Genomic DNA, 230,686 nt, shown 5'->3' with positions numbered 1-230,686 from the left:
GCCCCCGGCAAGGGCCGGCCGAATGGCCGCAACCCACGTGTGTGGGCTTCCGGCATCCGCGGAACTCATCGCCCGGCCCGTGGTGCCGCACGGTCAGGTCGGGCTCCACCATCGTCATCACGGCACGCAACCTAGGCAGCGCGGCAGCAAAGCGGCGGGGGAGAGGTGACCGGCGGTTACCCGGGCTCGGGCGACGCGGCCTCGATGACCACTGGACTCCCCGCGGGCTTCCGCGCTTTCCAACCGACCCCACGGTACGACGTCCGCCCGCCGCGGTGCCCGAACAGGGGGATGCCTCAGCCGCGTATGGTCACGCCGTGGCGCGTGCGCAGTCGGTGCAGCTCCCACAGGGAGAGCGCGGTCACCGATAGCGGGCCGCCGAACAGGGAGCAGAACTGGGCCCACAGCGGCCCGTTGGGCATGCCACTCCCGGTCAGGTTGAAGACGGCGATGATCCAGACCATCACCACAGTCAGCACGGCCGGCAACGCGGCGTGCACATAGGCGGTGTTGAAGGCGGAGCGGGCGACGTAGGCCGAGGCCAGGAAGAAGAACGGCAGCCCCCACAGCACGAACGCGAGCGCGGGGACGGCGGCCACGAACAGCCACACCCCGTGCAGCCCGTGCAGCAGCGTGGTGCCCGAGATCAGGTACACCGAGGCGCCGAGGACGGCCACGACCAGGATGTACCAGCCGACGGTCTTGGCCGGGACGCGGAGCCGGGAGCGCAGCAACCGTCGCCGCTCCGCGGGGGCGTAGCGGATGAAGGCGGTGATCACCACCGGTCCGGCGATGATGAGCAGGACCGGCGTCACGATGAGTTGGGCGAGGCTCTCGCTCGCCTGGCCCTCCAAGTCGTCGTCCGACCCGTACGTGTAGTAGAGCGCGAGCGTCGCGAGGACGCCGAGTACCGTGCGGGTGATCTGGACACGGTCGACCACGGGATCGTGGACACGCCCGCCACCGTCCTGGTCGAACAGTCTCCGCGCGGCCCGGTGCACCGAGCGGAGCAGGGGGACCATCCAGACGAGGAAAGGCACCCGCCGGTACCAGCGACGGCCCCTGGGCGCCGGCCGGTACGGCCCGGGCGGCGGGGGAGGGGGCGGGGGCCCGTACGGATCCGGTGTCGGCGGGGGCCCGTACGGGCCGGGTGCCGGCGGCGGCCCCCAACGATTGCCTCCCTGCCCGGGGCCGTTCGGCAGACCCCATCCCCCCGTTGCCATCGAGGCTCCTCCTCGCCCATCCGTGTCAATCACACGTTTTCGCCAGTGGCCGGAAATTGTAGGGTACGCAGTTCGATGACCTGCCGGGTCGCGCGATCGGCCGGGTCGGCGTCGTTGCCTACGTCGGCGGAGCGGTGCTGCGGACCACCATCTCGAGAGGTGCCCGGGCCCGCGCCGGCACCTCCCGGGCTCCGGCGTTCCCCCGGTGCAGCAGGGGGACATCACCAGTGAAGAGCCGGGGGACAGTCGGAGCGCGGTACATCGGAGACACCTCTAGCGTGCCGACCTATGAGTACGCCGAACCGAATGGACCGGATCAACGCCACGCGCCGGAGCATGCTCGCGCTCGGCACCGCCGCGGCAGCCACGCCCTGGTTTGGTGCGGCCCCCGCCCAAGCCCGCCCTGCCACCGGAAGCCTGGACGAACTGGGCATGACCGAGCTTCGCGGGCGGATGGACGAAGGGCGGCTCGACGCCGAACGGCTGACCCGCTATTACCTGGACCGGATCGACCGTATCGATCCGCTCCTGCACGCGGTGATCGAGGTCAATCCCGACGCGCTGCGAGAGGCCCGGCGTCTGGATGCCGGGCAACATCCCCGTGGGCCCCTCCACGGCATGCCCGTTCTGCTCAAGGACATGGTGGAAACCGCGGACCGCATGCACACAACCGCCGGATCACTCGCCCTGGAGGGCCTCCGGCCGGCAAGGGACGCCACGGTCGCGGCCAGGTTGCGCGCGGCCGGTGCCGTCATCCTCGGCAAGACCAACCTGAGCGAGTGGGCCGGCGGGATGTCGCTCACCCACCACGCCGGCTGGAGCGCCCGCGGTGGGCAGACCCGGAACCCCTACAAGCTGGATCGGTCGCCGAACGAGTCCAGCTCCGGTACGGCAGTCGCCGTCGCGGCCAACCTGTGTGTCGCCGGGATCGGTACCGAGACCAACGGTTCGATCATCGACCCCGCCTCGGCGAACTGCGTCGTCGGAGTGAAGCCGACCGTTGGACTGGTCGGGCGCGGCGGAGTGATCCCCGGCGTGCCCAGCCAGGACAGTGTCGGCCCGATCGCGCGCACGGTCCGCGACGCCGCGATCCTGCTCGGCGTCCTCGTCGGCATCGACGACCGTGATCCGGCGACCGAGGCGAGCCGTGGTCACTTCCATCGTGACTACACCCGTTTCCTGGATGCCGACGGACTGCGTGGTGCGCGGATCGGCATACCGCGAACCGTGTACTTCGGTTACAGCGACCACGCCGACGAGATCGCGGAGCGGGCGATCGCCACGCTGCGCGCCGCCGGCGCGACCGTGGTCGACCCGGCCGACATCCCGACGGCCGCGCGGCTCGAGGACCTCCCCAGCTCGAAGATCGTGCAGGTGTACGAGATCAAGCGGGCGCTGAACGCCTATCTGGCCGGCGCCCCCGGCGACCACCCGCGCGGCCTGGCGGAGCTGATCGCGTTCAACCGCGCACACGCCGACCGCGAGCTCCGCTATGTGCGGCAGGACGGTCTGGAGGCGGTGCACCGGCTGGACTTCATCGAGAGCGAGTACCGCGAGGCGCTGGCCACCAACCACCGGCTGTCACGTGCCGAAGGCATCGACGCGGTGCTACGGCGCTTCCGCCTCGATGCGTTGGTGATGCCGACCACCGGACCGCCGGCCAAGATCGACTTGGTCCGCGGGGACAGCTACGGCGGCGGCGCGTCCACGCCCGCCGCACTCGCCGGGTACCCCGCGATCAGCGTCCCGGCAGGCTTCGCCTTCGGCTTGCCGGTCGGCCTGACGTTCATGGGCACGGCATGGAGCGAGCCGACCCTGCTCCGCCTGGCCTACGCCTACGAGCAGGCCGGCCGGGTCCGCAGAGCGCCGACATACCGCCCCGCGGACGTGGGCTTCTGACCCTGTACGCGATGTGCGGCATCTGGCCGGGCCAGGCCGACCTCGATGCCCTCGTCGCCGGTGTCTCACAGCCCTGGGACTCCGGAGTCATCGAGGGCCACGTGCCGGAGCAGCTCTCGTAGGTCGCGCGCATGGGCCCAGACGTCGACCTCGTCGCCGAGGAACACGACGGGAAGGTCCGCGAGGCCCACGGGACGCCACCTGCCGGAGATCACCCCTCGCTGTCCGTCCTCCTGCCCGGCGACCCCGCTCAGCGGGCCGTTCTCGCCTCCGTCGAGGTCTCCTTCTCAACGCTCTCCGTCTCTCGCACCTTCTCCACGACGGTGTCCTCCGGCTCTACCAGCCGTCCGTCCGCCGCCTGGATCCGCAAGCGGCGCAACGGGCGGCTGGTCCGGCGGTCCAGCAGGCGGGAGTGGTCCTCGCCCGGGGTGAAGCACTGCTCCTCGCCCCACTGGCGCAGAGCGACGATCACCGGGAACAAGGCGCGGCCCTTGTCCGTGAGGAGGTACTCGCGGTGGGACCCGCCGTCCGGCGCGGGCTCGCCGCGCAGCACCCCGGCCTTCTCCAGTGCGCGCAGCCGCGCCGCCAGGATGTTCTTGGCGATGCCGAGGCTGCGATGGAATTCGCCGAAGCGGCGGCTGCCGTCGAAGGCGTCCCGCACGATCAGCAGCGACCACCAGTCGCCGATGGCGTTCACCGTCCGCGCGACGGGGCAGGGGTCGGCGTCGAAACGGGTGCGGGCGACCATCCGCGGCTCCTCTCCTCCAGCTCACCAGCCCCCCTCCAGGGTTGGTTGCAACATGCTACCTCGCACGGTTACTGTCACGCCGGTAGCAAGATGCAACCGAATGGAAGGTGTGTCGGTATGGCGATCGAGTGCTCCGATGCGGTCGGCGGGTGCGGGGGGTGCGGCGGGACCGGCGGGCACGAGGCGCATACCGCGGCGTCGGCGTCGCCATCGGACGCGTCGCCGCCCGCCCAGCTCGTGCCTCTGCTCGCCCTCGCCTGCGGCAGCTCCGTCGCCACCGTCTACTTCGCCCAGCCCCTGCTGGTGACCCTCGGTGAGCGGTTCGCGCTCGGCTCAGGGCTGCTCGGTGTAATCGTCACCGTGACGCAACTCGGTTATGCCGTGGGCCTGTTGACGCTGGTGCCGCTCGGCGACCTGCTCGACCGTCGGCGGCTGGTCACCGGTCAGCTCGGGCTGCTGGCGCTGGCACTGCTGGTCGCCGGGCTGGCGCCGGGCGTGGCGGCGCTGCTCGGCGCGCTCGCCGTGGTCGGGCTGCTCGCCGTCGTCGCCCAGACGATGGTCGCGGCGGCTGCCGCTCTGACCCCGCCCGCCCGGCGCGGCCGTGCCGTCGGGACGGTCACCGGCGGTATCGTCACCGGAATTCTGCTGGCCCGCGCCGCCGCCGGCGTCCTCGCCGACCTCGCCGGCTGGCGGGCGGTCTACCTGGCGTCCGCGGGCGTCACCGCCGTCCTCGCCTTGCTGCTGCGTCGTGTTCTGCCCCCGGGCGCGCCGTCTACCGGGGTGCGCGAGGTGTCGTACGGACGACTGGTCGCCTCGACAGTCACCCTGTTCGTCCGTCATCCGCTGCTGCGGATCCGGGGCGCGCTCGCCCTGCTGGTGTTCGCGGCCTTCAGCACGCTGTGGAGCGGCGTGGCGCAGCCCCTGAGCGGCCCGCCGTGGTCGCTGTCGCACACCGCGATCGGGGCGTTCGGGCTCGCCGGGGCGGCCGGGGCCATCGCCGCCGGAGTGGCCGGGCGCTGGAACGACCGGGGGCTCGCCCAGCGCACGACCGGTGTCGGCCTCGCGCTGCTGGCGCTTTCCTGGCTCCCGATCGCCCTGACCCGGCAATCGCTGTGGGCGCTGGCGATCGGCGCCGTCCTGCTGGACTTCGCCGTGCAGGCCGTCCACGTCACCAACCAGACCCTGATCCACGCCGTCCGGCCCGACGCGGGCAGCAGGATCATCGGCGGCTACATGGTCTTCTACTCGGCGGGCAGCAGCCTCGGCGCCCTCGGCTCCTCCCTCGCCTACGCGACGGCGGGCTGGCCGGCCGTGACAGCCCTCGGCGCGTCATTCAGCCTCGCCGCCCTGCTCCTGTGGGCGACAACCCGCCGTATGACACCGAAGCACCCCGATGAGAGGAGTGCGGGTGTCGACTGACCGGCAGGCTATGGGCCTTGGGGCATACACGGCTCGCACGCGGAGCGGACCGTGCTTCGTCCCCGGATCGGTGGCCCACCGTGCGGGGGATGGTGCTCGTCGCACCGAAGGCGCGTACAGCCTCGTGGTTCGTGCTTCGGCCGGTGCTTCAAAGCTCGACGGGGCTGCCGCCGGCGGGCACGTTCCGTCCGCGGGAGCGGCCGCCCCGCACGAGCACCTCGACGCGGACGGGTCCGTCGGCGTTGACGTCGAAGGAGGCGCCGGAGGCGCGGAGCACGAAGTCGCGGACCGCGACGCGGGCACCGGTCGCTCGGAACACGGTCCGGCCGTCCCGGACGAGCGCGGTCCTGTCCGGTCCGGCGGTGACGGTGTAGGTGTGTCCCCGTGTCCCCGCAGTTTGTACGTTGGCGACCGTATGGGTGCCGGGCAGTCCGAGGCTGCCGAACATGAGGGCCGAGGGGTCGCCGTCCCAGGGGTTGTCGGAGATGAGGTCGTGCGGGCCCTGTACCGCCATCGCGTTGGACCAGGAGTAGGTGCGCCAGGCGGTGTCCACGGCGGAGCCCATGACGGACGGGCCGGGGATGGGGTCGAAGGACTCGGGGAACCAGTTCTCCTTGTCCCAGACGTCGAGGTGCATCGCGGTGGCGACGCTCGGAATGACGTACGGGCCCCAGAACTCCTCGGGGTCGAGCAGGTGTTCCTCCACCAGGGTCCGGGCCCGGTCCGGTGTGGCGAGATCGGCGAACAATGGGTAGAAGACGGTCGGCGTGACGACCTCGTTCCAGGTTCCGTCGAGGTAGCGGCTCAGGTACAGGCCCTTGCCGGGGTGCCACAGCCGGTCGTTGAGCAGCCGCCGGCTCGTCTCGTGCCGCGCGGCGAAGCGGGTGGCGTCCTGCTCCAGCACCGAGCGGTCGCCGAACGTGGTGTACAGCCGCCAGATGGCGTAAGCATGCATGGGACCGGAGTTCTGCTGGTCGTAGCGCGGCCCCCGGAGCGGGACTTGGTTGGGCGGTGCCGGCGCGTCGAAGACGTCCGTCTCGTGCTGGATGGCGAGCGGGCGGCTGACGAGAGCGGCGTCGATGGCGTCGAAGGCCGAATCCCACCCGGTGAACAGTCCGCCTCCCCCGCCCCATCCCCACATGACGAAGTTACTTGCCGGTCCCGTCTTGACCTCCCCCGAGGGCGCGGTTTAGCGTCCCGGCGTCGAGGGTCATTGAAACGATCCAATACCGTTGGGACGGTGCTTATGCGTCATCTCGTCTCGCAGCGTGGCGGGATGTCCCGACGTACCGCCCTGGCCACAGGACTGGCCGTGGCATCCGCGGCGGCCTTCGGCGCCGTGTCGCCGGGCGCGGCCGCCGCGCCCATGGCCGACGGCGGCGGGACCACCGGGAACTGGTTCGCCGACGCGCCGCCGTCCGCGCGCCCCAAGTTCCGCTGGTGGTGGCCGGATGGCCTGGTGGACCCGGACGAAATCGCGCGCGAGGTCGACGAGATGGCCGACGCGGGCTTCGGCGGGGCCGAGATCGCCGCGGTGCACCACAGCGTCCAGGACAAGTCGCTCCTGGACACCGCGCACCACGGCTGGGGCAGTGGACCCTGGCGCGATGGCGTCGAGGCGGCCCTGCGCCGAGCGGCCGGACGCGGCCTCACCATCGACATCACGCTCGGCCCCAGTTGGCCCCTCGCGGTGCCCGGCGTCACCCCCGACGAACCGGCGGCCGCCAAGGAACTGGCATACGGCCGTGTCTCATTGGCCCAGGGAGCCGCGTACCGGGGCCCGGTCCCGCCACCTGTGCACGAGGCGGCCCCCGGCGTCACCGGCCAAGAGCTCCTCGCCGTGCAGGCGGTCCGGCTGGACCCCGCGAACTCCACGGGCAAGGAGACCGGGTTGGACCTCTCCAGCGTTCGCGACCTCACCACCGGCGTCACGGACGGCATGGTGACGTGGACGGCTCCCGACGGCGGAGACTGGGTCCTGCTCTCCTACTGGCAGCGCGGCTCGGGACAGCGGCCCGAGTCCGGCCCCCATTCCTCACCCACCGCTCACGTCGTCGACCACTTCGGCTCCGCCGGCACCGCTGCCGTCACCGGCTACTGGGAAAGACAGATCCTCACCCACTCCATGCGCCGCCTGCTGAAGGCCGCGGGCGGAGCGTTCTTCGAGGACTCCATCGAGTTGGAGACCGATGGACTGATCTGGACCCGGCATCTGCCCGACGCCTTCGAGGAACGCACCGGCCGGCCCCTGCTGCCCTTCCTGCCCGCCTTGGTCCTGGACCGCGGCCATCAGGTCTTCGCCTTCGAGGCCCAGATGACCCGGCAGATCAGACACGACTTCCGGCAGACCCTGTCCGAGCTGTTCAACCGCCACCACCTGGGCGCCCTGCGTGACTGGGCGCACTCGCTGGGGATGGCCCTGCGGTCGCAGCCGTACGGCCCGCAGACGGACGCCATCGCCTCCGCGGCGATTCTCGACATCCCGGAGGGCGAATCCCTCGGCTTCAAGAACCTGGACGACTTCCGCTGCCTGGCCGGCGGCCGGGACATGGCCGGGCGCACGCTGCTGTCCTGCGAGGCGGGCGCCTACAACGGGTCCGCGTACAGCACGACGTGGGACCGCTTCCTGCGCACCATGGGCGGCGCCTACGCGGCCGGCGTCAACCAGACGGTCGTGCACGGCTTCTCCTACGCCTCCGCACCGCGGGTGAGCTGGCCGGGCTTCGCCGCCTTCAGCCCCTACGACGGCGGACCCGGCTACGGCGAGTCGTGGGGACCGCGACAGCCCACCTGGCGCCACATGGAGGACATCTCCGGTTACCTCGGCCGCGTACGCCACGTGCTGCAGACCGGCACCGCCCGGGCGGACGTCGCGGTCTTCCGGCAGACCGGCTACACCGCCACCGGCATCGGCGCCTCCTGGCTCACCGCCACCGGCGTCCCGCTCGGCTGGACCCACCAGTTCATCAGCGGCCCACTGCTCGACCTGCCGGGCGCCACCGTGTCGGGCGGCCGCCTCGCTCCCCGGGGACCGGCCTACAAGGCGTTGTTCGTCGAGGGCGACTTCTTCTACGGCTCCACCCCGACCCTCGCCCTGCCCGACGCCCGCAAGCTGCTCGAGTTCGCCGAGAAGGGACTGCCCGTGGTCCTGCTCGGCGCCTTCGACCGGGCGCTGACCCCGGGAGTGCCCGCGCAGGACGAGACGCGACGGCTGCGCCGGATCGTCGCCCGTCTGCTCGCCCTGCCCAACGTGGCCCAGGTCGCCGACAAGGCTCAGGTGGGCGACGCCCTCACCGGGCTCGGCGTCACCCCGGACGTGCGCCATGCCATCCCGTCCACCCTCCTCAACGCGCATCGGGTCACCGCGCAGGCGGACTTCTACTACCTGTGCGACGGCAAGCACTCCGAGACCGTCAAGCCCCCCGTGGCGGCGATCGACCACGACGTCACGCTGCGTCGCACCGGGGAGGGGGAGACGGTGCCGTACGCGCTCGATCCCTGGACGGGCGAGGCCGTACGGCTCGCCCGGTACACCGCGGAGGGAAACGATGTCACGTTGCGCGTCACGCTCCAGCCCGGCCAGGCGATGATCGTCGCGCTCGGACGGCCCGGGCTGTTCGGGGACCGCTACGGCAGCCGCCCGCACGCCCTCGCGACAGACGCCGACGAGGCGGTGTTCACCGCGCGTGGCCTGGCCGTCCGCGCCGGCGCGGCGGGCACGTACACGACGCGGCTGTCCCAGGGACGCACGGTGATCACCACCATCGCGTCCGTGCCCGAAACGATCACGCCCGGTGCGTGGCAGGTCGAGGTCGAGGACTGGTACCCCGGATCCAGCCCGACACGGACCGAGATCGTGCGACGCACGCTGACGCTCGACGCCCTGCTGCCCTGGTCGCGGATACCCGAACTGGCGTACAGCGCGGGGGTGGCCCGCTACCGCACCGCGGTCACCCTCCCGGCCGACTGGACCCCGGCCCACGGCGCGTACCTGGAACTGGGGCAGGTGAGCGACACGTCCCGGGTGTCCGTCAACGGCACGCGCCCGGTCCCCGTCGACCGGCTCAACCCCGTCGTCGACGTCGGACCCTGGCTCCGGCGGGGTGAGAACGTCATCGAGATCGAGGTGGCGACCCCGCTCATCAACCGTCTCAGGGTGGCCCAGCCCGCGGTCTTCGGCGCTGTCGCCCGGCAGCCCTGCGGGCTCATCGGCCCCGTCCGGCTGGTGCCGTACGCGCAGGCCGCCGTGGACTGATCCGCGCGGGGCGCACCGCCCGGCCCGCCCCCGGTGCGCCCGTTGACTTCCCTGTGCCCCCTGGCATGTGGCGTCCTCGCCGCCCCGCCAGCGCTCCACCGGACCCGCGTGAGCCGTGCGCGAGGTCCGGAGCCACTGCCGCCGGTCCGAAGGGAGCTGCGCACGTTGTCCGCACCGCATGACATCCCCGCCCCGTCCCGCAGACAGATCCTGTTCACCGCGTCCGCCGCCGCGGCCGCGACCACGGCGCCGGTACGACTCGGCGCCACGGCCGCCGCGGCCGCGGACCGGCCGCCGGGCCCGCCCGGCCCAGTAGGCCCCCTGGCCGCCTTCGCGCTGTCCGAGGTCCGGCTGCTCGACAGCCCGTTCCTGGCCAACATGCGCCGCACCTGCGCCTACCTGATGTTCGTGGACATCGACCGGTTGCTGCACACCTTCCGGCTGACCGTGGGACTGCCGTCCTCGGCGGAGCCGTGCGGCGGCTGGGAGGCCCCCGGCGTGCAACTCCGCGGCCACACCACCGGACACCTGCTCAGCGCCCTGGCACAGGCGCACGCCAACACCGGAGACGACGTTTACGCGGACAAGGCGCGCCTGCTGGTGTCGGCGCTGGCCGAGTGCCAGCAGGCCGCGCCGGCGGCCGGTTTCCACCGCGGGTACCTCTCCGCGTTCCCCGAGTCGGTCTTCGACCAGTTGGAGGCGGGCGGCAAGCCCTGGGCCCCGTACTACACCCTGCACAAGATCATGGCCGGACTGCTGGACCAGTACCGGCTCAGCGGCAACCGGCAGGCACTGGATGTCCTGCTGGAGATGGCGTCCTGGGCGGACGCGCGCACCGCGCCGCTGTCGTACGAGCGGATGCAGACGGTGCTCGGAGTCGAGTTCGGCGGCATGAACGACGTGCTGACCCGGCTGTACCTGACGACCGGGGACCCGGCGCACCTGCGCACCGCACGGCGTTTCGACCACGACGAGCTGTACGCACCGCTGGCCGCGGGGCGCGACGAACTCGCCGGACGCCACGCCAACACCGAGATCGCCAAGGTGGTCGGCGCCGTGCCCGGTTACGAGGCCACCGGCGACCGACGGTACCTGGACATCGCCGACACCTTCTGGACGACCGTCGTGCGGCACCATTCGTACGCCATCGGCGGCAACTCCGACCAGGAACTCTTCGGCCCGCCGAACGAGATCGTCAGCAGGCTCTCGGACGTCACCTGCGAGAACTGCAACAGCTACAACATGCTCAAACTCGGCAGGGACCTGTTTCTCCACCAGCCGTCGCGCGCGGAGTACATGGACCACTACGAATGGACCCTGTACAACCAGATGCTCGGCGAGCAGGACCCCGACTCCCGGCACGGGTTCGTCACCTATTACACGGGACTGTGGGCCGGTTCGCAGCGGCAGCCCAAGGGCGGACTCGGTGCCGCTCCGGGCAGCTACAGCAGCGATTACGACAACTTCTCCTGCGACCACGGAACGGGCCTCGAGACGCACACCAAGTTCGCCGACACCATCTACTTCCACGGCGCCGCCACCGGCCGGCCCACGCTCTACGTCAACCTGTTCATTTCCTCCGAACTGCGCTGGGCCCAGACAGGTGTGACCCTGCGCCAGGAGACCGGCCACCCCCTGGACGACCGCACCCGTCTCACCGTCACCCACGGCCGGGCGCGCTTCCGCTTGAGGATCCGGATCCCCGGCTGGCTGTCCAAGACCGGCCGGACGGCCATGCTGAAGGTCAACGGCCGTCCTGCCACGACCCCCGTCGAGCCGGGCACGTACGCCACCCTGGAGCGGTACTGGAGGCCCGGGGACAGCGTCGAGCTCATCATGCCCCGCGAGCCCGTCTGGAGTCCGGCGCCCGACAACCCGCAGGTGAGGTCGCTGTCGTACGGGCCGCTCGTCCTGGCGGGCGAGTACGGCGGCACCGCGCCGGACATCCTGCCGACGATCCGGCCCGGCACCCTTCGCCCCGAGTCCGGCGGCCCGACGGCGTTCAGCGCGCTCGTCGGTCACCGGCGGGTGTCCCTGCGACCCTTCCACGAGATCCAGCACCAGCACTACAACGTCTACTGGGCGGTGAGCCCGCGACGCGGGAGAGAACGGGACCTCGCCCGCTACCCGTTCGACGAGGGCAGCGGAACGTCGGCCGCGGACCGCACCGGGACCTCTCCCGACGCCTCGCTCGTGGGCGGCGCCGCGTGGAGCGCTCAGGACGGCGTGACGTCCGTGACGCTCGACGGACACGACGGCCATGTGGCGCTCCCGGCGGGCCTGCCGAGCGGACTGGAGGAGCTGACCGTCTCCGTGCGCGTCCGCGTGGACACCCTCGCTCCTTCCGCGCGTGTCTTCGACCTCGGGTACCACAAGGGCACCTACCTCTTCCTCGCGGCCACCACGGGCGCCGGACACGCCCGTGCCGCCCTGAAAATCGCCGGCATGGCGGCGGAGGACGTCATCGACGCCACCGGTCCCCTCCCGGCGGGCCGGTGGACGCATGTGGCACTCACCCTCGCGCACGGCACCGGGGTGCTCTATGTCGACGGGAGGGAAACCGGGCGGAACACGGCCATGGTGGCCGGCCCGCTCCTGCTCGGCCGGACCAGCCGTAACTACCTGGGCCGCTCGCAGAACAGCACCCACCTCCGCCTGCACGGCGCCGTCCGCGACTTCCGGCTCCGCAACCGGGCCCTGACCGCCGTCGAGGTGGTGCGCCTCGCCGAAAGCTGAACCACCCGCGGACGACCGCCGAACCGCCCGCGGACCACGCCCGTCGCCGCGCTTCCGCGCTCTCCCCAGGAGTCCAGCCATGCCCGACAACAGCCTGTCCAGACGCCGGTTCGTGGCCGCGGCCGGTGCCACCGGCACCCTGCTGGGGCCGCCGGCATCCGCACACGCCGCGGGCCCGGACCTCGCACCCGATGGAACCGCCTGGCGGGCGCGGGACTTCCGAGATCCCGCGCGAGACAGCCGTCCCACCGTCTACTGGTACTGGAACGGCCCCGTCACCCCCGACCTGGTGGACCGCCAGCTCGCGGACCTACGGTCCAAGGGCATGTACGAGGTCGTCCTCTTCCCGTTCGACAACGCCGAGATGCGACCGGTGTTCTTCACCGAGGAGTGGTTCGCCATCGTCGGCCACGTCCTGGGCATCGCGGAGCGCACCGGCATGCGGGTGTGGCTCTTCAACGACGATCACTTTCCCAGCGGCCGGGCCGGCGAGTTCATCGTCAAGGGCGGACGGATCGGCACCCGTACCTACCAGCCGCGGCCCGACCTGCGCCTCAAAGCGCTGTGGCGGTCGACCACCGTGGTGCGCGGAGCGTCCACCGTGGACGTGCTGCGCAGCACCGGGGTGGGTGTGGAGGCGGGGCGACTGGTCGCCGACGCCGCCGTACTCGCCGGGGCCGCCGTCCTGCGCGACAGCGAGGGCTGGAGCGACTACACCGTCACCGGCAGCGCCAAGGCCGAACACACCGCGGCCGGGCTCGTCGTGCGGGCCTCGGCCGACGGCCTGGCCGGATACGGCGTCGCCTTCGACCAGACCGGCGTCGTCACCGTCCACCGCCTGACCGCCGGCGCCGAACCGGCGGAACTGCTGCGCAGCGCACGCACCAACGGCTTCAACAAGACCACATTCCACACGGTCCGCGTCACCGTCCGCGGTACCTCCCTCTCCATCACGCTCGACGGCATCGACAAAGGCAGCGTCGCCGACAGCGCCCGCGCCTCGGGCGGGGTCGGCGTACGGGCCGTCGGGGACCAGCGAGCCCTGTGGGACGCGCTCACCGTCGAGGCGGCCGACGGCAGCGCCCTGTACGACGCCACGTTCGACGCACCCGCCGCCGCGGGCGACTTCCCGGACCGCGCGATCCCCGACGACGGCATCACCGTCGCCGCCGCGGCGGCACGGCCCGTCGGTTCCACCGACGCGGCCGACGCCGTCGACCTGACCGACCGGCTGACCGCCGGCCACACCTGGCAGGCGCCTGCGGGGGAGTGGCAGATCGATCTCTTCGGCGGCGTCGCACTCGTCGACGACTCGCAAGGCTACGCCCGCAGCTACGTCGATCTGCTCGACGACGAACCGGTGGAGCTGTTCCTCGACATCGTCCCGGGGGAGTGCCACCGGCGCTTCGCCCGCTACTTCCGCACCGTCGTCCCCGGGTTCTGGGACGACGAGCCCTTCTTCGCCTCCGCCGAGGCCCACTTCACACGCCTGCCGTGGTCGCCCGCCCTCGACACGGCCCTGCGGGCCGTCGGCGTCACTCCCGGACTGGCCTACGCCGCCGCCTTCGACGACCTCGGCCGCGCGGGACGAACGGCCCGGGGACGCTACTGGCAGGCCGTCTCCAACCGCTTCGCCGCCTACATCCGGAAACAGGCCCGCTGGTGCGAGCGGCGCGGCGTCGCCCTGATCACCAACCCGCTCTACGACGAAACGGCCCCGGCCAAACGCATCCCCTCCACGGGCGACCTGCACAAGGTCAACCAGTGGGCCCAGGTGCCCGGCGGCGACATCATCACGGCCGAGTACGCGGCCGGCGGGTCCACCCTGATTCCCCGCAATCCGGCCTCCGCCGCCCACCAGCAGGGCCGCGAGCGGGTCCTGCTGGAGATGTTCGGGAACATGGGCTGGCAGGTCACCCCCGCCTTCGTGCACGCGACGGTGGGAGCGCAAGCCGCCCGCGGCATCAACCTGACGGTGCTGCACGCACTGTGGACCGATGAGACGCGGGTGTACTTCCCGCCACCGTTCGGGCCGCGCGCCCCCTGGTGGTGGGGGATGCGGCCGCTCGCCGAGTGGATCGGCCGGGTCATGGAGGCCGCCCGCGGCACCTCCGCCGCGCGCACCGCCTTGCTGCAACCTCAGCGCGCCGCCGAACAATGGGCCGGCACCGCCCGGTACCGGGACGTCGACCGGCCGTTCACGGAGGCGGCCCACGCACTCGAGCGAGCCCAGGTCGACTTCGACCTCCTGCACGAGGGAGCCCTCACCGGCGACCCCGCCCTGCGCGCCCACGCCGACGTCCGTGGCGGCCGGCTCGTCGTCGGCGATGCCGCGTACGACCTGGTCGTGGTGGCGCACACGCCCACGCTGGAGGTGTCCGGGGTGCGGGTGCTGCGGGAGTTCGTGCGCGCGGGCGGCACCGTGATCGCGGTGGGCGCCCTCGACGGCGACGAGGCCGACGGCCAGGACCGTTCCCTCGCCCATGACCTCGCCGGCCTCTTCGGCGACCGGGTGCCGGGCACCCGTGCCCTGGGGCGTGGACAGGCCGTACGCGTGGCCGGAACCACCGGTCTGTCCGCCGCCACGCACGCGGCCGGCGTGGCCGCCGCCGTCCTCGACCCCGCCCAGGACGCCGTCCGGGTGCTGCGCGTCCGGCGCGGCCCGGACACCGTCTGGCTGTTCAACAACGAAAGCGGCCGGCCGGTGCGGACCGTTGCGGCCCTTCCCGTCGTCGGCGCGGCCGAAGTGTGGGACCCGGCGACCGGCACCGGTGGTCCGGCCGCGCTGCACCAGAGCACCAAGAAGGGCGTACGGCTGCCGCTGCGGCTGGAGCCCTACCAGAGCCTCGTCGTCGTGGTGCGCCCGGGCGTCCCGCCGACACCGCATCTGACCGACTCGCCGCTGCCCGTCCTCGACGTCGAACGGCACGGCATCGCCCTGCGGGCGACCGTCGAGGCGTCCGCCCCCGGGACCCACACCCTCACCGGCACCGACGCGGGACACCGCTACCGCGGCACCGTCACGATCGGCGACCCGCTCGAACCGGTCCCGGTGACCGGCGACTGGACGTTCACCTTCGAACGCGACGGCGCCACCCCCGTCACCGGACCGCTCGGCAGTTGGACCAACCACGACCCGCTGTTCTCCGGCAGCGGCACCTATGCCATCGGCCTCGACATGGAGCCCGCCCACCTCGACGGGCGCCGGGTCCTGCTCGACCTCGGGGAGGTGCGCGACATCGCCGAGGTCACCGTCAACGGCGGCGCGCTGCCTCCCGTGCTGTGGGCGCCGTTCTCCGCCGATGTCACGGACCTGCTCCGCCCGGGGCACAACGCGGTCCGGGTCCGTGTCGCCAACACCCTGTCCAACGAGCGCGACAAACCGCTTCCCTCCGGGCTGCTCGGCCCGGTCACCCTCCGGTTCCGGCGCCGCGTCACCGCCGAACTCCACCGCGTCTGACCATCTCGCCCACGCGATCCCGCACACCCGACCCGCACCGGCAGGGAGCCACCATGCGCAGACCGCGCCACCGTGGCGGACAGCGACTGTCCGCCGTCCTGGCCGCCGCCACCGCCTTCGTGACCGTGCTCGCCGGCGCCGTCACCGCCGACGCCGTGGCCACGGGCACCATCACCGCGACCCGTCTGCGGACCGAGCACGTGACGCGGGCCCTGGGCATTGACGACACGACCCCCGCACTGAGCTGGCAGCTCAGGGCCGACACCCCCCATTCCCTCCAGTCCGCCTACCGCGTACAGGCCGCCAGCTCCCTTCAGCGGCTGCGCGCGTCCCGCCCCGACCTGTGGGACTGCGGCAAAGTCGACTCGGCCACGCCCGAAACCAGGTACGCGGGCAGACGGCTCGGTTCCCGCGCCCGGGTCCACTGGCGCGTCATGCTCTGGTCCGCGCGCGGGCATCGGCCCTCCGGGTGGAGCGAGGCGGCCGTGTTCGAGACCGGTCTGACCAGACGGTCGGACTGGGGCGCGGACTGGATCACCCATCCCGCCTGGCGGTTGAGCAGGCGATCGGTGGCCCCGGCCGTCGTCAAGCTGCCCCGGACCACTGCCCGTTACGTACGGCTGGACGTCACCCGGCTCGGCCTGCCCCTGGCCGAGGACTTCCCCCGCCGCACCTGGCGGCTCCAGCTCGGCGAGATCGACGTGCGCGACTCCGCCACCTCCACCACCGGCCTCGCCCGCGGCGCCACGGTCACCGCCTCCGAGAGCAACACGGTCCGCAAGACCTGGGAACCCGCCCTGGCCGTGGACGGCCTGACCAACAGCGCCCTGCAGACCGCCGCCGGTTACTCCAGCGGGGCGCACCCCGGCGCCGACGTCTCCGGCAGGCCCATCACCCTCACCCTCGACCTGAAGACGGCGAAGACCTTCGACGAACTGGCGCTCTACCCGCGCGCCGACGTCCTCACCGACGACGGACGCGTGCCCGGCTTTCCCGTCGACCACGCCGTCTCCAGCGCCGACAGCCCGGGCGGACCGTTCACCACACTGACCCGGGTGACCGGGCAACGGCCGCCCACCCCCTACCTTCCGGACGGACTACCCCTGCTGGCCGATGACTTCACCCTCGCGCGGCCGGTGCGTCGGGCCCGCCTCTACATCGCCGGACTGGGCATCTACGACGCCACCGTCAACGGCGAACCCGTGGGCGACGCGGTCCTGGAACCGGCCAACACCGACTACGGCGAACGTGTCCAGTACGCCATCCCGCCGGTGCGTTCACGGTGATCTCGGGCCGTCCGGCGATGTTGCGTCCGAGGTCGAAGACGCGGCTGCTTTCGGCCCCCTGGATCTCCTTGCCCGTAAGGGTCTCCACGACCCGGATGGGTTCGGTCTCCCGGGCGCTGAGCGCGGCCGGGTGCCCGGCGGTCCCGGGGGCTTCCACCGTGACCGCGTGCCGCCAGTCGCGGCGGTCACCGCCGGGTTCGTTCCAGTGGGCGATTTCCCGGCGTGCGTCGTAGTCCTCGCCGCCGTACCAGTTCGACGAGGTGGTGGGGCCCAGGACGGTGCGCCAGTCGTCGCCGCTGGTGATGGTGCGCACCCGGCCGTCGGCCAGTGTGACCTCCAGTCGGGCGATCAGCTTGGGGTCGCTCCGATTGCCGTAGAGCTTGCGGTAGCGGTCGACGGTGCTGATGGGACAGCTACACCTCCCGCGGCGGCGGCAGCGAGACCTGGCGCCCGCGCTTCGGCTACCACGGCTTCCGCTACCTCGAACTCAAGGGTGTGCCCGACGGGGCCACCGTCACCGTCCGTGGCGAAGTCCTGCGCACCGACAACACCTCGGCCGGCGACTTCACCACCAGTTGGTGTTCCCCGCCCTGGCCGGCAACTACGACATGCAGGCCCAGCTCCGCAAGATCGTCCGCGACATGGCCGACGCACAGACCACGGACGGGCTGATCCCCAGCACCGTCCCGGAGTACACCAGCCTTCCGGGCGCCTACCGCAACGACGCCAATTTGGGGCGGCGCCTTCGTCCTCGTCCCCTGGCAGCTCTACCGCACCTACGGCGACAAGGACATCCTCACGACGTACTACCCGCGCATGCGGCGGTACGCCGCCTTCCTGCGGACGCAGGTCACCGGCGGCATCCTCGACTACGGCCTGGGCGACTGGTTCACCCCCGACCGGACCTTCCCGCGCGCCGTCGCCGGCACCTATGGCTACTGGCGGGTCGTGGACACCCTGGGCCGCATCGCAGCCGTACTGGGCGACGACCAGGCCGCCGGCGCCTACCGGGCCGAGGCCGACGCGAGCGCCCGGGCACTGGCCGCGACGTACTACGACACCGCCACGGGAACCTTCGGCGGCGGCGGTCAGGGCGCCGAGGCGCTCGCCCTCGACATGGGTGCCTACCCGGCCGGTGAGCGGGACCGCCTGCTCGCCCACTTCGTCACCTCGGTCCAGGCCGCCGGCCACCACCTGCTGCTGGGAGAGATCTCCCTGCCCGCGGCCTTCCGGGTCCTGAGCGCCGCGGACCGCGACGACGTCATCCACGCGATCGCCACACAGACGACCAGCCCCAGCTACGGCTACCAAGTGCGCGCCGGCAACACCACCCTCGGCGAGTCCTGGGACGGCGGCCCCGGCCAGTCGCAGAACCACTTCATGCTCGGCGCCATCGACTCCTGGTTCACCAGCCGCGTCGCGGGCATCGCCCAGACCCCCGGCTCCGTCGGCTACGCCGAGCTGCTCATCGATCCGGCCGTCGAGGGGGACATGACCTCGGCGTCCGCCTCCTACCGGACGCCGTACGGCGTCGCGCGCACCGCCTGGCAGAGGGATGCCGACCGCTTCCGGCTGAGGGTGGACGTCCCCGTCGGCAGCACGGCAGAAGTCCACGTCCCCACCTCCGGCGGCCCCACCGAGGCCCCATCGGGAGCGGCCCCTGCGCACACCACCGGCACCGAGGCGGTCTACCACGTCGGGTCGGGCCGCTGGACCTTCCGCTCGACCCTCTCGCACGGCTGACACCGACATCTCCCACAACACCGGGCCGGGCAGTCGGAAGCGAAGGTTTCCGTGGTCAATTGGGTGGCGCGTTCACATTGCGCCATGTCTCGCACCTCGCTTTCCGGCCAGCTCATTGGTTCAGGTCCTGTCGAGTCCGGACCAGCACGGCCACGCCGATGGGGGTGCCTTTACCGCGATGGGGATCCCTTTACCGCTCATGGGGAACTAATGCGGGCGGCCGGATCGAAATCGGCCGCTACCTCCACCATAAATTAAAACGCAGATAAACGCTTGGTGAATGTTGATTAAAAGAGCCGCCGGGAAGGCGGGGGAGTCCACGGGAAAAGTGCTGTCCAAAACCTCGCGGATGTGGCGCCAAGTGAATCCACTTTGTCCCAATTCGCACATCAATGTATGACTCAACGTTTTATTGCTCGAGCCTTGACCTGCATCGACCGCGCCTCCTACGTTTTTGCCGCCGGATTCGGGCGTTCCGCCTGATGCGGGGAGGGGAAAACGTCTGCTGAAAAATCAACAGGTTGACACGATGGAGAAAGTTGTCAGGCCATCGGCGGCCTCACTTTTGCCAACCAGGCAAAGGCGGGGCATGGCAACCGTCGAGCCGCCGGGCGCAAGGGGCCGGATGGCCCGTGAAAACGCGACATCCGGCCCAACTGATGTGAGACGCATTTTGGATAAGGGGATTCCGTGATGGCTCACCACGACCTGGTCGGTGCGGCGAGAGCGTCAGCAAGTAGTCATTGTTCTTGGAAATGATCCGGATCGGCATCGCAATGGCGTTCATTTGGGCTCGTCAGCGGGCCTTGATCATGGCAGGGCGGGAATGTCGGACAGGGACGGAGGCGGCGCGCGTGGCCGTACCGCAGGGACGCAGAAGCAGCAATGTCACCCGGCTGTTGCGGTGTGGTTTCTCTGACGTCTCGGTCGCGCGGCGGTTGCTGGACGCGCCTGAGCTGGCCGGGGTGAGCAGCGGTTCGCTGTTGCTGGAGGGGCTTGGGGCGACCGCCGATCCTGATCTGGCGTTGCGTGGACTGGTGCGGCTGGTGGAGGCGCTTCCGGAGGTCCCGGAGGTTTCGGGGGACGGGGACGACAAGGAGTTCGTTTGCTCGCGGCAGGCGTTGCTGGACGCGCTGGTCACCGTCAAGTCGCTGCGTGACGGACTGCTGGGGGTGCTGGGGGCGTCCGAGGCGCTGGCTGATCATCTGGCCCGGCATCCGCGGCACTGGCAGGCGCTGCTGACCTACAACGCGGCGGGCCCACCCCCGACCACCCGCGACTTCGAGCGGGCGCTGGCCGAGGGCGTCTGGGGCGCGCCGGGGGCGGGGCTGCCGCGGCCGGACGCGCTGCGGGTGGCGTACCGTCATGCGCTGCTGGCCATCGCCGCGCGCGACGTGTGCGGCACCATCGACGTCACCCAGGCCGCCGCCGAGCTGGCGGACTTGGCGACGGCGACGCTGCGCGCCGCGCTGGAGATCGCGGCGGAGGAGCGGCCCGAGGACGCCGCGGCCTGTCGGCTGGCGGTGATCGGTACGGGCGAGTGCGGCGGGCGCGAACTGAACTACGCCTCGGACGTGAACGTCATCTTCGTCGCCGAGGCCGTGGACGGGACGGAGGAGGCCAAGGCGGTGCGGGCGGCCACCCGGCTGGCCTCCCGGCTGATGCGGATCTGCTCGGACGTCACGGTCGAGGGCACCATCTGGCCGGTCCACGCCGACCTCCGGCCGGAGGGGCGCGACGGCCCGCTGGTGCGGACGCTCTCCAGCCATCTGGCGTACTACCAGCGGCGGGCCGGGATCGGGGAGTTCCAGGCGCTGCTGAAGGCCCGGCCGGTGGCGGGGGACAGCGCGCTCGGGAGGGCGTATATGGACGCGGTGGCGCCGTTGGTGTGGCAGGCGGTGGGGCGCGGGGACTTGGTGTCGTATGTGCGGCAGGTGTGCCGCCGCGTGGTGGGGGACATCCCCGCCACCGGGCTGGATCGCGAGCTGATGCCGGGCACCGGGGGCCTGCGGGACGTCGAGTTCACCGTGCGGCTGCTGCAGTTGGTGCACGGCCGGTCGGATGAGTCGCTGCGCGGGGGTACCACGCTGGAGGTGCTCGCGGCGCTGGCGGCGGGTGGCTACGTGGGCCGTTCGGACGCGGCCGCGCTGGGCGAAGCCTGTCGCTTCCTGCGTTCGGTGGAACACCGTACCGAGCTGTACCTGCTGCGCCGTAGCCATCTTTTACCGGAGAACGAGGCGGGTCTGCGGCGGCTGGCGCGGTCGCTCGGCGCCGTCTACGGCTGGGATCGTCATGCCGATCCGGTGAGCGAGCTGGATGTGGCGTGCCGACGATACGCGCGTGAGGTGCGGCGGCCGCATGTGAAGCTGTTCCTTCGGCCGGTGTTGGACGCGGTGGCGCGACGGGAGTCCGGTCGGGCCCGGTTGAGCCGGCAGGCGGCGGGGCAGCGGCTGGAGGCGCTGGGGTACGCGGACCCGGCCGCCGCTCTGCGCCATGTGGAGGCGTTGGTGTCCGGGGTGACCCGTAAGGCGGCGATCCAGCGGACGTTGCTGCCCGTGCTGCTGGGCTGGTTCGCCGACTCCGCGGACCCGGACGCCGGGCTGCTGGGCTTGCGGAAGGTGTCGGACGCGCTGGGCAAGACGCCCTGGTATCTGCGGCTGCTGCGCGACGAGGGCGCCGCCGCGGAGAATCTGGCGCGGGTGCTGTCGGCCGGGCGGCTCGCCCCGGATCTGCTGCTGCGTGTTCCCGAGGCGGTGGCCGTGCTGGGTGACCCGGAGGGGCTGAGGCCGCGCGGCCGCGCCCATCTGGAGCAGGAGGTGCTGGCCGCGGTCGGCCGCGCCGACGGCGCCGAGCAGGCGGTCGCGGCGGCGCGCGGGGTGCGGCGGCGCGAGATGTTCCGTACGGCGGCGGCGGATGTGATCGTGGGCGCGCGGCTGGTGAACGAGGTGGCCCAGCCGACCGTGAGCTGGCCGCCGCCGGGCGGTGACGGCGCCTTGGCCACCTTGCCGACGGCGCGTGTTCCGCGTGGCGCGCGGCGCACGGCCGAGGTGCCCAGCGCGCTGCGCGACTGCGAGCCCCACGTCCCGGCCCGCCCCTCGGACCGTACGGCGCAGCCCGAGGAGCCCGCGAGCCCGGGGGCGCTGATCGACATGGTCGGCGACGCGCTCTCCGATCTGAACGCCGCGACCCTCGCGGGCGCGCTGCGCGCCGCCGTCCGCGACACCTGGGGCGATGAGCTGCCCACCCGTTTCGCCGTCATCGGTCTCGGCCGCTTCGGCGGCCATGAGCTCAGCTACGGCTCGGACGCCGATGTGCTCTTCGTCCACGAGCCGCGCGAGGGGGCCGACGACCAGGAGGCATCCCGCGCCGCCTTCGCCGTGGCCAACGAGATGCGGCGGCTGCTCCAGCTCCCCACCGTCGACCCGCCCCTGCTCATCGACGCCGACCTGCGCCCCGAGGGCAAGTCCGGACCGCTGGTGCGCTCCCTCGCCTCGTACGCCGCCTACTACCGCCGCTGGTCGCTGGTCTGGGAGAGCCAGGCGCTGCTGCGCGCCGAACCGGTGGCAGGCGACCCCGGGTTGGGCGAGCGGTTCATCGAACTGATCGATCCGCTGCGGTATCCGGCCGAGGGGCTGGGCGAGGACGCGATCCGCGAGATCCGGCGGCTGAAGGCCCGGATGGAGTCCGAGCGGCTGCCGCGCGGCGCCGACCCCACCACCCACGCCAAGCTGGGCCGCGGCGGTCTCAGCGATGTGGAGTGGACCGTCCAGCTGCTCCAGATGCGCCACGGCTGGGCCGAACCCGGACTGCGCACCACCCGCACCCGCGAGGCCCTGGCCGCCGCCCACGCCGCCGGGCTGATCTCCACCGAGGACGCCCAGACCCTCGACGAGGCGTGGATCCTCGCCAGCCGCGTCCGCAACGCCGTGATGCTCGTCCGCGGCCGCCCCGGCGACACCTTTCCCACCGACGTCCGCGAACTGGCCGCCGTGGCCCGCTACCTGGGCTACGGCCCCGGCCACGTCGGCGAGATGCTGGAGGACTACCGCCGCACCACCCGCCGGGCACGGGCGGTGGTGGAGCGGCTCTTCTACGGTTACGAGAGCTGACCGCCTCGCCGGGCTGGTCAGTTCCGGAGCGCACCGGCCCGGCCGAGGCCGGGCCCGCCAGGGCCGGGAGACGGGCCACATCCCGGTCAGTGCACATGGCCACCTCCATTCCCGCCCCGCACCACACGTCCGTCGGCTGAACACTCCTCTTCCGGGCCGTGCGGATCCGGCTTTGAACCTTGCGGCACACAAAACGGGCCGGCCCACCGTCGAGGTGTGCCGGCCCGCTCGGCTCGCCGGTGCCGGTCAGGCAGGCCAGCCCCATTGCTTCACTCGCTTGTATCCGCCACCGGGGCAGTACATGCTGATGCCTCGCCGGTCACCCAGCCAGGGTCCCGGGCCGTAGTTGAGCTGACGGACGGCGGAGCCCTTCTTGCACTGGATGCTCGTCCCGTACCGGGCCGGGCCGTGACCGTCGCACCATACGTTGGCGGAGGTGCTGTTCTTCCAGTTGGTGTGGCATGTGATCTGCAGTTTCGGCTGGTCCGGAGCCATTTCCCCGGCTGCTGCCGGCAGGGCCGGGACGGCGACGGCCGCCGCCGTCACCGCGGTCAGCACTGCGCTTCGTAGACGCACTGTTCATTCCCCCTGGTGTGGTTTTTTACGGACGATCGTGGTGAGGACGGCGCGGGGTGGACCGCGCCGTCCGGTTTGCACTACAGAGATTGCTGGCCCATCCGGCTGAGGGCCAGCGAAATCGGCTCCGTTGGGACGTCGTGGGACGCCTCACGCACTGACCTGCTGGGACGTCCGGCGGGACGCGGTATTGCTAGGACGCCCGCTTCCGCGGGGGCGTGGTCGAAAGGAAGGGCGTCCCGCTGACGCCGGGGCGGGGAGGTCGCGATGTCCGGGAGAGGAACCATCAGGAGTGGAAGCACTGCCGGGACGTGCTGCCCGCAGGTATGAAACATAGCTGTAGACCGGTCCGGGCCGGGCCGCCGACCATCGGTGTGAAGCGGTAGACGCCCGTATCGGCCGTGTTCCTGACGGTGGCTCGACGTGGCGGGGTGCCGGGAGCTGAGATCTCGATCGCGTCCCCGACCTTCGCATGCCAGATTCGGCCCCATGCGGCGGAGCACACCTTGCTGTACCGGATTTCCACTCCCGCCCCGGTCCTGGTGCGCTGCGGCGGCCCGAGTGAGTCCACCCGGCCGGGCAGGCCGCAGGACATGTGGTCGGGATCCTTCCCGTCACACGATTTCCCCTGGCATCCGGGGACGGGATCCAGCACGGGAGATGCCGGGTTCGTCGGCTGTCGAGAGCTGGGGCCGACTATGGACAGCAGTGTTATCACCGTGGTGATGGCCACCGCCGCGGCGGTGGCCATCACGGGCGCACCCGCACCGATGGTGAACAGATGCCAACGCCGGGCCCGCCCGTGGACCTCCGGGTTGTCCACTGCACCAGCCGGAGCCGGAGCCGGAGCGGGTGGGGGCGGGTGGGGGAGGGTGTGCCGGGCACGTCCGCTCCACTCGGCGTCCGCCAGTTCCCATAACGCCAGTAGCCGCCCGGCGGGTTCGCCCGCTATCGCGCACAGTGCCTCGACGGCCTGCCGGGGCGCCGGCTTCTTCCCGTTGACATAGCGCTCCCATGACGACTTGCTGTACGCGGTGCGCTCGGCCAGTGCCGCCAGGCTCAGGCCGGTGCGGGCCCTCATCTCGCGGAGCCCCTCGGCCAGCGCCACGCACTCCGGTGCGGGGCCGGTCATCCGCGCAGCACCCGCCAGGTGTGCGGGCCCACGATGCCGTCCGCCGGCAGCCCGGCCTTCTTCTGCAGGCGCGCCACGGCCGCGATCGTCTGCTGTCCGTAGACCCCGTCCACGATGCCCGGATCCATCTGGTGATGGCGCAGCAGGCACTGGGCCTCCACCACGTCCCAGCCGGGCCCGGCCAGGACCGCGGTGCGTGTCGTGCTGTATCCCGCCCCCAGTCCTCCGCCCTCCACACCGGTTCTGCGGACTTTGCAGGGGTAGGACTTGCCCAGCTTGAAGACGTACCGGCCCGGCCCCTCGGTGGCGGTGGTGACGCTGCCGCTCGGCTGTGGACTGGGCGTCCCTGTTGCCGTCTTCGTCCTGTCACCTCCCCCATCGTCATCGCCCCAGGGCGCCGCGATCAGCATTCCGGCGCCCACCCCCACGAGCGCGGCGGCCACGACGGCGGCGAGGACGACGGGCCTGCGTACCCCCGGCGGCCGCGTGCCCCCCGCCGCGGCAGGCGGCTCCCCTGCGGCCGAAGGCTCCTCGGTCGTTGTTCCGTGCGGTGCTCCCCGCCCGCGGCCGTTTCGGGTACCGGTCGTTGAGGACGGCGCGACTCGCTGCTGCCAGGCTTCCTCGGCCACCTCGTGCAGCGCCAGCAGCCGGGTTGGCTCCGCCCCGGCAGCCCGTGCCAACTCCGCCACCGCCTGCCGCGGCGGCAGCGCCTTCCCATTGAGGTACCGCTCCCACGATCCGCGGCTGTATCCCGTCTTGGCCTCAAGTGAGGCGAGGCTCAGCCCGCTGTAATCCTTCAACCTCCGTAAGTGCACGATGAGTTGCCGAACCCTCTGGTCCAGGCCACTCGGCAGTTCCTTCCAACGCGACATACTCCACCCCATTCGCGTCAGGGATCCCCCGAGGCTTTCGCCCCCTTGTCGCCTTGTTGACCGTCTCGCGCGGGCTCCGGTTCCGGCCGAGATGCCACGCCCGCGTCTTTCGGCCACACCCGACGGGATGGCCTCCCGGCGATACGGCGCCCCATCGGACATGCCAGCAGATTACTCTGATCTCTACGCTCTATGGAGCTATATCGGCATACCGGGCTTTCCTGTCAGGCATACCTACATGGTTCCTTCCTGCCGCTGTCACGCCGGAGCCCGAGGTGCCGGGCTCGCGCTCGCCTCCGTAGGACCGGCGCCGAACACGAGACTCATCGCTTATTCGGGTAGTCGGCGGGCGCTTGGTGCGTCAGGGGCGCAAATCGGTCTTCGCCCCGCCGGTTTCCGGGTCGTAGGGGTAGGAGACGTGCTGGTGGATCATCTGCCACTCGCCGCCGCGCCGCTGGAATACCCGGGTGCCCCGGGACCAAGGCGGTTGTCCCCTCGCCCATCTCGCCGTTGCTCGGCCCGCGCTTGGCCGTCCGGCCCGTGGAGGTCGGGGAAGGAGTGGTGCTCGTGCGCCACCACCCAGCGTCCCTCCTCCTTGCGCAGACCCAGTGTGAGCCGCATCCGGACCTCGGGCCGCTCGGCGCGTTCCTCCTCGGTGCCGCAGCGCAGCAGCGCGAAGGCGAACGCGACGTCCTCGCCCGACGTGATCTCGAGCTCCTCGATCTCGAAGCAGGCGCCCTGTGCCTGCCAGGCGAAGAACGGCGGCCAGACCTCCTGATACGCGGCGAGGCCCCGCACGCCCTTGTACGGCGGTGGCACGTCGAACATCACGATGTCGTCGGCGTGGTCGGCCGTGACCTCGCTCAGGGCGCCTCGGTGCACCGCTGCCGCCCATCCCTCGATCAGGGCACGGATCTGCTCAGAGTCGTCGGACATACCGATCCCGGTTCCTTTCACCGCCGCTGTTCCCGCTGAAAGCGCGAAGGGCCGAGCCCGCGCTCGCCGCCGTACCTGTAGACCGGCGCCGGACAGGAAACTCATCGCGCGCACCCCGTCTCAGGAGGCGACGAGACCGGCGACGGATGCTCGACCCGACCGAAGTTGTGCGGCTACCTCTCCATCTCCGCGCGGCGACCATCTTCATCCGTCGTCCGGTCGTAGGTGGAGCAGGAGGAGGGCGATGTCATCGCTGCGGGGATCGGTGTGCGGGTCGTGGCGGATGAGAGTGTCGGCGAGGGTGGTCATGGGCTGGTCCGGTGCTTGTGCGAGCTGGTCGGCGAGGTTGGTGGTCGCGTCGTCGAGGTCGATGTCGGGGCTTTCGACGAGGCCGTCTGTGTAGAGGGCCAGCACGGCGCCGGGCGGCAGGGGGATCTCGGTGGCCGGGTAGTCGGTGTCGGGGTCGATGCCCAGCAGGAGGCCGGGTGGCAGGTGGAGGACCTCGGTGTGGCCGTCGGGGTGGCGCAGGAGTGGGGGCGGGTGGCCGGCGGTGGCCAGCTGGGCACGGTGGTGTGCCAGGTCGATGTGGGCGTAGAGGCAGCTGGTGAACAGGCCGGGGTCGAGGTCGGTGAGGAGGCGGTTGGTGCGGGCCAGGACTTCGCCGGGAGGTGCGCCCGCGGTGGCGTGGACGGCGGTGCGGACCTGTCCCATGAGGACGGCGGCGTTCACGTTGTGGCCTTGGACGTCGCCGATGGCTGCGGCGACGGTGGTGGCGCCGCAGCGGATGAGGTCGTAGAAGTCGCCGCCGATGTCCATGCCGCGAGCGGTGGGCAGATAGCGGGCTGCTGCCTCCAGTCCGGGCACGGTGGGGAGGGCGGCGGGGAGCAGGCCGCTCTGCAGACTGTGGGCGAGCTGGTGGTCGGCGTCGTAGAGGCGGGCGCGATCGAGAGCCTGGGCGATCAGTCCGGCGAGTGAGGTCAGGACGGCGCGTTCCTCGGGGGTGAAGTCGTGGGGCTGGTCGTAGGAGACCACGCAGCAGCCGACCGGGCGGCTCGAGGCCAGCAGCGGCAGGAAGGCCCAGGCTGCCCTCTCGGTCAGCCGTGGGATGTCGGGGGAGAGCTGTGCCATTTCGCGGGGGGAGGCGAAGAAGAGGGGTACTCCCGTGGTCACAGCGCGCACGGTAGGGGCTGACTCGTCCCGGAAGGGAGGGATGTCCAGGCGGCTGATGACCTGGGGCGGGTAGCCGCGGTGGCCGACGACACGCAGCCGGTCGCCCTCGGCGACGGACAGGACGAAGCCCTGGGCGCCGAAGGCCGGCAGGACCAGGTCGGCGGTCAGCTCGACTACGTCCCGCACGCTGACGGCCTTGGTGAGCGCGCCGGCCAGGTGCATCAGGTCGTACAGCGTGCCGGCCCGTGTCGGTGTGGCGATGTTCGCTCCGCGCCCCGGCTCGGGGTGGTCCATGGGGGCGGTGTGGTCGGTGGGGGAGATGCGCACGCTGACGCCGAAGGCGTCTGGACAGAACTGGAAGGACAGCCACCGGTCCGGCGGGCGCAGGGAGGTGAAGGACGTGGGCCGGCGGCCGAGGACCGCAGCCCGGTAGCGGTCTTCGAAGACCGGGTCGTCCAGCCATGGCAGTGCCTCCCACAGCGGTGCGCCCAGCAGATCCGGGACGTTGCCACCGACCAGGTCGGCGGCGGTGGTGCAGATGAAGGTGATCCGGCCTTGCGCATCCAGTACGCAACAGCCCTCCGTAGGGCGGTCACAGCCCTCCGTGAGACGGTCGGCGAAGTCCGCCGCGGCCCGCGTGGCGGTCCGGGCTCGCGGTGGGGCCGCCACGTGCGGCTCTCGGGGTGATATCAGGTGCCCGTCCGCGGCGGCGTGCTGCAGGAGCGCGCCCGCACGGTCGCAGGTGGAGCGGATCACGGCGCGCTCATGCGCGCTCAGGTGCGATGGGCGCGGTCCGGGCCACAGCAGCACCAGTGCGCCCCGAGCAGTGGGACCGGAGGTGAGCGGTGCGGCGGCCAGTGCTACGGGGTAGGGCCATACCAGCGCTGCCCTCGGGTAGCGGCGCGCCAGTTCTGCCTGGCTGGCGAGCCACACCAGGCGCCGCTCACGGACCGCGTCCGCCACGGGGCCCGGGGCCGGAAGCAGCAACCGTTCCCAGAGCGCGGTGATCTTTGGCGGCACCCCGGTCGTCATGGCCAGCCGCAGTACCTGCCCGCCCGGCGGCAGCAGGTACACCAGTCCCGCGGACGCGCCTGTTTCCCGCACCGCCTCGCACAGGAGCGCGTCCAGCAGTTCCATACCGGAGCCGACAGCGGGCGTGGTGTCGTCCCGCGGCCCCTGCCCCTCCGCCGGGAGGTCGTGCACGCGCGGGAGGTCGTGCGCACGCCCGAAGCGGCGCCTGGCCGCCTCGCCGCTGGTCCCCAAGGCGGCGCCGATCCGCGCCCAGCTGGCTCCAGCCTGCCGATCGGCAAGCACCGCATACCGCACCAACCGCTCGGCCAGCCCGGGAACCTCGGCCACCGCGGCACAGTGACAGCCCACCGCGGCCTCCCGCCCCGGGGACAGATCACCCGTCTGCCGCACTACCGCCTGAACTCGGGCCAGCAGGTCCGCGCCCGCGAGCACCATCGTCTGCCGCGTCCGGGCCGCCGCCGGCCATCGATGCCGCGCCCGCCAGGCCGCCTGTCGGTGAGCTGGGCTGCAATACCGCCGATTGTGGCCGGCCTGATCCGGTAGCAACGCATCGCACCATTGGCACCGAACATCACCCATATGCACACATTACGCCCGTATGGGGTGACGGCGGCAGGGCCCTGGCGCCCTGCCAGGTAGGTGAGGGCTGTGCGCAAGCGCGGCCGGCCCTTGCGCGCACTGGTGCTGCCGGTCCATGACATCGCATGGCGAAGCGGGCCGGGATCGCTGGGCGCGCCGAGCTGATCAGCGGAGAGGCCCGCGTCCTCGCGGCGTGATCGACTTCCTCGCCCGACCGGGGCGGTTGGCGTCCTGTGCTCCTCTTCACACTCTCCTCGCCTCCAGTAATTTAATAGGACGTCCTACTATCTCTTCAGTCGGCGCCTCTGACCTGTCTGGAAGGCCCTCATGAGCGATCTGCACCGTCCCGTACACCCCGTCCGCCTGGTTACCGCTTCGGCGCTGTTCGACGGGCACGACGCGTCGATCAACATCATGCGACGGATCTTCCAGTCCCAAGGGGCGGAGGTGATCCACCTCGGTCACAACCGGTCGGTGCGGGAGGTCGTGGACGCGGCGCTGGAGGAGGACGCGCACGGTGTCGCGGTCTCGTCCTACCAGGGCGGCCATGTCGAGTACTTCGAGTACCTCGTGGAGTCGCTGCGCGCGCAGGGCGCGGAACACGTCCGTGTCGTGGGCGGTGGGGGCGGTGTGATCGTGCCCGAGGAGATCGACCGGCTGCGCGACAGCGGAGTGACCATCTTCTCTCCCGAGGACGGGCAGCGGATGGGCCTGGCGGGCATGGTCAACTCGGTGGTGCAGGACTGCGACTTCGACCTCTGGGATGGTCGACCGGCCGATGCCGCCGCCGTGCTGGCGGGCGACCGGTTCGCGATCGCCCGCGCCATCACCGGCGCCGAACTCGGCAAGCTGCCACCGGACTTCCTGGAGCAGTTGCGCGGTGTGGCCGGGGCGCGGGTCACCCCGGTGCTCGGCATCACCGGCACCGGCGGTTCGGGCAAGTCGTCGCTCACCGACGAGCTGGTGCGCCGCTTCCGCGTAGATCAGCAGGACAAACTGCGGATCGCGGTGATCGCCGTCGACCCGACCCGCCGCCGCGGGGGAGGGGCGCTGCTCGGCGACCGCATCCGCATGAACTCCCTCGACGGCAACCGGGTGTTCTTCCGGAGCCTGGCCACCCGCGGCGGCCGTGAGCTGCCCGAGCACCTGTCCGACGTGATCGATGTGGTGAAGGCGGCCGGATTCGACCTGGTGGTCGTGGAGACGCCGGGCATCGGCCAGGGCGACGCGGCGATCGTGCCGTTCGTCGACACCTCGATGTACGTGATGACTCCCGAGTTCGGCGCCGCCTCGCAGCTGGAGAAGATCGACATGCTCGACTTCGCCGACGTCGTGGCGATCAACAAGTTCGAGCGCCGCGGCGCCAAGGACGCCCTCCGCGACGTGGCCCGTCAACTGATCCGCAACCGAGAGGCGTTCGGCATGCGGCCCGAGGACATGCCGGTGTACGGCTCCTCGGCGGCCACGTTCAACGACGACGGCGTCACCGCGCTCTACCAGCACCTGAAGACGGTCCTGGCCGAGAAGGGTCTGCCGCTGTCCGAGGGCAGCCTGGCGCCGGTCGACGTGCGTCACTCCTCCGGCATCCGGCAGGTGGTTCCCGCGGAGAGGGTGCGCTACCTCGCCGAGATCAGCGAGACGGTCCGTGGGTACCACGCCGAAACCGGTCAACTGGCCGAAGCGGCACGGCGCGTGCAGCGTCTGGAGGCGGTCACGGCCGAGCTCGTGGCGGCGGGCTCCGACGCCGGGAACGTGCGGTCGCTGCTCGAGGACGCCCGCAGGCAGCTCCCGTACGACATCACCGAGCAGATCGAGAACTGGCCCGCCGTCATCGCCTCCTACTCCGGCGATGAGCAGGTCGTGACGATCCGGGACAAGGAGATCCGTACCAAGCTGACCCGCGAGTCCCTGTCGGGCAACAAGATCCCCCGGGTCGCCCTGCCCCGCTTCACCGACCACGGGGAACTGGTGCGGTTCTGGCGCGGAGAGAACCTGCCCGGCCACTTCCCCTTCACCGCCGGGGTGTTCCCCTTCAAGCGCGACAGCGAGGACCCGGCGCGGATGTTCGCCGGCGAGGGCGACCCGTTCCGCACCAACCGGCGCTTCAAGCTGCTCTCCGAGGGCCAGCCGGCCACCCGCCTGTCCACCGCCTTCGACTCCGTCACCCTCTACGGCCGCGACCCCGACGAACGCCCCGACAACTACGGCAAGGTCGGCACATCCGGCGTCTCGGTGGCCACGCTGGAGGACATGAAGGCGCTCTACGACGGCTTTGACCTCGTCGCGCCCACCACCTCGGTCTCCATGACGATCAACGGACCGGCGCCGACCATCCTGGCCTTCTTCCTCAACACCGCCGTCGACCAGCAGATCGACCGGTTCCGGGAGACCGAGGGCCGCGAACCGTCGCCTGAGGAGACGGCCGAACTCCGTGCGCACGCCCTGGGACACGTGCGCGGCACGGTGCAGGCCGACATCCTCAAGGAGGACCAGGGGCAGAACACCTGCCTGTTCTCCACCGAGTTCAGCCTGCGGATGATGGCCGACATCCAGGAGTGGTTCATCGCGAACAAGGTCCGCAATTTCTACTCGGTGTCCATCTCCGGCTATCACATCGCCGAGGCCGGCGCGAACCCCATCAGCCAGCTGGCCTTCACCCTGGCCAATGGCTTCACCTACGTCGAGGCGTACCTCGCGCGGGGCATGCACATCGACGACTTCTCCCCGAACCTGTCGTTCTTCTTCTCCAATGGCATGGACCCCGAGTACTCCGTCCTCGGCCGGGTCGCCCGCCGCATCTGGGCCGTGGCGATGAAGGAGAAGTACGGCGCGAACGAGCGCAGTCAGAAGCTGAAGTACCACGTCCAGACCTCCGGCCGCTCGCTGCACGCCCAGGAGATGGACTTCAACGACATCCGCACCACCCTGCAGGCGCTCATCGCGATCTACGACAACTGCAACAGCCTGCACACCAACGCCTACGACGAGGCGGTCACCACTCCCACCGAGGATTCGGTCCGCCGGGCCCTGGCCATCCAGCTGATCATCAACCGGGAGTGGGGCCTGGCGATGAACGAGAACCCCCTGCAGGGGTCGTTCATCATCGATGAGCTCACCGACCTGGTGGAGGAGGCCGTACTCGCGGAGTTCGAGCGGATCAGCGAGCGCGGCGGTGTGCTCGGCGCCATGGAGACCGGCTACCAGCGCGGCCGTATCCAGGACGAGTCGATGCTGTACGAGCAGCGCAAGCACGACGGCACCCTGCCGATCATCGGCGTCAACACCTTCCGTGACCCGCATGCGGACACAGCCGAGCCCGATGCCATCGAACTGGCGCGCGCCACCGAGGAGGAGAAGGAGTCCCAACTCGCGCGCGTACGGGATTTCCAGGCCCGCCACCACGAGACGGCCCACGCCGCACTGGCCGCACTCAAGGACGCGGCGGTGAGTGACCGCAATGTCTTCGCCGTCCTCATGGACGCCGCCCGGGTCTGCTCGCTGCAGCAGATCACCGACGCCTTCTTCGAGGTCGGTGGCCAGTACCGCCGCAACGTCTGACGGGCCGCCGTCGGCTGACCGCATCCCTCGACGGGGGCGTACGGCCTGAGACAAGGCACGTCAGCCACCGGCCGTTTTGGAACCAACCCCGGCTGCTTCCGGACGCCACCACCGACGTGGTCTAGCACTCCTGCGCGCGCCAGGTGGCAAGGACGGCGTCCGCCGCGGCGTGCAGGTCCCGGGCGGGCGTGCCGTCGCACACCTGTGTGGAGATGCCGAGCAGGAAGCCGTGGATCAGGGACGTGACGCCGTCCACGTCGGTTTCCTGGGCGAGCTCGCCGGTGGCGACGCCGCGGAGGACGCACTCCCTGATGCGCGCCCGGTCTGCCGCACGTCGTGCCGCCACCGTCCGGCGCACGGTGGCGTCCTCGTCCCCGGGTGCCCGGACGGTACCCGACAGGGCGACGAGGCAGCCGCGCGGGTGGGAGGCGTCGGTCTGCATGTCGATGGATCCGTGCAGCATCCGGGCGACGGCTTCCCGCGGGCTCAGGGTCTCATCGCCGATGACGTCGGTGACGCGGCCCGGCCCGGCGACGTAGTGCTCCACCGCCCGTTCGAACAAACCCTGCTTCGAGTCGAACGCGCCGTAGAGGCTTGCCGAGGACAGACCGGTGGCCTCCCGGAGCTGGGCCATCGATGTCGCTTCGTAGCCCTGTGCCCAGAACAACCGCATCGCGGCTTCCAGGACCCTCTCCATGTCGAAGGCGCGGGGACGGCCGGCGGGGGACACGGGACACCTCCTGAAAATCGGAATGATCGGTCTAGTTTAGTGGGCATGACCACCGCGCCGCATACCGGGTGCTCACCGGTCTGCCGCGGAGCGCGGCGGCGGCCCCGCGGCCGGGAGCGCCGCGGCGACGTGCCCCGGTCCCGCCCGTGGGTGCGCCGTCCGCCTGTACCGTGCGCTGGACGGCCGGGGACAGGGCGTCGAACTCGGCATCGGACAGCGCGGTCCCGACGGTTCGCGCGTTCAGCCGGCGGTCTCGTCGTTCCAGGGGCGCCAGCGGCCGGAGCCGTCGACGGTTCCCAACTGCTGGTCGGCGAAGTGGACACCGAAGCCGTAGACCCCGTCCCGGGCCAGGTAGTCCACGAGCCGGCGCCGTGACCGTTCGGCCTCTTCCCGGTCGGTGTCGAGGACCACTTCCCAGTCCGGGTGCTGGACCTGGACCGGTGAGTGCATGGCGTCGCCGAAGGCCACGACCTCCCGGCCGTCGCCGGTGTCGAGGATCCAGGCGGTGTGCCCGGGGGTGTGCCCGGGAAGGGACCACGCGCGGACGCCGCCCGCGATCTCGGTCCCGTCGGTCACGACCACGGTGCGTTCGTCCTGGCCGGCCAGGACCGGGCCGGTCCCGGGCGGGACGCTCTCCAGCTCGCCCTTCCCGACCACCCATCGCGCTTTCGTGAACAGGCTCCGCGGATCCTCGACCGCGTCGGGCCGGGCCCACCCGGTGTGGTCGCCGTGGAAGTGGGTGAACGCCACCGTCTCCAGCTCGGCCGGGTCCACGCCGAGGGCCGCCAGCGACTCGGGCAGGTCCCGCACATGGCCGAAGGCGTGCTGGAAGTGCTCCACGTCCTCGCCGGATATGCGGCCATGGCCGGCGTCGATGAGCAGGCGGGTGCCGCCCCGCTCGACGAGCAGCGCTCCGCATCCCATGGGCAGATGGCCCGCCTCGGTCATGTGCGTGCGGTGCGCGTGCCAGTCCTCCCCGACGGAGGCCGGGTAGACCCGGGTCGGGATCATGTCGACGCCCGCGTCGGGTACGTAGCTCAAGGTGAGTTCGCCCAGGGTGCGTGTCCAGATCACAGGGAGCCGGATTCCCGAGCCGTTGCCGTCCTCGACGTTTTTCGTCGTGGTGTACTGCTCATGCGTTGCCACGGGGTCGTGCCTTTCGTGTCCGTGTGTGCCGTACGTGGTGGTGGGTGGTCTGCTCACGGGGCGACCACGCGGATCGGGTGACCCGCGGCGTACGCGAGGATGTCCTCGAGCGCGTCGGAGTAGAAGACGTCGTAGGTGCCCGCGGTGACGTAGCCGAGATGCGGGGTGAGCACCGTGCGCGGGGCCGTGCGCCACGGCGAGTCGGCCGGGAGGGGCTCGGTGGAGTGGACATCCAGGCCGGCCCCGCCGATGGTTCCGGCGTACAGGGCAGCGAGCAGCGCCTCCTCGTCCACGACGGGCGCGCGCGAGGTGTTGATCAGCAGCGCGTCCGGTCGCATGAGCGCGAGGTCGTCGCGGCCCAGAAGTCCGGTGGTGCGGGCGGAGAGCTTGAGGTGGATCGTCACCACGTCGGACGTGGCCAGCAGCTCCCGCTTGTCGACCGGAGTGACCCCGACGGCGCGGGCGCGCTCGGCGTCGAGGTGGGAGCTCCAGGCGACGACGTCCATGCCGAAGGCGAGCCCCACGCGGGCGACGCGGGTGCCCACGCCACCGAGCCCGATGACGCCGAGGCGGGCGCCGTGCAGATCACGCCCGACGGTCCGCTGCCAGGCGCCCTCGCGTACGCCGCGGTCCTCGGCGGGGACGGAGCGGGCCAGGGCGTGGATCAGGCTCCAGGTGAGTTCGGCCGTCGATGTCAGCCCCGCCCCTCGCGTGCCGGACACCACGATCGCGCGCTGCCGGGCCGCGGCCACGTCGATGGCCGCGTTGGCCGGGCCCGTCGTCACCAGTAGGCGCAGGTTCGGCAGCCTGTCGATGACCGCGGCCGGGAACGCGGTGCGCTCGCGCATGGCCACGACGACGTCGAACGGCTCCAGCGCGGCGATCACGTTCTCGGGACCACCCAGGGGCTCGGTGAAGACCGTGAGGTGCGCGCCGTCCGGCAGGGCGCTCCAATCGGCGTATTGGTTCGCGACTCCCTGGTAGTCGTCGAGGACCGCCACTCGGTGAATCTCAGGCACAGCCGACCTCCTCACGGCACGAGTTCACACGGCCCGCGCCTACCGGGTGCCTCACGGGCTCCGACGGGGCGGCAAGCGGTTCGGCGGGGCTGGGGTGGACCAGCTCCAGAATCCAGATCCCGGCCCCGGCCAGCGCGATGACAAGGCCGAGCCCGCACACGCCCGGCCACCCCGCGAGCGGGTACAGCGCCGCGGTCAGCGCCGAGGCGACGGTGGCCCCGGCGAACGCGGACACCATGAGGGCCGTCGTCACCCGGCTCCGGGCGTGCGGGACCCGGCGGTAGATCGCACTCTGGTGGCTGATCAACAGGGACTGCTGGGCGAGGTTGAGCGCGATGATGCCGACGGTCAGCGCGATCAGGCCGCTCGGCCCGCCCACGCCGGCGACGGCGAGCACGGGCCAGCTGACCGCCAGCAGGACCAGTCCGCCCGTGGTCACCCGACGGCCGTGTCCGCGGTCGGCGAGCCGCCCGGCCTTCGCCGCCGCGGCGGCTCCGACGACCCCGGCCAGGCCGAACAGGCCGATGACGGCGGGGCCGAACCCGTACGGCGGGCCCGCCAGCAGGAACGACGACGCGGTCCACAGGACGGTGAAGCAGCCCATGCCGACCGCCGCCAGGGCCATGCGCCTGCGCAGCAGCGATTCGCCGCGTACCAGCGCCGGCACCGAGCGCAGCAGCTGGGGATAGGTGCTGCTCTCCGACCGCGGGACGGGGCGCAGGACCAGGCGCAGGGTGACCGCCAGGGCCGCCATCAGGACCGCGGCGAAGAGGAACACCAGCTGCCAGTCACCGATCTGGGCGAGCACTCCGGCGACGGTACGCGCGATCATGATCCCGATCAGCAGCCCGCTCATCACCGTGCCCACCGCCGACCCGCGCTGGTGGTCCGGCGCCAGCGACGCGGCCATGGGCACCACGATCTGCGCCACCGCGGAGGTCGCTCCGACCACCCCGATCGCGGCGAGCAGCAGCCCCAGCGACGGCGACGCCGCCGCACCGAGGAGCGCGAGGGCGCTCAGGCCCAGCAGCACGGTCACCAGGCGGCGCCGTTCCAGTACGTCCCCCAGGGGCACCAGCAGCGCCAGCGACAGCGCATAGCCGACCTGCGAGACGGTGATCACCAGGCCACCGGCTCCCTGGGACACCCTGAGCGCCTGCGATATCACGGGCAGCAACGGCTGGGCGTAGTAGATGTTCGCCACCGCCGCGCCACACACCACGGCCAGCAGCAGCACCGTTGCCCGGCTCAGGGTCGGAGGGCCGGTACCGGGCCCGTCGGCGGGCGCTGTGCGAGGGCGAGCCGCACCACTCGCGACGAATTGTGGATCGTTCATGCCGTAATCCTGTTCCGGTGATGCGTGAACGTCAAATTATGGATCGAGCGATCCAGGTGCCCCGGCCCAGGGCTGCCTCCCCTTCATCGACGGTGCGGGCCAGGAGCCAGACCCGCCGTTGGCTATCCACAGCTGGGTCAGGCTAGGTGTCGCGAGGCCGTCCATACTCGAAGCCATGGATGGAAAAACGCAGCTCGGGAGCTTTCTGCGGGTGCGGCGCTCCCAGCTGCGCCCGGAGGATGTCGGGGTACCCACCTACGGGGAGCGCCGGCGTGTGCCGGGGCTTCGGCGCGAGGAGCTGGCGATGCTGGCGGGTGTGAGCACCTCTTACTACACCCGGCTCGAGCAGGGGCAGTCACTGAGCGCGTCACCTGAGGTTCTGGACGCGATCGCCGGGGCTCTGCGGCTGGACGAGTCCGGGCGGCGATACCTGCACGACCTGGGCCGGGTGGACAGGCAGCGCACCCGGAGCCGGCGGCCGGCGCCGGAACGGGTGACGGAGGCGATGCGCCAGTTGCTGGACGCACTGGGCGACGTTCCCGCGATCGTGCTCGGCCGGCGCAGCGACGCACTGGCGTGGAACCACCTGGGCCATGCGCTGTTCGCCGGGCATCTGGACCCCGGCGCCCCTGACCTGCCGGCGCGGCGTCCCAACATGGCCAGGCTGCTGTTCCTCGACTCCCATGTCCGTGATCTGTACGCGGACTGGCCGAGCAGGGCCAGGGCGGTGGTCGCGAATCTGCGCCTGGTGGCGGCCCAGCATCCGGAGGACGTGGCGCTGCACGCGCTCCTGGGCGAACTGTCCGCGAAGAGTGCCGAGTTCGCCTCGATGTGGGCCGAACACCGTGTCAAACCCTGCACCGTCGCCGCCTATGAGATGCGCCATCCGCTGGTGGGATCCCTGACCGTCATCCTGCAGACCTTGAGCAGCGGGCCGGGGCCCAACGTGGTGGTCGCCACCACAGAAGCGGGCTCGCCCTCGCGGGCCGCGCTTGCTCTGCTCGCCCAGGCCACCAGCGAGGCCACCACGCGACCTGGCCTCTCCTCCGGCGCGGCACACAAGCGGCCCCGTGCCGACAAGGGCTGACCCCCACAACGCACCGGGCACTGCCGCCGCACCAAGGCAGTCCAGGAAAACAGCGGGCGAGTTGCCCCTCCCGCGGGGCGATGTCCCGCGGGAAGACCCCACGCGTCCCACGACATGCATCGGCATGTTCTGCCGCATGCCCGAAAACAGACAGGAGAGAACATGGCCACCTACGTACTGATCCACGGTGCTGGACATGGCGGCTGGTGCTATCGGAAGGTCGCTCGTCTACTGGAGGCCGAGGGCCACACCGTGTATTCCCCGACCCTGACGGGGTTGGGCGATCGGTCACACCTGGTGAGCCCGGATGTCGATCTGAACATGCACATCACCGAAGTGGCCAACCTCCTTTTCTACGAGGACCTGAGAGACGTGGTGCTCGTTGGCCACAGCTACGGCGGCACAGTGATGAAGGGAGCCGCTGATCGCGTCAGCGACCGGGTCGGGAAGCTCGTGTTTCTCGATGCCCCCGATGGCCGGTCGCAGATCGAGGCATTCCCGGCCCTCCTCAAGGAGAGGGAAAATGGCCAGGTCATCGACGGTGTCGAGCTGGTACTCCTTCCCAGCGAGGACCTGGTGAGGTTTTTTGGGATTACGGACCCCAAGGACATCGAGTGGACGCTGCCACGCCTCACCCCTCACCCATGGAAAACTCTGGAGCAGCCGCTCGTCCTGAACAACGAGCCAACACTGGAGGCGATACCGCAGTACCGGATTGTCTCCACCACAAGTCTGGGTCTTGGTATCCATAACCAGGATCTGATAGCCAAGGCGCGCGCTGAAGGCCGATTCTGGGAGATTGACAGTGGACACGATCTCATGATCAGCGATCCTGAGGCTGTCGCCGGTCTGCTGACGGAGATTGCGTCCGCGGCGGTCCGGACCACAGGCGAAGTGTAGGCGTCGGCCTGCATCGATACATCTCCCCAGGTCTGAAGCGCTGGGAACACGCCGATCCGCGGACGCACGACGCGACTGCGCACACATCCTCGACGTGGCCGAAAGGGAGGTCGCCGAGCAGGGGGCCGATGCTTCCCTGGAGCGGATCGCCCGGCTGGCCGTCCGAACCGCTGGTCCGCCGGGCCGTGCGGGTCGACGCGGTGGCATCCGTTCCGCATGCCGCTTCACGATCTCTTGTCACTCTAACCTGACAGCCATAAGGTGATGCGTGTCAGGTCATGCGGGTTGGGGGGCGGATGGGCCTGAACTGTGCTCACGGGAAAGGCAGTTGGGTGAAGATCACGGTCGATGAAGAGAAGTGCTGCGCTGCCGGGCAGTGCGTGCTTGTGGCCCCGGAGGTGTTCGATCAGCGGGACGAGGACGGCATCGTGGTGCTGCTCGACCCGGAGCCCGGGACGGCGCAGGAAGCCGCCGCGCGAGAGGCCGCGCAGGTGTGTCCGGCTGCCGCGATCCTGATCGAGAGGGGCTGACGTGACGGCCGCCCCGGAACCGCGGCGGCTCGTCGTGGTCGGCGTGCTCGGCAACGGCATGGCCCGCTCCCTACGCACCTGGCGGCAGGCTGTCCTCGACCGGGCCGCATGGCCCGCGGTTGCTCCGTCCGCCGCATAGGCGCCGACGGGCCACGTATGCGCAACTCACCCGGAGAACAGAGACGTCGGAAAGAAGGCAAGGCGACATGACCTCCTCCGCACCCCCCACCCCGGCACCCGACAGCGAGGCGCCCTTCTTCCCGACCCCGCGCACCTGTCCCTTCAGCGCGCCGCCGCAGCACGCCGAGTTCCGTGAGGCCGGCGGCCTGCACAAGGTCACCATCTGGGACGGCTCGCGGCACTGGCTCGCCACCCGGCACGAGGACATCCGCGCCGTCCTGGGCAGCCGGTGCTTCAGCGCCGACGTGCGCCACCCCGAGTACCCGCTCGACTGGTCCACTCAGCGCGAGGAGCAGGGCGGCCTCTTCCTGCGCCTCGACGACCCCGAGCACGCCCGGCTGCGGCAGATGCTCACCCGGGAGTTCAGCGTCAAGCGCACCCGGGCCATGCGCGACGAGCTCCTGCGGATCACGGACGAGCTGATCGACGCCATGCTCGCCAAGGGCGGTCCCGTCGACTTCGTCCAGGAGTTCGCGCTCGCCCTGCCGTCCCGGGCCATCTGCCTCGTCCTGGGCGTCCCCTACGAGGACCGGGACGTCTTCCAGATCCACGCGGACCTCGGCGCCGACCTGACCGCCACGCACGAGGAGCGCGTCCAGGGACAGCTGGAGGCGATCGCGTACTACACGGATCTCATCGAGCGCAAGCGCCGCGAGCCCGGCGACGACATGATCAGCCGTCTCCTCGCGGACCACTCCGGCCCGGACGGATTCCCGCCCGAGACCATGCCCGGTCTGGTCGCGCTCCTGACCGGAGCAGGGCACGAGACCACCGCGAACATGCTGGGTCTGGGCTTGACCGCACTTCTCGTCAACCCCGACCAGCGTGAACGGCTGATCGCTCACCCCGAGTTGGCGGCCAGCACCGTGGAGGAGATGCTGCGCTACTGGAGCATCGTCGCCGTCAACCCGCGCCGGGTCGCCCTCGAAGACGTGGAGATCGGCGGACAGCTGGTCCGCGAGGGTGAGGGCGTCATCGTCTCGCTGGTCGCCGGCAACCATGACCCGCGCGTCTTCGACACGGACGAGTGCCCCGCCGACCGGCTCGACATCGGCCGCAATCCCCGCAACCACGTCGCCTTCGGCTTCGGCACCCACCAGTGCCTGGGCCAGAACCTTGCCCGCGTCGAAATGGAGGTGGCCTGGCCCCGCCTCTTCGAACGGATCCCCGGGCTGCGGCTGGCCGTCACCGAGGACGAGCTGGACTTCAAGAGCGAGACCGCCGTGTACGGCCTGAAGTCCCTGCCCGTGACCTGGTGAGCGCCGGCGCGTTCACCGTCGGAGGCTACCTCGACGGCCGCGGCAGTCGTATGGAGGGAACGGCGGCGCTGATCACCGGTGCCGGCAGCAGCGGAGAATTCCTCGGCACGGGAGCCGCGACCGCACTACTGCTCGCCGCACAGGGCGCCACAGTCGGGATTCTCGACGTCGGTGAGGAGCGCGCCACGCACACCCGCACGCGTATCGATGCCCGGAGTCACGCTGGATCACCGGCACGGTGCTCCCCGTGGACGCAGGGACCACACCGCGACCGGCCTGGGCATGTTGTCCCGCCTGACCGCACCCCAAAACGGAGAACAGCCATGAGTAGGGGCCGAAGACGTCGAGGCCGCCGACGCACAGCGCACGGCGAGTGCGCGCCGGGCGGCGGGGGAGCAGGTCGTGGAGGAGATGCTGGGCGCGGCCTTCCCGACCACGAACATCAAGGCCGTGCCAACGGACTCAGCGCGGAGGAGATCCTGGAAGCCGTGCTCCACACCGTCCCGTACATTGGATACCCAGCAGCCGGCCAGGCGATGGCCACGGCCACGCGTGCCCTCGGGCAGGCGTAGCCGCTTCGGGGAGGCCGGCCCGGCCGGGCCGGCCTCCCCGAAGCGGCTGATGGACCACAATGAGAAAGGTGAACGACCAGCCATCCACCACCGTACGCAGGCGCAACGCCCGAGGCCAGGGCGAGCGGCTGCGCCAGGACATCCTCGCGGCCGTCGGCCGCCTGCTCGACGAGAAGGTGGCGAACGACGCCCTTCCCGTCTCCCTCCGCGAGGTCGCGCGCGAAGTCGGCATCGCCGCCCAGAGCATGTATCTGCACTTCGCCGACAAGGACGAGCTGGCCCGTGCGGTCACCGAGGACGGCTACGAGCGTCTCGTCGCTGCCATGCGCGACGCCGACGCCGAAGCGGTCGACTGCGGGGCCGATGCCCGCGAGCGGCTGTGCGCTCAAGCCGACGCCTACTACACCTTCGCCCGCACCCAACGTGGCGTTTACCGCCTCATGTTCGGCTACGACGCCACCGCCTTCGGGATACCGCGCGATGCCCATCCCGCTCGCGCTCTGTGGCAGCAGTGGCTCGACGCCCTCCATGCCTGCGAGAACGAAGGCCGGCGCTGGCCCGATGGCGTCGAACACGCAGCCACCACCCTCTGGTCGGCCCTCTTCGGCCGCTTCGCTCTTTGGGCCTCCACTTTCGGACAGCAGGACCCGGAAGAACTGACGGCCTTCGCCCACCGCACCGTCGACACCGTCCTCCGCGGTGCGAGTGGGTGAGACCCGGCATTGGATGCCGACCCGGGTTATCGCGTTCCTTCCGCTGAAGCGCCTTGCCGGTAACCCCGGGCTATCCGCAACACGCAGGGACGATGGGGTCGGCGTGGCAGGCGTTCCGGGATGAGCCGGACACGGACAGCCTCGTGGAACGTCTGTCCGATGCCTGGTGATGGGACTTCGATGATCCGGTCGAGGCGGCCGAGATCATCCAGTTCGCGGACCTGCTGCTGCGGCGGGCCGAACGCGCTGAGCGCCGTCAGGCGGCAGCGGTGGTATAGGCCGCTCTCATCGCCCGGCCTCACGCCGGGCGAGCTCCTTGAGTTCCATGCGCGCGGCGGGTGTGCCCGACGGTCCACACCAGTAGGGGTGCCCGGCGATCTGTTTCGACAGCTGCTGCAGGCGTCGACGGTCCGTGGTGGTACTGGCCGTCGGGCCGGATTCGGCGAGCTGCCAGTACGTGCGGTACCAGGCGGTCTGCGCCTCCACGAGGTCGAGGGGGAAGTCGTGCTGGTTCATGCCTCGCATGAGATCACTTGTTCGAATTCAGGGGCAATCAGACACCCGAGGGTGTGGCACCCGGATGACCCGAGCGAGGCCAAGAATCAGGCTCCGGCGATGGTCCGGCCCGGCATCGGCTCCGCGAGCGCGGCCCGCCAGGCCGGCGCGCCGAAGGGGGCGGCGAAGTACTGCGTCTCGTGCGCCACGTGCTGGTCGGCGAATTCCATGATGCTCACCGAGTACGAAGGCACACCGTCGTAGGTGATGAGGCATTCGCTCACCCACAGATTCGCATGGCCGGTGATCCGCCGGACGGTGAAGTGTCGGTCGGCCGGGTGCCCGCCGCGTTGCGCCGAGATCATCGCTCGGCCCCGGAACCGCTCACCTGACTGCGGGTAGTCCAGGATCGCGTCCGTGGCGTAGATGGCGTGCTCGGCTTCGGTGTTCCCGCGTTCCGAGGCCCGCCAATGCTCCTCGATCGCGGCCCTGGTCCGGGAGTCAGCGTCCATGGCGCCACCCTTCCGTAGCGGTGACAGCCTAGGCACTCCGGGCCACAGCCGCCCCGAGGCCGGGCGGGCCTGGGTGCAACGCCCTCATTGACAATCGGAACGCCGTTCCGTATAAGTGAAGCGGAGGAAGTCTCCGATTGGTTTTCAAGGAGTTGAACCATTGAGTGACACCCCGCGCGCGGTGTTCGAGAAGCTGCTGGCCGGCATGGTCGACCGCGACTTCGACAATCTCTGGCAGCTCTACGCGCCGGACATCGTGTTGGAACACCCGTTCGCGGTGCCGGAGCCGACTGTGACCCGCGGTCAGGAGGGCCTGCGGCGGCTGCTGGACGGACTGCGGGAGTGGTTCGAGATGACCGCGAAGAACGTGGTCATCCACGAGACGGCCGACCCCGAGGTCATCGTGGCCGAATGGGACTACGAGATGCGCGTGCCCGGCACCGACAAGCAGCTCACCACGGCCAACGTGATCGTGATGCGCGTTCGCGACGGCAAGATCGTCGAGTCCCGCGATTACCACAACCACGCGGCCCTCACCCAGATCATCACCGGCTGAGCGCCCCACGCCTGACCACGGGCCGGGAAACGCCTACTGGCCATACTCGCCATCGCCACCCGGGTCGGCCTCGCCTCGGCGGGCGCAGACTCCCGGCCAGGGGTCCCGGCCGCTCCTCGTCGAGGGCACTGCGACAACCTGGTCACCCTGGAGGGTCTCGAACGCCAGGACCAGTTGGACGACCTGTGGGTCTCCCACTGCCGCAGCCTGCGCGCCCCGGCCGCCTCGGTGAGCTGCCCGCCCTGCGTGAACTCAGCGTCGAGGACTGCGCGGTGCTCGTGGACCCCGGTGGCCTGGCCGGTGCCCCGGTGGACGACGTGACCTTCTCCCAGGTGCCGAACCTGGGCTCGCTGCCTGCCCTGGAGGACTGCCCCGACCTGCGGAAACGGACGCTCATCGATTGCCCGCGCGTGGCGACGTGGGAGGCGTACGACGGGCGGCCCGGTCCCATGCACACCGCACTCACGGTGCGGGGAGTGGACATAGCCCGCTACTGACCGCCCGCAGCGCCCTCAGTCGCAGGTTTCTCTCGACTGCTCGGTGACCAGGGCCACCTCTGCGGCAGGGCGCCGCGCCCACCGCCCGGGGACGGTCTGTATCGCCTCCGCCCGCCACCGATCGGGGGTGATGCGGCGTGGGCCCGCGCACTCCGTCCGTGCCCTCGGGTATGGCGGTAGGGGCGGGAGAACACTCTCTCACCGCCGTAGGCCGGACACGGAGTGGGAGAGCGCGGATGGCGGACGAGGTGAGGGCCGGTGGCCGAGGAGCCGGTGCGCGCCGGGGCGTGGTGGGCGGGGCGGGGGAGGGGGCGCGCGGTGGCTGGGCGGGGCTGCTCGGCACGGTCCCGGTGCTGCTGCTGATCGGCGGTGTGGTGTTGGACGTCTTCGGGCCGGTGCCGTACGCCGGGTTGCCCCTGCTGTCCGCCGGCCCGCTCGCGGCCTGCATGGTGCTGACGTTCCGGGGCGCGGCGATCACCGCGGCCGCTGCGTGTGTGCTGGCGGTGTGTGTGGATGTGCTGGTGAACCGCCCGCTGACGGCGCTCGTGGTGAACCTGCTGGACGTGGCGGTGATCAGCGCGATCGCGCTGTGGCTGAAGTGGGTGGTCCAGCGTCAGGGGCAGCGCTTCGCGGCGGTGCGCGCCGTGGCCGAGGTGGCGCAGCGGGCGGTCCTGCCACTGCCACCCGCGCGGGTGGGGGCGGTGTCGGTGGCCACCCGCTACGAGTGCGCGCACGCGGAAGCGCTGATCGGCGGGGACTTCTATGCGGTGCGCAATTCGCCGTTCGGGGTGCGGGCGCTGATCGGGGACGTACGGGGCAAGGGGCTGCCTGCCGTGTCCACCATGGCCGTGGCGACCAGCGCCTTCCGTGAGGCGGCGGAGCAGGCGGCGACGTTGCGGGAGCTCGCCGAGTACATGGAGCGGGCCCTGACCCGGTTCGCGGCGGACGTCGGTGACCAGCCGGACGCACTGGAGCGGTTCGCCACCGCCGTACTGGTCGAGGTCAGCGAAGAGGAGGGGCGGGTGCGGTTGCACCACCGCGGTCATCCGCCGCCGTATCTGATCCGCGGGGGCCGGGTGACGTCGCTGGAGCCATCGGTTCCGGGGCTTCCCCTGGGGCTGGGGATGCCGGAGGGCGTCGGCGTATCCGGCAGTGACACCTTCCCCTTCCACCAGGGGGATTACCTGTTGCTGGTGACCGATGGTGTCACCGAGGCGCGCGACCGGCACGGGGCCTACTACGAACCCCGTACGAGGCTGGCCCACCGAGATTTCCGCACGGCGTCGGAGGTGGTGGACGCGCTCGTGGCGGACGTCACCGATTGGACCGGTGGCCGACGGCATGACGACATGGCGATTCTGGCCCTCACACCGCTTTTCACCCGGTCGGTGGACTGAGACTGCGGCCCGGTAGGCCGCCGTTTCCCCGATCCGAGTGGGGGAAATGAGTTCGGGGAGTGGCGCCCGCGGGACGCTCGCGTTGCCTTTGGGCTCTGCTTCGCCGGGTGGCGTCTGGAGATCGGCCGCTGCCCACCGCGCGAATTCTTGGTGTCTGGTCGGGGTCAGGCTCTGGGGCGGGTGATCAGCCGGCCGCGGACCGTGCCGTGGCGTAGTCGGTCCAGGCCCTCGTTGAGGCCGAGGCCGCCCAGGCTGATGAGGGCGATGACATCACCCGGTTCGGCCTGGGCCTCGACGTCCACCACGACCCAGCCCGGGTCCGCTACGGGGTCCGGCGGTTCGGCACTCTGCAGCGGGACGCCCTTGCCAGTGCCGGAATGCCTTCATCGTTTACTCCAGGGCTGGGCTCGTCGACTGAGGCGAACCGCCGCAGCCTGCCGCCACGCCAGTTCCCGCTGGCGAGCGGGCGGTTGTTGCCTGTGGTCCCATCAAACCCCAGACGCGTGCTCCTCCGACCCCGATTCACACCCGACGGCAGCGCCACTGGGCGAGTACCCGCAGGCGCTCCAGCGGTGCGCCGACGGCTGGGCTCAGCCCTGGTGGTGGCGGGCGTGGTGGCGCTGGGCCTTGGCCCGGTTGCCGCAGCCACTCATCGAGCACCAGCGTCGGGTGCCGTATGGCGCGCCCTCGGTCAGCTCCAGATCATGCAGATCCGGCGTGCGAAGTTGACGTATCCGATGCGTTGGAAAGCGTTCGCCATGGGGGTGTTGCCGAGATCCGTGGCTGCCCGGATGCGGGGGACATCCTGCGCGCTGAGGATCCGGGTGCCTTCGGCAAGGATCTCGTCGATGTAGCCGTTGCCCCGGTGTTCGGGGAGTACGGCGAGGTAGCCGATGACGGGGTTGTAGTCGTTGCGCGCCGGGGTGACGAACCCCACCGGCTCGCCGTCCGGCAGTGTCGCGATCCGCCACCAGTCCCGCGGGCTCCGGTAGTGCGCGAGCTCCTCCTCATAGTGTCTGGCCGCCGCTTCGCGGGGGGACATCCGGGTCAGGTCGTCCCTGCTGTGCGCGTCCAGCGTTCCGTCCAGGACCCGAGTCATCAGGGCGAGGATTTCCTCGGTGTCGCCGACCGGCCGGAACGCCAGGCGCCCTCCCGGTTCGGGGAGTGGTGTCCCGGGACGTCACTCCAGAAGCAGCCGTTCGACGAACTGGCGGGCGCCGGTCCGTGTCAGGAGGCGTGCTCGGCCCAGACGGGCCGGTGGCTGGGACTCGGGAGAGCCGGCCACTGCCGACCTCGCCGGACACGTTCGTGTTTGCAGCAGCGAGAGCAGCACGAGCAGCCGGGAGGAAGGTCTATCCATGACACCTGCCTCCCCGCAGTAAAGGTCACAACCTGTCCTATACCTTCGCCACAGTGGCATACGAGCCGTTCGGGAGGCATAGCCCCCGGTCACGGCAGCCGTTCGTCACATCGAAGCGAGGAGCAGGTCATGTCCGTCACGACCACCACTCACCTGAATTTCCGGGGCACTGCACGTGAGGCACTGGACTTTTACCGGTCCGTCTTCGGTGGACGTACTGTCGCGGTCACCTACAAGGATGCGGGCGCCGTGCAGAACGAGAGCGAGGCGGACTGGGTGATGTGGGGCGAGGTGGTCGGCGACAACGGCTTCCACGTCATGGCCTACGACGTGCCCTCGCAACTGCCCTGGAACCAGGGCGAGAACCCGTTCTTCGTCTCCGTGCGCGGTGACGATGCCGAGGAGATCAGCGCCTTGTGGGGCAAGCTCGTCGAGGGCTCGGCCATCGTGCGTCCGCTGGAGCCTGCGCAGTGGGCGCCGCTGTACGGCATGCTCACCGACCGGTTCGGCGTCACCTGGGTCCTGGACGTCGCTGCCCAGTACAACGGCTGATCCAGCCGACCTGGCATGCCTGCGCCGTCCGGGCCGCCGCAGCCACCCTGGCGGTCTGGACGGCGCAGGCACCGAGCACGTAGAAGAGCGGAAGGAAGCGGGTCACCGTGCGGATGCGGAAGCTGGGACAGACCGGCATCGAAGTCAGCGCCTACTGCCTGGGCACCATGGTGTTCGGCAAGATGGGCAACCCGGATCACGACGACTGCGTGCGCATGATCCACCGAGCGCTCGGGGCGGGCGTCAATTTCGTCGACACCGCTGACGTCTACGGCTACAGCGAGACCGAGGAGATCGTCGGCAAGGCCCTCAAAGGACGCCGTGACGAGGTCGTGCTGGCGACCAAGTTCAACGGCCCGATGGGCGAAGGCCCCAACCGCAGCGGCAGCTCCCGGCGCTGGATCATCCAGGCGGTCGAGGGCTCGCTGAAGCGGCTGCAGACGGAGTACATCGACCTTTACCAGATCCACCACCCCGACCCGCACACGGACATCGAGGAGACCCTCTCCGCTCTCACCGACCTCGTGCGTGCCGGGAAGGTCCGAGCGATCGGCTCCTCCAACCTGCCGGCCTCGGAAATCGTCGAAGCCCAGTGGGTGTCGCAACAGCGTGGACTGCACCGCTTGCGTACCGAGCAGCCCACCTACTCCATCCTCAACCGGGGCATCGAGCGTGAGGTCCTGCCCGCCTGCCGCCGCTACGGCCTGGGCGTCCTGGTGTGGAGCCCGCTGGCCATGGGCCTGCTCACCGGTCGCTACCGCAAGAATGCCCAGCGGCCCGACAACGCCCGCATGCAATGGGTCCCCGAGCACCTCACCGACGAACGCAAGCTCGATGCGGTCGAGCAGTTGCTCACTCTCGCCGAAGAAGCCGGCCACTCCCTCACGCACCTGGCCATGGCCTTCGCCACCAGCCACCCCAATGTCACCTCCGCCATCATCGGCCCGCGCACCATGGACCACCTCGACGACCTGCTGGCCGGCGCCACCCTCACCCTCGGCGACGACCTCCTCGACAAGATCGATGCAATCGTCCCGCCCGGCACCGACATCAGCCCTCTGGACGTCTCCTACACACCCCCCTCGCTCAACCGCACGGACCTGCGCCGACGCCCACCCCACGAGCGAGCCGCAGCCTGAGAACGCCATGACCGTCCTCGACAGCCGCGCCCTCAACCACGCCACCCTCGCCCGTCGGCACCTGCTGACGCGCAGCAACACATCCGTGCCCGAGGCGGTGGCCCACCTGTCCGGAAGCGCTCATCCCCATGGCTCAGCTCCCACCCCGAGGTCTGTGGCACCGGACTGACGGTGCCAGCCGGGCAGGAGCCGACGGCTACGGGTCCGACCTGGCCTCACCGTTCCGTACACTCACGGGATGAACAACTACACGTGCACCCACTGCGGCACCGTCGGTCTGGCGGAAGGTTTCATCGAGGACGCCGGCGAGCACTCGCGCGGGTACGCGCGCTGGATCGAGGGCGCGATGGAGCGGGGATTTTTCGGGGGTGCCAAGCGGACGGGTCGTCCCCGGCGGCAGATAGTGGCATTCCGCTGCCCCGAGTGCGGGCACCTCGATCTGTTCGCCACCGGCGAGGTGTAGGCATCCGACTTCGGGACTCCCGAGCAACTATCAAGAGCCTCCGCAGGATCCCTCATCGCCTGACCCTCTCGGCGGCCAGGGGCGGGCCTGACGCATCGGGCCGTGACATGGGATGTGTTCATTCGGGCGCAGTCGGATCACCAGCTATGGATCGGGCGGGGGAACGCACTTCCGCAGGTGACGGCCGAAGAGTGTGGCCATCGGCGAGCCTGGTGCCCATGAAGAACTTCGCGTCCCTTTTCGGAACATGGGAGGTCCTGTTAGCGTGACGTGCGCGAGCAGGGAGTGTGGAGTCCGCCTATGTCATTGACCGACAAGGCAATCGCCCGCATCAGGGAGCTGATCCAGTCCGGCGAACTGCCGCCGGGCGCCAAGCTGCCGCCCGAGCAGCAGCTGGCCACGGAGCTCGGTCTGTCCAGGAACCTGATGCGTGAGGCGGTCAGAGCGCTTGTTGTCGCGCGGGTCCTGGATGTCAGGCGGGGCGACGGGACCTATGTGACGAGTCTGGAGCCCGCGCTGCTGCTCGAGGGGCTGGGCGCGGCGGTGGAGTTGCTCCACGGGGACACCCTCCTGGAACTGACCGAAGTGCGCAGGCTCTTCGAGCCCATTGCCACGAGCCTTGCCGCCACCCGGATCTCCGACGACGACCTCGTCGTGGTCAGGCACCACCTTGACGCGATGAAGGCCGCCCGCGACGATGTCGAGCTGCTCAACGAGCACGACGCCGCCTTCCACGGGGCGGTGATCGCAGCCGCCGGGAACAGCACGCTGGCTACGCTGCTGGAGGGGATCTCCAGCCGCACTGTGCGCGGCCGGGTCTGGCGCGGCATGGTCGACGACCACGCCGGCGACCGGACCATCGCCGAGCACGAGGCGATCTACGCCGCACTGCTGCGCAGGGACTCCGCACTGGCCGAGGCCGCGGCGCTGATGCATGTGAGCACGACGGAGCAGTGGCTGCGTCAGCACCTGGACCACTGACGAGACCGCAGGCCGACCGGGACCGGACTGTCACGATCCGGGGCGCCAACCGGGCCGGTTCGGGGGCGGGTCCGCCGGCCGGCTGTTCAAAGATGCGCAGCACCTGGCTCGTCGATGGCGCTGCGCATCCAGCCGTACGGGATTCAGGAGGTCCGGTGCTTCTTGGCGGCGCCGTTCGGCGCCGATGTGGAATGCCCGGCGTCGGCGCGCAGTCCGGGTTCGATGCCGGCCTGTTCCATGACCTGGCGTGCTGCCGCCGGCCAGTTTCCGTCGCTCACCTTGACGTTACCGCTCAGGATGTTGTTGTGCGGTGCCCCGGTCGCCACCTGGGTGGCACCCGTGTTGTACCAGTTCTCCGAGAACGTGCTGTCATTGGTGTTGTTGGTTCCGCTGGCGTTGGTGAAGGCCCACACGCCGGCGTCCCGGATCACGTTGTGCCGGAGTGTGACGTGGCGGGAGCCCTCGTCCAGGTAGAGGCCGACGGTGTTGCGGTTGTCGTAGATGTAGTTGCCCTCCATGACGGTCCCGGGGCTCGCCGACAGGTTGTACAGGCTGCCGCCGTCGTGGAAGACCTTTTTGGTGCCGTGGATGAGGTTGTGGCGGACGACGTTGTCCGACAGCGTCGTCGGCGTGGTGTAGACCGGTTGGTAGTTGTACAGGCCGCGGTTCTTGTAGTCCGTGCTGCCGCCGGGGTCGTTGGCACCCCAGCCCCAGCCGACGTCGATGCCGTCGTAGGCGAGGTCGGAGACCTCGTTGTGCTCGATCACCGCGTGGGTGACGTAGGTGGACAGGATGCCGGACATGTCCTTGTAGTCCTGGGCGACCTGTGTCACCAGGTTGTCCGTGATGGTGATGTCCTTGTTGGCCATCGCGGGGTTCGAGGGGTGGTGGGCGTCGGGCTGCACACCGCCGGCCACGATGCCCGCGCCGGAGTCTTCGGTGAAGGTGTTGCCGTGGACGGTGATGCCGGATGTGCCGAGGCCGACACCGGAGGCGTGGGCGTTCGCGTCGTTGCCGATGCCGAGGGCCACCTGGCCCAGGTGGGTGAAGGTGTTCCCGGTGAAGGTGATGTCGCTTGCCGCCGAGACCTGCACGGCCGCCGGTATCTGGTGCCAGCCGTTGCGGGCCCCCTCGAACAGCGGGCAGCCGGACTGGCAGGAGGTGAGGAAGTCGGCGGGCTGGGGGTACGCGGACGGGATGAAGGTGCCGTTCTGCTGGTTGGCGTAGCCGGTCGAGGTGCCCGGCTGGAGCCACGTGGAGTACTCGAAGCGGACACCCTGGATGGTGATGTCCCGGGCCGGGTTGTCGTAGGTGCCGCCGATCTGCAGCAGCGAGGTGAGCTGCGGCAGTTCGATGTCGCTGTCGCCCGGATCCTGACCGGCGGGTGCCTTGTAGTAGAGGAGGCCCGCCTCCGGGTCGAGGTACCACTGACCCGCGGTCTTGAGGAAGGAGTAGGAGTTCTCCAGCAGGAGGGTGCCACCGGCGAAGGGTTTGGCGATGGTGTCGTAGCCCCAGTTGCTGTTGTTCCAGGCCGGCTGCTGCATGGTGATGGTCGTGCCGCTGATGCTCCGCACGGGCGCGTACCGGTCGGTGAAGGAGTTCTGGCTCTCCACCTCGATGCGGTTCTGCCGGGGCAGCGAGGCGAGGTAGCTCAGGGCGGGGTTGACGATGGTCAGCCCGGTCTGCGTCACCTTGACGTCGTTGCGCGAAATGGTGATCGAGGCACGGGGTGCGAGGGCGCCGTCCACATAGAGCTGCCGTGCGTCCTGGCCCTTCGGCACCTGTGCGACATAGACGTTCGACGCCGCGTTCTCGAGTCGCCAGCCGGTCACCCGCCGGCCGCCGGACACGACGGGTGTCTCGCCGGGCCGCGCCCGCCAGGTGACGGTGTGGCCGTTGCGGCCCGAGTCGGCGCCGCTGAGCTTCCAGGGTTTTGTCAGGTGGTAGGTGCCGCCGGACAGCTCCACGACCACGTCGGACGCGTCCGACAGGTCACGCGCGAGGCGCTGGGCCCGGTCGAGGGTGGCCACGGGGTGGTCTGCCGTGCCCTGGTCGCGGTCGCTGCCCCCGGGGGCGACGACGATCGTGGCGACGCGGGCGGCCGAGGCGTTCGCGGGAGCCGCTGCGAGGCCGGTGAGGGCGGTGGCGGCCGCGGCGAGGGCCGCGAGGGCGATTCTGGGATATCGGTGCATGGCTGGTCCCGGGGTCGAAGGGGTGGAGTCGGTCAGCGACAGCCGGTCCGTACCGTGTGCCGGGGCGAGTGGATCAGGCGCTTTCATGACGTCGCCCCGGGGTCGTGTCCGCCGAACGGCGTCCGGTAGGACGGCGGCCGGGTGCGCAGGTCGAGCTGGAGTGTCAGGCGGATCCGGGTGGAACGGGGCAGGTCCACCTGTAGCCAGGGGGCGTCGGCCTGGGTGGTGGCGGACGTGACGGCGGGCCGGCCGTGGCCGTAGTCGTACAGGTCGCCGACCCAGGCGGGGTCCTCGCAGATGGTGTGCTGGACAGCTCGGATGGTGTGTTCGGCGAAGGCTCCGGCCTGCACGATCACCGATCGTGAGGCGTGGGGATCGAGGTTCACCAGGTCGACGACGGTGGCCTCCGGGTCGATGCGCGAGACCAGGGCCGCCACCGACGGGGGCAGGCCCGGGCGTGCGGCGGTGGCGTCGTAGTACCGCACTCGTGCCTGCTGCAGGCCGCCGTTGTAGACGACTTGTGGCGCGCCCCAGGTCAGCTGTACCAGGGCCTCGGTGACGACCGGGTTCGACTGCTGCCACAGGTGGATGTCGGCTTCGGCCACGTCGGTGCCGCGGAAGCGCTCCATGCGGGTCAGCCGGTGGCGGACCTGGGCCTGCGCGGCGGCCAGGATCCGCTCCGGGTAGGAGGGGTCGTCGCCGCTGAGGAAGGCGAACCAGGGCTCCTCGTGCCCGGCCTCCTCCTTGCTGCGGAAGGGGCGCACCGTGCGCCAGTCGTAGCCACTGGCGGAACGGAGCCGTTCGAGGCGTTCCCTGTCCGCTGCCGAGGCGGAGTGGTGCCACAGAGCCATCGGGACAGCCATCAGCATCGGGTTGTAGTCGAACCAGCCCCGGTCCGCGTGCCGGAACGGCACATGCAGCGTGGGTGTGACCACGTCCTCGCCCAGTTGGACGACCCATTTGGACCGTAGGCTCGAGTCCGAGTCCGTGAAGGCCATGACCTTGCCCTGGGCGATGATCTCGTCCAGGGCGGGACGCACGAGGTCCAGGCAGGAGTCGTCGCCCGTGGCTGCTGCCCCGGCCAGGGCGGCGGTGATCGCGGCATGCCCGACGCTGTACCACCCGTGTGGCCAGGACCAGCCGTAGTGACCGCCGTACCAGCGGCCCTCCAGCAGCCCGCCCACCGTGCCGTCCGGGGCGACGTTGTCCGGCAGGACGCCGCCACGGGCAGCCGCACGCTCCCGCCAGGCGCCCACGTACTCGGCGATCCAGTCGCGGTAGCGGTCCTCCCCGGTGAGAATCAGGGCGTTGAGGACCAGTCCGGTTACGGCCAGGTTGACCGCGGTGTCTCCCTCGCCCATCCTGCGGCGCATCTCCTCGCCCAGCCGCGGGTCACGGGCCGGCGGCGGTGTGTCGGACGCCGCCCCCAGCGTCCACTCCAGGGGGAAGCCGTATGTCCGGGCTTCCTGGGGAAGCCAGGGATACGCGTCGCCGTCGAACAGCCCCTCGCGCCGCGGGTCGCTGCCGTTGTGCGGTCGGCTGATGATGCGGTGGGCGGGGTCGTAGTTGCCGTACTTCGGGTCCACGTACAGCTCCGCGAAGCGGCGCGCCCGCCCGGAGAAGCGTTCGGGAGCGGCCATGCACAGGAAGTAGAACAGCAGCATGCTCTCGCCCTGGTGGAACCAGTCGTAGCCCCGTTCGAACTCGTCCCTCAGCATGCCCAGCTCGGTCAGCTGCCGGGTGACTCCTTCCCAGTGCCGTTCGGACGCCGCGAGCAGATCGCTGTGCCCGCCGAGCAGGTAGAGCTGCGGCCAGTTGAAGAAGACCTCGTAGAAGTCGTCCGCGCCGTCGCGGGAACTCAGCCGGCCGCGGTACTTCAGCCGCCCGTCGTCTTCCGTGAAGTCCGTTGCGAACCGGCGCCAGGCATCGTCGAGCAGGTCGAAGAGCGCCCGCTGTGCGGTGGCCCAGCCCGGTGGCTCCAGCAACGGCACCGAGGCTGTGATGACGGGGCGCATCGGATCTCCATTCGGGCCAGGCGGCACCCGGACGCGGCGTGCGCCGGGGGGGGCTCAGTTCTTCGTGGCGCCGGCGAGCATGCCGGCCACCAGGAAGCGTTGGGAGAAGAGGAAGACGACCAGTACGGGAGTGATGGCCAGCAGTGTGGCCAATGCCAGTTCGGGACGCTGGACGGCGAGTGAGCCGGCCGTGGGGTTGAACTGGGGGACGTCGTTCAGCAGAGTCCCCAGTCCCACCTGCACCGGGAACTGGCGACTGTCGGGCAGCATGACGTAGGGGAGGAAGTAGTTCGTCCAGTTCGCCACGAAGCTGAAGAAGCCGACGAGGGCGACGACCGGAGCGGCCAGGGGGAGGGCGACGCGGCGGAACACACCGACCTCGGTGCAGCCGTCGAGCCTCGCGGCGTCCAGCAGCTCCCGCGGCAGTGCTGTACTGAAGTAGATGTAGGCCAGGTACACGCCGAAGGGATAGAAGGCGTACGGCAGGATGATCGACCACATCGAGCCGATCAAATGCACCGCGTTGACTTCCAGGAACAGCGGAACCACCAGCGTGGCGTTCGGCATGAGCATCACCACGAGGGTCGCGATCAACAGCGTGCGCCGCCCCCGGAACTCGGTCATCGCCAGTCCGTAGCCCGCGGGGATCGCCACGCACAGGGTGATGACCAGGGCGAGGAACGCGTACAGCGCCGAGTTGCGCAGCCACAGGAAGACGGCGTTGCCCTGGTAGTCCGTCAGCGCGTGCCAATTCGCCCGCAGCGCGTGCCAGGATCCGAAGGACAGCGGGTTGCTGTGCACGAGCTGGCTGTCGGTCTTGGTGGCGGCCAGCACCAGCCACAGCGCGGGGAGCACGAAGAAGACCAGGAACAGCGCGAGCACCAGAGCGGGCAGCGGCTGGACGCCAAGGCGGCGGGTAGCGCGGCGCGGCTTCTTCCGGGGCCGCGGTGCCGCTGCGGGAGGCGGCAGCGGGGGAGCGGTGGTCCGGGTGTCAGTCCGCATCGAAGAACCCCGATCGGGCGACGAAGACTCCGGCGACGACGAGGGAGACCACCAGCAGCTCCACCGAGACGGCCGCCGCGGTGTTCACGTCGTTGTTCTGGAAGGCGAAGTCGTACGACAGCTGATTGAGCGAGTAGTCGCGTCCGGCGACGCCGACGCTGGCCTGCGACAGGAGCTGGGGCTCGACGAAGAGCTGGGTGCCGCCCGCGAAGGCGAGGATCACCATGTAGACGATCCACTTGCGCAGCAGCGGGATCTGGATCCGCCATGCGGTCTGCCAGGGCCCCGCGCCATCGATCCGCGCCGCTTCCATGACGTCCGGCGAGATGTTGTTCAGCGCCCCGTACATCACGATGATCCAGCCACCGGCGCCGGTCCAGAAGGCGATCAGGGTGAACAGGACGGGCAACTGCGACGGGGCGATGACCTGGGCGAAGGTGGGGAAGCCGAGCCCGCGCAGCAGGAAGCCGACCGGGCTGACCGCCGGGTCGAGCACGAACAGCCAGACCATCACGCTCGCCGCGCCTGCCAGTGCGCCGGGGAGGTAGTAGAGGAAGCGCAGCAGCTTGCTCATGCCCTGTGCGGCCAGTCGGTGCAGCAGCAGGGCCAGACCGACGGAGAAGACCACCAGGCTGGCGAGCCAGCACACCAGGTAGAGCCCCACGTGCTCGACGGCGGCGACGAACCGGAAGTCCCGGGCGGCCGTGGCGAAGTTCGACAGGCCCACGAAGGTGCCATCCGCGTCGGTGAAGGCGAAGCAGACCGCATAGACGGTCGGGACCACGCCGAACGCGGCCAGGAGCACCACGTACGCCGCGACGAACCCGTGGCCGGAACGGACCGGCGACCTGCCGTGGCGGGCGATCGGCCGGCGAGCCCGGCCGGCTTCCGCGGACGGCGCGCTCACCGGCTCACCTCGTACCCGTCGCTGCGCGCGTAGTTCACGATCGCTCGCTCCCAGGCCGGCAGGGTCGAGACGAGGCTCTTCCCCGCGGTCAGCTCCGGCGTGACGGTCGCGGCCCAGATGGCCTCCTGGCTGAACTGGCCGTACCCCCAGCCGGGCCACACCTGGTCGGCCGCGGTCCGCAGAGGACGGGTGATGTCGTTCGCGTAGTACCCGGAGGACGCCTGCTGGGCCAGCCAGGTGCCGGCCGCGGGCGCGTACGCGGGATAGCCGGGGGCCTTCTTGCCCTGATAGTCGTCCGAAGTGGTCACCCAGGTGAGGAAGGCGGTCGCCGCCTTGAGGTGCGCACTGTGCGCGGACAGCAGCCAGGTGCCACCCCCGACGTTGCCGACGGACGGACGGGACTCCCCGGACCACTGAGGCATCGGTGCGACCGCGATCCGATGGGCCGGAGTTTTGAACGATCCCTGGAACAGCGAGCCGCCGTACCACGACGGGCCTGGCATCATGAGGAGTTTGTCAGCGGCGTTCTTGTCGAAGTCCGAACTGAACACGCTGCTCGAGGAGAGCGTCTTGTTCTTGATCAAAGTGTCCAGGAGGCCGGCCATGCGCCTGCAGTTCGCGCCGCCGGTATCGACCGTTACCGCCTTCGGCCCGGTGATGTGGTTGGCTCCGCACTTGCCCGCCCACAGGTAGATCTCGGGCGTGAACGCGTCACCCGCCGAGCCGATCAGGTAGCCGGGATGCTCGGCGGCGACCTTCTCGCCCAGGGCCTGGTACTCCTCCCAGGTGCTGGGGACCTGGTATCCCCACTTCGTCATGAGGTCGGCGTTGTACCAGAGAACGGTCTGCGCCAGGTCGTTGCGCAGGCAGTAGAGAGTTCCGTCGACGGTGCACGGGTCGTTCGCCCCCTTGGCCCAGCCCGCAAGTGTGGACTTGGGGATCAGCCCCTTGTCCAGAGGGGCGGTGAAGCCTGCCTCCACGGCCCAGGACGTCTCGTTGTTCTGGGAGCTGAAGACCACGTCCGGCCAGCCGTGGCGGGTGCGGTTGAACAGGCTCACCTTGGTGCGCAGGTAGTTGGAGCCATTGGCATCCCCGTCGTACGTGACGATGTGCATCTTCACCGAGGGATGCCGGGCCTTGTACAGCTTGGCAGCCGCCAGGCGCGAGGAGTCGACCCACACCGTCAACGTGCCGTCCGTCTGCTTCACCGGATGGAAGCCGTCCCGCGGGCCGGCGGGTCCGCTGCCGCAGGCGGCAACGGCCATCAGGGCGAGCACGCCGCCTGCGGCCATGCCCCCGAGCCGTCCGCGTCGCTTTCCCGATCTCTTCGCGCCGACCGCGCGGACCTTCACTGCCATGAACGACTCCGCTCATCGTGGCTGGCCTTGGTCACACATAAGAGCCGGTCGACGGAGGTGAGTCAACGGGATAGGCATGCTTATTTACAAGATCTATTGCCCTGAGTGCCGTACGAGCGACGCATTTTGCTGGTTTATGTTCCAGATTGGGTAACTCTTTATCGCGAATGAGTATGACTCATTATCTGGGAGAAGAGTGCAGGTGTACGCTCCCTGCACCAGGGGACCAGCCACGGACGGAGTGATGTGCCCCCGTGTCGAGGTAGGAGGCAAGCCGTTGGACGAGAAGCCTGTAGCGGCGGCAGACGGCAAGCCGCCCCAGGAGCGGCACGACGCCGGGCCGACGGGTCCCTACCGTCCCGGATATGAGCTGGTTGCCGAGCAGATCCTGGAGCTCATCGCCGAGTTGCGCCTGGAGCCGGGCGAGCGGATGCCGACCGAGCAGGACTTGGCGTCGCGCCTGGGCACCAGTCGCACCGTGGTGCGGGAGGCCGTGAAGATCCTGTCAGCCATCGGCCGGGTGCGCGCGCAGAAGGGGCGCGGGCTCTATGTGACGGACGACGAGGGCTTGCTGGGGCCCTCACGCTGGGCAGGCTTCTTCCTGCCGACCGACCTGGAGCACGTCTACCAGCTCTTCGAGTTCCGGCGGGTACAGGAGGCCGCGGCGAGCCGGCTGGCCGCCACCCGGGCGACTCCGGCCGAGCTGCGCGCCATCGAGGCCGCCGCCGAGACGTGCCGCGAGGGCCACCTGACAGGTCGGCGCGAGCTGTTCGACCGCGGCGACGAGGACTTCCACATCAGCATCGCCACCGCCGCGCACAACCCGTTCCTCGTCGCGGCGGTGCGTGAGGCACGCCGGCTGCAGCGCCAGTCCAGCACCATCGGACTGCACGGCACAGTCGGCGGTCACGCGGCGGAAGCGGTGGAGGAGCACGCCGCCATGTACCGGGCCATCCGGGAAGGCGACCCGGAGGCGGCGGCCGAGGCCGCCATGGTCCACCTGGACAACACGCTCGATGACTACCGCCGCGAGATCCAGCGCAGAGTTTTCGGCTGATCCGCGGAACCGGTGCCGCCCCCCGGCGGCACGCGGCCAGGCGGGGCGGGGCCCGCACGCTCACCGCCACCACGACGGGGCAGTCGCGCGGCGGGCCCCACCAGCCCGTCGGCCATCACCCGCCTGGCTGCCCCGGCATGGCAGCGGTGGCGCCGGCGGTGAACCGCCACCAGTCCGCGTTGACCAGGTAGCCGCTGCCGCCCGCGAACCGCAGATACAGGTCCTGCGTGCCCGTGGCGCCGCTGACCGGGCAGGACACCGTCGTCCAGGTCTGCCAGCCGCCGGTGTTCGGCACGCCGCACCGGCCCACGACCGTTCCGTTGGGGCCGCCCAGACGCAGTTCGATGGCGCTGCCGCCGGTCGCCGAGGCCACGCGTGCGGTGAAGGAGGACGGACCCGCGCCGAAAGCGACACCCTTGACCTTGATGTAGTCGCCGTTCTCGGTGTATCCGACGTTCATGCCTCCCTCACTGGACGGCTCGGTCTCGATCCCGGATTCCCAGGCGATCGTTTCGGCCTCCTGACGGATGTACGGATCGAGTGTGCCGACCTGGGGTGCCCCCGTACTGGTCATGTTGATCGTCGGGATGGTGCCGTCGGGCTGGTAGGAGAACTTCTCCACGCCGACCGAGCGGGTGTAGCCGCTCCCGCCCGGAAGCGCGCCGTTGTGGTAGAAGAAATATGAATTGCCTTTGAAGTCGACGATGCCCGGGTGGTTGGTGAAGCTGGCGCCCTGTGTGGGCATGATCGTTCCGCGGTAGGTCCACGGTCCGGTCGGGCCGGGGGCGGTGGAGTAGGCGATGAACTCCGAGCAGCACTTGGCGGCGTACACGATGTAGTACAGACCGCCTCGCTTGTAGACCCAGGGCCCTTCCTCGAACAGCGTGGGCCGGTTGGGATCACCGGTGCGAGTGCCGAAGCCCGCCGTGGTGAGCGGGATCTTGGCCGGGCTGCCGGAGTAGGAAATCATGTCGGCGTTCAGTTTGACGTACCAGAGGTTCGGGTTGCCCCAGTACAGATACGCCTGTCCGTCGTCGTCGATGAAGACGGTCGGGTCGATCTCGCCGTTTCCCACCAGCGGGTGGCCGAGGGCGTCGCGGAACGGTCCGGTCGGGCTGTCCGACACCGCCACGCCGATGGCCATGCGGCCGGTCGCGCGCTCCGTTGTCGGCACGTACCAGTAGAACTTTCCGTTGCGATTGACCACTTGGCCCGCCCAGGCGTTGGCGGACGCCCAGCTGAAGGAGGCCACACTGAGCGGGGAGCCGTGGTCGGTCCAGTTGACCATGTCGGCGGAGGACCACACCCGCCACTCTTTCATGGTGTAGTTGGTCGAGTTGTCCTCGTCGTGCCCGGTGTAGAGGTAGACACGGCCGTCATGGACCAAGGGCGCGGGGTCGGCGGTGTAGATGTGCTGCACGATCGGGTTGTCCGCCCTGGCCTCCGTGGGATGCACCGCGGCGGGCACGAGGACGAAGGCCAGCAGGAGACTCGCCGCCCAGGCGACCGCTCGCGTGAGTCTCGTACGAGTGGGTCGTGGTCGCCTCCTCATGCGCGGGTCCACCTCTGGTTGCCCTGACCGTTGCAGGTCCACAGGATCAGCGGGGTTCCGTTGGCGGTCCCGGCTTGGTCCACGTCCAGGCACAGGCCGGCGTGGACGTTGCGGATCGAACCGTTCGCGTCGAGTGTCCATTTCTGGTTGTCCTGTCCGTTGCAGGGCCAGGTGATGATGCGTGTGCCGTTGGCGGTGCCCTGGTCGTAAGCGTCCAGGCACTTGTCGCCGAAGACGCGTATCTCGCCGCCGGCCCAGGTGGTCCACAGCTGGCCGGCGGCCGTGTGGCAGTCCCGGATCAGCACCCTCGCCCCGGCCGCGGTCGAGGCGTTCTCCACGTCCAGACAACGGCCGGAACCGTCACCGCGCAGCCGGGACGTGGTGGCGGCCAGCGGAGTGCCGCCGGTCACCCGGAACGCGGCGACGCCGTGTGCGGGCACACTCGCCGAGACCTGCCCGGAAGTGCTCGATGTGCCGCCGGTCCACAGGTCGGTGAGGGTGAACGACCCGCCGGACCGACCGATCTGGGCCGCCGTGGCGGTGACGGTCGCCGTGCTGTTCCCCCGGTTGAACAGGCCCACGGCGACCGAGCCGTCGGACAGGGGCTTGGCGAACACCTCGGTGTCGCCGTCGTCGCGCACCCTGCGCCCGCCCGCGCCCAGCGGGTCCTGGTTCACCGCCAGCAGGCGCGGGTTGCGCAGGACCGCGCTCACATCGGCTGACATGGTGCGGATGTCGTTGCCCGCCATGAGCGGCGCGGCCATCAGCGCCCACAGGGCGAAGTGGGAGCGGGACTCGGTCAGCGACAGCCCGGGGCGGCCGACGACGAGCATGTCGGGGTCGTTCCAGTGGCCCGGACCCGACTGCGCGGCCAGCGGCGCGGTGACGTCCACGACGTTGCCCACGCCCATCGGATAGCTGTTGGTGTTGCCGTTCTGCCAGATGTCGAGCAGGTCCTCGGTCGTCCGCCACAGGTCGGCGACCTCGCCCCAGTTGTATGTGTCGCCGGTGATGGCGTGGTAGCTGTTCGGGTTGATGCTGTAGACGATCGGGCGCCCGGTCGCGCGCAGTGCGTCGCGCATGAGCGTGAACCGCGCGACCTGCTCGTCCCGGGTGCCGGCGGAGGAGCACCAGTCGTACTTGAGGTAGTCCACACCCCACGAGGCGAACGTGCGAGCGTCCTGGGTCTCATGACCCTTGCTGCCGGTGGACCCCGGGTAACTGCCCCCGCCCTGCGCGCACGTGCGCTCGTTGGGCACCTGGTAGATGCCGAACTTCAGGCCCTTCCCGTGGATGTAGTCCCCGAGCGCCTTCATCCCGCTCGGGAATTTTGTCGGGTTGGCCCGCAAGTTGCCCGCGGTGTCGCGTTGCGGGTCGAACCAGCAGTCGTCGACCACCACGTATCGGTAACCGGCGTCCCGCATGCCCGAGGAGACCATCGCGTCGGCCGCCTGACGGACCTGTGCCTCGGTGACCCCGCACCCGAAGCTGTTCCAGCTGTTCCAGCCCAGCGGCGGGGTGAGCGCCGGACTGCCCGGGGCCGCCTGGGCACTCGAGTGGACCGAGGCCGTGGTGAAGACGGTGCCGATCAGCGCGGCGGCCGTGAGGAAGCGGAGTAGTCGTCCGCATGGTTTCCACACGAGATGACTCCTTCTCGGATGGGGGGCAGCGGTCATCGGGAACGGGAAGCGCCCCGTTCAGCGGTAGCCGGCCGCGGTGATATTGGCCTGCACGGCGTTCTCCGTCTGGTCGGAGGGGTAGCCGGAGACCATGGCTCCCTCGTAGAACGTTCCGGCGCTGAGGTTGGTGTTGCCGTTGCAGCAGTCACCGCCGCTGCCCAGAATGATGGCCCCCTGCTTCTTCATGGGGTTGTAGCCACTGGGGAGGGAGCCGGCGTACAGCGTGGTCAGGCTCCCGGACTGCGCGTTGCTGCCCTTGATCGCGAACCGGCTCGTCCCGTTGTTCTTCAGTGTCGCGGTGACGAACTTGCTGGTGAAGGCCCTCTGGTTCGGGTTCCAGGACTGGCTGCCCCCGGAGTACAGACCCCATTCGAGGTCTGCCTGGACCCATGGGCCGTTCCCGGAGCATCCGCCGAACCAGCACTGCGTGCTGAAGTTGATCGCGTCCATGGCCCCGGGGCCGTCGGCCTTGCGGGTGGTCTCGCTGTTGCCGTAGTCGAAGCAGCAGCCGCCGTTGACGTGCGTGCCACTCGTCACCATGTACATGCCCTCAGGCGCGCTGCCGGTGGGGACGCCCGTCGTGTGGCCGTCACGCCAGTAGCTGTTCCTGGGATTGATGTACAGCGAGTAGGCCCTGTTGCCCCCGACCGTCAGCGATTCACTCGTCGCGTTCGCGGCGGTGTCGGAGCCACCGACTCCGCCCGGCCCCTGGTAGCCCAGGTTGTTGCCGTGCCTGGACTGGTCGTAGACCCAGGTGATGACGCATGAGGTACCCGCGCAGAACGAGTCCTGGGCGGCGGAGTTGGCGACGCCGCCTGCCGTCAGGGCGCCGATGTCCCGGGTCGCGTTGTCGGACGAGCGCCTGACCTGGTACAGCTTGCCGGCGTACGAGCCGTAGAGCGCCCGCACCGTGCTGTGCGCGGCCACACAAGGCGTGCCGCCCGACGCGTAGATGTCACAGGGGCCGGTGCCGGCGGCGGACGCCGGTCCCGGTCGGCCGAACACCGCCACCAGTACCGCAATCAACATCAGCGCCGAGCCCGTGGCCAAGGCGGTGGGTGAACGGCGTCCGCGGGACGCCCCGCCCGGCACGGAAACCAACGAAGACTGCACCGGCTCCTCCTGGTGATGATCATGAACATGACATACCGCGCGGCGCGACCCGCCCGCTGGATGGCGTGGGGTGCGGGAATCGGTGGTTCGATATCTCGGACTGCTGTCGAAGCATCGGACAGGGATGGATGATAGGGGAGCCCTGGAGGCTGTCAATACCGCACACCGGACCGGCGTGGAGACCGCGATGAAAACCGCAGTCCGGAGGTGTTCCTGCGGGAGGAATCGTCGGCGACATGTGATGTTTGGCCTCCCCTGCCATCCATGCCGCAGGACTGCCGTCCCGAGTTCGGCAGCAGCCCCTCGCGTCGTTCGACGTCAAGCCTCTTGACAGCCCCCAAGATCCCATGGGACCCCTAGAGAGACATGGGATGTATCGGCGCGCCCTGCTGCCCGTCCCGCGCCCGCGCTCCCCGCCTCCGCACATGCCGCCGGAAGGTCATGTCATGACGATCAACAGGCGCGTCTTCCATACCGTCTCGGGCGCGACCATGCCGGGCCGGCCGCACCGCGACCATCACCACCCTGGACGGCGACCGCTTCGTCCTGTCGCTGGGGTCGCGCCTCCGACGGTGGCGGCCGTTCCACCGCCGGACTGACGCCCGTTGGGGGCATTTGCCGTTGCTTCCTGTTCGGCTTGTCGATCGTTGCTCGATATTTCGAACCCCTGGTGAACTGGACCCGCTCACGATGCCGTTCCTCCAGATCGCCCACGACAGTACTCGCACCATCCGTACCGGTAAGGCCCCATGCGTTGCCGCCGTGCTGGTTACCGAGGACACAGGCGACATTCGGTGGCGGACCTCCGGCCGGCCCCGCAGCGCCCACCGCCGCAGTCGGCCCGCAGTTCCTCTACCAGGGCAGGGACCCCAAGTCCGGCGGCGACTGCTCCCAGCTCCCCTGCCGCCTCGGCCTGCTCGCCCAGACCAACAACAGCTGCTGAGCGCCCCGGCCCCGGCCCCGGCCCCGGCCTCATGGGGTCAGGGACGGAACAGAGCGCCCGGCCCCCTGAGCAACCTCCGCGGGATTCCCTCACGCTGGTGCACCGCGCCTGTGTGGCCCGCTCACCCCTACAACAACAAGGAGTCATCGATGTCGATGCGACGGCGTACCTTACTGGGCCTCGGCGTGGCCGCGGCCACGGGCGTGGGCACGTCCCTGCTCGGCGGCAGCGCGGCCGCCGGCACCCTGTCACCCCGGATGGCCTCACCGCGGCAGGCCCCCACCGCGCAGTTCGCCATCGGCGTGCGCCAGTTCAACTGGTCGCGCGGCAACCGCCAACTGACCACGAAGATCTTCTATCCGGCCGCCGGCAACGCCGGCGGCAACCCCATCCCGAACGCGCCCATCGCCAACGGCACCTTCCCCATCGCCGAATGGAGCCACGGCATGGGGTGCAACTCCGACTGCTACTCCTCCCAGACCCACGATCTGGCTTCCGCGGGCTTCATCTGCCCCGCCCCCTCGTTCTCCGACAACACCAACATCGGCAGCGTCTACAACGGCAACTGGTCGAAGGACGTCTCCGAGGTCCTCACCCGGACCCTGGCGCTCAACAACACCGCGGGCGACCCGTTCGCCGGACACATCGACACCCGCGCCGGTGTCGGTGTGTCCGGTCACTCGATGGGCGGGATGACCACCCACGGCCTGCTCACCGCCTGGCCGGACAACCGCATCGTCGCCGCCGTCCCGGTCGCCTGCGTGGACATGGGCAACCCCGCCGGCCTCCACGCCAAGGTGCTGTTCATCCACGGTGACCACGACCCGACCTGCGACTACAACTCGGCGCGCGCCGCATACGCGGAGCTCCCCTCGCCCAAGGCGTTCCTCACTCACGTCGGGGCGGACCACGGCCAGTACCTGACCCCGGACTACCGGTATTACGCCCAGACCAAGAACACCTTCCTGGACTGGTTCCGCTGGAGCCTGTACGGCGACACCGCCGCCCGCGACCGCCTGCAAGGCGACGCCACCAGCAACGGCACCTCCTGGCAAGCGGCCCTCACCTAGTGTCCTGCGCCGGAGATTCCCCAGATCCAGGGCGGGCGCGGGAGTTGAGCTGGCCGGTCGTCCAGTGCCTGGATCTGGGACTTCTCGTCCACCGAGAGGACCATCGTGCCCTCCGGAAAGCCGCAGGCGATGCGGCGGTGGAGTCAGTCGAAGACCGACCAGCAGATGTCGTTGCGCAACCTCTGGTCATCAAGTACGAGCTCGCGGATTGCCTCCGGGAGCTGATCACGCTGCCCCTGGCACTCGAGCCGCCCTGCGGCCTCGCTGCGACCTTCCGGCGCCGCTGCACGTGCAGCCTTGATCGCGTAGGCGGCCGCGCCGAGCTCGTGCGCGGCAACGCGGGCGACCGCCCCGGCTTGGCCGGCGGCGTACGCGGCGTGCCGTGCTGCCCCACGCAAGTCTCTGGCTGCCCCCGTCGCACGGCCACCGCCCTCGGACAACTCCGCGGGGCCGGCAGCCTCAGAGCGCTTGCCAGGACACGGGAAGAGTGGCGGCGCGACCTCAGGGCGCGTCGCCCCCGGCGCCCTCCGCGGTCTCCAGGGCGGTGACCAGCCGGTCCAGGGCGGGCAGTGCCTTATCCAGCGCCACCCGGTCGGCCTCGGACAACTCCTCGACCACACGGGTAAGGGCCGCGGTGCTGGCCCGGTCGTAGCGCTCCAGCAGGTTCAGGGCTTCCCCCGACGCGGTGAGCACCACCGTCCGCTGGTCGTGCTCGGGTCGGACCCGTTCCACCAGCCGTGCGGCGGACATCGTCCGGACCAGGTTGCTCACGGTGGACGACGCCACCCTCACTCGCGTGGCCGCCGCGCCGGGGCTGAGGCCCTCGGACGACGAGGACAGCGCCCTCAGCAGCTCGATCTGCGCCTCCGGCAGGTCAGGCAGACCTTCGGCGTTGCGGGTGGCACGCAGTACGGCGCGACGCAGCGGCCCCAGCAGCCCGCTCAGTCCGGCAGCGACCCGGGCTGCTTCCGGCGTTTCGGGCGGACCGCAGTCACCCTTTCCGTCCACCGCTTTGTCTGTTTTGTGCGCTCCACCCGCGTTACCCATGCCCCCATTATGGAGTCCCGCTGCTGAATTTTGTTCCAAATCAATTTTGTGACAAAATGGTTTTCAAGGCAGCGGAACCGGACCGGCCTGAACCGCACGTCGGGGGGCCGCTGCTCGAAGCACAGCAAGGAGCAACGCCATGACCACTGGGTACGACACCCCGACCACCGTCGAGAATCCGGTTCCGCCGCAGGACCTGTCAGGGATCACCGGGCACCGGTTCATCTACACCTACGCCAACGGCTGGCAGTACGAGATGTACGTGAAGAACGCCACGACCATCGACTACCGCATCCACTCGGGCATGGTCGGCGGACGCTGGGTGAAGGACCAGGAGGTCGACTTGGTGCGACTCGCCGACGAGGTCTACAAGATCTCCTGGAACGAGCCGACCGGCACCTCGGTCGTCGTCAACGTGCTGCCCGGCCGGCGCGTCCTGCACGGCACCATCTTCTTCCCGCAGTGGATCGAGCGGGACGGTTCCAGGACGGTGCTCTTCCAGAACGAGCACCTGGACGAGATGCGCGCCTACCGGGACGCCGGCCCCACCTACCCGATCTACGTCGTGCCGGAGTTCGCCCGCATCACCCTGTTCGAGCACGTTGGCGAGAACGACGAGAGCGTCATCGCGGTCGGCCCCGAGGACCTGCCCGAGGGCTTCGCCGACCGCGTCAACTGAAACGGCGGCGACGGCACGACGCCCATGATCCCCGCGCCGCCGCCCCCCCCATCGAGCGTCGTTCTCACCGGCTGGACGGCGTCGGGCTCCTCCGAACTGGCCAACCGGCCGCGTCCGCGATGCGGGTGCGCATGAGGTTGTCGCGGTGGATGACGATCAGCTCCGTCGTGGCGATGCGGTCGGGTGCCGTCGCTCCGCTGGTGCGGAGGTTGATGGCCGGGGAGGCCGGGCTGGTCGAGGTCGGCCCGCGGGGCGGGCTCTCGTGAGCAGGCCAGGCGGTGGACGTACTCGCTGAGCTCGCCCGGGAAGGCCGTGCTGTCCCGCGAGGTGTCGCGGATGCGGTGGACCGGACCCGTCGTGTGGCGCAAAATCGCCCGGGCAGCGCAACCGCCTGTACTGGAACGCATCGGTGTCCCCGCAGTGATGACCTCGCCTTACTGCTCCTCCGCGTTGGCTCGGCGCGCTGTGCTGAAGCGGCGCTGATAGGCGCCGGGGCTGATCGACAATTTCGTCACGAAAACTCTCCGCATGCTCTCGTAATTCGGGAATCCGGCAAGGGATGCCGTCTGCGTTGCGGTATGCCCCTGGTCGAGTAGAGCTTTTGCCATGTCGAACCGGATCATCTCCACGTACCGGGCCGGCGTGGTGGACAGCTCGTCGTGAAAGAGTCGGGTGAGATGCCGAGGGCTCACGTTGAGATGCTTGGCGAGTTCGCCGAGTGAATGGTTTCCCCCGGGATTCGCCGTGATCAAGTCGGTGATTCTGCGGAGCGCCGGAGACCGAGGCGGCGGTCCTTGCAGTGGGGCGGAGAACTGTGACTGGCCGCCCGAACGCTGCAAATAGACCACTAGGGCGCGGGCGACGTCGCGGGTTAGATCGGGGTCGTGATCCTCCTCGACGAGTGCCAGTGCCAGGTCGATGCCGGCGGTTACGCCCGCCGAGGTGTAGGTGGTGCCGTCACGGACGTAGATCGCGTCGGGTTCGACGCGGCTGGCCGGGCAGCGGGCGGCGAGCTCGTGGGCGACCTTCCAGTGCGTTGTCGCACGCTTGCCGTCCAGGAGTCCGGCGGCGCCGAGGATGAATGCTCCGGTGCAGATGGACGCGACCCGGTCGGCCCGGATCGCCAGCGTGCGCGCGGCCTCGATCAGATCACGGGGGACAGGGGTGCGCGGGTAGAGGTCCGCGCCGGCCACCAGGAACGTGTCGGGAGCGGGCTCCGTGGTGGCGGCGGCGTCGACCGCGATCCGGATCCCGATGGACGAGGTGACATCGGCACCGGTCGGTGACACCAGCACGATCTTGTAGTCGGTGCCGAGCCGGTTCGCTTCGGCAAATACCTCTGCGGGGCCCGCGACGTCCAGGAGTTTGACCCCGTCATAGACGAGGACCGCGACCCGGTGCACGGCGGAGCCCACACCCCCGCTGCCCGCCTGTCCGGATTCGGGTGACTCATGGCCGGACCGAGGGGGCGCCGGACGCCGGGTGGTTGGCAGTGTGGAAGACGGACGCACCGTCCATTCGTAGCACACTGATATCGGAAGGCGCAGAGGTCATGAGCGAGATCATCGCGGGGGTAGAGATTCCTGAAACGGCGGCGGTCGCCGAAGCCACCCGTCTCATGCAGATGATGACCAGCCCCCTCATCTACCATCACTCCCGGCGCGTTTTCGTCTTCGGTGTCATTCATGCTCGCAGGATCGGTTTGGAGCCCGACCCGGAGCTTCTCTACCTGTCCGCCATGTTTCATGACACCGGCCTCTTGACGCCGTTTTCCGACGCAGAGCAGCGCTTCGAGGTCGATGGAGCCGACCACGCACGTAAGTTCATGCTCGACCGCGGTTTCCCGGCCACGGCCGCCGACGTGGTGTGGACGGCGATCGCGCTGCACACGACCCCGGGAATTCCCGGACGGATGGGCCCGGAGATCGCCATCACGAATTTCGGGGTTCTGACCGACGTGCTCGGCTTGGGTCTGGACGAGCTGGATCGCGGCCAGGTGGACGAGATCATCGCCGTCCATCCGCGGGGCGACTTCAAGAACGAGTTTTTGCGGGCCTATGTCGACGGACTGAAGTACCGCCCGGAGACCACGAACGGAACTGTGAATGCGGATGTGCTGGAGCACTTCGTTCCCGGCTTCCGCCGCACCACCACGGTCGAGCGCATCATCGGCGCTCCCTGGCCGAGCTGATCAGGACGCCATACAGGACAGGTCTGCGCCAAAGTGGTGATGATGGCCGCTGCAAGCCCACCGTCACCGATCTACCCGCTGTACCGGGAGCGTTGGGCCCTGTCGGTCATGATGCTGACGGTGATCTTCGCGGTGTATGTCGTGGGTCTGCTCGGCGCCTTGCCGTCGGTCGGATCGCTGAGCGACCACCTGGGTCGCCGCCCGGTGGTCGCCCCTTCCTGATCCATGGTGCCGCGGGCGGCGTCCCTGGTCCGGGCCGGTGGCACGTTGGTCACCATCGTCATGCCGCCCAAGGTCCAGCCCAAGGACGGGCGGGCCATCTTCTTCGTCGTCGAACCCGACCGCGCCCGGCTCACCGACCTCGCCACGCGAGTGAGGGACGGCCGGCTCAAGCCCGTCGGCGCCGTACGGCCACTCACCGAAGCACCCGCCGCGTTCGCCCCCGCCACCCGCACCCCGGGCAAGACGATCATCCGCGTCGCGGAAGACTGAACAGGAGACCCATCGTGACCGGAACGCGGATCGCCGCTGGCCTGCTGGCCCTCGCCACGCTGACCGCGGCCACGGCCTGCACCGCCTCGGACCAGCCCGCCCACGCCAAGACGCCCACCGCGGCCGTGACATCGAAGCACCCCACCGAAACCCTCAAGCCCCTGCTCCAGCAGGCCCTCCCGAATGTGAAGGGCAAGACGTTCACCTCGATGGTCGTCGACTTCCCGCCCAACGCACGCGCGCTGCCGCACCGGCACGGCCAGGCGTTCGTCTACGCCTACGTCCTCGAAGGCACCGTGCGCAGCAAGCTCGACGACAAGCCCGCGACCACCTACCACCAGGGCGAGAACTGGGTCGAGCGGCCGGGCACCCACCACGTCCTCACCGAGAACACCAACCGGACCAAGCCGGCCAAGCTCCTGGTCGTCTTCGTCTCCACCACCGGAGCCAAGCTCAAGGTCGACGACCCGAAGTCATAGCCCGGAGCACGCAGCGGGCGGCAACACTCTGCACGAACTCTGTCCCTTCCAAAACACACACCACCCGCCACCAAGACGCGCCCGAAGGGCGCGGCGCAGACCACACGAACGGATCAAAGGAACCATGACCGACCCCCAGCGCGTCAACATCGGCAAGCAGCACCCGGCCGCCTACAAGGCCCTCATCGCCCTGTCGTCGGAGGTGGAAGAGGCCGCCGCCGCAGCGGGCCTCGACCCGCTCCTGGTCGAGCTGTTGAGAATCCGCACCTCCCAGATCAACGGCTGCGCGTTTTGCCTGCGCATGCACACCCGCGACGCCCTCAAGAAGGGCGAAAACCCCGACCGGATCGCCGTGCTGCCCGGATGGGAGGAGACCGGCTACTTCTCCGAGACCGACCGCGCCGCCCTCCGCCTGACCGAGGCGATCACACACGTGCCGGACGGACACGTCAGCGACGAGGACTTCAACGCCGCCGCGGCCGTGCTCACCGCAGACCAGGTCTCGGCAATCGCCTGGCTGGCAACCGTGATGAACGCCTTCAACCGCGTCGCGATCACCAGCCGGTACCCCGTCGGCGGCTGACCTCGAGGGTGACACGCGCGGTGATACGGGCTGCCGAAGCCTCCACCGTCGTGAAGGTGATGGTGGAATCAGCCGGGCAGCTTGTACGAGCTGCCCGGCCCGCACAAGCGCGGAGGCGTCCGACGGCGTACGCGCAGGGCGACGGCCAGGGGAGCCACGGTGTGTGGGGCGGTCGCTGGTGCGTGGGCTTCCACCCCGAAGCCGTACGAGGAGTCCCAGGGGCGGACTGCGCAGCGCGGGGCCTAGTTCCACACGGGGCCAGAAGGGCTGTACGCGGGCTTCGGCTTCGTCCGCCGGCGCAAGATTCGCCAAACGGTGATGGGTCATGCGGCTCACCGTCCCCACCGGTCATCGCGACCGGTGACAGGCCGCTCATGGTCGCGGCTGTGTCCTGGCCGCCTCGGCCGCACTCCCAGCCCGGCCCTCACGTGGAGGAGGGGCCGCGGCCCTGCTCGCTTTCCTCCTCGCGCCGTCCGTAGTCGTTGAGCAGCAGGTCCGTGGTGATGTTGATGTGCTGGCTGAGCGCCTCGACGACGCCCGGTACGTCTCGTTCGATGGCGCGATCGCAGATGGTCTTGTGCTCTGCCGCGATATCGCGGTTGCTGTGCTCGGTCGGTGTGCGGGCCCAGCAGCGGTAGACCTCCGCTGCCTCGCGCAGCTGTGTGGCGATGTCCCGCAGTTGCCGGTTGGAGCATCCCTCGAGCAGGACGCGGTGGAAGCGGGCGTGGGCGTTCAGCCAGCCTTCGTTGATTTCGCCGGCGTCGTCGAAGAAGGGCACGCGGGCGAGATGGTGGTGTGCGGCGAGCAGATCGGACTCCCACTCGATGGTGCCGGCGGTGACGGACTCCCGGACAAGGTGGGTCTCGATGAACACACGGGCCTCGGTCAGCTCCTCCAGGCGCTCGGGTGAGACGGTGACGACCCGGAACCCCTGCTGCGGCGCGAAGGTCGCCAGACCTTGACCGACCAGCCGGGGCAGTGCCTCCCGCAGCACCCCACTGCTGGCGCCGTACTTCTCCTTCAGCGCCTCCACGCGCAGACGCGAACCGGGTTCGTGTCGTCCGTTGAGGATGTCCGCGCGCAGCCGCTGGTAGATCTCCTCGGCACGAGTCATGGAGCTGGTGGTCGCCATGTCGCAGATTCTAGCGCACCTAGATATTTCAAAAAAATCTCGAGATTTTATTGACGTCTCGACAGGGAAGGGCGTTGACTCCAGTCATCCAGAAGCAGGACGACCGGAGGCAGTGCGCTATGCGGACGACGACCAGAGCAGGACGGATGTGCCTGGTGACCGGAGAGGCGGTGATCGATGTCGAGCAGGCCAGTGCGGGCCGGTTCCCGGCTGATCCGCTGGCAGTGTTCGAGGAGTGGGACGCGTTCCGGTCCTGGGCCGCCGAGCTGGAGGCGGTGGGTGTCCAGGCGCCGGCGGGGCCGGACGGTGGCGTCTCGCCGACGCCGCGGCAGGTGTTCGCGATCGGGCTGAACTACCGCGACCACGCCGAGGAGGCCGGCCTGGTGGCGCCTGAGTCCCCGTCGGTCTTCACCAAGTTCGCCACGTCCCTGACCGGCCCCGACACGCGGCTGCGGCTTCCCAGCGGCCGCGTTGACTGGGAGGCCGAGCTGGTGGTGGTGATGGGGCGCCGGGCGGAGCGCGTTGCCGCCGGGGACGCCTGGTCCTACGTGGCCGGGCTGACCGTGGGGCAGGACTACTCCGAGCGCGGTGTGCAGTCCGTGGGCCCCGTGCCACAGTTTTCCCTCGGCAAGTCCTTCCCCGGATTCGCGCCGACCGGCCCGGTGCTGGTCACGGCCGACGAGTTCGCCGATCCGGACGACCTGGCGATCGAGTGCCTCGTCAACGGGGAGAGCGTCCAGAAGTCACGGACCTCTTCGATGATCTTCCCGGTCCCGGAACTGATCGCACGGCTGTCCGCGGTGTGCCCGCTGCTGCCGGGCGACCTGATCTTCACCGGCACCCCCTCAGGAGTGGGACACGCCCGCACCCCCCAGCGCTACCTGCGGCCGGGAGACGAGGTCGTCACCCGTATCGAGGGCATCGGACAGCTCCGGCAGACCTGCGTCGCCGCCTGAGAGAAGGACACCCCATGGCTTTGCACAGGCTTCAGTCGCTCACCGTCGGAGTGCCGGATGTGGCCGAGGCGGCCGACTACTACGTCGACTTCGGACTCGAGCAGGTGGCACCCGGACGGTTCGCCACCGTCGAGGGCGGTGAGCAGTTCTTCCTCGAGTACTCTCCCGTCCGGCGGCTGCTGGGGATGGCGGTCGCCGCCGACGACGGCGACGACCTGGACCGGATCGCCGCGAACCTGGACCGGCTCCAGCTGCCGTGCGAACGCGACACCGGCTCCCTGCGCACCAGGGAACCCATCGCCGGTATCTCGGTCGAGGTCCGTGTCGCACCCCGGCTGACCCGGGTCACCGTTCCGGCTACCCCGTACAACGGCCCCGGACGCCTGGACCGCGCCGGCACCCGGGCGCCCGTGCTCTCCCGCACCGACCCGGTCCGGCCCCTGGCCCTGGGCCACGTCGTCATCGGTTCGGTGGAGCAGGAGTCGACCCAGCGGTTCTTCACCGAAGGGCTCGGTTTCAAGGTCAGCGATGTCGTCCCCGGCACGGCCGCGTTCATGCGCTGCTCCACCGACCACCACAACGTCCTGGTGCAGCAGGCGCCACTGAACTTCCTGCACCACACCTCGTGGCAGGTGACGGATGTCGACGAGGTGGGCCGGGGCGCCACGCGCATGCTCACCGAGCACCCGGAACGCCATGTGTGGGGGCTCGGCCGCCACCACATCGGGTCGAACTTCTTCTGGTACCTCAAGGACCCGGCCGGCAACTTCAGCGAGTACTACGCCGACATGGATTGCATCGTCGACGACCAACTGTGGACGCCACGCTCCTTCGAGGGCATGCAGGCGCTCTACGCCTGGGGACCTCCGCCTCCGCCGTCGTTCCTCGCCCCCGAGGACCTGGCCGCGCTGATGACCGGCGCCCACACGGCCAACGGCTGAGCGTCCCCCACGCCGTGAAGCGCGGCGAGGCACGCGGCCCCGCCGCACGCCCTGCCCGCTTCACACGGATGAGCCCCGAACCGCCCCTCCCTCAGCCGACCCGCCGTCGGCGCACCGCACAGAAGTACCTCCGCCCTTTCCCGCAGCGCCGCGGTCAGTGGTCGCCATGGGTGAGAGCGCCGAGATCGGAGTCGGAACATTGAGCACACCAGCGTTCGCCCGTCGGGGCGGCCGATCGTCCCCGGGGCCTTCATCGCCGGCGGGCACCGCACTCGCCGTCGGCCTGGCGGTGATGACACTGGAGGGTTTCGACCTTGTCGCCTTCGGCGCGACGACACCGCTGCTTCTGGACTACCGCCCCTGGCACCTCTCCGTTGCCTTCGTCGGCCTGCTCGGCAGCCTCACCCCCATCGGCATGCTCGTCGGCTCCCTGCTGGTCGGCCAGTTCACCGATCGGTTCGGCCGGCGCCGCACGACGCTGATCAGTATCGGGATCGTCAGCGCCGGGATGTTCGCCTGCGCCGTGGCCCCCGTTCCGTCGCTGTTCGGCGCGGGCCGATTGGTCGTCGGGCTCGGTGTCGGTGCGATTTATCCGGCGATGGGCCCACTGATCTTCGAACTCGCCCCGGCCAGACGGAAGAACCTGTTCTCAGGGATCGTGCAGTGCGGGACCGCCGTCGGCGGTTCCTTCGCGGCCCTTGTCGCCAACACCCTGCTGACTGGGCACAGCTTTCATCTGGAGTACCTGGTCGGCGGCATCGCCGGTCTGCTTCTGCTGCCCGTGGCCTTCGCCTGGCTGCCCGAGTCCACGGAGTATCGCCGGGCGGTCAGCGCGTCGGCCCCGGTCCCTGACAGCCACGGTGTGGGGCTCGTGCTCAAGCCGCCCTACCTCGGCACCACAGTGATGTTCTGCGCCATGGCGGCCCTGTCGTTCCTGCTCATCTTCGGCGTGAACACCTGGTTGCCGCGGCTGATGCAGACGGCGGACTATCCGTTGCAGGACTCACAGACCTTCCTCATACTGCTGAACCTCGGCGCCACCGTTGGCGGGCTCACGATGGCGCTCCTGGCCGACCGCGCCGGATCACGGGGGCCGATCACGGCCTGTTTCGTCCTCGGAGCCGCGGCGATCGTCGCCATGAGCACCCAGCTTCCGCTGCCGGTGCTCTACGCCATCGTGATCGTCGGCGGCTGCGGCGCGGTCGGGGTCCAGGGGCTGATCAACGTGTACATCTCGCGTTCCTACCCGGTGACCGCGAGGGCCAGCGCGGTGGGCGTCGCGCTCGGAGTGGGCCGCATCGGCGCCATCGCCGGCCCCGCGCTCGGCGGCTGGCTTCTCGCGGCCGACCTTCAACCCCGGTGGAACTTCATCCTCTTCGCCGTCCCCGCCGTCCTCGGTGCAGCCCTCACCCTGGCTGCCGGCGGACGAGCACCGCAGAATCAGGGCCGTCCCGCTCCCTCGCCGCGCGCCAAGGAGCCGACGGCCGGACAAACGCAATGAGAGAGCACATCATGGACACCTACGACGTCGCCGTCGTCGGCTGCGGCCCGGTGGGGCTGACCCTCGCACGGCTGCTGGCGATGAAGGGACTGCGGGTCGCCGCCATCGACCCCAACCGGCTCGTCTGCCATCATCCGCGCGCCACCCATCTCGACGACGAGACCATGCGCCTTCTGCAGACCCTCGGCGCGCAGGACATGGAACACCGGTTCCTGCGCCAGACCGCCTGGACACTGCACCGGGAGGACGGGCAGGCATTCCTTCAACAGAAGCTGCCCGAGGTGGAGTCGGACCAGGGCTGGCGCACCGACTACCAGTTCCACCAGCCCGACTTCGAGTCGCGGCTGCGGGGATTGCTCGCGGCCGACACGAGCGTGGACCTCTGGTTCGGCTGGACGGTCAGCGCGATCGAGCAGGACGACGAAGCGGTGCGGCTGACGCTGCTCGACCGGTCGACCGGAGCCGAAACCACGCTCACGGCCGGCTACGCCGTCGGCTCGGACGGCGCCAACTCCTTCGTCCGGCAGGCGATGAACGCCGAGGTCGAGGACCTCCACGGCACTCAGCGCTCCCTCATCATCGACATCCACCCTTTCGAACACCCCGCACAGCTCCCAGCGGACAGCGGATTCATCCTGTGCCAGGGGAAGCGGCCCGTGACCTACCTGCCGATCTTCCCGCCGATGCTCCGCTTCGAGTTCATGCTGCTCGACGAGGACGACGCCGCGGAGCTCGAACGGCCGCAGTCGGTGTACGACCTGCTGAGCCGCTGGCTGGAACCGGGCAGCTACCGGATCATGCGCACCGACACCTACGAGTGGCACGCCCGGCTCGTGCGCGGCTGGCGTTCCAACCGCCTGCTGCTCGCCGGCGACGCCGCACACCAGATGCCTCCCATGCTCGGCCAGGGCATGTGCTCCGGGCTGCGCGATGCCGCGAACCTGGCATGGAAGCTGGCCGCCGTCGTGAAGGGCGAGAGCCCCTCAGCGCTGCTCGATACCTACGAAAGTGAGCGCGCCCCGCACGTGCGCCCCTACATCGAGGAATCCGCCCGGCAGTCCAACCTGATCGAAGCGCTCGGTACGGGCGCGGTTCCCGAGCCGAACGGAACGCAGACGATCGAGAGGTTCCGGCCGCTGCTGGGACCGGGCCTGGTCACCCGGCCCGGCGGCGCCATCGGGCAGCTGAGCCCGCAGCCGCGCGGCGCGAGGGGGGAGAAGCTGGACGATGCGAGCGGATACGGCTTCACCGTTGTCGGGAGCCCGGGGGTGACCTCCGCCGTGTCCGCGGACGTGCGGCAGATGTGGCGCCGGTTGGACGCCGTGGTCGTCCCGGAGACCGGGCCGGCCGTCGACCGCTGGCTGGCCGCCCACTCGGCGGCTGCGGCGATCATCCGTCCGGACCGCTACACCTTCGCGCTGGCCACCGACACGGCGGAACTGGAGCAGGCCACCCGCGACCTGGCGCGGACGGCATCGATACAGGAGGCGTGGGCGTGAAGAAGTACGCGGCCGGGATGAGGTGGGGGGAGGGCCCCCGCTGGCAGCGCGGTGCGCTGTGGCTGTCCGACACACAGGGCGGGAAGCTGTGGACCGACCACGACGGTCCCTGGCGGGGCATCCCGCTGGACGCGGTACCCAACGGCCTGTGGTTCCTGCCGGACGGGCGGCTGGCCGGCGCCATGATGCATGAGCGGCGCATCGGAGTGTGGACCGGTGAGCGGTTCGCCACCTACGCGGACCTGAGCGCGGTGGCCACCGGTCCGCTCGGCGACATGGTCGGTGACCCGCACGGCAACCTCTATGTGGACGATGTCGGCTTCGCCGCGCACGCCGGTGAGCCGCCACGGCCGGGCCGGCTGGTGCGCGTCGCCGCGGAGGGGTCGGTACGCGTGGCCACCGAAGACGTCGAGTTCCCCAACGGCCTGGCCTTCGTCGACGAAGGTCGCACCCTGCTCGTCGCCGAGACCACCCGGCAACGGCTGACCGCCTTCACCGTCGCGGACGACGGGGCGCTCACGGACCGGCGCACCTACGCCGACCTCGCCCATCTGGTCGGCCCCCACGCCCGGCCGGACGGTATCTGGTCGACACAGGACGGCGTCTGGGTGGCCACCACGACCGGACACACCGTCGCCCTGGTCCGGGAGAACGAGCTGGTCACCTCAGTGGACACCGGGACGCTGCTGCCGATCGCGTGCTGCGGCGACGGCGGGAGCCGGCTTTTCGTCACCCTCGCCGACACCCAGGGCCTCCCGCTGGGCGAGGCCATGGCCGCGAAGGCGGTGCACACGACGGTCGCACTGCTCGAGACCACGAAGGCGGGGGACGCCGGATGAGCACGAGGCAACCGGACTGGGCCCCGACGCCACAGGCCGTCGAACACGCCCGGATCACCGACTTCGCGCGGTTCGCCGCGCGGCGCGCCGGCCGTGACCTGAGCGGTGACTACCACGCGCTGTGGGCGTGGTCGGTCGACGACGTGAACGGCTTCTGGGCCGCGGTGTGGGACTACTTCCGTCTGCCCGAGCGCCCGGCGGGACCCGCGCTGGCGACCGAGGCGCTGCCGGGAGGCGTGTGGTTTCCCGGCAGCACGCTGAACTACACGGCCGAAGTCTTCCGCGACCGGATCGGCACCGACACCGCCGTCATCACGGTGACCGAGGACACCGGCCCCGTGGCCATCACCTGGCACGAACTGCGCCGTCAGGTCGCCTCACTCGCGCAGGCGCTCACCGAACTCGGCGTGCGCATGGGTGACCGGGTGGTGGGGTACCTCCCCAACGGCGTGCAGGCCATCGTGGCCTTCCTCGCCACCGCCGGCCTGGGCGCGACCTGGGCGGTGTGCGGCCAGGACTACACCGCCGCCGCGGCCGAAGCGCGGTTCGCGCAGCTTCGGCCGACCGTGCTGATCGCCGCGCCCGGCTGTCTCCACGGCGGAAAGCACATCGACCGCCGCGCCGATGTACAAGCCCTGCGCGACGCGCTGCCGACCCTCACGGCGACCATCGCCGTGGGGGACGCGACAGGGGCGGTGCCAGGTGCCCTCCGGTGGTCCGCGCTCACCGCGCGCGACGCCGAACTGGCCCCCGTACCAGTCCCGTTCGACCACCCGCTGTGGGTCGTGTTCTCCTCGGGCACGACGGGACGGCCGAAGGGCATCGTGCACGGGCACGGCGGGGTCGTGCTCGAGCAGCTCAAGAACCTGGGCCTGCACCTGGGCCTGCGCTCCGGGGACCGTTTGCTCTGGCACACCACACCGAGCTGGATGATGTGGAACGTCCTGGTGGCCGGCCTGCTCCTGGGTGCCACAGCCATCTGTTACGACGGCAGCCCGACGTATCCCGGCACCGATGCGCTCTGGCAGCTCGTGGCCCGACTGGAGGTGAACGTCCTGGGCACCAGCCCCGGCTACCTGGCGGCGTGCCGTAAGGCCGGTGTGCGGCTCGCCGACCACCATCCGGCCTCGCTCGAGCGCCTGGGGGTCACCGGCTCGGCGTTCCCCGCCGACCTGCAGCACTGGGTCGCCGGCGAGCTCGGGCCCCGGACGCAGGTGGTGTGCACCAGCGGCGGCACCGACGTGGTCACCGCGTTCCTCGGCGCCGCACCCACCACGCCGGTCTGGGCCGGTGAGCTGTCCGCCCCCTGCCTGGGCGTGGCCGTGGAAGCCTTCGGCCCGGACGGCGAGCCGGTGCGGGGCGAGGTGGGGGAGCTGGTGGTGCTCCGGCCGATGCCGTCGATGCCGCTGTACTTCTGGGACGACCCGGACGGCTCGCGCTACCGCGGCGCCTACTTCGACGTCTACCCGGGGGTATGGCGGCACGGCGACTGGATCACCATCACCGACCACGGCTCGGTGATCATGCACGGCCGGTCCGACGCGACGCTGAACCGCCACGGCATACGCATGGGAAGCAGCGACATCTACGGCCCGGTGGAGCAGCTCGAGGAGATCGCGGAAGCCCTCGTCGTCGGGGTCGAGCAGGACGGTGGCGGCTACTGGATGCCGCTGTTCGTCACCACCACTGACGGCGCCGCCGTCGATGACGTGCTGCGCGAGAAGATCCGCGACGCCATACGCCACGGCGCCTCCCCCCGCCACGTCCCCGACGAGATCATCCAGGCCCCCGGCATACCGCACACCCGCACCGGCAAGAAACTCGAAGTCCCCGTGAAACGTCTGTTGCGCGGAGACGCCCAGCGCACCGTGGCCGACCCCGGCAGCATCGACAGACCCGAACTCATCGACTGGTACGCCCACATCGGCGCCGCTCACCGCACGCGCAACGGCACCGCTGCCGGCTCCGTCGCGTCCCGGCCACCGAACGGCTGACCGCGCGGCGTCGACCGCCGCCCCGGCAGCAGGGCCGGGGGTGCGGAATCTGCCGGGCGGGCGGACACGTCTCGCCCCCGCCCGGCAGGCAGCCGGTCTTCGCGATCTTTCCGCCGCCCGCCACCGGCACATCACCACAAGGACACGTGACGAAGGAGTCCCGCCATGACCTATATCGCGCTGGAAGAAGCCTTCATCATCCCGGAGCTGTTCGCGCGCCAGCCCTCGACGCCCCAGAAGATCCAGGTCAGCGACCAGTACGCCAAGGACTGCCGACGCCGCCTGGCCGACTTCGAGGAGCACCGTCTTCCCGAGATGGACGCGCACGGCATCGACATCCAGGTCCTGTCGCTGAGCGTCCCCGGCATCCAGGCCGACACCGACGCCGGCGCCGCCGTCGACAACGCCCGGTTCGCCAACGATCATCTGGCCCGGACCATCGCCCGCCACCCGACCCGCTTCAAGGGGTTCGCCGCCCTGCCCCTGCAGGACCCTGCCGCCGCCGTGATCGAACTCGAACGCTGCGTCGAGCAGCTCGGCTTCAGGGGAGCGCTGGTCAACGACCACACGCAGGGCCGGTACCTGGACCATCCCGCGTACGGGGAACTGTGGAGCGCACTGGAGGAACTCCGTGTGCCGCTGTACCTCCACCCCGGCTCACTGCCCCGCGACGACTGGCACGTGATGCGCGGACGGCCGGAGATGTACGGGGCCAGCTGGAGTTGGCAGGCCGAAACCGGCGGCCACGCCATGCGGCTGATCTATGCCGGAGTGTTCGACCGGCACCCCGATGCGACCCTGATCCTCGGGCACCTCGGCGAGTTCCTGCCGTTCCAGCGCTCCCGCTTCGACTCGCGCTACCGCTCGCTCCAGGTCGACGCACCGCTTGAGCGGATGCCGTCGCAGTACTTCGGGAGCAACATCCTGATCACCACGAGCGGGGTACTGGCCCCGGAGGCCGTGCAGGCCGCCGTGCTGAGCATCGGGGCCGAAGCGGTCATGTTCGCGATCGACTACCCGTACGAGTCCACCGCCGAAGCGGTGGCCGCGATCGAGAAGTGCGACCTTTCGCCCGAGACGAAGGAGAAGATCGCCCATCTGAACGCCCGGCGCGTGCTGGGCATCTGACCAGCACGAAACCGTGCAGTGCTCGAGGCAACCAGCACGGGCAACCGCGTCGCCGACGTCGACGCGCGGCGCCATGTCCGTTCTCAAGAGGCAGAAGCAGGTCGCGCACGCCGATGCCGCGGCCCTTACGCGCCTCGGGGACCGGCAGGCCCGGATGACCCCTCGACCTGGGGCAGGAGGGTCTCGATCTCGGCCGCCGGCCGGCCGGTGTGCAAGCTGATCAGGTCGGTGATCAGACCGTCCAAGGGCGGCCAGGGGATGGCGCCGTGGTCGTTGTAGAGGCTGACCAGACCGTGCAGGGCGGTCCAGAGCATGAGTCCGGCCTGCCACTGCTGATCCGCCGCGGACCGCTTCCGTTCCCCGGTGGCCGCGGCCGCCAGGGAGGCGACGACGGCGCCGAGCAGCTCGGCCCCGGCACCGTGGGCCGTCCCAGGGACGAGGTCGGCAGGCATCCGGCCGCCGAAGAGGGTGCGGTAGTGGCCGGGCTGGTCGACTCCCCAGTGGACATAGGCCGCGCACCGGGCGACGAGGTCGGCCAGCGGGCTCGCGGCGGGCTGCGCGGCCTCGTCCATCAGCCGGGCCAGTTCCTCATAGCGCAGCCGCAGCACGTGCTGGATCAGTGCGCTCAGGTCGGGGAAGTGGCTATAGATGCTGGCCGGCGCCACCCCGACCTCACGCGCGACCTGCCGGAGCGTCAGCGTCTCCGGTTGATCGAGGGTGGCCAGCAGCTTGGCCGCGGCGTCCACGAGCTGGGCTTTGAGCACCTGTCCCTGCCCGCGCGGATTGCGGCGACGGGGAGCGGAGCGCTCCTGAGACGACACCTTCGCCCCTTCCGGCCAGTGTGCATGGTTCAGCGACAGATGTTCACCTTACCGGTCGTCCTCACTTTGACACCGGTAACCAACAGCTGTTTACTTAAGTCACCAACGGTTGTTCAGTTAAGGAGTGGGTGATCATGCGCATCGCAGTACTCGGAGCCTCGGGCCGGACCGGCGGCACGCTCGTCGACCAGGCGCTGGAGCGCGGACACGAGGTCGTGGCCCTGGTCCGCGCGCCGGCCAAGGTCACCGTGCCCGCACCGCGGCAGGTCGAGATCCGGCAGGCCGACGTCACCGCCCCGCAGAACTTTCCCGACCTGACCGACGTCGACGTGGCCGTCTCGGCCATCGGCATCGGCAAGGGCGACGGCCCGGGAGCGCTGGTCGCCGGGGCCAGGAGGCTCGCCGCGGCGAACGTCCGCACGGTATGGCTCGGAGCGCTGGGCTCGGGCGTGTCGAGCCGGTCCGGCGGGCTGATCTACGCGGGGGTGATGCGGATGTTCGTCGGCTCGGAACTGGCCGAGAAGGCCGAGTCCGACGAGATCGCCCTGAATGCCGGCGCCACGGTGTTCCACGCCCCGGACGTCACGGACGGCCCCCTCAGCCCCACCCGCCGCATCGTGCCGCTGGCGGAGCTGCGGCGCCCGCTGCTGCCGCCCAGGATCTCCCGCACCACGCTGGCCGCGCTGCTGCTGGACGAGGCGGAGACGGGCCAGCACGGCAACGGCATCGTCGTGCCCCTCGGCTGACCGTCGGCCGACGCGACAACCCCGGTGTCCACGGGGCGCGAGCAGATTCCCGCCGACGACCGTGACCGCGGTCGCGCAGACGGCCGCGGCCGGAACCGACGCACGGCGAAGGAATCCACCGCGCCCGGCATGCACGAGGCCATCGATCACCGGCCGTCGCGATACCCGTACAAGGCCGCCTGGGCGAATCAGGAATCGCCTGGCGTGAGTAACTCCATCGGAAGGTCACCGTGAACAACTTCTCTGGAAAGATCGGACTCGTGACGGGCGCCGGCAGCGGAATCGGCCGCGCGACGGCGATCGAGCTGGCCCGGCAGGGCGCCACCGTCACCGTCACCGACATCGACGAGGCCACAGCAGTCGAGACCACCGAAATGATCAGGAAGGACGGCGGGGAGGCACTGGCGGTCCGCGTCGACATCGCCGACGAGGACGCGGTCCGGACCGCCGTCCAGCGCACGGTCGAGACGTACGGCGGCCTCGACTTCGCCGTGAACAACGCCGGCCTGGCCTCGCATCACCGGCAGCTCGACCAGATGACGCTGGAGGAGTTCGAGCGGGTGACCCACGTCAACCTGGGCGGGACCTTCCTGTGCATGAAGCACGAAATACCCGCACTGCAGGCCCGCGGCGGCGGCGCGATCGTCAACGTCGCCTCCAACGGCGGCCTGTACGCGATCCCGGGTGCCCCCGCCTACGTCGCCGCCAAGCACGGCGTCGTCGGGCTCACCAAGGTCGCCGCCGTGGACTACGCGCCGCGCGGCATCCGTGTCAACGCCGTCTGCCCCGGCCCGACCCGCACACCCGGGTTCGAGCGGGTGGCGGCCGGCACCGACATGATCGCGATGCAAGAGTCGATCACCCCGCTCGGCCGGATGGCCACACCGGAGGAGGCCGCGGCGGCCGCGGTCTGGCTCTGCTCGGACGCCGCGGCTTACGTCACCGGGATCGCGATGTCGGTGGACGGCGGGCGGCGGGCGTGAGGATCGTCGCGGTCGAGGAGCACCCGGCCACCAAGAAGTTCCCGCACACTGCGCACCGCACGGCCTGGACGTCGTGCCGGGCGGCGAGGTCGAGATGTGGCGGCTGTGAACCGCGTTACGGATGGTGGAGTGGATCAGTGTGGGATGGGGCCCTCGCTGAGCGCACTGCCGGGGGGGGGGAGTAGACGGGGAGCGCGGCGGGGGAGCAGACGGGGAGCGCGTCAGCCCCCCCAGCTCCTCAACCGGACGTCGTCCAAGCCGACCCCGTGCTGCTGCTGACCGGCTCGCGCGCCAGTGCGCTGAACACTGCCCAGGACAAGACCACATCCCCGGCGCACTCCAACGGGCCGAGGCCGTACAACCGTTCGAAGACCGCCGAGTTGAACCTGGCGGCACCCCGGAAGGTCGCCGACTGGAACCGCGTGCGGGACGTCAATGGGACCGGACGGTGAACACCCAGGTCCCGGAGCCGACTCGGTACGAGACCGCCTGGTCGGTGACCTGTGTCTTCCTCGCTTCGGTGGGGGCTTGGACGCGGTGGTCCTCGTCGGTCAGAGGCACCCGTACCACCGCGCGGCTGTTGGCCGGGATGGTGACGGTCAGCCGCAAGGTGCCCCGTGTCTTCTTCCAACTGCTGGCGACGCGGCCACGCACCGTCTCCTGCGAGGCGGACACCTGGTCGAGGGAGCCGGGGATCCGCGGCTCGACCGCGATGTCGCGGTAGCCGGGCTCAGTGGGCCTGATCCCCGCGAGAACGGTGTAGAACGAGGTGTTGATGCCGGCGAACATCGCGTGGTCGTGGGTTTCCATCGAGGAGCGGTAGAGCCACTGCTCCCAGGTGGTAGTGGCCCCGTTGGCGAGCTGGAAGCCGAAGCCGGGATACGTGCGTTGGTGGAGCATGGTCATCGCCAAGTCGATCCTCCCGGTGCGGGCCAGCGCGTCGACCAGGTAGCGGGTGCCGAAGATGCCGGTGTCCAGGTGGCCGCCGTCGTGCTCGACGACGGTCCGGGCGAGTTGGTCGCCGACGTCGTCGGCCTTGCCGGCGGGCACCAGCCCGAACGCCAGCGGGAGGATGCTGGTCACCTGGCGTCCGCTGCCGTACGTATCACCGGCTTCGTTGAGGAAGTGCGCGTTGAACGCGTCTTTGATGCGGCCTGCCAGGGACTCGAAGTGGCGCGCGTCCTGCCGGTGCCCGAGGACTCCCGCGGCCTTCGCCGTGGCCCGGGCCTGCTGGTAGGAGAGGGCGGTGTTGACCAGGGAGACCTCGCTGAAGCAGTCCCCGGCGGTGGGGCTGCCCATGCCGTCGTTGGCCTGTGGCCCATGATCGGGCGGGCACCAGTCGCCGAAACCCTTGTCCGCGGGCCAGATGAGCCCTGGTACCTCGGCGGCGTTGCGGTCCACGAACCGCTTCATGTCCGGGTAGGCCGTCTCCAGTGCGTTCCGATCGCGGTACTGCTCGTACAGAGTCCAGACCAAGGTGACCTGACCGCCGGCCATGTCGGGGTACTGTGCCTTGACGTCGTCGGAGGGCAGCGCCGTGCCCGGCGGCAGGTCCCGCAGATACTTCGCGTAGAAGCTCCCCATACCGAATTCGCGCGTCGCGGCGTCCCGGTATGCCTGGACGTCCATGGCCGGAGGGGTGCGCTCGTCGCGCACCGGGGTATCGGTGGGCGTGCTCATGGAGTTGTTGAGGACGCTCCAGCGGTTGTTGTGCCAGATGTCGTTGAGAACCTCGCTGGAGGAGCTGAAGGTGCCGGTCGACGGCACATCCGCGTGGACGACGCGTGCGCGCACGTCCCCGAGGTCTGCCGTCCCGGGGAAGCCGGTGACCTCCAGGTAGCGGAAGCCGTGGTAGGTGAAGCGCGGTTCATAGCTCTCGCGACGGCCCGTCCCCGCCAGGGTGAAGGTGTCGGTCGCCGAGGCATCCCGATTGGTGGCGGCGTCCAGCGTGCCGTCGGCATTGAGCTCCTCGGCCGTACGCAGGGTGATGCGCGTGCCGGCCTCACCCTTGGCACTCAAGCGCGCCCAGCCGGCGATGTTCTGGCCGAAGTCGTAGACGTAGGTGCCCGGTCGGAGTTCGGTCACCTTCCTCGGCCTCAGGGTGTCCGTCACCCGGATCGGCGGCATGGTGTTGGACCGCAGAGCGCCCTGCGGCGCGTCGACCATCGACACGCTTTCCCAGGAACGGTCGTCGAAGCCGGGCTCGTCCCAGCCGTCCTGTTCCCTCCGGGCGTCGTAGGACTCACCGTCGTACAGATCGTCCGCGGTGATCGGCCCGATGGACCACTTCCAGGACGGGTCGGTGGTGAGGCGACGCCGGGTACCGTCGGTGTAGGTGACGTCCAGCAGCGCGATCGCCTGCCGCCGGCCATTCCAACGGAAGCCGTACCGGCTGAAGTTCTCCCCGTAGCCATGGCCCAGCCACAGTCCCACGGCGTTGCCACCCTTGCGTAGCGCCTTCGTCACGTCGTACGTGTCGTACAGCACCCGCCGGTCGTAGGGCGTGTTCGCGGGTGCCAGGACGCGGTCGCCGACCTTCGCGCCGTTGAGGCGCAGCTCGTGGAAGCCGAGACCGGCCACATACGCCCGCGCGCCGGCCACCTCCTTGTCCAGGGTGAACTCCTTGCGCAGCAGGGGAGCCCCGGCCTGTGGATCTGATGGGCCGATCCACCGCGCACCTTCCCAGTCCTCGGGCGCGCGCAGTGCCGTCTCCCAGGAGGAGGGGGCGCTCCACGCCGACGCTCTGCCGTGCTCGTCCCAGACGCGAACCTTCCAGTGGTAGCGCGTGCGTGGGCTGAGCCGCTGACCGCCGTAGGGCACCCCCACGGACTCGTCGGAGCGTTGTTTACCGCTGTTCCAGACGGTGCCCTGGTTGTGCGCCAACCGCTCGGCGGAGGTGGAGACCAGGATCTGGTAGGCCGACTGCATGGCGTTGCGCGACTCGGTGTTCAGCTTCCACCCCAGCAGAGGGCGAGCGGGGTCGACTCCGAGCGGATCGGCCCGACCATCGACGGTGGCGCCACTGACGTGGAGTCCGCTGTCCGCAGCGGCAGCCGGGGTACCGGTGACCAGCGCCGTGGCCAGGAGCGCAGCGGCACCAAGGGACGCCAGCACACCTCGGTCAGCTGCGAGTCCGCTGCGTCCGCACACGTCGAAGACCTTTCGCAAGGGGTATCGCCCAAGTGCCACCGGCAGGAGGATAAAACGATTCAAGACGCGTGTGTTCGTTATAGCAGCGCGAGCCGGAGGCGGCTAGTACTCCCGTTACGGCTCGCCATCGCCACTGGTCAGGGGTGTGACGCCAGCGGAACAACGCCGTTGGACCACGCGTGGCGCGCGGCGCCTGGTGGTGCTTTCCGGTTCAGCCGCTGTCATATGACTGCGCATCATCCCCTTATGCGGAGCACGTGCTCCGCTCCGTGTTACCTTGTGGAGCAAGCGCTCCGCATAGCGAAGGGGATGCCATGTCCGACCCGTCCACAACCACCGCAGACGAGGCCGAGGCCCCTGCCATCAACAGATGGAACGACCAGATCATCGCCGAGGTCCGAGCGAACGGCGGGTACGCGTCCTGGAGCAGCGAAGAGGAATTCGCCGCGGGGCGCCCCATCCCGCCCCGGTTTCCCGGCTTCGACGAGCGAGGCATGCCGCTCGTCTTGGTGCACAACATCGGGGCCAAGACCGGGCGCGAGCGGATCAACCCGTTGTTCTACCAGCCGGTCGGCGATGGCTGGGCCGTCTTTGGAACCCACGGCGGCAGTCCGCATCATCCGGTCTGGTACCACAATCTCATGGCGAATCCGCGGGTCACGGTCGAGGTGGGCACGGAAAAAGTGCCAGTCGTAGCCCGGCTCGCGGAGGGCGCGGAGCGCGAGCGGATCTGGGCGAAAGAGATAGCGCTCGTCCCGAAGTTCGCCGAGTTCGAGGCGGCCGCGGGCAGACAGATCCCAGTCATCGTGCTGGAGCGTGTCCATGGAGAGGCCGCCGGCTCGCCCCTCCCCCGGGGAATGACCCCGCGGCCCTGAGTCGGCACTCCACGGTGGTCGACCAGGGCAGAACGCATTGCCGCGTCCCGGCCCCTCAGAACCGGATATGCAGTGCCACCGGTACAGCGGCAGCGTGCCTTCCGGCAGCTCCCCCGCCCGCCGGACGATGTCCACCACCATGTCCAGGACGTCCCGCAGCTTCGGGAAGCGAGGAGCAGCCCTTGCCCGAGTGCATCCGGCAGCGCCATGAACTGCACGCGGGGCTGGTCGTTGCCATCGCCGAAGGCGGTATCACGGCGCTGGACCTGATCGCGGAGCACAACACCACGCGGCGGCCCGTCGCCGGGGAGTGGTCCGGTCACGGCACCAGCGCGGCCTTGCCGGGACGAACGCGAACGCGTCATCCGCGGGCGGGATCCGCGGCCGACCGGTGTACCCCGCACGACGGTGGTTCCGCCGAGCGCACGCACGAGACGGGCAACCGGGCGAGCTCATCTCCGCCTCGCGCAGGGCGTGGAGCAGTGAGTTTTGATTCCGCGGCGAGGATGGCGCTCGCCTGGGAGCGCGGGATACGGGCCGGGGCGAGCCGGGCGGGTGGCGATGGCCCCACCGCGAGACCAGTAGGCCAAGGTGTGTCAAACTTCTTGATATGCGTGAGTATGAAGATCAACCGTTGGGCTTCCTGCTCTACCAGGTGATGGCTGCACTGCGTCCGCTTGTGGCCGCGGAGCTCCAGCCGCTCGGCATCGGTTTGCCGGAGTTCGTGTGCATGCGCAACTTGTCCATGTTCCCCTCTCAGTCCAACGCTGAGCTGGCCCGCCATGCCGGCGTGTCGCCGCAGGCGATGAACAAGGTCGTGCGGGATCTCCAGGAGATGGGCGCGATCGAGCGGCCGACCGCGGTGTCGTCGGGCAGGAGCCTGCCCGCCCGGCTGACGCCCAAGGGCAAGGCCCTGTTCAAGCGGGCCGAAGCAGCGGTGCGCGTCGCCGACGAGCGTCTGGTGATCCACCTCGCGTCCGGCGAGCGGCATGAGCTCAAGAAGCTGCTCCACGCGATCGACGCGCGCAACGTCGGGGGCGGGGTGTCGACGGCTCGGTCACGCTGAAACGCGGCGGGCGCGGTCGCGCTGTCGTTCCAGTCCACTCGCATCCAGTTGGGCGCGAGCACAAGTCGGGCGAGCGGGCACGCCGGTATGGGGGTAGGCGGCTGCCTGGTTCTTCAGTGCGGGACGGAAGGCGTCGCCGCTCTCGAACCACTCGGCCTCGTCGTAGAGCCCGAACTCGTGGCCGTCGGGGTCGGTGAACACGTACGTAGGGCCGAAGCCCAGCTCGCCGTCGACCCAGCCGCGGCCGTGGCCGGCCGCCTCGATCGCCGCGACGCGCCGCGTCAGTGACTCGGGGCTCGCTGCGCGCAGGTGGGTGCGCGCGATGCCGGCGTGCCGGTGGCCTCGAAGCGTCAGGGTGTGGTGCTGGTAGTCGTCCCACGCGTGCAGGTAGACCAGCTCCCCTTCCTCGCCGACGACACGCAGGCCGAGGAAGTCGGTGAAGAACCTGACGCTGTCGTCGAGCTTCGGGGTCAGTAGCCGCACGTGCGCCAGGTGTGCGATGTCATGTCGTGGCGCCATGGGTGAGGTGATCCGCCTTGAAGAGCGGGGCACATCAGGTGTGAGGGGAAGCGGTGCCTGCGTGCAGCTTTCGGGCGGTCCGCACGGCACCGACTGATCGCACCTGCCGCGTGCCGGCGGTGGTGCCGAGGTCAACGGTGACGAACTCAGTGCCGACCTCGCCGAACCCCGAGCACCGCGACGCGGATCCCCCGACCTCGGTGGCGCGTCCGTGACCGGTCCGGCGTGGCCGACCTTATGCCGGCCGGGCAGTCACGTGCGGGTAGTGGCACACGAAGGCATCAGCGCGGCCAGTAGCACGTCGGGCCGGAACTGGCCTTGGCGGACTCACCGCGGGCACCGTAGCCGAGACACACCACGGTGGCTCGCCCGCCGCGTGTCGCAGCCAGGGTGATCGCGCCTCCGGCGCGCCAGCGGAACAGCGAAGACGTAATGGGGGAGAAGGTTTCGGGGCGGATGGCGGACGCGTCGCCGCCGACGACCTCTGATCCACCGCTCCGGGCGTCAGCCGCGCCCCTTCCGGCGGGCTACGCGAGACGATGAGCATCAACCAAGTAGACATACATCAACCAAGTTGATAATAATGTCGCGTGGTCCTCGCGGCACACCGTCGCGCCCCGGTGGCAGACGTCGTGGGTGGGGTCAGGCGGGGTCCTGGAGGCGCGACGCGCGCACCGGTACCGAATCGCGGATCTGCCACATCGGAGCGAGCGTTGTCCGGCGCCACGGGATGCCGCCGTGGAACCACCCATATTTCCGAGACGAGGAGGCCGCCATGAGAGGCGTCGAAGACGTGATGATCGCCAGATCCGATCGGCCACTGCGCAGCATCGATCGCGACGAGCATCTGCTACTCGCGTCTCCCTACCCGAGCAAGCTACCGATCAAGCTATGGAATGATCACGAGCTCCTGCCCGTGGTTCACTTCCCGCAGAGGTACGTCGAGCAGGAGTTCGCGCCCCCGCGCGGGGTGTACGAGAACGCCCGGCTCCGGGTCGAGTGGCAGGTCATGAACGGTCGTCAGCCGTTCTACCACCGCAACTGCGACGTCGATGAGATCTCGTACCAGATCGATGGTGAACGGACGCTGATGACCGAACTCGGGGTCATCGAGCACCGGCCGGGCGAGTTCTCCCGGATCCCGCGCGGGGTCGGCCACGACAACTACGGTCGCGAGGAGAGCCACCTCCTCTTCTACCTGACCGCGCCGGTCGACGAGCTGGTCGAGCCGATCCGGACGTCGCAGCCGGTGATGCCGCCGTTCCCCGGTTGGGAGCCGGGCGAGGTCAACGAGGCCGTCACCCAGTGCATGGGGGCGGTCGGCCACGACATCGCGGTGTTCCCTGCGGACGAGACGTTGCTCCTTGAGCGCGTGCACGCCGAGCCCGAGCGGATGCGGGTGCATTCGATCGGTGACGGTGTCGGCACCAGGTGGATCTACGCCACACCGACGGTTCGACTCGGATACGTCAACACGACGGCCGGTGACGGGAGTCGGCGCTACCGGCGGACGCTCGACGCCGACGAGATCCAGTACCAGGTCTCTGGAACCCGCACCCTCGCGACCCAGCGGGGCATCGTCGAGCTGCGTCCGGGCGACTTCGTGCGGATTCCGCTCGGCCTGGCCCACGCCAGCATCCCGCACGAGCGGTCGACCCACGTCTCGCTCTTGTCGCACCTCGAACTTCCGCAGGTCATCGATACCACGCGCACCGCGGATCCCTACTCACCCGAGCGGCTGGCCGCAGCCGTCGAAAGGAGCCAGGCATGAGCACTATGCGCGCAGTGCGGGCCCACGGTGCCGAGAGTGCCCTTGTCGTCGAGGAAGTGCCGGTTCCCCAGCCGGCTTCCGGTGAAGTGATCGTCAAGGTCGAGTCCGCCGGTCTCGCTCCCGGGATGATGTCGCTGCTCAGGATGGGGGCCTTCAAGCAGCTGCCAACGATCCTCGGGCACGAGATGTCAGGCACCGTTTCGGAGGTTGGACCCGACGTACCGGGCTTCACCGGCGGCGAGCGCGTCCGAGTCCACCCCCAGCTCACTTGTGGCCGCTGTGTCCACTGCAGCTCCGACCGCGAGAACATGTGTGCTCAGTACGCCGTGATCGGCCACGCGGCGTTCAGCGACGGTCCGTTGCCGCTGTACGAGCGCTACCACGACGGAGGGCTGGCCGAGTACGTTCGCGTCCCGTTCTGGCTGCTCGACAGGTTGCCCGACAATGTCAGCTTCGACGTCGGCGCGAAGGTCCACGACCTGGGTAACGCCGTCCGCATACTGAAGGAGTGCCACCTGCCACGGGCTGCGACCGTGGTCATCACCGCGGCGACCGGCACGATGGGCACCGCGAGCATCAAGCTCGCCAAGCAGTTCGGCATTGGCCGGCTCATCTTGGTGGGCCGCAGTGACGAGCGCCTTAAGGACGTCGAGAAGCTGGCGGCGGCCGACGGCATCCCCGTCGACTCGATCGCGACCGAGAATCTGCCCGAGGGCTGGGAGGCCGACAGCGGCCTCACCGGCGCGATCCGGCGTCTGGTTCCGCGGGGCGTCGACGCCGTCCTCGACTATGTGCCGGCCGGCCCGATCACCGCTCACGCCATGGCGTCCTTGGCCACAGGCGGCGTTTTGGCGCACATGGGCGGCAACACCGTCCCGGTGCCGATCCCACCGATCGCGATCATGGGCAACTGCTGGCGATTCGTCGGCACCAGAGGCGACACGCGCAACGACGTCGTGGACGTGCTGAAGCTGCTCGAGATCGGTGCCGTCAACGTCGACGACCTGATCACGCACCACTTCCCGCTCGCCGGGACCGCCATGGCGATCCAGGAGATGCAGCAGCGCACGAAGGCCATGTGGATGACGATCGTCCACCCGTAGTGGACCGCTGGCGAGGAATCTCACAATGGAGCTGACGCATTACGGGCACGCGTGCGTGCTGGTGGAGCTCTCGACCGGTGACGACATCATTCGCTTCCTGTTCGACCCCGGTGGCTATGCGCGGGACTTCGAACATGAGGTCGACATCGACGCGGTCTTCATCACACACGCGCACGCGGACCACGTGGACGGCGAGCGCCTCGTCGGCGGTGACCACGCGAGTATCCACGCCGCGCTCCCGACCGTTCCGAACAACGGGTACATCATCGACGGCAGCCTGCTGCACCCTGGTGACGCCCAGAAGATGCATCGCGGTCTGCTGCGCGACCTGGCGCCGGACGGCACCGAGATCGCGGTCCTCGAGCACGGGGTCCCTCAGGATGTCGGGGCGCCGCGGTGAGCAGTGCCGCGGCCTGGTGGCGGCCCGGAGGAGAGCCTGACCGCGGCGCGCATCCGCGCACACCACACATGACGGTTCGCCGGTCGACCCGTTTCGATCGCCACACGATGAGGAAGACCGCTGATGATCGTACTGAACGACCTCGACGTCCGAGCGCCGTTCATGGCTCAGTTGAACTATTCCGGAGACGAGCCCGTCACCCTTGTGAACACCTTCGTCACCCCTCCCGGCCTGGAGGAAGACGCCATCGAGGTATGGCGCCTGGACTCGGAGGTCATGAAGATGAAGGTGGGGAACATCTCCCAGCAGCTGTACCGCGGAGCGGCCGGTCGCGTCGTCATCAACGTCGCCAACTGGGAGTCTGCGAAGGCGTTGCGGAACGCCTTCATGAGCCCCGAGTTCCAGGCCCTGCTACCGGCCTACCCGGACGGATCGGCGGCGTACCCGCACCTGGTGCGGCCGGTGGAGGTGCCCGGTGTCTGCCTGGGCGCACCGTGGGACCGGGAGCCCGCCTCGGCGGTGCGGGAGTCGCCCGCTGTCGGCGAATCCGCGATCGAGTACGTCGACCTGTGTCCTGACGTACCGCTCGCCGAGCAGCTCCGGGCCACCAAGGGTGCCTTCACGCTGCTGGACATCTTCGTCGTTCCGGATGGCGCGGTCGACCAGGCCATCCACGCGTACCAGAAGACCGGTGTGTACCTGAAGGGCCGCAGCGGGTTCATCCAGGCCCAGCTCTACCGGGGCATCGAGAGCAGCAACGTTCTGGTCAACCTGGCTGTCTGGGAGGCCGTGGGTGCCCTGCAGGACGCCCTCTCCGACCCGGAGTTCCGGGCCATGCTCGCCCACTACCCTTCCGGAACGCGTTGCTTTCGACAAGTGCTCCGCCGCGCCGCCGTGCCCAACGTCTGTGTCGACTAGGTTCTGACTTCACATGACCTCGGATGGTGGATCACGCACACCATCCCCGCCTCGCTTCCGCTGTGGGCGTGACATGTAAAGACAACTCCCAGCATCCCTCGGAGATCTCCGACAACGGCGAGCGCGGTAACCCACCGGGCGTCACCTTGCGCACCCTCGTCGCGGAGGCCGACGCAGCCGCGCCACCTGGTCGGTGACGACCTTCACGCCACCCCCGCCTGCCAGCCGAATGAAGTCATCCACCGTGGTGTCCGCGAGCAGCCGTCCGCGGCCGACGATGACCAAATGGTCGGCGATCAGGGCCGTTTACGCGCGCTGCGCCCGGGGCGGACGGACCTGGCGTCCAGCAGAGCACCGATTTCGTGCAGCGGCGCCGGGTGCTTCGCGTAGGCGCGACCGTTGACGGTGACGGAGCCCGCGGGCGACTCTTCGAGCGGCGACTGGTACTGCGGTACCGTGGGCCACCGCCGGCAGGAGCCCGTGTCACTGGCGCTACCCATCGCGAGGTGGCACGTCAGGTCGAGGTCCTCCTTCTTTGATCGGCATCGCGGGCAGAATGGGCGCGTGCTGTCTTTCGACCGGGCCCGTTTCCGGCTGCCTCGTGGCGCCCGCGCTGACGCCGCGCTGGCCGGCGCGGTGTTCGTGTTGGTCGCGCTCGCCGAGGGGTCATGATGAAGCTGGGGGCGCGGGACAGGTCGCAGGTCGTGGTGGTGGCGTACGAGTCCGGAATGGGCAGCCCGGGCTGGCTGGCGCAATAGGCCGGCGGCGGGGCCGACGGACCCTCCGGCGAGCTGGTGGCCGCGGGGCTCGACGCGACCCCTGGGGTACGGCGTGGCCGCGGCGTACATCCGCTGGGGTAGGCCGAGTGTCATCCGGGGACCGACGATCCCAGCCCCGTCGCGCGCCACGATCAGAGGCATGAATCCGCCCACCTTTCCCACACTGGTCACTGCCGCGTCGGTCGGTGCGCTTGTCGGGGCTGCTGCCGGGTTGTTGCTGGCCACGGCCGCCGGGGCGCTGCCCATGGAGATCGGCGGCGTGCTGACCGCCCTGGTGATCGGCGTGCCCACGATGTGCGGCGCCGTGGTGGGCGTGTTTTTCACGCCAGGCAACTCCCGCTCGAAGTCGAGGTAGTCACCCATGTCTCCCACTCGCGGCTCGGCCGCGTCCATTGCCCCGCCCGCTCCGGGCCGGCCGGAAAAGCCGCGCGGCGGCCGGTTCGGCGCCCTGGCCGGCTGGGCGCAGCGTCACCGTTGGGCCGCTCTGCTGCTCTGGGTGGCCGCCCTGGCCGCCGTCACGCTGGGTTCGCAAGCCGCGGGCTCGGCGTACAAGAACGACTTCTCCCTGCCGGGGACCGATTCCCAGGCCGCCACCGACCTGTTCACCGAGCACGGTTCCGCCCAGGCCGGGGACTCCGTCGAGATCGTGCTGAAGGACGGCCGGGGCATCGGGGGCCGCGAGGCCGCCGTGGAGAGGATGCTGGCCGAGGTGAAGGGGCTGCCGAGCGTGGCCGATGTACGCAGCCCGTACGCCGATGCCTCCGCCGTGTCCAAGGACGGGACGATCGGCTACGCCACCGTGACGCTCGACGGCAAGGCCGAGGCCGTGCTGGTCATCCTCGGGCTGCTCTTCGGCTCCGTGGTGGCGGCCGCCGTGCCGCTGATCACCGCCCTCTTCGCGGTCGGTGGCGCCCTCGGCCTGATCGTCATCGTCTCGCACGTCTTCACCCGCGCAAGGCGACGAGGCCGCCGGCCGGGCCGTGCGGTCCGGGCTGGCCAAGGCCGAGGGCGTGGCGGCGGCCGACCCCGCGATGCCCACCGAGGACGGCGCCCTGTCCACCGTGATCGTCTACCCCAGGGCGGCACCGCAGGACGAGGGCACCGCCGACCTCGTGCACCACCTGCGCGATGATGTGGCCCCGGAGCTGGAGCGCGACACCGGCGCCAAGATCCTGGTCGGCGGAGCCACCGCCGCCTCCCAGGACTTCGCGGACACGGTCGCGCGGCGGCTGCCGCTGTTCGTCGCCGTCGTCGTCGGGATGTCGTCGCTGCTGCTGATGCTGGTCTTCCGGTCGGTGCTGATCCCCATCAAGGCAGCCCTGTTGAACCTGCTCTCGATCTCCGCGGCGCTCGGCGCGATGACCCTGGTGTTCCAGGAGGGTTTGTTCGGGGTGCAGCCAGGGCCGATCGAAGCCTTCCTGCCCGTGCTGATCTTCGCGATCGTGTTCGGGCTGTCCATGGACTACGAAGTGTTCCTGATCTCACGGATCCATGAGGAGTGGGAACGTACCAAGGACCACTCCCTCGCCGTCCGGGAAGGACTGGCCGCCACCGGCAAGGTGATCACGGCGGCCGGGGCCATCATGATCGTGGTGTTCGGGGCCTTCATGCTGAGCACCGACCGGATGCTCCAGCAGTTCGGGCTGGGCCTCGCCGTGGCGATCCTGGTGGACGCGTTGGTCATCCGCTGCCTGATCGTCCCGGCAGCCATGCAGCTGTTCGGCAAGTGGGCCTGGTGGCTGCCCGCCCCCCTTGCCCGACGCCTGCCCAAGGTGGCGCTCGAGCGCCCCGCGGACAGCTGACGACAGGGAAGCCCCCGCCCCTGACAGACCGAATTGGACTCGTTGGACTGCTCCGTACCCAGTCCGTGACGCATGCGCACGGACTGGGTACGAGGGGCCCACATGTGCCACGCGCCCTCGGCCGGTGCCTCCGACCCTCCACCTGCCCCATCCGCCGCGACGAGGCGAGGCGCGCGGTGCGGAGGGTCTTACGCTCCGGTCCGTGACGTGGTCGCGAGATGGCGGAGTTCGTGGGCCTCGGCGAGAAGGAGGTAGCTGCTGGCGGTCCAGGTGTAGGCGCGGTCGCGCAGGCCCATTCCGGTGAGGGCGTCGAAGTTCTCTGCGAAGCCGTGGGTTTCGCAGAGCCGCCGGAAACGGGCGCTGATCTCGTCGGCGAGGCGGCCGTGTCCGGCGCGGCGCAGTCCGTCCTCGATGAGGACGGTGGCGGGCGCCCAGATCGGACCGCGCCAGTAGCCGTCCGGGCGGTAGTGCGGCGAGCTGGGCAGTTCGGTGGCGAGTCCGTACGGAGTCAGGTGGGCCTCGATCCGGGTGGTCAGGGTCTTACCGACGTGTCCGGGGAGGTGCTCGCCCAGTGCTATGGGCATGAGGCCGAGCAGGCTGGAGGTGTTCCAGGTTTTCGAGCTGTCGACACCACGGGTCACGAACCGTTCCTTCGTCCACAGCTCGTCGAGCATCGCGGCCTGGGTCGCGCCGGCGGTTCGGCTCCAGCGGCGGGCCTCGTCGGGAAGACCCAACTCGCCAGCTGTCGCGGCGAGTTCGCGGAGCTGGAGAGTGAGGAACGCGGCCAGGTCCGCTGTGACGACCACGCGCTCGGGATCGAAGGTCGTGGCGTTGTCCCAGCCGCTGTCGTTGCCGTGCTGGTAGTGGGGCAGAGCGGCGTGTGGTGCGCGGCGTGCGGTGAGCCAGAAGTTTGTCCAGCGTTCCAGCCGGCGGTAGACCTCGGTGAGTTCCGCGCGGCCCGGCGGTTCGGGCAGCCGCCGGCGCAGCCGGGCCAGGGTCCAGCCGTGTACGGGTGGTTTGACGAAGTTGTAGAGGACCTCCGAGTGGGTCACCGAGTCGGGCAGCGCCCCGCTCTCGTCCTGGTGGTCGAACGGCAGCAGGAACTGGTCCCAGGCCAGTTCGGGCGCTCCGGGCGCCAGGGCGAGGGCGTTGAAGCAGTGGTCCCAGCTCCAGACCTTGTCCATCCAGTGCTTGGACATCAGCACGGCGGGCCGGGTGACGAGGCCCGCCGGGGCGACCGTCGCCGACCACAGGACGTATGCGGCGAGCTCGGCGGCCGGGGTGCGGGACGAGCGCCAGGGGGCAACCGTGTTGGTGAAGGCGGCGAAGGCGTGCTCCGCGGTGGCCACGACCTGCGGAAACGTCGCCGAGGAGGCGTAAGGGCGGCGTGCGCTGTCGATTTCTTCGACAGCGGCCTCCCAGACTCCGTCGGCCTGCGCGCTGATCGCGAGGCCGCGGTCGCCGTTGCCCAGAGCCTGGCTGCCGAAGACCTCGGCGCCGGCGCCGGACAGTGCGGTGATCCGGTACCGGCGGCCGGTCTCGTACGACGTGAACACGTACGCTCCGTCCACCGGGTCGCGGTAGAAATAGGCGCCCGTGAAGGGGGTCAGGGCCGCTGCGGCCGCGGTGATGCGCAGGCCGAGTCCTCGGCCGCGCAGACGGATGGTGTCCGGTGTTTCGTAGGAGCAGTCGATCGTGCCCTGGCGTCGGGTCCAGCGGAGCAGGCCGGGCGTCGCCTCGACCCGGGTGACGGCCCGGCTGCCCGTCGCCGGGTCGAAGGGGAGGAGTCGCAGGACGGCCCGCATGCCGTTCTGGTGGGACACGAGGTGGAGGTCTTCGGCACGCTCGTTCTCCCCGAGTACGTATGAGATGCCGAACCAGGAGCCGCGGGTGCTGAACGGAATGTCGTGGATGGAGAAGGCCGGGCCGGATCGGGCGGCGGTCATGAGGGGGTTACTCGTTTCTTCAGCAGGGATCGTCGGCGATCGGCGCGAGATCAGTCCTTCACCGCGCCGGCGGTCACGCCGGCGGCGACGTAACGCTGGGCGAGGACGAGGATGACCGTCGCCGGCAGCGAAGCCACGACGGCGGTGGCCATGATGGCGTTCCACTCCTGGTTGTTGTTGCCGATGTAGTGGTAGATGCCGAGGGTGATCGGCTCGTGGGCGCCGCCACCTGCGAGGGTGCTGGCGAAGACGAAGTCGGACCAGGACCACAGGAAGGCGAACAGCGACACGGTGACGACCGCGTTGCGGCTCATGGGCAGTACGATCGACCGGAAGGTGCGCAGCGGGCCGGCTCCGTCGGTCTTCGCGGCCTGCAGCAGTTCCTCGGGAATGCCGGACATGAACGCGGTGAGGATCAGTACCGCGAACGGGACGGCCAGGGTGGAGTCCGCGACGATCAGGCCGGGCACCGACTGGAGCAGGCCGAGGCTGAGGTAGATGGCGTAGAAGCCCATCGCCATGACGATGCCGGGGATCATCTGGGCGACCAGGAAGAGGAAGCTGAGCACACTGCCGCCGCGCGGGCGTAGTTTGGCGAGCGCGTAGCCCGCGGGTGCGGCCAGGGCCACGGTGAGGACGACGGTGCCGAGGCCGATGACCAGGCTGGTGCCGAGGTAGGGCAGTTGCTGCTCCAGGACGGCGCGGTAGCCCCTCAGCGTGCCGTGCGCGGGGAACAGGTCCGGAGGCCCTTTGCGCATGTCCTGGTCCCGGGTGAAGGACACATTCAGCATCCAGTAGACCGGGAAGAGCATGACGCCGGTGAGCAGGAGGCCCGTGGCCGTCTTCCACCAAGTGGTGCGTGTCCGGCGCGGGCGGGGTGGGGTCGTGGTGGTTTTCATGAGGCGTACTGCTTTCGCTGGACCCTCAGGTGCACCAGGCCGAACACGAGAGCGGCGACGACGAGCAGGTTGCCGACGGCCGCGCCGGGACCGAAGGCGGGCAGCAGGTTGCCGAAGCCGAGCCGGTAGGACCAGGTGGCGAAGGTGGTGGAGGAGTCCGCCGGGCCACCCTTGGTCATGATCCAGATAATGTCGAAGACCTTGAGGGTGTAGATCAGGCCCAGCAGGAGGGTGATGGCGGACACCGGGCGCAGTAGCGGGAGGGTGATGCTCCAGAAGCGTCGCCAGGCGCCTGCGCCGTCGAGGGCGGCGGCCTCGTACAGGCTGGAGGGGATCGACTGCAGCCCGCTGTAGAGCACGACGAGGTTGAACGGGACGCCGATCCAGATGTTCGCGATGATCACCGAGGTGAGCGACCAGGACGGAGAGGTCAGCCAGTTCACCGAGTCGATGCCGACGGCGTTCAGGACGGCGTTGACAATGCCCGAGTCGCTGTTGAACATCCACGACCAGGTGGAGGCCGACACGATCAGCGGCAGCAGCCACGGCACGAGGAACAGGGCGCGCAGGGTCGCGGAGAGCGGGAAGTGCTGGTTGAAGAAGACCGCGAGGGCCAGGCCGATGGCGTACTGGAAGAGCAGGCAGACAGCGGCGAACACCGCGGTGTGGGCGAGCGCCGGTGTGAACGTCGGGTCGTCGAACACGGTCTGGTAGTTGGCGAGGCCCGAGAAGGGCGCGTCGCCCTGGACGAAGGATCGGACGGTGTAGTGGCGCAGGCTCAGGTCGAGGTTGCGGTAGAGGGGATAGGCGTAGAAGAGGAGGAGGTAGAGGGTCACCGGGGCGAGGAAGGCCCAGGCGGTCCAGTGCCGCGAGGGGGTGCGGCGCCGTGGTGTCGTACGGTTCGGCGCGGTGGTGGCCGCCTCGTCCCGGTCGGGCACGGCCCGACGGTCCCGCAGGTGTGTACGGCTCATCAACGGCCCCTGGATCACGGTTGGCCGACCGAGTTCTGCGCGGCGACGAGCGCGTCCTTCGGGGACTTGGCTCCACTGAGGGCGGACTGGATCGCCTTCCACATCTGCTCGGAGATCTTGGGGTACTTGGTGCCGAGATCGCCACTGGTGCGGCCCTCGGCCGCCTTGACCGCCTCCGCCCAGGGCTTGAACTTGGCGTCGGCCGCCACCTGCTTGTCCCGCACCTCGCTGGTGGGTGCCATGTAGGACAGGGTGGTGTCGGTGGTGTAGAGGTTTTCAGCGCCGGTCAGGCAGGAGACCAGCTTCCGCGTTGTGGTGTAGCGGCCGGTGTCGCTCTGGACGGGGATGGTGACGAATTCGCCGCCGGTCGGCGCCGCGGCGGTGCCACCATCGGCGCCGGGGACGGGCAGGACCCCGTAGTCGAAGCCGGTCTTCTCGGCGTTGGCCTGCTGCCAGGTGCCGTTCTCGGCGAACGCGTAGTCGCCGCTCGCGAACTCTTGCCAGCTGGTGGTCTGGGTGTTGTTGATCACCGAGTTGGGGGCGTGGCCCTTCTTCAGCCAGTCGGTCCACAGGGACAGCGCCGACACGCCCTGGGAAGAGTCGAGTCGGGTCAGCTTCGCGCCCGAACCCCAGAACCAGGGCAGGAACTGGAAGCTTCCCTCCTCGGTGCCGATCGCGGAGAAGGTGATGCCCTTCTTCCCGGCCTTCCTCACCTTCACAAGTGCCGCCGTCAGCGACGTCCAGTCCTTGACCGAGGCGATGTCCACGCCCGCGATCTTGAGGACGTCCTTGTTGTAGTAGAGGGCGAGGGTGTTGACCCCGACCGGTGTTCCGTAGGTCTTTCCGCCCGACTGGCCGGCCCCGAGCAGATTGGGGTCGACCTTGGAAGTGTCCAACTTGTTGTCGTCGGTGGTAGTGAGAACGCCGGCCTCCGCCAAGGTCGGCACCACAGGATTGTCCACGATGAGCACGTCCGGAGAGTTGTCCTGCTGGGCCGCCAGGAGCACCTTGTTCGACAGGTCGCTGGTGTCGAAAGCGGTCCGCTTGATCTTCACACCGGCCTTGCCGCCGCAGCCGTCCAGCAGCTTCGCCCACGCCGAGTCCCCGGTGAATTGGGGGTACGGGTCCCAGATGGTGTAGGTGCCGCTGTCCGCCGCCTTTGTCCCGGTGCCGCCCAGGCCGGAGCCGCAGGCGGTGGCACTGGTGGCGAGAGCCAGAGCGGTCAGGACTGCGACGGTCAGACGGCGCTGTCCGGAGAAGCTGTTCATCGCGGGCTCCTTTGTTTCTGGCATGCGGGTGCCGAGGGCATTGGGTGGCCGGGGCGGGCGCGCCGGACGGCGCTGATGCGCGGTTCGGGAGTTCGGCCGGGCGGGGAAGGAGGACAGGGGTGTCCCGTGGGTGTGGTCAGGACGCGGTACGGGGCACGGCGTCCGCGGTGGGCGTGGCCCCTGGCGGGGTTCCCGCGGGCCCGGTGCTGGCCCGCAGCGAAATCGGCGGTGCGAGGAGATGGTGCCGGGGTGCCGCGTCGGGATGGTCGAGCCGCTCCACCAGCAGGTCGACGGCGAGACGGCCCATCTCGGCCGCCGGCACGTCCGCTGCGGTGAGCTGTGGGGTCACCGTCTCCGCCCAGCGGCCGGCCACGACCCCGGTGACGGAGAAATCGCGCGGCACATGACGGCCGGCCTGGGCCAATCCCCGGTAGAGGCCGCCCAGCGCGGCCTCGTTCAGCGTCACCAGGGCCGTGGTGGCCGGGTCGTCGTGCAGGATCCGTTCCACACAGGTCTGACCCGCGGCGGCGTCATCCCCGCACGTGTACGTCCGCACCGTCAGCCCGCGTTCGGCAGCGGCCTTCGTGAAACCCTCGAGGCCACGGTGCGCCGACTCGTAGCCGGCCCGCAACAGCTGCTCGGGGCGGTTGACGAAGGCGACCCGGTGGTGACCGAGATCCGCCAGATGCTGGACGCACGCCGTCGCCAGCGCGGTGTGATCCAGTCCCACCCACCACCCGCCTTCGGGACGAGCGGTACGGCCGATGGCGACGGAGGGGAAGCCGAGGGCGGCCAGATGGTCCACCCGGTCGTCCTCCAGCCTGATCTCCATCAGGATCGCGCCGTCGACCCGCCGTTCCCCCAGCAAGCGCTGGAAAGAACGGTCGCTGTCCACGCCACTGGGCGACAGCAGGACGTCGTAGTCGTGAGCCGCGGCGGCCTCCACCACGCTGCCGATGAAGTCCAGTTGCATCCCCGTGTAGTGGTTCCCGGCCGGCGGGAAGACCAGGCCGAAAGTCCTGGTCCGCCCGTTGGCCAGGGCGCGGGCGCTGGCGCTGGGCCGGTAGCCCAGCTCATCGACAACCTGCTGGATCTTCCGGCGGGTGTCGTCCGAGACCGGGCGCTTGCCGCTCAGCGCGTAGGACACAGTGCTCCGCGAGACACCGGCCCGCCGGGCGATCTCACCGATGTTCACGGCGACTCCTAGCTCGAACCGGTTCGGCATCTCGAAGGAAGGAACGCCCGCCGGTCGTGAGGTTGGGTGAGGGAACAAGGCGCGACGGCCGGTCGTCGAACCGGTTCGCGTCAAGTGAACGTAGGAATCATCTCAACGCCTGTCAACACCCTTGGCCACGCTGCTGCGAACCGGCAGCGAACCGGCAGCGGGCCGGGAAATCCTCGTGCTGGAGGGATTGCTGGTGGGGTGCGCCGGTGCTAGCTTCGCCGAACCAGTTCGATGTGTGGCTCGTGATCGAACCGGTTCGACGTCCGCCGTCTCGGACCCTCTCACCGGAGACGGCCTGAGAACAAGCGGCAGGCCCGGCTGCTCTTCGGCGGGTCCACCGGCGAGGGCCACATCGCCTTCGCGGGCGTCCCGAGGAAGGTCTTCGGGGACCGTGTGCACGCCTGGGTGCGGGAGATCGAGTGGAGCGGTCAGGTAGGCGATTCCCCCGGACAAGGCGCGCACGTACGAGGCGCGGGACGCGAGGCTCACGGGCGAAGCCACCCACTACAACCCGGACCCGCTCGCACGCCACGCCGACATCACCGTGGGCGGCGACGCGATGCGGCGCGTCAGCTTCCCCCACAGCTTCCACCAGGACAACTTCTGGGAGCTGACCGTCCCGGTCCACCTCAAGAACGGGCAGAACACGATCACCTTCCGCTCCGGGGAACTGCCGAACTTCGACGGCACCAGCTACGCCTCGGACACCCCGGCGAGGCGGAACTGCCGCCCGGTTACGCGAGGTGCCCGCCTTCACGGCGGCAGTGCGGCGCGGGCCGCACTGCCTGTGGGACGGTTCAGACGCCGGTGATGGTCCATTCGTTGTTGGTGCTGGAGTTCGGAGTCCACATCACCGTGGTCGAGCCGGCCGTGGTGCTGCCACTGCCGTCAAGGGCGGTACCCGTGCCCCGGTTGATGATCTGGTAGCGGTTGCCGCCGAGGCTGGTGAGCGACCACTGCTGGTTGTTGCCGCCGTTCCAGACCTCCTGGCGGGCGGGAGCGCCGTTGGCGGAGTCGCCCCAGCTGTCGGCGGCCATGCCGTTGGTGCGGTTCATGATGCGGTAGTAGCCGTTGCTGAGGTCGATCAGCTGCCACTGCAGATTGGTGCTCCCGTCGTAGTTCCACTGCTTGAGGTTGGATCCGGAGGCGACGTTGCCCCCGCTGTCGAGCACCAGTCCGCTGGTCACGTTGGCGATCTTCACCCAGGTCGTCGAGCCGCCCGGCGGGCCCAGGACGGGGATCTCACCGGAGAAGGTGAGCTTGACCGTGTACGCCAGGGCGCTGAACGGCGGGTTGGACGAGGGCATGGTGAGGTGCAGGCCGGAGGCGTCCTGGACCGGTGCGGGCAGGTCGATGTAGGCGCCGGCGGTGTTGTTCAGCAGTTTGGCGCCCGTCAGGCTGCTGAGGTTGATCTGGTTCGAGTTCAGTGTCGTGATGGTCATGGTGCCGCCCTGCCAGCCCAGCGCGGTGGCGTAGAGGACCTTGTTGTCCCGGCTGCGGGTGAACCGGACGTCCTGCGGTTTGCCGGCCACCGGTCCGCTGAACGAGCCTCCGCCCATCTTGGTGGGGCCCTCGCCGTAACTGGCCCAGGACCGGGTGCCGTAGACCGCCTCTCCGAAGCGGCCGAGCCAGTCGCCCATGGCGAGCAGGATGGACCGCTGCCCGGAGGGGATGGTGCCGTCGGCCATCGGGGCGATGTTCAGCAGCATGCTGCCGCCCTTGCTGACCCGGTCGATCAGCGAGTGCAGCAGTGCCTGCGTCGAGTAGTAGCCGATGCCCTCCGTGTAGCACCAGCTGGAGGAGGAGATGCTGTCGTCGGTCAGCCAGTAGGGGGTGAGCAGCCCTGCCGGGCCGCCGCGCTCGAAGTCGAAGACCTCACCCTTGTTGTTGAGGCCGTCCTTGTAGGTCGCGACCACGTCCTTGTTCCACGCGACCGCCTGGTTGTAGTAGTGCGCGAGGAACTCGAGCCGGTAGGACTCCTGCACCAGGTTCAGGTCGAAGTCCTGCCAGACCAGATCCGGCTGGTAGCCGTCGATGATCTCGACCAGCTTGTCGTACCAGAGCTTGTTCTCCGCGGCCGAGCCCTGCTGGGCATAGAGGACGCGGAGTGTCGGGTCCGACTGGGACGGCACGTGGTCGTAGTAGCCGTTGAAGTGGTAGGCGTGGTGCAGCGAAGCCATGAACTTCAGCCCCTGCCCGCGGATGGCCTGCGCCTGCAGACCCACCAGGTCGAGTCTGGGACCGTGCTGGACCGAATTCCACGGGTTGGAGCGGCTGTTCCACATGGAGAAGCCGTCGTGGTGCTCGGCGACCGGCCCGGCGAACCTGGCGCCCGCGGCCTTGAACAGCTGCGCCCAGGCGTCCGGATCCCACTTGCCGCCCTGGGAGACTGGTTTGGGGGCGAACTGCACGTAGTTGCCGGCCTTGTCGCGGGCGCCGTCGATGAAGTTGTTGTACGGCCAGACCGAGGGGTCGCCGTAAGTGGCGATGTGGTGCCGGTTCTCGGCCGAGCCGCCGATGTACATGTTGCGCGGATACCACTCGTTCCCGAACGCGGGGACGCTGAAGACGCCCCAGTGGTAGTAGATGCCGAACTTGGCGTCCTGGAACCACGCCGGGGCGGGAGGATGCTGGTCCACGGAGGACCAGTTCGGGGTGTAGCTTCCGGGACCGTCGGTCGCGGCGGCCTCGGGGGCGAACCGCAGCAGGCCGAAGGCCGTGGCCGCGCCGGCCGCCGCCAGCAGTCTGCGTCGGCTGAGCGGCAGGGAGGATGAAGACATGGATGGGTGCCTCTCGGGGGATGACGGAGGTGGTGCGGGACTCGGTGGTCGTTCAGCCCGTCAGCGGATCAGTCGCGCGTCCACTTCTGGTTGCTGTCGCCGTTGCAGGTCCACAGCTGCAGCAGGGTGCCGTTGGCCGTTCCCGCGCCGGTGGCGTCCAGGCACAGGCCGGACTGGACACCGGTGATCGTGCCGTCGGCGTGGATCGTCCACTTCTGGTTGCTGCCGCCGGTGCAGTCCCAGATGTCCACCTTGGTGCCGGGGCTGGTGCCCTGGCCCGCGGCGTCCAGGCAGTAGCTGCCGTAGACCCGCAGCTCACCGGCCGAGGTGTCCGTCCACTGCTGGTTGCTGCCGCCATTGCAGTCCCACAGCTCCACCTGGGTGCCGGCCGTCTGCGACTGGTTCGGCACGTCCACGCACCGGCCGGAGGCGGCCCCGACGATCGTGCCGGTCGTGCCGCCGTCGTTTCCGCCGCTGCCGGGGGTGATGGACAGGTTGTCGAACTGTGCCGTCTCACCCTGGCTGGTCCCGTAGCCGATCTGTCCGGTCGCCCAGGTGCTGTCGTTCACGGAACCGACCGTGGCACCGTCGATGACCGCGGTGATCGTGGTGCCGGAGAAGGTGAGGCCCAGGGTATGCCACCGGTTGGTGCCCAGCGCCGCGGTCGTGCCGCGGGCCAGGGTGGAGACGTTGCCGCCGGTGTTCGTGTTCAGGATCGACCAGGCCCCGGTGTCGCTCACCCGCAGGCGGTAGGCGTTCTGCCCTCCGGTACGGTCGTAGTCGTGCCCGCCCGCACGGCCGATCAGTTCGACGTATCCGGGCTGTTCGAGCATCACGTCCGACGAGGCCGTGTAGTTGCCCCAGCTTATGTCACCGAGCAGGGCGTGCGGATCGGTCAGCTTGTCCCAGGTGATCGGCTTCTGCGGGCTCATCTGGCGCACGCACTTGCCGCTACGGCCGCCCCCGCAGCCCACCGCCTCGAAAGCGCCCTGCCAGTCCATGAGGTACTTCGCCTCGGTGCCGGTGGCGTTGCCGTCGAAGGAGTCGCTGTACGGCAGCTTCATCGAGCTCTTGGCAGGACCGGTGGCGGTGCCCTTGCCCTGTCCGGTCGTGGTGGTCAGGGTGTACATGTGGCCGGGTTGTACGGTCAGGCTGAAATTGCTGCCGGACGGGGTGATGTCCGGGGCATGCACGAAGTAGTCGGCCGTGTTGCCGGACCTGACGTCGGTGGACCATACGTGGACGGTCCCGGTGGACAGCCCCCCGGTGACGTTGAAGTTCAGTGTCTGGGCGCTGCCGGCGTCCATCGTCTCGATGACCGTGGAGTAGTCGGAGTTGTTCGTGGACTTGAGTGAGACGTAGCTGCCGTTGTTCCGGTTGCCGCCGATGTAGCCGCTGGAGGAGTCGAGGTACCGCCACCCGGGGGTGGTGAACTGGCTGGTGTGTGCCATCACCCAGGCGTTCTTGCCGATCGAGTAGGAGCCGGACCACGGCTGCGAGGCCAGGGCGAGACCCATGGTGGGGTACGGCAGGTTGGGTGTGAGCGCGGCGACGACCGGCCAGTTGAGGTACGCCGTCATCCGGCCGTCGATGTATCCGCGGTTGATGCCGCGGGCCACGGCCTGCGCTCCCCCGTTGTAGTCGTCCGAGCCGTTCTCGCTCGCCCACAGCGGCTTGCCGGAGGATGTGGCGGCCGACGGCACCGAGCAGTTGGACTGCGACGACCGGTAGCCGCAGGGATAGTGCGTGCCGATGGCGCTCACCGAGGCGGCGAACGCCGGGTTGGAGTTGACGTCGTTCGCCACGTTCCAGTCCGAGTCAGCCGCGACGATCTTGACGTTGCCGTATCCGTTGCTGTTGAGCGCGCTGCGCAGCTGCTCGTACCAGGAGACGTTGTAGCCTCGCTCGTTCCACCCGCCGAGGTAGTCGATGCTCAGTCCGTGCTGCTTGGCGCAGCCCAGCCAGGAGAGCAGATAATTGGTCATGTCGGTGGACCAGAAGTTCCCGCCGCCGATCCAGCCGGGCGCGCCCCAGGCGAGCCCGTACAGCTTGATGTCCGGGTTGCGCGCCTTGGCCTGTTCCATCAGCCACCATTCGTAGCCCCGGTCGCAGTTCAGGTCGGACCGGGTGTGCTGGTGACTCGGCTCGGCCCCCGAGGTGGAGTTGGTGTCGCCGCCGATCTCCGCTTTGAGGATCTGCAGGGAGGCACCGTAGCCGGGCCGGAACAGGTAGTCGAGGATCTGGCCGCGCTCGGGCTCGGGATAGTCGATCAGGAGTCTGCTGTTGCCGCCCCCGCCGCTGATCGCGCCGACGCCGTCGAAGGTCCGGCCGCCGGACGTGCCGTTGATCGTGATGGAGGTGGCGGCCTGGGCCGGCACGGCAGCCGTGCCGACGAGGCCGCCGGCGGCCAGGACGAGGCCCGTGAGCACGGCCGTCGAGGTGCGCAGACGCCGGAACAGCCGTCTGAATGCTGACACTGGTGGGTTCCTTTCGCGGGTCGGAGGGTCCCGTTCAGCCGCGGTCAGCGGAGGATGAAGTCCTGGTTCGTGCCGGGCGTGTTCTCGCACTGCCACTGGTCCAGTTGCTGACCGGGGTTGTCGCCTGCGCCGTAGACGTCCAGGCACAGACCGCTGTTCTTGTTCTGGAATTCGTAGGAGCCGTCGGACTGCCGTACGGGCAGCCGCCGCCGCTGGACGAGGCGGGTGTCAGATAGACGGCGAACGCGTCGTGCGAACCCTGGAACGTGAACGGCACGGTGATCGAGCCGCCCGAGGCGCTCACGTTCTGGTCGTACACGATCTGCGGGGCACCGAGCGGTGCCTGGTCGGGGATGCGGTGCACGGTGACGTGCACGCCGCCGTCGTTCGCGAGCCAGGGCAGGGACGCCAGCCCGTTGAAGGTCACGGACGCGGCGCCGGTGTACCCGTTCGAGTCGCCGATGACCGCCACCGCTCGCTTGGCGGAGGAATCCACGGAGGCCGAGATCGCCGTCGAACCGACCTGGCCGGACGTGTCCACGAGGGTGCCCGTCATGTCGGCGTAGTCCCGAAGCGCCCACCAGTTGCCGGTCGGCTGCCAGCTGCCCCCGCTCTGGGTCAGGACTCCGGTCAGGTTCGGGATGACGCAGCACACCCAGTTGCCGCGCATCGCGTTGGTGTACCCGGACTGCGCGAACCGCGCGAGGTACCAGGCCGTCACCCCGGCGGTCTGCCGGTCGGCCGGCTGGTACTCGTTCGAGGACAGCGGCAGCGGGCCGATGCCCGCCGCGGTCAGGGCGCCGTTCAGGGCCCGCGCGACGGTGACCGGGTCGTCGACATCGCCCTCGTTGTGGTTGGCGATCATGTCCGGCACCGTCCCGGCCGCCTTCACATGCGCGAGCCAGGTCCGCCATTGGCCCGGGTTGCGCTCCGGGGTGAACGCGAATGACGGCCCGACGATCTGCGCCCCGGGGGCGATGCGCCGGATCTCCCGGTAGGCGGTGTCCCACATCTGGAAGTACTGGGCGCTGTTGACACCCCGGGTCCAGAAGGCGGAGATGTCGGGCTCGTTCCAGATGTCGTAGGAGAACGTGAGCCCCGAAGCCTGCAGCGCTCCCACGGTGGAGTCGATGAAGCGGACCCAGTTGGAGCAGTCGCCGTTGTCGCACGGATACCTCGTGTTCGACGGCTGGCCGCCGTTCGCGCCGTAGATGTCGCTGACGAGCACCTGGTACTGCGCGTGGTAGGGCGGCCGGGTGAGCCGCTTCGCCTGCGCGGTGATCGAGTCGATGTCGGCCCGGGTGGCCGAGCCGTACTGGTAGCCGTCCCTGATCCAGCCGCCGGAGAACCATCCGCCGCCGCGGAAGGCGTTGATCCCCAGCGGCTGGATGAACTGGTCCGCCGGACGGCTGCCGTCTTCGCTGAAGCCGTAGAGGAAGCCCTCTCCCACGCCGGTCGACGGCCCGCGGGTCGACGCCAGGTTCACGCTCAGCGACGTGGCCGAGGCGGCCTGGCTCGTGGCCGTCGCCGGCAGCGGCAGCGCGAGTGCCAGGACGATGCCGGCCACCAGTGCCAGACGGCCGAGTCTCGCTCTCGTCCTCATCCGATCCTCCTGCGGTGGGGCGCCGCTGAGTTGCGGCGCGCGTGCTGGACGGGGCCGCCACCCGTGCGTGCCGGGTGCGGCGCGGCGACGTGCCGGGGCGGCGGTCGGATGCCGCCCCGGAGTCGAGCGAGGGTCGCTCACCGGGTCAGCCCGGCGACCGTCGCTGGTTGGACTGGCCGTTGCAGGCCCACAGTTCTACGGGTGCCGTTGGCGGTGGAGGCGCCCGTCACGTCCAGGCACCTGCCCGCACCCACCGCGTGCGGCTCGCCGGTCATGCTCGTGCCCGCCGCCACTGGTGCCGCCCGCGACCCGGTACATCACCGTGCCGCGGGCCGGCACCGAGGCGCTGATCGTGCCGGAGGCGGTGGCCGTTCTTTGACGTGCTGGGGGACCGCCACCTCACGCGGACGCGAATGGGGCTCAGCGGTAGCCGGCCGCCGTGACATTGGCCTGTACCGCGTTGTCGGTCGCGTCCGAGGGGTAGCCGGTGACGATGGCTCCTTCGTAGAAGGTGCCGGCGCTCAGGTTGGCCCCGCCGCCGGGCTTGCAGCAGTCGCCACCGCTTCCCAGGACGATGGCTCCTTGCTTCTTCATGGGGCTGTATCCGCTGGGAAGCCCGCCGTTCCACAAGGTGGTCAGGCCGCCGGATTGCGCGTTGCCGCCCTTGAGGGCGAACCTCGACGTCCCGTTGTTCTTGAGCATCGCGGTGACGAACTTGCCGGGGAAAGCCCGCTGGTTGGTGTTCCAGGACTGGCTGCCTCCGGAGTACAGGCCCCATTCGAGATCGGCCTGCACCCAGGGACCGCCTCCCGAGCAGCCGCCGAACCAGCACTCGGTGCCGAAATTGATCGCGTCCATCGCCCCGGCGGCGTCGGCCTTCCTGTCCGTCTCACTGTTGCCGTAGTCGAAGCAGCAGCCGCCGTTGACGTGGGTGCCGCTGGTCACCATGTACGCCCCTTCGGGTGCGGCACCGGTCGGCACGCCCGTCAGGTGACCGTCCCGCCAATAGCTGTTCCCCGGATTGATGTACAGCGAGTACGCCTTGGTGCCCCCGGCGGTCAGCGACTCGGAAGTCGCCTTCGCGGGGCTGCTCTGACTCGAGCCCGGGACCTGGGCCGATCCCTGGTACCACAGGTCGTTGCCGTGTCCGGACTGGTCGTAGACCGCCGTGATCACGCACGAGGTACCCGCGCAGAACGAGTCCTGCGCCGCCGCGTTGACGAAGCCGCCGGGCGCCAGCACGCCGATGTCCCTGGTCGCGTTGTCCGAGGAGCGCCTGACCTGGTAGAGAGTGCCGCTGTACGAACCGTAGAGCGCCCGCACCGTGCTGTGCGCGGCCACGCACGGCGTACCGCCCTCGGAGTAGATGTCGCACGGGCCGGACCCGCCGGACCCGGGCGGAGGTGGTGTGCTCCACTTCTGGTTGCTTTGACCATTGCAGGTCCACAGGATGACCGCGGTGCCATTGCTGGTGCCCGCCCCGTTGACGTCCAGGCACAAGCCGGACTGGACACCGGTGATGGACCCGTCGGAGTTCTGCCGCCACATCTGGGTCGACCGCCCGTCGCACGACCAAATGATCACCGGAGTTCCCGGAGCCGTCTGGCTGTCGCGGGCGTCCACGCACCGGGTGCCGCTCATCGTCCTCAGCTCACCCGCCGACGTGAACTCGAACACCTGATTCACCTGGTCGTTGCAGTCCCAGATGTCCAACGCCGTTCCCAGCGTGTCGGCGTTGCCCTTGACGTCCAGACACCGCCCCGACGCCGAGCTCACCAGGGGGGCCGTCACCGTCGGCGCCGATGCCGACCATGTCGGCGCGGTCGCCAGCAACATGGTCAGCAGTGCCATCACGCATACGGCGGCGGCCGCCGGTAAGCGTGGTCCACGAGCCGCGGGGCTCCGGAGCGAAACAGATGAAAGCTGCATTCTGCTCCTTGAATATGCGGGGAAGGGGACAAACAGTGCCGTGTCTGTCCGAGGGGACACGCTCAAGGCCGCTGCCACCGGCATGGCCGCGGACCCCGGGCGTTCCTGTTGGCGTTGCCGCCAGCGCGTTCGACTTGCCCTTCCATTCGGCTCACAGGAAGGCCGGCTGCGCGTAGCCGTCGGCCCCTCCCGTCAGGGTGCGGTCGACGGTGGAGGGCGCGGGCGAAGGTGCGATCCGGATGAGGACATGGGGCGACTCTCCCTTGAGGGCAAGAGCGCCCGAGAGCATCCACAGAGAACCCTCAGACATCCCATGTCCCATAGTGATTCCACCGGTTCTTCACACTGTCAATAGGCATGTCTCCGTCAATCGGAGCCCGATCCATCCCATGTTTCTTTTGCGCTGGTCAGCCCACCGTGACGGTACGCCGAAACCCGCGCCCGGCGACGGCCGCCTCGTCGAGCGCGGGTTGAGGTCGGTGTCGAGACCCGGCACGAGGCTCATCCGCATGCCGCCCGCTACTGTCCGCTGAGGCTGCGTCAGGTGTTAGCGTGAGCCGCTATGAGCAGCATAGAGGGAAGGCACGACGCCCGATTCGACACCGTCCGCGCCAAGTTCGAACAGAACGTGGCCTCCGGCGAGGAACTGGGCGCGTCCCTGGTCCTCGACATAGACGGCGACGTGGTCATCGACCTGTGGGGCGGCTTCCGCGACCCGGCTCACACCGTGGCGTGGGACGAGCACACCATCACCAATGTGTGGTCGACGACGAAGGCCGTCACCAGCCTGGCAGCGCTCATGCTCGTCGACCGTGGCGAACTCGACATCCACGCACCGGTGGCCGAGTACTGGCCCGAGTTCGCCGCCAACGGCAAACAGGGCGTCGAAATCCGCCACCTTCTTTCGCACACCTCCGGGGTCGCCGGTCTCGATCAGCCGGCCGTGCTCGAGGACCTCTACGACTGGGAGAAGTCCACCGCGCGGATGGCCGCTCAGGCCCCGTGGTGGGAGCCGGGGACGGCCTCGGGCTACCACATGACGAACTTCGGTCACTTGCTCGGCGAGGTCATCCGGCGCGTGAGCGGAAAGCCCCTGAAGCGGTTCGTCACCGAGGAACTCGCCGGCCCGCTGGGTGCCGACTTCCAGATCGGTGCCGCCGAGGAGGACTGGGGCCGGATCGCGAACGTGATTCCGCCACCCCCCATGCGGTTCGACGCCGACGCCCTGGGAGCGGACAACCCGGGCGTCAAGGCCGCGAGCGGACCCTTCATCGAGGCGAACGATGCCAACACACCGCGCTGGCGCCGCGCGGACATGGGCGCGGTGAACGGGCACGGCAACGCTCGCTCCGTCGCACGTGTGCTGTCCGCGATCGCCCGCGGCGGTGAGGTCGACGGCATCCGCCTGCTCGGCCCGGACACGATCGATCTCATCTTCAACGAACAGGCCAACGGTGTGGACGTGGTCCTTGGCATCCCGCTGCGCTGGGGCGTCGGCTATGCGTTGCCCAAGAAGGACACCATCGCCTGGATCCCTGACGGAAAGATCTGCTTCTGGGGAGGCTGGGGCGGGTCAGTGATCATCATGGACCTCGATCGGCGCATGACGATCTCCTACGTGATGAACAGGATGGCCCCCGGCATCATCGGTTCCGACCGAAGCGGCACCTACGTCACGGCCATCTACGACGCGCTTCGGACACACCCGGTCACCTGAGAAGTGCTTCTTTCCTCGCAACCAACAGGACTCTCGACAAGCCCTGTCGTTGCAGGTCAGAAGCACTTCTCGCGTTTGTGATCAAGCCTCGGACAGCCCGCCCGACGAAAGCGCGAGGTCAGCGCTTCAGGGTAAGGACACCCGGCCGCCAGGGCAGTTGGTCGTAGGGGCCGCCGGCGGAGGGCGACTTGCCCTGGTAGAGGAACTGCAGGTTACAGGGGTCGATGGTCATGGTCTGGTCGGGGTTGTTGCGGACCAGGTCACCGTGGCTGATGTCGTTGGTCCAGGTGGCACCGCTGTTGGCCTTGCCCGCGAAGGGGTTGCTTTCGCTGCTGGCCTGCGGGGTCCACGAACCGCTCAGGCTGGAGGCCGTGAACGAGCGGAAGTAGCGACCATTCGCACCGATCGCCTCAACGATCATGAGGTACTGGTTCTGGTCCTGAACCTTGTAGACCTGCACCCCCTCGAACAGGTTGTTCGTCGAGTCGCTCATGACCGTCGTGTACGACGAGCCGAAGTTGCCCGGGAAGTTCCCGATCGGCATGCTCGCTCGGTAGATCTTGCCGTTGTCACCGGCGAAGAACAGGTACATGTTCTGGCCGTCACCGATCAGGGTCTGGTCGATCGGGCCGGTGCCGGAGCCGGAGATGCTACCGGTGAACAGCGGCTGCGGCGAGGACCAGCCGTTGGGGTTGGTGGGGTCGCTCGACGTGCGGTAGATGAAGGGCCACGCACCCCACTGGTACGCCAGCACCCAGATGTTCTTGGGCGCGAAGTAGAACAGCGTGGGCGCCACCGCGGACTGGCTCATCCCGGTCTGGCCGGCCGACGCCATGTCCGACCAGTTCGTGAAGGGACTGAACCTCATCGAGCCGTAAGACGAGCCCGACACGTTCGACGCGTAGACCAGGTGCTTGCCGTTGTACACCACGTTGGTGAAGTCCTTGAGCGAGACCCACCCGTTGGCCGGCTGCGCCAACACACCCGTCGACGTCCACCGGTACGTCGACGGAAGAGAACACGCGCTGGTGGCCGCCTGAGCCGGGTTGGCGACGAGCGTCGCCGCCAACGAGGCCAAGGCCGCAGCCGAGGCGCCGAGCATCACAGACAGGCGTTTGCGGTTGAAACTTCCTCTGCGCATGAGGACCTCTTGATTCTTGAGCAAGCGGTTCCGGTTGGCCCCGTCAGAGGCTGTCCGGACTGTCGATGTGGTGCGTGCGTTCGCCCGGTGCCTTCGGGCCGCTGCGAACCGCACCGGCTGACCGTGTTCGCCGTCCTGTCCGGGCCGCTTGGGCGCCCAGAGTGGAGGCTCCGTCGGTGCTGCGGGAGAAACTCCCGGCGTGCCGCGCCGGGGAGGATGTCCGCGCTCGTGCGCAGCCAGATGCGGCTGCCCGGAACGGGCCGCGCTCACGAGCTCGTGGCCGGTGCCGGTTGCTGTCCATGGTCTACGTACTCCTTGCGGCTCGGCCGTTTCGGTGGGCGTGGCCCGGAGGCGTCCTGCTGTGCGAGTGGAGCAGCTCTGGCGTGTCCGCGATATCGAACAAGGGTCGAAGTATCGAGCAACCTGGATGGTAGGGGACCGGTGAGTGGCGTCAATACCTCTCGCAAGATTCGCGGGCGACGCCGAAAATTCTCGCAGGGCTTTCTGGATGCAACGTCGCAGGTCAAGCCGATCGAACGCACCGATCTCCTCATCCGCACGGACAGCGCCGCAGGTGCCCATCCGGACGGCACACGGATCACCGTCCGCCGGGAACGCCCGTATCCCGGCGGCGCGGTGATGAATGGAAAGTGGCATCGGCAGCTCACCCCAGGCGCCGTGCAGGCCGCCGCCCTGCGCGGAGAAGCTGTAGGCCAGACCCCGGAATCGTATTTCCGAGGGGGACAGGGTCCGCGGAGAAGTCCGTGGCCGGGGTGTGGCGGACGGTGCCCGTGGCCCGGTCGCGGGGCAGGGGTGAACCAGGCCACGGGAGTCCTGGATCAGTAGCCGTAGATCATCTTGTAGGCGGCCTCGGGGAGGAACTGTCCGGCCGAGGAGCCGGCTCCGACGCCGCAGTTGCCGTCGGACTCGCCCGGGGTCTTGATCCACAAGAGCATCTCGGCTCCTCCGCCCAGCTGGGTGGGGGTGCCGATACGGCGGCCTGAGGGGTTGCACCACTGGCCATTGGAGCCGTTGCCGTTGCGGCTGGTGTCCACGACGAACGGCTTGGTGTAGCCGTAGCGGGCGTTGAGTTCACGGTTGACGGCGTTGCCGTAGGCGGTGTTCTCGCTCGTGGTGAAGTAATTGGAGACGTTGAGGGAGAAGCCGTGGGCCTGTCGGAGGCCGGCTTCGTGGAGGCGCCGGGCCATGGTCGCCGCGTCCGCCCAGCCCGGGTTGCCGGCGTCGAGGTAGACCCAGGTGTTGGGGGCCTGGCGGCTGAACTGGGCGAGGGCGCCGGTGAGCATGCCCTCGCGTTCGTCGATCTGAGCCTGGGTCATGCAACCGTAGTCCCCGAGAGAGTCCGGTTCGAGGATGACGACAGCCGGGCGGTTGGCGATCCCGCCGGCGAACTGGGCGATCCAGGTCGCGTAGGCGGACGGCGAAGCGGCCCCGCCCGCGGAGTGCCCGCCGCAGTAGTCGCGGTTGTATATGTTGTAGGCGACGAGGATGGGCAGTTTATCCCCTTGGTCCGCAGCGCCCGCGTACGCGCCGGTAGCGGTGCCGATGGTGCCGCTCCAGGAGCCGAACCAGCGGGCCATCGGGGTATTGGCGATGGAGGCGTTGATCGCGGACGCCCGGCCGTCGCCGGGGTTGGCGGCGACCCACCTCTTCGCGCTGGAGTCGGGGTCCACATAGAACCCGTTGGTCATGGTGGTCGGGTCGGCCGCGTGGGCGGACGGTGCGATGGCGAGCGCCAGCGGCAGAGCGAAGAGCGCTGCCATCAGGGCGCGGAGTCCGTGGCGCATGGCTGTACCTCGGTTTCCTGACAGGGGTGTGTCGCACGCTCTCGGTCACGAGCGAGCGACGCGCTGAGGAAGTGCGGTGGTACGACGCCCCCTTGTGTCGGTGACTCTCCCGCAGGGACGACAGGGTCGAAGGTCGGCAGCGAGCGTTGGGAGCGCTCCCACTGGAAGCGCTCCCAAAAGCGCTGAGAGCACCTGGGGTGTGGTCCGTATCGTGTTGCGGGCTGGTCAAGCTGTCAAGGGTCGACGTACAACTCGCCCTTCACAGGGCGAGGACAAGGCTCTACAGTCCCACCGTTGGAAGCGCTCCCAGCTATCCGGTCCCTGACGGCTCCGTACCCGTCCTCCGCCGCCCACCGGACGGGTGGCAGCGGCATGAGCCGCAGGTTGGACGCTTCCCGTTCCGATCGAGAGGGAAGGGCTCATGACCCATGGCAGAAGACGCGCCGCGTCGGCAGCCGACGCTCGACGAGGTGACCGAACTCGCCGGCGTCTCCCGCTCCGTGGCCTCCCGCGCGATCAACAACGCACCGCACGTCAGCCGCGCCAAACGCGAGGCGGTCGAGCGGGCCGTCCGGCAACTCGGTTACGTACCCAATCCGACCGCCCGCGCTCTGGCCACCCGCCAGACAGGAGCGGCCGCCCTGGTCGTCTCGGGAGAGGATCCGTCGATCTTCGCGGATCCGTTCTTCGCCCAGGTGATCGTGGGAGCGTCGGCCGCTCTGGAGGAGGCCGACCTGCATCTGATGCTGTGCCTGGCGGCTTCCGGCCGGAGCCGCAAGCGGGTGGAGGAGCTCCTTCGGTCCAAGGGCGCCGACGGCGTCATGCTGATGGCGCTGCGTGAGGACGATCCGCTGGCCCGTGCGGCCGAGGAGGCGGAGATGCCCGTCGTGTTCGGCGGACGCCCGGTCGGTACGGTTCCTCGCTGGTACGTGGACGTCGACAACGTCGGTGGAGCGCGCGAGGCGACCGAGTACCTCATCTCGCGCGGCCGGACTCGCGTAGCCGCGATCTGCGGGCGGCTGGACACCGAGGCCGGACGCGCCCGGTACCGCGGCTACCGGGACGCCATGCTGGCAGCCGGCCTTGCTCCGTTCCCGCCGCAGGAGGGGGACTTCACCGAGCCCAGCGGGGCCGCCGCCATGGCCGCACTGCTGGCGAACCACCCCGACGTGGACGGGGTGTTCGCCGCCAGCGACAACATGGGCGCGGGAGCGCTGCGTGCGTTGCGCGAGGCCGGCCGACTGGTCCCCGCCGACGTCGCGGTGGTCGGCTTCGACGACCTGGCCGTCGCCCAGATCGCCGATCCGCCCCTCACCACCGTCCATCAGCCCATAGCGGCTTTCGGCCGGGAGATGGCGCGCATGCTCGTCGCACTCATCAGCGGACAGGACCCCACCCCGCTGATCCTGCCCACCCGCCTGGTCACCCGCGCCAGCGCCTGACGAGCAGGTCCGGCGGCGCCCGCGCAGCAGCAGAACATCGAGTGACCGGCGAGGCAACCGGCGAGGCAACCGGCGACGACGCCGCCTGACGGGGCCGACGCCCGCGCGCATGCGACGGATCAGTGCCGCGCGAGGTCGGGGGAGCGGTGGCGGACGGGACTGACCGACTCGAGTGCCGCGCCCAGACGCAGGACGGTCGTCTCGTCGAACCAGCGGGAGACGAGCTGGACACCGATCGGCAGGTTGCCGTGGCCGACCCCGAACGGCAACGACAGCGCGGGCAAGCCGGTGAGGTTGAACGGCACGGTGGCGCGCATGATGCCGGACGCCGGTACCGTTCGGTCCCCGACCCGGAACGTCGGCTGCGCATGAGGCGGGGCCGGTACGGGACACACCGGGCACAGCAGCGCGTCGTAGCGGTCGAAGTATCCGGCGAACAGCCCACTGAGGGCCTCGACTTGCTGTTGCGCGGCGATGTAGTCGTCCAGCGCCACCTCCGGAGCGGTGATCGTGCGTCGCATGACGGTGTGCAGTTCGGACTCGCGGCCGGCGGCCACCCGCCGAAAGTACGGCACCGTCTCGGCGGTGAACAGGATGGCGCTCAGCGCGGTCCCGTCGATCGTCTCCAGCGTTTCCAGGGGAGCGGGTTCGACGGTGCAGCCGGCTTCGCGCAGCGCATCGGCCGCGGCCGACACCGTGGCCGCCACCTCACGGTCCACCGGACCGAATCCGGGTTCCGTCATCCATCCGACGCGCAGCCCGGCCACCTCCTTCGAAGGGTCGGTGTGGGGCGGTGAGTGCCGCACCTCACCATCCGCGCCGTCGGGCCCGGACAGAACGCGCAACACCGTCGCGATGTCCCGCACACTGCGCGCCATCGGGCCGACGTGCCAGTAACGACGGGGAACGTCCGGCCAGTGTCCGGTGATCGGAATTCTCCCCCGGGTTGCCTTCAGGGCGACGATCCCCGTGTCATGCGCGGGGCCGCGCACCGAGATGGCGACGTCACTGCCCAGCCCGAGTGGCGACATCCCGGCCGCGATCGCGGCCGACTCGCCGCCGCTGGAGCCTCCGGGTGTGCGTTCGACGTCCCAGGGGTTGCGGCACCGGCCGACGAGCAGGTTGTCGGTTTCGGTCCAGTAGGAGAACTCGGGCAGGTTCGTCTTGGCCAGCGGAATCGCACCGGCTGCCCGAAGCCGCGCCACCGCGGTCGCGTCCGCCGCCGCGACATGATCGCGGAACAGCGCGGAGCCACGCGTGGTCACGACGCCCTCGACGTCCAGCGCGTCCTTGACCGTGAAGGGCACACCGTGGAGGGGCCCGAGCGGGGCACCGGCCATGACCGATTCATCAGCGGCTCGTGCCGCGGCGAGTGCCTGCTCGGCGAGCACCGTCACCATCGCGTTGAGCCGTGGGTTGACTTCGTCGATCCGGTCCAGATGTGCCCGCACCACCTCGACCGCCGACACCTGCCGTGTTCCGATCAGCTCGGCCAGCTCGGTCGCGTCCCGGTAAAGAGACCTGTCCACACTCATCCACCCTTCATATACCGCTCGGGACGTCAACACTGCGCTGGTCAGCCGGGGATGTGCAACGTGCTCGCGGACGTCCGTCGCGGCGCACCGGTCGCCAGCCTTGAGAGGCCATGGCCGGGCGCCGCCGTGCTGGACAGATCAACGACAGCCAGTGTGATGTGGTGGTCGGCTCGCCGTCGACAAGCCCTGGCTTCGTCCCAGTGGTCGTAGTGGTCGTAGTGAACGATCCGGCGTGGACGGAGGATCTGGGCGGCTCGGCGGCCTGGGTATTGTCGAGGACGACACAGGCTCCGCCGTGCGGGCGGTGAGCGGGATGTCGGCCGGCAGAGCACGGCCGGAGTTGTCGAGGGTGTCGGCGTGTTCGTCGTGGGAGAGCATGACCACGTCGATGGGGCCGAGGTCGGTGGGGTCGGCGCCGGGGAGCGCGGTCTTCCTCACCGTCGGACCGCCCTCGTGCGGGGAGTCGCCCGGGGTGTCGAAGGCCGGGTCGGGCAGAGCATGGTCCCGGCCCCGCTCAGGTGACGGAGAAGCCCTGGAAAGCAGCGATCCCGCGGGTGCCCGTCCAGCCGTTGGCGGCCGTCATGAACACTCCGATGTCCTGGGCGTCGGCGACGCCGCCGGGGGTGGCCGTGCCCACCGTGGTCCATGAGACGCCGTCACCGCTGCACTCGCCGATGTAGGCGTCGCCGTCGCCGGATCGCGTCAGGCGCAGGTGCACCGGGGCGGTGAGGGATCCGGCCAGTTCGATCGAGTCCACCTTTCCGTTGCCGTCTGAGTCCCAGGACAGCGCGCATCCGTTGGAAGGAGTGACCGCCAGATTGACATACCCGGCCGAGCCGTCGCCGTTCGGGGAGAGATCGTTACGGACCATCAGCCCGGCGCGGGCCCAGCCGCCCGTGCTGTCCTGTGAGGTGACCTTGACCGTGGCGACCGAGGCGGGACCGAATGCGGCGACCCGATGGATCGTGCCGAACTCGTTGGTGCCACCCCATAGATCGGCGCCTGCGCCCTCGATGGCGAGTTCGTCCCCCGACTGGCCGAAGACGGCGTCGTTGAAGGAAGCGGTTCGGTAAGGCGCTTGAACACCGGTCCCCGCCATCAGGCGGACGGCTGCCGAGGCCGAGCCCCGTGAGCCGCCGGTCCGGTAGGACGCGCCCACCGGTACCCGGGAGACCAGCGCACCGGGGGCCGCGGTGAGGGTGACCCGGAAGCTCGCCGAGAAGGTCTCGCCCGGGGCGACGGACGCCGCGGTGGTGGCCCCGACCGGCTCGGCCGCCATCCCCTTCGGCGCGTCGACCGACAGGCTCACCTCCGTCGCGGGGCCGAACCCATTGCGGTTGGTGAACGTCACCGTGACCGTGGCCGGGCGGCCCCCGGCCACCGCTCCCCGGTCGGCGGACGTGGTCAGCGCCGCCTGGTGGGGGTCCGCGGTCAGGGTGTCCCGCACCTGCCGGGCCAGCTTGTGGATGTCGCCCGATGTCCGCACCGGGTAGCTGTCGTGCTGGTGCGCCCAGCGGTCCTCCAGCGCGAACCAGTCGATCTCGACCGGCTGCCGGGCGGCCGCGAGCGCCGCGGACAGCTCGTCGAAGTATGTCTTCCAGCGGAGGTGGTAGAGGCCGCTGAGCAGTCCGGACCACTCCCGGTTGGCGTAGTCGTGCAGCCCCTCCTCACTGCTCGCCCGGTCGCCCCAGGTGGTGATGATCGACCGTGCGTCGTACTCCAGCTGGTCCTTCTCCGCCGTGCTGGCGCCCCAGGAACGGGCGTCGACCAGCCACCGTCCGAGCAGGTGCTGGCCGCTGGTGGCCAGCACTTTGTCCATCAGCCTCATCCAGCCGAGCCAGGTCTTGGTGAGCCGGTCGAAGCGGCCGCGGTCCCCGGCCTCGTACGCCGCCTTGATCTGGGGCAGCAGCACCCGGCTGCGGTTGGACAGCACCTGGCGGGTCACATCGGCCAGGTCGTACCGGTAAGCCGAGCTGTCGCGCAGCCGCGGCGCGACCTGGAGCAGTTCGGTGAGCGCCGCGTCGAAGGCCGTGGTGTCGTAGCGGTCGGCCTCGGGGCCCCATGCGGCGGCCTTGTCGGCGTCCAGGCTCGGCCGGGCGCCGAACAGCCCGTCGGGCGCCTCGCTCCACGCATCCGCGCGGGTCATGTTGTACGCGGTGTCACGGATCGCCTTCCAGGCGGCGACGGCGTGCGGGTCCTCACCGCCGTACCGAGAGGTGGCGTACGAGGCGAACCAGTCGTCGAGGCCGATGGTGCCGGGGGTCCAGGCCAGCTCGGTGAACAGGGCCATCGCGGCGGGGTTGTTGTCGGCGCCCTCCGGCATCATCGCGATCCCGGCGAGCGCGCTGCCCGCCTTGTCCCGCCACTTCGGGTACCACTCCACCCAGTCGGGCGCGTTGGCACCGATCGGAGTGTGACCGCCGAAGTTCCAGATGCTGCCGAAGGCGTACGGGGTGCCGTCCCAGTCGCTCTCCCGGTCGGTGACCGTGGTGTAGCGGTCGGACAGGCCGTCCACGACGAGCATCGTGTTCTTGTCGACCGCACCGAGGATCTCCCCGCTGGGATTGGTCTGCCAGCCCAGGATCGCCCAGATCGCCCCGGGGTGTGCCTTCTGGAGCGCCGCCTCGACGGCCTTGGCCGCCTCGTGGACCGGCACGTCACCGGCCTTCCCGCCCTCGTGCAGCAGGTCCATCTTGTACATCGGGCTGTCGCCGAAGCGTTCCCGCTGGTGCCGGTAGAAGGCGGCGGCGACCTCGGCGAAGAGGTCCGTGCGCGGATCGAGCCAGTCGGGGCGCTTGAAGGCGCCCCAGGTGCCCTGGGCGACCAGCGACGCGCCGGGGTTCTTGGCCAGGAAGTCGTCCGGCACGGTGCCGAAGTAGCCGGGCAGCACGGGGGTCATACCGAGTTCCCGCACCCGGTTGATGATCTTCTCGGCCAGGGCGGCCCGCTGGTCGATGAGCTGCTTGGACACCGGACCGCCGAACCCCGACATGTTCTGCAGCAGCCACCAGGGCTGGTGGGAAGGGGCGGGGATCCACGCCCGCAGCTCGGCGTCCGAATAGCCGAAGTCCTGGAAGGTGTCGTAGTAGACGGCGTCGGCACCGATGTACACCAGCACCTCGTTGATGCCGTGCAGCGCGAGCACGTCGATCTCGCGCTCCCACGCCTTCCAGTCCCGGTAGGCGCCGGTGTAGCCCTCGTTGGTGTCGTTGTACGCGAACCGGTGGGCGACGTTCGCCGCTCCCGTGATCTCCTTGCCGGGCGCGGGCAGCAGCCGCGGCAGGTTCAGCTGCTCGCCGTTCCAGGAGATGTCGGCCTTCGCGGCCCGGGTGAGGTACCGGTTGAACCCGGTGAGCAGTACGGCGGGACTGGTGCCCTCCACCGTCACGCTCCCGGCCCGGCCGGTGACCCTGAAGTGGTCGCCGCCGCCGGTCGCCACCGCGCGCAGCGTGACCTGCTGGTGGTGGGCGGGCACCAGCCGCCGCAGCGCGGCGGTGGCCGGTGCCGTGTCGAACGGACGGGCGCTCCCGTCCGCGGCGGCCGCCCGGGCGGCCTGCGGCCGCGCCAGCAGCAGCGCGCCGCCCACGGCGGCCGCTCCGGTCAGCACTCGTCTGCGGCTGACGCCGTCATTGCTGTTCATGAATGTCCCTTTCACGCGATCGTCATCGCGAAGATGTGCAGGGCGGGGACGCCCGACTGCAGGCCGTCGCTGACCTTCGGCAGCACGACGGCGCGCACCTCCTTGTCCTGCAGCTCGACGCTGAACACATAGAGGCTGACCGGCGTGTCGTCCCGGCCGGTGGAGATGTGGCGGTACGGCACCACCACCGCGGCAGAACCATTCGCCCCGTACCAGTCCGGGACGGCGACGGAGAACGCCTGCCGCGTGCCGTCGGCGTAGAGGACGGCTCCCTCGCCCTTGCCTTCGCCCCAGGTACTGGTGCCGAGGAAGGCCAGCCGGGAGCCCGAGCCGGACTGCAGCACCGTCTGCCCGGAGGCGACGACGTTGTCCTTGTTCCCCGGCCGGGTGTCCGGCCAGGTGAAGGCTGTGCCGTCGTAGGTCACCACCGCCCCCGGTGTCAGCCCGACCGAGGACAGCGCCTGCGCGGACAGGCTGGACCGCGAGCCGTCGATGTCGGCGACCGTGAGGGCGTCGTCGGAGGCGATGCCCGCGTTGTCGAAGGCACCGGAGAGCGAGCGGTTCGGCAGCCGCACCGACGAGGTGGCGCGGGCGCAGTCGGAGCCGTCGCGGTGGACGTCGAAGAGCGCGTGGGCGGTGAACGAGACCACGCCCTCGGCGTCGTCGGCGAGCCGGGTCCGCCAGCTGCGGGTGGCCGTGGCACCGGGCGCCAGGCTGCCCAGACGGGACGGCCGCCCGGTCCCGTCGACGGCCAGGTAGAGCACCGTGTCACGCAGCGCGATCGGGGCGGTGTTGGTGACGGTGGAGGTCAGCGTCACCGCCGAGCCCGCCTCCGGACTCGCGGGCGACACGGTCAGTGAGATGGGCGGGGTGAGGAAGTCCTCTTCGGGACGGTATGCGCGGCTGCTCATGGCGCCTCCACCGAGAAGTGATCGAAGACCGCCCGGACGGTGGTGCCCGGGTAGTTGGCATTGACGGCGCTGGCGATGACTCCCGCGTCGCCGGCGCCGCTCGCCGACGGCACGGTGGCGGTGCCGACCCGCTCCCACGCCAGTCCGTTGCCGGTGGCGTACGCCGTGTAGGTGGTGCCCGAGCGCACCAGGCGCAGCCAGGCGGGGTGGTAGGAGCCGCCGCCACCGGCCCAGGTGTCCAGGTGTCCGTCGCCGTCGCTGTCCGTCATGAATTCGAGGCCGTAGCGGGCGGACATGGTCAGTACCGCGTAGCCGCCCTTTCCGGGTGCGGTCAGGTCGTTGGCGACCGCGATGCCCGACTTGGCGCTGGGGTTCTCGCTGCCGGTCAGGCCGGCCGTCCTGACCTGTACCACGCAGGACTCGGCGGCGGCGCCGGGGAGGTAGATGACCCCTTTCTCGTCGGCGCCGCCGGACAGGTCCCGGCCGCCGGCCCAGATGACCAACTGGCCGGGGGCGTACTGGCCGAACTTGGCGTCGTCGGTGGTGGCGAAGGTGGCGTACGGCTCCCGCACTCCGTTGGGCTCGTAAGGGATGCTGACGGTCCTGGCGGAGCGGGCGCAGTCGGAGCTGTGGCCGTCGACGTCGAAGACGAGGTGCGCGGTGAACGAGACGTCACCCGCCACGTCGGCCGGCATCGCGGTCTGCCAGCCGTGAGTGACCTTCGCGCCGCCCCGCAGGTCGCCGAGGGGGATGGTCCTGGCGGCCGTCGTCGCACCCGGGTCGATCAGGTAGAGCACGGCGTCGCGGAGCGGGAAGGGGCAGTCGTTGGTGAGGTGCGCGGTGGCCGTCACCGTGTCGCCGTCGGCGGGGTCCGCGGGAACCGTGGTCACGGTGAGGGTGGGCCCGAGGGTGTCGAATCGCGTTTCGTCGCGTCCGGTCATCAAGGTCATCCCCGGTCCCAGTCCACGGTGAAGGTATTCGCGATGTCGCTGGGGAGAGCGGAGGGGACCGTGATGTGGATCTTGCCGTCCTTGCGGGTCCACCGCAGCGGGCCGTCGTGGCCGAGCAGCCGGATCGTCGAGGTGGAGCCGATCGGGATGTCGGCGGGCACGGACAGGGTGCCGCCGGGTGCGCCCAGCACGATGATGTTGAACCTGCCGGGGGTGACGGTGTACCGGATGCCGAGTGGGCTGCCCTCCTCCTCGGCCCGCACCCACGGCGTCGAGCCGTAGATCGCCGGGCCGTTGACGTCCAGCCAGGCGCCGATGTCGCGCAGCCGCTCCCGCATAATGGCGGGGATGGTGCCGTCGGGCTTGGGGCCGATGTTCAGCAGCAGGTTGCCGTTCTTGCTGACCACGTCGGCGAGCAGATGGATCAGGAACTCGGAGGTCTTGTAGTCCTCCTCCAGCTCGTGCTTGTTGTAGCCCCAGGAGTAACCCATGGTGATGCAGCACTCCCACTTCTGCGGGTCCATGGTGGGGTTGGTGCGCTGCTCGTAGGTGGCGAAGTCGGAGTGGGTGTCGAAGCGGTCATTGACCACGACGCCCTTGGGCCGGGACCCGTTCTTGGCCTTGTTGTAGTAGTAGGCCATGGGCTCTTCGCTGCGCCACGGCGGCTCCCCGGTGGGCCGGAACCACTGCCCGTCCGCCCACAGCAGCTCCGGGTCGTACCTGTCGATGATCTCGTAGAGCTGCTTCAGCTCGTAGTCGCCGACGTAGTCCTCGACCGGCTTGTAGCCGACCATCGGGATCTCCTCGTCGGTGTAGAAGTTCTTCATCGGGCGGCCGATGGCCGGGTTGAAGAACTCACCGAGCGAGTAGTACAGGCCCGGCCGTACGGTGCCGCGCTTGCGGGCGGCGGTCATCAGCTCACCGACCAGGTCACGCTTGGGGCCGTACTTCACCGAGTGCCGGTCGGTGACCTCGCTGGGGTAGAGGGCGAAGCCGTCGTGGTGCTTGCTGGTCAGCGCGAAGTACTGGGCGCCCGCCTGCTCGAAGAGCTTCACCCAGGAGTCCGGGTCGAAGTTCTCGGCCTTGAACTGCGGGATGAAGTCGTCGTAGACGAAGTCCTGGCCGTAGGTGTCGCGGTGGTATTTCCACTCGGCGCTGTCCTTGAAGCTCTGGTACCACAGGTACCACTCGCCCGCGTTGTGTCGTCCGGTGCCTCCGGGCACCGAGTAGACGCCCCAGTGGATGAAGATGCCGAACTTGGCGTCCTTGTACCAGCGGGGGGCGGGGTGGGTGTCCAGCGAGTCCTTGGTGGGCTCGTAGTCGGGGCGCGCCCCGCCGCCGAGGGCTTGGGCGATCCCCGATGGGCCGAGCAGTACGGCCCCGCCGAGGGCGGTGGCGGTGGTCAGGAGATTTCTGCGGCTGATTGCCATGAAGGTGCCTCTCACTCGGCGACGGAGAAGGAGTCGAAGACAGCTGCGGTGGTCTGGCCCGGATAGGTGAGGTTGACGGCGCTGGCGACCAGGCCCGCGTCGCCGCTGCCGCTCGCCGAGGGCACGGTCGCGGTGCCGACCTGCTGCCAGGCGGTGCCGTCGGCACTGGTGTACGCGGTGTACGTCGTGCCGTCGCGGACCTGCCGCAGCCAGGCGGGGTGGTACGAGGCGCCGCCGCCGGCCCAGGTGTCCAGGCGGCCGTCGCCGTCGCTGTCGGTCATGAACTCCAGGCCGTACTGTGCCGACATGGTCAGTACGGCGTAGCCGCCCTTCCCCGGTGCGGTCAGGTCGTCCGCGACGGCGATCCCGGCCTTGGCGGACGGCCCGCCGCCCGTCTGGCCGACCACCCGGGCGGTGACGCTGCCCGAGCGCGGCGCGGCGCCGGGCAGGTAGACGGCCGCCTTCTCGTCCTGCCCACCGGACAGGTCCCGGCCGCCCGCCCAGATGGCGAACTGGCCACTGTTCGGACCGCTGTTCTGGGCGTACTGGGCGTCGTCGGCCGTGGCGGTCGTCAGGTACGGCGCCCGCACCCCGGAGGGGACGGGGACGACGGTGGCGTCCACGCTGTCGGAGTCGTGCCGTGGCCGGCCGCCCTGGCGCCAGGAGGCGCGCACTTCGACCGGGTGGGTGCCCCACGCCGCGTCGGCCGCGGGAGTGACGGTCCAGGTGACGGCGGCACTGTCGCCCGGGGCGAGGGTGCGGATCCGCGCGCTGCCGGCCGGTTCGGCGGACCACCCGCGCGGCAGTTCCAGACGGGTGCCGACGCGGGTGACCGCGGTGGGGCCGGTGTTGGTGACGGTCGTGGTCACCTCCGTGGCCTGACCGGCTCGCAGGCTCGGCTGGTAAGGGGTCAGCCGGACGCGGGCCGAGGGGCAGTCGCGGGCCACGCCGAGGGCGGCCAGGTCGACCGCGTCGGCGAATGCTTTCATCCCGGTGTCGTTCGGATGCAGATGGTCGCCCGAGTCGAACGCGGCGGCGTACCGGGTGGGATCGTCCGGGTTCCGGACCGCCTTGTCGAAGTCGGCGTACCCGTCGAAGACGCCGCTGGAGTCGCGGACGAACGCGTTGACCCGCTGCCGGTCGGCCTCCTTGTCCTCGGTCCACCAGTCGCCCCACCCCCGGTACGGGACCACGGTGGCGCCGATCACCCGCAGCCCGCGGGCGTGGGCCCGCCGCGCGACCTGCCGCATACCGTCGATCACCTGGTCGCCGGTGGCGCCACCCCAGCTGAGGTCGTTCACGCCCTCGAACAGGATCACCGTCCGGGCGTTGGGCTGGGACAGCACGTCGCGCTCCAGCCGGTCAAGCGCCGACGGGTTGCCGTCCGTCCCGGCGGTGATCCGGTTCCCGCTGATGCCCTCGTTGAGCACCCCGGCGGTCGACGAGCAGGCCGACAGCCGGGCTGCCAGGTAGTCGGGCCAGCGCCGGTTGGCGTTCGCCGTGGACGACGCCCCGTCGGTGATGGAGTCGCCGAGCGCCACCACGGCGCCCTTCGCGTCACCGCCCGCAACGTCGACCCCGGTCAGGAACGGGAAGGTGGAGTCGGTCCGGGTGAAGGCGTCCCCGTCGGCGTCCGAGGCGTGGTCGCCACCGCCGTCGGGCGTCCAGTAGACGGTCTGGAGGCCCATCCAGTGCTGGCTGACATGAGTGAGCCGGCCCGGGAAGTACAGGCTGACCACCAGGTCGGTACGGGCGGGCACGGCGAGCCGGAGCGGGTCACTGACCGCCTGCTCGCCCGCCGCGATCGTCACCTCCCGCTTCCCGCCGAACCGCAGGTCGTACGGGTGCGGCACGGCGGAACCGCTGCCGCGCAGCCCCACGGTGGCGTGACCGATCGTCACCAGTTGGTCGGTGAACCCGTTGGTCAGCCGGATCCGCGCGCTCGACCCGCCGGCGCTGACGCGCACCGGTATGCGAACGGTCACCTCCGAGGTGCCGGGGTCGTACGAGGCGTGCTGCGCGGTGGCCCACGTACCCGTCCAGGCCGGCTGCCCGGCCTCGGCCGGCGCTGCCATGAGCAGCGCCGCCAGGGTGGCCGCCAAGCCCGCGGCCAAGGCCGCGAATCCGCGGTGTCCGAGCCCTCTGAACACTCCGAGCACGGGTCCTCCTCGGGAATGGTCGCTACCGCGCCGCGTCGGCGCGGTGGAACGCCTTGAGCGCCTTGGCGGCCCCCTTGGCCTTGAGCTTCACGAACGCCGGGGTGATCCCGAGAGGCGCCGCGTAGTCCTTGAGCGTCACGGGGCCGTGGACGACCGTGCCGCGGCCGACGTCGCGCCACACTCCGGACGGCATGAAGATGTCCCGGGTGGCACCCTCGTCGAGCTGGGGCGCGGCCAGCACGGCCGGGCCGAGCATCCACTCATCGGAGACGGTGTAACTCGCCTGGTCCGCCGGGAAGTCGAAGAACAGCGGCCGCATGATCGGATCACCGGTCTTCAGCGTCTTCCGCACCTGGTCCCAGATGTACGGGGCCAGCCGCTCGTGCGTGGCGATGGCCGCGCGGTAGCGCTCGACCGTCTCCCGGTCATAGCCGACCCACTCGCCGGTCGTCGCGTCCCGTACGCCGGTGGGCGAGGTCGACGCGTACATGAGGGGCATCAGGGAAGCCGCCTGCGCCCAGCGGACCAAGACCGCCTTGGTGGGCGGCGGATACAGGAGCGAGCCGCCGATCATGTCGGTCTCGACGAACGGGTAACCGACCGTGGACACGGCCAGGTTGGCCGAGACGGAGGCGCGCAGCCCCCCGAAGGTGGCCGGCTTGTCGGCTGTGCGGGTGGCGAAGCCCTTGGCCTGCGCGGCGTTCCACGCGACCCGTAACCCCGCACCCTGTTGGTCGAACTCGTCGGCCAGTTCGGTGCCGTAGGCCACATAGTCGGCACGGGTCGCTCCCGGGTAGGGCGCGCACCGGTCGTCGAAGAAGGCGGTGTCGAACGTGAATCCGGCCACTCCGGATTCGCGCGTCTGCGCCTTCAGACCCTCGGTGTACCACTGCCGCGCGGCCGGATTCGCCAGGTCGATCAGCCCGGTCCGGCGGCCGTTCCACCAGGTGAACAGGCATGGCTTGGACGGGTCGGAGCTATCCTTCAGCAGATACCCGTGGTCGACGGCGTAGGAGAAGTCGGCGGCGGTCTCGGGCATGTACAGACCGGTCCACATGCCGAGGTCGAATCCGAGGCGGCCGAGTTCCTCGGACAGGGCGGACAGACCGGGGAAGCGTTCGCCGAAGCCGGCCGCGATCACGCTCTCCTCGACCTGTACCGCGTGCCCGTCGAGCCCCGCGTCGGCCAGCGAACGGGCCCAGTCGATGACGTTGTCCTGGTTCTGCTCCGTGTAGAGCTGGGCCCAGGAGTTCCACAGCGGGGTCGCGTATTGCTCGTAGGGAGGGTCGGAGCGCTCGGGTTTGCCGACCAGCTCGATGTGGTCGCGATACACCTCGGCCGGGGTGTCCTCGACGAACACGGTGGAGGCCGCGGGCCGCTCTCCGGTCACGGTGAACTCTCCGAGCCCGTTGCCGCCGGAGTTGATGCGCACGTCCATCGGCTCACCGGTGTCCACCCGCAGCCCGGTGGCGCTCGCGGTGTACCAGAAGGGGGCCACCACCTGGTACGACGCCGGGCTGAACCCGGTGTCCACCAGATGCCCGGAGTCCAGCGGCCACGGCTGGACCGTCTGGTCGCTGTTCTCGCCGTGCCCGTACCAGTGCCCGGCGCTCGCGCCGAGCAGCGGGGCGGCCAGGGCCAGCGCCGCCGAGCAGCGGCGGAGGGTTCGGCACACGCCGGACATCAGGCACCGCCGCCGCAGGTCAGCTTGGCGTCGGCCCAGTCGGCGTGGTCGAGGGCGTTGCCGTCCCCGGCGTCCGAGACGACGAGCTCGAGCCGGCGCGCGCCTGCCACATCGACGTCGATCTCCTTCGTCGCGGTGTCCCGGTCGACGGTGCCGCTCTCGTAGACCGGGTCTCCGTCGGCGAGGACGGTGTAGGCGACGGTGGCCGGGCCGTCGGACCGGCCGTAGGTCTCCTGGTCGAGGCCGAGGGCCGCGTGGAAGGTGGCGCAGGTGCCGCCGAGCCACACCTGGACGCTGCTGGTGGCGTGCGTGCCGAGGCCCTTGTCGTAGACGGTGTCGTGCAGGGTGAGTGGCCGGCCGTCGCCTTCGGCGTTCTCGCCGACGGACTGGTCGCGTTCGACCGGGCCCCAGCCGTTGCTGCTGGCCTGGAACGGCAGATCGCTGACGTAGTGTTCGCCGGCCGTGAGGGGCGGTGGCTGCGCCGCGACCACCTCTTCCCCGGTCACCGAAACGGGCTTGCCGTCCCGGGTGAAGTCGGCGGTGGTGCCGAGGATCGCGACGGTGCCGGTCTTCTGGTCGGCGGGCACGGTGACGGTCCACCGCGCTTTTGCCGAGGCACCGGGTTTGAGGGTGCCGAGTTTCACCGGATCACCCGGGGCCCCGGTCCAGCCCTCCGGCAGCTTCGGGCGCAGGGTGAGGTCGCTGAGCGTCTTGCCGTTGTGCGGTACGGAGGCCGTCGCCGTGACCTGGTAGGTGTTGCCCGGCTCGACGGCGTCGGGGGCGTCGACGGCCACCCGCGCCGGGGTGGACGGGTCGGCGTAGGTGGTGGCGTCGTACGCCGGAGCGGCCACATCGGCGATCCGCAGCGAGGAGGTGACATTGCCGAGGGTGGTGAGACCCACCTTTCCGAGGCCGCCGCTCTCCGCGTCCTCGCTCCACGAGGCGATGGCGAGGGTGTTCTTGCCGTCGGCGCGCAGGATTCCGCCTGGGAGGGGGAAGGTGTGCTGGGGGCCGGTGTCGTTCACGTACTGGCCCATCAGCCAGCCGTTGACATAGATGAGGGCACGGTAGTCGCGGTCGGGGGAGTCGGTGATGGTGACGCCGATGGAGACGTCCTGGCCCCCCGGCAGCCGGGGGGTGAAGGTGGTGCGGTACCAGGCGATGCCAGGGGCGTTGCCGGTGGCCGGCAGTGTGGTGGCGTCCCAGGAGCGGTCGGGGTAGCCGGGCAGCGTCCAGCCCGCCCGCTCGCCGTACAGACCGCCGTTGTTCATGTGCCCCCGCACGGTGTCAACGGGCTTCTCGCCGCCCCGGGCACCCTGGATCCGCCAGGTGATCTGTGCGTCGGAACCGCTGAGATACGCCGCGGTCAGCCCGCGCGGCTGCTTGTGGTCGTCGCTGTTCCAGGTGAAGTCCTCGTTGTGGCCCATGGTGCCGACCAGTACGGAGATCACGTTGTCCTTGCCCTCGCGCAGCAGGCCGTCGGTGATGGGGAAGGACCGGCGGCCGGTCTCGCTGGTCCCGGCGAACTGTCCGTTGATCCACACCGAGTACGCGCCCACCGTCGCCGACGAGGTGTCGGGGTTGGTGGCGTTCGCGGCGAGGGACAGGGACTTCTCGGCGCCGGTGGCTTTGAAGTGGCCGCGGTACCACGCGTAGCCGTAGTGGTAGCGGTACTCGTCCTGGTAGAGCACCGGCCAAGTCCCGGGCCCGATGGGGTTGTCGGTGGTCAGCTTGTCGGCGTACGTCCATGAGGAGTCGTCGAAGTCCGGGTCCACCTCCGGGTTTTCGGCGGATGTCCTCCAGCCGGTCAGCTCGGGCAGGGTGACATCCTTCGGGCCGGGCACCGTGCCGAGCAGGCTGCCGGACGAGGTCGGCCTGACCTTCAGGGACGCGCCGTTCCAGGTGACGCTCCGTACGTTGGGTGGTGCGAAGACCTCCAGCGGCCCCGCCTTCCGCGCGTCCCCGGTGAGCGCGAGCGTCCGGCCGGTGACGGATGCCGTACGGACCAGCTCGGTGCCGCGTTCCAGGACCGGACCGGCCGGTGTGTCCTGCCGCCAGAAACCGGCGGCCTGGTCGTCGGTGCCGATGAGCAGCAGCAGATCGGGGCGGCCGCCGCCCTGGACGAGGACCCGGGTGAGGCCGGTGTGGGTGTAGTCCAGCTTCAGGTCGCCGCGCTTCCCGTCCCAGGTGGTGTCGGCCTTGCCGTCGACCACGGTGACCTTGGGCTTGGCGGGGTAACGGAGCACGGTCTGCCCGGGGTCGCCGTCACCGCCGTACAGCACGGCTTGGGTGCGGTCACCGGTCCGGGTGCTGGTCAGCAGCTCGCTGGTGGAGTAGACGAGCCGCTGCCGGCCGCCGAGGTCGTGGCCGGCGACGAGGATCTTGCCGGTCTTGCCGTTCAGCCGCGCGGTGACCGGATAGGTGCCGTCCGGGGTCTTCCAGTCGAAGGTGGTGGTGGCGTCGGCGCCGGACATCGGGTCGCCGTGGCGGAGGTAGAGGAATTGGGTGCCGGTGTCCGGGTTGGCGCGGGCTTCGATGTGCACGGCGTCGTTGGACGAGGCGGGCGCGTCGGCCGGATCGGTCGCGGTGAGTGGACCTGTGGTGGTGTAGAAGAGGCCCTGCCGCTTCATCTCGTCGTAGTCGGCGCCGGTCTGGCGCGGCTCGCTGATCGGTGCGCCGTAGTCGTAGGAGGTGTAGACCTGGCGCGGGTCGGCGAGCCAGCCCCAGTTGGTTCCGCCGTAGGTCATATAGAGGTTCTCGATCGTGGTGCCCTGCATGACCTCGTGCTTGTTCACGATCTTCTGGTACGCGGGGCCCATCTTCTCCCGGCACTTCTCATAGCCCGTGTCGCCCCAGGTCTGGAACCATCCGGTGCCCGCCTCGAAGATCGCCAGCGGTGCGTCGTCCTGCTGCCGTTCGAGGGTGGGCAGCCACCACTCGCCCTTGCAGAAGGAGTTGTACTGGTCCAGCTCGCCGACGAAGTCCAGACCCTCGCCGCCCGCGTACCGCGGCATCGGTTCGTTGCCGACGAGGGGAACGGTGATGCCGTCGGCCCGCACCTGTTTGCTCAGCTCGACGATGTAGTCCCGGCCGTCCGGGTCGTACAGCTCGTTCTCGACCTGGTAGAGCAGCACCGGTCCGGTGCCGTCGGTGACCTGGCGGCGGGCGAGGATCCGGTCGATCTCCCGGAGCCATTCGCGGGCGGCGGTGAGGTATTCGGGATCGGTGGAGCGGGCCTGTCCCTTCTGGGTCATCAGCCAGCCGGGGAAGCCTCCGCCGTCCGTCTCCGCGTTGATGTACGGCCCGGGGCGGGCGATGACATACAGCCCGGCCTCCTCGGCCATGTCGAGGAGCTTGTCGACGTCACGGACGCCGGTGAAGTCATAGCGGCCCTTCGCGGGGGAGTGGTAGGCCCAGTCGAAGTAGATCGAGACGGCGTTCATGCCGCTTGCCTTGATCTTCTGAAGGACGTCACGCCACAGGTCGGGGCTGGGGAGCCGCCAGTAGTGGAACTCTCCGGACCATACGAAAAGCCGCCGGCCGTCGACTTTGACGGAGTACTTGTCGTAACTGACCGTATGGGGCGTGGCCTTGGTGGCTTCGGCGGCCGTGCCCGTGGCGTGGGCGGGCACCGCCGCGGACAGGACCGCGAGCAGCACGGCGGCCAGCGCTCCGGCCAGCGCGGAGCGCAGCCTGCGACCGGGGCCGGAGACGAGCGGGGCGGAAAACGGGGAACGGGCGAGGTTCATGAGGTGCCTCCCGCGCAGGTCAGCTTGGCGTCGGCCCAGTCGGCGTGGTCGGCGGAGACATCGCCGCCGCCGTCGACCAGCAGGTCCAGCCAGCGAGCGCCGGTCACGTCCACGTCGACGGCGGCGCCGCCACCGGAGCCGTACAGCACCGGGCTGGTGAAGCGTGAGCGGCCGTCGGCGATCACCTGGAAGGAGACGCTGCCGCCGTCGCCGACCTCGTCGTCCACCCCGGTGGTGGCGGTGAACCGGGTGCAGCCGCCGCCGAGGTAGACCCGGATCTGGCTGTCCGCGTGCACGCCGAGGCCCTTGGCGTACGTGGTGCCGCCGATCGCGAGCGGCCGCCCGTCGCCCGCCGCGGACTCGCCGTTGGAGGTGTCCTTCTCGACCGGCCCCCAGCCGTTGACCGCCTTGACCCAGGTCAGATCGCTGACGTAGGCGTCGGCGGACAGCCCCGGCGGGGGCACCTGCACGGCCCGCTCACCGGTGACGGTGCCTGGACGGCCGGTCTGCGTCAGCTCCGCGGTCGCGGACAGGACGGCGTAGTGGACCGGGTCGCCGGGCGGGGTGACGGTATAGGCCGCCGTCACCGTGTCGCCGGGCCGGACCCGGTCGAAACGGGTGGTGTCCTCGGTGGTCGCGGTCCAGCCGTCCGGCACGGTCAGCGCCAGCTTGACGTTCCGCGCGGTCGGCGCGTCCTTCGGCACGGTGAGCGTGACGGGGACGTCGGTGGCCGTGCCGGTGCTCAGGAACGGCTCGGCGCCCACGGTGACCTGGGCGCCCGAGGTCGGCATGGCGTAGTTCTCGGCATCGTACGAGGGCGCGTCCACCGTACGGACCTTGATCCCGCCCGCCGACGCGCCGAGGCCGACGAGGCTCGCCGAACCGGGGCCCGAAGCCTTGCCGGTGGACCAGACGGCCAGCGCGATGGTGTTGGTGCCCTGCTCGCGCAGGATGCCCGGGGGGATGACGAAGCGCGTCTGGGGCCCGGTGTCGGCCAGATAGCGGCCGATCAGCCAGCCGTTGACGAAGATCTGGGCGCGGTAGTCGGTGTTTCCGCCCTTGGGTTCGGCGAGATCCAGTGCGATCGCGTTGTCCTGGCCCCGTGGCAGGTCGAGCCGGGCGCTGGTGCGGTACCAGCGCACGCCGGGTCCGGTCTTCCCGGTCTGCCCGGACAGGGTGGTGCGGCTCCAGCCGTCGTCGGGGTAGCCCGGCAGCGACCAGCCGGCCCGCTCCCCGTACAGCCCGCCGTTGTTGTACGGGCCCCGTGCGGTGTCGACCGGACTCTCGCCGCCCCGGTTGCCCTGGATCTTCCAGGTGAGGGTGGTGGCCCCGCCGATCACCTCGGCGCCGAGCAGGCCGCGCGGTTCCTTGGAGAAGTCGTGGCCCCATTCCTCGTTGTGGCCCGCGTTCTCGACGAGCGCGGAGAGGACGTTGTCGCCTTTCGCCCTGAGCGTGCCCGCCGGGATGTCGAAGGTGTGCGGGCCGTCGCCGGAGCTGCCGAGGTAGCTGCCGTTCAGCCAGACCGCGTACTGGCCGGTCGGACCGGTGTTGGCCCTCAGCGCGATCGCGGTCGCCTTACCCGTGGCCTTGAACCGGCCGCGGTACCAGACGTCGCCGTGGTGGTAGCCGTACTCGTCCATCGCGAGGACGGGCAGCGATCCGTCCAGCTCGGCGTTGTTGGCGCTGACCTTGGCGGCGGTGGTCCAGGTGGAGTCGTCGAAGCCCGGGGCGGACTCCGGCGCTTCCTCCTTGTACTTCCACGTCCTCAGCTCGGGCAGCTCGATGGGGCGCGGCGCCCGGGTGACGGCGGCCCGGCGGCCGTTCCACGTCACCTTGGTGGCGTCCGCGATGACCTCGAGCTTCGCGGCATCGGTGGAGTCGCCGGTCAACTTCAAGGTGCCGTCGTCCAGTCCGGCGGTACGGACGAGGGAGGGGCCACGCACGAGGACCGGACCCGCGGCGGTGTCCTGCCGCCACCAGTGGGCGGTTTCGGCGGTGTCGGCGATCAGCAGTTCCAGGCCGTTCACCAGCACTCGGGCCAGCCCGCCGTGGGTGTAGTTCAGCCGCAGATCGCCACGCTCGGCATCCCAGGTCGGGGTGACCTCGCCGTCGAGGACAGTGACCTCGGGCCGCTTCGCATACCGCAGAACGGTCTCACCGGTCTCGCCCTTGCGTCCGTACAGCAGCGCCACGTCACGGCCACCGATGCGGGCGTGCGTCATGATCTCCGACGTGGAGTAGACCAGCCGCTGGTCGCCCAGGTCGTAGCCCGCGACCAGGAGTTTGGCGTCCCGGCCGGCAACGGTGATCGCGCCCCGCTGCGGCACGCGCGGATAGTCGCCGTCGGCGCCGGACAGGGACAAAGTGGTCTCATCCTCGTCCTTCACCCGGGTGTCGGCGTGCCGGACGGTGAAGAACTGGGTGCCGTCGTCGGGGTTCACGCGCCGGTCGACGCGCAGTGCCTCATCGGACGGGGTGGGCGCTTCGGCCTTGTCGGTCCGCGCCAACGAGCGGACCGAGTTGACGAGGTACCCCAGGCGCTTGAACTCCTGGTACTTGTCGGTCAGTCGGCCGGACTCATCGATGGCGGCCCCGTAGTCGTACGACGTGTACACCGCGTTGGGATCGGCGAGCCAGCCCCAGTTCGTACCTCCGTACGTCATGTAGAAGGACTGGCCGGTCACCCCGGCGGCGATGTTCATCTTGCTGAACACCCGGGTGAAGTCGGTGCCGGTGAGCCGCGCGCAGTCCTGGTATCCGGTGCCGCCCCAGGGGTCGAAGGCGCCGCCCTGTGTCTCCGGGATGATCAGCGGGGACTCGGGCTTCCACTCGCCCGCGTACGAATAGTCCGGCAGGTTCTTCCAGGCGTCGGGTCGCGAGCAGTCGAAGCCCTGCGGATAGGCGTCGAAGCCGTAGATGTCGGGGGCGCCCTTGCCGCTCACCCAGTTCTTGTTGGCGCCGCCGTCGTTGACGAAGGTGGGCACGTCGATGCCGTCGTCCTTCGCCCAGTCGATGAGCGTCTGCATGTAGTCGGCGTCGTGGCGGCCGCCCTGGTACTCGTTCTCGACCTGGTAGAGGATCACCGAGCCGGTGCCACGGGTGAGCTGGTGGCGGGCGATGATCTGGTTGATCCGGCTCATCCACTCGCGCGCGTCGTCGAGGTAGGCGGCCTCGGAGGTGCGGTTCACGCCCTTTCGCGTCTTCCGCCACGCCGGGAAGCCGCCACCGGAGACCTCGGCGTTGATGTACGGGCCGGGGCGGGCGATCACATACAGACCGGCGCGCTCGGCCTCGTCCAGCAGCCTTTCCACATCACGAATGCCGGTGAAGTCGTAACCGCCCGGCTTGGCCGAGTGGTAACCCCAGTCGAAGTACAGCGAGACCGCGTTGAATCCGCCCGCCTTGATCTTCTGAAGGACGTCCCGCCACGCGTCGGGGCTGGGCAGCCGGAAGTAGTGGAACTCGGCGCCCCAGATGTACAGGGGCTTTCCGTCGACCTTCACGGAGTACTGGTCGTAGGTGACCGTGTGCTCCCGCGCCCGCGGCCCCGCCTGGGCGGGTGTCGCGGCGCCCGGACCCGTCAGGGGAATGACGGCCAGCAGCGCGGCGAGCAGCAGAGCGCTCCAGCGCCCTCTCATGACGTCAGCCCCTTCACCACAGCGGCCCGCGCGGTCTCGATGTCGGTGACGTCCTTCGTACGGCCGTCGAGGTTCCGGGTCGCTATGGCCAGGGCCTCGGCCAGGGCGTCGCTGTCGGCGGCGTCGGCCTCCTTCTCCCTCAGCTGGGCGATGAGCTCGTAGTCCTCGATGCCCTCCTTCAACTGCTCCCAGCGAATGCTGGACATCGGCCCGTCCTTGCCGGGGTAGACCAGGTATTCGTCGCCCTGGGTGAAGATGTGCACCGGCTGACGGAAGGGATCGCGGGTCCAGCTGTTGTACGACCAGCGCAGAAAACCATCGAGATTCCGCTGGGCGGAGATCCACGGCAGCATGCGTGCCTCCACGGCGGGGGAGTACGACAGGGTGTTCGGATGAGCCGGTGAGCCGTAGACGTAGAAGGTGGTGATCTTCCCGGCCGCGTGCCGCTCCGCCACCTTCTCCTTGGTCATCGCCTCGATGCCGCCCCAGTCGACGGACAGGTTCGACGCCACGCCCTCCGTGCTGACCGACCCGGCGACGGAGATACGGTCGTCGAAGACCGGCGCGACCTCGTGGACGAAGTCCTTGACGACCGTCATGGTGCTGATCGGGCGCTCGTCGAAGGACAGCCAGGTGTCCTCCAGCCAGCCCTTCGCCTTCAGATGCTTCTCGAAGGCGGGCAGAAACGCCCCCCACGCCTCCCGCCAGCGGTCCCCGCCCAGATCGACGTTCTCATAGACGGTCTTGCCGGTACGGGTGTCCGTGTAGGTGAGGTGCTCCTTGTCCTGGAACGCCAGCATGGAGAAGGCACCGATGTCGGGCCCGAGCCCCGCGCGCCTGGCGGTCTGGACATATGTGTCCCAGCGGGAGAAGTCGAAGGAGAACCTCCTCCCGTCCCAGGCCCAGCCGACCATGCTGGAGTACGGCGTGGCCGTCTGCGACTCCCGGGTGCCCAGCGACCACTGATGGTGCCAGGGGTTGTCGACGATGGTGGTGTTGATGACCTTCTGCCCCCGGGACGCCAGGTCGCGGCTGTACGCCTCGATCAGCTTCCAGTGCCTGTCGGACCAGAGCTTCACGCCGTGTGCCTGCGCGATGGTCTCCGGCTGGGCCCATACGTCGAGGAAGAAGCGGTAGTTGTCGGAGTCCGGCGCGCTCGCGTCCGCGACCTCGATGGTCAGCGGGTAACTGGCCTGGGTACGGCCGTCGGCGTCGACCCTCACGGTGCCCCGGTAGGTACCGGGTCTGGCCTTCTTGGGGACATGGAAGGTGAACCAGAGCGGCTGCGCCGCGTACGCGGGCACGTCCACGGAGGACCGCTCTTCGAGGGGGTCGCCGACCACATCGGGGTTGCGGTCGCCGGAGACCTCCTTGCCGGAGCTGACCTGGTCGATGGTGGCGGACCAGTCGACCTCGCTCTTCGAACGCTGTACGGGGACGTACTTCACGAACCGGATCTGGGTGTCGTCCCCGGACAGCTTCGCCCCGCCGGGCCCGGTGAGATCGCCGACCACGGCCTTGACGTTGTCGAGATCCTGGCCGGACGCGATCGCCAACTGCGCCGAGACCTGCTCGTCGCGCACGGCGGAGAGCGCCAGCTCCTTGGTCTCCTTGCCCTGGACGGGGGTCATCGGATAGCGCGGCACCCGTTCCTCCGCGGAGCTGGCGAAGGACCCCGTGGGCACCCAGGTGACGGTGTCCTTGGTGCCCATGGCGTCGGCGACCTTGACGGTCAGCCAGGTGGTGGTGGCCTTGGAGCCGGGGTCGGTATCGGTGGTCGCACCGGTGACGGCGATCGCGGCGGTGCTCGCGGCCACCACGACACCCGCGACGAAGCCGGCGAGGAGCGAGGAGGTACGTGCCATGGGTCTGTGTTCCCTCTCTCAGGGACGTGCACGGGTGTGGTCCTCGACAGCCGCGGCGCGGTGCGGCGGGGGCCTGCCGGGAAGCGGCGGCTCGGCGCCGGTGGCGTCAGGAGGTGACGGAGAATCCGCTGAAGACCGCCTCGATGTTTTCGCCGGGGTAGCTGGCGTTGGCCGCGCTGGCGGCCATTCCGGCGTCACCGGTGCCGGCGGCCGACGGCACCTCGGCGGTGCCCACCCGCGACCAGGTCTCGCCGTCCTTGCCGGGTGCGGTCAGATCGTCGGCCAGGGCGATCCCCGCCTTGCCGAAGGGCGAGGCGCTGTCCTGGGAGACCAGCTCGGTCCGCACGGTGGCCTTCTCACCGGCCGCGTCGTCGAGGTAGATGACGCCCTTCTCGTCCCTCCACCCGGACGGGTCCTGGCCGCCGGCCCAGAGGGCGAACTGGTCCCCCCTCCGGGCGTATCGGGCGTCATCGGCGGTGGCGGTCGTCAGATACGGGGCCGTCACACCGCCCGGGGCAGGCTTGATCTCCGCCCGCACCGCGTCGGAGACCTTCTGGATACGGCCGTACGTCACCGTCGCGGCGAGGTCGTGACCGCCCCACCTCGCGTCGGCGGCCGGGGCGTCCGGACTGATCAGGACCGAAGCGGCCGGGGCGTCGTCGCGCTTCAGCGCCTTGATGGCCTTGGCGGCGCCCTTTGCCTTGAGGTTGACGAACGCCGGGGTGACGCCGAGGGGTGCCGCGTATCCCTTGAGGGTCCTGGGGCCGCGGATCACGGTGCCCTGGTTGACGTCGTACCAGGTGCCGGGCGGCAGGTGGACGGTCCGGGTGGCGCCGGTGCCCAGCTTGGGCGCGGCCAGCACGGCCGGGCCGAGCATCCACTCGTCGGTGACGGTGTAACTCTCCTTGTCCTTGGGGAAGTCGAAGAACAGGGGCCGCATGATCGGGTCGCCGGTCTTCAGGGTGGTGGACTGGACCTGATCCCAGATGTACGGGGCGAGCTTCTTGTGCGTCTCGATCGCCTGCCGGTAGAGGTCGACCGTCTCCTGGTCGTAGTCCACCTTCTGCCCGGTGGTGGTGTCATAGGTGTCCACGGGTGACGTCGAGGAGTACATCAGCGGCATCAGCGAGGCGGACTGCGCCCAGCGCACCAGGACGTCCTTGGACGGGGCGGGCTGACCGCCGGAGCCGCCGACCATGTCGGATTCGACGAACGGGTAGCCGATGGTGGAGATCGCCAGATTCTGGGTGACGGAGGCGCGCAGGGAGTCCCAGCCGGTGCCCTTGTCGACCTGGCGGGTGACGAAGCCTGCCTCGTGCGCCGTCTTGTTCCAGTGCACCCGGATGCCCGCGCCCTGGAGGTCGAACTCATCGGCGAGTTGTGTGCCGAGCTTCTGGTAGTCGGTGGCCTGGTGGCCTTCGCGCGGCGCGCACTTCTCGTCGAAGAAGCGGGTGTCGAACTTCAGCCCGTCGATGTCGTAGGTGTCCATGAGCTTCTTGAGGTTGCCCACGTACCAGGCCCTGGCGTCGGGGTTCGCCAGGTCGATGATTCCGGCCTGGCCGTTCCACCAGGTCACTTCGCAGGGCTTACTGGTGTCCTTGGCGTCCCTGAGGAGATAGCCGTTGTCGACGGCGTACTGGTAGTTGTCCGAGTCCAGGTTGATCCACAGGGTGACCCAGAGGCCGAAGTCGAACCCCATGTCATGGATCTTCGTGGACATGCCCTTGGGATCGGGGAAGGTCTTGGGGTCCCAGGTCAGATTGCCGTAGTCCGACTCCCACTTGTCGTCGAGCTGGATGGTGTGCCCGTCGAGACCGTTGTCGTGGAGGTCGGTGGCATAGTCGAGCAGTTTCTCCTGGTCGACCTTGGTGTAGAACTGTGCCCACGAATTCCACAGCGGCTTGGCGTACTGCTCGTAGGTCGCGTCGCTCTTGGCCGGCTTGCCGACGATGCCGATGTAGTCGCGGTAGACCTCCAGTGGGGTCGACTCGACGAACACGGTGGCCTTGTAGGTGTCGGACGACTCGACGGTGAAGCGGCCCAGGCCGTCCCCGGCCCTGTTGAGTGTCACGTCCATGACACTTCCGGTGTCGACGTGGAGACCGGTCGAGCTGGAGGTGTACCAGAACGGGTCGATCATGTTGTACGAGGCGGGGCCGAAGGTTGTGTGTTCGACCTCTCCCGTGTCGAGCGGCCAGGGCTGATTGACACCGGGGCCGCCCTGCGGGGTCTCCGCCTCGCCATGGCCGTACCAGTGGCCGGCCGATGACAGGTCGTAGACGAGGCCGAGTTGGTCGGGGCTGCCGCCCTCGACGTCCCAGTCCAGTTGGTAGCGGTCGGACGCGGGAGTCAGCCGCGCCTTGACGGTGGCGCCGTCGAGCGTGGTGTCGGCGGTGAGGGCGAGGACGCCGTCCTTCCACGCCCAGTCGGTGACCTCGGTGGCGTGCTGCCACTGGCCGCCGGAGCGGAATCGCAGGCCCCCCGTGTCGCCGCTCGCGGTGTTGAGCACGGTCTCTCCGGCGCGCTCGGTGGTGACGGCGAGTGCGTCGGTGGCGATGTCGACGGTGTAGCCGGGGGCCCTATCGGTGGCCGGCACGGACACGGTGAGGGCATCCGCGCTGTGCGCTACCTTCGGCCGGGCGGCGGTGTCCGCCCGGGCCGCCGTGGCGAGGGGGTCGGCGACCGACGGTGTGAGTGTCAGGGCCAGCGCGGCGGCCAGGAGCGTGGCGAATCTACCGGGTTTGCGTGGTCTGCGGGGGTGGGTGCGCACTCACGTCCTCCTGCGGGGCGGGCCGGCGTCGTTGAGCAGCACTGCAAGATCATGCTTATTTGTGTTGATGTTCTGGCCATATACGTCGGATGTCAACACTCGTTTTCCATGATTTCTTGACCCGCCCGCCATGCCCGTCGTCCCCGGCGACGGTGAACTTCCCCGGTCCGCGCCCTGGTTCCCGAGCCCACGGACCCGGGGAAGGCGGCGGTAAAATCTGTGTGAACCACGCCCGATTCAGTCCGTTTCTGTCCCTAATGTGTGGGTCTGACGCGAGGGTTGGGGCCGGGTGATGCCACGCCCGCGGCCTCACGCGTCGTCAGGCACGCCTCCGGGCAATCGCTTATGCCTGGCCCCGGCCCCAGCCCTGGCCCCGGTCCTGGAACGTCCGAGCGGTCCAGGACCTCCGAGGTGATGCCGGGTTGGATCAAGGATGAAAATGCTTGATTCGGCCCGTCATCGATCAGGAACAATCACCCGCTTGGCAGTGACGTGGTACCCGCCTGATCGTGCCGGTCGTCGTTCGCCGACGCTCAGGCCCGGACGATCTCCACGCCCGCCGCGGCGAACGGTTCGGTCAGCTCGGGGCCCGCCGCCTTGTCGGTCACCAACACATGGACGTCCTCCACCGGGCAGATCCGGGCGAAGGCCCGCCGGCCCAGCTTGGAGGAGTCCGCGACGACGACCACCTGCTCGGCACGCAAGGCCAGCGCCCGGTTGATGCCGGCCTCGCCCTCGTCGTGGGCCGTCGCGCCGTGCCTGGCGTCGATCGCGTCGACGCCGATGAAGACATGGTCGATGGTGATCTGCGCGAGTACCTCGGTGGCGAGCGGCCCGGTGAGCTCGTACGAGGCGGGGCGGGCCACGCCCCCGGTGACGACGAGCTTCACATGGCGGCGTACGACCAGTTCATTGGCGATGTTCAGCGCGTTGGTGACCACCGTCAGAGTGGGCCCCGCACCCTCCGTGCCCAGCTCCGGCCGGGTGGCCAGCGCGCGGGCGACCGCTGTGGTGGTGGTGCCGCCGTTCAGGCCCACCACGGCGCCCGCCTTCACCAGGCCCGCCGCCGCGTCGGCGATCCGCTCCTTCTCCGGGGCGTTGCGCGCGGCTTTGTAGCGGAGCGGCAGGTCGTACGCGATCGCATTGATCACGGCGCCGCCGTGAGTGCGGGTGACCATCTGCTGGCGGGCCAGCTCGTCCAGATCACGCCGGATCGTGGCGGCGGAGACCCGCAGTACCTCGGCGGCGGCCTCGACCTCGAGCCGTCCATCGCGCGTCAGCATCTCCAGCAACGCGCTCCACCTGGCCTGCGGTGCCCCCATGTGTCATCCCCTGTCCCGTGGTGTGCGGGCTCATGAAATCACAGGTCACCGATCGCATCATGTGAAAGGTGATGTCTGTTTGAGCATTCATTCCGGCGAAACAAGCGTTTTCACCGCCAGTAAGGCGACCGTGACGTGCACCGCCGACCGCCGTGAAGGGCTACAGGTCCGTAAGGCGCCGCATGCCGTCCTCGACGCCGGTACGGGGGTGGACCCAGCGCGGAGGCCACGATGAGTCATGTGCCGTCGGGCCCCGGGGGCCGGCAGACCGGTGACGTACGCGGCTGGCCGCTCTCGCTGCCGATGGTGTGCTGCTCGCGTGCCGTTGGAATGCCGAAGCTCACCGCGGGCTCCATGCGCAGGATCACCCGGGGTGCTTTCGCGGACCGTAGTTGGACAACAGCGCGTCGGCGGCGCGGCTGACGGCCTCAAGCGTCGCGGGCATGGACTCGGGCGGGATATGGGCCAGGATGCGCGTGCGCACGCTCGCCACATAATGGGGGAGCGCCTGGTCGGCCGCGGCGCGCCCGGCGGCGGTGAGGGTGGTCACGTTGCTCCGCGCGTCGTCCGGGTCACGGTCTTTCGTGACGAGGCCCTTGGGGCGCAGTCCGTCGACGACGCGGGTGATACGGCTGGGAGTGAGCCCCACGCACTCGGCCAGGTCAGCCATGCGCAGGCACTGGCCAGGCGTCTCCGCCAGAACGATCAGCACCGCGAAGTCGGTCATGGCGATCCCGGCCGTGCGGGTCATGTCTTCTTCCAGGAAGCGCGGCAGGCCGTGGACAAGGCGCCCCAACTGGCGCACGAGCTGTTCTTCCTGAGGGCTCAGCGGGGTGTTCTCGGCCACGTGGTCATCATGCCCGAGTTCACTTGCCCAAGCAAGGAAACAGCTGTAATGCTTGCCTAGGCAAGGAAATTGGCGTGGTGGAAGAGGGGACCGCAATGACCGATCTGTCCGACAAGGCCGCTCTGGTGACCGGCGGAAGCCGTGGCATTGGCGCCGCGATCGTCCGCCGACTGGCCCAGGAGGGCGCCGATGTCGCTTTCACCTACACCAGCTCTCATGAACAGGCGACGGCTCTGGTGGAGGAACTCCAGGGGTGGGGGCGTTCCGCGATCGCTCTGCGGGCCGACAGCGCCGACCCCGATGCCCTGTCCGGCGCAGTGGATGCCGCGGCCGCGGAATTCGGGCGGTTGGACATCCTGGTGAACAACGCCGGCGTTGTCGTGGCCGGCCCGGTCCGCGATCTCACCGTCTCGGACATGGACCGCGCCCTGACCGTGAACGTGCGCGCGGTGCTCGTCGGAATCCAGGCGGCGCTGCGCCACCTGCCCCCAGGCGGACGGATCGTCACGATCGGCAGCAACCTCGCCGACCGTGTCCCCTTCCCCGGCGCGGCTGTGTACGCGGCGAGCAAGGCCGCGCTGGGCGGCCTGACGCGAGGGCTGGCCCGTGAGGTCGGGCCCCAGGGCATCACCGCGGTGTTGGTGCAGCCCGGCCCGACCGACACCGAGGCCAACCCGGCAGACGGCCCCATGGCCAAGGCCCTGCGCGACGCCACGCCGCTCGGCCGCTACGCGGCCCCCTCGGACATCGCGGCGACCATCGCCCACCTCGTCGGCGAAGGAGGCCGGCACATCTCCGGCACCACGATCACCGTGGACGGCGGACACAATGTCTGACCCGCGCCGCGGCCCTCACCTTACGGAGCACGCCATGGTCCGCCCCATCACCCCCTCCCGATCGCTGTTCCCGAAGCAGACCTGCAAGATCTGCGTCACCGACTGGAGAACACCCGCTGGCCCGCCCCCGAGACGGTCCGGGACACCAGCCAGGGCCCCCAACTCGCCAAGCTTCAAAGCCTGGTGGAGTTCTGGCGCACCCGCTACGACTGGCGCCAGACCGAGCGGCTCCTCAACACCTACCACCACTCCACCACCCACATCGACGGCCTGGACATCGCTTTCCTGCACGTCCGCTCGGCCCACGTGGACGCCACGCCTCTGCTCATGACCCACGGCTGGCCCGGATCCGTTCTGGAATTCCGGCACGTGATCGCCCCGCTCACCGCCCCTGAGGAGCACGGCGGACACGCCGACGACGCCTTCCATCTGGTCATCCCGAGCCTGCCCGGCTTCGGCTTCTCCCAGGCACCCACGGATCCGGGATGGGACTTCAAACGTACGGCCCGCGCCTGGGTCACACTCATGGACCGACTCGGCTACGACCGCTGGTACGCGCAGGGCGGCGACCTCGGCGCAGGCGTCACCGAAGAGATCGCCGCCCTTCGGCCCGCCGGCCTCAAGGGCATACACCTCAACTTCGCGACATTCACGCCCACCCCGCAGGAACGCGCGGACGCCACAGCCGAGGAAACAGCCATGCTGGAGCAGGCCGACGCCTTCTGGCGCACCCAGTCCGCCTACGCCCAGCAGCAATCGTCCAGGCCCCAGACCATCGGCTACGCACTGGCCGACTCTCCCGTGGGACTCGCCTCCTGGATCTACACCCTGTTCCAGGACAACACCGGCACTCCCGGAGACGCGGAAGCCTCCCTGCCGCTCAGCGAGATCATCGACGACATCATGCTCTACTGGCTGCCCAACGCGGGCCCTACCTCCGCTCGCCTGTACTGGGAAATCGCTCGATCCCGCTGGACATCGCCGGCTCGCCCCGACCGGCCCATCGCCGTGCCCGCCGCCTTCAGCCTCTCGCCGAAGGAACATGTCCGCACTGCCAAACGCTGGGCCGAAAGCCGCTACACCAACCTCGCCCACTTCAACACCGTCGCCGACGGCGGCCACTTCGCCGCATGGGAGAAACCCCATCTCTTCACCGCGGAAGTGCGCACAGCCATCAAACTCATGCAACGCCACAGTCAGGTTTGATGGGACTGTAAACAAGTACCAGATGTTCGGCCGTGTCGGCTTCGCTCTCGTGCGGAAGCGATTCCTCCTCGCGCGTGCGGACCCGGTCAGACCGCGCCCGCGCGGCGAGCGCGGGAACTCTGTTCGGCGTGCCCCGTTCGACGGTGTACGGCCACCTCGACAAGACCATGAGCTCAGTGGTGATCACGTGCCGTGGTTTTCCTTCTTTCGAGGCTGAGTGGTACGTGGTTTGGGCTTGTTGCTGTGTCGGAGCTGGCTGACGGCGGGTGAGGCAGGGCGTGAGCGATCAGGTCCCGGTCGAGGACGCTCCGGCCCCGCGTATCGGCGTGCACGGTATTCGGCTTCACCTCGGAGGGGTTCTTGAGCGGGCCCTCGATGATGTAGACGGCTTCCCGCACTCCGCACGGGATGAAGTGCGTGAACGGCGCGGGCCGAAGCGGTGTAGCCACCCCCCAGCCAAAAGCTAAATATTTGCGTTTGCTCCGCTGTGGGGCCTACGGTGACTTAAAGCAAACGTTTAGCGTTTAGTGTGCGAGGAGTCCCATGTCCACCGTCACACCCGGAGCACCCGCGCAATGCGGCCCCTACCAAGCCGTCCACACCCGCACGACCACCCGTGCGGCCCCCTTCGTCCTCAGCGCCTCGATCCTGGCCGCCCTCCTCGCGGCATCCAGTGCACCCACACCGCTCTACCCCCACTACCAGGACGCCTGGCACCTGTCCGCGCTCACCATCACCGTGGTCTTCAGCGCCTACTCCCTGACCCTGCTACTGGCCCTGCTCACCACCGGAGCACTCTCCGACCACCTGGGACGACGCCCCGTCCTGGTGGGCGCCCTGCTGGTGGAGGCCGCCTCCATGGTGCTGCTGGCCTCGGCGGACGGCGCCGGTACGCTGATCGCCGCCCGCGTCCTGCAGGGCGCGGCCACCGGCGCGGCCACCAGCGCCGCGGGCGCGGCGCTCCTCGACCTGGAGGACCCCCGTCGTCCGGGCCGATCCGCCCTGACCAACAGCATCGCCCCGGTGGCGGGCATGGCCGCCGGCGTCCTGGTCTCCACCCTCCTCATCCGTTTCGCACCAGCCCCCACGGCCACCGTGTACGTCGTCCTGGCGGTCCTCTTCGCAGCCCAGGCGGTCGCGGTCACGTTCACCGCGGAGACCGCCCGCACGCACGCCGGAGCCCTGCGCTCCCTGCGCCCCCAGCTCGCCGTGCCACCGTCGGCACGGCGCGCCCTGCTGGCGGCCGGCACCGGTGTCATCGCCATCTGGGCCCTGGGCGGCTTCTACTCCTCCCTCGGGCCGGCGCTCGTGCGCCTCGTGGCCCCCGATGCCCCGCAGGCGGCCGGTGGAATGGTCTTCTTCACGCTCACCGCCGCGGCCGCGCTCACCGTGTGGACACTGCGGCGCACAACGCCGCACGCCGCCGCCACCGGCGGAAGCCTGACCATCGTCCCCGCCGCGGCCTTGACGCTGAGCGGTCTGCACGGGGCCGGCCTGCCCGCCGTCTACGGCGGCGCGGCCCTGGCCGGAATCGCCTTCGGCGCCGTCTCTCACGGGGCGCTGCGCATGACACTCGCCTGGCTCGACGCGCGGGACCGTGCCGCGACCCTGGCCGCCTACTACGTCCTCAGCTACCTCTCCATGAGCCTGCCCGCCGTCGCCGCGGGCGCCGCCACCCAGCACTACGGGCTGCGCACCGCCGCACACGCCTACGCCATCGCCGCCGCCCTGCTCGCCGTCGCGGCCGTGGCAGCACTCGCCGCCTCGACGAGGGGCAGGGCAGCCCACCACGTACACAACGACCTTCCGTAACGAGATCCAGAGGACGGACTGATCATGAGTACTGCACCGGCCGCCGACCCAACCGGCGCCGCGGGTGCGTACTGCCCGGCGCAACGTGCGAGGTGTGCACAACACATCCGACGACACCGGTCGCACAACCCCGGAGGAAGCAGTTATGAGCCAGTCCCCTCAGCTCGACATCGAGTTCGCGACGCCCCACGACGTGACCTTGCGCGGAGCGCTGTACCTTCCCGGCCGGCCCGGTCGGCACCCGGCGATCACCATGGCCCACGGGTACGGCGCGGTGAAGGAAATGGCGCTTCTCCGCCTCGCCGCCGCGTTCGCCGAGGCCGGCTTCGCCGCCCTGGTCCACGACCACCGCACCTTCGGTGCCAGCGACGGCGCACCGCGCCAGGACATCGACCCCTGGAAGCAGATCGAGGACTGGCGGCGTGCCATCACCTACCTGGAATCGCGCCCCGAGTCGACACCGACCGGATCGTTTTGCCGTCGATCCCGCGGGGCAGGCAGCAGTGGGTGTTGTCCCGGAATTCCGGCGGGCCAAGCCCGGCGGGCTGGTTCTGGTAGCGGAAGCGAAGCCGTACACTCCGCGCTCGCCGCTGCGTACGCCGCTGACCCGCGTAGAGCGACAACGAAGCTGATCGACCAGCAGCGGGGACCCGGCATTCGAGTCATAAGCTGTCTCGCCGTCCCCGGCGGAGCGGGAAGCGCGCAGCAGCGGTGGCAATCGAGCGGGAACCGCCCCCAAGCAGTGGCGTTGGTGTTGCGTGCCCGGGACCGTGGTCACCCGCGCTCAGGTACTCGGCATCACTGGACCTTTGATTCACGTGCTCGCGCCGACGCCGTTCGACGATGCGCCGGCGAAAGGCTGGGCGGGCCGTGCACGGCCTCGCTCTTCCGCACCCACCGCCGACGGCCGTGAGCCGGTATCAGCGGTCGGTGACGCCGGAGATCGTCAGCCACAGGTCCGGATCGAAGTTCCCCGCGGGTAGTTGGGCCACCATGTACCGCACGGCCACCTCCGTCTTGGCCCGCCACGCCTGGACGGCCTTGTGCCCGTCCTGATGGCACAGCGCGCGGAAGATCGCGCTGTCCCGGCGCTCGATCCGGTCCGGAATGCTGGCGTAGTCAAGCTTGAGGATCGAGATGAACATCCGCAGCTGCATCGTCAACCGCAGGAAGAACCGCGACGTATGGCGCAACCCGGCCGCGCGGGCGATCGCGTCCTGGAACCGCAGGTCGGCATCGCCGATATCGAAGTGGTCCCGTCGCCGCGCGACGCGGCGGATGTCGGCGAGCGCTTCGCTCACCGGACGTAGCGACTCCAGTTCCAACGAGGCCAGCCGTCGCAGGAGCACGACGCCGAGCGCGGCACGCACCGCATAGACCTCCATGACACGATCCGCCGTGACCATCGGGATGGTCGTACCGCGGTTGGGCATCATCTCGACGAGGCCGTCCTCGGCGAGCAACCGCAAAGCCTCCCTGACCGGTCCCCGGGAAAGACCGAGTCGCGCGGCCAGCGGCGCCTCCTTGATCCGCTCACCGGGAGGGAAGTGACCTCCCGCGATCTCTTCGCGCAGCGCGTGGGCGACCCGGTCCACCAGCCGCGGGGAGCCCTGGCCCGGCGTCTCCGCCGGTTCCGCGCCCGCGATGGCGGCCAGGTGGGCGCTCCCGGTCAGTGAGCCGGAAGTACCGTCATTTCCGGCAGCCGGTCCCGGAACCCAGATCAGCGGCGCGGAACGGTCGGCCAACCACGAGCGCACGCTGCCGCGGACGTCCGGGTCGAGCGTCCGGTTGCCGAGCAGCGCCGCCGCATCCGCCGCCCACGGGCGCCCCGCCGCCACCGCACGCACGTGGCAGCGGGAGTGCCCGCGCAGCCGGCGTGCGACCCTCGGATCGCTGAGCACGGCGGCGCTGTCCACGAGGACGTGCGTCTCGGCCGTCGGTGGGACCGCTTGGTGCAGATTGCCGAGGAAGGTCAGGAAGTGGCTCACGTCGCCCCTCGGCGAGGGTGGCCGTCGTTCGCCGGAGAACGCGTCCGCACCGGATGCGCCGGAGAACGCGTCCCCACCGAATGCGCCGGAGAACGCGTCCGCCGCGGCGAGGACCAGCGCCGCATCGGACCGGTGGCCGGTGCGGGGATCGCCCCGCTCGAACCGCCCATCCTCGCCCAGCACCACGGCGAGGGCACGCACGCGGGGAGTGAGCAGCACGCCGCCGATCGTGCGCTCCCGCCCTGGAAACCAGTCCGAGGGCACGGTTCCGGGATCGAGCGAGCGGAGAATCCGGCTCACGCTGGTCTGGCTCACCCCGGTCGCCGCGGCGAGCGAGCGCGAGGACCAGCGGCCCGCCCTTGTGGGCGGATCGTCGAGCAGCCGCAGCACGACCCGGTCCCGCTGGGCGCCGGTCGCGGCGCGAGGTCTGCCTGATCGCGGCCGGTCGCCGAGTCCGGCGAGCCGCTCGGACTGGAACCGCGAACGCCACCTGCCGACCAGCTGAGGCGAGACACCGAGCCGCTCGGCCACCGCCCTGTCGGTCGGCTCCTCCTCACAGGCCAGCACGATCCTGGCACGCAGAGCGACCGCCTGCGACGACACCCGGCTGTGCGCCCAGTTCCGCAGCGTGCTCCGTTCCTCGCTGGTCAGGGTCACGGCGGCGCGTAGGGAGCGGGTCATGCCGCGGATGCTAAACCGAACTTTCGACTCGGGAAAGCAATGCTCCCCGGCAGCGACGCAGCCGACTCCTGGCTCTGGGGGCGGCCCAGCCGGCCAGGAGCTGCAGGGCGTCGGTGGCCGGTGTGCCGGGTCCCGCACTGTGGACGGTGATGGACAGATCGCTTGTCGCAGCAGATTCACGAACGCATCGAACGAGGCGACAGTATGCGTGCCATCGCTCGTGAACTCGGTCTCAGCCGGGGCTCCTGATCAACTGACGCGCCTCCAAATGTACGGAGTTCTGCCTCAGGATGGACACGGCGGACACGGTCCGGTACCCGCGCCACTCAAGGGCGGCGACCGGCGAGTAGCTCGTGAAATCGACCAGCCAGCCGCCGTCGTCCTGATGCCCGGCAGCCAATCGGCGCAACTCGGTGTCGATGACGCCCGGGTCGTACAGCCTGCGTGCGGGACGGCCGGGAGCGGGGGCGACGTCCAGTGGGCGGATCACCTCGTCCGCGGCGCCACCTTCGACGGGTAGCAGGCCATTGTCGGGGATGAACCGCCGGAGGTGGCCGAGCAGGGCGTCCGCTTCCGGGCGGGTCTCGGACGCGGCGTCGAGGAACCGGATCGCGAAGGACAACGCGATCGCGTGGGGTCTGTCGCCGATCGCTTCGATGGCGGTCAGGCAGTACTGTGTCGCCCGGTCGAGCCAGGGATGGGCGGCGACGGCGGGGTCGTATGCGGCCACGCGCAGTGCGCCGCCGACTGCGAACGCGGTGCTGTGCAGGGTGGAGACCTTCGGGTCGGCCTGCGCCCAAAACGGTGCGCAGCCGCTGGTGTCCGTGACGGGCAGTGCAAAGGGCAGGCCGCCGTCGGGCAGGGAGACCGACGCCAACCAGTCGCACAGGCGCGCGGCGTGGGGTGTGGTGGCAGGAGCGATGTCTTCGAATACCTCGAAGGCGTGCAACGCGCCCACGGGCTGGCTCTCGGGCGCACGCAGGTCCGGCTCGAGTCCCCAGCCGTATCCGCCGTCCGGATTGCGGTAGCCGTCGAGGGCGGCGAGCACGGGGCTGGTGTCGGTTTCGCCGAAGAGCAGCTCGAACCGTCGACGATCGAGCACTCGGGCATGCGTGGCCATGAACGAGGCGGCCGCGGAGAGATCTACGTTCATGCCCTTACCCTGGCACCGTCGCAGGTGTCCGGCTTGAACGTTTCGGACGTGTCCGCAGACAGCCGCTGGCTGTGTGAGGGGTCGGCCCGGCAGGCACGTCTCGCCGCGGCGGTCTGGCAGGGTTACCGCTGCCGTCAGGCGAGACCGACGATGCCCAGTTCCATGGCGGCCGTCGGCCCAGCCATCGACACCGTGCCGGCCGGCAGACGCTTCATCCAGCCAGTCGAGGAGTTCCTTCCGCCGAACCTGGCGCTCGTGCCGCTCAGGTGTCAAGGAACGCGGGGACGAAGATGTCCTCGCTGGTCAGCAGGCGCTTCGAGAGGCCCTGTTCGTGGTGGTAGCGCAGGAAGGTGTCGACGGCCTTGCGGTTCGCGCCGAGGCCGTAGGGCCACCAGTCCTCGCCGAGCAGCGTCCTGTTCTCGTCGAAGTGCTTGCTGAACCAGGGGGTGATGACGCCCATGTGCTGCTTCTGGGCGCCTCGGCGGTACCTCTGCTGGGTGAGTTCCTTGGCCTCGCAGAAGGCGCGGTAGACCGACTTCAGAACGTCGGTTTGTTCGACCAGTTCCCTACGGACCGCGACGATGTGCATTTGCGGGAAGATCCCGGTACGCCGGTAGTAGTCGCGCTCCACGTTCTCGTAGCCGGGGAAGAGCCGGGCGATCTTCGTCGAGCCGTTCAGCAGGGGCTGGGGGACGTCGACGGAGATGAGCGCGTCGATCTCACCGGACTCGAGCATCGTGGCCAGGGTCTCGCCGTCCGCCGCGTGTCGCACGTCCACCCCTTCCGGCACCGGCTGCGGGACCCAGTCGAACGCGGGGATGGGGTGGTCGGTGCCCCCGATGACCCAGCGGCACTGATCGGGGGTCACGCCGTACTCGTCGGAGAAGATGCCCTTGAGCCACACCCCTGCGTCATGACCGAACAGCGCGAACTCGCCGATCGTCTTGCCCGCGAGGTCCTGCGGCTTCTCGATCCCCGCTGCCGTGTTCACGAAGATGGCCGAGTGCCGGAAGTTGCGGTTCGGGAAGATCGGCAGCGCTGTGAACGGCGCGTCCTCCAGGTCGAAGGAGCGCAGGAAGTAGGTCAGGCCGAACTCCGCCACGTCGTAGCGGCCCTCGAGCATGCTGCGGAAGATGTCCGAGACCAGCGGCGCCGACTCGAGGGTGGCATCCACTCCGTCGATCGTGACGCGGCCGTCGAACAGTGCCTCGGTGTGTTCGTAGGTGTAGGCGGCGACACTCAGTTTCGCGCTCATCGTCGATCCCTTCTTCCGTGAATGACCTTTCACTTTTACGCTAAGCTCGTAGGATCCGCAGGTCAAGGTGAATGTTCATTTACGTTGAAGGAAGGTCGGTCATGCCGCGCATCACGCCGGAGCGTCGCGAAGCCAAGCGCGCGGAGATCGTGGCGGCGGCACGCCGCTGCTTCTCACGGGACGGTTTCCACCAGACCTCGATGCCCGACATCGCCGCCGAGGCCGGCGTCTCGGCCGGGGCGCCCTACCGCTACTTCGCGAGCAAGGAGGAGATCATCCTTGCCATCGCCGGAGACGCGTTCCGGCTGATCTTCGAACCGGTCGAGCGGCTGGCCGCCGTCGCCGACGCCGCCTCTGTCGCCGACCTGGTGGCGGCATCACTTGAGGCACTGAGCGTCGAGACCGTCACAGATGCCGCAGGACGCGCGGTTCCGGTCGAGGAACTGCTGCGCTGCGCCGTACAGACGTGGTCGGAGCTGCTGCGGAACGATGCCGTGCGCGCTCGCGCCGTCGAAGGCTTCGAGTCCGTACGCCGCAGCATCGCCGATGCGCTGCGCCGCGGCCAGGCGGCAGGCGCCGTTCCGCCCGCCGTGGAACCTGAGCATGGCGCACGGCTGGTGATGGGCCTGCTGCACGGGTTCCTGCTCCAACGTGTGGCTTTCGATCTGACCGATACAGCGGGATTCACCGACGATATCCGGATGCTGCTCGAGGGCGCGGGGCGGCCCGAAACGACGCCGGGCTGAGTGGCGGCGCGAGACCGTGGCCGCGCGGTGCCCGACGGCATTCGCACCCCGCCCGTCCGAGACGGACGCGAAGACGGATCAGGGCGGTGGCATCGAGCATGCGGCTTGCACCTGGGCCCGGAACTTCTCCAGCGGCGGGTCATTTCGCGCGGTGACGAACCGCGGCCCGTAGTAGGGGAAGGCGTTGGACCGGAACGCCTCCGGCGAAGGCTGGATGAGCCTCAGGCAGAACAGACAGGCTGCTCCGGTCCCGAGCCCTCAGATCCTCTTGAGGCCGGGGGCGGAACGGCGGGGCGTGGGGCAGGGGCAGCATCCACACTGGCCGTCGCGTCGACCTCGTTGGTCAGACGCGTGGGCCGAGGAACAGGCCACCGCTCGCGTCGACGATCTGACCCGTGATCCAGCGGGCGGCGTCGGAGGCGAGGAAGGCGACCACGTCGGCGACATCGTCGGGCCCGCCCAGTCGGTCGAGCGCCGTCATACCGGCGAAGCGCGAGGCTAGGTCCGCCTGCAGGCCCAGCGCCGTCGGAGGCTTGCCGCGTAGACATGCTGAGGACGAGCGGCGGATGTACGGTCGGTATACGGCGTAGGTACGGACTTCTCAGCCGACGAACAGGCCGGTGCCCCAGACACACCCGGGAGTGCCCATGGCTCAGCAAGCGAACATCGCCGCACAGACTGCTTTCGGAGACGCCGTCGTCACCGGCAACCTGGACGCTCTGGACGAGATCGTCGCACCCAATTCGGTCGACCATGATCCCGCCCCGGGGCAAGTGCAGGGGCCCGAAGGGTACAAGACCATGTTCAGCGAGTTGCGAGCGGCTTTTCCCGACTTGCACGTTGAGGTGGAGCACCTGGTTGCTACCGATGACGAGTTGGCCTTCGCCTATGTGGTCACCGGGACGCATCTGGGACCGCTCATGGGGCAGCCACCGACCGGCAAGAAGGTGAGCTACCGGGGCATGCAGATCAGCCGCTTCGACAGCGACGGCAAGCTCGTCGAGCGCTGGGGCAGCAGCGACGAACTCGGCATGCGGCGTCAACTCGGCCTGGTTGAGATGTGACCTGCCCGCAGCCTCGCTGCCCGCTGCCGCCCTCGACCCAGGTCTCCGCCACAAGCTACGAAACCCACGCCCACCGCTCCGAAGCCATCATCCACGTTGCGATGATCGACCTCATAAGCCGACGCCTCACCCGCGAAACTTCATGTTCGACAGACGGCCGTTAGACGAACGCACGGCCGCCTGCGCCGATCCACTCCGCGGTGCTCTTCCCCCGTCCTCCGGTCGTCACTTGGAGGCTAACCCTCCTCGCAGGCCGGCCCTGGCGCCAGAGCACCACGGCTGATGCTGCCTCCAGCCTCCCGATGGTCAGTCGCTGCTGGCCCTTCGATCCTCCTCACGGGCCTTTTCGGTCGCGCAGGCGAAATCAGTTGGCGGGCTTGCCGAACCAGCGGGAGAGGTGGTCGTCCAGGTCCTGCTGATCGTCGCCGATCCAGGCGACGTGGCCGTCGGGGCGTAGCAGGACGCACGGAACATCCAGTGCCGCAGTGGGATCCGCGAGGTAATCGACCCGGTCCGACCAGCCGCCGACGGTCAGGCGTTCGGTGCGGTCCAGCAGTAGGCCGCGGCCGTGATGCAGTAGACCGTAGAGGTGGCCGTGTTTCACGTCGATGTCGGGCAGGCGGCGGCCGAGCAGGTCGGGGCCTTCGCCGAAGTCGTAGCGGATGCCGATCGCGGTGATCTTCTCGATCAGATAGCGGTTCACCTCGTCGAAGTCCATCAGTTCGGTGAGCAGCCTGCGCACGGCCCGCGGGCCCGGTTCGGGGGAGTGCAGTTCCATCTGGGCGCGGGTGTTGTCCAGCACGTCCTCGGCGACCGGATGGCGTTCGGCGTGGTAGGTGTCCAGCAGCGCTTCCGGCGCCCAGCCGCGGATCTGCGCGGCCAGTTTCCAGCCGAGGTTGAATGCGTCCTGAACGCCCAGGTTGAGGCCCTGTCCGCCGGTGGGTGGATGGATGTGTGCCGCATCGCCGGCCAGCAGCACTCGCCCGACCCGATAGCGTTCGGCCAGCCGGGTGGCATCCCCGAAGCGGGACAACCAGCGCGGGGAGTGCACGCCGAAATCGGTGCCGGCGATGGTGCGCAGCTGTTGTTTGAAATCCTCGAGGGTGGGTGGTTCCGCGCGATCGCTGACTCCCGCGGCGGGGACTACGACGCTATATGCCCCTTCGCCGAATGGCCTGAGCCAGAACCGCTTATTGGTCTCGCCGATTTCGGCCACCTTGGCGGCGATCTCCGCCTGCGGCACACCCACTTGCATCTCGCCCATCAGCGTCTCGGTCCGCGAGGGCTCGCCGGGGAAGCCGACGCCGAGCAGTTTGCGCACGGTACTGCGCCCGCCGTCACAGCCGACGAGATAGCGCGAACGCAGCTGTTCGCCGTCGGCCAGCTCGACGGTCACACCCTCGTCGTCCTGCTCGAAATCGGCCACCGCACGACCGCGCCGGACCTGCGCGCCCAGTTGGATCGCACGTTCTTCGAGCAGGCGAACGATGACCGGCTGCGGGATGCCCAGCAGATAGGCGTGCGCGGAATCCAGGCCCTTGGGCGCGGGTTTGTTGATGGCGGCGAAGAATCCGCCGGCCGGGCGCTGTCTTCCGTGTTCGAGAATGCGATCCAGCAGTCCGCGCATTGCCATCAGCTCGATACTGCGAATGTGCAGACCGACGATGCGGACGAACGACACGGGCTCGGTTTCCTTCTCCAGAACGAGTACCCGCACATCGTGCAGCCGCAGTTCGGCGGCCAGCATCGCGCCGGTCGGCCCACACCCGGCAATGATCACGTCGAACATGAGGGGCGCGCGATCGGCGCCGGAGGCCGACGACCGGAGTCCGGGGACGTCGCCCACGGTGAAGTCGCGTTCGACCGTGTCGTTCGACGACGGCTCGGTGGTGCACTGCGGAGAGTGAGAGTGCATAGGTGTTGCCTTTCGGGAGTGCCTTGTTGTGGAGGCGCTCCCGGCGACACCTACGTCAATCGCCGGCCGTGACGGGAAGGGGGAGCACCCACGTCGATACTGCGTTCATGGGTCTCACCTCCTCGGGCGGTGTCACGGTCCACCGCAAGCTACAGCCCGAGCATCACCCCGTCCAATCCTTTCCCAGCCGGGGGAGGGGCGAAGTACGGGCGTTCTCCTGGCAGTGACGTGCGCGGGTGTCTGGGACGGAGTGCAGCAACGCCGGATCGTGTCGAGGCTTCTCAGGAGGAGGTTGCTTCGCCGGGCTCGGCCGTACCAGCGGCCGCGTCCGGGGCGGTGGCCGAATAGAAGACGGCCCTCTGCTGCTTGGTGCGGTGTGCTTGCCCCTTGGCGACGAGTGACTCGAGCGTGCTGCGCACGACCGTGGCCTTGATCTCGCGGTCCGGGAGGGTCTGGGTGAGGGCGGCGGTGACTTCGGCTGCGGAGCGCGGTTCACCGTGCCGGGTCAGGTCATCGCGGATGAGGTCCCCGAGCGTGGGCACACCCGCGTTTCGTACCCGCTTGGGGCGGCCCCTGCCTGACTCCGCACGCTTCCGCTTGCCGCTCGTCATGTCGGCTTTCTTCTTCGACGTGCGTGCCGCTGGCAGCGACACGGACTTCCGTGTGGCGGACGAGCCATTCTCCACGCCGCTGACGTCGGTGTTCTCCGGTGCGTCACCGGTGGCTTCGTTGTCGAGAGTCTGCCGCATGCTGAGCAGGAGCGCCCGGTTGTTCTCCAACGCCGACAGTTGTTGTTGCAACGTCGCGATGTCGGCGCTGAGGCGTTCGTGTTCGGCCGCGTTGCGTTCGAGGTCGGCGGTGATCTGTGCCGTGTACTGGGTTTTCAGGCTGGTGTTGTCGGCAGAAGTGTCCATCACAAGCTCCCTCGTCTGGGCGCCGTTACATGTTGGTGCTGGATGGTACCTCGGCACGATGGCTACGTGGCTACTGACTTCAGTGGGCAGGTGTGTAGGTGATGCGGGTGTCGCGGCACTTGTTAGCGAGGTCGGTGAGCGTGGTCACTTTGCCAGGGTCTGCCGACAGTCCCCAGCGGGACTTCACTACGGTCCATTCCTCGAGTGCCGGCCGGGCGCCATGACCATGGTTCTGGTCGACGCCCAGACCTACGACGGCACCGCCTGCACCGCGTCGAGCCGCTGCGCGGACTGGCTCCGGCGGAACTGACCGGCGTCGGCCGCGGCCGCGGCGCGGCAGGCAGTGTCGGTGCAACGGGCGGCAGCACTATGTGACGCGATTACCAGGTGACGGCGCCAAGCCAGACGATGACGGGCTGCTCGGAGGCCGAGTAGAGCTGCATGCCGATGGCGTGGACGGTATCGACCTTCGGGACGGTCCATACGTATGGCTGCCAGCCCGTCCCGTTCGGTAGCGGCCGCTCGGTGCCCGGCTGGGCGGTTTCGGGCGCGAATGCGGGATGGGAGTGCGAGTCGTAGGCCCAGAAGCGTACGCCGCTGCCCGGTTCGGGGCCCGGGACCCGCAGCCAGAAGGTGACCTTCATGCCCGGGGCCAGGCCGGTGAGTTCGTGCGTGGTGCCCACGGCCGCGGCGCCACGGGTGTTGGTGGCTCCGGTGACCGTGAACTGGAGGGAGTGCGTGCCGTGGTAGGCGGTGACGGTGGTGATCTGGGCCTGCGCGACCTGATTGCCCCAGAACACGCCCCACCGGTCCGTGCCGCGCCCGAAGTCGATACGGACGGAGGCGGACCCCGAGGAGGCACGGGCTGGCGCGGTACCGGAGGAGGCACCGGACGCCGTGCCGGGTGGCGAGTGGTGGTGCGGACGGGCGAGCCTCACGCCAAGCCCGGTGACGGCGGCCACCAGGAGGACGGCGGTCGCGATGAGCAGCGGGCCGCGCCTGAACCGGGGCCTGCGACCCGCCTCCGTGGCGGCGTCCTCGTCGTGGGGCCCGCCGGGAGGCGCGGGCGGGGTGATGGGGGTGGCAGGGTCGCCCTTCCCGGACTCGGCCGCCGCCACGTCCGGGACCGGGGTCCGTAACAACCGGTCGGACTGCTGGCCGGCCCGTTCGGCAAGCGCCTTCTCCCGCAGGTTGCGCAGCGCTCCGTCGGAGATGCCGAGAACGCGCTCGCAGCCCTCGACGATGTTCAGCGGGGCGATCCGCCGGCCGAGTTCGTAGTCCACCAGTGTCCCGTGGCCGCTGAGGTGGATCAGGCGGGCCAGCTCCCGCAAGGACATGCCGCGTGCCAGTCGGCGGCCGCGTATCTCGGCGCCCAGGCGCCGGGCGTACTCATTGGTCCCCTGGCCGTTGGTCCCCTGGCCGTTGGTTCCCTCGTCCCCCATGAAGTCACGATATCGAGCGATACTCGCGGCTGTCCCGGTGGATTTCGGTCACCCGGCGGTCCAAGGCGGTCCAAGGGCGGTCCGACGGTGGTCCAACGGCGGTCCGACGGTGGTCCGACGATGGTTCGAAGGTGGTCCGCTTGTGGTCCACGGCCCTACCGACCGGCAGGCAGGCCCCGGACATTGGGGTTCACAGGACCGGCCGTATGGAGCCGCATGAATGGGGGAGCCGCGATGACCGTGAACGTCCCGGTGAGCACATCACTGTCGGGCCCGGGAGGGCCGCCTGCTCGCAAGGGCGCCGGACTGGCCGACCGGCTGTTCGTCCCGGGCCAGCGCGTGGGATGGGAGTACGTGCGGCCCGCTCCGCCGGTGCCGAGCCCAGAGGCCGACCGGCCGCCGGAGTGGGTTGAGCCTCCCGACCCGACGGCACCGAAGCCGAAGCCCGTGCCGCCGCCGGTGCCGTACGCCTCGGGGGCGGCGGCACGCAGGAGGGCCAGGGGTCCGATCGGGTGCTACGCCGTCATCGGGTTGTCCGTCCTTTCCGGGGTGACGTCCGTGTACGGCCAGGTCCCGATCATCCTGGGCGTCGTGGTCCTGCTGGCACTGTTGGCGGGCAGAAGAGTCCGCACCGGGGTCCGGCGGGCACGATACCGGCAGGACCGTGACGCCGCCTTCGCCGCGTACCAGGCGGAACAGGCGCGGTGGCGCGAGCGGGTGGCCCGGCACGACGAGGCGGAACGGCGGCGTGTCGCCACGGAGCAGTGCTGGTACCCGCTGACCCCGGCCTCGGGGCCGGACCGGCTGGACGTGTTCGGCGGCACCAGCGACGGCTGGGCCAGCCTGCTGACGACGGTGGGGTGTTCGCTGCTGGCGGGCGGGGCCGACGTCCTTCTGCTGGACTTCACCGAACAGCACATCGGTGACGACCTGGCCGCGTTCGCCGAGCAGCAGGGCCACCCCGTACGGCAGGTGACGCTGCCCGGCGGCAGGCGGTCCTGGCACCCGCTGGACGGGCTGGACCAGGACGGGCCGGCCGAGCTCCTGGCCGATGTGGTGCGCAGCCTGCGGGCGTCGGCCGGCGCCGCGGGGACCGCCGACGACCGGGCGCTGGACACCGAGCTGCTCGCGGCGGTGACCGCCCGGCTGGACCGGCCCTGGACCCACCGGCGCATCGCCGCCGGGCTGCGCGTCCTTCGCCGGCTGCACGACCCGGCGGGGCCCGGTGTCCTGGCCGAGCGGGAGGTGGAGCGGCTGACCGCCGCGGTGGACACCGTCGGGAACGCCGCCCGGGTGGACCAGGAACTGCAGTTCCTGACCAATGTGCTGGACCTGCTGGCCGCGGGCGAGGACCAGGACGAGGAGCCGGGTACGCGCGGTACGGATGGCGGCGAGCCCGATGTTCTCGCCGCACGGGGGCTGGCGGTCCTGCGGACCGCGGGTAGCCACCCGCGGCGCAAGGACGTACTGGACCGGCTGGTCTTCCACCGGGTCCTGCGGGCGCTGGCCGGCGCTCCGCGCGGCGCCGCCGGCCGGATGGTGGTGGTCGCCGGTGCCGATCACCTGGGCCGCGAGCCGCTGGAGGAGCTGACCCGGCTGGCGGAACGCAGCGGTGTCCGTCTGATGCTGATGTTCGAGCGGCTGCGCGGCGAGTTGCACGACCTGCTGGGCGGCCGGGACAGCGTGACCCTGCTGATGCGGCTGGGCAACGCCCGTGAGGCCACCATGGCGGCGGAGTTCGTTGGGCGGGGCCACTCCTTCGTCCTCAGCCAGCTCACCGAGTCGGTGGGTGCGACGTTCACCGAGGGGGTCGCGGACAGCCATGGCTACTCCTTCAGCGAGACCGACAACCGCTCGCTCTCCTTGAGCAACGGCCAGTTCGGCAAGGTGTCCGTGCCCTTCGCCGCCGCGTCCTACGCGCGGGCGGTCAGCACCTCACGCTCGGAGACCTGGCAGAACACGGTCAACCAGTCGGTGGCCGAGTCGGCGACCGAGGGCCGTACGGTCAGCCGGGTCTACGAGTTCACCGTGGAGCCGACCACCGTACAGTCGCTGCCCGCGACGGCGTTCGTGCTGGTGGAGGTCGGCCCCAGGGGACGCCGGGTGGCGCTGGGCGACTGCAACCCGGGGATCGCCCTGCTGGACCGGGTGGCGAGCGCGCCGCGGGAATCATGATGGGCGCGGCGGCGGGCCTGTCGGCCGCGGGGGCGGGGAGCGCGGCCGTACGGGAGGAGACCGGGCACGGCCGCGAAGGGGGCGGCGGCGCCGGTCCGTTCACCGGATTCCGTTTCCACCGGCTGACCGAGGTTCCCGCCGGCGAGGACGACGACCGGACCGAGGCCGCCCTGACGGCCGCGCTCACCGCGGCCCACGCCGAGCTGTCCGGAAACCCGGGCGCGGGCCTGGCCGTCGCCTGGCAGCGGACCGCGCCCGGCGCCCCGGTCGAACTACTGGTCGGCGGACGGCCGTACTTCCCGCCGGCCGGCCCGGACCCGCGGCCGGCCGGTACAGCGGGACCGGTGCTGTATCCGCCGGGCAGCAGAGGGCCGTCGGTTGACACCGGCCCGCTGGCCGATGGCTGGCAGGCGGTCCCGGCATGGGTCGCCTGCACCGGCCGGGCGGACCCCTTGTGGGCGGCGGAGACGCCCGCGGGCGGGACGGTACGCCGCGGCGCCTTCGCCGACAGCGTGGCCCATCTGACCGGACCCTTCGTCTGGCTGGTCCTGGCAGAACCCGCCACCCGGCAGTCGGTCACCGCCGAACTGGCGGAACTGTCCCGCCACATCCCGGTGCTGCGGCAGCGGGAGAACTCAGCCCTGGACCGCGTCGCCCTGGACCGGGCCCAGGCCAGATACCGCGAGCTCAGCCGCGCCGAGGCGGCCGGCACCTGGCGGGTGAGGGTCGCGGCGGGCGGTCCCGACCCGGCATCGGCCCGGCGAACCGCGGCCCTGCTGTGTGCGGCGGTCGAGCTGGCCGATCTGCCGTACCTGCTGGTTCCCGGGGCCGACCTGCCGTACCCGCCGGCTCCGGGGCCCGGCCCGGTGCCCTTCGGCGGCCTGTCCACCCCGGGCGGACCGGCCCGGGAGTCGGCCCCCGCGGGCGCCGCGCTGCACGCCACCGCCGACCTGCTGGCCGCGCTGACCCGGCCGCCCGAGCGGGAGTTGCCGGGCCTGCGCGTGGTGGAGCGGGCCCGATTCGACGTGACGCCGGAGAGCGGGGGCGAGGTCCCGCTCGGCGTGGTCCTGGACGACGCCGACCGGCCCTCGGGCGCGTTCTCGGTCCGCACCGCCACCCTCAACCGGCACGCCTTCGTGGCCGGCGCGACCGGCGCGGGCAAGTCCCAGACCGTACGCCATCTGCTGACGGGCCTCCACCGGGCCGGAATCCCGTGGCTGGTCATCGAGCCGGCCAAGGCCGAGTACGCGCGGATGGCCGGCCGTATCGGCGCCGAGCATGTCGCGGTGATACGGCCCGGGGCGCCGGACGTGGTGCCGCTGAGCCTCAACCCGCTGCAACCCGAGCCCGGTTTCCCGCTGTCCACGCACATCGAACTGGTCCGGGCACTGTTCACGGCCGCATTCACCGCTACCGACCCCTTCCCCCAGGTGCTGGCCGGCGCGCTGGCCCGCTGCTACGCCGAACTGGGCTGGGACCGGGTGCTCAGCACCTCCCGGTTCCCGCACGCGGTACCCCGCTACCCCACCCTGGCCGACCTGCACCGCACAGCGCTGGAGGTGGTCGAGGGCGTCGGCTACGGCAAGGAGGTCACGAACAACGTGCGCGGCTTCGTGGACATCCGGCTCGGCTCACTGCGTCTGGGCACCCCGGGCCGGTTCTTCGCCGGTGGCCACCCACTGGACCTGGCCGACCTGCTGCGGCGCAATGTGGTGCTGGAGATCGAGGACATCGGCAACGATCAGGACACCGCCTTCCTGATCGGCGCGATCCTCATCCGCCTGCACGAGCACCTGCGGGTGCACCGCGACGCCCGGGGCGGCGGGTTGCGGCACGTCACCGTGCTGGAGGAGGCACACCGGCTGCTGCGCCACGTCGACCCGGCCACCCCGGCGGCGCTGGCGATCGAGCTGTTCACCACGCTGCTCGCGGAGATCCGTGCCTACGGCGAGGGCATCGTCGTCGCCGAGCAGATCCCCGCGAAGATCGTGCCTGACGTGATCAAGAACACCGCCCTGAAGATTGTTCACCGGCTGCCGGCGGCCGACGACCGGGCGGTGGTCGGCTCCACCATGAACCTGGACGAGGCGCAGTCCCAGCACGTGGTGTCCCTGGAGCCTGGGCGCGCCGCGGTGTTCGCCGACGGCATGGACCGTCCGCTACGGGTACGGATCCCCCTCGGAGAGCACCAGGAGGCCGACGCGGCACCCGCCGGCCGGGTCGCCGCCACCGGACCCGCCCGAGCGACCTGCCCCCCACAGTGCGCCGCCGAGCCGTGCACCCTGCGGCAGATCACCCGGGCCGCCGCCCATGTCGAGCAGGATCCTGAACTCGCCCTATGGATCGAACTGACGACCGCCGCGCACGTCCTGGGGCAGCCGGAACCCCTGCCCGAGCGGTCCTGGCTGGCGCGCCGCGCCGCGTCCCCCGGCCGGCGGCTGCTGGACTGCGCCGCCGGACAGCTCGCCCAGGACGCGGTGGACCGCCGCTACCGGGCGCTCATCGAGCACTACCAGCCCGAGGACCTCGCCCGGCACGTCATCTCACGGGTCCGGGCCCATCTGGCCGGGCAGCCCGGCGACGGCTGCGACGGCACCGAAGTCCACTGGCAGGCCGGCCCGTTCCGCTGGCGGGACGTCTTCGCCGCCTTCGCCGCCCAGGACTACGACCCCGATCGCCCGCACCCCCTCACCGGACAGTGGCAGGCCCGCGGACTGGACCTGGAGGCGGTGCCCGCCCGAGAGCAACTGCTGAACCTCCAGCGGCTGCCCGGCTCCCGTATCACCGACCGCACCGCGGTCGACGGCACCGGCGAGCCCCCCGCCCACCAACGGCTGGCCGCGGCACTGTCCCGGCCCGGCCCCCCGATCCGGCGCTTCATGGAGGCGACACGCTTCCTCACCTTCAGCAGCGCCTGGCCGCTGCACCGCCTCTACCCCAGCGAATGGGACGCCGCCCGGGGCACGGACGAGGCCACGGGTCAGGACACGGGCCGGAACCCGGCCACCGCATCCGGAAAGCAGGTCCGCGATGAGCGCTGACCTCGGCGGCTCCGACACGCCCTCGCCGTACGAACCGTACGAGAAGGTCCACGCCTCAGGGGAATTCCCCTCCGCACCGGCCAGGTCATCCGAGCCCGCCGAATCAACCGGCGGGGCCGACCGGCCGGAGACCACGCGGCAGACGGAGGCCGGCGACACCGTGAAGCCGGCCCGACCGATGGAGCCGGATCTGGCCTCGCAGGTCGGCAGGGCCCTCGGAGAGGCGATCGGCACGGGTGAGTCCTGGGCCGACGCCACGGAGTACGCGATCGGCACGGGCGAATCCTGGGCCGACGCCATGGAATTCGCGATCGGATTCACCGAGCGGCACGACTGGCCGGGCTCCTCGATCGAGGACTTCATCCTCGCCGGGCCGGCCGCGTCGCGCCCATCCCACCACGAAGGTGCCCGCGCACAGGACACACCGGGGACGACCGCGGAAGCCATCGGGCCGAAGGCCACGCCCGGGCCGGAACCGAAGGCCGCCGCCGAGGCGACCGCCGTGCCGGACAGCGAACCTCGTCCGTCCGGGCCCGCGGACGCGCCGTCCAAGGCCGGGGACCAGGACCGTGTACCGCCCGAGCCCCCGTCCGACCCGCCGGATTCCCACGATGCCCCCGAGCAGTCTCCCAGCCCCTGGTGGGACACCCGGGACGACCCGTACTACCGCTTCTTCTACCTGCCGGAGGGCGACCCGTACAAGACACATCCGAACACCGGGGAGGACGACCCCAAGAAACATCTGCGCACACCGAATGACGTCAACTCCACAATCGGCGGGCAGGTCGACATCAAGAACTCACTGACGGCGGAGCAGGTCGACGAGGTCCTGAACACCGATCCCGGCACCCTTCCCGAAGGACCCCTGCGAGAGGCGTTCGAGGCGATGCGGCAGGACTACCAGCACCACCTCACCGGTACCGACAGCACCTCGCTGCCGACACCGGACCTGCACGAGAAGCTCGCGGCGCTGCGCGCCTGGGGCGCCGACACCTTCCACGCGAAAGGAAACACGCTCAGCAACAGTGACTACTCGGGACAGATCGTGTGGGCGCAGAAGGGAACCGCCCAGGATGCCGAGGAACAGCCGGTTTACATCAAGCTCGTCGGCGTCCCCGACTTCACCAACCAGATACTGACCGACGCATCCGGCCCCAAAGCGGTGAACCTGCCCAATCCCACGCCCGGCACGACCAACAAGGACCTCCGTAAGTCCGACATCGAACAGGCGAATCGGTTCGACCACGGCAACAAGAACAACATCCCCGGCCAGACCTGGCATCACGTCGACGGTGACCGGGAAGAGGGCGAGGTGCGTGCCGTGATTGCCGTCCCCACATGGGTCCACGAGGCCATCAAGCACAGCGGCGGCGTGGCGCGGATCTTCCGCGCTCAGGCCAAGGCGTCACCGGCCGCCGCCACCGACGAGTAGACGACCGCACGCTTCGGACCGCCGGCCCCGGGACGTCGTAGATGCACTGGTCGATGCCGTACGTAAGAGTCGTCGTCACCAGCGACGCCACGCACACCCGTGGTCGTGCTCGGCGCCCTCCGCCATCCGTCGTCGGTCTTCGCGCTGTCACCAGGGCAGGACCAGGGCGCCCCAGGCGACGATGGGGCCGAGGGCGACGATTCCGCCGGTGTAGCCGATGACCTGGCGGTAGAAGCGGCGGGTGTCCACCCCACGGGCGTTGCTGAGGACGAGTGCTCCGTTGGTCGAGAAGGGGGAGGTGTCGACGATCGTCGTGGAGACGGCGAGCGCGGCGATCAGTCCGGCGGCGCTGAGGTGGCTGGAGAGCAGCAGCGGTACGGCGATGGGGATGATCGCTGTGAGAATCGCGGTGGAGGAGGCGAAGGCGGAGGTGATGGCCACGGTGAAGCACAGCAGCAGGGCGACGACGACTGGGGCTCCGAGGCCCGCCGCGTGTTCGGAGATCTCCTCGATGATGCCGGCCTTTTCCAGCATCGCGATGTACGTCATCATGCCCGCGACCAGAAGCAGGGTGGACCAGCTCACACCGTCCACGGCCTTCTCCTGCCGCTCCATGTCCACCAGGGCCAGCAGGGCGCCGGCGGCCAGCGCGAGGAAGCCGATCTCCAGGTGGAAGCCGAGCGCGCCGACGACGAGGGCCGCCAGACAGGCGAGGGTGAGCCACTGCCGCCAATCGGGCCTGCCGGAGACGGCGAGGTCCTCGTCGTCGGCCGCCTCCGCGGCGCCCTCGACCAGCGGGGCGGGACGCTTGGCGAGCAGGGCGTAGGTGAGGATCGAGAGCACCAGGTTGATCAGGAAGCTGGCACTGAACAGCGCCACGGCGGAGACCTGCAGATCGGTCTTGTCGACGAGGCCGAGCACCAGCGCACCGGAGACGGCCAGCGGGGAGAACGCGCCCGCGTGCCCGCCGCTGATCACCATCATGCCGACGACCAGCGGGTTGAGCTTGTAGCGGTAGGCGAAGTTCATGCCGATCGGCGCGAGGATCGCGACCGCGGCCGGGGTGAACGTACCGAACGCCGTCAGCAGGGCGGCCACCAGGAACAGCACCCAGGGGATGAGTCCGACCTTGCCCCGTACCAGCCGCACCCCGGCCGCGACGAGCCAGTCGATCGTGCCGTTGCGGCGGGCGACGGAGAACAGGTAGGTGACTCCGACGATGGTGACGAAGAGCTCGGCCGGGAACCCTTCGAAGATCTCGTCCTCGGTGAGGCCGAGCGAGGCGGTGCCGACGGCGAAGGTGGCGACGAAGGCGAGGATGCCCAGGTTGATCGGCAGCACGGTGCCGACCACGAACATCACCAGCAGGGCGCCTATGGAGATCACTTCAGCAGACATCTTTGTCCTTGGTGCGGTGGGGACGGGGTGGCGCGCCCCGAGGGCGCGAGGGTATCCCGGTGCGGACGGCTGGGAGCCGGCCTGACCGAGGTGATGTTCGTCGCGGCTCAGGCGGCTTGCGGGCTGCCTGCTTCCGGTACGTAGATTCGGGCATCGGCGAGCAGACGGGCCGCGCGCTGCACGGTGACCCGGTGCGGCAGGCCGTCCCTTACATCGGTGCAGCGGACCGCGACGACGCCGGCGGGCGTGCCGAGGCGCAACCACTCGTCGGTCGGGCCGCCCGTGGTCCGGGAGACCACGGACCCCTGCAGCAGCCCGGCCGCCGCGACGGCGACGGCAGAGGTCAGGCCGATCGCGGGGTGCGGGGCGTTCATCGTGAGCATGCGCACCGACACGTCGTAGTCCTCGGCACCGATCGGTTCACCGAGGGTGGTGGTGTACGGCACCGGCGGTCCGACCAGGCCCACCTTGGGCACCGCGTCGCCCGGTTCCCCGCCCGGCTGGGCCAGCCCCATCAGGGGTGCGGCGGTGTGACGGACGGTGCGCAGCCAGGGGACGTCTGCGCTCATCCGCTCCAGTGACTCGGCACCGGTACGCCCGGCACTGGCGGCGTCGACAAGGACGACCGGAGCTCCCGCGGTCACCATGCTCACGCGTACCGGCTCGGCGGCGCCGACCCGCAGGTCCTGGGCGGCCTGGCCGGTGGGGAGCAGCGAGCCGGTGGTGCCACCGGCCGGGTCGCGGAAGGTGAGGCCGACCGCGACCCCGCCGGCACGGGTGCCGGGTACCGTCTGGCGGCCGAAGTGGCGCACCACGCCTCCGGGGGTGTCGACGATCCCTTCGAGGACCGCGCCGGTATTGGTGTTGCGCATCACCACGCGCGTCCGGTCGCCGGTGACCGGAACCATTCCTTTCGTCACCACGTACAGGGCGACGCCGGTGGCGCAGTTGCCGCAGTTGCTCGTCCACTCCACCGAGCCCGTCCCGATGCCGACTTGAGCGAACAGGTAGTCGACGTCGATGCCAGGCTGGGACGAGGCGCTGACGACGGCCGCTTTTGAGGTGGTGGGGGTCGCCCCGCCCACCCCGTCCAGCTCCACGGGATCGGTGGCGCCGTACGCGGCGACCAGCAGCCTTTCGAGGTCGCCACGGTCGGTAGGGACTTCGACCTGGTTGAACAGCCAGCACTTGCTTGTGCCGCCACGCACCAGGGTCGCGGGAATGTGCACGTCTGAGGCTCTTCCTGGGTCAACGGAGGTAGGGAGAGGGCCGAGGCAGCGGTTACGGGCGCATCGCGGGCCGGTGAACCGCTCGGCGATTGCGGAGACCTTCGCAGAGGCATGACTTCGAAACAATCGCAGTTCGCTTCACCTGGGTTTAGCTCAGCTAAAGTCGACGGCATGCTCAACGTGCGCCGTCTGCTGCTGCTCACCGAGGCCACCGAACGCGGTTCACTCACCGCCGCGGCGGAAGCCCTCGGCATGACCACCTCCGCCGCCTCCCAGCAGATGTCCCTGCTGGAGCAGGAGGCAGGGCAGCCCCTTGTCGAACGGCTGCCACGCGGTATCCGCCCCACCCCGCCGGGCGCCGCGCTGGCCGAACGCGGTCAGGCCATCCGCCGGGAGCTCCGTGCCGCCCAGGCCGACCTGGACTCCTTCACCGCCCTCGACCAGGGCACCTTGCGGCTCGGTTCCTTTCCCACGGCGAGCGCGTCCCTGCTGCCGCTGGCGCTCACGCGTTTCCGACGTCGCCACGCCGGCATTCGCATCGAGGTACGCGCCGGAGTCCTCGCGGAACTCAGGGAGATGCTGCACACCGGCGAGGTGGAGCAGGGGCTGCTCTGGGACTACGAATGGAACCGCCTCGACGATCCGGCACTCTCCCTCACCCACCTGCTGGACGACCCCACGGTGCTGGTCGTCCCTGCCGACTCACCCCTGCGCACACATCCCTCCGTGCGCCTTGGCGACCTCGCCGACCAGGAGTGGATCATCCGCGCCGACAACCACCCCGTCGCCGACGTCCTGCGCCGAAGCTGTCGCCAGGCGGGATTCGAGCCGCGCATCGCCTACTCATCGCACGACTACCAGGAGGCGCAGGCCATGGTCGCCGCCGGTCTCGGCATCGCGCTCGCACCCCGCCTGGCCCTCACCAGCCGACGCAGCGACGTACGCCTCCTGCCGTTCGCCTCCGACGTCCCGGCCCCCACCCGCCGCATCCTCCTCGCCCGCGCCGCGGCACGCCCCGCCACCCCACCCGCCCAGGCGATGGCCCGCGTCCTGCGCACGGTGGCGCAGCGATTCACCGCCCCGGACCTGCACCGGGCCCAGCTCGGGGCGGTCCGGCGGGGCTAGTCCGAGGGCAGAGTGCGCCACTTCGCGCCGTTATAGGGGATGTAGAGGGTGGCAGGCGCCCCGTGACTTGTCGATGCCAGGGGAGAGTCTGGCTCAACTTGTCAGCCTGCCTGTTGGGTATCAGGCGACTGGGGATACATGTGCGTTCATGGTTTCCGATATCGAGTGGGCGGCGTTCTTCCCGTCGGCAGTCTTGCTTGCTGCTACCCCGGGAGCTAATCAGCTGTTGATCCTGCGTAACGGGTTGCGCCACGGTCCGCGTCCGGCGATCAGCGCTTCCATCGGGCGCTTTGCCGCGTTCGCGTTGATGGTGGTGGCGGTGGCGGCTGGGCTGGGTGCTGTACTGACCGCTTCTGAGGTGGCCTTCAACGCCATCAAGTGGTGTGGTGTGGCCTATCTGCTCTGGCTCGGGGGACGGACGATACTGGCGGCGGCGCGAAAAGACCCTGTCCAGGGACAGAAGACACCAGGAACTCAGTGTGCGCCTGCAGAGGGTACTCAAGAGCGTAGGGCCGATCTGGCTTCGTGGCGACTGGCCCGTCAGGAATTCATCGTGGCGGCCTCGAACCCCAAAGCGGTTATTCTGTTCACCGTGTTCCTTCCGCAGTTCCTGGCCGACGGCGCCGAGGATGTCACGATTCCGATTCTTTTCCTCGGCGCCGCGTATATCGGCGTGGAATTCTGCTGCGCATGCGGGTACGCGGCCCTCGGGGGGCGGCTGAGGTCGATGGGGCTCACTCAGCGGATCCGAAGGCTGCTGGACGCGCTGACCGGGGCGGCGATGCTGGGACTGGCCGGCTGGCTGGCGGTGGAGAACCAGTAGCGGGGCCTGGCGAGGAGCGGGTGCTCGATCTCGGCTGCGGCGGAGGGGAATGGCTCCTGCGCGCCCTGGCCACGCGGCCGGGTGTGCGCGCCGAGGGTGTGGACATCTCCGAGGACGCCCTGGCCCAGGCGGCCGCCGCGGCACGTGACCTCGGCGTCCAGGACCGCCTCGTCCTGCATCGCCGGAAGGCCGAGGAGTTCGTGTCCGATGAGCCGTTCGACGTGGTCCTCAGCTTCGGGGCCGCGCATGCCTTCGGCGGCCTGCTTCCCACCCTCGCCGCGGCCCGCGGCTTCTTGGCGCCCGGCGGGCGTGTCCTCATCGGTGATGGGTGCTGAGGTCGCTGTCCCACCCCGAGGCGTACGCGATCGGTGACGCCGCCGCGATCCGCCAACGCCGCGGCCCCGTACGCTCAGTCCTCCCAGTCCTCCCAGTCCTCGTCGTCGCCGCCGCGCATGGTGCGCCATCCCGCAAGGTCATCCAACGCCTCCCGTGCCAACTGGGCGTACTGCACCGGGCACTCCCACAGCTCGCGCGCCGAGAACTCGGCGGGCACTGGGGTGTCGGGGTGGTCGTCCGGCGCGTACAGGTGGACCACCGCGCGGTACCGGGACTGGACGCTGGAATCGGCGGTGGACCAGGGGTGCTGCGGATGATCGCAGGAGACGTCCAGGTCGATGGTGGCGAGCGCGGCGGCAAGGTCGCGTGCGTACGAGGGCGGCAGACCCCCGTAGGACTGGGCGATGCCCATCCACAGGCACAGGAATACGCCGATCCGCTCCTCGTCCCGCACCTGCCCGGTGAGCCAACGGCGGGCGGACCACAGGGCGACCGGGCCAGTGTTGTCCTCCCAGCTACGGCTGATCGCCTCCTGCATGGCGACGATGTCGAGGCGGCCGTCGTCCCGGACGAACTGCGCGTCCAGATGGGAGACGTCGATGCCGCCGAAGAGCTCCTCGTGTGCCTCGTGCAAGCGGCCCAGGGCCTCATCGGCGAGGTCCGCGAGAAACCCCTCGCAGTCGAACGCCGCCGACTCCTCATTGTCGAGACCGTAGTCTTCGGCGAATGCGACCCGGCCGGCCTCGGTCAGCATGCTCACCCCAGCCTCGACCTCGTACTCCGAGTCCAGCTCTACGGGGTGGGCGCCGGGCGGGCAGGTGCAGGAGGCCCGGTCCAAGTGCGCACGGAACCCGTCCAAGGCCCGTATGTACGATGCGAACAGGGACTTGCTGAAGATGCGTGCGGAGACGTACCAGCAGGTGGCATGCAGGAGGATCACGTACCCGGTCCGCTCCCGGCGGCCCTCCGGGGTGGCCACGCGGCCGAGCGCCTCCGCCGCGTCGTCGGCGAGGACGGCGAGGGTCGATTCGGGATCCGCATAGGGGTAGTCGCTGACAATCCCGGACAGGTCGGAGATCAGTTCGCAGTGGTCGGCAGGCAGCGTGGGCGTCACTTCAGTCACATCCGTAACCGACGATTGCGCCGGTCGGACGGTTCCCCCTGGCGCACATGGCCGATGGTCCGGTCGGATCGCGGCAGACGGTGGTGTGCCCGGCATAGGCAAAAGCCGCGCTGGCCGGTGTCGCCGAGCACGCGAGGCCACCGGCTGGCGGATGGCCTGGTCAGGGGTGGGGACGAACTCCGTTGCCCGCTCGGTGGCGGAACGGCCCGGGTCGTCGACCCGGACCGTCTTGTTGTTTGAGGTCCCTGAGATCCCCTTACGGTCTCTTGAGGTCCCTTGAGACCTCTTCAGGTTCCCTCAGAACCCCTCGGGGACGGATCCGTCCTGGTCGATGACGTTGTCGCCGGGGCCGCCGTCGATGTCGTCCTGGCCCGGCCCGCCGAAGAGGTAGTCGTTGCCCGGTCCGCCCTTGATGGTGTCGTCGCCCTCTTCACCGTAGATCGAGTCGTCGTTGCCGGCGCCGTCGAGGTGGTCGTCGCCGGGGCCGCCGTAGATCTCGTTGGCCACGTCATCGCCGATGACGATGTCGTCGCCGTCCCCGGCCCACACCGCGAACGAGTCGGTGATGGTGTCGTTACCGGCGTTGCCGTTCGCGTTCGTGGCGTGGCTGATGGTGTCGTCGCCGTCGCCGCCCACCGCGACGGAGGCGCCGATGATGGTGTCGTCCCCGGCCCCGCCGTGGACGTTCACATCGCCGCCGGAGACCTTGGCGCTGTCATTGCCGCCGCCGAGTTCGACATTGCCCTGGTCGCCCGGGTGGTCCGGGTCGGGGGCGGGCACGGTGCAGGTCACATACGTCAGGTCGGTGGCTGTGGGGTGGGTGCAGTCGGTGCCGGCGGTGATCTCGACAATGTCGTCCACGCCGAAGGTCAGCGTGGTGTCGGTCTCGCTGACCCGCTTGATGGTGAGCTTGTTGGTCTGGCCGTCGGCCGCCGTGTAGGCCATCACTCCGTCGGTGACGGTCACGGTGGCCGGCGACGCGGCCGAGGACACCGGCGCCGACGACGCGGGCGAGGTGGCGGCCTGGGCGTTCCAGGCGAAGAGTCCGGTGCTGGCCGCGACGGCCAGTAAGGCGGTGACGCCGACCGGGCGGACGCGGCGGGAACGCGGGCCAAGAGTGGACACGAAAGACCTCCGTGGGGAGTGGATCTGATTTCCGATCACCCGTTTCGACGTGGAAGATCCGCGCGGGGTTGTGCCACTCCCATGCCCTCTTCACCGATCTTTTCGAATTCCCATTTCGCGTTCAGCGGTACGCCACCGGGAATTTCCCTCGCGTTGTCGGAATGTGCGTTCTTGGATCGGCTCTGGATCGGCGTCCGCCAGGAGCTCATCGTCCACGTCCCCGTCGGCACCGCCCGTCGGCGCACCGCTCAGGGCCCCTCCTTGACAACCGGTTCGTGGCTGCTCGTGCCAGCAGGCCAGCGCGATTCCATCTCCGCCACGTGGCTCAGCATCCCGCACCCGCCCAGCCTTTCCACGGTTTCGTTTTCGGTCGGGCCCGGGCGGGTGGGCAGGACTCGACTGCCGGGGCGGCGATCGCGCCGTTCCAGTCGCCGTCACGGTCTTCAGCGGTGCGGTAGATCCTGGGCAAGTGCTCGCCGGCCATCCGGCGGAAGTGCCGTTCGTCCTCAGCCATGTGCCGCACCAGCCCGAGCAGGGACATCGTGGACGGGGGTACGGAGCGTCGGGCCATCTGTTCGGCGTCCAGGCCCGCGCACTTCATCTCGATGGTGAGGCGGAAGTGGCGCGGACTGTCCAGCAGCGTGCCGCGTTCGTCGACTATCTCGACTTCGCTCTCGCGCGGGTCGTCATCCGAGGCGGCCCTTGGACTGGCTGGACCTGTCCAGCGGCATGCGCCTGCTGGTGACGAACGGAGCGGGAGTGACCGGAGCCCTCGTCCTGCAACTCGCGGTCGCGGCCGGAGTCCGTGTGACGGCGACGGCGTCCCCCCGTTCCTTTGACCGGCTGCGCCGCCTGGGCGCGGCAGATGTCATCGACTACCGCCGCCCCGCCTGGCCGCGCGAGGTCGGTCGCACCTTCGACGCGGCGCTCGCCGCAGCCCCCGGAACGGCCGCCACCGCCGGGGTCCTCGACGGACGATCTGCGGCAGCCGCTGCCCCTCGTCGCGGTCGATCTCCCGCACCCGCACCCGCACCCGTTCCGCCACGCAAGCTGCCTTCGATCTCCGTCAGTGGTGACCGGTATCGATGACACAGAAGCGGTTGCCCTCGGGATCGGCGAGCACGACGAAGTCGGCGTCGTCCGGATAAAGGTCCCAGTCGACGCGCTGGGCTCCCAGGGACACCAGCCGCTCGACTTCGGCGGCCTGGTCGGCCGCATCCCCGGCATACAAATCCAGATGAATCCGCGGATGCTCCTGGACCGGCGTCTCGCTGAGACCGAGCGCCAGCTGCACCCCGCCCCCTTCCGCCGGCACCAGCACGACCCAGTCGTTTTCCATCTCCTCGCGCGGGACGTATCCCAGGGCCTCCGTCCAGAACGCGGCCGCACGCGGCACATCCGAGACACCCAGTACAACGGAACCAACTCTCAGCATGCGCCGATTCTGGCCGACACCGGCGAACCGAGGACACCCGACTGCGCCTCCAACAACGAGACGGACGTTGCCTGACGCGGCACTAGCTCAGCGCCGCGTGAGTTGGCCTTCTCGTCCTCGATCGTCAGGGAAAGTGGTTGTGTAGAGGTGAGGCGGACCGACGCCGCCGTCCCTGACCCGCAGCGCCTCGGTGAGCCCTCCGAGCGGTTTCCGCGGCCCTGGATCGTCACCACCTGAGTGGCGGGCGAGCCCGCCGATCGTGCCCCCGCCACGCGCGCCGCGGAGGCGGCCGACACCTTGGCCGCCTTCCTGACGGCTCTGCATCGTCCCGCTCCCACCGGGGCGCCGGCCGGTTGTGACCGCGCGGGACCGCTGGCCGACCATGCCGAGGGGTTCGCCAAGCAGCTCGCCTCGGCCACCGAGCTGGGGCTGATCTCCGCCCCGGACCCCGTCCGCGCGGCCTGGGAAGACGCCGCCGCCGCGCCCGACTGGGCAGCCTGCGACCTCGCCGCCGCTTGGGTACTGCTGCCGGACGGCGCCGCCGACCGCTTCTACGGGGCCCACCAGCCGACCCCGGACGCCGCGACCCTGCGTCGCGCCCGCGGCTGGTCGGCGCTGCGCGCCCTCGCCTGCATCCTCGTCGGAGACGCCGGCGTTCGCGGGCCGCCCCGGCGGCAAGCCCACCTGGGGCCCACCCGCCCACGCAACGCCTCATCGCAACTTCCAGCCGCTGATAAACCGCCCAACGTTACAGATCTGTCCCGGCCCTGGCGCGGTGGGCTGCGGTGACGGCCAGGAGAGCCAGGGCGAGGACCTGAATGACCACGACCACGGTGATCAGCACGGGGATGGAGTAGCCGTACAGGCCGCCGGTCAGCGCACCACCCGCGAGGCTGGCGGCGCCGACGGCGCCGGCGAAGATGCCGTACGCGGTCGCCCGGCGCCCGGAGGGCACCAGGTCGGCCACCATGGCGCGCAGGGTGGATTCCTGGATGCCCATGGCCGCGCCCCACACCAGCGAACCGGCCGCGGCCGGCGCGACGGTGTTGGTGAAAGCCAGGACGGCGACCGTGGCGGTCAGGATCGGCAGGACGGCCAGGACCCGGGGGCCGTGCCGGTCGTACAGCCAGCCGGTCGCGAGCGCGGCGACGGCATCCACGGCCATGGCGCCGGCGTAGAGCACGGGCACCCAGGCGGTGGTCAGCAGGTGGCGTTGGACGAGGTGGTAGGAGAGCACGCCGAAGGTGGCGAACCCAGCAGTGGTGGCCGCGGTGAATGCCGCATACGTCCAAAACGCCGCCGGAAGGCGGCCCCCCGGTGCGGCCTGCGGCGTCTTCGGACCCGCCTCACGCTCGTACGCCTCGGGGTCGGGGACGCGGACCCGCAGCCAGACCAGCAGCCCCAGTGCCGCCACACCGGGCACGGCCAGGACGCCCAGAGCGGGGGCGTAGTCGTCGCCGGTGAGCGCGAGCACCCCGGCCACCACCAGCGGGCCCACCAGGGCGCCGATCTGGTCCATGGCCTCGTGGACGGCGAAACCCCTTCCACGGCCGGTGGCCGCGGTGGCATGCGAGAGCAGGGTGTCCTTGGCCGGAGAGCGCACCGCCTTGCCGACCCGCTCGGCGATCACCAGTACGCAGGCCGCCCACAGAACCCCGGCCACACCCAGAAGCGGCACCGAGACCACCGTCAGCGCATATCCGGCAATGGCCAGGCCCCAGAAGCGGCGGGTGCGATCCGCGAGCGGCCCGGAGACCAGCCGCAGCCCCAGCGCCGCCGCCTCACCCGCACCCGTGACCACACCGACGACCAGGGAGGAAGCCCCCAGTGAGGCGAGCAGGGGGCCGGTGACGGAGCGGGCGCCTTCGTAGACGAAGTCGGCCAGCAGGCTGACCGTGCCGAACCACACCACGAACCGCCACGGCCGCATCCCCACCGGTCTCTCCGCCTCTGCCCCGGCTCCGGTGACCGGCTTCATGCCCCCACCGCCTGCGCGAAGGCCGCGCCGGTGAACGCGGCACCGGGCCCGGCGCCCACGACGGCGATCACGTTGGCCGCGGCGAAGAGGCGCGCCCCGTCCTCGGCCAGGCGCAGCGCCTCGTAGGAGAACGCCGAGTGGGTGGTCAGCGCTCCGCACGAGCCGGTGCCGAGCAGCGGCTTCAGGGAATGGGAGGCGGCGCCGTAGGTGACCGCACCGGACACTCCGATGAAGATCGTCATCCGTAGCGCGGAGCGGTGCAGCCGTGTCATGTCGTCCTCCAGGAGATCAGGCGGCGGGTGGCCGCCGCCACCACCCACACGGCCGCGAGCGCGACGAACAGGGCGGCGGCCAGGCAAGCCAGGCCAGTGCGGGCATGCCCGGCCTGCACCAGGCGCTGGATGTCGACGGTGTAGGCGGAGAAGGTGGTGAAGCCGCCCAGCACGCCGGTGCCGAAGAAGGGCCGCACCAGCCGGTGCACGGCCCACACGTCGGTGATGATCACCATGAACACGCCGATCGCCGCGTACCCGACCACGTTGACCAGCAGCGTGGTCCGGGGGAAAGCACCGGCTGGAGCAGACCACGGCAGGGATGCCCCGTAGCGGGCAGCGGCCCCGAGCGCGCCGCCGATCGCTACCGCCGCGATCACGGGTGTCCGCCCTCGGGTCAGCCACGGGTGTCCGCCCTCGGGTCAGCTCGCGGCGCTGGGCAGGCAGCGACAGGTGGATGTCGGGATCCGTGGGCTCGATGGCCTGGTCGCGTGGGGTTCTCATCGCCGGTTGCGTCTCCTACTCGTGCGGCGCCCGGGCACGCGGGCGCGTCTGGCCACAAGTAGGGACTGTTGGCGGCACCGATGCCGCGGTTCGAGTACGGCGAGCCCCACCGCCGCGCGGCAGCCACACAGGCTGCCGCAGACCACCAGCCTACCGGCCCGCCGCCCGGGGCCCGGGGCCAGCGGATTCCTCGCCGAACCTGTGGGCTTGGGCGGCACGGATGCGGTGAGGGAGAGAGGGCCCGGCCGGATCGGCATGGGTTTCGGGGCCGGGCGGGTGCGCAATCAGCCGACCGGATCGGTCGGCTCCGGCGACGGGTCGGGCGAGGGCGGGGGGATCGCGGGCGGCTGCGCCGTCGGGGCCGGGATGACTTGCTGCTGAACCGCCGGTGCCGTGACCGCCGGCGGCTGGACTACGGACAGCGGAAGCGCTGGCGCCGGGATCGTCGGCGTCTGCTGCTCGGCCAGGACCAGGGCGCTGGATGGGACGGCGACGCGCAGTTCATGCAGGCCCAGGAGGGCGGTGTGCAGACGCTCGGCGCCCTCATAGGCGTCGTAGGCCAGGATGAGCCGGGCGCGCGTCTAGAGATTCTGCCAGGCGTAGCGTCTGCGGAGGTTCGTCATGTGGCGGGCGTCCGCCCGCAGGAAGGTCGACCCGGCCGAGAACCCGGCGGCCAGGAGGGCCAGGATCGCCGCAGGCACCCGCGCTCCGGCGGAGGCCAGACCCGCCGCGCCCGAGATGCCGGCGAGGACCGCCGCAGGGAAACCCAGGCTGAGATAGTTCGCGTGCCACAGCTTGGCGCGGCGCTGCGCCCGCCGCGCACCGATCTGGGCCTCGGCGATGAGTTTCTCGACGGGGGGCCCCGGGGCCGCGGTGGGGTTGGTGCGTCAGGGGTGGCTGGTGAGGTAGCCGCCCATGGAGGTGAAGTACTCCGTGGCGGGCATCTCGTGGCCGTCCTCGGTCCGTACGCGCGTGATGGTCAGGCCGTGATTGCGGCCGGTGCGGGCATCGGCTCCGGCGACGATCACCACGCCGTCGCCCTCGCGGTAGAAGATGCGGCCGGGAGTGCCGCCGTACCGGCCCTGGGACACGACCGCCGCCAGGATTTCGAGGCGCTTGCCCTTGTGGAAGGTGTAGGTGCTGGGGTACGGCTCGGACTGGGCGCGGACCAGGCGCTGAAGGTCCTCGGCCGGCCAGGCCCAGTCGATGCGGCTGTCTTCGATGGACCTCTTGTGGAAGAAGGTCGCCTGGGACCGGTCCTGCTTGGTGAACTCCGTCTGCCCGGAGGCGATGAGCTCGAGTGCGCCGATCGTGACCGGGGCGATGAGGTCGACGGTCTTGTGGAAGAGGTCGGTGGCCGTGTCAGCCGGTCCGACCGGAACCGACTGCTGCCGGACGATGTCACCGGCGTCGAGTTCGTCGTTCATCATGTGCGCGGTGACGCCGACTTCGGGCTCGCCGTTGATCAGGGCCCAGATGAGCGGGGAGAAGCCGGCGTACTTCGGCAGCAGCGAGTCGTGGACGTTCAACGTGCCGTGGCGCGGCAGGTCGAAGATGCGCGGAGGGATCCATGTCCGCCAGTTGTTCGCCACGATGATGTCCGGGTCGGCCTCCTTGAGGCGCCCGAACAACTCGTCGTCGTCCGGGCGGTTGCGGATCAGCACCGGGACGTCGTGCTCTTCGGCGAGGTCGGCGACGGAGTCGCTCCAGATCTTCTCGTACACCTGGTCGCTCTTGGGATGCGTCACGACGAGTACCACGTCGTGTTCGGAGTCCAGGAGGGCTTGCAGGGTGCGGTGCCCCCAGGTCTGGTAACCGAACATGACGACCCGCATGGGGTTCCTCCTCAAGGCAGGGGATGGCCGGGAGCAAAGTAAAGCAAGGCTTACCTTAGTGCGCAACGGCCCTGACTGGTGGTCCAGTTGATGAGCGTGGGCATCCTGTGGCTTGTTCCGTCCTATCGACAGTCGGACGGGTTTAGCTTAGGCTCACCTAAGTTGTTGGCGTGTCGCTTCGTCGGCGTGCCCACCTTTCGCACCTTCCCCACGCCTGACAGGCGATTGCGCCGCACGATGGGAGTGACATGTCACAGGTTCTTCCTGGTGACGCACCACCGGTCCACGACCTCATTGGCATCGGCTTCGGACCGTCCAATGTGGCGATGGCGATCGCACTCAGCGAGCACAACGCACGCGTCGGCAAGCAGGAGGCGATCACCGCTCGCTTCTTCGAACAGCAGCCGAGCTTCGGGTGGCACCGGGGCATGCTGATCGACGACGCGACCATGCAGGTGTCCTTCCTGAAGGACCTGGTGACGCTGCGCAACCCGGCCAGTGAGTTCAGCTTCCTCTGCTATCTGAAGAGCGAGGGGCGGCTGATCGACTTCATCAACCACAAGAACCTCTTCCCGCTGCGGGTGGAGTTCCACCGCTACTTCGAGTGGGCCGCGGACAAGGTCGAGGACATGGTCTCCTACGGCCACGAGGTCGTCGGCGTCGCGCCTGTCCTCCGTGACGGAGTCGTGGAGTACCTGGACGTGACGGTCCGGTCGGGGGAGGGTCTCGAGGTCCACCGGGCCCGCAACCTCGTCATCGGTACCGGTCTGCGTCCCCTCATGCCGGCGGACGTGGAGCGCGGTGACCGCGTCTGGCACAACTCCGAACTGCTGGCGAAGGTCGACGCATTGGAGGAGGCATTAGAGGGCACCTCGCCCTCTCGGTTCATCGTTGTGGGCGCCGGGCAGAGCGCCGCCGAGAATGTCGCCTATCTGCACCGCCGCTTCCCCCGCGCAGAGGTCTGCGCGGTCTTCTCCCGCTACGGCTACAGCCCCGCCGACGACAGCGGTTTCGCCAACCGGATCTTCGACCCCGCGGCGGTCGACGAGTACTTCGCCGCGCCCGGCGACGTCAAGCGCAAGCTGATGGACTACCACGGCAACACCAACTACTCCGTGGTGGATATAGACCTGATCGATGATCTGTACCGGCAGATGTACCAGGAGAAGGTCCTCGGCACCGAGCGGCTGCGCTTCCTCAACGTGTCCCGGCTCGATGACGTCAAGGAGACGCCGGCCAAGGTCCGTGCCACCGTGAAGTCCCTCGTCACCGGCGAGGAGACCCTCCTGGACGCGGACGTCGTGGTGTTCGCCACCGGCTACAGCCCCGCCGACCCCCTCGGCATCCTCGGCGAAGTCGCCGACCGCTGCCTGCGCGACGACGAGGGCCGTGTCCGCGTCGAGCGTGACTACCGCGTCGCGACGGACCCCGGCCTGCGCTGCGGTATCTACCTGCAGGGCGGTACGGAGCATACGCACGGCATCACGTCGTCCCTGCTGTCCAACACCGCGATCAGGGTCGGCGAGATCCTGGACTCGCTCCTCGACCGGGGCGTCATGTCCGCTTCCGGTGAGGGCCGGCCGGTCGCCGACGGAATCAGCAGCACCGCCCGCTAGTTGGCGTGTTCAAAGGGATGACGTACTCGGACATGCCCACGGTCGTAGTTGAGCGCCCCGTACCCAGGGGCACGGAGGCCCGTCGGCGGCGGGTTGTGGGGTTGGGCACGCTCGTGGTGGTCCTCGTGGCCGCGGCGGCGGTGTCGTTGGGCGTCGGTGCGCGCGCGCTGAACCCCGCCGAGGTGTGGCACGGGTTGTTCGCGGCGCCCGACTCCGACCAGCGGCTCACCGAGATCAGGCTCATCGTGCGGACCGTGCGGGTACCCCGGACGGTGCTTGCGATCGTGGCGGGTATCGCCCTGGGGGTCGGCGGGGCGTTGATCCAGGGGTACACACGGAACCCGATCGCCGACACGGGCTTGCTGGGGGTGAACGCCGGCGCCTCGTTCGCCGTGGTGTCGGTGATCGCCCTGTTCGGATTCGCCGGCCCATTCCAGTATGTGTGGTTCGCCTTCCTGGGGGCGGCGGTCGCCGGTGTCGTCGTTTTCGGGCTGGCGAGCATCGGCCGGGGGGCCGGCAATCCGTTGACGCTCGCACTGGCCGGGCAAGGGATCGCGGTCTTCCTCGCGGCGATGACCACGGCGGTCGCGCTGTCGGACCAGGCGTCGCTGAACGCGCTGCGGTTCTGGAACGCGGGCTCCGTGGCCGGTGTCGGGTTCGACGTCATCTGGCCGGTGGCCGCCTTCATCGCCGTCGGCCTGGTGCTGGCACTGACCACGCTGCCCGCCATCAACCTGCTCAACCTGGGTGATGACGTGGCGCGGGGGCTGGGGGTGAACATCGCGCTGAGCCGGACCGTCGGCATCGTCGCCATCACCCTGCTCGCGGGCGCGGCGACGGCGGCGTGCGGCCCCATCGCGTTCCTCGGGCTCATGGTGGCCCATGTGGCCCGGTATCTGACCGGGCCGGACTATCGCTGGCTGGTGCCGTACGCCGGTCTGCTCGGAGCCGTCGTCCTCCTGGTCTGTGACATCGTGGGGCGCTTGGTGGCCCGGCCGGGCGAGTTGGACGCGGGTGTCGTCGTGGCTCTCCTCGGCGCCCCGTTCTTCGCGGTGCTGGTGTGGCGCGGAAAGTTCAAGAACGCATGAACGCAACGGACGTGAAGCGATCGGTGGCGCCGGGCGTGCGGCTCGGCCAGGTGTCGTTCGTGTGGCGGCCCTGGATCCTGGGCGTCACGCTGCTGCTGGTGGCGGCGGCCTTCCTGCTGTTCTGCCTGTCCATCGGCGTCGGGGACTTCCCCATCGGCCTGCCCCAGGTGATCGCCACGGTCCTCGGCGGGGGTGAGCGGGTCGACCAGTTCGTGATCATGGACCTGCGGATGCCGCGTGCCCTGGCCGGGCTCATCGTGGGGATCGCGCTGGGGGTGTCCGGGGCGATCACGCAGTCCATCGCGCGCAATCCGTTGGCCAGCCCGGACATTCTGGGAATCACCGGGGGCGCCAGCGCGGTCTCGGTGTTCCTGGTGACGGTGTCGGGCGGGACCGCCGCGGCGATCGTCAGCGCCGTGGGGCTGTCCGCGGCGGCGCTCGCGGGCGGTCTCGGCACGGGCCTGTTGGTGTACTTCCTGGCCTGGCGGCGCGGGATCGACGGCTTCCGGCTCATCCTCATCGGCATCTCGGTGAGCGCCGTGATGGAGGCCATCACGACATGGCTGCTGGTCACGGCCGACATCAGGGATGTGGCCCGGGCCCAGGCGTGGTTGGTCGGGTCGCTGGACAACCGGTCGTGGGGCGAGGTCCGGGTGGCGCTGTGGTGCACGCTCGTCCTCCTGGTCGTCGTGTCATGTGTCGCGTTCCAGTTCAAACCGATGCACTTCGGCGACGAGGTCGCCGCGGGCCTGGGCGTCCGGTACTCGATGGTGCGGGCCGTTCTGCTGCTGTGCGCGGTACTGCTGGCCGCCGTGGCGGTGAGCGCGGCGGGTCCGGTCCCGTTCGTCGCGCTGGTGGCGCCGCAGGTGGCGATGCGTCTCGCGAGGTGCCCGACGCCACCGATGGTGGCCTCCGGCATGGTGGGAGCGCTGCTGCTGAACGGCGCGGACCTGGCCGCGCGCACGGCACTGCCGATCACTCTCCCGGTCGGCGTGGTCACCGCCGCGATCGGCGGCCCCTTCCTCGTCTATCTGCTGGTGCGGGAGAACCTCAGGTAGCTGGTACGAAGTCAGCGAAACCTCAATGAAGGGGGCCTTGTGGCCGCGCGGTACATCACCGAGATGGAGCCCGGGGTCGATGACGTCCCACGGCTGGCAGCCAGGGGCGTCACGGTCGGGTACGGCGGCCGGACGGTCATCGACGATCTCGACGTGGGGATCCCGCCGGAGGTGATCACTACGGTCATCGGCCCCAACGGGTGCGGGAAGTCGACCCTGCTGCGGACCCTGTCGCGGCTGCTCAAGCCGGCCAAGGGGGCGGTCGTGCTGGACGGCGAGGACATCGTCAAGCTCAAGACCAAGGAGGTGGCGAAGAAGCTCGGCCTGCTGCCGCAGGCGCCGGTCGCGCCGGACGGGCTGACGGTCTCCGACCTGGTCGCCAGGGGGCGCCATCCGCACCAGAGCTGGCTGCGGCAGTGGTCATCCGACGACGCCGCCGTCGTGGAGCGCGCGCTGGCCATGACCGGGGTGTCCGATCTCGCCGACCGTCCGGTCGACACGCTGTCCGGCGGACAGCGTCAGCGCGTCTGGATCTCGATGGCCCTGGCCCAGGGCACCGACCTGCTGCTGCTGGACGAGCCGACCACCTACCTGGACCTGGCCCATGCGATCGACGTGCTCGACCTGGTGGACGACCTGCACGAGTCGGGCCGCACCGTGGTCATGGTGCTGCACGACCTCAACCTGGCCGCGCGCTACAGCGACAACCTCATCGTGATGCGGGAGGGGGCGATCCTGGCGCAGGGACACCCGCGTGACGTGATCACCGCCGAGTTGCTGCACGAGGCGTTCGGGCTGCGGGCCGAGGTGATCGACGACCCGGTGGGCGACCGGCCGCTCATCGTGCCGATCGGCCGTACCCACGTCCGGATCGGCTAGGTTCCCCTCAACGCGGGGGAGTTAGGCTAGGCTAACCAAACCCGAACCAGGTAAGGTTTGCCTGCCCTTATATGGGACTTGCAGTGGACGGCTCGGGAGTAAGGGATTTCGGATGTTCCTCCAGCGGGTGACGCTTATGAAGCCCTGGCGGCGATTGGCGGCGGTGTTATCCGCCGGGGCCCTCGGTGTCGGCCTCCTCACGGGATGCGGTTCCGACTCGGCGGACAAGGCGGGTGACAACTCCCCGGCCGCTGCCGCCGGTGCGTTCCCGGTCACGGTGGAGCATGCGTTCGGATCCACGAAGATCACCAAGGCTCCCCAGCGGGTCGTCTCCGTCGGCTACACGGACGACCAGGCCATTCTGGCGCTCGGCGTCAAGCCGGTCGGCATGGTCGACCAGTACCCGAACCCGGCGGGCAAGAGCCCCGACATCAACACCCAGTGGCCCTGGGTGAAGGACAAGTGGGGGGACAGCCGCCCGGAGGTCGTCATGGCCAACGGGGACTCCGGCCCGAACTACGAGAAGATCGCCGCCCTGCGGCCGGACCTGATCATCGCGGTCTACTCCGAGATCGACCAGGCCGCTTACGACAAGCTCTCCAAGATCGCCCCCACGGTGGGCCGCACCAAGGCGGAGAAGAAGCCGTTCAGCGCGCCGTGGCAGGACAACGCGGTCCACATCGCCAAGGCGCTCGGCAAGGAGGACGAGGGCGCCGAGCTGGTGCAGGGCATCCAGGACAAGCTCGACGCGGCCAGGAAGGCGCACCCGAAGTTCGCGGACCAGACCGCCGTCGCACTGTCCTGGTACAAGGATTCGGTCGCGCCGTTCACCACCACCGATGTGCGCGGACGGCTGGTGACGGGCATCGGCTTCAAGGGCGTGGAGGAGATCGACAAGATCGCGGGCGACAAGTTCTACACCGTGCTTTCCCCCGAGCGCATCGACTTGGTCGACGTCGACCGCGTCTTCGTCATCAACGACGAGGCGGACCAGAAGGCGCTGAAGCGGTTCAAGCTGTTCGCCAACCTCTCCGCGGTCAAGCAGGGGAAGGTGTCGTACCTGCTGGACAGTGAGGGCCCGGCGATCGGCGCGGCCATGTCCCAGAGCACCTTGCTGTCCCTGCCGTACGCGATCGACGAGCTCGTCACGTCGGTCGGCCAGGTGTGAGCACCACCGACACGCACGTCGCCCCGGCGACTCTGCGCACGGCGACCGGACGCGAGGCCACCCGATGGGTCGCGGCGCACTGCCGTGAGGTGCCGTGGCTGACGGCCGCCACCGTGCTCAGCACGGTGGCCGGGGCGGCCCTCCAGGTGCTCCCGGTGCTCCTGCTCGGCCAGGTGGTCGACGGGGTGGTCGAGGGCGAACCGCGCTCGATCCTGGTCAGGGTCGGGGTGGTGATGGGGGCCGCCGCACTGCTCGGCGCGGCGGCCACCGCGCTGTCGACCTATCTGATCGGGCGGCTGGGCGCGGATCTGCTCGCGCGGCTGCGGGAAGGCGCCGTCCGTGCGGTGCTGGGGATGCCCAGCGCACGGATCGAGCAGGTCGGCCGCGGAGACGTGCTGTCCAGGGTCGGTGACGATGTGGCCGTGCTGTCCAAGGGCATCCGGAGGGCCGTCCCCACGGTGTTCTCGGCGGGAGTGCTGGTCGTCATCGCCACGGTCGGCATGTTCGGACTGGACTGGCGGCTCGGCCTGGCGGGCGCCGGCGCGCTGCCCGCCTACGCGCTGGCCCTGCGCTGGTATCTCCCCCGGTCCGCCCCGCTCTACCAGAAGCAGCGGGCGGCCCAGGCCGACCGTGCGCAGGCGTTGATCAGTGGCCTGAACGGAATCGACACGGTCCGGGCGTACCGCCTTGAGGGTGCCTTCCGTGAGAAGGTCACCAGCGAGTCGCGGCAGGTGCGCGATCTCGGTATCGAGGTGTTCCGGTTCTTCGGCCGTTTCGTCGGCAGGGAGAACCGCGCCGAGTTCATCGGGCTGGTCCTGATCATCGTGGTGGGGTACGCCTTGCTGGAGGCCGATGCCGCCAGCCTGGGCGAGGTGTCGGCGGCCCCGCTGATGTTCCACCGGTTGTTCACCCCGCTGGGTTCCATCATGTTCACCTTCGACGAGGCGCAGAAGTCGGGCGCGAGCCTGACCCGGCTGGCCGGCGTGGTGGAGGAGGCCGCGGAGGGCCGTCTGGTGGGCGACGCGGCCATCGCGCCGGCGGACGCCGGGCCGTACCCGGTGACGGTGGAGGGGCTGACATATCGCTATCCCGGCACCGACGAACCGGTCCTGAGGGATGTCAACCTGACGATTCCGGCGGGCGGTTCGCTCGCGCTGGTGGGGGCGACGGGCGCGGGCAAGACGACCCTGGCCGCGCTGATCGCGGGCATCGGAACCCCGCAGGCCGGGTCGGTGCGCATCGGGTCGACCGACCTCGCCGGTCTGGACGAGGCCGGGGCGCGGGCCTTGGTGAGCATCCTGACGCAGGAGACGCATGTGTTCTCCGGTCCGCTCGCCGACGACCTGCGGTTGGCCGCGCCGGAGGCGACCGACGCCGAGCTGATGGACGCGTTGGCCACGGTCGGCGCCGATGGATGGGTCGACGCGCTGCCCGATGGGCTGAACACCATGGTCGGCGAGGGCGGCGAGCGCCTGGACGTCACCAAGGTCGCCCAGATCGCCCTGGCCCGGCTGGTGCTGGGCCGGTCGCCGGTGGTGGTGCTCGACGAGTCGACCGCGGAGGCGGGCAGCGAGGGCGCCGCCGAGCTGGAGCGGGCCGTGCTGGCTGCGTGCTCCGGCCGGACCACGTTGTTCGTGGCGCACCGGCTGACCCAGGCGATGGCGGCGGATCGGATCGCCGTGCTGGACGCGGGACGCGTGGTGGAGCAAGGAGCACACGAGGAGTTGGTGGCTCTGGGCGGCCGGTACGCGCGACTGTGGCGGGCTTGGCGAGAGGGCAGTCGGTAACCCTGGTTAGGTAAACCTAATTTAGGTTAGGCTCACTTTCATGACATGAAGGGACCCTGAGTCTTCGATGATGGAACCGAGCGCTCGTCTGGTACCTCTCTCGCCCACGCGCCTGGCCGACGTGCGCCGGCGAACCGGTGACTTCTCCGACAGGACCATCGCCGAAGCGTGCGCCATCGGGCTGTCGTACTGGGCGACGGGTCGGAGCCCCGACGGCATCGACCTCATCCCCGGCACTCCGTTCGCCGATGTCCTCGGGTGGGCCGACAACGGCGGGAAGGCGCCCGTCGGTTGGGAGGTCGGCGCGGACGGCCGGAGCATCGCCGTCCCCGAAGGCGTCGTGGTGGCCGACGCGCGACTCGCGCTGGACGACCTGGCCGATTTCCCGGACCGGCCCATCGGCACGATCGGCCCGTCCAGCGTGGCGGCGAGGCTCGAGGCCCTGGCCGAGTGGAACGACACCAAGGCCGACCGGGTGCGCCCGACCATCGTGGAGATGTTCCGCGAGCAGGCGCGGACCAGGCCGGACGCCGTCGCCATCGTCGACGAGCACCGATCGCTGACCTACCGTGAGGCAGCCGAGCGCTCCAGTCAGCTGGCCCACCATCTGATCGCCCGCAGGCTGGGCCCGGAACAGGTCGTCGGCATCTCACTGGGCCGCTCCGCCGAGATGGTGATCGGGCTGCTCGGCGTGGTCCAGGCGGGATGCGCGTTCGTGCCGCTCGATCCGCAGTGGCCCGCCGCGCGCCGAGCCGTCGTCATCGACGACGCCCAGGTCGTGGTGCAGCTCAACGACTCGGGCGAGCACGACCCGGGTGAACCGGAAGCCGTGGCCGTCGACCTCGGCGACTGGCGGTTCGGTTCCCACCCAGCTCAGGGCACCGGGGTCACCGTTCCCGGCGACGCCCTGGCGTATGTGATCTTCACGTCCGGTTCGACCGGGCGGCCCAAGGGCGCGATGATCCGGCACGAAGCGATCAGCGAGCGCCTGCTGTGGCAGGGAACCGAGATCCTCGGCTTCGGCCACGACGACGCCTCGCTGTTCAAGGCGCCGTTGTCCTTCGACATCTCCATCAACGAGATCTTCCTGCCGCTGGTGTACGGCGGCAGGCTGGTGGTCCTGCGGCCCGGCGGCGAACACGACCCGCACCACCTGCTGAGCGTGATCGCCGAACAGCGCGTCACCTTCACGTACCTGGTGTCGTCCATGCTGGACGTGCTGCTGGAGATCGTGGGCGACTCCGGCCGGCTGGACAGCCTGCGGCATGTGTGGTGCGGCGGCGAGGTGCTGACCCCGGACCTGTACGAGCGGTTCCGCACCCGGCTCGGCATCCCGCTGTACCACGGCTACGGCCCGGCCGAGACCACGATCGGTGTCTCGCACGTCATCTACCGTGGCGCGGCGGAACGCCTGTCGACATCGATCGGCAGGGCCAACCCCAACACCCAGTTGTACGTGCTGGACGACGAACTGCGCCCGGTCCCGGTCGGGGTCGGCGGCGAACTGTACGCGGGAGGGTTGCTCCTGGGGCGCGGGTACATAGGCGCGCCCGGCCTGACGGCGTCCCGGTTCGTGGCGAACCCCTTCGCGGGGGACGGGTCCCGGCTGTACCGGACCGGTGACCTGGCCCGGTTCGCCCCGGACGGGTCGCTGGACTTCCTCGGCCGGGCCGACAACCAGATCAAGATCCGCGGTATGCGGCTGGAGATCGAGGATGTCGAGGTCGGTCTTGCGGAGCACCTCGAGGTACGGCACGCCTGCGTCGTCGCGAAGAAGAACGCGGCAGGCGGCACCTACCTGGTGGGGTACGTGATCCCGGTCGCCGGGAGCGAGGACCTGCGCGCGGACGAGGTCAAGGCGTGGGCCGCCGAGCACATGGTGGAATACATGGTGCCCGCCCACATCGTCGTGATGAAGGAGTTCCCGCTCACCGCGAACGGCAAGCTCGACCGCCGCGCGCTGCCGGAACCCGCGATCGGGACGGACTCGCTCATCCCGCCCGCCACCGAGAACGAGCGCGTGGTGTGCGCGGCGGTCGCGAAGGTGCTGCGGCTGGACGAGGTCGGTGCCGACCAGGACTTCTTCCAACTCGGTGGAGACAGCCTGCTGGCGATCTCGCTGCTGGGCGCGCTGCGCGACGCGGGTCTCCACCTCACGGCACGGCAGGTCTTCACCAACAGCACCGTGGGGGCGCTGGCGGCGGTGGCGAGCCGCGAAGACGTCTCCACCGCGGACGACGGCGATGTCGCGACCGGTTCCGTAGGGGGATCACCCATCGTGCGGTGGCTCGGTGAGACCACGGACGCGATTTCCGGCTTCGTGCAGTCGGTGGTGCTGAACACCCCGGCGGACCTGACCGCCGACGCCCTCGACCAGATCCTCACCGCTGTGGTGCGCCGGCACGACATGCTGCGCGCCACGCTGGTGCGCGGCGACCGCTGGAGTTTCCACGTCCCGGAGGCGGACCAGGCCGTCGTGGGGTGGCAGGAGAGCGACCGGCCGCTCGACGAGTGCGTGGCGCTCGCCACCGAAGGGCTGGACCCCGACAGCGGTGTGATGCTGCGTGCCGTCTGGCGACGCCGGGCACGGCAACTGGCCGTGGTCGTCCATCATGTGGTGATCGACGGCGTGTCGTGGCGTGTCCTGATGGACGACCTGGCCACGGCGTGGCGGCAGTTCGCCTCGGGCGCGCCGATCGAGCTGCCCCCGGTGGGCACGTCGTTCCGGCGCTGGACGCAGCTGCTGGAGCGCGCGACGTTCGACGCGGACCGCGCCTACTTCCAGCGCCCCCTGCCAGGAGCGGACGGGCCGGTGGGCAGGCGCGCGCTGTCCGAAGCCGACACCGTCGCGCGGGAGCGGGTGCGGACCGTCTCGGTCGGCCCCGAGGTCACGGCCGCGCTGCTGGGCGAGATTCCCGCGAAGTTCCACGCGGGCGTGGGCGACGTGCTGCTGACCGCGCTCGCCGTCACCCTCGCCCGATGGCGCCGTGATCTCGGGCAGGATCAGACGTTCGCGCACATCGAACTCGAGGGCCACGGCCGCGAAGGACGGTTCGTGGCCGACACGGCCGGCTTCGAGCCGGAGCTGTCGCGGACCGTGGGCTGGTTCACCACCCTGTTCCCGGTGATCGTGGACCCAGGCGCGGCGGCCGACCTCACCACACCCGAGTACCTGGCCGCCGCGCTCAAGGCGGTCAAGGAAGACCTCGCCCGGGTGCCGGGCAACGGCGTTTCCTACGGTGCCCTGCGGTACCTGACCGGCATCGAGTTCGACACCCCCGCACCACAGGTGTTGTTCAACTACGTGGGCCGCTTCGACGCGAGCGCGTCCGGGGACTGGCAGCTCGCGGGCGCCACGGGGCAGCTGGGCGAGAAACGCGACCCGAGGATGCGCCTGCCGCGTGCCCTGGAGTTCAACGCGATCGCCGAACCCGCCCAGGCCGGCGCGTACGAGCTGGTCACCACCATCTCCTGGCCCGACGGGATGTTCACCGACGAGGACATCGCGACCATCGGCGGGTACTTCCGGGGAGCCTTGGCCGGGCTGGCCGCGCTCGGCCAGGGTGGCCACTCTCCCAGTGACTTCGGCCTGGTGCCGCTCACGCAGGCCGATGTCGACGTCCTGGACGGGCCGGCGCTGCACGACATCCTGCCGCTGACCCCGTTGCAGGAGGGCCTGTACTTCCACTCGGTCTTCGACGACGACTCGGCGGGCGCCTACGTCGAGCAGCAACTGCTGACGCTGGCCGGCGAGGTGGACGCCGACCGGCTCGCGACGGCGGCCACCCGGCTGCTCACGCTGTACCCGAACCTGGCCGCCCGGTTCGTGGCCCTCGCCGACGGCCGCGTGGTCTCCGTGCTGGAGAGCGGGGTGGAGGCGCCCTTCACCACGCTGGACCGGCCCGGCATCACCGACGCCGAGATCCGCGACCTGGCAGAGCGGGACCGCCGCGCCGGGTTCGACCTGGCCACCGGTCCGCTGATGCGGTACACGCTCATCCGCGCGGGCTCCGGCCGGAACGTCCTGGTGCAGACCGTGCACCACATCGTCGCCGACGGCTGGTCGGTGCCACCGATGCTCCGTGCGCTGCTGGCCGAGTACCACGCGCCGGGAACCCTGTACCCACTCGCCGGCTTCGCCGACTATGTGCGCCGGCTCGCGAGACGCGACGACGACGAGAGCGACCGGGTATGGCGCTGTCAGCTCGCCGATCTGCCCGGTCCCTCGCTGGTCGCCGAGGGGCACACTCCGTCCGACCGGTTCGCCGACACCGCCGTGGAACCGGAGGACGACATCGACACGGCCGTCCGGTCGGCCGGCGTGCCGCTGAGCGTGGCCGTGCACAGCGCCTGGGCGGTGACGCTGGGCGGCATCCTGCACGGCAGGGACGTCGTGTTCGGCTCCACGGTGTCCGGGCGTGACGCGGAGGTGCCCGGTATCGAGGACATGGTGGGCCTGTTCATCAACACCATCCCCGTGCGCGCCCGGTGGGCCGCCACCACCACGGCGCGCGACCTGCTCGCCTCGGTGCGGGAACACCAGAGCGCGGTGCTGCCGCACCAGCATGTCTCGCTGGCGAGGATCGGCCGCCAGGCCGGGGCGGGCACGCTGTTCGACACCCTGGTGGTGTTCGACGTGGCGACCGATGTGGACGCTTTGCGGCGGCCCGGCGACACGCTCGTCATCACCGACATCGTCAACGAGGGCGCCCCGCACTACCCGTTGACGCTGGTGGTCGAGCGCGCGCTCGACGGGCGCCCACGCTTCAACCTGATCTACGACGGCGCACTGCTGCGGGAGGCGACCGCCCGGGCGATCCTGCACACGTTCACCCAGGCCCTCACCGGCCTGCTCACCCGGCCGGACGCCCCGGTCGACGCCCTGGCGGCGGAGGATGCCCGGCGTCCCGCGCCGCCGATCACCCCGACCACACTGGGCGCGCTGTTCGACGCCGCCGCCCGCCGCGACCCGGCCGCCACCGCCGTCACCCAGTGCCATCTCGACGGCGGCACCCGCTCACTGAGCTACGGCGAACTGGCGGACGCGAAGGACGAGCTGGCCTCGGCCCTGCGCGCGGCCGGGACCGGTCCGGGCCAACGGGTCGCCGTGGCCGTCCCGCGCTCCGTCGAGCAGGTCGTCGCCCTGGTCGCGATCGTCGGCGCGGGCGGCGCGTACGTACCGCTGGACCTGGCGTACCCGGACGAACGGCTGGAGTACATCCTCGCCGACGCCGCTCCGCAGGTCGTTCTCGTGCACCGCGAGCAGCGGGACCGCTTCACCCGGCTGCTGGCCCGGGCCGGCGTACCGGCCCGCGTGCTCGTACAGGGGGACGAGCTGCCGCGGGCCACCACCGAGCCCGGTCCGGAGGCAAACTGGCACGACCCCGCGTACGTGATCTACACCTCCGGATCGACCGGCCGGCCCAAGGGTGTCGTCGTCCCGCACTCCAGCGTGGTGTCGCTGCTCGCGAACACCCGGCCCGCCATGGCCTTCGGCCCGCACGACGTATGGGTCCAGTTCCACTCCTTCTCCTTCGACTTCGCGGTCTGGGAGCTGTGGGGCGCGCTGGCGCACGGTGGTGAGCTGCTGGTGCCGGAGTACGGGCTGACCCGCTCCCCGGTCGACTTCCACCGGCTGGTGCGCGAGCGCGGAGTGACCGTGCTCAACCAGACCCCGTCGGCGTTCTACCAGTTCATCGAGGCCGACCGGCATGCCGATGTGCCCTTGCCCGCACTGCGCCGGATCATCTTCGGCGGCGAGGCGCTGGACCTCGGGCGGCTGCGCGGCTGGGTCGAGCGGCACGGCACCGGATCGCCCGAGCTGGTCAACATGTACGGCATCACCGAGACCACCGTCCATGTCACCCACCGGGTGCTGACCGACGAGGACTTCCCGGTCGGCGACCACGTCAGCCCGATCGGCGGCCCGATACCCGGCCTGGTCACCTATCTGCTCGACGACCGGCTCCGGCCGGTGCCGCCGGGCCGGGTGGGCTCCATCTATGTCGCGGGCGATCAGGTGTCACTCGGCTACCTGGGCAGGCCCGGGCTCACCGCAGGCCGGTTCGTGGCGAACCCGTTCACGGGCGACGGCTCCCGCATGTACCACACGGGCGACCTCGCCCTCCGCACCCTCGACGGTGACCTGGAGTTCACCGGCCGCGCCGACGATCAGGTCCAACTCAAGGGGTTCCGGATCGAGTTGGGTGAGGTGGAGGCCGCGATCAGGGAACTGGACGGTGTGGTCGATGTGGCCGTCACCGTGGCGGACGGCGGCGACCACCTGGTCGCGCACGTCGTGGGCCGGGTGCCCGGCGACCTCACCGCCCTGCTGTCCGCGAAGCTGCCCGTGCACATGGTGCCGGGCCGGGTGCTGCCGGTCGACGCCCTGCCGCTGACGGTCAACGGCAAGCTGGACCGCGCAGCCCTGATCGAGCGCGCCGCCCAGGACGACACCTCCGACCCGCTCGGTGATTCCGCGCTCGCCGCACTGGTCGGCGTCTTCGCCGAGGCGCTGCCCGGCTCCGCCGTGGACGCCGACACCGACTTCTTCAGGGCCGGGGGCGACAGCATCGTCGCCATCACCGTGATCAACCGGGCCAGGGCGCTCGGCCTGCCGATCGCGCCACGGGACGTGTTCCTGTTCAGGACACCGCGCGCGCTCGCCGAGCACCTGGGAACGCGTACACCGCAGGCCGCCCCGGCGCCCGCGCCCGTCCGCCGCGAGGACGGCCCGCTGACGCCGACGCCGATCATCCTGCGCCAGCGGGAACTGGGCGGATCGCTCACCCGGTTCGCCCAGGCCCGAACGGTGGTGGCCCCCGAGGGCGCCGGGTTCGCCGACGTCGAGCGCGCCGCGAACGCCGTCGTGGCCGCGCACCCGGCCCTCCGGCTGCGGCTGCGCGTCGAGCACGGGGTATGGGCCCTGCGCACCGAGCCCGCCCGCGAGGTCACCGTCGTGGCGAGGGACACCACCGACGCGACGGCCGTGGCGGACGAGGCCGCCGGACGGCTCGATCCCGAGTCAGGGAACGTGGCCGCGTTCGCGTGGCTGGAGCCGAGCCGGACCCTCGTGGTCACCGTGCATCACCTCGCCGTCGACTCGGTGTCCTGGCTGGTGCTGCTGGACGACCTGACCACCGCCCTGCGCGGCGATCCCCTGGCGCCGCCGACCACGTCGTACGCCGAGTACGCCGAAGCACTGGCGTCCCGGTCCGCCCACGCGATCGACGGCCTCGGGCACTGGGTGAGCACGCTCGAGGCGCCCGAACCGCTGTCGGCAGTCGGGGAGTTGCGTGAGTGCACGGTCGTGCTCGCGCCGTCGCTGAGCGACCGCGTGACGCGCAGCGCGCCGGCCGCGCTCGGCGTCGGCCTCACCGAGCTGCTGTGCGGCGCGCTGCGCACCGCGCTGACCCGCGTCCAGCCGTCGCCCACCGACCTCGCGATCGACCTGGAGCGGCACGGCCGGGTCCCGGCGCTGGAACACCACGACTACACCCGCACGGTGGGCTGGTTCACCTCCATCGCGCCCGTACGGCTCAGCGCGCACACCGACCCGGTGGCGGCGGCGCACGAGGTCGCCGAGCGCCAGCCGGACGAGCGCGGACACCTCGCGTACGGGCAGCTCAGATACCTCAACCCGCAGACGGCCCCGCTGCTCACCCGCCGTCCCCAGGTGCTGTTCAACTACCTCGGCCGGGGCGGCGAGTCCCAGGCGCCGCGCCTCACCGGCGGCGATCAGGGCAGCCCGTACGCCGTCGAGGTCAACGCGTGGACCGACGCGGCCACCGGAAGCCTGCACGCGGCCTTCACCCTCGCCGAGGGCGTCCCGGACGAGATCACCGAGCACTGGCGCAGCGCACTGGAACGCGTCGCGGACGCCTCCGCGACGGCCGAGCGCACGGCGCCGGTCACCCCGCTCCAGCGGGGCCTGTTCTTCCAGGCGCAGATGGCGGGCTCGGCCGGACACTACGTCGCGCAGAGCTGGTTCACCTTCGACCGGCGCCTGGACACCGACGCGCTGGCCGAGGCGATGGCGTACGTGATCGCGCGGTACCCGGTCGTGGCCGCCGGTTTCGCCACCGACGACGACGGCAACCCGGTCCAGGTCCTGAGGGCGGGCCGGCGCGTCGATGTCCGCACGATCGCGCTCGCCACGGACGCGGACGTCGACGCCCTGCGCGCCCGGGACCGCGACACGGGCTTCGACCCGGGGGAGCCGCCGCTGATCCGGCTGACCGTGGTGCGTCTGCCCGACGACCGCGACGGGCTGCTGCTCAGCTACCACCTGCTGCTGTGGGACGGCTGGTCCCGCGAGATCGTGCTGCGGGAGCTGTTCGACGCCTACCGGGCCGTTCTCGGGGGCGAGCCACTGGACGCCGTCCCCGCCACACCGAGCTTCGAGGACCACGCGCGGGCGCTCGCCGCCAGGGACTCCGCCGTATCGGAGCGCTTCTGGGCGGAGCATCTGACCGGCCTCCCCGGCCCGACGCTGCTCGCCGGACCGGCCCCGTCCCTTTCCGACGACCTGCCGGACACGCTCGTGCACACGCTCTCCGCCGAACAGTCGGACCTGCCGCGGGAAGCGGCCAGGAGGCACGGCGTCACCCTGCACTCGGTCCTGACCGGCGCGTTCGGTCTCCTGCTTGGCGCCCATACGGGCCGCGGCGACGCCGTGTTCGGCGTGACCGTCTCCGGGCGGGAGGGCGAGGGCCTGGACGGCATCGTCGGCGTGCTGCTCAACACCGTGCCCATGTGGACGCGGGCCCGGCCGGACGACACGGTCGGCGCGTATCTGTCGGCCGTCCAGGCGGCCAGGGTCGAGGCGATGGAGCACGAGCACCTGGGGCTCGGCGAGATCCAGCGGGCCAGTGGGCACGACACCCTGTTCGACAACCTGTTCGTGCTGCAGAACTTCCTGGACATGGACGCGTTCGCCGAGATGAACGCCAGGCACGGCATCACCTCGGTGCAGGCCGACGACTCCACCCACTACCCGTTCACCTGGGTCATCACGCCCGGCGACCGGCTCACGGTCAAGCTGGAATACCGCGACAAGGACACCGACAACGCCCGCCGTCTCCTCGACGACTACCTGCGCGTGCTCGAAGACCTGGCCCGCTCCACCGGACCGGTCGGTGCGCTGCGCGGGTTGGCACCGCGGCCCTCGCGGGGGGCGCGTACGGACATCGGCACGGACACCGTGGTCGACCGGTTCGACCAGGCGGCGGACCGCGACCCGCGGCGGGTCGCGCTCGTCGCCCACGGCTCGACCATGACGTTCGCCCAGCTCCGGGACCGCAGCCGCGCCGTGGCCGGTGTGCTCGCCCGGCGCGGCATCGGCCCCGAGCGGGCCGTGGGCCTCGCGATCCCACGCTCCCTGGACTCGATCGTGGCGCTGTTCGCCGTGCTGCGCGTCGGCGCCGCGTACGTGCCGCTGGAGCTGGACCACCCGGACGAGCGGATCGCCGCGATCGTCGCGGACGCCCGCCCCGATGTGATCCTCACGGTGAGCGCCGTGTCGCCCCGGCTGGCCCCGCTGACCGGCGACCTGATCGAGCTGGACCGCCCCCTGCCCGGGGCCGAGCCGTACGGGACGTTCGCGCCCGACGACCCGAACCGGCTGCGGCACCCCGCGTACACGATCTACACCTCGGGATCGACCGGGAAGCCGAAGGGAGTGGTGACCGAGTACGCCGGTCTCACCAACATGCTGATCAACCACCAGCGCCGGATCTTCCAGCCGGTGCTGGCGGAGCACGGCCACCGGGTTTTCCGGATCGCGCACACCGTGTCGTTCGCGTTCGACATGTCATGGGAGGAACTGCTGTGGCTCGCCGACGGCCACGAGGTGCACATCTGCGACGAGGAGCTGCGCCGTGACGCGCCCCGTCTCGTCGAGTACTGCCGTGAGCACGGGATCGACGTCATCAACGTGACCCCGACCTACGCGCGGCAACTGGTGGCCGAGGGCCTGCTCGACAACCCGGCCCGGCGACCGGCGCTGGTGCTGCTGGGCGGCGAGGCCGTCACACCGGCGTTGTGGCAGCTGCTCGCCGGGACCGGGGGGACGGTCGGCTACAACCTGTACGGACCCACCGAGTACACCATCAACACCCTCGGCGTCGGCACCTTCGAATGCCAGGACCCGGTGGTGGGCGTGGCGATCGACAACACCGATGTGTACGTGCTGGACCCGTGGCTGCGGCCGCTGCCGGACGGGGTCCCCGGTGAGCTGTATGTGGCGGGCATCGGCATCGCACGGGGCTATCTCGGGCAGCCGGCCCAGACCGCACACCGCTTCGTGGCCTGCCCGTTCGGCCAACCCGGTGAGCGCATGTACCGCACCGGGGACCTGGTGGTCCGGCGGCCCGACGGGAACCTGATGTACCTGGGCCGCACCGACCAGCAGGTCAAGATCCGGGGGCACCGGGTCGAGCCGGGCGAGGTCGAGGCCGCGTTCGCCGCGCACCCGGCGGTGCGGTTCGTCGCCGCGGTCGCCCAGCCCGACCCGCAGGTCGACGGCGCGTACCGGCTGGCCGCCTACCTCGTGCTGGACGGCTCCGACCTGGCGGCGGTCGCCGCCGAAGTGGGCGCCGGCCTGCCGGACTTCCTGCGCCCCACCCACTACGCCCGGGTCGACAGCATCCCGCTGACGGTGAACGGGAAGGCCGACACCAAGGCACTGCCGGAGGCCAGACCGCTGGGCGCGCTGACCACGGCGGGGGAGCGGGGACCCGCGACCGGGACCGAGACCGTGGTGTGCGAGTTCTTCGCCGAGGCACTGGACCTGGACGATGACGAGGTGAGCGCGGTGAGCGACTTCGTGTCCCTCGGAGGCCACTCCATGCTGGCGGTACGGCTGATCGGGCTGCTCCGCCGGGAGTACGGCCCTGTGATCACCGTCCGTGACCTGTTCACCCTGCGGACCCCGGAAGCGATTGCCCGCCATCTCGATGACGACTCCGACAACTCCTGACACGCAGCGGCCCCGCCCGGGGGCCGGCATCCTGCGAACCGCGCTGCGGCGCAACGTCGGTGCCATGGTCCGGGGCACCGTCCTCATGGGCCTGTACCAGGCGGGGGAGACCGCCTTCCCCATCGCGCTCGGCCTGATCGTCGAACACACGATGCGGGACCGTGGCCTCGGCGCGCTCGCCCTGTCGATCGCCGCGTTGGCCGTGATCATCACGACCGTGTCGCTATCGTGGCGGTTCGGGATGCGCATCCTGCAGAAGGCCAACACGACCGAGGCGCACCGCTGGCGGGTGAAGGTCGCGGCCTGCGGACTCCAGCCGGTGGCCAGGGACGTCGACCTCAAGTCCGGCGAGGTGCTGACCATCGCCACCGAGGACGCCGACCAGACCGCGGACATCATCGAGGTGGTGCCGCTGCTGATCAGCTCGCTGGTCGCGGTGCTGGTCGCCGCGGTCGCGCTGGGCCTGGCCAGCGTCCGGCTCGGCCTGTTGGTGATCGTGGGCACCGTCGCGATCCTGTCGATCCTGAGCGTGCTGTCCCAGCGGATCGGCACCAGTACCCGCGAACAGCAGGCCCGGGTGGCACGGGCGGGCGCCAAGGTCGCCGACCTGATCACGGGCCTGCGCCCGCTGCACGGCTTCGGCGGCAACCACCAGGCGTTCCGGTCCTATCGGAAGGTCAGCACGGAGGCGAAGCACCAGGCGATCACCGTCGCCAAGGTGAACGGCGCGTACGAGGGTACCGCGCTGGCCCTCAACGCGATCCTCGCCGCCGCTGTGACCCTGACGGCGGGCTGGCTCGCGTTCGACGGCCAGATCACCATCGGCGAGCTCGTCATGGCCGTGGGGCTGGCGCAGTTCATCATCGAACCGCTCAAGCTGTTCTCGGAGATGCCGAAGTACGTGATGATGGCGCGCGCGTCGGCCGAGCGGATGGCGCTGGTGCTGGCCGCGCCGCCGGTGACGACCCCGGGGCCAGGGCGCCCGGTCACCGGTGGAGACCTTGAGATCGACTGCGTCCGACACGGATCCCTGCGCAAGCTGAAGTTCCAGGTGGCCGCCGGTGAGTTCGTGGCGATCGCCGCCTACCAGCCGCGCGCGGCGGCCGACCTCGCGTCGGTCCTGGCCGTGAACGTCCCGCCCGAGGCGTATGAGGGAGTGGTACGGGTCAGCGGGCAGGAACTCGCGGACCTGTCGATCGAGGCCGTCCGAGGGCACATGCTGGTGAACCCGTACGACGGGGAGATCTTCGCGGGCACCCTCCGCGCGAACATCGACCCGTCGGGCACCAGCCGGATGGTTCATGAGGCCGTCGAGGCGTCCATGCTGACCGACGTCGTCGCCCTCCACCGCGAAGGACTCGACTACGGCGTCCGCGACCGCGGCGCGAACCTTTCCGGGGGGCAGCGCCAACGGCTGTCCCTGGCCCGCGCCCTCGCCGCCGACACCGACGTCCTCGTCCTGCACGACCCGACAACAGCCGTCGACGCGGTCACCGAACAGCTCATCGCGCGCAACGTCGCCAAGCTGCGCCGGGGCCGCACCACCCTCGTCATCACCAGCAGCCCGGCCCTCCTGGACGCCGCCGACCGTGTCCTCGTCCTGGACGACGGCGTCGTCACCGCCGAGGACACCCATCGGAACCTCCTCGCCACCGACGAGGACTACTGCCTGGCCGTGGCCCGGTGACCGGCTGTCCGAGCGCCCAGGCGACGTCCCTGAGCAGGGAGTGCCGCCAGCCGGCCCGGTCGTGACCCGACGCCGACCGGGAAACCCGCACGGTCGCGCCGGCCTGTTCGGCCAGGGTCTCGGCCAGCTCGCAGTGGGGCAGCATCCGCGTTTCGTGTTCCCCCACGTCGAACGCGACCCGCAGACCGGACAGGTCGGGGCGCTCCCGCAGACGCGCGGCGACGGCGCCGCCGACCGGACCGCCCAAGGGGTCCGCCAGGTCCATGGCGCCGGGTGTCCACCAGAACGACCCCGACTGGCAGGCCACACGGGACACCAGGTCCGGGAACTCCAGCGCCGCGTACATCGCGCTCAGCCCGCCGAGGCTCTGCCCGGCGACCACCAGCCGGTCCGGGTCGGCGGGTACGCCGGATTCCGCCACCAGAGGCAGCAGTTCGTCCCGGACCGCCTCCCACAGCTCGGGCCTGCACGCGAACTCTGCCTCCCGGTCCTTGGCCGGAAGGAAGACGAGTGTGACGGCGGGCATCTCGCCACTGGCGACGGCCGAGTCGAACGCGGCCGTGGCCGGGTGCAGGTACAGCCAGTCGTCCGCGTCGAGCAGCAGGACCACAGGTCCGCCGCCGCCCGCCGGGTGGACCCGCACGGTGCGCCGCCCGCCGAGCCGTTCGCTGGTCCAGCGGATCCGGGCGCGCGGGACGGGCAGTACGGCGTCGGCGCCGATGACGGGCCAGTGCGGCTGGGCCGGGGCGTCCGGGGTCGCGGCGATGGACCGCTCACCTCCCGCGCCGACCGGGTTGAACGGGTCGGCGTACGCCGCGTCGCCCGCGAGGAACTGATAGGTCACCCGCAGCCGCGCGGGCATGCGCACTTCGGCGTACCAGCAGTCCGTGTCGCCCCAGCGGCGCAGGGGCACCGGCTCCGACCAGCTCTCGAAGCCGATGCTCGCCTCAGACCCGCGCCACAGGAACAAGGTCACCCAACCGCCGCCGTCGGCAGGTAACGACGCCGGTGTCCCCGCCGTCGCCCAGAACTCGTCGGTGCCGGGCTCGCCGGGCAGCCCGAACACGACGAAGGGGTTCTCCGCATCGGCCGTGAGGTGGGAGACGGGATCGGTCATGGCCGGCTGGAGAGGGCGCATGGACGTCTCCTTGTGAGAGGGAAGGGGAAAGACTAAGCTCAGATTTGATTAGGCGAGGCTAACCTAAGCTCTATCCGGCTGTCACCGGCCCGTCGGACCCGAGGAGACACTGAGCATGAGCACCAACCCGTTCGACGACGACGAGGGCCGTTTCCTGGTCCTGGTGAACGACGAGGGCCAGTACTCGCTCTGGCCGTCCTTCGCCGAGGTGCCCGGGGGGTGGAGGACCGTCTTCGACGAGAACACCCGAGCGGCATGCCTGGACTTCATCGAGGCCCACTGGACCGATATGCGCCCCCGGTCCCTGGCGGCGTCCATGGACGACTGACCCTTCACGGCGAGCCGCCACGGCGCCTCGACCGACGCCCACGTACACCTGGCCTGGACCGGGTTCAAGCAGAACACCCCGAGCATCGCGGGGTGCAGGCGGAACGACGACGTGCTCGTGTCGTTCTCCCAGTCCCCGTCGAACCAGAGGGCCAGGTAGGTGTGCGAGGCGAACACCGCGAACGCGGCAACGAATCGAAGGCCGGTCAACGAGGACAGTCTCACGGGCGCGGGAAGCGGTGGGGTTGCCGGAGCCACGGCGTCTCCTGACGATGAGAACGTCAAAACGTGCAGAACGTATCAACGCCGGTGACGGATGTATGCCATCCGAGGATGGCACTCCTGGTCCAACTCCAGTCGCGCACGCACCCGTTCAAGAGACTGCCGCCGGCCCGCGTGACAGAGGCCGGGCGCCGTACTGTCCACGCCCTCCGGACCGGGATCAGTGCCCCGTGGACCGCAGCACGGCCGCCTCCTCGACCGGAGTCAGCCCCGCCACGGGTCGTTTCCCGGCACCCCGGGTGAGCCGGCCCCGGAGCACCGCCTCGGCCGTCTCGCCGATGGGGCGGCTCCGCAGACCCGCGTCGACGGAGGGGGTGACATCGCGGGAGAGCGCGCCGTACAGGGTCGCCGTTTCGACCACCGCGTCGAAGCGGGTGTCGGCCAGACCGGCGAGCGCGTCGGGGGCGTTGCGGCCGGCACGGAAGAGGCGGGCCCCCTCCGGTGGGCTCCCTCCGCTGCCGCGGGTCACACAAGTGACGTGGTGGCCTCGGGCGACGGCTTCCGCGGCCACCGCACCGGATACGAAGCCGGTGCCGCCCAGTACCAGGAAGCGCGGGCGGGCTTTCCGGACGGACGAGGGCATGCGGGCTCCTGCCGGTGTGGTGGTGCGACGGACGTGCCGCGCGCGTCGGAGGACGATCGGTGCTGCGCACCCGGTGGCCGGCTTGGTGGTCCGCCCGCGGAGCCGTGCGCCCCGGCCGGTCCTCAGTCAGGCCGGCTCCGCCTCCGCGTGCCCCGGGTCCTTCTGCGGTTCGGGGGCGCCGGTCAGGAGGTCCTCCTTGCGGACCAGCGTCAGGGCGATGGCCGCCGTGAGCACGCAGATGACCGCGGCCCACATCATGACGTGGCCCGCTCCTTCCGCGATGGCGGATTCCAGGGTGCGGCGCACCTGGTCGGCGACGTCGTCGGACACATTCTCCAGAGCGTGGGTGATGTCCCCCTGGGCGGCGGCGGAGACGACGGACTCGTGGTCGGCCGTGTCCAGTCGCAGATCGCTGTCGGCCTTCTCGGAGATCCGGGTCCGGAACAGAACCCCGAAGATCGCCGCACCGATACCGGCCCCGAACATGAAGAGGCTGTTGATCGCCCCCGACGCCATACCCGCCTTCTCCTTGGGGACCACGTTCACCGCCAGGGACATGGAGGGGCTGCCGGCCAGGCCGCCGCCCACACCCCACAGCAGGAGGCCCGGCAGCGTCGCCCAGACGCTGGTGTCCGAGGTGAACGCCCAGGACATGGCGAGCCCGCCGAGCGCCAGGACGCCGAATCCGGCTCCGATGATGTGGGACGGCGAGTACTTGGCCTGGAGCTTGCCGGCGACCAGTCCCATTCCGAGCTGCGGAGCGAAGATGGCCATCATCATCAGTCCGGTCTGCAGGGGGCTCAGGCCACGGGCGCTCTGGAAGTACAGGATGTAGTAGACCGAACCGCCGACTGTGGCGAAGCGGGAGAAGAAGGCGATCAGGGTCGCCGCCACGAAGGTGGGCACCTTGAACAGCGACAGTTCGAGGGTGGGGGTCGCGAGCCGCTTCTCCAGCAGCAGGAATCCGATGAGCAGTACGGCTGAGAGGCCAAGCTGGATCACGGTGGCGGCGCTGGCCCAGCCCTGGTCCTCGCCGCGGGTGAGGGCGAAGTTGACCAGACCGAGGGTGAGGACGAGCAGGGCGGCGCCGGTCCAGTCGATGCCTGCCAGAGAACCGCGCGGGGGGTCGGCGGGCAGTCGCGTCCGGCAGAGGAAGAGCGCGATCGCGCCGATGGGCACATTGATGAGGAAGAGGTAGCGCCACTGGGTGAGGTCGACCAGCAGACCACCGATGACCGGGGCGACGGCACCGCAGGCGCCCAGCGTGGTGCCCCAGACGGCGATGGCCATGTTGCGGCTCTGGCCTTCGTGGGTCTGGGCGATCAGGGGCATCGCGTTGGCGAGTACGAAGGCCGCGCCCACGCCCTGCACACATCGGGCGATATCGAGCGCCAGGGCGTTCGGGGCCATGCCGCAGGCCAGTGAGGACAGGGTGAACAGCGCGATGCCACCCATGAACATCACCTTGCGGCCCAGCCGGTCCGACAGCGACCCCGCCGCCTGCTGGAAGGCCCCGAAGGTGACGGTGTAGCCGATGATGATCCATTGGAGTGCGGACAGCGATCCGCCGAGATCCGACTGGATGGAAGGTAAGGCGACGGAAACGATGGTGATGTCGATGACCAATAAGGCCGATGCAACGACAGTGATTATCAATACGATACGGGCCTGGCGGCTCGCGGTGGTATCCGTGGCGCTCACGAATTCCTCTTCCGATGGCAGATGCGGCGACCTCGCCAAGCCATGCACGCCGCTATGAAAACGGTTTTGGAATTGATTCTGGGGCGGCGTCGCCGACGTCGAGTAAGGGTTACCTTACCGTGCATGGTGGCCGCGAGTGTAGCACCCACTGCGCTGCGTTTCGAAGAGTGAGTACTTACCCGGGCAACGCGGGAAGGGAATTGATATCCGTTTCCCCGGTCACGGTGCGCGGGATGGAGTCCACCGGTACGAAGAGCAACGTCGAAGACCTCGCAGGCGCGGATGTCGAGTAGCCGGTCAGAGGGAACGGGGCTTCTGGGTCGATGAGCGTTGCCGTCTCGGCTTGCGGCTCCGACGGCCCGGTGTGGGTGGACAATGCTGCCCACCAGCCGGATAAGGTCGGGTTGACGGCGAGGTCGCGGCAAGTGACCGACGCGCCCGCCGGCGCCGGCTCCCAACCATCGTCGTCGTGGTGACGGAATCCATGCCGAGGCCCACGAGGTCATCGACGTCGGCTAGCTCGTGTGGTTCCAGATCGAGCTTCCGGGCAATCCAGAGGCGTCTCCTCCATGCTGGAGGGCAGATCACCGGTATGTGACTTCGGCGAATACTGGGACTTCCGTTCGAGGGGCAACTTTCTGCCCTTGCTCGCACTGCTGCCGGAATGATTTTTGTCGATGAGCGTGATGAGCGTACCGATCATCGCTATGGCTGTGGCGGACCAAAAGGCGGATGTGAACCCCGAGGGCTGTGGAAGTTTTGTGCCGGAAATGGTGCGAGAAGCCAGGATGGCGGTGGCGAGCTGGCTGCCGACGGCGCCACCGACGGTACGGGCCACGGTATTGATGCCGTTTGCCGTGGCTGTCGCCGTCGGTGGTGTCACATCGTGAATGAGTTTCGGCAGGGCTGCCATGGCGAAACCGAATCCGGTTCCTATGACGGCATAACACACCACGGCCTGCCATTCGTGCGCATGGAAGAGTGCCAGCAGCGCCCCGCCGACCGCGCTGACTCCGAGTCCGAGCGCGAGGGGCGCACGCGGCCCCAGTCGGGTCTCGACGCGCCCGATGGTGGAGCTGGCCGGGAGGCCGAGCAGTGTGCCCGGCAGCAGGATGAGCCCGGCAACGGTGACCGAGGCGCCGAAACCGTAATCCACCAGGCGGGCCGAGCGCGGTGGCAGCCCGACTGGCAGCTCGGCGAGCTTGGGAATGAGGACGTAGAAGACGAACTGGGTCGCGCCCAGCAGGAAGGCGCCCAGATGGATGTGGGCGATCGTGCGCCCCAATAGCAGGTCGGGGTCGATCAGCGGGTATGGCACACGGCGCTCCCACCAGAGAAACACCCCGGAGGCCACCGCGCCGCCGACGAACAGGCCGAGTACCCGCCCGGACGACCAGCCCCAGGCAGGCCCCTCGGTCAGGGCCAGCAGGACACAGAGCAGGCCGAGGCCGAGCAGTACGGCCCCGGTGGCGTCCAGCGGCGCCGGGGCGGCCTTCCGGCTTTCGGGCACGTACCGCAACACCGCTGCCAGCGCTACCGAGACCAAGATGGCGCTGGCAGCGAACAGCCAGCGCCATGAGGCATGGTCGATGATCAGGCCGCCGCACAGCAGCCCGGCACCGGCGGCGCCGGCCACCAGGCCCGAGGTGAGCCCGAGCCCGAATGCTACGCGCTCTGGGGGCAGCGCCTCGCGGATCAGCCCGAGGGCGAGCGGCAGTAGCGCGAGGCTGACTCCCTGAACGGCCCGGAACGCGATGAGTGAGGCGATGTTCCAGGCGAGGGCGGCGCCGAGGATGCCGAGCAGATGGACCAGGAGGGTGATCACCAGCACGCGGCGCTTGCCGTGGCTGTCACCGAGACGGCTGATGAGCGGGGTGAGGATCGCGCTGGTCAGCAGAGTGGCGCTGAGTACCGCCCAAGAGGCGGCCGCGGGGGTGGTGCGGAGTTCCCGCTGCAGGCTCCCGAGGGTGGGTACCAGCATGGTCTGCACCAGAGAGTACGACAGAACGGCCAGGATCAGGGCGACCAGAGGTTTCGCACCTGATCGAGAGGCGGGCGCAGTCAACAGTCTCCTCGGAGTCTGATGGGGCTCTTAGTTTGCGAACGATGGTCGCTAATTGAGCATAGGACCCTGCGCTGATCGAACACAAGTCCTGGCCGCGGCCGTCCGGGTAGAGTTGCCGCGTGAACGCACGTGCACCTGGCAGACCGCGTGTCCTTTCTCGCGCACGCATCGTCGCGTCGGCGAGGCGTATCGCCGACGATGAGGGCCTGGAGGCGCTGACCGTGCGTCGCGTCGCGCAGGAACTGGGCACCGGGCAGGCTTCCCTCTACCGCCACATCGCCGACCGCGATGAACTGCTGACGCTTCTGGCGGACGACGTCGCCGTCCACCTCCCGCCCCCGAAGGACGGCCCGGATCCCCGGGAACGGGTCATCGGCCAGTGGCTGAACGCCTACGACTATCTGTCCCAACATCTCTGGGCGGCCCGAATCATCGCCGAGGGCGAGCATGTGGCGGACAGCGCCGCGGCTTTCACCCGGAGCGCAGTCGACGCGTTGGCCGCCCTCGCTCGGGCCGACTCGGGCGAGGGCGGCCCGGATCAGGCCGGGATAACCCGCACCTACCGCGTTCTGTGGCATCTGCTGCTCGGCCATCTGCTCAACGCGCATCCGGTGGGCCACGCCCATCCCGTCCACGACATCGCCGCTGAGGATGGGGGGACGGGCCCCGCGAAGGCGGCCGAGACGTTCCGGGATGACTTCGCCTGGGCGCTACCGCGCGTCCTGGAGGGGCTGCTCGGGGCGCACGCCTCCTGAGGATTTCGACACAGGCGCCGCTTGAACCGCGGTCATCGCGCCATAGGCACCGGGTATCCGCAGGTACACCAGTGCGACGCCGGTCATCACCGCGGCCACCGCGATGGCCGTCGGATATCCGGTGGCCCCCGCGAGTGCCGGCCCCGCGGCCTGAACGACGGCGGCCACCGCGTACCCCCAGACCGAGAGCAGAGTGAAGTCACTGCCCGCGGTCTCCGGTCGGCAGAAATCCATGAACGCGGTGAAGATGACGGTGTTGACCGCACCGCGTGCCAGGCCGAGAGCCGCGACCACTGCCACGGCGGTGGGACCGGGGGTCCCGGCCGCAGCCGCCATCAGTGCCGCCGTTGCGGCCAGTCGCACCGCACACGCACCCAGCAGCACTCGGCCACGTCCGAGCCTGCCGACCAGCCGTCCGGCAGCCGACGCGCCGGCGATTCCGCAACCGCCACCCAACACGGAGGTCAGCAGCCCCAATTGATCGAGATGCCAGCCGTGATCCACCAACAGGGGGCCCATGAGGGACTGCGGCAGCATGACGCCGCCCCAGATAAGAGGGACGAGGAGGCCCGCCCAGGCGGCTACGCCCGGCACCTGGGCAGCGACAACATCGCCCGCGGCTCCGACCCGCCGCTACGTCCCTGGACCGGATCGCCTGCCCAAGTCAGACGATGGGTTCGGGCAACGCGCCGGCGAGCTGAGGCGGACCCGCTTCCTCAGCGGACGATCTTGAAACCGAACATGTGTGTGCGTACGGCGGCGGAGGTATCGATCCACATGCGCAGCATCATCTCCGTCGCCCGGGCGGTGCGGATGCCGCCGAGGTCGAGGACGTCCCGCCAGCCCAGGGCCCGCAACAGGTCACTCACCACGGCCTTGGCAGCGATGTCGTCCCCGCTGACGAACACGGTGTGGTCGCCGTCACCGATCGATGCCGCCGCCGTCATGGCCTCGGCCGCCAGGGTGTTAAGGGTTTTGACCACCTTGGCATCCGGCAGCGCTCGCTGGAGACGCTCGCCGAGGCTGTCCGTGTTGACGGGGTCCAGGACGGCGTCCGGGTAGGACCAGTCATAGGGGCTGGAGACGTCCATGACGACGCGCCCGGCCAGGAGCGGGGCCAACGGGGTGAGCGCCGCGACACAGGAAGGCCCGTCGATCGCGTTCACCACCAGCTCGGCTCCCGGGACCGAGTCCTCGAACGTGCGCAACTCCAATGAGGGGTGGCGGTCCGCCAGCCGTCCGTAGGCGTGATTGGTGGACAGTGTTGAGCGAGGGTTACGGGTTCCCACGGTCACCTCGTGGCCCAGGGCCAGGAACGCGGGAGCGAGGACATGACACACGGCGCCTGTCCCCAGCAACGAGATCTTCACTGGTTCGATCCCTTCGAACGGTCGTGGGAGGCGGATGGGCCCGGCGCCCGTACCCGCTTGGTTCAGTGCACACTTCGGATGGAGCGGGAGCCGAGCAGAGAGGCCATGAGGACGGCCGCGGTGAGCCGGCCGATGACGATGACGTCGAAGCCGAGAAGTACTGGGCCGGCCAGCCGGACAGACCGTATCCGATCGGCATCAGCGTCTTGGTGCGGAACATGTTGATGGCGAACACCCGGGAGGTTGTCCCTCGCCCTCCATCAACTGAGGCAACAACGTCTGGGCCGGCCCTTCCGGCAGGGCAGCGTGGGGTGAACGTGGGCGGCCACCACGGTGCGGTCGTCGCTCACCTGGGCGTGGTCGGCGAGTTGAGCGAGGACCTGTTGCCGAAAACGCACCCGCATCACCACCTTTGTCCAAGCCGCCCTCACCGCCCAACTGGCCTGCTCGAACTGAGGTCGGAAAGCGTTCCTTGTCGGCGAGAGAGAGTAATCGGCCACCGGAAGGACTTTTTGGCCGAGTTCCCAGCGAGGAAGGTAAAGCGGCCCCGGGCGCGGCTGAAATTCCTCCTTCTGTCTTCGAAGGCTCCCTTCACCTGCGTCTTTGCCATTCTCTGATTAATCGTGAGATCTCTCACATTGCCATCGCTTTACTCATCCATTGCCTTCCGTGTTTCGATGGTGTGCATCGTTTCTCGACCGACACGGACACATCGGACGGCAGTCGTCGGCATACCGCCGACGGGACGGATGGGGACGCTCGCTCATATGCCTGACAACCGTGCTGAACTGCCGCTCACCGACGCGCAGCTGGGAGTATGGCTCGCCGAACGCGGCGGGTTCGGCGAGCCGGGCGCGTACCAGTGGGCGGAGTACCTCGAGCTGGACGGCCCGGTCGCCGTCGATCTCCTGGCGACCGCGATCGCCAGGACGGCCGCCGACTGCGAGGCGGTGAACGTCCGTATCGGAACGGCCGGATCGGCGACCCCCGTGCAGTGGCTCGTCGCCGATGTCGAGCACGTCGTCGAGACGGTCGACCTGCGAGAGACACCCGACCCGGATGCCGCGGCGCTGAAGTGGATGCGGGCGGCCATGGCCGAGGCGGGAGGCTGCGACGCGGGGCCGTTGTTCTCCGGCGCGGTGCTGCGCGTGGGCGACGACCGCACTCTGCTGTTCCACCGGGTCCATCACATCGCCCTCGACGGGGCGGGCATGGCCCTGTTCGCCGAACGGGCCGCTGAGGTCTACAGCCATCTGTACGAGGGCAGCCCGGTGCCGGAGAGCGGCTGGAGCGGGCTTCGGGCGCTGGTCGACGCCGAGACGGCATACCGCGGTTCCGCCGAGCACGACGCGGACGGCGCCCGATGGAGGGAGCGGTTGGCGGGCCGGTCGCACTTCCCGACGCTCGGAGCGGGCCCGGCGGCGGCGTCGGACCGGTCGCTGCGCGCGAGCAGGGGCGTGCCGGCGGCGGAGTTCATCGAGTTGAGGGACGGCGCGCGGCGGCTCGGGCACCGCTGGACCCGGTTGTTCACCGCGGCCACCGCGATCCAGTCGCACGCGATGACCGGTGACCGGGACGTCGTCCTGAGCCTGCCGGTCGCCGGCCGGTCCGCCGAACTCGTCCGCCGCGTCCCGGCGATGACGGCCAACGTCCTGCCGCTGCGGCTCCGCGTCGACCCGGCCGCGTCCATCGGCTGCTTGCTCGACGAAGTGGCCGAAGAACTGCGGGCGGTACGCCGGCACCAGCGCTACCGGGGCGAGCGCCTGCGCCGGGAGGTGGACTGTCCCGACGACGGCCGCCGGTTCTTCGGGCCGGTCCTCAACATCCAGCGGTTCGACCGGCCGCTGCGCTTCGGTTCGGTCACCGCGATCGTCCGCAACCTCCAGGCGCCGCCGGCCGAGGACCTCTCATTCTTCGCGCACGACCGCGGTGACGGCGAACTGCGCCTGGCCTTCGACGCCAACCCCGCCAACCACGGCGAGGACCTCCTGCGAGGCGTCGCCGACCGCTTCCCGCACGTGCTGCGGCAGGTGGCGCGGGCCGAACGCGACACGCCCCTGGCGCGAGTCGCGACCACCACCACGGGGGAGCGCCGCCGTCTCGTCGCCCTGGGCACGGGCGCGCCCACCTCGGCCGCACCCGCCGACACCGCCGTCGACCGGTTCGCGGACCGGGTACGCCGTACCCCGGACGCCTTCGCGGTGCGCTGTGCCGGAACGGGTGAGCGGCTGACCTACCGCGAACTCGACGGGCGTGCCGCCGGGTTGGCGGGTGCGCTCGTCGCCGCCGGTGCGGGGCCGGAGCGCACTGTCGCCCTGCTTCTGGAACGCTCGGTGGATCTGGTCGTCGCCGCTCTCGCCGTGGTGCGGGCGGGCGCGGCGTACGTACCCCTGCACCGGGACGACGCGTCGCCCCGGCAGGAGACCGTCCTGTCCGACGCGGACGCGCGGCTGCTGGTCACCGACCGGCACACCGGGGGCGACGCCATCGTGACGTACGCCCGCGACCGCGGTCTGCGCCTGCTGGACGTGCGAGCCGACTCCGACGCGGCCGCCGGTGATCCGCCCGCCGGGGCCGGGGCGTCACCGGACGCTCTCGCCTGCGTGATGTTCACGTCCGGTTCCACGGGCCGGCCCAAAGGGGTCGGCATCACCCAGGGCGCCCTGGCCGGGCTCGCCGCCGACCGCTGGTGGTCCGAGGGCGGCGCGGACAGGGTCCTGCTGCACTCGCCGCACGCCTTCGACGCGTTCAACCTGGAGCTTTGGGTGCCGCTCCTGACCGGCGGTGAGGTGGTCGTCGCCGCACCGGGACATCTCGGCCCGGCCGAACTGGCCCGGACCGTGGCGGAGACCGGGGTGACCGGGCTGTGGCTGACCGCGGGCCTCTTCCACGCCATCGCCGCCGAGGACCCGGCCTGCCTGGCCGGTGTTCGCCAGGTGTGGACCGGAGGGGATGTGGTGTCCCCGGACGCCGTCCGCGCGGTGCGGCAGGCGCTGCCGGGACTCACCGTCGTCAACGGCTACGGGCCCACCGAGACCACGGTCTTCGCGACCCGGTACGCGGTCCCGGAACTGACGGCGGACGCCGCGTCCGTCCCCATCGGCGGCCCGCTGGACGGCAAGCGGGTGCTGCTTCTCGACGACGCGTTGCGGCCCGTGCCGCCGGGGTCGGTGGGGGAGCTGTATCTCGGGGGAGCGGGAGTGGCCCGCGGTTACGTCGGGCGCCCGGGCGCGACCGCGGAGCGCTTCGTCCCCGACCCGTCGGGGCCGCCGGGGGCGCGCGTCTACCGCACGGGCGACCTGGCCCGGTGGAGTGCGGACGGTCGGCTGGAGTTCGCCGGTCGTGCCGACGGACAGGTCAAGCTGCGCGGTCACCGGATCGAGACGGGCGAGATCGACGCCGTGCTACGCGCCGACCCGCGGGTCCGGCAGGCCGCGACCGTCACACAGGAGCGCCCGGAAGGGCGGCGGCTCGTCTCCTACGTGACCGCGGCCGGCGGTGCGGCGGACGGCCTCGACACGGCGGCGCTGCTCGACCGGGCGCGGGACCGGCTGCCCGCTTACATGCTGCCGACCGCAGTGGTGGCCGTGGACCGGCTGCCCCTGACCCGCAACGGCAAGCTGGACCGGGCCGCGCTGCCCGCGCCGGAGTCCGCGGTCGCCGCGCGCGGCGCCGGAAGGGGCGCGGCCCCGCGCACACCCGCCGAGAAGCTGCTCGCCGAGCTGGTGGGCGAGCTGCTCGGTGTGCCCGACGTCCCCCTCGACCAGGACTTCTTCCGGCTCGGCGGGGACAGCATCCAGGCGATCCAGCTCGCGGCGGCGGCACAGCGCGCCGGTCTGGCGATCACCACCCCGGACGTCTTCCGCACCCCCACCGTCGCCGGACTCGCCGCCGCACTCGCGGACGACAGGCCCCCCGCGCACCGGATCGCGCTGGACGACGCGGACGACTCCGCGTTGCCGCTGACGCCCGTCATGCACTGGCTGCGCGAACGCGGCGGCACACTCCACGGGTTCGTCCAGTCCCTGACCGTACGCACCCCGGTGGGCATCACCGAGGAGCAGGTCCGCGCGGTGGTGCAGGCCCTCGTCGACCACCACCCCATGCTGCGGCTCTCCCTGACCGTCACGGGCCCCATCTGGTCGCTGGAGGTGCTGCCCACCGTGCCGGTCGAGCTGAACCGGCCGGGCCCGCCGACCGACCCGGAGCGCGGCCGGATGGTGCACGCACGCTGGTCGGACCCCGGACCCGGGACGGCGGGCGCGCTGACCCTCACAGTGCACCACCTCGGGGTCGACGGCGTCTCCTGGCGCATCCTCCGGGACGACCTCGACACCGCCTGGGACGCGGTACGCCGCGGCCGGACCCCGACGCTGCAACCGACCGGGACGTCCTTCGCGCAGTGGGCGAAGGCGCTGGTGGGGTACGCCCATCACCCGGCCGTGCTGCACGCGTTCTCCCACGAGCGGCCGGAGGCCGTGGAACCACCGGTCGCCGCGCGCCCCCTGGATCCCGCGTCGGACACCGAGGACACCCGGCGCCGCCACACCGCCACCCTGCCCGGCGCGCTCACCGCGCGCCTGCTGAGCGACGCGACCGCGGCTTTCGACTGCTCGGTGCAGGATCTGCTGCTCACCGCGTTCGCCCTGGCCGCCGCCGATTGGCGGGGCGGCCCGGACGCGCTTCTCGTGGACCTGGAGGGCCACGGACGTGAGGAGTTCGCGGACAACCTCGACCTGTCCCGTACGGTCGGCTGGTTCACCACCCTGTATCCCGTGGTACTCGACCCCGGCTGCTCCTGGGCCGAGGCGCGGACCGACCCGATCGCCCTGGACGGCGCGGTCGCCCAGGTGCGCTCCCGCATCCGTGACTCCGGCCGCGCGGGACTGACCCACGGTCTGCTGCGCCATCTCAACCCGCAGAGCGCTCCCGTCCTCGCCGCCCGCCCCACGCCGCAGTTCGCCTTCAACTACCTGGGCCGCTTCGGCGTCGGCGGCGACGGCCCCTGGTCGGTGCTGGCCGACGTGACCGCTGCCGGGACCCCCTCGGATGACGGCCCGACCACCGCGGCCGGGCCGGCCATGAGCCACGCCGTCGAGCTGGACACGCTGATCACCGACCGCCCGGACGGCCCCGAACTGGTCGCCCACTGGTCCTGGCCCGGCGGCCTGCTCGACGGGACGCGCGTCGCCGGCCTGGCCGAGCGGTGGTTCGACGTCCTGGGCGCGCTGGTCGACCGGGCCCGGTCCCGCGCCACCGGTGAACTGCCGCTGCCGCCGCTGGCCCAGGGCCTGCTCTTCCACTCGCTCTACGACCACGACGGGGTGGACCCCTACCTCGTCCAGTTCGTCTTCGACCTCGGCGGGACACTGGACGGCGACGCGTTGCGGGACGCGCTGCACCGCCTGCTGCGCCGCCACCCGCAGCTCTCCGCCGGTGTCCGGCCCGGTGCGTCGGGCCGGCCCGTCCAGGTGGTGGTACCGGGCGCCGCCGTGGAGTGGCGCGAGACGCCCGCACCGGAGGACCTGGAGGACTTCCTCGCCGCCGACCGCCGGCGCCGCTTCGACCTCGCCGACCCCCCACTGATGCGCGCCGCGCTGCTGCGCGGCTCCGCCGACCGGCACACCTTCGTCCTGACCACGCACCACCTCCTGGTCGACGGCTGGTCCATGCCCATCCTCGTCCGCGAACTGTTCTCGCTCTACGCCGGTCACCCGCTGCCGCCCGCCACGCCGTACCGCGACTTCCTCGACTGGCTGGCCACGAGGGACGCCCGCGCGGACGAGTCGGCCTGGCGCGCGCTGCTGGCGTCCGTGGACGGCCCGACCCTGGTCGGCGGCCCCGGGCGGCGCGGCGCGACCGGGGCACGTCGCCGCACGACCGCCGAGCTGGACCCCGAGTCCACCGCCCGCGTCGAGGCCCTGGCGCGGGAAGGCGGCCTGACGACCAGCGTCGTCGTGCGACTGGCCTGGGCGGTCCTGCTCGGCGCCCTGACCGGCCGGGACGACGTGGTGTTCGGCGCCACGGTCTCCGGCCGGCCGGCCGAACTGCCCGGCGCGGAGCGGATCGTCGGCCTGCTGATCAACACCGTGCCGGTCCGGGTCCGCCTCGACCCACGCCGGCCGGTCGCCGACTGCCTGGCGGACCTGCGGGCCCAGCAACTGTCCATGCTCGACCACCAGCACGCCGACCTGACGACCCTGCAAACGGTCACCGGGCACGCCGAACTCTTCGACACCGTCGTCGTCTTCGAGAACTATCCGGTCGACGACGAGGAACTGGCCACCCTGGTACCCGACCTGGAGCTGCGGGAGGTCCAGGGCCGCGACGGCACCCACTACCCGCTGACCCTGATCGCCGTGCCCGGCGACCGGCTGCGGCTCCAACTCGACTACAGCACCGACCTCTTCGACGGCGACGCGGCCGGCCGTCTGCTCGACCGCCTGCGCGCCGTCCTCGACCGGATGACCGACGACCCGGCGGCACCGCTGGGACGCGTCGGCCTGCTGCTGCCCGACGAGCGCGCCGACCTCGAAGCCCCCGCCCCCGCCCCGGACCGGGACACCGGGCCGGCCACGCTGACCGCCCTGTTCGCCGCGCAGGTGCGCCGCCGGCCGGCAGCCCCGGCCCTCACCCACGGCGACACCACCCTGTCCTACGCGGAAGTCGACGCGCGCGCCAACCGTCTCGCCCACCTCCTGATCGAGCGCGGCGCGGGACCGGAGCGCCTGGTCGGCCTGGTGCTGGAGCGTTCGGCGGACCTCGTCGTCGCGATCCTGGCGGTGCTGAAGTCGGGCGCGGGCTATCTGCCCCTGGACCCGGCGTACCCCGAGGAGCGCATCCGGGGGGTGCTCGCCGAAGCCGGCCCCGTGCTCGTCGTGACCGGCGCCCCGCTGCCGGTCCCGCACCCGCAGATCCTCCTCGACGGCCCCGACACGGCCGCCACCCACCCGGCGCACCCGCCCGCCGTGACCGTGGACCCCGAGGCGGTCGCCTACGTCATCTACACCTCCGGTTCCACCGGCCGGCCCAAGGGCGTCCTGGTCACCCACCACAACGTCGTACGGCTGCTGGCCGCGACCGACGAGTGGTTCCGGTTCGACGCCGACGTACACGCCCTGTTCCACTCCTACGCCTTCGACGTCTCCGTCTGGGAGATGTGGACCGCTCTCGGCCGCGGCGGGCGGCTGGTGGTGGTGCCGGACGACGTGGCCCGCTCGCCCAGGGATCTCCTGGCGCTGCTGCGCCGGGAGCGGGTCACCGCCCTGAACCAGACTCCCTCGGCGTTCTACCAGCTCCTCCGGGCCGAGGAGGAGGCCGGCGCGGAGGCGCTGCCCGACCTGCGGGTGATCGTATGCGCGGGGGAGGCGCTGGAACCGTCCCGCGTCCGTTCCTGGCACGGCCCCGGCCGGCCCGCCCTGGTCAACATGTACGGGATCACCGAGACCACCGTCCACGCGACGTACACCGAGCTGACCGACCCCGATGAGACCGCGAGCGTCGTCGGCACCGCGCTGCCCGACCTCCGCCTGCGGCTGCTGGACCACGCGCTACGACCGGTGCCGCCGGGCTGCCCCGGCGAGATCCACGTGTCCGGCCCCGGCGTGACCCGCGGCTATCTGGACCGGCCGGCGCTCACCGCGAGCCGGTTCGTCCCCGACCCGTTCGGCGCGCCCGGCACCCGGATGTACCGCTCCGGGGACCTCGCGCGGCAGCGGCCGGACGGCACGCTGGAGTACCTCGGACGGATCGACCAGCAGGTGAAGATCCGCGGTTACCGGATCGAGCCCGGCGAGATCGAGCGCGTCATCGAACAGCACCCGGCCGTGGACCGGGCCGTGGTGCTCGCCGACACCGGCGCCGACGGCGGCCGCCTGCTCTGCTACGCCGTCCCGGCCACGCGCCCGGCCGGGACCGGCCCGGCCGAGGCGCTGTCGGCCGCGGAACTGCGCGCCCACGCCCGCACGGTGCTGCCCGCGCACATGGTGCCCGCCTTCGTCGTCCCTGTGGACGAGATCCCGCTGACCGGGAACGGCAAGCTGGACCGCGCCGCCCTGCCGCGTCCGGAGACCGCGCTGCTGGTGAGCCGCGGGCCGGAGAACCCGCGAGAACGGCTGCTGTGCGACCTGTTCGCCGAGACCCTGGGACTGGCCGAGGTCGGCGCCGAGGACAACTTCTTCGACCTCGGCGGACACTCGCTGCTCGCCACCCGTCTGATCAACCGGCTGCGCGCGGAGACCGGCCGCGAGCTGAGCATCCGCACCCTGTTCGACGCCCCGGTCGTCGCCGACCTGGCACGCCACCTCCCGGAGGGCGCTGCCGTGGCTCCCGCCCCGGCGGCCGCCGCCCCGCGACCGGAGCGCGTACCGCTCTCGCCCGCGCAGCGGCGGCTGTGGTTCTTCGACCGGTTCGCCGGCCCCAACTCCGTGTACAACATGTCCTTCGCCGTCCGGTTCACCGGGCCGCTGCGGGTGGAACCCCTGCGGGCCGCCCTCGGCGACCTGCTGCACAGGCACGAGAGCCTGCGCACCACCGTGGTGGAACACCACGGCGAGCCGTACCAGCGGATCCACGACGCCGACGGCCTGCCGTTCGAGACGGTGGTCACCTCGGAGGCGGAGCTGCCCGGACTGCTCGCCGCCGCGTCCGCGCACGTCTTCGACCTGGAGACAGAACTCCCGGTCCGCGCCGTGCTCCACGAGACCGCACCCGAGCACCACGTACTCCTGCTCCTGCTGCACCACATCGCCGCCGACGGCTGGTCGCTCGGTCCGCTGGCCCGTGACCTGTCCACCGCCTACCGGGCCCGTGCCGCCGGCGACGCCCCGCAGTGGACGAGCACACCCGTGAGTTACGCGGACTACACGCTCCGCCTGCTCGACCGCGACCCGGACACCGGCGTCGACCACTGGACGCGGACCCTGCACGGCGCCCCCGAAGTGCTGCGGCTGCCGCTGGACCATCCCCGGCCGCCGGTCTCCGCACACCGCGGGGAGACCGTCCCCTTCACCCTCGACGCCGCGCTGCACGCCCGCCTGAACCGGCTCGCCGCGACCACCCGGACCAGCCTGTTCATGGTGGTGCACACCGCGGTCGCCGCACTGCTGCACCGGCTCGGGGCGGGTGATGACATCCCCGTCGGCACACCCGTCGCAGGACGGCACGACGCCGCGCTGCACGACGCCGTGGGCTGCTTCGTCAACACCGTGGTGCTGCGCACCGACCTGAGCGGCGCGCCGACGTTCGCCGAACTCCTCCAGCGGGTACGCGCCACCGACCTCGACGCCTTCGCGCACCAGGAGGTCCCCTTCGAGCGGGTGGTCGAGGCCGTCAACCCGCCGCGCTCCCTCGCCGCCCACCCCCTCTTCCAGGTGATGCTGGCGTTCCAGGACACCCCGGCGGCCGAGTTCGACCTGCCGGGCCTGCGGACGGAACCGGTCGCCGTGCACGGCGGCGCCTCCCGGATGGACCTGCTGTGGAGCATGCGGCAGCACTACACGGACCACGGTGCTGAGGCCGGGATCGAGGGTCTTCTGGAGTACGACACCGAACTGTTCACGCCCGCGTCCGCCCGCCTGATGCTCGCCCGCCTGGAGAGGCTGCTCCGCGCGGCCGTGGCCGATCCTCAACTCCCCGTCGCCGACTTGCCGGTGCTCGTCGCCGGCGAGCACGAGCGGCTGACCGGACGGGGGAGCGGCACCGACCGCGAGACGCCCGACACCACCGTGGCGGCGCTCGTGGCGGCCCAGGCACACCGCACCCCGGAGGCACCCGCCGTCCTGTACGGCGACACCGTGCTCAGCCACCGGGACCTGTCCGAGCGGGCGGAACACCTCGCCGGGGAACTCCGCGCGCACGGCGCGGGCCCCGGCGCCCTGGTCGCCGTGGTGCTGCGCCGAGGCCCCGACCTGCCCGCCACCCTCCTCGCCGTCCAGGCGACCGGCGCCGCCTACCTGCCCGTCGACCCCACCCTGCCGGCCGAGCGCGTCACGGCGCTCCTGGCCGACGCCCGACCCCTCCTCGTGGTGCGCGACGCCACCGGACCCGCCGCCGAACCCGTGGTCACGACCGGGGCGGCCGAGCCGCTGCCGGTGCCACCGGACACCGCGTACGTCACGTACACCTCGGGCTCCACCGGGCGGCCCAAGGGCGTCGTCGTGCCACGGGCCGCGCTGGTGAACCTGCTGCTCGCGCTGCGCGAGCAGCTCGCGGTCGGCCCCGACGACCGGATGCTGGCCTCCGCACCCGTCGGCTTCGACATGTGCAAGCCCGAGCTGTACCTGCCGCTGATCACCGGCGGCGCCATGGTCCTCGCCGACCAGAACGCGCTGCGCGACCCCGACCAGCTCTGCGCGCTGCTCGACCGGCACCGCGTCACCGTGATGCAGGCGACCCCGTCGCTCTGGCGGACGCTCGTGGCACGACGACCGCGACAACTGCGCCACATACGCGCCGTCGTCGGCGGCGAGGCGGTCCCCGCGGAACTCGCCGGGGAACTGGCCGCCGCCACCACGTCGCTGCTCGCCTGCTACGGCCCGACCGAGACCACCGTCTGGTCCGCCACCCACCCGGTCGGCGCGCGGACCGACGGCACCGTGCCGCTCGGCCGGCCGCTGCGCAACACCCGCGCTTACGTCCTCGACGACCGGCTGCGCCCCGTCCCCCCGGGCACGAGAGGCGAGCTGTACCTGGCCGGCACGGGCCTGGCGACCGGCTACCTCGGCCGCCCCGAACTGACGGCCGCCCGCTTCCTGCCGGACCCCTTCGGACCGGCCGGCCGGCGGATGTACCGCACCGGCGACCTCGCGTCGTGGAGCCGAGACGGGGTGCTCCGCTTCCACGGCCGGACCGACGACCAGGTGAAGATCCGCGGTCACCGCGTCGAACTCGGCGAGGTCGAAGCCGTGCTGGGTGGGCACCCGGAGGTCACGGCCGCCGCAGCCGCCGTGCACGACCGCAGCGCCGACGACCGTCGGCTCGTCGGCTACGTCACCCCGAAAGGCGCGGACCTGGGTGCGGTCAGGGCGCACCTGACCCGGCACCTGCCGGACTACATGGTGCCCGCCCGGCTGCTCGCCCTGGACCGGCTGCCCCTCGGCGTCAACGGAAAGCTGCTGCGCGACCGGCTGCCCGAGCCCGACTGGGCGGCCGCCACCGACGCCGAGCCGCCGCGCGACCTCCGTGAGGACCTGATGTGCCGCCAGTTCGCCGAGGTGCTCGACGTACCGAGGGTCGGCCCCGAGGACAACTTCTTCGAAATGGGCGGCCATTCGCTGCTCGCCGCCCGGCTGACCGAGCGGGTACGCGCCGTCCTCGGCCTCGCACCCGCCCTCCGGAACGTCTTCGAGGCCCCCACCCCGGCGGCCCTGAGCCGATTGCTCGACGGGCCGCCGACCGCGTCCGCCCCCGCACACCTCGTGCCCTTCCGGGCCACCGGAGCGGCCGCTCCGGTGTTCTGTGTCCACCCGCTGAGCGGTATGAGCTGGAGTTACGCCGGCCTGCTGCGGCACGTCGGCCGCCACCACCCGGTCCACGGCATCCAGGCCGAGGGCCCCGGGGGAGTGGCGGACCTGCCCGGCACGATCGAGGAGATGGCCGAGCGCTACCTGCGACTGCTGCGCACGGTCCGCCCGTCCGGCCCGTACCACCTGGTCGGTTGGTCCTTCGGCGGACTGGTGGCGCACGCCATGGCCGTCCGGCTGCGGGAACTCGGCGAGCCCGAAGGGACGCTGTTCCTGGTCGACGCCGTCGCCGCCACCGGGGCCGGGCCCGCCGAGCCCATCGACGAGCACCACGTGCACCGGGTGCTGCTGACGGCCGCCGGGTTCGACGACGACCGCCTCGCCCAGGAGACCCTCGACTTCACCACCGTGTCGGCACTGCTGCGCCGCGAGGGCAGCCTCTTCGCCCGCCTCACCGAGGACGACATCGCCCGCGTCATCGCCGTCTCCCGGCACAACGACGCTCTGCTGCGCGCCTACCGCCCCCCGCGCTACGCGGGCGACACCACCTACATCGAGGCCGCCGGCGAGCCTCGGCGTGCGGCGCCCACGCCCGAACTGTGGCGGCCGTACGCCGGCGGCGAGCTGACCGTCGGACACGTCGACGCAGGGCACCACGAAGTGATGCGGCCCCAGCACGTGGACGCCGTCGGCGTCCAGCTCACCGAAGCCCTCGGGAGGGCCCGTTGACCGCCACCGAGGACGCGACGTACGAGGCGGACAGCGCCGCACTCGACGAACTGCCCGCAGGAGCACGGGTGGTGATCAGGCTTCCGGGCGGCCGCCGACTCGCGGACCTCCTGCTCGGCTGCTTCGACCGGGGACTCGTCGCCGTCCCGCTGCACCCGCGGGCCGCGGACGCGGACCTCGCCGCCGGCGCCGCCCGGGTCGCCGCCGCGGCCGTCGTGGACGTCCACGGAGTCCGGCGCACCGGAACCGGACTGCCCGACGCGCACCAGACGCCCGAAGCCCCGGCGCTCATCATGTTCACCTCCGGCTCCACCGGTCCGCAGAAAGGGGTCGTGCTCAGCCGCCGGGCGGTCATCGGCAACGCACGCCGCACAGCGGACCTGCACGGCATCACACCGGACCGCCCGCACGGCACCTGCCTGCCGCTGTACCACTGCAACGCACTGGTCATGTCACTGCTCGGCACCCACCTCACCGGTACGCCGCTCACGCTGCACCCCGCCTTCGACCCGGCCGGCTACTTCGCCGCGCTGGACGCCTCCGGCGCCCGGACGGCCTCCATCGTCCCGGCCCTCCTCGCGGACCTGGTCGAGGCCGCTCCCGCGTGGCCCGACGGGCTGGACTACCTGATCACCGCCGCGGCCCCGCTCACCGCCGACCTGGCCCGCCGCTTCCACTCCCGCTACGGCCCGAGGCTGCGTCAGGGCTACGGCCTGACGGAGGCGGTCAACTTCAGCTTCACCATGCCGCTGCTCGACGACACCGACTTCCGCACCCACTACCTGGAGCGGACGCCCCCGGTGGGCGTACCACTGCCCGGTACCGAACTCCACCTGGAATCCGGCGAGGTCTGGATCAGAACGCCTGACCTGATGACTGGCTACTGGCAGGACCCGCGCAACACCGCCGCCACCGTCACCGACGATGGCTGGCTGCGCACCGGCGACCTGGGCGAGCTCCGGGACGGACTCCTCGTCCTGCGGGGCCGCGCGGGCGAGCGCATCAACCGAGGCGGGGAGAAGCACCACCCCCTCGACATCGAGCACGGCTGGCGCCGGGCGGGCCTCACCGGCCGGTTCGCGGCGGTCGCGGTGGACGAGCCCACGCTCGGCGACGACGTCGCCCTCGTCGCGACGGAACAGCCGGTGCCCGAGGTCCGCACCCTGTACGAGCGATCGCCGCTGCGGCCCGTGGTCGTCCAGTTCGGCGGATACCGGGCGACCGCCACCGGAAAGCCGCAACGCCGGGCGATGAGCCGGCCGCTGGCCGCCCGCCGCTTGGCGCCCGCACGGTACGACCGACTGCTGCGCCACGCCGCGGCCACCGCACGCCACCTCCTGGACTCCGGGGCGGACGATCCGGCCCTGCGGTCCCTCGCCGAACACACCGCCGCCCGGCACACCGGGATCGGGGACGACACCGTCCTGGCCGCCTACGACTTCCTGCGCGAGCACTGGCACGCCCCCGGCGACGCGGAACTCGCCCGCGCCAAGGCGCGGTGGCGTGCGAAGCTGCTCGCCGCGTGGCCGCTCTCGGTGCACGGGGAGCTGGCCGCGGAGCTGGCCGCCCGGCACGGCGTCGAGGAGGGGCCGGTGCCGTGGGGTGTCGAGACCCGCCTCGACGGCGGCGCACTCGTCCTCCTCCCGCACGGGCCCGCACCGGGCGGCCCCGCCCGGCCGCTGGGCCCGCTGCTGTCCTTCCTCGACGTCCCCGGCAGCGGGGGAACGGACCGCTGGGAGTGGCTGTCCCGGCAGCGGGACGGTGGCACATCCCTGACCGGCTGCTCGGTGCTCCGCGCCGGGCGACACGACGTGGGCGGCGTGCTCTGGGCGCGCCACCCCGGTTCCGGACCGAACGAGCACCTGGGAGCGACAGGATGACGCAGCCCGCCGAGACCATCGGCCGGATGAAGCGGTCGCCCGACCACGAGGACGAGATCCTCGACGTCCGAGGCCACCGGGACCCCGACCGCAACCGGCTCACCCCGGTGGTGCAACTGCCCCCGGAGACCGCCCTGACCGTTGTCGACGCTCTGTCCGGCCTGGTCCGGGCGGCCCACCGGGAGGAGGGGGAGCGACCCGCACCGACGGGCGAGCTGAAGCGGGCGCAGGTCTTCGAGGAGGGCGACGTCTTCATGCTGGAGCCGCCCTTCCCGGGCTTCTTCGCCGACCGCTACCTCATGGACTTCTACGACACCGCCGCACGCGACATCTGTTCGCGCATGCACCTGCACACCGGGCTGCGGTTCGTGCGGATGATGACCGGCCCGGACACCACGATCCGCGTGTCCAGCCTGTCGCCGATCACCGTCCGCCCCCCGACGGGACGCTTCGCACCGCTGTCATGCTTCGCCGACGACCTGCCCGGCACCCCCGACGGGGTGCGGCGCGAGCGGCACAACGTGATCGTGCCGCCCAACTCCTGGGTGGACATGCAGATACCACGCGGAGTCTCACACCAGTTCAACGCGGTCGGCCCGAACGCGGTCATCGACTCGGTGCACCCGGAGGAGTCCATCGAGACCCTGCGGGAGGGGATGTCGGGCTACCGGATGATGGCGCAGACCATCTTCCTCGCCAAGGACAGGACCCCCGCCGCCACCTGTGCCGACACCGGCGCGCCGGAGACGACCCCGCCACGCTGAGCCGTCCAGGCCAAGCCCCACGGCCGCCGGACCGGCTTCTCCGCCCCGACCCCGCAGAGATCGGCAGGAAGACGTGAACCCCTTCGACGACCCGGACGGCACCTTCCTCGTCGTGGTCAACGACCAGAACCAGCACGCCCTGTGGCCCACCTTCGCCCCGGTGCCCGACGGATGGCACGAGGCGCACCCGGCCGCACCCCGGGACGTGTGCCTGGACCACATCGAGCGCACCTGGACGGACCTCGCACCCGGCGGTCCCACCCGGCCCGCGGATCCGGCCACCGGCTGAGCCGACCGGCCGCACTCAGCCGGTCCGTCGTACCGTCGGGTCGGGCAGCATGACCCGCTTCGCGCCGTCGCGGCGGGCTATCCGCTTCTTGTCGGCGTCCGAACCGTACCGCCGGTCGAGTTCGCTCGACGCGCGTGCCCAGTCGGCGAGGCTGTGGATCGAGTGTGTCCGCTCCCGCACGTACGGGTCGTTGCGCCACTCCAGCGCCCGGCTCCACAGCACGTCGACCGGCTCGTCGAGCAGGCTGCCGACCTTCGCCTCGTACGCGCCGTGCGCGCGCAGCGAGCCGTCCGGCTCGATCGTGGCGATCTCGGCGCCCCGGTCGTACAGCGGGGAGTTGGGCAGGAAGAAGCGGGCGTCGGTGACGGTGACGCGGACACCGTTGACGGCGCGGGCGGCGAGCCGGGACTCGGCCTCGACCAGACCGACGAGCTCGTCGTCGGACAGCAGCTCGTGTTCGACGAACCCCGACTCCTGGGCGACACCGATCGGCATCGCCGCGCCGAACGTGATGGAGTCCAGTCCGGGCAGCCGGGCCGACGCCTCGGCCACGAAGTCGTCGATGCCGGGCAGGCCGCTGCGGGTCACCGTGTAGTCGAGGGCGACGGTGCAGGACTCCTCGCCGCGCGCGGTGCGTTCCCGCCGGACCCGGGTCAGCCGCTCCAGCGCGGCCATCGCCCGGTCGAACGAGCCGGCCCGGCCGCGCACCAAGTCGTGCACCGCGGCGTTCGGCCCGTCGACGCTGACCGTCGTGGTGGCGACCAGCGACGCCAGCTTCTCGGCCGCCTCGTCGTCGAACAGCCAGCCGCTGGTGAACACGGTCAGCGGAATGCCGGCCGATTTGAACAGCCCGAACATTTTCTCCCACCACGGCACCAGCAGCGGCTCCCCACCGCCGACCGACACGCGCTTCGGCCGGGCATCGATGATCGCCTGCACCACGCGACGCATTTCCGGCTCGCGCAGCATTTGAGCCGCACGCCGCCCGGACTCGGTGTAGCAGTGGATACACCGCAGCGGGCACGCGTACGTCGGATTCCAGCAGAAACGTCCGATCCGAGCTGACTCCGGCACCCTCATGACCATCTCCCGATATCGAGATCCCGTCGACCCACCGTGCCGCACTCACCGTTACGAACGCGATCAAAAAACGCGTTGGCGCGGCGACCAAAGGGCGCGTTCTCCCAGGTCATCCGTCAGTCATGCACGTCGTCGAGACAGTGGTGCCGACTCCCGCCGAAAGCGCGGATCATGGTTCGCAGTCACATTTGTCGGCGGCCTGTCCACGATGCAACGAGAACGCTTACGGGGGCGCCGGATCCCAGTATTAGCACGCTCTTCGACGGCCAACACAAAGAACCGGCCACACTGTTGCAAAGACTTGACACTGTTTTACCGATCGGCCTAGCGTCCCGAACCGACCTTGCGGACGATGGGGCGAAATCGCCAGTGTGGTTCGGGCACCGCGGCCACGTGCCGCGGGAAGAAGGGGGAGACGTGCGCTCCGCGAACACAGACCCGCTCGTCGTGGAAAATGCACTCGCCCGTTACAACGACCAGGTGCGCGGCGCTTTCGCCGAAATGCAGCGCAATTCCAGCGCGGTCGGCGGAAACGACGTCGGCCGGTATCTGCCCGCACCCGGCCCCGCGCTCACCGCGTACCTCGCGGCGTCCGACATCGCCGTCGCCGACCTCGGCGAGTACCACGGCCGGCGGCTGCGCCTGTTGGACCTGATGCGCAACGCGCGCACCCGAACCACGAAGACGTTCCCGTCGCTGCTGATCGTCGCCCGCGCGGCCGAGCACGTCCGGCGCACCGGGGAGCGTGTCATGATCGTGACGCCGTCGTCCGGCAACAAGGCGACGGCGCTGCGTGACGCGGTGCTGACCGCGCACCGCACCGGTCTGGCCACGCCCGACGAGCTGTCGGTCATGGTGGTGGTGCCCGCGGCGTCCTGGGGCAAGATGTGGGCGTCGCCGCTGGACGAGGACGACGCGGCCCGGCGCGCCAACCCGGTCGCGGTGTACCCGGGCGCCGACACCGACCGGGTCAAGGTGCTGGCCCGTTCGATGGTCGACCGGTACGCCGCGGACCTGCGCGAGAAGCACGGCGTACGGCTCTGGTACACGCTGGACCTGGCCAACTACCGGGTCGCGGACACGGTGCGCGCGCTGGTCGAGCACGACCACCTGCCGGCGGCCGAGGCGCGGCTGCACGTGCACGCGGTGTCCAGCGCGTTCGGCCTGCTCGGCCACGACCTCGGGGTGCGCCGACTGGCCGCCGCCGGCCACACCCCGACACCTCCCCGGTACCTGCTGGTACAGCATCTGGACACCGCGGACATGGTGCTGAGCCTGCGATTCGGGTCGACCGCGCGGGAGGCGATGCCGACGTACCGGTTCGACGCGGCGACCGGCCACTACCACCAGGACGACGACCCGCGCTTCCCGTCCGTGACCGCCTCGGTCACGGAGAACCTGGACCCGACGTTCTACACGCGGAACCCGGCCACCTCGCCGGAGATGAACGCGCTGATCGGCAAACAGGGCGGCGACGGCATCGTCGTCTCGCGGTACGAGTGCCTCCACCGCTACCCGGCGCTGCGCGAGATGCTGGCGCCGACCGGATACCTGCTCCCCGCCGAACCGGCCGACCTGCGGGAGTGGTCGCTGGTGATGGCGCTGACCGGGATCCTCAACGCGATCGACCGTGACCTGGTCCGTGAACCGGACGTCCTGGTGCACGGTTCCGGCAGTTACGGCGTCGCCGACTTCACCCCGATCCCGGCCGAGCACGTGCACACCGCCGCCGACGTCGACGACCTGGCCACGATCGCGTACGCGGCGCTGGAACGCGAGGCGGTGCGGTGAGTGAGGGCCGACCTGCCCGCCTTACGTGGACCACTGGGATGGATGAACCTCGGCACGCTCGTGCTCGCGGTCGGATCCGGCGGCTGGATGACCTGTTGGGCGGTGTACTTCACCCGGTCGGTCGGGCTGTCGCCGACGGTGTTCGCGTTCGGGGTGACGGTCGGCGGACTGGGCAGCGTGCTGCTCGGCATTCCGGTGGGGCACTGGGCCGCCCGGTTCGGCGTCCGGGAGACGCTGGTCTGTCTCGACCTGGCGCAGGGCGTCGCCGTACTCGGGTACGCGCTGGTGCGCGACTGGTGGAGCTTCCTGCTCGTCACCTGCGTGGTGGCGCTGGCGCAGCGGTCCGCCCCGGGGGTACGGATCGCGGTGCTGACCGCGCTGGCGGACAAGGGGAAGCCGCTCGACGCGATCTCGTCCGGCCAGGTCGTCGCGCATGCCGGGTTCCTCGCCGGATCCGGGCTGGGGGCGATCGCGCTCGCCGCGCACAGCCGTGCCGCCTACCTCACCGTCCTCGGTCTGTACGCCGCGGGCTGCGTGGCCTCCGGGCTGGCCACGCTGCGGGTCCCGCACCTCACGTCGCTCACCGACCTCGGCGTGCGGCGGCGCAGCCTGGTGCTGCGGGACCGGCGGTTCCTCGCCATCGCCGCGTTGTGCGGGGTGCTCGCGCTGGTGTGGGGGGTCGCAGACGTCGGCGTACCGCTGTGGGTCACGACGCACACCGCCGCCCCGCCCACCGTGCTCGGCGCGCTCGTGGCCGTCAACGCCGCGGCGATCCTGCTGTGCCAGAGGCGGGTGGCACGGGCCGCCACCAGCGTCGCCCGGTCCACCCGGCTCATCGCGGTGAGCGCTGCGGCGCTCGCGGCGTCCTGCGTGCTGTTCGCGGCGACCCGAGGCGGCTCCGGCGTACCCGTGGTGGTCCTGCTGCTCGTCGCGTGCGTCGTGCAGGTGGTCGGCGAACTGCTGTTCACCGCAGGCGGCTGGGGCGTCTCAACCGGCCTGACGCCGCGGGACGCGCACGCCGAGTACCAGTCGGTGTTCACGGCGGCGTCCGCGGCGGCGGTGATGCTCGCGCCGGCGCTGCTCGGCCTCCTGCTGGTCGACTGGGGCGTGGCCGGGTGGTTCGCGCTGGGGTTCGTGTTCCTGGCCGCCGGATCGCCGACACCGGCGGTCGGCCGGTGGGCACTGCGTACGCCGGGGCGGGCCGAGCCGCGCGTGACGGTCTCGTGAGGACGGTGACGGTGTGCTGAACGCGGCGCGGCGGCGGCTGCGGTACCAGTGGGCGTCCGGCACGGACCGCCGGGTCGTCGCCGCGCACTCGTGGCTCGCCGCCCACGTACATCCCTGGGTGGCCGTCACGTCGACAGCGAGGCCCGGCACCCCGACCATCGCGTACGCGGGCGTGCCGGACGGTGTCGTGAAGATCCACCAACTGCTGGAGCAGCGGCGGGAGGCGCTCGGCGGCGGCACCATCGACCGGATTACCGAACGCGTCGACCGGGCCGCCGTGCTGCGCGGCCGGCTGCCCCGCCCCGCCGACCTCGTCGCGGTCGGCTGCTCCGCGGCGCAGGCGGCGGCGCTGCCCGCACGGTCCGCGCTGGTGTTGCCGTTCCGTCTGCACCTGCTCGCGTACCTCGGCGGCGGCCTGGACCAGTGGCTGGGTACCGTCTCCGAATCGGAACGCCGCTGGGTGAGGTCGGCGCGGCGGCGGGCGCGCTGGGGGCTGGAGATCGCCGCCGACAGCGCCTCGTTCGAGCACTTCTACCACCGGATGTACCTGCCGACGATGCGCGGGCGGCACGGTGACCGGGCCCGTTGCGAGCCGGTGGACCTGGCCCGGGAGGCGCTGTTCGGGCACGGCGTCCTGGCGTTCCTGACCCGCGACGGCGAACGTGTCGCCGGCTCGCTGGACCGGTGGGACGCCCGTCGCGGCCGGCTGACGCTGCGCCTGTTCGGCGTGCTGGACGGCAGCGACGAGCACTACCGGGACGGGGCGTCGCGGGTGCTGGACTTCCTGCTGCTGGAGTGGGCGCACGGCTTCGGCGCGCGGACCGTCGACTTCGGCGGTATCGAGCCGTTCCTCAGCCAGGGCATCTTCCAGCGGAAACGAAAGCTCGCGTCGCGCGCCGTACTCGGGCCGACCCACCTGGGCGCGCACCGGCTGTGGTGGCACGCACGCCGCGACACCCCCGCGGTGCGGGACTTCCTCGTCGCGAACCCGGTCGTGGAGATCGCCGGTCGGGACCGTCTGCGCGCCGTGTACTTCCACGACGAGACGCGTCCGCCCCGGCTCGACCTGGCCCGTACGCACGAGGGCATCGACGAGATCCGGTCGCTCGCCCTGGACGAGTTCTTCGCGCGCTGACCGCCGCCACGACACGAGATCCCACCGCGCACCCCGGAGGTTGGCCGATGACCGCGACGCGCACGGCACGATGGTTCGACCGGTACCGGGAGCCACCGGAGACCGGCGTCGCGCCGGGCCGGATCGCCGAGATCGTGGTCGAGGAGACGCGCGGGCTGCGTCCGCTTCCGGCGTACCCGGTGGCGTTGCAGCCGCTGCTGCTGCCGGTGGCGGAGTTCCGCGAGCTGCTGCGCGCGGCGACCGACCTGCTCGCGCTGATCCGGCGGGCGGTGCTGCACGCGGCACCGGACCGGGCCGGGCGGATCGCCGCGCTCGGCATCGACCCGGCGGACACGCCGCTGTTCACCGCGGACGAGGACTTCGAGCTGCGGCACTGCGCCGACATGGGCCGGGCGGACGTGGTCATCGGGCCGGACGGACCGAGGTTCGTGGAGTTCAACGTCTCCGGCGCGTTCGGCGGCATGCCGGACTGCCACGCGCATCAGCAGGCGTGGCGCCGGATCACCGCGCTGGCCGGCCGCCCCGCGTACCTCGGGGTGGACCCGTGGGCACGCCTCGCGGCGCTGGTCGAACGCACCTGCGCCGAGTTCGGCGTACCGCCCGGAATCGTGGTCGTGGACGACGTCGGGGACGGCACCGTGCTCGCCACCGGCCGCAGCGTGCGGATGTGGCTGGACGGACTGCGGACCCACGGGATCGAGGCGAAACACGTCCAGGTCGCCGACCTGCTCGACACGCTCGGCCACCCCGGCGCGCTCCGGTACCCGGTGGGACTGCGCGGTTTCGACCTGGACGACATGCGTACGGTCGGGCACGACATCAGGCCGGCGCGGCGGGCGCTGGACGCCGGGTTCCGCATGATCCCGTCGCAGACGTCCCGGCTGTTGCACACGAAGAAGGTGCTCGCCCGCCTGTCCGAGGGCGCGCCGTGGATGGGCGCCGCCGACCGCGACCTCGTCGCGCGGTACGTCCCGTGGAGCCGTGTCGTCGGCGACCGCCCCGTCACCTGGCGGGGCCGGCGGTACGAGCTGCCCCGGCTGCTGATCGAGCACCGCGAGTCGTTCGTCCTCAAGGGAGCGACCGGGTGCTCGGCACGGGAGGTGACGTTCGGCTCGTGGACCGAGCCGAACGACTGGGCCCGCCTGGTCGACGAGGGGGTACGCACCGGCTATCCGATCGCGCAGCAGGTCGTGCGGTCCGCGCCGTACCCGGTGGACCTGCTCGCCGAAACCGGCGAGATCACCCGGGTCGCGGCGAACGCGGTGGTCAGCCCGTTCGTGCTCGGCGGGGTCGGTGCCGGCTGCACCGCGCGGTTCGACTGGGCCGAGCGGCCCGGCATCGTGCTGTGCGCCAACGGCGCCGTCGAGACCTGCCTGCTGGCCGAGCTGTGATCGGACCACGGGCGCGCCCGGCCGCCGGGACCGGTCCGCGGCGTGGCCGGACGGCGGACGCCGCGAGGGCCAGGGCGTGTGAACGGCGGGGCGCGGGCGGACGCGAAGGGGCTGTGACATGTGCGGTGTGATCGGCTGGCTCGACTTCACCCGGGACATGCGCCGGGAACGTGACGTGGTCGACGCGATGGTGGACACGATGCGCGACCGCGGGCCGGACGGCGCGGGCACCTGGTTCGGGCCGCACGTGGCGATTGGGCAGCGCCGGCTCGCGGTCATCGACATCGAGGGCGGTGACCAGCCGATGGCCGCGGCCGTGGGGCCGCACGACCTGCCGGTGGCGCTGGTACACACCGGCGAGGTCTACAACTTCCGCGAGCTGCGCCGGGAACTGGCCGGGCGCGGCCACCGGTTCGACACCGCCTGCGACACCGAGGTGGTACTCCGGGCATACCTGGAGTGGGGCGTGGGGTGCGTCGAACGCCTGGACGGCATGTTCGCCTTCGCCGTCTGGGACGGCGTACGCGAGGAGCTGGTGCTGGCGCGCGACCGGCTCGGCGTGAAGCCGCTCTACTACCATCCGCTGCCGGCGGGCGTGCTGTTCGCCTCGGAGCCGAAAGGGCTGCTGGCGAACCCGTTGTTCCGCCCGGAGGTGCCCGAGCACGCGCTGCCGATCCTGTTCAACGCGCGGCTGACGCTGCCCGGCGAGACGCCACTGCGCGACCTGTACGAGGTGAAGCCCGGCCATGTGATCCGGGTCGACCGCGCCGGCCGCCACGAGTACCCGTACTGGCGCCTGGTGAGCTGGGAGCACACCGACGACCTGACGGGGACCGTCCGCACCGTACGCCGGCTGCTCACCGAGGCGGTCGACCGGCAGCTCGTCGAGTACCTGTGGAACGTGCCGTGGTCGATGAAGGTGGCCGACGGTCGGGAGAAGAGCCTGCTGCGGATGGCGACCGAGGACCTGGTGCCGCCGGAGATCCGGTGGCGGGCCAAGTCCGGCTACCCGGCCCTGCACGACCCGGCCCACGACGCCGAGGTACGCCGCGCCGCCCGCGCCGTCGCCGCCGACGACACCTCGCCGCTCGCCGGACTGCTCGACGCCGACCGGGTACGCGCCCTCGCCGAGGGCACCGACGACACGATGACGCACGTCAGCGGCGCCCACTTTCTCGTACCGCTGGTCGAGGTGGACCGGTGGCTGCGCGCGTACGGGTTGGGTGTCCGGTCGTGACCGTGCGGCTCGGCGTGCTGGTGCTGCCGGAGCGTCCCGGGCCGGACGGCGTGCGGGTCTGGCGGCACGTGGAGGACCTCGGCGTACGCCACGCCTGGACGTATGACCACCTGCGCTGGGGCTCGCTGCCGGACCATCCGTGGTTCGACGCGATGACCACGCTCGCCGCGGCCGCCGCCGTCACCGACCGGATCGAGCTGGGCACGCTCGTCGCCTCGCCCCATATCCGGCACCCGGTGAACACGGCGGCGCAGGCGATGACGCTCGACCAGCTCAGTGGCGGCCGGTTCGTCCTCGGCATGGGCAGTGGCGCCGACGGCCCGGACGCCACGCTGCTCGGCGGGCCACGGCTCACCCCGCGGCAGCGGGCCGACCGGTTCGCCGAGTTCGTCGCGCTCGCCGACGCCACGCTGCGAGGCCAGACCGTCACCACCACCGGGCGCTACTACGCGGCCGACGGCGTACGCCTGGTTCCTGGCTGTGTGCGCGCGCCGCGCGTACCGTTCGCCATCGCCGCCACCGGCCGGCGGGGCATGCGGCTCGCCGCCGAGTACGGACAGTTCTGGGTGACGATCGGCGCACCCGGCGTGGCCACCGTCGACGAGGCGTTCCGCGCGCTGGCCGACCAGCTCGCCCGGCTCGACGCGGCCTGCGCCGAGGTCGGCCGGGACCGTGCGAGCCTGCGAACCCTGGTCAACCTGAGCCGGATCGTGCCCGACCCCTACACGTCCGCCGGCCGGCTCCGCGAGCTGCTCGCCCGGTGCGGCGACCTCGGGGTCACCGACGCGGTCGTCGCGTACCCGCGCGCCGACGGTGTCTTCGCCGGCGACCCGGCCGCCTTCGAGCGCGCGATCGCCGCCACCGCCGGCTGACTCCGGGGCGAGGGATGCGCACATCTCGGCACACCGACGTCGGCGACGTCCTGGACACCGTTGGAGCACGCCAACGCGTTGGGCCGGAACCGTGAGGGGTGAACTTTTTCGGATTCTCGTGTGACGTAATCCGTCACGCTTGACGTCATCCGTTCATGCGTACCGGAACTGCGGGCGTTACACCTTCGTAACCCCGGACGGTGCTGGATCACCTGGCTGTGACCTGGAATGATGCAGGATTCCGTCATTGACGAGCGGAAAAGCGCTGATTAGCGTCCGCCCCATGACCCACCGAGCCCCCGTGGACACCATCGACGACCTGGACCGCCGTGTCATCGCGGCGCTCCAGCTCAACGGTCGCG

159 protein-coding genes and 14 pseudogenes (1 of these 173 cut by a window edge) are annotated in these 230,686 nt (G+C 70.3%); 88 read left to right on the top strand and 85 right to left on the bottom strand.

Features of this window, described 5'->3' with window-relative positions; all coding sequences use genetic code 11:
• Positions 1–296: 296 nt before the first annotated feature.
• Positions 297–1,022 (bottom strand): hypothetical protein, encoded by a 726-nt coding sequence (locus tag ACZ6TD_RS03030; protein ID WP_471349969.1) that lies wholly within the window; start codon positions 1,020–1,022, stop codon positions 297–299.
• Positions 1,023–1,529: 507 nt separating this feature from the next.
• Between ACZ6TD_RS03030 and ACZ6TD_RS03025 the strand changes: the two genes are divergently transcribed.
• Positions 1,530–3,122, top strand: a complete 1,593-nt coding sequence (locus ACZ6TD_RS03025) for an amidase (RefSeq protein WP_471358802.1) — start codon at positions 1,530–1,532, stop codon at positions 3,120–3,122.
• A gap of 250 nt (positions 3,123–3,372) precedes the next feature.
• Here ACZ6TD_RS03025 and ACZ6TD_RS03020 read toward each other — a convergent pair whose 3' ends face one another.
• Positions 3,373–3,870, bottom strand: a complete 498-nt coding sequence (locus ACZ6TD_RS03020) for a winged helix-turn-helix transcriptional regulator (protein WP_471349965.1) — start codon at positions 3,868–3,870, stop codon at positions 3,373–3,375.
• 117 nt (positions 3,871–3,987) lie between these two features.
• Between ACZ6TD_RS03020 and ACZ6TD_RS03015 the strand changes: the two genes are divergently transcribed.
• A complete protein-coding gene (locus ACZ6TD_RS03015; RefSeq protein ID WP_471349962.1) occupies positions 3,988–5,289 on the top strand; it encodes an MFS transporter in 1,302 nt (433 codons plus the stop codon).
• A gap of 148 nt (positions 5,290–5,437) precedes the next feature.
• On the opposite strand, the gene ACZ6TD_RS03010 is transcribed toward ACZ6TD_RS03015, so the two are convergent.
• Positions 5,438–6,430: an MGH1-like glycoside hydrolase domain-containing protein gene (locus ACZ6TD_RS03010; RefSeq protein ID WP_471349958.1), complete on the bottom strand. Its 993-nt coding sequence runs from the start codon at positions 6,428–6,430 to the stop codon at positions 5,438–5,440.
• 105 nt (positions 6,431–6,535) lie between these two features.
• Between ACZ6TD_RS03010 and ACZ6TD_RS03005 the strand changes: the two genes are divergently transcribed.
• The 4 genes from ACZ6TD_RS03005 to ACZ6TD_RS02990 all read left to right on the top strand — a co-directional run bounded on the left by ACZ6TD_RS03005 (position 6,536) and on the right by ACZ6TD_RS02990 (position 17,026).
• On the top strand, positions 6,536–9,544 hold the full coding sequence (locus ACZ6TD_RS03005) for a glycosyl hydrolase (protein ID WP_471358798.1): 3,009 nt from the start codon (positions 6,536–6,538) through the stop codon (positions 9,542–9,544).
• A 165-nt stretch (positions 9,545–9,709) separates the two neighbouring features.
• Positions 9,710–12,280 carry a beta-L-arabinofuranosidase domain-containing protein gene (locus tag ACZ6TD_RS03000; protein WP_471349954.1) on the top strand — a complete coding sequence of 857 codons (2,571 nt, stop codon included), beginning with the start codon at positions 9,710–9,712 and terminating at the stop codon, positions 12,278–12,280.
• Positions 12,281–12,359: 79 nt separating this feature from the next.
• On the top strand, positions 12,360–15,740 hold the full coding sequence (locus ACZ6TD_RS02995) for a glycosylhydrolase-like jelly roll fold domain-containing protein (protein WP_471349949.1): 3,381 nt from the start codon (positions 12,360–12,362) through the stop codon (positions 15,738–15,740).
• Between the two features lie 53 nt (positions 15,741–15,793).
• On the top strand, positions 15,794–17,026 hold the full coding sequence (locus ACZ6TD_RS02990; RefSeq protein WP_471349946.1) for a glycoside hydrolase family 78 protein: 1,233 nt from the start codon (positions 15,794–15,796) through the stop codon (positions 17,024–17,026).
• Here ACZ6TD_RS02990 and ACZ6TD_RS02985 read toward each other — a convergent pair.
• Entirely contained in the window at positions 16,929–17,354 is a 426-nt protein-coding gene (locus ACZ6TD_RS02985) for an alpha-L-rhamnosidase N-terminal domain-containing protein (RefSeq protein WP_471358796.1), read from the bottom strand. The genes ACZ6TD_RS02990 and ACZ6TD_RS02985 overlap by 98 nt on opposite strands.
• Positions 17,355–17,494: 140 nt before the next feature.
• Between ACZ6TD_RS02985 and ACZ6TD_RS02980 the strand changes: the two are divergent.
• The 3 genes and pseudogenes from ACZ6TD_RS02980 to ACZ6TD_RS02970 form a co-directional block, all read left to right on the top strand.
• Positions 17,495–17,698, top strand: a pseudogene (locus tag ACZ6TD_RS02980) (hypothetical protein); the annotation flags it as partial.
• A 57-nt stretch (positions 17,699–17,755) separates the two neighbouring features.
• Positions 17,756–18,769: an alpha-L-rhamnosidase-related protein gene (locus ACZ6TD_RS02975; RefSeq protein ID WP_471358793.1), complete on the top strand. Its 1,014-nt coding sequence runs from the start codon at positions 17,756–17,758 to the stop codon at positions 18,767–18,769.
• Between the two features lie 854 nt (positions 18,770–19,623).
• On the top strand, positions 19,624–22,878 hold the full coding sequence (locus ACZ6TD_RS02970; RefSeq protein WP_471349943.1) for a bifunctional [glutamine synthetase] adenylyltransferase/[glutamine synthetase]-adenylyl-L-tyrosine phosphorylase: 3,255 nt from the start codon (positions 19,624–19,626) through the stop codon (positions 22,876–22,878).
• A 246-nt stretch (positions 22,879–23,124) separates the two neighbouring features.
• Here ACZ6TD_RS02970 and ACZ6TD_RS02965 read toward each other — a convergent pair whose 3' ends face one another.
• From ACZ6TD_RS02965 to ACZ6TD_RS02940, 6 genes and pseudogenes are all read right to left on the bottom strand, one after another.
• Positions 23,125–23,454 (bottom strand): hypothetical protein, encoded by a 330-nt coding sequence (locus ACZ6TD_RS02965; RefSeq protein ID WP_471349939.1) that lies wholly within the window; start codon positions 23,452–23,454, stop codon positions 23,125–23,127.
• Positions 23,455–23,740: 286 nt separating this feature from the next.
• Complete coding sequence (locus tag ACZ6TD_RS02960; RefSeq protein WP_471349933.1) at positions 23,741–24,586, bottom strand: helix-turn-helix domain-containing protein; 846 nt, start codon at positions 24,584–24,586, stop codon at positions 23,741–23,743.
• The gene (locus ACZ6TD_RS02955; protein ID WP_471349929.1) at positions 24,583–25,458 is read right to left on the bottom strand and encodes a peptidoglycan-binding protein; all 876 of its coding nucleotides are present in this window, start codon (positions 25,456–25,458) and stop codon (positions 24,583–24,585) included. Before ACZ6TD_RS02955 ends, ACZ6TD_RS02960 begins: the two co-directional genes overlap by 4 nt.
• 361 nt (positions 25,459–25,819) lie before the next feature.
• The gene (locus ACZ6TD_RS02950; RefSeq protein ID WP_471358788.1) at positions 25,820–26,041 is read right to left on the bottom strand and encodes a nuclear transport factor 2 family protein; all 222 of its coding nucleotides are present in this window, start codon (positions 26,039–26,041) and stop codon (positions 25,820–25,822) included.
• Positions 25,987–26,394 (bottom strand): annotated as a pseudogene (locus ACZ6TD_RS02945) (YybH family protein); the annotation flags it as partial. The pseudogene ACZ6TD_RS02945 and the gene ACZ6TD_RS02950, both read right to left, overlap by 55 nt.
• A 204-nt stretch (positions 26,395–26,598) precedes the next feature.
• Entirely contained in the window at positions 26,599–28,701 is a 2,103-nt protein-coding gene (locus ACZ6TD_RS02940) for a SpoIIE family protein phosphatase (RefSeq protein WP_471358785.1), read from the bottom strand.
• Between the two features lie 801 nt (positions 28,702–29,502).
• Here ACZ6TD_RS02940 and icmF point away from each other — a divergent pair.
• The gene (gene icmF / locus ACZ6TD_RS02935) at positions 29,503–32,733 is read left to right on the top strand and encodes a fused isobutyryl-CoA mutase/GTPase IcmF (protein WP_471349925.1); all 3,231 of its coding nucleotides are present in this window, start codon (positions 29,503–29,505) and stop codon (positions 32,731–32,733) included.
• Between the two features lie 121 nt (positions 32,734–32,854).
• Here icmF and ACZ6TD_RS02930 read toward each other — a convergent pair whose 3' ends face one another.
• From ACZ6TD_RS02930 to ACZ6TD_RS02915, 4 genes are all read right to left on the bottom strand, one after another.
• A complete protein-coding gene (locus ACZ6TD_RS02930; protein ID WP_471349920.1) occupies positions 32,855–33,463 on the bottom strand; it encodes a TetR/AcrR family transcriptional regulator in 609 nt (202 codons plus the stop codon).
• A 240-nt stretch (positions 33,464–33,703) separates the two neighbouring features.
• On the bottom strand, positions 33,704–34,609 hold the full coding sequence (locus ACZ6TD_RS02925) for an MBL fold metallo-hydrolase (protein WP_471349914.1): 906 nt from the start codon (positions 34,607–34,609) through the stop codon (positions 33,704–33,706).
• Positions 34,610–34,662: 53 nt separating this feature from the next.
• Complete coding sequence (locus ACZ6TD_RS02920; RefSeq protein ID WP_471349911.1) at positions 34,663–35,628, bottom strand: D-2-hydroxyacid dehydrogenase family protein; 966 nt, start codon at positions 35,626–35,628, stop codon at positions 34,663–34,665.
• Entirely contained in the window at positions 35,621–36,964 is a 1,344-nt protein-coding gene (locus ACZ6TD_RS02915) for an MFS transporter (RefSeq protein ID WP_471349908.1), read from the bottom strand. Before ACZ6TD_RS02915 ends, ACZ6TD_RS02920 begins: the two co-directional genes overlap by 8 nt.
• Before the next feature lie 175 nt (positions 36,965–37,139).
• On the opposite strand from ACZ6TD_RS02915, the gene ACZ6TD_RS02910 reads away from it, so the two are divergent.
• From ACZ6TD_RS02910 to ACZ6TD_RS02885, 6 genes are all read left to right on the top strand, one after another.
• Entirely contained in the window at positions 37,140–38,051 is a 912-nt protein-coding gene (locus tag ACZ6TD_RS02910; RefSeq protein ID WP_471349905.1) for a helix-turn-helix domain-containing protein, read from the top strand.
• 162 nt (positions 38,052–38,213) lie between these two features.
• On the top strand, positions 38,214–38,951 hold the full coding sequence (locus ACZ6TD_RS02905; RefSeq protein WP_471349902.1) for an alpha/beta fold hydrolase: 738 nt from the start codon (positions 38,214–38,216) through the stop codon (positions 38,949–38,951).
• Between the two features lie 332 nt (positions 38,952–39,283).
• Positions 39,284–39,481, top strand: a complete 198-nt coding sequence (locus ACZ6TD_RS02900; RefSeq protein WP_471349899.1) for a ferredoxin — start codon at positions 39,284–39,286, stop codon at positions 39,479–39,481.
• 1 nt (position 39,482) lies between these two features.
• On the top strand, positions 39,483–39,620 hold the full coding sequence (locus ACZ6TD_RS02895; protein WP_471349897.1) for a hypothetical protein: 138 nt from the start codon (positions 39,483–39,485) through the stop codon (positions 39,618–39,620).
• Between the two features lie 67 nt (positions 39,621–39,687).
• Positions 39,688–40,920 (top strand): cytochrome P450, encoded by a 1,233-nt coding sequence (locus ACZ6TD_RS02890; RefSeq protein ID WP_471349895.1) that lies wholly within the window; start codon positions 39,688–39,690, stop codon positions 40,918–40,920.
• A 640-nt stretch (positions 40,921–41,560) separates the two neighbouring features.
• Positions 41,561–42,205 carry a TetR/AcrR family transcriptional regulator gene (locus ACZ6TD_RS02885; protein ID WP_471349893.1) on the top strand — a complete coding sequence of 215 codons (645 nt, stop codon included), beginning with the start codon at positions 41,561–41,563 and terminating at the stop codon, positions 42,203–42,205.
• A gap of 285 nt (positions 42,206–42,490) precedes the next feature.
• Here ACZ6TD_RS02885 and ACZ6TD_RS02880 read toward each other — a convergent pair whose 3' ends face one another.
• Both ACZ6TD_RS02880 and ACZ6TD_RS02875 read right to left on the bottom strand, forming a co-directional pair.
• On the bottom strand, positions 42,491–42,721 hold the full coding sequence (locus ACZ6TD_RS02880; protein WP_471349891.1) for a hypothetical protein: 231 nt from the start codon (positions 42,719–42,721) through the stop codon (positions 42,491–42,493).
• Positions 42,722–42,807: 86 nt separating this feature from the next.
• The gene (locus ACZ6TD_RS02875) at positions 42,808–43,212 is read right to left on the bottom strand and encodes a nuclear transport factor 2-like protein (RefSeq protein WP_471349890.1); all 405 of its coding nucleotides are present in this window, start codon (positions 43,210–43,212) and stop codon (positions 42,808–42,810) included.
• Positions 43,213–43,372: 160 nt separating this feature from the next.
• Between ACZ6TD_RS02875 and ACZ6TD_RS02870 the strand changes: the two genes are divergently transcribed.
• From ACZ6TD_RS02870 to ACZ6TD_RS02860, 3 genes are all read left to right on the top strand, one after another.
• Positions 43,373–43,768: a nuclear transport factor 2 family protein gene (locus tag ACZ6TD_RS02870; protein WP_471349888.1), complete on the top strand. Its 396-nt coding sequence runs from the start codon at positions 43,373–43,375 to the stop codon at positions 43,766–43,768.
• A 185-nt stretch (positions 43,769–43,953) separates the two neighbouring features.
• Positions 43,954–44,265 carry a hypothetical protein gene (locus ACZ6TD_RS02865; protein WP_471349886.1) on the top strand — a complete coding sequence of 104 codons (312 nt, stop codon included), beginning with the start codon at positions 43,954–43,956 and terminating at the stop codon, positions 44,263–44,265.
• Between the two features lie 236 nt (positions 44,266–44,501).
• Positions 44,502–45,662 carry a PP2C family protein-serine/threonine phosphatase gene (locus ACZ6TD_RS02860; RefSeq protein ID WP_471349885.1) on the top strand — a complete coding sequence of 387 codons (1,161 nt, stop codon included), beginning with the start codon at positions 44,502–44,504 and terminating at the stop codon, positions 45,660–45,662.
• A 164-nt stretch (positions 45,663–45,826) separates the two neighbouring features.
• Here the strand turns inward: ACZ6TD_RS02860 and ACZ6TD_RS02855 are convergent, their stop codons facing one another.
• The 3 genes and pseudogenes from ACZ6TD_RS02855 to ACZ6TD_RS02845 all read right to left on the bottom strand — a co-directional run bounded on the left by ACZ6TD_RS02855 (position 45,827) and on the right by ACZ6TD_RS02845 (position 46,761).
• Complete coding sequence (locus ACZ6TD_RS02855; protein ID WP_471349883.1) at positions 45,827–45,967, bottom strand: hypothetical protein; 141 nt, start codon at positions 45,965–45,967, stop codon at positions 45,827–45,829.
• 285 nt (positions 45,968–46,252) lie between these two features.
• A pseudogene (locus ACZ6TD_RS02850) lies at positions 46,253–46,336 on the bottom strand (CGNR zinc finger domain-containing protein); the annotation flags it as partial.
• 17 nt (positions 46,337–46,353) lie between these two features.
• Complete coding sequence (locus ACZ6TD_RS02845; RefSeq protein ID WP_471349881.1) at positions 46,354–46,761, bottom strand: GNAT family N-acetyltransferase; 408 nt, start codon at positions 46,759–46,761, stop codon at positions 46,354–46,356.
• Between the two features lie 390 nt (positions 46,762–47,151).
• Here ACZ6TD_RS02845 and ACZ6TD_RS02840 point away from each other — a divergent pair, with 390 nt between their 5' ends.
• The 4 genes from ACZ6TD_RS02840 to ACZ6TD_RS02825 all read left to right on the top strand — a co-directional run bounded on the left by ACZ6TD_RS02840 (position 47,152) and on the right by ACZ6TD_RS02825 (position 50,157).
• Entirely contained in the window at positions 47,152–47,574 is a 423-nt protein-coding gene (locus tag ACZ6TD_RS02840) for a VOC family protein (protein WP_471349878.1), read from the top strand.
• A 107-nt stretch (positions 47,575–47,681) separates the two neighbouring features.
• Positions 47,682–48,713: an aldo/keto reductase gene (locus ACZ6TD_RS02835; RefSeq protein ID WP_471349875.1), complete on the top strand. Its 1,032-nt coding sequence runs from the start codon at positions 47,682–47,684 to the stop codon at positions 48,711–48,713.
• Between the two features lie 238 nt (positions 48,714–48,951).
• Positions 48,952–49,176 (top strand): hypothetical protein, encoded by a 225-nt coding sequence (locus ACZ6TD_RS02830; protein ID WP_471349872.1) that lies wholly within the window; start codon positions 48,952–48,954, stop codon positions 49,174–49,176.
• Between the two features lie 300 nt (positions 49,177–49,476).
• A complete protein-coding gene (locus ACZ6TD_RS02825) occupies positions 49,477–50,157 on the top strand; it encodes a FadR/GntR family transcriptional regulator (protein WP_471349871.1) in 681 nt (226 codons plus the stop codon).
• A gap of 143 nt (positions 50,158–50,300) precedes the next feature.
• On the opposite strand, the gene ACZ6TD_RS02820 is transcribed toward ACZ6TD_RS02825, so the two are convergent.
• From ACZ6TD_RS02820 to ACZ6TD_RS02800, 5 genes are all read right to left on the bottom strand, one after another.
• A complete protein-coding gene (locus tag ACZ6TD_RS02820) occupies positions 50,301–52,349 on the bottom strand; it encodes a right-handed parallel beta-helix repeat-containing protein (RefSeq protein ID WP_471349869.1) in 2,049 nt (682 codons plus the stop codon).
• Between the two features lie 83 nt (positions 52,350–52,432).
• Positions 52,433–54,364 carry a DUF8034 domain-containing protein gene (locus ACZ6TD_RS02815; protein ID WP_471349866.1) on the bottom strand — a complete coding sequence of 644 codons (1,932 nt, stop codon included), beginning with the start codon at positions 54,362–54,364 and terminating at the stop codon, positions 52,433–52,435.
• Positions 54,365–54,418: 54 nt separating this feature from the next.
• Entirely contained in the window at positions 54,419–55,366 is a 948-nt protein-coding gene (locus ACZ6TD_RS02810) for a carbohydrate ABC transporter permease (protein ID WP_471349863.1), read from the bottom strand.
• Positions 55,356–56,231 carry a carbohydrate ABC transporter permease gene (locus ACZ6TD_RS02805; protein WP_471358783.1) on the bottom strand — a complete coding sequence of 292 codons (876 nt, stop codon included), beginning with the start codon at positions 56,229–56,231 and terminating at the stop codon, positions 55,356–55,358. The genes ACZ6TD_RS02810 and ACZ6TD_RS02805 overlap by 11 nt, the downstream gene beginning before the upstream one ends.
• A 38-nt stretch (positions 56,232–56,269) precedes the next feature.
• The gene (locus ACZ6TD_RS02800) at positions 56,270–57,631 is read right to left on the bottom strand and encodes an ABC transporter substrate-binding protein (protein WP_471349860.1); all 1,362 of its coding nucleotides are present in this window, start codon (positions 57,629–57,631) and stop codon (positions 56,270–56,272) included.
• A 277-nt stretch (positions 57,632–57,908) separates the two neighbouring features.
• Here ACZ6TD_RS02800 and ACZ6TD_RS02795 point away from each other — a divergent pair, with 277 nt between their 5' ends.
• Positions 57,909–58,688: a FadR/GntR family transcriptional regulator gene (locus ACZ6TD_RS02795; RefSeq protein ID WP_471349858.1), complete on the top strand. Its 780-nt coding sequence runs from the start codon at positions 57,909–57,911 to the stop codon at positions 58,686–58,688.
• A gap of 115 nt (positions 58,689–58,803) precedes the next feature.
• Here the strand turns inward: ACZ6TD_RS02795 and ACZ6TD_RS02790 are convergent, their stop codons facing one another.
• The 3 genes from ACZ6TD_RS02790 to ACZ6TD_RS02780 are packed head-to-tail and all read right to left on the bottom strand — an operon-like array spanning position 58,804 to position 63,158.
• Positions 58,804–60,240 (bottom strand): glycoside hydrolase family 43 protein, encoded by a 1,437-nt coding sequence (locus ACZ6TD_RS02790; RefSeq protein WP_471349856.1) that lies wholly within the window; start codon positions 60,238–60,240, stop codon positions 58,804–58,806.
• The gene (locus ACZ6TD_RS02785) at positions 60,237–61,880 is read right to left on the bottom strand and encodes a glycoside hydrolase family 27 protein (RefSeq protein WP_471349854.1); all 1,644 of its coding nucleotides are present in this window, start codon (positions 61,878–61,880) and stop codon (positions 60,237–60,239) included. The genes ACZ6TD_RS02790 and ACZ6TD_RS02785 overlap by 4 nt, the downstream gene beginning before the upstream one ends.
• Before the next feature lie 57 nt (positions 61,881–61,937).
• A complete protein-coding gene (locus ACZ6TD_RS02780; protein ID WP_471358780.1) occupies positions 61,938–63,158 on the bottom strand; it encodes an arabinofuranosidase catalytic domain-containing protein in 1,221 nt (406 codons plus the stop codon).
• A gap of 972 nt (positions 63,159–64,130) precedes the next feature.
• Here ACZ6TD_RS02780 and ACZ6TD_RS02775 point away from each other — a divergent pair.
• Positions 64,131–65,045 carry an alpha/beta hydrolase family protein gene (locus tag ACZ6TD_RS02775; protein ID WP_471349851.1) on the top strand — a complete coding sequence of 305 codons (915 nt, stop codon included), beginning with the start codon at positions 64,131–64,133 and terminating at the stop codon, positions 65,043–65,045.
• A gap of 143 nt (positions 65,046–65,188) precedes the next feature.
• On the opposite strand, the pseudogene ACZ6TD_RS02770 reads toward ACZ6TD_RS02775, so the two are convergent.
• Positions 65,189–65,473, bottom strand: a pseudogene (locus ACZ6TD_RS02770) (putative immunity protein); the annotation flags it as partial.
• 73 nt (positions 65,474–65,546) lie between these two features.
• Positions 65,547–66,053 carry a MarR family winged helix-turn-helix transcriptional regulator gene (locus ACZ6TD_RS02765; RefSeq protein ID WP_471349848.1) on the bottom strand — a complete coding sequence of 169 codons (507 nt, stop codon included), beginning with the start codon at positions 66,051–66,053 and terminating at the stop codon, positions 65,547–65,549.
• A 178-nt stretch (positions 66,054–66,231) separates the two neighbouring features.
• Between ACZ6TD_RS02765 and ACZ6TD_RS02760 the strand changes: the two genes are divergently transcribed.
• Positions 66,232–66,771, top strand: a complete 540-nt coding sequence (locus ACZ6TD_RS02760) for a phenolic acid decarboxylase (protein WP_471349844.1) — start codon at positions 66,232–66,234, stop codon at positions 66,769–66,771.
• 434 nt (positions 66,772–67,205) lie between these two features.
• Here ACZ6TD_RS02760 and ACZ6TD_RS02755 read toward each other — a convergent pair whose 3' ends face one another.
• Entirely contained in the window at positions 67,206–68,186 is a 981-nt protein-coding gene (locus ACZ6TD_RS02755) for a GlxA family transcriptional regulator (RefSeq protein ID WP_471349842.1), read from the bottom strand.
• Between the two features lie 137 nt (positions 68,187–68,323).
• Between ACZ6TD_RS02755 and ACZ6TD_RS02750 the strand changes: the two genes are divergently transcribed.
• The 5 genes and pseudogenes from ACZ6TD_RS02750 to ACZ6TD_RS02730 all read left to right on the top strand — a co-directional run bounded on the left by ACZ6TD_RS02750 (position 68,324) and on the right by ACZ6TD_RS02730 (position 70,516).
• Complete coding sequence (locus tag ACZ6TD_RS02750; RefSeq protein WP_471349841.1) at positions 68,324–68,962, top strand: HD domain-containing protein; 639 nt, start codon at positions 68,324–68,326, stop codon at positions 68,960–68,962.
• Positions 68,963–68,995: 33 nt separating this feature from the next.
• The gene (locus ACZ6TD_RS02745; protein WP_471349838.1) at positions 68,996–69,184 is read left to right on the top strand and encodes a hypothetical protein; all 189 of its coding nucleotides are present in this window, start codon (positions 68,996–68,998) and stop codon (positions 69,182–69,184) included.
• An 18-nt stretch (positions 69,185–69,202) separates the two neighbouring features.
• Positions 69,203–69,454, top strand: a pseudogene (locus ACZ6TD_RS02740) (NADP-dependent oxidoreductase); the annotation flags it as partial.
• 14 nt (positions 69,455–69,468) lie between these two features.
• A complete protein-coding gene (locus ACZ6TD_RS02735; RefSeq protein WP_471349836.1) occupies positions 69,469–69,933 on the top strand; it encodes a cupin domain-containing protein in 465 nt (154 codons plus the stop codon).
• 124 nt (positions 69,934–70,057) lie between these two features.
• Positions 70,058–70,516 carry a carboxymuconolactone decarboxylase family protein gene (locus ACZ6TD_RS02730; protein WP_471349833.1) on the top strand — a complete coding sequence of 153 codons (459 nt, stop codon included), beginning with the start codon at positions 70,058–70,060 and terminating at the stop codon, positions 70,514–70,516.
• Between the two features lie 424 nt (positions 70,517–70,940).
• Here ACZ6TD_RS02730 and ACZ6TD_RS02725 read toward each other — a convergent pair whose 3' ends face one another.
• Complete coding sequence (locus ACZ6TD_RS02725) at positions 70,941–71,648, bottom strand: GntR family transcriptional regulator (RefSeq protein WP_471349831.1); 708 nt, start codon at positions 71,646–71,648, stop codon at positions 70,941–70,943.
• Positions 71,649–71,767: 119 nt separating this feature from the next.
• Here ACZ6TD_RS02725 and ACZ6TD_RS02720 point away from each other — a divergent pair, with 119 nt between their 5' ends.
• The 7 genes from ACZ6TD_RS02720 to ACZ6TD_RS02690 all read left to right on the top strand — a co-directional run bounded on the left by ACZ6TD_RS02720 (position 71,768) and on the right by ACZ6TD_RS02690 (position 80,506).
• Positions 71,768–72,604, top strand: a complete 837-nt coding sequence (locus tag ACZ6TD_RS02720) for a fumarylacetoacetate hydrolase family protein (RefSeq protein ID WP_471349828.1) — start codon at positions 71,768–71,770, stop codon at positions 72,602–72,604.
• Between the two features lie 14 nt (positions 72,605–72,618).
• The gene (locus tag ACZ6TD_RS02715; RefSeq protein WP_471349825.1) at positions 72,619–73,545 is read left to right on the top strand and encodes a VOC family protein; all 927 of its coding nucleotides are present in this window, start codon (positions 72,619–72,621) and stop codon (positions 73,543–73,545) included.
• Positions 73,546–73,711: 166 nt separating this feature from the next.
• On the top strand, positions 73,712–75,046 hold the full coding sequence (locus ACZ6TD_RS02710; protein ID WP_471349822.1) for an MFS transporter: 1,335 nt from the start codon (positions 73,712–73,714) through the stop codon (positions 75,044–75,046).
• 11 nt (positions 75,047–75,057) lie between these two features.
• The gene (locus ACZ6TD_RS02705) at positions 75,058–76,545 is read left to right on the top strand and encodes a bifunctional 3-(3-hydroxy-phenyl)propionate/3-hydroxycinnamic acid hydroxylase (RefSeq protein WP_471349819.1); all 1,488 of its coding nucleotides are present in this window, start codon (positions 75,058–75,060) and stop codon (positions 76,543–76,545) included.
• A complete protein-coding gene (locus ACZ6TD_RS02700) occupies positions 76,542–77,384 on the top strand; it encodes an SMP-30/gluconolactonase/LRE family protein (RefSeq protein WP_471349816.1) in 843 nt (280 codons plus the stop codon). Before ACZ6TD_RS02705 ends, ACZ6TD_RS02700 begins: the two co-directional genes overlap by 4 nt.
• On the top strand, positions 77,381–79,378 hold the full coding sequence (locus ACZ6TD_RS02695) for an acetoacetate--CoA ligase (protein ID WP_471349814.1): 1,998 nt from the start codon (positions 77,381–77,383) through the stop codon (positions 79,376–79,378). The genes ACZ6TD_RS02700 and ACZ6TD_RS02695 overlap by 4 nt, the downstream gene beginning before the upstream one ends.
• A gap of 165 nt (positions 79,379–79,543) precedes the next feature.
• Positions 79,544–80,506: an amidohydrolase family protein gene (locus tag ACZ6TD_RS02690; RefSeq protein ID WP_471349811.1), complete on the top strand. Its 963-nt coding sequence runs from the start codon at positions 79,544–79,546 to the stop codon at positions 80,504–80,506.
• 125 nt (positions 80,507–80,631) lie between these two features.
• Here the strand turns inward: ACZ6TD_RS02690 and ACZ6TD_RS02685 are convergent, their stop codons facing one another.
• Positions 80,632–81,327 (bottom strand): TetR/AcrR family transcriptional regulator, encoded by a 696-nt coding sequence (locus ACZ6TD_RS02685; RefSeq protein WP_471349810.1) that lies wholly within the window; start codon positions 81,325–81,327, stop codon positions 80,632–80,634.
• A gap of 134 nt (positions 81,328–81,461) precedes the next feature.
• Here ACZ6TD_RS02685 and ACZ6TD_RS02680 point away from each other — a divergent pair, with 134 nt between their 5' ends.
• The 3 genes from ACZ6TD_RS02680 to ACZ6TD_RS02670 all read left to right on the top strand — a co-directional run bounded on the left by ACZ6TD_RS02680 (position 81,462) and on the right by ACZ6TD_RS02670 (position 83,508).
• Entirely contained in the window at positions 81,462–82,073 is a 612-nt protein-coding gene (locus tag ACZ6TD_RS02680) for an NAD(P)-dependent oxidoreductase (protein ID WP_471349808.1), read from the top strand.
• 230 nt (positions 82,074–82,303) lie between these two features.
• Positions 82,304–83,056, top strand: coding sequence for an SDR family NAD(P)-dependent oxidoreductase (locus ACZ6TD_RS02675; protein ID WP_471349805.1), 753 nt, complete (start codon positions 82,304–82,306; stop codon positions 83,054–83,056).
• Between the two features lie 266 nt (positions 83,057–83,322).
• A complete protein-coding gene (locus ACZ6TD_RS02670; protein WP_471349803.1) occupies positions 83,323–83,508 on the top strand; it encodes a hypothetical protein in 186 nt (61 codons plus the stop codon).
• Here the strand turns inward: ACZ6TD_RS02670 and ACZ6TD_RS02665 are convergent.
• A complete protein-coding gene (locus ACZ6TD_RS02665) occupies positions 83,489–86,206 on the bottom strand; it encodes a family 78 glycoside hydrolase catalytic domain (RefSeq protein WP_471358777.1) in 2,718 nt (905 codons plus the stop codon). The genes ACZ6TD_RS02670 and ACZ6TD_RS02665 overlap by 20 nt on opposite strands.
• 314 nt (positions 86,207–86,520) lie before the next feature.
• Between ACZ6TD_RS02665 and ACZ6TD_RS02660 the strand changes: the two genes are divergently transcribed.
• A complete protein-coding gene (locus ACZ6TD_RS02660; protein ID WP_471349801.1) occupies positions 86,521–87,081 on the top strand; it encodes a nitroreductase/quinone reductase family protein in 561 nt (186 codons plus the stop codon).
• 610 nt (positions 87,082–87,691) lie between these two features.
• Positions 87,692–88,147 (top strand): MarR family winged helix-turn-helix transcriptional regulator, encoded by a 456-nt coding sequence (locus ACZ6TD_RS02655; protein ID WP_471349798.1) that lies wholly within the window; start codon positions 87,692–87,694, stop codon positions 88,145–88,147.
• Here ACZ6TD_RS02655 and ACZ6TD_RS02650 read toward each other — a convergent pair.
• Positions 88,139–88,666: a VOC family protein gene (locus tag ACZ6TD_RS02650; protein WP_471349795.1), complete on the bottom strand. Its 528-nt coding sequence runs from the start codon at positions 88,664–88,666 to the stop codon at positions 88,139–88,141. The genes ACZ6TD_RS02655 and ACZ6TD_RS02650 overlap by 9 nt on opposite strands.
• Before the next feature lie 730 nt (positions 88,667–89,396).
• Between ACZ6TD_RS02650 and ACZ6TD_RS02645 the strand changes: the two genes are divergently transcribed.
• The 4 genes from ACZ6TD_RS02645 (at position 89,397) to ACZ6TD_RS02630 (ending at position 92,858) form a co-directional block, all read left to right on the top strand.
• On the top strand, positions 89,397–90,437 hold the full coding sequence (locus ACZ6TD_RS02645) for a cupin domain-containing protein (RefSeq protein WP_471349794.1): 1,041 nt from the start codon (positions 89,397–89,399) through the stop codon (positions 90,435–90,437).
• On the top strand, positions 90,434–91,540 hold the full coding sequence (locus ACZ6TD_RS02640; RefSeq protein ID WP_471349792.1) for a zinc-dependent alcohol dehydrogenase: 1,107 nt from the start codon (positions 90,434–90,436) through the stop codon (positions 91,538–91,540). Before ACZ6TD_RS02645 ends, ACZ6TD_RS02640 begins: the two co-directional genes overlap by 4 nt.
• A gap of 25 nt (positions 91,541–91,565) precedes the next feature.
• A complete protein-coding gene (locus ACZ6TD_RS02635; protein ID WP_471349789.1) occupies positions 91,566–91,940 on the top strand; it encodes an MBL fold metallo-hydrolase in 375 nt (124 codons plus the stop codon).
• A 123-nt stretch (positions 91,941–92,063) separates the two neighbouring features.
• Positions 92,064–92,858 (top strand): antibiotic biosynthesis monooxygenase family protein, encoded by a 795-nt coding sequence (locus ACZ6TD_RS02630; protein ID WP_471349786.1) that lies wholly within the window; start codon positions 92,064–92,066, stop codon positions 92,856–92,858.
• Between the two features lie 171 nt (positions 92,859–93,029).
• On the opposite strand, the pseudogene ACZ6TD_RS02625 reads toward ACZ6TD_RS02630, so the two are convergent.
• A pseudogene (locus ACZ6TD_RS02625) lies at positions 93,030–93,292 on the bottom strand (hypothetical protein); the annotation flags it as partial.
• Between the two features lie 231 nt (positions 93,293–93,523).
• Here ACZ6TD_RS02625 and ACZ6TD_RS02620 point away from each other — a divergent pair.
• The 4 genes and pseudogenes from ACZ6TD_RS02620 to ACZ6TD_RS02605 form a co-directional block, all read left to right on the top strand.
• A pseudogene (locus ACZ6TD_RS02620) lies at positions 93,524–93,616 on the top strand (DNA-binding response regulator); the annotation flags it as partial.
• A gap of 160 nt (positions 93,617–93,776) precedes the next feature.
• Positions 93,777–93,992, top strand: a complete 216-nt coding sequence (locus ACZ6TD_RS02615; protein WP_471349781.1) for a hypothetical protein — start codon at positions 93,777–93,779, stop codon at positions 93,990–93,992.
• Between the two features lie 6 nt (positions 93,993–93,998).
• Entirely contained in the window at positions 93,999–94,769 is a 771-nt protein-coding gene (locus tag ACZ6TD_RS02610; protein WP_471349778.1) for a hypothetical protein, read from the top strand.
• Positions 94,669–95,439 carry an MMPL family transporter gene (locus ACZ6TD_RS02605; RefSeq protein ID WP_471358774.1) on the top strand — a complete coding sequence of 257 codons (771 nt, stop codon included), beginning with the start codon at positions 94,669–94,671 and terminating at the stop codon, positions 95,437–95,439. Before ACZ6TD_RS02610 ends, ACZ6TD_RS02605 begins: the two co-directional genes overlap by 101 nt.
• A gap of 188 nt (positions 95,440–95,627) precedes the next feature.
• Here the strand turns inward: ACZ6TD_RS02605 and ACZ6TD_RS02600 are convergent, their stop codons facing one another.
• From ACZ6TD_RS02600 to ACZ6TD_RS02580, 5 genes are all read right to left on the bottom strand, one after another.
• Positions 95,628–97,385 (bottom strand): amylo-alpha-1,6-glucosidase, encoded by a 1,758-nt coding sequence (locus tag ACZ6TD_RS02600; RefSeq protein WP_471349775.1) that lies wholly within the window; start codon positions 97,383–97,385, stop codon positions 95,628–95,630.
• Positions 97,386–97,435: 50 nt separating this feature from the next.
• On the bottom strand, positions 97,436–98,284 hold the full coding sequence (locus ACZ6TD_RS02595) for a carbohydrate ABC transporter permease (RefSeq protein ID WP_471349772.1): 849 nt from the start codon (positions 98,282–98,284) through the stop codon (positions 97,436–97,438).
• Positions 98,281–99,255 (bottom strand): carbohydrate ABC transporter permease, encoded by a 975-nt coding sequence (locus ACZ6TD_RS02590; protein ID WP_471349769.1) that lies wholly within the window; start codon positions 99,253–99,255, stop codon positions 98,281–98,283. The genes ACZ6TD_RS02595 and ACZ6TD_RS02590 overlap by 4 nt, the downstream gene beginning before the upstream one ends.
• A gap of 14 nt (positions 99,256–99,269) precedes the next feature.
• The gene (locus tag ACZ6TD_RS02585; RefSeq protein WP_471349766.1) at positions 99,270–100,523 is read right to left on the bottom strand and encodes a sugar ABC transporter substrate-binding protein; all 1,254 of its coding nucleotides are present in this window, start codon (positions 100,521–100,523) and stop codon (positions 99,270–99,272) included.
• Between the two features lie 136 nt (positions 100,524–100,659).
• A complete protein-coding gene (locus tag ACZ6TD_RS02580; protein ID WP_471349763.1) occupies positions 100,660–101,718 on the bottom strand; it encodes a LacI family DNA-binding transcriptional regulator in 1,059 nt (352 codons plus the stop codon).
• Between the two features lie 523 nt (positions 101,719–102,241).
• Here ACZ6TD_RS02580 and ACZ6TD_RS02575 point away from each other — a divergent pair.
• A pseudogene (locus tag ACZ6TD_RS02575) lies at positions 102,242–102,559 on the top strand (carbohydrate-binding protein); the annotation flags it as partial.
• Here the strand turns inward: ACZ6TD_RS02575 and ACZ6TD_RS02570 are convergent.
• The 5 genes from ACZ6TD_RS02570 to ACZ6TD_RS02550 all read right to left on the bottom strand — a co-directional run bounded on the left by ACZ6TD_RS02570 (position 102,546) and on the right by ACZ6TD_RS02550 (position 110,847).
• Positions 102,546–104,528, bottom strand: coding sequence for an alpha-L-fucosidase (locus ACZ6TD_RS02570; RefSeq protein ID WP_471349760.1), 1,983 nt, complete (start codon positions 104,526–104,528; stop codon positions 102,546–102,548). The pseudogene ACZ6TD_RS02575 and the gene ACZ6TD_RS02570 sit on opposite strands and share 14 nt — an antisense overlap.
• A gap of 68 nt (positions 104,529–104,596) precedes the next feature.
• Positions 104,597–107,005, bottom strand: a complete 2,409-nt coding sequence (locus tag ACZ6TD_RS02565) for a ricin-type beta-trefoil lectin domain protein (RefSeq protein WP_471349758.1) — start codon at positions 107,003–107,005, stop codon at positions 104,597–104,599.
• Positions 107,006–107,049: 44 nt separating this feature from the next.
• Entirely contained in the window at positions 107,050–107,919 is an 870-nt protein-coding gene (locus tag ACZ6TD_RS02560) for an RICIN domain-containing protein (RefSeq protein WP_471358770.1), read from the bottom strand.
• A 1,109-nt stretch (positions 107,920–109,028) separates the two neighbouring features.
• Positions 109,029–110,459 (bottom strand): arabinofuranosidase catalytic domain-containing protein, encoded by a 1,431-nt coding sequence (locus ACZ6TD_RS02555; RefSeq protein WP_471349756.1) that lies wholly within the window; start codon positions 110,457–110,459, stop codon positions 109,029–109,031.
• 229 nt (positions 110,460–110,688) lie between these two features.
• Positions 110,689–110,847, bottom strand: coding sequence for a hypothetical protein (locus ACZ6TD_RS02550; RefSeq protein ID WP_471349753.1), 159 nt, complete (start codon positions 110,845–110,847; stop codon positions 110,689–110,691).
• Positions 110,848–111,099: 252 nt separating this feature from the next.
• On the opposite strand from ACZ6TD_RS02550, the gene ACZ6TD_RS02545 reads away from it, so the two are divergent.
• Positions 111,100–112,254, top strand: a complete 1,155-nt coding sequence (locus ACZ6TD_RS02545) for a serine hydrolase domain-containing protein (RefSeq protein ID WP_471349750.1) — start codon at positions 111,100–111,102, stop codon at positions 112,252–112,254.
• Positions 112,255–112,372: 118 nt separating this feature from the next.
• On the opposite strand, the pseudogene ACZ6TD_RS02540 reads toward ACZ6TD_RS02545, so the two are convergent.
• Both ACZ6TD_RS02540 and ACZ6TD_RS02535 read right to left on the bottom strand, forming a co-directional pair.
• A pseudogene (locus ACZ6TD_RS02540) lies at positions 112,373–113,275 on the bottom strand (non-reducing end alpha-L-arabinofuranosidase family hydrolase); the annotation flags it as partial.
• Between the two features lie 959 nt (positions 113,276–114,234).
• The gene (locus ACZ6TD_RS02535) at positions 114,235–115,200 is read right to left on the bottom strand and encodes a glycoside hydrolase family 6 protein (protein ID WP_471349747.1); all 966 of its coding nucleotides are present in this window, start codon (positions 115,198–115,200) and stop codon (positions 114,235–114,237) included.
• Positions 115,201–115,628: 428 nt separating this feature from the next.
• On the opposite strand from ACZ6TD_RS02535, the gene ACZ6TD_RS02530 reads away from it, so the two are divergent.
• Positions 115,629–116,642, top strand: coding sequence for a LacI family DNA-binding transcriptional regulator (locus ACZ6TD_RS02530; protein WP_471349745.1), 1,014 nt, complete (start codon positions 115,629–115,631; stop codon positions 116,640–116,642).
• A 119-nt stretch (positions 116,643–116,761) separates the two neighbouring features.
• Here the strand turns inward: ACZ6TD_RS02530 and ACZ6TD_RS02525 are convergent, their stop codons facing one another.
• The 13 genes from ACZ6TD_RS02525 to ACZ6TD_RS02465 form a co-directional block, all read right to left on the bottom strand.
• Positions 116,762–118,177, bottom strand: coding sequence for an amidase (locus tag ACZ6TD_RS02525; protein ID WP_471349743.1), 1,416 nt, complete (start codon positions 118,175–118,177; stop codon positions 116,762–116,764).
• A gap of 514 nt (positions 118,178–118,691) precedes the next feature.
• The gene (locus tag ACZ6TD_RS02520; protein WP_471349740.1) at positions 118,692–121,817 is read right to left on the bottom strand and encodes an alpha-N-acetylglucosaminidase; all 3,126 of its coding nucleotides are present in this window, start codon (positions 121,815–121,817) and stop codon (positions 118,692–118,694) included.
• Positions 121,818–121,828: 11 nt separating this feature from the next.
• Positions 121,829–122,728 (bottom strand): beta-glucosidase, encoded by a 900-nt coding sequence (locus ACZ6TD_RS02515; RefSeq protein WP_471349738.1) that lies wholly within the window; start codon positions 122,726–122,728, stop codon positions 121,829–121,831.
• Positions 122,725–123,669: a hypothetical protein gene (locus ACZ6TD_RS02510; protein WP_471349737.1), complete on the bottom strand. Its 945-nt coding sequence runs from the start codon at positions 123,667–123,669 to the stop codon at positions 122,725–122,727. Before ACZ6TD_RS02510 ends, ACZ6TD_RS02515 begins: the two co-directional genes overlap by 4 nt.
• A 5-nt stretch (positions 123,670–123,674) precedes the next feature.
• Complete coding sequence (locus tag ACZ6TD_RS02505; RefSeq protein WP_471349734.1) at positions 123,675–125,108, bottom strand: alpha-L-fucosidase; 1,434 nt, start codon at positions 125,106–125,108, stop codon at positions 123,675–123,677.
• A gap of 11 nt (positions 125,109–125,119) precedes the next feature.
• A complete protein-coding gene (locus tag ACZ6TD_RS02500) occupies positions 125,120–127,267 on the bottom strand; it encodes a GDSL-type esterase/lipase family protein (RefSeq protein ID WP_471349732.1) in 2,148 nt (715 codons plus the stop codon).
• 22 nt (positions 127,268–127,289) lie between these two features.
• Positions 127,290–128,942 carry a glycoside hydrolase family 31 protein gene (locus ACZ6TD_RS02495; RefSeq protein WP_471349729.1) on the bottom strand — a complete coding sequence of 551 codons (1,653 nt, stop codon included), beginning with the start codon at positions 128,940–128,942 and terminating at the stop codon, positions 127,290–127,292.
• 8 nt (positions 128,943–128,950) lie between these two features.
• Entirely contained in the window at positions 128,951–132,700 is a 3,750-nt protein-coding gene (locus ACZ6TD_RS02490) for a beta-galactosidase (RefSeq protein WP_471349726.1), read from the bottom strand.
• Complete coding sequence (locus tag ACZ6TD_RS02485) at positions 132,697–136,338, bottom strand: beta-galactosidase (RefSeq protein WP_471349724.1); 3,642 nt, start codon at positions 136,336–136,338, stop codon at positions 132,697–132,699. The genes ACZ6TD_RS02490 and ACZ6TD_RS02485 overlap by 4 nt, the downstream gene beginning before the upstream one ends.
• Positions 136,335–138,203, bottom strand: a complete 1,869-nt coding sequence (locus ACZ6TD_RS02480; RefSeq protein ID WP_471349721.1) for a DUF4091 domain-containing protein — start codon at positions 138,201–138,203, stop codon at positions 136,335–136,337. The genes ACZ6TD_RS02485 and ACZ6TD_RS02480 overlap by 4 nt, the downstream gene beginning before the upstream one ends.
• A 106-nt stretch (positions 138,204–138,309) precedes the next feature.
• The gene (locus tag ACZ6TD_RS02475) at positions 138,310–140,973 is read right to left on the bottom strand and encodes a glycoside hydrolase family 31 protein (protein WP_471349718.1); all 2,664 of its coding nucleotides are present in this window, start codon (positions 140,971–140,973) and stop codon (positions 138,310–138,312) included.
• A gap of 533 nt (positions 140,974–141,506) precedes the next feature.
• The gene (locus tag ACZ6TD_RS02470) at positions 141,507–142,295 is read right to left on the bottom strand and encodes a DeoR/GlpR family DNA-binding transcription regulator (protein ID WP_471349714.1); all 789 of its coding nucleotides are present in this window, start codon (positions 142,293–142,295) and stop codon (positions 141,507–141,509) included.
• Between the two features lie 364 nt (positions 142,296–142,659).
• Positions 142,660–143,142 (bottom strand): MarR family winged helix-turn-helix transcriptional regulator, encoded by a 483-nt coding sequence (locus tag ACZ6TD_RS02465; protein WP_471349712.1) that lies wholly within the window; start codon positions 143,140–143,142, stop codon positions 142,660–142,662.
• Between the two features lie 95 nt (positions 143,143–143,237).
• Here ACZ6TD_RS02465 and ACZ6TD_RS02460 point away from each other — a divergent pair, with 95 nt between their 5' ends.
• Both ACZ6TD_RS02460 and ACZ6TD_RS02455 read left to right on the top strand, forming a co-directional pair.
• Positions 143,238–143,978 (top strand): SDR family NAD(P)-dependent oxidoreductase, encoded by a 741-nt coding sequence (locus tag ACZ6TD_RS02460; protein ID WP_471349709.1) that lies wholly within the window; start codon positions 143,238–143,240, stop codon positions 143,976–143,978.
• Between the two features lie 60 nt (positions 143,979–144,038).
• Positions 144,039–145,184 (top strand): epoxide hydrolase family protein, encoded by a 1,146-nt coding sequence (locus ACZ6TD_RS02455; RefSeq protein ID WP_471358768.1) that lies wholly within the window; start codon positions 144,039–144,041, stop codon positions 145,182–145,184.
• 302 nt (positions 145,185–145,486) lie between these two features.
• Here the strand turns inward: ACZ6TD_RS02455 and ACZ6TD_RS02450 are convergent.
• A pseudogene (locus ACZ6TD_RS02450) lies at positions 145,487–145,612 on the bottom strand (Tn3 family transposase); the annotation flags it as partial.
• 115 nt (positions 145,613–145,727) lie between these two features.
• Here ACZ6TD_RS02450 and ACZ6TD_RS02445 point away from each other — a divergent pair.
• Positions 145,728–146,996, top strand: coding sequence for an MFS transporter (locus ACZ6TD_RS02445; RefSeq protein ID WP_471349707.1), 1,269 nt, complete (start codon positions 145,728–145,730; stop codon positions 146,994–146,996).
• Positions 146,997–147,141: 145 nt separating this feature from the next.
• Positions 147,142–147,909 carry an alpha/beta hydrolase gene (locus tag ACZ6TD_RS02440; protein ID WP_471349704.1) on the top strand — a complete coding sequence of 256 codons (768 nt, stop codon included), beginning with the start codon at positions 147,142–147,144 and terminating at the stop codon, positions 147,907–147,909.
• 7 nt (positions 147,910–147,916) lie between these two features.
• Here ACZ6TD_RS02440 and ACZ6TD_RS02435 read toward each other — a convergent pair whose 3' ends face one another.
• From ACZ6TD_RS02435 to ACZ6TD_RS02425, 3 genes are all read right to left on the bottom strand, one after another.
• The gene (locus ACZ6TD_RS02435; protein ID WP_471349701.1) at positions 147,917–149,665 is read right to left on the bottom strand and encodes a GntR family transcriptional regulator; all 1,749 of its coding nucleotides are present in this window, start codon (positions 149,663–149,665) and stop codon (positions 147,917–147,919) included.
• A 232-nt stretch (positions 149,666–149,897) separates the two neighbouring features.
• A complete protein-coding gene (locus ACZ6TD_RS02430; protein WP_471349695.1) occupies positions 149,898–150,785 on the bottom strand; it encodes a hypothetical protein in 888 nt (295 codons plus the stop codon).
• A 295-nt stretch (positions 150,786–151,080) separates the two neighbouring features.
• Positions 151,081–152,073, bottom strand: a complete 993-nt coding sequence (locus ACZ6TD_RS02425; RefSeq protein WP_471349692.1) for a substrate-binding domain-containing protein — start codon at positions 152,071–152,073, stop codon at positions 151,081–151,083.
• A gap of 101 nt (positions 152,074–152,174) precedes the next feature.
• On the opposite strand from ACZ6TD_RS02425, the gene ACZ6TD_RS02420 reads away from it, so the two are divergent.
• A complete protein-coding gene (locus ACZ6TD_RS02420; protein ID WP_471349690.1) occupies positions 152,175–152,819 on the top strand; it encodes a TetR/AcrR family transcriptional regulator in 645 nt (214 codons plus the stop codon).
• 343 nt (positions 152,820–153,162) lie between these two features.
• Here ACZ6TD_RS02420 and ACZ6TD_RS02415 read toward each other — a convergent pair.
• Positions 153,163–153,306 (bottom strand): annotated as a pseudogene (locus ACZ6TD_RS02415) (SDR family oxidoreductase); the annotation flags it as partial.
• A 160-nt stretch (positions 153,307–153,466) separates the two neighbouring features.
• On the opposite strand from ACZ6TD_RS02415, the gene ACZ6TD_RS02410 reads away from it, so the two are divergent.
• Positions 153,467–153,883: an ester cyclase gene (locus ACZ6TD_RS02410; RefSeq protein WP_471349687.1), complete on the top strand. Its 417-nt coding sequence runs from the start codon at positions 153,467–153,469 to the stop codon at positions 153,881–153,883.
• A 364-nt stretch (positions 153,884–154,247) separates the two neighbouring features.
• On the opposite strand, the gene rox is transcribed toward ACZ6TD_RS02410, so the two are convergent.
• The 3 genes from rox to ACZ6TD_RS02395 form a co-directional block, all read right to left on the bottom strand.
• Entirely contained in the window at positions 154,248–155,798 is a 1,551-nt protein-coding gene (gene rox / locus ACZ6TD_RS02405; RefSeq protein ID WP_471349684.1) for a rifampin monooxygenase, read from the bottom strand.
• Positions 155,799–156,079: 281 nt separating this feature from the next.
• Positions 156,080–156,712 carry a hypothetical protein gene (locus tag ACZ6TD_RS02400; protein WP_471349680.1) on the bottom strand — a complete coding sequence of 211 codons (633 nt, stop codon included), beginning with the start codon at positions 156,710–156,712 and terminating at the stop codon, positions 156,080–156,082.
• A gap of 380 nt (positions 156,713–157,092) precedes the next feature.
• Positions 157,093–158,154: a helix-turn-helix domain-containing protein gene (locus ACZ6TD_RS02395; protein WP_471349677.1), complete on the bottom strand. Its 1,062-nt coding sequence runs from the start codon at positions 158,152–158,154 to the stop codon at positions 157,093–157,095.
• Between the two features lie 234 nt (positions 158,155–158,388).
• Here ACZ6TD_RS02395 and ACZ6TD_RS02390 point away from each other — a divergent pair, with 234 nt between their 5' ends.
• From ACZ6TD_RS02390 to ACZ6TD_RS02380, 3 genes are read left to right on the top strand one after another with little or no spacing between them, the layout of a single operon-like run.
• On the top strand, positions 158,389–160,329 hold the full coding sequence (locus tag ACZ6TD_RS02390; RefSeq protein WP_471349673.1) for a hypothetical protein: 1,941 nt from the start codon (positions 158,389–158,391) through the stop codon (positions 160,327–160,329).
• The gene (locus ACZ6TD_RS02385; RefSeq protein WP_471349670.1) at positions 160,326–163,370 is read left to right on the top strand and encodes an ATP-binding protein; all 3,045 of its coding nucleotides are present in this window, start codon (positions 160,326–160,328) and stop codon (positions 163,368–163,370) included. The genes ACZ6TD_RS02390 and ACZ6TD_RS02385 overlap by 4 nt, the downstream gene beginning before the upstream one ends.
• A complete protein-coding gene (locus ACZ6TD_RS02380; protein WP_471349667.1) occupies positions 163,360–164,802 on the top strand; it encodes an HNH endonuclease in 1,443 nt (480 codons plus the stop codon). The genes ACZ6TD_RS02385 and ACZ6TD_RS02380 overlap by 11 nt, the downstream gene beginning before the upstream one ends.
• A 147-nt stretch (positions 164,803–164,949) precedes the next feature.
• On the opposite strand, the gene ACZ6TD_RS02375 is transcribed toward ACZ6TD_RS02380, so the two are convergent.
• Entirely contained in the window at positions 164,950–166,200 is a 1,251-nt protein-coding gene (locus tag ACZ6TD_RS02375; protein WP_471349665.1) for an SLC13 family permease, read from the bottom strand.
• Between the two features lie 107 nt (positions 166,201–166,307).
• Positions 166,308–167,429 carry a PrpF domain-containing protein gene (locus ACZ6TD_RS02370; protein ID WP_471349663.1) on the bottom strand — a complete coding sequence of 374 codons (1,122 nt, stop codon included), beginning with the start codon at positions 167,427–167,429 and terminating at the stop codon, positions 166,308–166,310.
• A gap of 171 nt (positions 167,430–167,600) precedes the next feature.
• Between ACZ6TD_RS02370 and ACZ6TD_RS02365 the strand changes: the two genes are divergently transcribed.
• The 3 genes and pseudogenes from ACZ6TD_RS02365 to ACZ6TD_RS02355 all read left to right on the top strand — a co-directional run.
• Entirely contained in the window at positions 167,601–168,554 is a 954-nt protein-coding gene (locus ACZ6TD_RS02365; RefSeq protein WP_471349660.1) for a LysR family transcriptional regulator, read from the top strand.
• A gap of 148 nt (positions 168,555–168,702) precedes the next feature.
• Complete coding sequence (locus ACZ6TD_RS02360; protein WP_471349657.1) at positions 168,703–169,377, top strand: LysE family translocator; 675 nt, start codon at positions 168,703–168,705, stop codon at positions 169,375–169,377.
• Positions 169,353–169,706: pseudogene (locus ACZ6TD_RS02355) on the top strand (SAM-dependent methyltransferase); the annotation flags it as partial. The gene ACZ6TD_RS02360 and the pseudogene ACZ6TD_RS02355, both read left to right, overlap by 25 nt.
• 80 nt (positions 169,707–169,786) lie before the next feature.
• Here ACZ6TD_RS02355 and ACZ6TD_RS02350 read toward each other — a convergent pair.
• The 4 genes and pseudogenes from ACZ6TD_RS02350 to ACZ6TD_RS02335 all read right to left on the bottom strand — a co-directional run bounded on the left by ACZ6TD_RS02350 (position 169,787) and on the right by ACZ6TD_RS02335 (position 173,396).
• Entirely contained in the window at positions 169,787–170,836 is a 1,050-nt protein-coding gene (locus ACZ6TD_RS02350; protein ID WP_471349655.1) for a hypothetical protein, read from the bottom strand.
• A gap of 297 nt (positions 170,837–171,133) precedes the next feature.
• Positions 171,134–171,961 (bottom strand): calcium-binding protein, encoded by an 828-nt coding sequence (locus ACZ6TD_RS02345; RefSeq protein ID WP_471349652.1) that lies wholly within the window; start codon positions 171,959–171,961, stop codon positions 171,134–171,136.
• Between the two features lie 397 nt (positions 171,962–172,358).
• Positions 172,359–172,622 (bottom strand): annotated as a pseudogene (locus ACZ6TD_RS02340) (mycothiol transferase); the annotation flags it as partial.
• Between the two features lie 405 nt (positions 172,623–173,027).
• Positions 173,028–173,396: a VOC family protein gene (locus ACZ6TD_RS02335; RefSeq protein ID WP_471349649.1), complete on the bottom strand. Its 369-nt coding sequence runs from the start codon at positions 173,394–173,396 to the stop codon at positions 173,028–173,030.
• A gap of 168 nt (positions 173,397–173,564) precedes the next feature.
• On the opposite strand from ACZ6TD_RS02335, the pseudogene ACZ6TD_RS02330 reads away from it, so the two are divergent.
• Positions 173,565–174,114, top strand: a pseudogene (locus ACZ6TD_RS02330) (protein kinase family protein); the annotation flags it as partial.
• Positions 174,115–174,144: 30 nt separating this feature from the next.
• Here ACZ6TD_RS02330 and ACZ6TD_RS02325 read toward each other — a convergent pair.
• The 4 genes from ACZ6TD_RS02325 to ACZ6TD_RS02310 form a co-directional block, all read right to left on the bottom strand.
• A complete protein-coding gene (locus ACZ6TD_RS02325) occupies positions 174,145–175,326 on the bottom strand; it encodes an MFS transporter (protein ID WP_471358766.1) in 1,182 nt (393 codons plus the stop codon).
• 44 nt (positions 175,327–175,370) lie between these two features.
• A complete protein-coding gene (locus ACZ6TD_RS02320; protein ID WP_471358764.1) occupies positions 175,371–175,658 on the bottom strand; it encodes a fluoride efflux transporter FluC in 288 nt (95 codons plus the stop codon).
• Positions 175,643–176,026, bottom strand: a complete 384-nt coding sequence (locus ACZ6TD_RS02315) for a fluoride efflux transporter FluC (RefSeq protein WP_471349647.1) — start codon at positions 176,024–176,026, stop codon at positions 175,643–175,645. Before ACZ6TD_RS02315 ends, ACZ6TD_RS02320 begins: the two co-directional genes overlap by 16 nt.
• A gap of 1,011 nt (positions 176,027–177,037) precedes the next feature.
• Positions 177,038–177,985, bottom strand: a complete 948-nt coding sequence (locus ACZ6TD_RS02310; protein WP_471349644.1) for a methionyl-tRNA formyltransferase — start codon at positions 177,983–177,985, stop codon at positions 177,038–177,040.
• 248 nt (positions 177,986–178,233) lie between these two features.
• On the opposite strand from ACZ6TD_RS02310, the gene ACZ6TD_RS02305 reads away from it, so the two are divergent.
• The 8 genes from ACZ6TD_RS02305 (at position 178,234) to ACZ6TD_RS02270 (ending at position 198,246) form a co-directional block, all read left to right on the top strand.
• On the top strand, positions 178,234–179,601 hold the full coding sequence (locus ACZ6TD_RS02305; RefSeq protein WP_471349641.1) for a lysine N(6)-hydroxylase/L-ornithine N(5)-oxygenase family protein: 1,368 nt from the start codon (positions 178,234–178,236) through the stop codon (positions 179,599–179,601).
• A 32-nt stretch (positions 179,602–179,633) separates the two neighbouring features.
• Positions 179,634–180,689, top strand: coding sequence for a FecCD family ABC transporter permease (locus ACZ6TD_RS02300; RefSeq protein WP_471349638.1), 1,056 nt, complete (start codon positions 179,634–179,636; stop codon positions 180,687–180,689).
• Entirely contained in the window at positions 180,686–181,747 is a 1,062-nt protein-coding gene (locus ACZ6TD_RS02295; RefSeq protein ID WP_471349636.1) for a FecCD family ABC transporter permease, read from the top strand. The genes ACZ6TD_RS02300 and ACZ6TD_RS02295 overlap by 4 nt, the downstream gene beginning before the upstream one ends.
• 63 nt (positions 181,748–181,810) lie before the next feature.
• On the top strand, positions 181,811–182,626 hold the full coding sequence (locus tag ACZ6TD_RS02290; RefSeq protein WP_471358761.1) for an ABC transporter ATP-binding protein: 816 nt from the start codon (positions 181,811–181,813) through the stop codon (positions 182,624–182,626).
• A gap of 112 nt (positions 182,627–182,738) precedes the next feature.
• On the top strand, positions 182,739–183,794 hold the full coding sequence (locus ACZ6TD_RS02285; RefSeq protein WP_471349633.1) for an iron-siderophore ABC transporter substrate-binding protein: 1,056 nt from the start codon (positions 182,739–182,741) through the stop codon (positions 183,792–183,794).
• Entirely contained in the window at positions 183,791–185,581 is a 1,791-nt protein-coding gene (locus ACZ6TD_RS02280) for an ABC transporter ATP-binding protein (protein ID WP_471349631.1), read from the top strand. Before ACZ6TD_RS02285 ends, ACZ6TD_RS02280 begins: the two co-directional genes overlap by 4 nt.
• Positions 185,582–185,648: 67 nt before the next feature.
• Positions 185,649–196,559, top strand: coding sequence for a non-ribosomal peptide synthetase (locus ACZ6TD_RS02275; protein ID WP_471349628.1), 10,911 nt, complete (start codon positions 185,649–185,651; stop codon positions 196,557–196,559).
• A complete protein-coding gene (locus tag ACZ6TD_RS02270) occupies positions 196,537–198,246 on the top strand; it encodes an ABC transporter ATP-binding protein (protein WP_471349626.1) in 1,710 nt (569 codons plus the stop codon). The genes ACZ6TD_RS02275 and ACZ6TD_RS02270 overlap by 23 nt, the downstream gene beginning before the upstream one ends.
• On the opposite strand, the gene ACZ6TD_RS02265 is transcribed toward ACZ6TD_RS02270, so the two are convergent.
• Entirely contained in the window at positions 198,176–199,384 is a 1,209-nt protein-coding gene (locus ACZ6TD_RS02265) for an alpha/beta hydrolase-fold protein (RefSeq protein ID WP_471349623.1), read from the bottom strand. The two genes, ACZ6TD_RS02270 and ACZ6TD_RS02265, sit on opposite strands and share 71 nt — an antisense overlap.
• 115 nt (positions 199,385–199,499) lie before the next feature.
• Between ACZ6TD_RS02265 and ACZ6TD_RS02260 the strand changes: the two genes are divergently transcribed.
• Positions 199,500–199,712: an MbtH family protein gene (locus ACZ6TD_RS02260; protein ID WP_471349621.1), complete on the top strand. Its 213-nt coding sequence runs from the start codon at positions 199,500–199,502 to the stop codon at positions 199,710–199,712.
• Between the two features lie 441 nt (positions 199,713–200,153).
• On the opposite strand, the gene ACZ6TD_RS02255 is transcribed toward ACZ6TD_RS02260, so the two are convergent.
• The 3 genes from ACZ6TD_RS02255 to ACZ6TD_RS02245 all read right to left on the bottom strand — a co-directional run bounded on the left by ACZ6TD_RS02255 (position 200,154) and on the right by ACZ6TD_RS02245 (position 204,342).
• On the bottom strand, positions 200,154–200,576 hold the full coding sequence (locus ACZ6TD_RS02255; protein WP_471349618.1) for an NAD-dependent epimerase/dehydratase family protein: 423 nt from the start codon (positions 200,574–200,576) through the stop codon (positions 200,154–200,156).
• A gap of 126 nt (positions 200,577–200,702) precedes the next feature.
• Complete coding sequence (locus ACZ6TD_RS02250) at positions 200,703–202,202, bottom strand: MFS transporter (protein ID WP_471349615.1); 1,500 nt, start codon at positions 202,200–202,202, stop codon at positions 200,703–200,705.
• A 577-nt stretch (positions 202,203–202,779) separates the two neighbouring features.
• Positions 202,780–204,342, bottom strand: coding sequence for an MFS transporter (locus ACZ6TD_RS02245; protein WP_471349613.1), 1,563 nt, complete (start codon positions 204,340–204,342; stop codon positions 202,780–202,782).
• 119 nt (positions 204,343–204,461) lie between these two features.
• On the opposite strand from ACZ6TD_RS02245, the gene ACZ6TD_RS02240 reads away from it, so the two are divergent.
• The gene (locus tag ACZ6TD_RS02240) at positions 204,462–205,097 is read left to right on the top strand and encodes a TetR/AcrR family transcriptional regulator (protein WP_471349609.1); all 636 of its coding nucleotides are present in this window, start codon (positions 204,462–204,464) and stop codon (positions 205,095–205,097) included.
• On the opposite strand, the gene ACZ6TD_RS02235 is transcribed toward ACZ6TD_RS02240, so the two are convergent.
• Positions 205,053–205,616 (bottom strand): MFS transporter, encoded by a 564-nt coding sequence (locus ACZ6TD_RS02235; protein ID WP_471349606.1) that lies wholly within the window; start codon positions 205,614–205,616, stop codon positions 205,053–205,055. The two genes, ACZ6TD_RS02240 and ACZ6TD_RS02235, sit on opposite strands and share 45 nt — an antisense overlap.
• 197 nt (positions 205,617–205,813) lie before the next feature.
• Entirely contained in the window at positions 205,814–206,467 is a 654-nt protein-coding gene (locus ACZ6TD_RS02230) for an NADPH-dependent F420 reductase (RefSeq protein WP_471349604.1), read from the bottom strand.
• A 767-nt stretch (positions 206,468–207,234) separates the two neighbouring features.
• Between ACZ6TD_RS02230 and ACZ6TD_RS02225 the strand changes: the two genes are divergently transcribed.
• From ACZ6TD_RS02225 to ACZ6TD_RS02210, 4 genes are all read left to right on the top strand, one after another.
• Positions 207,235–218,658 carry an amino acid adenylation domain-containing protein gene (locus ACZ6TD_RS02225; RefSeq protein ID WP_471349600.1) on the top strand — a complete coding sequence of 3,808 codons (11,424 nt, stop codon included), beginning with the start codon at positions 207,235–207,237 and terminating at the stop codon, positions 218,656–218,658.
• Positions 218,655–220,538: a class I adenylate-forming enzyme family protein gene (locus ACZ6TD_RS02220; protein WP_471349597.1), complete on the top strand. Its 1,884-nt coding sequence runs from the start codon at positions 218,655–218,657 to the stop codon at positions 220,536–220,538. The genes ACZ6TD_RS02225 and ACZ6TD_RS02220 overlap by 4 nt, the downstream gene beginning before the upstream one ends.
• A complete protein-coding gene (locus tag ACZ6TD_RS02215) occupies positions 220,535–221,302 on the top strand; it encodes a hypothetical protein (protein WP_471349595.1) in 768 nt (255 codons plus the stop codon). Before ACZ6TD_RS02220 ends, ACZ6TD_RS02215 begins: the two co-directional genes overlap by 4 nt.
• Positions 221,303–221,375: 73 nt before the next feature.
• Positions 221,376–221,591, top strand: a complete 216-nt coding sequence (locus ACZ6TD_RS02210) for an MbtH family protein (RefSeq protein WP_086883781.1) — start codon at positions 221,376–221,378, stop codon at positions 221,589–221,591.
• A 15-nt stretch (positions 221,592–221,606) separates the two neighbouring features.
• Here the strand turns inward: ACZ6TD_RS02210 and ACZ6TD_RS02205 are convergent, their stop codons facing one another.
• On the bottom strand, positions 221,607–222,671 hold the full coding sequence (locus ACZ6TD_RS02205) for a radical SAM protein (RefSeq protein ID WP_471349591.1): 1,065 nt from the start codon (positions 222,669–222,671) through the stop codon (positions 221,607–221,609).
• Between the two features lie 447 nt (positions 222,672–223,118).
• On the opposite strand from ACZ6TD_RS02205, the gene ACZ6TD_RS02200 reads away from it, so the two are divergent.
• The 7 genes from ACZ6TD_RS02200 to ACZ6TD_RS02170 form a co-directional block, all read left to right on the top strand.
• Positions 223,119–224,462 carry a DUF6002 family protein gene (locus ACZ6TD_RS02200; protein ID WP_471349588.1) on the top strand — a complete coding sequence of 448 codons (1,344 nt, stop codon included), beginning with the start codon at positions 223,119–223,121 and terminating at the stop codon, positions 224,460–224,462.
• A gap of 42 nt (positions 224,463–224,504) precedes the next feature.
• Positions 224,505–225,689, top strand: a complete 1,185-nt coding sequence (locus ACZ6TD_RS02195; RefSeq protein ID WP_471349585.1) for an MFS transporter — start codon at positions 224,505–224,507, stop codon at positions 225,687–225,689.
• A gap of 13 nt (positions 225,690–225,702) precedes the next feature.
• On the top strand, positions 225,703–226,824 hold the full coding sequence (locus ACZ6TD_RS02190; RefSeq protein ID WP_471349582.1) for a hypothetical protein: 1,122 nt from the start codon (positions 225,703–225,705) through the stop codon (positions 226,822–226,824).
• Positions 226,825–226,871: 47 nt separating this feature from the next.
• Positions 226,872–228,215 (top strand): hypothetical protein, encoded by a 1,344-nt coding sequence (locus tag ACZ6TD_RS02185; protein WP_471349579.1) that lies wholly within the window; start codon positions 226,872–226,874, stop codon positions 228,213–228,215.
• Between the two features lie 118 nt (positions 228,216–228,333).
• Positions 228,334–229,452, top strand: coding sequence for an asparagine synthetase B family protein (locus ACZ6TD_RS02180; protein ID WP_471349577.1), 1,119 nt, complete (start codon positions 228,334–228,336; stop codon positions 229,450–229,452).
• The gene (locus ACZ6TD_RS02175; RefSeq protein WP_471349573.1) at positions 229,449–230,324 is read left to right on the top strand and encodes an LLM class flavin-dependent oxidoreductase; all 876 of its coding nucleotides are present in this window, start codon (positions 229,449–229,451) and stop codon (positions 230,322–230,324) included. The genes ACZ6TD_RS02180 and ACZ6TD_RS02175 overlap by 4 nt, the downstream gene beginning before the upstream one ends.
• Before the next feature lie 283 nt (positions 230,325–230,607).
• Positions 230,608–230,686, top strand: the beginning of a protein-coding gene (locus ACZ6TD_RS02170) for an Lrp/AsnC family transcriptional regulator (RefSeq protein WP_471349570.1). It continues 929 nt past the right edge of the window; only the first 79 of its 1,008 coding nucleotides appear in the window; it begins with the start codon at positions 230,608–230,610; its stop codon lies beyond the right edge, outside the window.

It is taken from the genome of Streptomyces yongxingensis (assembly GCF_055597465.1).
This window is presented reverse-complemented; position numbering and strand designations above follow the sequence as displayed.

Bases quoted from the DNA above. Each gene is read 5' to 3' on its own strand.
- ACZ6TD_RS03030 (WP_471349969.1), bottom strand. From the start codon at position 1,022: ATGGTCCCCCTGCTCCGCTCGGTGCACCGGGCCGCGCGGAGACTGTTC.
- ACZ6TD_RS03025 (WP_471358802.1), top strand. From the start codon at position 1,530: ATGGACCGGATCAACGCCACGCGCCGGAGCATGCTCGCGCTCGGCACC.
- ACZ6TD_RS03020 (WP_471349965.1), bottom strand. From the start codon at position 3,870: ATGGTCGCCCGCACCCGTTTCGACGCCGACCCCTGCCCCGTCGCGCGG.
- ACZ6TD_RS03015 (WP_471349962.1), top strand. From the start codon at position 3,988: ATGGCGATCGAGTGCTCCGATGCGGTCGGCGGGTGCGGGGGGTGCGGC.
- ACZ6TD_RS03010 (WP_471349958.1), bottom strand. From the start codon at position 6,430: ATGTGGGGATGGGGCGGGGGAGGCGGACTGTTCACCGGGTGGGATTCG.
- ACZ6TD_RS03005 (WP_471358798.1), top strand. From the start codon at position 6,536: ATGCGTCATCTCGTCTCGCAGCGTGGCGGGATGTCCCGACGTACCGCC.
- ACZ6TD_RS02995 (WP_471349949.1), top strand. From the start codon at position 12,360: ATGCCCGACAACAGCCTGTCCAGACGCCGGTTCGTGGCCGCGGCCGGT.
- ACZ6TD_RS02990 (WP_471349946.1), top strand. From the start codon at position 15,794: ATGCGCAGACCGCGCCACCGTGGCGGACAGCGACTGTCCGCCGTCCTG.
- ACZ6TD_RS02960 (WP_471349933.1), bottom strand. From the start codon at position 24,586: ATGACCGGCCCCGCACCGGAGTGCGTGGCGCTGGCCGAGGGGCTCCGC.
- ACZ6TD_RS02955 (WP_471349929.1), bottom strand. From the start codon at position 25,458: ATGTCGCGTTGGAAGGAACTGCCGAGTGGCCTGGACCAGAGGGTTCGG.
- ACZ6TD_RS02940 (WP_471358785.1), bottom strand. From the start codon at position 28,701: ATGGAACTGCTGGACGCGCTCCTGTGCGAGGCGGTGCGGGAAACAGGC.
- icmF (WP_471349925.1), top strand. From the start codon at position 29,503: ATGAGCGATCTGCACCGTCCCGTACACCCCGTCCGCCTGGTTACCGCT.
- ACZ6TD_RS02915 (WP_471349908.1), bottom strand. From the start codon at position 36,964: ATGAACGATCCACAATTCGTCGCGAGTGGTGCGGCTCGCCCTCGCACA.
- ACZ6TD_RS02910 (WP_471349905.1), top strand. From the start codon at position 37,140: ATGGATGGAAAAACGCAGCTCGGGAGCTTTCTGCGGGTGCGGCGCTCC.
- ACZ6TD_RS02905 (WP_471349902.1), top strand. From the start codon at position 38,214: ATGGCCACCTACGTACTGATCCACGGTGCTGGACATGGCGGCTGGTGC.
- ACZ6TD_RS02890 (WP_471349895.1), top strand. From the start codon at position 39,688: ATGACCTCCTCCGCACCCCCCACCCCGGCACCCGACAGCGAGGCGCCC.
- ACZ6TD_RS02880 (WP_471349891.1), bottom strand. From the start codon at position 42,721: ATGAACCAGCACGACTTCCCCCTCGACCTCGTGGAGGCGCAGACCGCC.
- ACZ6TD_RS02875 (WP_471349890.1), bottom strand. From the start codon at position 43,212: ATGGACGCTGACTCCCGGACCAGGGCCGCGATCGAGGAGCATTGGCGG.
- ACZ6TD_RS02860 (WP_471349885.1), top strand. From the start codon at position 44,502: ATGGCGGACGAGGTGAGGGCCGGTGGCCGAGGAGCCGGTGCGCGCCGG.
- ACZ6TD_RS02845 (WP_471349881.1), bottom strand. From the start codon at position 46,761: ATGACTCGGGTCCTGGACGGAACGCTGGACGCGCACAGCAGGGACGAC.
- ACZ6TD_RS02840 (WP_471349878.1), top strand. From the start codon at position 47,152: ATGTCCGTCACGACCACCACTCACCTGAATTTCCGGGGCACTGCACGT.
- ACZ6TD_RS02830 (WP_471349872.1), top strand. From the start codon at position 48,952: ATGAACAACTACACGTGCACCCACTGCGGCACCGTCGGTCTGGCGGAA.
- ACZ6TD_RS02825 (WP_471349871.1), top strand. From the start codon at position 49,477: ATGTCATTGACCGACAAGGCAATCGCCCGCATCAGGGAGCTGATCCAG.
- ACZ6TD_RS02820 (WP_471349869.1), bottom strand. From the start codon at position 52,349: ATGCACCGATATCCCAGAATCGCCCTCGCGGCCCTCGCCGCGGCCGCC.
- ACZ6TD_RS02815 (WP_471349866.1), bottom strand. From the start codon at position 54,364: ATGCGCCCCGTCATCACAGCCTCGGTGCCGTTGCTGGAGCCACCGGGC.
- ACZ6TD_RS02810 (WP_471349863.1), bottom strand. From the start codon at position 55,366: ATGCGGACTGACACCCGGACCACCGCTCCCCCGCTGCCGCCTCCCGCA.
- ACZ6TD_RS02800 (WP_471349860.1), bottom strand. From the start codon at position 57,631: ATGGCAGTGAAGGTCCGCGCGGTCGGCGCGAAGAGATCGGGAAAGCGA.
- ACZ6TD_RS02790 (WP_471349856.1), bottom strand. From the start codon at position 60,240: ATGAGGAGGCGACCACGACCCACTCGTACGAGACTCACGCGAGCGGTC.
- ACZ6TD_RS02775 (WP_471349851.1), top strand. From the start codon at position 64,131: ATGCGACGGCGTACCTTACTGGGCCTCGGCGTGGCCGCGGCCACGGGC.
- ACZ6TD_RS02760 (WP_471349844.1), top strand. From the start codon at position 66,232: ATGACCACTGGGTACGACACCCCGACCACCGTCGAGAATCCGGTTCCG.
- ACZ6TD_RS02750 (WP_471349841.1), top strand. From the start codon at position 68,324: ATGAGCGAGATCATCGCGGGGGTAGAGATTCCTGAAACGGCGGCGGTC.
- ACZ6TD_RS02730 (WP_471349833.1), top strand. From the start codon at position 70,058: ATGACCGACCCCCAGCGCGTCAACATCGGCAAGCAGCACCCGGCCGCC.
- ACZ6TD_RS02725 (WP_471349831.1), bottom strand. From the start codon at position 71,648: ATGGCGACCACCAGCTCCATGACTCGTGCCGAGGAGATCTACCAGCGG.
- ACZ6TD_RS02720 (WP_471349828.1), top strand. From the start codon at position 71,768: ATGCGGACGACGACCAGAGCAGGACGGATGTGCCTGGTGACCGGAGAG.
- ACZ6TD_RS02715 (WP_471349825.1), top strand. From the start codon at position 72,619: ATGGCTTTGCACAGGCTTCAGTCGCTCACCGTCGGAGTGCCGGATGTG.
- ACZ6TD_RS02710 (WP_471349822.1), top strand. From the start codon at position 73,712: ATGGGTGAGAGCGCCGAGATCGGAGTCGGAACATTGAGCACACCAGCG.
- ACZ6TD_RS02705 (WP_471349819.1), top strand. From the start codon at position 75,058: ATGGACACCTACGACGTCGCCGTCGTCGGCTGCGGCCCGGTGGGGCTG.
- ACZ6TD_RS02695 (WP_471349814.1), top strand. From the start codon at position 77,381: ATGAGCACGAGGCAACCGGACTGGGCCCCGACGCCACAGGCCGTCGAA.
- ACZ6TD_RS02690 (WP_471349811.1), top strand. From the start codon at position 79,544: ATGACCTATATCGCGCTGGAAGAAGCCTTCATCATCCCGGAGCTGTTC.
- ACZ6TD_RS02680 (WP_471349808.1), top strand. From the start codon at position 81,462: ATGCGCATCGCAGTACTCGGAGCCTCGGGCCGGACCGGCGGCACGCTC.
- ACZ6TD_RS02660 (WP_471349801.1), top strand. From the start codon at position 86,521: ATGTCCGACCCGTCCACAACCACCGCAGACGAGGCCGAGGCCCCTGCC.
- ACZ6TD_RS02655 (WP_471349798.1), top strand. From the start codon at position 87,692: ATGCGTGAGTATGAAGATCAACCGTTGGGCTTCCTGCTCTACCAGGTG.
- ACZ6TD_RS02650 (WP_471349795.1), bottom strand. From the start codon at position 88,666: ATGGCGCCACGACATGACATCGCACACCTGGCGCACGTGCGGCTACTG.
- ACZ6TD_RS02645 (WP_471349794.1), top strand. From the start codon at position 89,397: ATGCCGCCGTGGAACCACCCATATTTCCGAGACGAGGAGGCCGCCATG.
- ACZ6TD_RS02640 (WP_471349792.1), top strand. From the start codon at position 90,434: ATGAGCACTATGCGCGCAGTGCGGGCCCACGGTGCCGAGAGTGCCCTT.
- ACZ6TD_RS02635 (WP_471349789.1), top strand. From the start codon at position 91,566: ATGGAGCTGACGCATTACGGGCACGCGTGCGTGCTGGTGGAGCTCTCG.
- ACZ6TD_RS02630 (WP_471349786.1), top strand. From the start codon at position 92,064: ATGATCGTACTGAACGACCTCGACGTCCGAGCGCCGTTCATGGCTCAG.
- ACZ6TD_RS02615 (WP_471349781.1), top strand. From the start codon at position 93,777: ATGAATCCGCCCACCTTTCCCACACTGGTCACTGCCGCGTCGGTCGGT.
- ACZ6TD_RS02610 (WP_471349778.1), top strand. From the start codon at position 93,999: ATGTCTCCCACTCGCGGCTCGGCCGCGTCCATTGCCCCGCCCGCTCCG.
- ACZ6TD_RS02605 (WP_471358774.1), top strand. From the start codon at position 94,669: ATGCCCACCGAGGACGGCGCCCTGTCCACCGTGATCGTCTACCCCAGG.
- ACZ6TD_RS02600 (WP_471349775.1), bottom strand. From the start codon at position 97,385: ATGACCGCCGCCCGATCCGGCCCGGCCTTCTCCATCCACGACATTCCG.
- ACZ6TD_RS02595 (WP_471349772.1), bottom strand. From the start codon at position 98,284: ATGAAAACCACCACGACCCCACCCCGCCCGCGCCGGACACGCACCACT.
- ACZ6TD_RS02590 (WP_471349769.1), bottom strand. From the start codon at position 99,255: ATGAGCCGTACACACCTGCGGGACCGTCGGGCCGTGCCCGACCGGGAC.
- ACZ6TD_RS02585 (WP_471349766.1), bottom strand. From the start codon at position 100,523: ATGAACAGCTTCTCCGGACAGCGCCGTCTGACCGTCGCAGTCCTGACC.
- ACZ6TD_RS02570 (WP_471349760.1), bottom strand. From the start codon at position 104,528: ATGTCTTCATCCTCCCTGCCGCTCAGCCGACGCAGACTGCTGGCGGCG.
- ACZ6TD_RS02560 (WP_471358770.1), bottom strand. From the start codon at position 107,919: ATGGCGGACCTGGCTCGCGCATGTGAAGGCGGCCGGGACGGTGCCGGA.
- ACZ6TD_RS02555 (WP_471349756.1), bottom strand. From the start codon at position 110,459: ATGGCACTGCTGACCATGTTGCTGGCGACCGCGCCGACATGGTCGGCA.
- ACZ6TD_RS02550 (WP_471349753.1), bottom strand. From the start codon at position 110,847: ATGTCTGAGGGTTCTCTGTGGATGCTCTCGGGCGCTCTTGCCCTCAAG.
- ACZ6TD_RS02545 (WP_471349750.1), top strand. From the start codon at position 111,100: ATGAGCAGCATAGAGGGAAGGCACGACGCCCGATTCGACACCGTCCGC.
- ACZ6TD_RS02535 (WP_471349747.1), bottom strand. From the start codon at position 115,200: ATGCGCCACGGACTCCGCGCCCTGATGGCAGCGCTCTTCGCTCTGCCG.
- ACZ6TD_RS02530 (WP_471349745.1), top strand. From the start codon at position 115,629: ATGGCAGAAGACGCGCCGCGTCGGCAGCCGACGCTCGACGAGGTGACC.
- ACZ6TD_RS02525 (WP_471349743.1), bottom strand. From the start codon at position 118,177: ATGAGTGTGGACAGGTCTCTTTACCGGGACGCGACCGAGCTGGCCGAG.
- ACZ6TD_RS02520 (WP_471349740.1), bottom strand. From the start codon at position 121,817: ATGAACAGCAATGACGGCGTCAGCCGCAGACGAGTGCTGACCGGAGCG.
- ACZ6TD_RS02515 (WP_471349738.1), bottom strand. From the start codon at position 122,728: ATGAGCAGCCGCGCATACCGTCCCGAAGAGGACTTCCTCACCCCGCCC.
- ACZ6TD_RS02510 (WP_471349737.1), bottom strand. From the start codon at position 123,669: ATGACCGGACGCGACGAAACGCGATTCGACACCCTCGGGCCCACCCTC.
- ACZ6TD_RS02505 (WP_471349734.1), bottom strand. From the start codon at position 125,108: ATGGCAATCAGCCGCAGAAATCTCCTGACCACCGCCACCGCCCTCGGC.
- ACZ6TD_RS02490 (WP_471349726.1), bottom strand. From the start codon at position 132,700: ATGAACCTCGCCCGTTCCCCGTTTTCCGCCCCGCTCGTCTCCGGCCCC.
- ACZ6TD_RS02485 (WP_471349724.1), bottom strand. From the start codon at position 136,338: ATGAGAGGGCGCTGGAGCGCTCTGCTGCTCGCCGCGCTGCTGGCCGTC.
- ACZ6TD_RS02480 (WP_471349721.1), bottom strand. From the start codon at position 138,203: ATGGCACGTACCTCCTCGCTCCTCGCCGGCTTCGTCGCGGGTGTCGTG.
- ACZ6TD_RS02470 (WP_471349714.1), bottom strand. From the start codon at position 142,295: ATGGGGGCACCGCAGGCCAGGTGGAGCGCGTTGCTGGAGATGCTGACG.
- ACZ6TD_RS02460 (WP_471349709.1), top strand. From the start codon at position 143,238: ATGACCGATCTGTCCGACAAGGCCGCTCTGGTGACCGGCGGAAGCCGT.
- ACZ6TD_RS02445 (WP_471349707.1), top strand. From the start codon at position 145,728: ATGTCCACCGTCACACCCGGAGCACCCGCGCAATGCGGCCCCTACCAA.
- ACZ6TD_RS02440 (WP_471349704.1), top strand. From the start codon at position 147,142: ATGAGCCAGTCCCCTCAGCTCGACATCGAGTTCGCGACGCCCCACGAC.
- ACZ6TD_RS02435 (WP_471349701.1), bottom strand. From the start codon at position 149,665: ATGACCCGCTCCCTACGCGCCGCCGTGACCCTGACCAGCGAGGAACGG.
- ACZ6TD_RS02430 (WP_471349695.1), bottom strand. From the start codon at position 150,785: ATGGCCACGCATGCCCGAGTGCTCGATCGTCGACGGTTCGAGCTGCTC.
- ACZ6TD_RS02425 (WP_471349692.1), bottom strand. From the start codon at position 152,073: ATGAGCGCGAAACTGAGTGTCGCCGCCTACACCTACGAACACACCGAG.
- ACZ6TD_RS02420 (WP_471349690.1), top strand. From the start codon at position 152,175: ATGCCGCGCATCACGCCGGAGCGTCGCGAAGCCAAGCGCGCGGAGATC.
- ACZ6TD_RS02410 (WP_471349687.1), top strand. From the start codon at position 153,467: ATGGCTCAGCAAGCGAACATCGCCGCACAGACTGCTTTCGGAGACGCC.
- rox (WP_471349684.1), bottom strand. From the start codon at position 155,798: ATGCACTCTCACTCTCCGCAGTGCACCACCGAGCCGTCGTCGAACGAC.
- ACZ6TD_RS02400 (WP_471349680.1), bottom strand. From the start codon at position 156,712: ATGGACACTTCTGCCGACAACACCAGCCTGAAAACCCAGTACACGGCA.
- ACZ6TD_RS02395 (WP_471349677.1), bottom strand. From the start codon at position 158,154: ATGGGGGACGAGGGAACCAACGGCCAGGGGACCAACGGCCAGGGGACC.
- ACZ6TD_RS02390 (WP_471349673.1), top strand. From the start codon at position 158,389: ATGACCGTGAACGTCCCGGTGAGCACATCACTGTCGGGCCCGGGAGGG.
- ACZ6TD_RS02385 (WP_471349670.1), top strand. From the start codon at position 160,326: ATGATGGGCGCGGCGGCGGGCCTGTCGGCCGCGGGGGCGGGGAGCGCG.
- ACZ6TD_RS02380 (WP_471349667.1), top strand. From the start codon at position 163,360: ATGAGCGCTGACCTCGGCGGCTCCGACACGCCCTCGCCGTACGAACCG.
- ACZ6TD_RS02375 (WP_471349665.1), bottom strand. From the start codon at position 166,200: ATGTCTGCTGAAGTGATCTCCATAGGCGCCCTGCTGGTGATGTTCGTG.
- ACZ6TD_RS02365 (WP_471349660.1), top strand. From the start codon at position 167,601: ATGCTCAACGTGCGCCGTCTGCTGCTGCTCACCGAGGCCACCGAACGC.
- ACZ6TD_RS02360 (WP_471349657.1), top strand. From the start codon at position 168,703: ATGGTTTCCGATATCGAGTGGGCGGCGTTCTTCCCGTCGGCAGTCTTG.
- ACZ6TD_RS02335 (WP_471349649.1), bottom strand. From the start codon at position 173,396: ATGCTGAGAGTTGGTTCCGTTGTACTGGGTGTCTCGGATGTGCCGCGT.
- ACZ6TD_RS02325 (WP_471358766.1), bottom strand. From the start codon at position 175,326: ATGCGGCCGTGGCGGTTCGTGGTGTGGTTCGGCACGGTCAGCCTGCTG.
- ACZ6TD_RS02310 (WP_471349644.1), bottom strand. From the start codon at position 177,985: ATGCGGGTCGTCATGTTCGGTTACCAGACCTGGGGGCACCGCACCCTG.
- ACZ6TD_RS02305 (WP_471349641.1), top strand. From the start codon at position 178,234: ATGTCACAGGTTCTTCCTGGTGACGCACCACCGGTCCACGACCTCATT.
- ACZ6TD_RS02300 (WP_471349638.1), top strand. From the start codon at position 179,634: ATGCCCACGGTCGTAGTTGAGCGCCCCGTACCCAGGGGCACGGAGGCC.
- ACZ6TD_RS02295 (WP_471349636.1), top strand. From the start codon at position 180,686: ATGAACGCAACGGACGTGAAGCGATCGGTGGCGCCGGGCGTGCGGCTC.
- ACZ6TD_RS02290 (WP_471358761.1), top strand. From the start codon at position 181,811: ATGGAGCCCGGGGTCGATGACGTCCCACGGCTGGCAGCCAGGGGCGTC.
- ACZ6TD_RS02285 (WP_471349633.1), top strand. From the start codon at position 182,739: ATGTTCCTCCAGCGGGTGACGCTTATGAAGCCCTGGCGGCGATTGGCG.
- ACZ6TD_RS02275 (WP_471349628.1), top strand. From the start codon at position 185,649: ATGATGGAACCGAGCGCTCGTCTGGTACCTCTCTCGCCCACGCGCCTG.
- ACZ6TD_RS02270 (WP_471349626.1), top strand. From the start codon at position 196,537: ATGACGACTCCGACAACTCCTGACACGCAGCGGCCCCGCCCGGGGGCC.
- ACZ6TD_RS02265 (WP_471349623.1), bottom strand. From the start codon at position 199,384: ATGCGCCCTCTCCAGCCGGCCATGACCGATCCCGTCTCCCACCTCACG.
- ACZ6TD_RS02260 (WP_471349621.1), top strand. From the start codon at position 199,500: ATGAGCACCAACCCGTTCGACGACGACGAGGGCCGTTTCCTGGTCCTG.
- ACZ6TD_RS02255 (WP_471349618.1), bottom strand. From the start codon at position 200,576: ATGCCCTCGTCCGTCCGGAAAGCCCGCCCGCGCTTCCTGGTACTGGGC.
- ACZ6TD_RS02235 (WP_471349606.1), bottom strand. From the start codon at position 205,616: ATGGGCCCCCTGTTGGTGGATCACGGCTGGCATCTCGATCAATTGGGG.
- ACZ6TD_RS02225 (WP_471349600.1), top strand. From the start codon at position 207,235: ATGCCTGACAACCGTGCTGAACTGCCGCTCACCGACGCGCAGCTGGGA.
- ACZ6TD_RS02215 (WP_471349595.1), top strand. From the start codon at position 220,535: ATGACGCAGCCCGCCGAGACCATCGGCCGGATGAAGCGGTCGCCCGAC.
- ACZ6TD_RS02205 (WP_471349591.1), bottom strand. From the start codon at position 222,671: ATGAGGGTGCCGGAGTCAGCTCGGATCGGACGTTTCTGCTGGAATCCG.
- ACZ6TD_RS02195 (WP_471349585.1), top strand. From the start codon at position 224,505: ATGAACCTCGGCACGCTCGTGCTCGCGGTCGGATCCGGCGGCTGGATG.
- ACZ6TD_RS02185 (WP_471349579.1), top strand. From the start codon at position 226,872: ATGACCGCGACGCGCACGGCACGATGGTTCGACCGGTACCGGGAGCCA.
- ACZ6TD_RS02180 (WP_471349577.1), top strand. From the start codon at position 228,334: ATGTGCGGTGTGATCGGCTGGCTCGACTTCACCCGGGACATGCGCCGG.